Origin of the sequence: Ruminococcus flavefaciens AE3010, from assembly GCF_000526795.1 — a bacterium.
In the GTDB taxonomy this organism is placed as follows: domain Bacteria; phylum Bacillota; class Clostridia; order Oscillospirales; family Ruminococcaceae; genus Ruminococcus; species Ruminococcus flavefaciens_D.
Genome location: NZ_JAGT01000001.1, coordinates 57,446 through 288,131, shown reverse-complemented (window position 1 = coordinate 288,131; position 230,686 = coordinate 57,446). Strand labels below are relative to the sequence as shown.

195 protein-coding genes, 3 tRNA genes, 1 pseudogene and 1 riboswitch (2 of these 200 cut by a window edge) are annotated in these 230,686 nt (G+C 43.7%); of the genes and pseudogenes, 71 read left to right on the top strand and 128 right to left on the bottom strand.

What is annotated here, in order from left to right; all coding sequences use genetic code 11:
- The 14 genes from N774_RS0101325 to N774_RS0101260 form a co-directional block, all read right to left on the bottom strand.
- Window positions 1-515: the 5' portion of a hypothetical protein gene (locus tag N774_RS0101325; RefSeq protein WP_024859500.1), read on the bottom strand. 322 nt of this gene lie to the left of the window's left edge; the window shows 515 of its 837 coding nt (coding positions 1-515); it begins with the start codon at window positions 513-515; its stop codon lies off the left edge, out of view.
- A gap of 214 nt (window positions 516-729) precedes the next feature.
- Window positions 730-3,048: a dockerin type I domain-containing protein gene (locus tag N774_RS0101320; protein ID WP_024859499.1), complete on the bottom strand. Its 2,319-nt coding sequence runs from the start codon at window positions 3,046-3,048 to the stop codon at window positions 730-732.
- Window positions 3,035-3,589 (bottom strand): RNA polymerase sigma factor, encoded by a 555-nt coding sequence (locus N774_RS0101315; RefSeq protein WP_024859498.1) that lies wholly within the window; start codon window positions 3,587-3,589, stop codon window positions 3,035-3,037. Before N774_RS0101315 ends, N774_RS0101320 begins: the two co-directional genes overlap by 14 nt.
- Window positions 3,590-3,853: 264 nt before the next feature.
- Window positions 3,854-5,851 carry a dockerin type I repeat-containing protein gene (locus tag N774_RS0101310; RefSeq protein ID WP_024859497.1) on the bottom strand — a complete coding sequence of 666 codons (1,998 nt, stop codon included), beginning with the start codon at window positions 5,849-5,851 and terminating at the stop codon, window positions 3,854-3,856.
- A 320-nt stretch (window positions 5,852-6,171) separates the two neighbouring features.
- Complete coding sequence (metF, locus tag N774_RS0101305; RefSeq protein ID WP_024859496.1) at window positions 6,172-7,056, bottom strand: methylenetetrahydrofolate reductase [NAD(P)H]; 885 nt, start codon at window positions 7,054-7,056, stop codon at window positions 6,172-6,174.
- Window positions 7,043-9,316: a 5-methyltetrahydropteroyltriglutamate--homocysteine S-methyltransferase gene (metE, locus tag N774_RS0101300; RefSeq protein ID WP_024859495.1), complete on the bottom strand. Its 2,274-nt coding sequence runs from the start codon at window positions 9,314-9,316 to the stop codon at window positions 7,043-7,045. The genes metF and metE overlap by 14 nt, the downstream gene beginning before the upstream one ends.
- A 102-nt stretch (window positions 9,317-9,418) precedes the next feature.
- Window positions 9,419-10,330 carry a LysR family transcriptional regulator gene (locus N774_RS0101295; RefSeq protein WP_024859494.1) on the bottom strand — a complete coding sequence of 304 codons (912 nt, stop codon included), beginning with the start codon at window positions 10,328-10,330 and terminating at the stop codon, window positions 9,419-9,421.
- A gap of 80 nt (window positions 10,331-10,410) precedes the next feature.
- Window positions 10,411-11,883: an alpha-N-arabinofuranosidase gene (locus tag N774_RS0101290; protein ID WP_024859493.1), complete on the bottom strand. Its 1,473-nt coding sequence runs from the start codon at window positions 11,881-11,883 to the stop codon at window positions 10,411-10,413.
- Window positions 11,884-12,088: 205 nt separating this feature from the next.
- Entirely contained in the window at window positions 12,089-12,958 is an 870-nt protein-coding gene (locus N774_RS0101285) for a carbohydrate ABC transporter permease (RefSeq protein WP_024859492.1), read from the bottom strand.
- A 14-nt stretch (window positions 12,959-12,972) separates the two neighbouring features.
- A complete protein-coding gene (locus N774_RS0101280; RefSeq protein WP_024859491.1) occupies window positions 12,973-13,860 on the bottom strand; it encodes a carbohydrate ABC transporter permease in 888 nt (295 codons plus the stop codon).
- 101 nt (window positions 13,861-13,961) lie between these two features.
- Window positions 13,962-15,287 carry an ABC transporter substrate-binding protein gene (locus tag N774_RS0101275; protein WP_024859490.1) on the bottom strand — a complete coding sequence of 442 codons (1,326 nt, stop codon included), beginning with the start codon at window positions 15,285-15,287 and terminating at the stop codon, window positions 13,962-13,964.
- 324 nt (window positions 15,288-15,611) lie between these two features.
- Window positions 15,612-17,027 (bottom strand): family 43 glycosylhydrolase, encoded by a 1,416-nt coding sequence (locus tag N774_RS0101270; RefSeq protein WP_024859489.1) that lies wholly within the window; start codon window positions 17,025-17,027, stop codon window positions 15,612-15,614.
- A 12-nt stretch (window positions 17,028-17,039) separates the two neighbouring features.
- The gene (locus tag N774_RS0101265) at window positions 17,040-18,548 is read right to left on the bottom strand and encodes a carboxylesterase/lipase family protein (RefSeq protein ID WP_024859488.1); all 1,509 of its coding nucleotides are present in this window, start codon (window positions 18,546-18,548) and stop codon (window positions 17,040-17,042) included.
- 265 nt (window positions 18,549-18,813) lie between these two features.
- Window positions 18,814-19,020: a hypothetical protein gene (locus N774_RS0101260; RefSeq protein ID WP_024859487.1), complete on the bottom strand. Its 207-nt coding sequence runs from the start codon at window positions 19,018-19,020 to the stop codon at window positions 18,814-18,816.
- 464 nt (window positions 19,021-19,484) lie between these two features.
- On the opposite strand from N774_RS0101260, the gene N774_RS16595 reads away from it, so the two are divergent.
- Complete coding sequence (locus N774_RS16595; RefSeq protein ID WP_024859486.1) at window positions 19,485-20,819, top strand: sensor domain-containing diguanylate cyclase; 1,335 nt, start codon at window positions 19,485-19,487, stop codon at window positions 20,817-20,819.
- A 93-nt stretch (window positions 20,820-20,912) separates the two neighbouring features.
- Here the strand turns inward: N774_RS16595 and N774_RS0101250 are convergent, their stop codons facing one another.
- From N774_RS0101250 to N774_RS16585, 3 genes are all read right to left on the bottom strand, one after another.
- The gene (locus N774_RS0101250; RefSeq protein WP_024859485.1) at window positions 20,913-23,201 is read right to left on the bottom strand and encodes a dockerin type I repeat-containing protein; all 2,289 of its coding nucleotides are present in this window, start codon (window positions 23,199-23,201) and stop codon (window positions 20,913-20,915) included.
- A 163-nt stretch (window positions 23,202-23,364) separates the two neighbouring features.
- Window positions 23,365-24,906 (bottom strand): alpha/beta hydrolase, encoded by a 1,542-nt coding sequence (locus N774_RS16590; protein WP_024859484.1) that lies wholly within the window; start codon window positions 24,904-24,906, stop codon window positions 23,365-23,367.
- 248 nt (window positions 24,907-25,154) lie between these two features.
- Window positions 25,155-25,568 carry a hypothetical protein gene (locus N774_RS16585; protein WP_024859483.1) on the bottom strand — a complete coding sequence of 138 codons (414 nt, stop codon included), beginning with the start codon at window positions 25,566-25,568 and terminating at the stop codon, window positions 25,155-25,157.
- Between the two features lie 161 nt (window positions 25,569-25,729).
- On the opposite strand from N774_RS16585, the gene N774_RS0101235 reads away from it, so the two are divergent.
- The 3 genes from N774_RS0101235 to N774_RS0101225 all read left to right on the top strand — a co-directional run bounded on the left by N774_RS0101235 (window position 25,730) and on the right by N774_RS0101225 (window position 29,049).
- A complete protein-coding gene (locus N774_RS0101235; RefSeq protein WP_024859482.1) occupies window positions 25,730-26,188 on the top strand; it encodes a GNAT family N-acetyltransferase in 459 nt (152 codons plus the stop codon).
- A gap of 271 nt (window positions 26,189-26,459) precedes the next feature.
- Window positions 26,460-27,014, top strand: coding sequence for an RNA polymerase sigma factor (locus N774_RS0101230; RefSeq protein ID WP_024859481.1), 555 nt, complete (start codon window positions 26,460-26,462; stop codon window positions 27,012-27,014).
- Entirely contained in the window at window positions 27,007-29,049 is a 2,043-nt protein-coding gene (locus tag N774_RS0101225; RefSeq protein ID WP_024859480.1) for a hypothetical protein, read from the top strand. Before N774_RS0101230 ends, N774_RS0101225 begins: the two co-directional genes overlap by 8 nt.
- A gap of 165 nt (window positions 29,050-29,214) precedes the next feature.
- Here N774_RS0101225 and N774_RS0101220 read toward each other — a convergent pair whose 3' ends face one another.
- From N774_RS0101220 to N774_RS0101185, 8 genes are all read right to left on the bottom strand, one after another.
- The gene (locus N774_RS0101220) at window positions 29,215-30,669 is read right to left on the bottom strand and encodes a leucine-rich repeat domain-containing protein (RefSeq protein WP_024859479.1); all 1,455 of its coding nucleotides are present in this window, start codon (window positions 30,667-30,669) and stop codon (window positions 29,215-29,217) included.
- Window positions 30,670-30,966: 297 nt separating this feature from the next.
- Complete coding sequence (locus N774_RS0101215; protein WP_024859478.1) at window positions 30,967-31,752, bottom strand: alpha/beta fold hydrolase; 786 nt, start codon at window positions 31,750-31,752, stop codon at window positions 30,967-30,969.
- A 310-nt stretch (window positions 31,753-32,062) separates the two neighbouring features.
- Window positions 32,063-34,513: a GDSL-type esterase/lipase family protein gene (locus N774_RS17890; protein ID WP_024859477.1), complete on the bottom strand. Its 2,451-nt coding sequence runs from the start codon at window positions 34,511-34,513 to the stop codon at window positions 32,063-32,065.
- A gap of 338 nt (window positions 34,514-34,851) precedes the next feature.
- Window positions 34,852-38,529, bottom strand: a complete 3,678-nt coding sequence (locus N774_RS17885; RefSeq protein WP_024859476.1) for a glycoside hydrolase family 9 protein — start codon at window positions 38,527-38,529, stop codon at window positions 34,852-34,854.
- 339 nt (window positions 38,530-38,868) lie between these two features.
- A complete protein-coding gene (locus N774_RS16570) occupies window positions 38,869-39,882 on the bottom strand; it encodes an IS4 family transposase (protein WP_080770398.1) in 1,014 nt (337 codons plus the stop codon).
- Window positions 39,818-41,254, bottom strand: a complete 1,437-nt coding sequence (locus N774_RS16565; protein WP_242836535.1) for an MATE family efflux transporter — start codon at window positions 41,252-41,254, stop codon at window positions 39,818-39,820. Before N774_RS16565 ends, N774_RS16570 begins: the two co-directional genes overlap by 65 nt.
- An 86-nt stretch (window positions 41,255-41,340) precedes the next feature.
- Window positions 41,341-41,580, bottom strand: coding sequence for a hypothetical protein (locus N774_RS0101190; RefSeq protein ID WP_024859475.1), 240 nt, complete (start codon window positions 41,578-41,580; stop codon window positions 41,341-41,343).
- A gap of 126 nt (window positions 41,581-41,706) precedes the next feature.
- The gene (locus tag N774_RS0101185; RefSeq protein ID WP_024859474.1) at window positions 41,707-42,204 is read right to left on the bottom strand and encodes a CarD family transcriptional regulator; all 498 of its coding nucleotides are present in this window, start codon (window positions 42,202-42,204) and stop codon (window positions 41,707-41,709) included.
- Window positions 42,205-42,373: 169 nt separating this feature from the next.
- Between N774_RS0101185 and N774_RS0101180 the strand changes: the two genes are divergently transcribed.
- The 7 genes from N774_RS0101180 (at window position 42,374) to N774_RS19395 (ending at window position 47,302) form a co-directional block, all read left to right on the top strand.
- Window positions 42,374-42,922: a recombinase family protein gene (locus N774_RS0101180; RefSeq protein ID WP_037280075.1), complete on the top strand. Its 549-nt coding sequence runs from the start codon at window positions 42,374-42,376 to the stop codon at window positions 42,920-42,922.
- A 577-nt stretch (window positions 42,923-43,499) separates the two neighbouring features.
- Entirely contained in the window at window positions 43,500-43,955 is a 456-nt protein-coding gene (locus N774_RS0101175) for a hypothetical protein (RefSeq protein WP_024859472.1), read from the top strand.
- Window positions 43,956-44,092: 137 nt separating this feature from the next.
- Window positions 44,093-44,626 (top strand): GNAT family N-acetyltransferase, encoded by a 534-nt coding sequence (locus N774_RS0101170; RefSeq protein WP_024859471.1) that lies wholly within the window; start codon window positions 44,093-44,095, stop codon window positions 44,624-44,626.
- Window positions 44,627-44,662: 36 nt separating this feature from the next.
- The gene (locus N774_RS0101165; RefSeq protein ID WP_024859470.1) at window positions 44,663-45,232 is read left to right on the top strand and encodes a hypothetical protein; all 570 of its coding nucleotides are present in this window, start codon (window positions 44,663-44,665) and stop codon (window positions 45,230-45,232) included.
- Between the two features lie 107 nt (window positions 45,233-45,339).
- A complete protein-coding gene (locus tag N774_RS0101160; RefSeq protein WP_024859469.1) occupies window positions 45,340-45,801 on the top strand; it encodes a hypothetical protein in 462 nt (153 codons plus the stop codon).
- A 51-nt stretch (window positions 45,802-45,852) separates the two neighbouring features.
- The gene (locus N774_RS19910; RefSeq protein WP_024859468.1) at window positions 45,853-46,110 is read left to right on the top strand and encodes a transposase domain-containing protein; all 258 of its coding nucleotides are present in this window, start codon (window positions 45,853-45,855) and stop codon (window positions 46,108-46,110) included.
- Between the two features lie 151 nt (window positions 46,111-46,261).
- On the top strand, window positions 46,262-47,302 hold the full coding sequence (locus N774_RS19395) for a hypothetical protein (protein ID WP_024859467.1): 1,041 nt from the start codon (window positions 46,262-46,264) through the stop codon (window positions 47,300-47,302).
- Between the two features lie 58 nt (window positions 47,303-47,360).
- Here N774_RS19395 and N774_RS0101145 read toward each other — a convergent pair whose 3' ends face one another.
- The 7 genes from N774_RS0101145 to N774_RS0101115 all read right to left on the bottom strand — a co-directional run bounded on the left by N774_RS0101145 (window position 47,361) and on the right by N774_RS0101115 (window position 53,988).
- Window positions 47,361-48,224, bottom strand: coding sequence for a CPBP family intramembrane glutamic endopeptidase (locus tag N774_RS0101145; RefSeq protein ID WP_024859466.1), 864 nt, complete (start codon window positions 48,222-48,224; stop codon window positions 47,361-47,363).
- Window positions 48,214-48,921, bottom strand: coding sequence for an ABC-2 transporter permease (locus N774_RS0101140; RefSeq protein WP_024859465.1), 708 nt, complete (start codon window positions 48,919-48,921; stop codon window positions 48,214-48,216). The genes N774_RS0101145 and N774_RS0101140 overlap by 11 nt, the downstream gene beginning before the upstream one ends.
- Window positions 48,921-49,697 (bottom strand): ABC-2 transporter permease, encoded by a 777-nt coding sequence (locus N774_RS0101135; protein ID WP_024859464.1) that lies wholly within the window; start codon window positions 49,695-49,697, stop codon window positions 48,921-48,923. Before N774_RS0101135 ends, N774_RS0101140 begins: the two co-directional genes overlap by 1 nt.
- A complete protein-coding gene (locus N774_RS0101130) occupies window positions 49,697-50,575 on the bottom strand; it encodes an ABC transporter ATP-binding protein (protein WP_024859463.1) in 879 nt (292 codons plus the stop codon). The genes N774_RS0101135 and N774_RS0101130 overlap by 1 nt, the downstream gene beginning before the upstream one ends.
- Window position 50,576: 1 nt before the next feature.
- Window positions 50,577-50,951 (bottom strand): GntR family transcriptional regulator, encoded by a 375-nt coding sequence (locus N774_RS0101125; protein ID WP_024859462.1) that lies wholly within the window; start codon window positions 50,949-50,951, stop codon window positions 50,577-50,579.
- Window positions 50,952-51,316: 365 nt separating this feature from the next.
- A complete protein-coding gene (locus N774_RS0101120) occupies window positions 51,317-52,564 on the bottom strand; it encodes an IS4 family transposase (protein WP_155250330.1) in 1,248 nt (415 codons plus the stop codon).
- 491 nt (window positions 52,565-53,055) lie between these two features.
- Entirely contained in the window at window positions 53,056-53,988 is a 933-nt protein-coding gene (locus N774_RS0101115; protein WP_024859461.1) for a phosphatase PAP2 family protein, read from the bottom strand.
- Between the two features lie 219 nt (window positions 53,989-54,207).
- Between N774_RS0101115 and N774_RS0101110 the strand changes: the two genes are divergently transcribed.
- The 12 genes and pseudogenes from N774_RS0101110 (at window position 54,208) to N774_RS0101050 (ending at window position 66,528) form a co-directional block, all read left to right on the top strand.
- The gene (locus tag N774_RS0101110) at window positions 54,208-56,604 is read left to right on the top strand and encodes a dockerin type I repeat-containing protein (protein ID WP_024859460.1); all 2,397 of its coding nucleotides are present in this window, start codon (window positions 54,208-54,210) and stop codon (window positions 56,602-56,604) included.
- Window positions 56,600-56,941: pseudogene (locus tag N774_RS16555) on the top strand (GyrI-like domain-containing protein); the annotation flags it as partial. The gene N774_RS0101110 and the pseudogene N774_RS16555, both read left to right, overlap by 5 nt.
- Before the next feature lie 13 nt (window positions 56,942-56,954).
- Complete coding sequence (locus tag N774_RS0101100) at window positions 56,955-57,356, top strand: VOC family protein (protein ID WP_024859458.1); 402 nt, start codon at window positions 56,955-56,957, stop codon at window positions 57,354-57,356.
- Between the two features lie 337 nt (window positions 57,357-57,693).
- A complete protein-coding gene (locus N774_RS0101090; RefSeq protein ID WP_024859457.1) occupies window positions 57,694-58,254 on the top strand; it encodes a DJ-1/PfpI family protein in 561 nt (186 codons plus the stop codon).
- 25 nt (window positions 58,255-58,279) lie between these two features.
- Window positions 58,280-59,044 carry an alpha/beta hydrolase gene (locus tag N774_RS0101085; RefSeq protein ID WP_024859456.1) on the top strand — a complete coding sequence of 255 codons (765 nt, stop codon included), beginning with the start codon at window positions 58,280-58,282 and terminating at the stop codon, window positions 59,042-59,044.
- Between the two features lie 68 nt (window positions 59,045-59,112).
- Window positions 59,113-59,829: a glutamine amidotransferase-related protein gene (locus N774_RS0101080; protein WP_024859455.1), complete on the top strand. Its 717-nt coding sequence runs from the start codon at window positions 59,113-59,115 to the stop codon at window positions 59,827-59,829.
- A 544-nt stretch (window positions 59,830-60,373) separates the two neighbouring features.
- Window positions 60,374-61,033, top strand: a complete 660-nt coding sequence (locus N774_RS0101075) for a phosphatase PAP2 family protein (RefSeq protein ID WP_024859454.1) — start codon at window positions 60,374-60,376, stop codon at window positions 61,031-61,033.
- A gap of 13 nt (window positions 61,034-61,046) precedes the next feature.
- A complete protein-coding gene (locus tag N774_RS0101070) occupies window positions 61,047-61,664 on the top strand; it encodes a helix-turn-helix domain-containing protein (protein WP_024859453.1) in 618 nt (205 codons plus the stop codon).
- 17 nt (window positions 61,665-61,681) lie between these two features.
- Window positions 61,682-62,719: a ribosome small subunit-dependent GTPase A gene (gene rsgA / locus N774_RS16550; protein WP_037280071.1), complete on the top strand. Its 1,038-nt coding sequence runs from the start codon at window positions 61,682-61,684 to the stop codon at window positions 62,717-62,719.
- A 665-nt stretch (window positions 62,720-63,384) separates the two neighbouring features.
- The gene (locus tag N774_RS0101060; protein ID WP_037280069.1) at window positions 63,385-64,209 is read left to right on the top strand and encodes an MBL fold metallo-hydrolase; all 825 of its coding nucleotides are present in this window, start codon (window positions 63,385-63,387) and stop codon (window positions 64,207-64,209) included.
- 156 nt (window positions 64,210-64,365) lie between these two features.
- Window positions 64,366-65,268, top strand: a complete 903-nt coding sequence (locus N774_RS0101055; protein ID WP_024859451.1) for a radical SAM protein — start codon at window positions 64,366-64,368, stop codon at window positions 65,266-65,268.
- A 33-nt stretch (window positions 65,269-65,301) separates the two neighbouring features.
- Entirely contained in the window at window positions 65,302-66,528 is a 1,227-nt protein-coding gene (locus tag N774_RS0101050) for a coproporphyrinogen-III oxidase family protein (RefSeq protein ID WP_347495865.1), read from the top strand.
- A 70-nt stretch (window positions 66,529-66,598) separates the two neighbouring features.
- Here the strand turns inward: N774_RS0101050 and N774_RS0101045 are convergent, their stop codons facing one another.
- From N774_RS0101045 to N774_RS0100990, 12 genes are all read right to left on the bottom strand, one after another.
- Window positions 66,599-67,450 (bottom strand): CPBP family intramembrane glutamic endopeptidase, encoded by an 852-nt coding sequence (locus N774_RS0101045; protein WP_024859449.1) that lies wholly within the window; start codon window positions 67,448-67,450, stop codon window positions 66,599-66,601.
- Window positions 67,440-68,147: an ABC-2 transporter permease gene (locus tag N774_RS0101040; protein ID WP_024859448.1), complete on the bottom strand. Its 708-nt coding sequence runs from the start codon at window positions 68,145-68,147 to the stop codon at window positions 67,440-67,442. The genes N774_RS0101045 and N774_RS0101040 overlap by 11 nt, the downstream gene beginning before the upstream one ends.
- Entirely contained in the window at window positions 68,147-68,917 is a 771-nt protein-coding gene (locus N774_RS0101035) for a hypothetical protein (RefSeq protein WP_024859447.1), read from the bottom strand. The genes N774_RS0101040 and N774_RS0101035 overlap by 1 nt, the downstream gene beginning before the upstream one ends.
- On the bottom strand, window positions 68,917-69,795 hold the full coding sequence (locus N774_RS0101030; protein WP_024859446.1) for an ABC transporter ATP-binding protein: 879 nt from the start codon (window positions 69,793-69,795) through the stop codon (window positions 68,917-68,919). Before N774_RS0101030 ends, N774_RS0101035 begins: the two co-directional genes overlap by 1 nt.
- Before the next feature lies 1 nt (window position 69,796).
- Window positions 69,797-70,171, bottom strand: a complete 375-nt coding sequence (locus N774_RS0101025; protein WP_024859445.1) for a GntR family transcriptional regulator — start codon at window positions 70,169-70,171, stop codon at window positions 69,797-69,799.
- Window positions 70,172-70,535: 364 nt separating this feature from the next.
- A complete protein-coding gene (locus N774_RS0101020; protein WP_155250330.1) occupies window positions 70,536-71,783 on the bottom strand; it encodes an IS4 family transposase in 1,248 nt (415 codons plus the stop codon).
- Window positions 71,784-72,003: 220 nt separating this feature from the next.
- Window positions 72,004-72,147 (bottom strand): hypothetical protein, encoded by a 144-nt coding sequence (locus N774_RS19055; RefSeq protein ID WP_155250329.1) that lies wholly within the window; start codon window positions 72,145-72,147, stop codon window positions 72,004-72,006.
- A gap of 112 nt (window positions 72,148-72,259) precedes the next feature.
- Window positions 72,260-73,330, bottom strand: a complete 1,071-nt coding sequence (locus N774_RS0101010) for a PLP-dependent aminotransferase family protein (protein WP_019679676.1) — start codon at window positions 73,328-73,330, stop codon at window positions 72,260-72,262.
- A gap of 41 nt (window positions 73,331-73,371) precedes the next feature.
- Window positions 73,372-73,938, bottom strand: coding sequence for a pyridoxal 5'-phosphate synthase glutaminase subunit PdxT (pdxT, locus tag N774_RS0101005; protein WP_024859443.1), 567 nt, complete (start codon window positions 73,936-73,938; stop codon window positions 73,372-73,374).
- Complete coding sequence (pdxS, locus tag N774_RS0101000; protein ID WP_024859442.1) at window positions 73,938-74,810, bottom strand: pyridoxal 5'-phosphate synthase lyase subunit PdxS; 873 nt, start codon at window positions 74,808-74,810, stop codon at window positions 73,938-73,940. Before pdxS ends, pdxT begins: the two co-directional genes overlap by 1 nt.
- A 687-nt stretch (window positions 74,811-75,497) precedes the next feature.
- Complete coding sequence (locus tag N774_RS0100995) at window positions 75,498-77,171, bottom strand: sensor domain-containing phosphodiesterase (protein WP_196231512.1); 1,674 nt, start codon at window positions 77,169-77,171, stop codon at window positions 75,498-75,500.
- A gap of 55 nt (window positions 77,172-77,226) precedes the next feature.
- The gene (locus N774_RS0100990) at window positions 77,227-78,402 is read right to left on the bottom strand and encodes a GGDEF domain-containing protein (protein WP_024859440.1); all 1,176 of its coding nucleotides are present in this window, start codon (window positions 78,400-78,402) and stop codon (window positions 77,227-77,229) included.
- A gap of 1,097 nt (window positions 78,403-79,499) precedes the next feature.
- Between N774_RS0100990 and N774_RS0100980 the strand changes: the two genes are divergently transcribed.
- Complete coding sequence (locus N774_RS0100980; RefSeq protein ID WP_024859439.1) at window positions 79,500-82,295, top strand: CotH kinase family protein; 2,796 nt, start codon at window positions 79,500-79,502, stop codon at window positions 82,293-82,295.
- Window positions 82,296-83,106: 811 nt separating this feature from the next.
- Here N774_RS0100980 and N774_RS0100975 read toward each other — a convergent pair.
- Window positions 83,107-83,583, bottom strand: a complete 477-nt coding sequence (locus N774_RS0100975) for an aldo/keto reductase (protein WP_242836533.1) — start codon at window positions 83,581-83,583, stop codon at window positions 83,107-83,109.
- Here N774_RS0100975 and nifH point away from each other — a divergent pair.
- A complete protein-coding gene (gene nifH / locus N774_RS0100970) occupies window positions 83,583-84,413 on the top strand; it encodes a nitrogenase iron protein (protein WP_037280066.1) in 831 nt (276 codons plus the stop codon). The genes N774_RS0100975 and nifH overlap by 1 nt on opposite strands.
- 8 nt (window positions 84,414-84,421) lie before the next feature.
- A complete protein-coding gene (locus tag N774_RS0100965) occupies window positions 84,422-84,652 on the top strand; it encodes a DUF1858 domain-containing protein (protein ID WP_024859436.1) in 231 nt (76 codons plus the stop codon).
- Window positions 84,653-85,507: 855 nt separating this feature from the next.
- On the opposite strand, the gene N774_RS16545 is transcribed toward N774_RS0100965, so the two are convergent.
- From N774_RS16545 to N774_RS18620, 7 genes are all read right to left on the bottom strand, one after another.
- On the bottom strand, window positions 85,508-86,662 hold the full coding sequence (locus N774_RS16545; RefSeq protein ID WP_024859434.1) for a DUF6688 domain-containing protein: 1,155 nt from the start codon (window positions 86,660-86,662) through the stop codon (window positions 85,508-85,510).
- A 258-nt stretch (window positions 86,663-86,920) separates the two neighbouring features.
- Complete coding sequence (locus tag N774_RS0100950) at window positions 86,921-87,532, bottom strand: class I SAM-dependent methyltransferase (protein ID WP_024859433.1); 612 nt, start codon at window positions 87,530-87,532, stop codon at window positions 86,921-86,923.
- 277 nt (window positions 87,533-87,809) lie between these two features.
- The gene (locus N774_RS0100945) at window positions 87,810-90,461 is read right to left on the bottom strand and encodes a DUF6055 domain-containing protein (protein WP_024859432.1); all 2,652 of its coding nucleotides are present in this window, start codon (window positions 90,459-90,461) and stop codon (window positions 87,810-87,812) included.
- A 179-nt stretch (window positions 90,462-90,640) separates the two neighbouring features.
- A complete protein-coding gene (locus tag N774_RS0100940; protein WP_024859431.1) occupies window positions 90,641-90,826 on the bottom strand; it encodes a hypothetical protein in 186 nt (61 codons plus the stop codon).
- 99 nt (window positions 90,827-90,925) lie between these two features.
- Window positions 90,926-91,876, bottom strand: a complete 951-nt coding sequence (locus N774_RS0100935; RefSeq protein WP_347496227.1) for a leucine-rich repeat protein — start codon at window positions 91,874-91,876, stop codon at window positions 90,926-90,928.
- 46 nt (window positions 91,877-91,922) lie between these two features.
- Window positions 91,923-92,468, bottom strand: coding sequence for a prolyl-tRNA synthetase associated domain-containing protein (locus tag N774_RS0100930; RefSeq protein WP_024859429.1), 546 nt, complete (start codon window positions 92,466-92,468; stop codon window positions 91,923-91,925).
- Window positions 92,469-92,493: 25 nt separating this feature from the next.
- Complete coding sequence (locus N774_RS18620; protein WP_080770394.1) at window positions 92,494-94,425, bottom strand: glycoside hydrolase family 11 protein; 1,932 nt, start codon at window positions 94,423-94,425, stop codon at window positions 92,494-92,496.
- Window positions 94,426-95,816: 1,391 nt separating this feature from the next.
- Between N774_RS18620 and N774_RS0100915 the strand changes: the two genes are divergently transcribed.
- The 6 genes from N774_RS0100915 (at window position 95,817) to N774_RS19050 (ending at window position 102,111) form a co-directional block, all read left to right on the top strand.
- Window positions 95,817-96,563, top strand: a complete 747-nt coding sequence (locus N774_RS0100915) for a DeoR/GlpR family DNA-binding transcription regulator (RefSeq protein ID WP_024859427.1) — start codon at window positions 95,817-95,819, stop codon at window positions 96,561-96,563.
- The gene (gene pfkB, locus N774_RS0100910) at window positions 96,564-97,463 is read left to right on the top strand and encodes a 1-phosphofructokinase (protein WP_009986993.1); all 900 of its coding nucleotides are present in this window, start codon (window positions 96,564-96,566) and stop codon (window positions 97,461-97,463) included.
- Between the two features lie 27 nt (window positions 97,464-97,490).
- The gene (locus N774_RS0100905; protein ID WP_024859426.1) at window positions 97,491-99,410 is read left to right on the top strand and encodes a PTS fructose transporter subunit IIABC; all 1,920 of its coding nucleotides are present in this window, start codon (window positions 97,491-97,493) and stop codon (window positions 99,408-99,410) included.
- 31 nt (window positions 99,411-99,441) lie between these two features.
- Complete coding sequence (locus tag N774_RS0100900; RefSeq protein WP_019679450.1) at window positions 99,442-99,708, top strand: HPr family phosphocarrier protein; 267 nt, start codon at window positions 99,442-99,444, stop codon at window positions 99,706-99,708.
- Window positions 99,709-99,769: 61 nt separating this feature from the next.
- Window positions 99,770-101,401 carry a phosphoenolpyruvate--protein phosphotransferase gene (gene ptsP / locus N774_RS0100895; protein ID WP_024859425.1) on the top strand — a complete coding sequence of 544 codons (1,632 nt, stop codon included), beginning with the start codon at window positions 99,770-99,772 and terminating at the stop codon, window positions 101,399-101,401.
- A gap of 539 nt (window positions 101,402-101,940) precedes the next feature.
- Window positions 101,941-102,111 (top strand): hypothetical protein, encoded by a 171-nt coding sequence (locus tag N774_RS19050; protein WP_196231511.1) that lies wholly within the window; start codon window positions 101,941-101,943, stop codon window positions 102,109-102,111.
- Window positions 102,112-102,156: 45 nt separating this feature from the next.
- Here the strand turns inward: N774_RS19050 and N774_RS0100885 are convergent, their stop codons facing one another.
- From N774_RS0100885 to N774_RS0100875, 3 genes are all read right to left on the bottom strand, one after another.
- The gene (locus N774_RS0100885; protein ID WP_024859424.1) at window positions 102,157-102,924 is read right to left on the bottom strand and encodes a hypothetical protein; all 768 of its coding nucleotides are present in this window, start codon (window positions 102,922-102,924) and stop codon (window positions 102,157-102,159) included.
- A 181-nt stretch (window positions 102,925-103,105) separates the two neighbouring features.
- Window positions 103,106-103,549, bottom strand: coding sequence for an Hsp20/alpha crystallin family protein (locus tag N774_RS0100880; protein ID WP_024859423.1), 444 nt, complete (start codon window positions 103,547-103,549; stop codon window positions 103,106-103,108).
- 565 nt (window positions 103,550-104,114) lie between these two features.
- Window positions 104,115-104,840 carry a macro domain-containing protein gene (locus tag N774_RS0100875; RefSeq protein ID WP_024859422.1) on the bottom strand — a complete coding sequence of 242 codons (726 nt, stop codon included), beginning with the start codon at window positions 104,838-104,840 and terminating at the stop codon, window positions 104,115-104,117.
- A 319-nt stretch (window positions 104,841-105,159) separates the two neighbouring features.
- On the opposite strand from N774_RS0100875, the gene N774_RS17875 reads away from it, so the two are divergent.
- Complete coding sequence (locus tag N774_RS17875) at window positions 105,160-106,287, top strand: SH3 domain-containing protein (protein ID WP_024859421.1); 1,128 nt, start codon at window positions 105,160-105,162, stop codon at window positions 106,285-106,287.
- A gap of 42 nt (window positions 106,288-106,329) precedes the next feature.
- Here N774_RS17875 and N774_RS0100865 read toward each other — a convergent pair whose 3' ends face one another.
- On the bottom strand, window positions 106,330-106,821 hold the full coding sequence (locus N774_RS0100865; protein WP_024859420.1) for a hypothetical protein: 492 nt from the start codon (window positions 106,819-106,821) through the stop codon (window positions 106,330-106,332).
- Window positions 106,822-107,304: 483 nt separating this feature from the next.
- On the opposite strand from N774_RS0100865, the gene N774_RS0100860 reads away from it, so the two are divergent.
- The gene (locus N774_RS0100860; RefSeq protein WP_024859419.1) at window positions 107,305-108,594 is read left to right on the top strand and encodes an RCC1 domain-containing protein; all 1,290 of its coding nucleotides are present in this window, start codon (window positions 107,305-107,307) and stop codon (window positions 108,592-108,594) included.
- Between the two features lie 608 nt (window positions 108,595-109,202).
- Here N774_RS0100860 and N774_RS16535 read toward each other — a convergent pair.
- Window positions 109,203-109,631 (bottom strand): hypothetical protein, encoded by a 429-nt coding sequence (locus N774_RS16535; RefSeq protein ID WP_051463359.1) that lies wholly within the window; start codon window positions 109,629-109,631, stop codon window positions 109,203-109,205.
- A 425-nt stretch (window positions 109,632-110,056) separates the two neighbouring features.
- Here N774_RS16535 and N774_RS17870 point away from each other — a divergent pair, with 425 nt between their 5' ends.
- The 3 genes from N774_RS17870 to N774_RS0100840 are packed head-to-tail and all read left to right on the top strand — an operon-like array spanning window position 110,057 to window position 114,183.
- Window positions 110,057-112,294, top strand: coding sequence for a putative bifunctional diguanylate cyclase/phosphodiesterase (locus tag N774_RS17870; RefSeq protein ID WP_024859418.1), 2,238 nt, complete (start codon window positions 110,057-110,059; stop codon window positions 112,292-112,294).
- 36 nt (window positions 112,295-112,330) lie between these two features.
- Window positions 112,331-113,728 carry a bifunctional diguanylate cyclase/phosphodiesterase gene (locus N774_RS0100845; protein WP_024859417.1) on the top strand — a complete coding sequence of 466 codons (1,398 nt, stop codon included), beginning with the start codon at window positions 112,331-112,333 and terminating at the stop codon, window positions 113,726-113,728.
- 26 nt (window positions 113,729-113,754) lie between these two features.
- On the top strand, window positions 113,755-114,183 hold the full coding sequence (locus N774_RS0100840) for a hypothetical protein (RefSeq protein WP_024859416.1): 429 nt from the start codon (window positions 113,755-113,757) through the stop codon (window positions 114,181-114,183).
- Window positions 114,184-114,478: 295 nt separating this feature from the next.
- Here N774_RS0100840 and N774_RS0100835 read toward each other — a convergent pair whose 3' ends face one another.
- The 3 genes from N774_RS0100835 to N774_RS0100825 all read right to left on the bottom strand — a co-directional run bounded on the left by N774_RS0100835 (window position 114,479) and on the right by N774_RS0100825 (window position 118,901).
- Window positions 114,479-115,519, bottom strand: coding sequence for a site-specific integrase (locus tag N774_RS0100835; RefSeq protein WP_024859415.1), 1,041 nt, complete (start codon window positions 115,517-115,519; stop codon window positions 114,479-114,481).
- 85 nt (window positions 115,520-115,604) lie between these two features.
- The gene (locus N774_RS0100830; RefSeq protein ID WP_024859414.1) at window positions 115,605-115,832 is read right to left on the bottom strand and encodes a hypothetical protein; all 228 of its coding nucleotides are present in this window, start codon (window positions 115,830-115,832) and stop codon (window positions 115,605-115,607) included.
- A gap of 87 nt (window positions 115,833-115,919) precedes the next feature.
- Window positions 115,920-118,901 (bottom strand): TraM recognition domain-containing protein, encoded by a 2,982-nt coding sequence (locus N774_RS0100825; RefSeq protein WP_024859413.1) that lies wholly within the window; start codon window positions 118,899-118,901, stop codon window positions 115,920-115,922.
- Between the two features lie 187 nt (window positions 118,902-119,088).
- On the opposite strand from N774_RS0100825, the gene N774_RS0100820 reads away from it, so the two are divergent.
- A complete protein-coding gene (locus N774_RS0100820; RefSeq protein ID WP_024859412.1) occupies window positions 119,089-119,844 on the top strand; it encodes a hypothetical protein in 756 nt (251 codons plus the stop codon).
- 310 nt (window positions 119,845-120,154) lie between these two features.
- Here the strand turns inward: N774_RS0100820 and N774_RS0100815 are convergent, their stop codons facing one another.
- The gene (locus tag N774_RS0100815; protein ID WP_242836531.1) at window positions 120,155-120,742 is read right to left on the bottom strand and encodes a recombinase family protein; all 588 of its coding nucleotides are present in this window, start codon (window positions 120,740-120,742) and stop codon (window positions 120,155-120,157) included.
- A 28-nt stretch (window positions 120,743-120,770) separates the two neighbouring features.
- On the opposite strand from N774_RS0100815, the gene N774_RS0100810 reads away from it, so the two are divergent.
- The 3 genes from N774_RS0100810 to N774_RS16525 all read left to right on the top strand — a co-directional run bounded on the left by N774_RS0100810 (window position 120,771) and on the right by N774_RS16525 (window position 122,365).
- Window positions 120,771-121,532 (top strand): hypothetical protein, encoded by a 762-nt coding sequence (locus N774_RS0100810; RefSeq protein ID WP_196231510.1) that lies wholly within the window; start codon window positions 120,771-120,773, stop codon window positions 121,530-121,532.
- Complete coding sequence (locus N774_RS0100805) at window positions 121,525-121,869, top strand: YolD-like family protein (RefSeq protein WP_024859409.1); 345 nt, start codon at window positions 121,525-121,527, stop codon at window positions 121,867-121,869. Before N774_RS0100810 ends, N774_RS0100805 begins: the two co-directional genes overlap by 8 nt.
- 136 nt (window positions 121,870-122,005) lie before the next feature.
- Window positions 122,006-122,365 carry a hypothetical protein gene (locus tag N774_RS16525; RefSeq protein WP_024859408.1) on the top strand — a complete coding sequence of 120 codons (360 nt, stop codon included), beginning with the start codon at window positions 122,006-122,008 and terminating at the stop codon, window positions 122,363-122,365.
- A 698-nt stretch (window positions 122,366-123,063) separates the two neighbouring features.
- On the opposite strand, the gene N774_RS0100795 is transcribed toward N774_RS16525, so the two are convergent.
- Window positions 123,064-123,693, bottom strand: coding sequence for a hypothetical protein (locus N774_RS0100795; protein WP_024859407.1), 630 nt, complete (start codon window positions 123,691-123,693; stop codon window positions 123,064-123,066).
- Window positions 123,694-123,893: 200 nt separating this feature from the next.
- On the opposite strand from N774_RS0100795, the gene N774_RS0100790 reads away from it, so the two are divergent.
- Complete coding sequence (locus N774_RS0100790; RefSeq protein WP_024859406.1) at window positions 123,894-124,121, top strand: hypothetical protein; 228 nt, start codon at window positions 123,894-123,896, stop codon at window positions 124,119-124,121.
- A 220-nt stretch (window positions 124,122-124,341) separates the two neighbouring features.
- Here the strand turns inward: N774_RS0100790 and N774_RS0100785 are convergent.
- Together N774_RS0100785 and N774_RS0100780 are read right to left on the bottom strand one after the other, a co-directional pair.
- A tRNA-Ser gene (locus N774_RS0100785) sits at window positions 124,342-124,430 on the bottom strand.
- 6 nt (window positions 124,431-124,436) lie between these two features.
- A tRNA-Leu gene (locus N774_RS0100780) sits at window positions 124,437-124,521 on the bottom strand.
- Window positions 124,522-124,769: 248 nt separating this feature from the next.
- On the opposite strand from N774_RS0100780, the gene spo0A reads away from it, so the two are divergent.
- The gene (spo0A, locus tag N774_RS16520; protein ID WP_037280062.1) at window positions 124,770-125,510 is read left to right on the top strand and encodes a sporulation transcription factor Spo0A; all 741 of its coding nucleotides are present in this window, start codon (window positions 124,770-124,772) and stop codon (window positions 125,508-125,510) included.
- Between the two features lie 93 nt (window positions 125,511-125,603).
- Here the strand turns inward: spo0A and N774_RS0100770 are convergent, their stop codons facing one another.
- The 14 genes from N774_RS0100770 to N774_RS17860 form a co-directional block, all read right to left on the bottom strand.
- Window positions 125,604-127,142: an asparagine synthetase B family protein gene (locus N774_RS0100770; protein WP_024859405.1), complete on the bottom strand. Its 1,539-nt coding sequence runs from the start codon at window positions 127,140-127,142 to the stop codon at window positions 125,604-125,606.
- 28 nt (window positions 127,143-127,170) lie between these two features.
- Window positions 127,171-128,163: an NAD(P)H-dependent glycerol-3-phosphate dehydrogenase gene (locus tag N774_RS0100765; protein ID WP_024859404.1), complete on the bottom strand. Its 993-nt coding sequence runs from the start codon at window positions 128,161-128,163 to the stop codon at window positions 127,171-127,173.
- Window positions 128,164-128,186: 23 nt separating this feature from the next.
- A complete protein-coding gene (gene plsY, locus N774_RS0100760; protein ID WP_024859403.1) occupies window positions 128,187-128,867 on the bottom strand; it encodes a glycerol-3-phosphate 1-O-acyltransferase PlsY in 681 nt (226 codons plus the stop codon).
- Window positions 128,867-130,195 carry a ribosome biogenesis GTPase Der gene (gene der / locus N774_RS0100755; RefSeq protein ID WP_024859402.1) on the bottom strand — a complete coding sequence of 443 codons (1,329 nt, stop codon included), beginning with the start codon at window positions 130,193-130,195 and terminating at the stop codon, window positions 128,867-128,869. Before der ends, plsY begins: the two co-directional genes overlap by 1 nt.
- Window positions 130,196-130,219: 24 nt before the next feature.
- On the bottom strand, window positions 130,220-130,993 hold the full coding sequence (locus N774_RS0100750; protein ID WP_024859401.1) for a TraX family protein: 774 nt from the start codon (window positions 130,991-130,993) through the stop codon (window positions 130,220-130,222).
- A gap of 154 nt (window positions 130,994-131,147) precedes the next feature.
- The gene (gene rpmF, locus N774_RS0100745) at window positions 131,148-131,333 is read right to left on the bottom strand and encodes a 50S ribosomal protein L32 (protein ID WP_019678749.1); all 186 of its coding nucleotides are present in this window, start codon (window positions 131,331-131,333) and stop codon (window positions 131,148-131,150) included.
- A gap of 34 nt (window positions 131,334-131,367) precedes the next feature.
- On the bottom strand, window positions 131,368-131,817 hold the full coding sequence (locus N774_RS0100740; RefSeq protein WP_024859400.1) for a YceD family protein: 450 nt from the start codon (window positions 131,815-131,817) through the stop codon (window positions 131,368-131,370).
- 94 nt (window positions 131,818-131,911) lie between these two features.
- A complete protein-coding gene (locus tag N774_RS0100735) occupies window positions 131,912-132,319 on the bottom strand; it encodes a hypothetical protein (protein WP_024859399.1) in 408 nt (135 codons plus the stop codon).
- A gap of 70 nt (window positions 132,320-132,389) precedes the next feature.
- Window positions 132,390-133,724, bottom strand: coding sequence for a glucose-6-phosphate isomerase (locus N774_RS0100730; RefSeq protein ID WP_024859398.1), 1,335 nt, complete (start codon window positions 133,722-133,724; stop codon window positions 132,390-132,392).
- A gap of 134 nt (window positions 133,725-133,858) precedes the next feature.
- The gene (locus tag N774_RS0100725; RefSeq protein ID WP_024859397.1) at window positions 133,859-134,998 is read right to left on the bottom strand and encodes a D-alanyl-D-alanine carboxypeptidase family protein; all 1,140 of its coding nucleotides are present in this window, start codon (window positions 134,996-134,998) and stop codon (window positions 133,859-133,861) included.
- 78 nt (window positions 134,999-135,076) lie between these two features.
- Complete coding sequence (locus N774_RS17865) at window positions 135,077-136,051, bottom strand: M15 family metallopeptidase (protein WP_024859396.1); 975 nt, start codon at window positions 136,049-136,051, stop codon at window positions 135,077-135,079.
- A gap of 580 nt (window positions 136,052-136,631) precedes the next feature.
- Window positions 136,632-140,276, bottom strand: a complete 3,645-nt coding sequence (gene addA / locus N774_RS0100715; RefSeq protein WP_024859395.1) for a helicase-exonuclease AddAB subunit AddA — start codon at window positions 140,274-140,276, stop codon at window positions 136,632-136,634.
- A 1-nt stretch (window position 140,277) separates the two neighbouring features.
- On the bottom strand, window positions 140,278-143,613 hold the full coding sequence (locus tag N774_RS0100710; protein WP_024859394.1) for a PD-(D/E)XK nuclease family protein: 3,336 nt from the start codon (window positions 143,611-143,613) through the stop codon (window positions 140,278-140,280).
- Window positions 143,614-143,677: 64 nt separating this feature from the next.
- Window positions 143,678-145,270, bottom strand: coding sequence for a glycoside hydrolase family 25 protein (locus N774_RS17860; protein ID WP_080770390.1), 1,593 nt, complete (start codon window positions 145,268-145,270; stop codon window positions 143,678-143,680).
- Between the two features lie 207 nt (window positions 145,271-145,477).
- On the opposite strand from N774_RS17860, the gene N774_RS0100700 reads away from it, so the two are divergent.
- Window positions 145,478-146,428 carry an RluA family pseudouridine synthase gene (locus tag N774_RS0100700; RefSeq protein WP_024859392.1) on the top strand — a complete coding sequence of 317 codons (951 nt, stop codon included), beginning with the start codon at window positions 145,478-145,480 and terminating at the stop codon, window positions 146,426-146,428.
- Here N774_RS0100700 and N774_RS0100695 read toward each other — a convergent pair.
- A complete protein-coding gene (locus tag N774_RS0100695; RefSeq protein WP_024859391.1) occupies window positions 146,421-147,272 on the bottom strand; it encodes a prephenate dehydrogenase in 852 nt (283 codons plus the stop codon). The genes N774_RS0100700 and N774_RS0100695 overlap by 8 nt on opposite strands.
- Window positions 147,273-147,408: 136 nt before the next feature.
- On the opposite strand from N774_RS0100695, the gene N774_RS0100690 reads away from it, so the two are divergent.
- Window positions 147,409-148,146: an SH3 domain-containing protein gene (locus tag N774_RS0100690; RefSeq protein WP_024859390.1), complete on the top strand. Its 738-nt coding sequence runs from the start codon at window positions 147,409-147,411 to the stop codon at window positions 148,144-148,146.
- Window positions 148,147-148,184: 38 nt separating this feature from the next.
- Here the strand turns inward: N774_RS0100690 and N774_RS0100685 are convergent, their stop codons facing one another.
- Window positions 148,185-149,603: a D-alanyl-D-alanine carboxypeptidase family protein gene (locus N774_RS0100685; RefSeq protein WP_024859389.1), complete on the bottom strand. Its 1,419-nt coding sequence runs from the start codon at window positions 149,601-149,603 to the stop codon at window positions 148,185-148,187.
- Window positions 149,604-149,848: 245 nt separating this feature from the next.
- Here N774_RS0100685 and N774_RS0100680 point away from each other — a divergent pair, with 245 nt between their 5' ends.
- Together N774_RS0100680 and N774_RS0100675 are read left to right on the top strand one after the other, a co-directional pair.
- Window positions 149,849-150,511, top strand: coding sequence for a metallophosphoesterase family protein (locus tag N774_RS0100680; protein ID WP_024859388.1), 663 nt, complete (start codon window positions 149,849-149,851; stop codon window positions 150,509-150,511).
- Window positions 150,512-150,568: 57 nt separating this feature from the next.
- Window positions 150,569-151,042 (top strand): TspO/MBR family protein, encoded by a 474-nt coding sequence (locus N774_RS0100675; RefSeq protein ID WP_024859387.1) that lies wholly within the window; start codon window positions 150,569-150,571, stop codon window positions 151,040-151,042.
- Between the two features lie 208 nt (window positions 151,043-151,250).
- Here the strand turns inward: N774_RS0100675 and thiE are convergent, their stop codons facing one another.
- The 10 genes from thiE to N774_RS0100625 form a co-directional block, all read right to left on the bottom strand.
- Window positions 151,251-151,895: a thiamine phosphate synthase gene (thiE, locus tag N774_RS0100670; protein ID WP_347495846.1), complete on the bottom strand. Its 645-nt coding sequence runs from the start codon at window positions 151,893-151,895 to the stop codon at window positions 151,251-151,253.
- Window positions 151,892-152,488, bottom strand: coding sequence for a thiamine phosphate synthase (locus N774_RS0100665; RefSeq protein ID WP_024859385.1), 597 nt, complete (start codon window positions 152,486-152,488; stop codon window positions 151,892-151,894). Before N774_RS0100665 ends, thiE begins: the two co-directional genes overlap by 4 nt.
- On the bottom strand, window positions 152,481-153,734 hold the full coding sequence (gene thiH, locus N774_RS0100660) for a 2-iminoacetate synthase ThiH (RefSeq protein ID WP_024859384.1): 1,254 nt from the start codon (window positions 153,732-153,734) through the stop codon (window positions 152,481-152,483). Before thiH ends, N774_RS0100665 begins: the two co-directional genes overlap by 8 nt.
- Window positions 153,735-153,747: 13 nt before the next feature.
- Complete coding sequence (locus N774_RS0100655; RefSeq protein ID WP_024859383.1) at window positions 153,748-154,230, bottom strand: GNAT family N-acetyltransferase; 483 nt, start codon at window positions 154,228-154,230, stop codon at window positions 153,748-153,750.
- A complete protein-coding gene (locus N774_RS0100650) occupies window positions 154,230-155,000 on the bottom strand; it encodes a thiazole synthase (protein WP_024859382.1) in 771 nt (256 codons plus the stop codon). The genes N774_RS0100655 and N774_RS0100650 overlap by 1 nt, the downstream gene beginning before the upstream one ends.
- A gap of 120 nt (window positions 155,001-155,120) precedes the next feature.
- The gene (thiF, locus tag N774_RS0100645; RefSeq protein ID WP_024859381.1) at window positions 155,121-155,759 is read right to left on the bottom strand and encodes a sulfur carrier protein ThiS adenylyltransferase ThiF; all 639 of its coding nucleotides are present in this window, start codon (window positions 155,757-155,759) and stop codon (window positions 155,121-155,123) included.
- Window positions 155,760-155,762: 3 nt separating this feature from the next.
- Entirely contained in the window at window positions 155,763-155,957 is a 195-nt protein-coding gene (gene thiS / locus N774_RS0100640; protein WP_024859380.1) for a sulfur carrier protein ThiS, read from the bottom strand.
- Window positions 155,958-156,013: 56 nt separating this feature from the next.
- A riboswitch (TPP riboswitch) is annotated at window positions 156,014-156,120 on the bottom strand.
- A 71-nt stretch (window positions 156,121-156,191) separates the two neighbouring features.
- On the bottom strand, window positions 156,192-157,052 hold the full coding sequence (locus N774_RS0100635) for an SPL family radical SAM protein (protein WP_024859379.1): 861 nt from the start codon (window positions 157,050-157,052) through the stop codon (window positions 156,192-156,194).
- A gap of 101 nt (window positions 157,053-157,153) precedes the next feature.
- Entirely contained in the window at window positions 157,154-159,631 is a 2,478-nt protein-coding gene (locus N774_RS17855) for a sensor histidine kinase (protein WP_024859378.1), read from the bottom strand.
- A 10-nt stretch (window positions 159,632-159,641) separates the two neighbouring features.
- A complete protein-coding gene (locus tag N774_RS0100625) occupies window positions 159,642-160,352 on the bottom strand; it encodes a response regulator transcription factor (RefSeq protein ID WP_196231509.1) in 711 nt (236 codons plus the stop codon).
- Between the two features lie 312 nt (window positions 160,353-160,664).
- On the opposite strand from N774_RS0100625, the gene N774_RS0100620 reads away from it, so the two are divergent.
- From N774_RS0100620 to N774_RS17850, 3 genes are read left to right on the top strand one after another with little or no spacing between them, the layout of a single operon-like run.
- On the top strand, window positions 160,665-161,219 hold the full coding sequence (locus tag N774_RS0100620) for an RNA polymerase sigma factor (RefSeq protein WP_024859376.1): 555 nt from the start codon (window positions 160,665-160,667) through the stop codon (window positions 161,217-161,219).
- Complete coding sequence (locus tag N774_RS0100615) at window positions 161,206-162,156, top strand: hypothetical protein (protein WP_024859375.1); 951 nt, start codon at window positions 161,206-161,208, stop codon at window positions 162,154-162,156. The genes N774_RS0100620 and N774_RS0100615 overlap by 14 nt, the downstream gene beginning before the upstream one ends.
- Before the next feature lie 24 nt (window positions 162,157-162,180).
- Window positions 162,181-165,120, top strand: coding sequence for a serpin family protein (locus tag N774_RS17850; RefSeq protein ID WP_024859374.1), 2,940 nt, complete (start codon window positions 162,181-162,183; stop codon window positions 165,118-165,120).
- Between the two features lie 46 nt (window positions 165,121-165,166).
- On the opposite strand, the gene N774_RS0100605 is transcribed toward N774_RS17850, so the two are convergent.
- From N774_RS0100605 to N774_RS0100590, 4 genes are all read right to left on the bottom strand, one after another.
- Window positions 165,167-166,873: a hypothetical protein gene (locus N774_RS0100605; protein ID WP_024859373.1), complete on the bottom strand. Its 1,707-nt coding sequence runs from the start codon at window positions 166,871-166,873 to the stop codon at window positions 165,167-165,169.
- Window positions 166,874-167,078: 205 nt separating this feature from the next.
- On the bottom strand, window positions 167,079-168,776 hold the full coding sequence (locus N774_RS19670) for a dockerin type I domain-containing protein (protein WP_024859372.1): 1,698 nt from the start codon (window positions 168,774-168,776) through the stop codon (window positions 167,079-167,081).
- Between the two features lie 11 nt (window positions 168,777-168,787).
- Complete coding sequence (locus N774_RS0100595) at window positions 168,788-169,237, bottom strand: RNA polymerase sigma factor (RefSeq protein WP_024859371.1); 450 nt, start codon at window positions 169,235-169,237, stop codon at window positions 168,788-168,790.
- A 146-nt stretch (window positions 169,238-169,383) separates the two neighbouring features.
- Complete coding sequence (locus N774_RS0100590) at window positions 169,384-170,463, bottom strand: hypothetical protein (protein ID WP_024859370.1); 1,080 nt, start codon at window positions 170,461-170,463, stop codon at window positions 169,384-169,386.
- A 240-nt stretch (window positions 170,464-170,703) separates the two neighbouring features.
- Here N774_RS0100590 and N774_RS0100585 point away from each other — a divergent pair, with 240 nt between their 5' ends.
- Both N774_RS0100585 and N774_RS0100575 read left to right on the top strand, forming a co-directional pair.
- Window positions 170,704-171,258: an RNA polymerase sigma factor gene (locus N774_RS0100585; protein WP_024859369.1), complete on the top strand. Its 555-nt coding sequence runs from the start codon at window positions 170,704-170,706 to the stop codon at window positions 171,256-171,258.
- Between the two features lie 164 nt (window positions 171,259-171,422).
- Window positions 171,423-172,142 (top strand): hypothetical protein, encoded by a 720-nt coding sequence (locus N774_RS0100575; RefSeq protein WP_024859368.1) that lies wholly within the window; start codon window positions 171,423-171,425, stop codon window positions 172,140-172,142.
- Between the two features lie 40 nt (window positions 172,143-172,182).
- On the opposite strand, the gene N774_RS19665 is transcribed toward N774_RS0100575, so the two are convergent.
- The 6 genes from N774_RS19665 to N774_RS0100545 all read right to left on the bottom strand — a co-directional run bounded on the left by N774_RS19665 (window position 172,183) and on the right by N774_RS0100545 (window position 179,543).
- Window positions 172,183-173,793, bottom strand: coding sequence for a dockerin type I domain-containing protein (locus N774_RS19665; protein ID WP_024859367.1), 1,611 nt, complete (start codon window positions 173,791-173,793; stop codon window positions 172,183-172,185).
- Complete coding sequence (locus N774_RS0100565) at window positions 173,780-174,331, bottom strand: RNA polymerase sigma factor (RefSeq protein WP_024859366.1); 552 nt, start codon at window positions 174,329-174,331, stop codon at window positions 173,780-173,782. Before N774_RS0100565 ends, N774_RS19665 begins: the two co-directional genes overlap by 14 nt.
- Before the next feature lie 472 nt (window positions 174,332-174,803).
- A complete protein-coding gene (locus tag N774_RS0100560; RefSeq protein ID WP_024859365.1) occupies window positions 174,804-176,690 on the bottom strand; it encodes a hypothetical protein in 1,887 nt (628 codons plus the stop codon).
- A gap of 197 nt (window positions 176,691-176,887) precedes the next feature.
- On the bottom strand, window positions 176,888-177,700 hold the full coding sequence (locus tag N774_RS0100555; protein WP_024859364.1) for an SH3 domain-containing protein: 813 nt from the start codon (window positions 177,698-177,700) through the stop codon (window positions 176,888-176,890).
- 117 nt (window positions 177,701-177,817) lie between these two features.
- The gene (locus tag N774_RS0100550; RefSeq protein ID WP_024859363.1) at window positions 177,818-178,747 is read right to left on the bottom strand and encodes a hypothetical protein; all 930 of its coding nucleotides are present in this window, start codon (window positions 178,745-178,747) and stop codon (window positions 177,818-177,820) included.
- 109 nt (window positions 178,748-178,856) lie between these two features.
- Entirely contained in the window at window positions 178,857-179,543 is a 687-nt protein-coding gene (locus N774_RS0100545) for a response regulator transcription factor (RefSeq protein ID WP_024859362.1), read from the bottom strand.
- 94 nt (window positions 179,544-179,637) lie between these two features.
- Between N774_RS0100545 and N774_RS17840 the strand changes: the two genes are divergently transcribed.
- Window positions 179,638-181,164, top strand: a complete 1,527-nt coding sequence (locus N774_RS17840) for a sensor histidine kinase (protein WP_024859361.1) — start codon at window positions 179,638-179,640, stop codon at window positions 181,162-181,164.
- 331 nt (window positions 181,165-181,495) lie between these two features.
- Window positions 181,496-181,582 (top strand) — tRNA-Leu (locus N774_RS0100535).
- 135 nt (window positions 181,583-181,717) lie between these two features.
- Here N774_RS0100535 and N774_RS20105 read toward each other — a convergent pair.
- The 4 genes from N774_RS20105 to N774_RS0100520 all read right to left on the bottom strand — a co-directional run bounded on the left by N774_RS20105 (window position 181,718) and on the right by N774_RS0100520 (window position 184,893).
- Entirely contained in the window at window positions 181,718-181,990 is a 273-nt protein-coding gene (locus tag N774_RS20105; protein WP_431767937.1) for a GmrSD restriction endonuclease domain-containing protein, read from the bottom strand.
- A 368-nt stretch (window positions 181,991-182,358) separates the two neighbouring features.
- Window positions 182,359-183,048 (bottom strand): relaxase/mobilization nuclease domain-containing protein, encoded by a 690-nt coding sequence (locus tag N774_RS17835; protein WP_024859360.1) that lies wholly within the window; start codon window positions 183,046-183,048, stop codon window positions 182,359-182,361.
- Window positions 183,048-183,359 (bottom strand): plasmid mobilization protein, encoded by a 312-nt coding sequence (locus N774_RS16475; protein WP_024859359.1) that lies wholly within the window; start codon window positions 183,357-183,359, stop codon window positions 183,048-183,050. Before N774_RS16475 ends, N774_RS17835 begins: the two co-directional genes overlap by 1 nt.
- 343 nt (window positions 183,360-183,702) lie before the next feature.
- Window positions 183,703-184,893, bottom strand: coding sequence for an AAA family ATPase (locus tag N774_RS0100520; protein ID WP_024859358.1), 1,191 nt, complete (start codon window positions 184,891-184,893; stop codon window positions 183,703-183,705).
- Window positions 184,894-185,287: 394 nt separating this feature from the next.
- On the opposite strand from N774_RS0100520, the gene N774_RS0100515 reads away from it, so the two are divergent.
- The 8 genes from N774_RS0100515 to N774_RS0100480 all read left to right on the top strand — a co-directional run bounded on the left by N774_RS0100515 (window position 185,288) and on the right by N774_RS0100480 (window position 191,759).
- Window positions 185,288-186,790 (top strand): RNA dependent RNA polymerase, encoded by a 1,503-nt coding sequence (locus tag N774_RS0100515; protein ID WP_024859357.1) that lies wholly within the window; start codon window positions 185,288-185,290, stop codon window positions 186,788-186,790.
- Window positions 186,791-186,866: 76 nt separating this feature from the next.
- Window positions 186,867-187,703 (top strand): hypothetical protein, encoded by an 837-nt coding sequence (locus N774_RS0100510; RefSeq protein ID WP_024859356.1) that lies wholly within the window; start codon window positions 186,867-186,869, stop codon window positions 187,701-187,703.
- An 84-nt stretch (window positions 187,704-187,787) separates the two neighbouring features.
- Entirely contained in the window at window positions 187,788-188,627 is an 840-nt protein-coding gene (locus N774_RS0100505; RefSeq protein WP_024859355.1) for a Rossmann-like and DUF2520 domain-containing protein, read from the top strand.
- A gap of 115 nt (window positions 188,628-188,742) precedes the next feature.
- On the top strand, window positions 188,743-189,582 hold the full coding sequence (gene panB / locus N774_RS0100500; RefSeq protein ID WP_024859354.1) for a 3-methyl-2-oxobutanoate hydroxymethyltransferase: 840 nt from the start codon (window positions 188,743-188,745) through the stop codon (window positions 189,580-189,582).
- A gap of 1 nt (window position 189,583) precedes the next feature.
- Window positions 189,584-190,432: a pantoate--beta-alanine ligase gene (gene panC / locus N774_RS0100495; RefSeq protein WP_024859353.1), complete on the top strand. Its 849-nt coding sequence runs from the start codon at window positions 189,584-189,586 to the stop codon at window positions 190,430-190,432.
- 10 nt (window positions 190,433-190,442) lie between these two features.
- The gene (gene panD / locus N774_RS0100490; RefSeq protein WP_024859352.1) at window positions 190,443-190,826 is read left to right on the top strand and encodes an aspartate 1-decarboxylase; all 384 of its coding nucleotides are present in this window, start codon (window positions 190,443-190,445) and stop codon (window positions 190,824-190,826) included.
- A gap of 349 nt (window positions 190,827-191,175) precedes the next feature.
- On the top strand, window positions 191,176-191,439 hold the full coding sequence (locus N774_RS0100485; protein WP_024859351.1) for a type II toxin-antitoxin system prevent-host-death family antitoxin: 264 nt from the start codon (window positions 191,176-191,178) through the stop codon (window positions 191,437-191,439).
- Window positions 191,436-191,759 carry a type II toxin-antitoxin system RelE/ParE family toxin gene (locus tag N774_RS0100480; protein ID WP_024859350.1) on the top strand — a complete coding sequence of 108 codons (324 nt, stop codon included), beginning with the start codon at window positions 191,436-191,438 and terminating at the stop codon, window positions 191,757-191,759. Before N774_RS0100485 ends, N774_RS0100480 begins: the two co-directional genes overlap by 4 nt.
- Before the next feature lie 334 nt (window positions 191,760-192,093).
- Here the strand turns inward: N774_RS0100480 and N774_RS0100475 are convergent, their stop codons facing one another.
- Complete coding sequence (locus N774_RS0100475) at window positions 192,094-192,768, bottom strand: hypothetical protein (protein WP_024859349.1); 675 nt, start codon at window positions 192,766-192,768, stop codon at window positions 192,094-192,096.
- A 716-nt stretch (window positions 192,769-193,484) separates the two neighbouring features.
- Here N774_RS0100475 and N774_RS0100465 point away from each other — a divergent pair.
- The 4 genes from N774_RS0100465 to N774_RS0100450 all read left to right on the top strand — a co-directional run bounded on the left by N774_RS0100465 (window position 193,485) and on the right by N774_RS0100450 (window position 197,281).
- A complete protein-coding gene (locus N774_RS0100465; protein WP_196231508.1) occupies window positions 193,485-194,906 on the top strand; it encodes a sensor histidine kinase in 1,422 nt (473 codons plus the stop codon).
- Window positions 194,907-195,584: a response regulator transcription factor gene (locus N774_RS0100460; protein ID WP_024859347.1), complete on the top strand. Its 678-nt coding sequence runs from the start codon at window positions 194,907-194,909 to the stop codon at window positions 195,582-195,584.
- Between the two features lie 205 nt (window positions 195,585-195,789).
- Complete coding sequence (locus N774_RS0100455) at window positions 195,790-196,344, top strand: RNA polymerase sigma factor (protein WP_024859346.1); 555 nt, start codon at window positions 195,790-195,792, stop codon at window positions 196,342-196,344.
- Window positions 196,337-197,281 carry a hypothetical protein gene (locus tag N774_RS0100450; protein ID WP_024859345.1) on the top strand — a complete coding sequence of 315 codons (945 nt, stop codon included), beginning with the start codon at window positions 196,337-196,339 and terminating at the stop codon, window positions 197,279-197,281. Before N774_RS0100455 ends, N774_RS0100450 begins: the two co-directional genes overlap by 8 nt.
- A gap of 459 nt (window positions 197,282-197,740) precedes the next feature.
- On the opposite strand, the gene N774_RS0100440 is transcribed toward N774_RS0100450, so the two are convergent.
- From N774_RS0100440 to N774_RS0100425, 4 genes are read right to left on the bottom strand one after another with little or no spacing between them, the layout of a single operon-like run.
- Complete coding sequence (locus tag N774_RS0100440; RefSeq protein WP_024859344.1) at window positions 197,741-198,712, bottom strand: ion transporter; 972 nt, start codon at window positions 198,710-198,712, stop codon at window positions 197,741-197,743.
- Window positions 198,705-200,129, bottom strand: coding sequence for a deoxyguanosinetriphosphate triphosphohydrolase (locus N774_RS0100435; protein WP_024859343.1), 1,425 nt, complete (start codon window positions 200,127-200,129; stop codon window positions 198,705-198,707). Before N774_RS0100435 ends, N774_RS0100440 begins: the two co-directional genes overlap by 8 nt.
- A gap of 1 nt (window position 200,130) precedes the next feature.
- Window positions 200,131-200,832 (bottom strand): DNA/RNA nuclease SfsA, encoded by a 702-nt coding sequence (sfsA, locus tag N774_RS0100430; protein ID WP_024859342.1) that lies wholly within the window; start codon window positions 200,830-200,832, stop codon window positions 200,131-200,133.
- A gap of 1 nt (window position 200,833) precedes the next feature.
- Entirely contained in the window at window positions 200,834-201,577 is a 744-nt protein-coding gene (locus tag N774_RS0100425) for a helix-turn-helix transcriptional regulator (protein ID WP_024859341.1), read from the bottom strand.
- 629 nt (window positions 201,578-202,206) lie between these two features.
- Between N774_RS0100425 and N774_RS0100420 the strand changes: the two genes are divergently transcribed.
- Window positions 202,207-203,571, top strand: coding sequence for an MATE family efflux transporter (locus N774_RS0100420; protein WP_024859340.1), 1,365 nt, complete (start codon window positions 202,207-202,209; stop codon window positions 203,569-203,571).
- Window positions 203,572-203,731: 160 nt separating this feature from the next.
- Here N774_RS0100420 and N774_RS0100415 read toward each other — a convergent pair whose 3' ends face one another.
- Together N774_RS0100415 and N774_RS0100410 are read right to left on the bottom strand one after the other, a co-directional pair.
- A complete protein-coding gene (locus N774_RS0100415; RefSeq protein ID WP_024859339.1) occupies window positions 203,732-205,192 on the bottom strand; it encodes a hypothetical protein in 1,461 nt (486 codons plus the stop codon).
- Window positions 205,189-205,785, bottom strand: a complete 597-nt coding sequence (locus N774_RS0100410) for an RNA polymerase sigma factor (RefSeq protein WP_024859338.1) — start codon at window positions 205,783-205,785, stop codon at window positions 205,189-205,191. The genes N774_RS0100415 and N774_RS0100410 overlap by 4 nt, the downstream gene beginning before the upstream one ends.
- A gap of 307 nt (window positions 205,786-206,092) precedes the next feature.
- Between N774_RS0100410 and N774_RS0100405 the strand changes: the two genes are divergently transcribed.
- The 3 genes from N774_RS0100405 to N774_RS17830 all read left to right on the top strand — a co-directional run bounded on the left by N774_RS0100405 (window position 206,093) and on the right by N774_RS17830 (window position 209,759).
- Window positions 206,093-208,321: a heavy metal translocating P-type ATPase gene (locus tag N774_RS0100405; RefSeq protein ID WP_024859337.1), complete on the top strand. Its 2,229-nt coding sequence runs from the start codon at window positions 206,093-206,095 to the stop codon at window positions 208,319-208,321.
- 156 nt (window positions 208,322-208,477) lie between these two features.
- Window positions 208,478-208,963, top strand: coding sequence for an RNA polymerase sigma factor (locus N774_RS0100400; RefSeq protein WP_024859336.1), 486 nt, complete (start codon window positions 208,478-208,480; stop codon window positions 208,961-208,963).
- Window positions 208,964-208,967: 4 nt separating this feature from the next.
- On the top strand, window positions 208,968-209,759 hold the full coding sequence (locus N774_RS17830; protein ID WP_024859335.1) for a zf-HC2 domain-containing protein: 792 nt from the start codon (window positions 208,968-208,970) through the stop codon (window positions 209,757-209,759).
- A 32-nt stretch (window positions 209,760-209,791) separates the two neighbouring features.
- Here the strand turns inward: N774_RS17830 and N774_RS0100390 are convergent, their stop codons facing one another.
- From N774_RS0100390 to N774_RS0100340, 11 genes are all read right to left on the bottom strand, one after another.
- The gene (locus N774_RS0100390; RefSeq protein WP_024859334.1) at window positions 209,792-210,748 is read right to left on the bottom strand and encodes a TIGR03943 family putative permease subunit; all 957 of its coding nucleotides are present in this window, start codon (window positions 210,746-210,748) and stop codon (window positions 209,792-209,794) included.
- A 17-nt stretch (window positions 210,749-210,765) separates the two neighbouring features.
- Entirely contained in the window at window positions 210,766-211,890 is a 1,125-nt protein-coding gene (locus N774_RS0100385) for a GTP-binding protein (protein WP_024859333.1), read from the bottom strand.
- 116 nt (window positions 211,891-212,006) lie between these two features.
- Window positions 212,007-213,077 (bottom strand): alpha/beta hydrolase, encoded by a 1,071-nt coding sequence (locus N774_RS0100380; protein ID WP_024859332.1) that lies wholly within the window; start codon window positions 213,075-213,077, stop codon window positions 212,007-212,009.
- Between the two features lie 74 nt (window positions 213,078-213,151).
- Window positions 213,152-215,233, bottom strand: a complete 2,082-nt coding sequence (gene fusA, locus N774_RS0100375) for an elongation factor G (RefSeq protein ID WP_024859331.1) — start codon at window positions 215,231-215,233, stop codon at window positions 213,152-213,154.
- Between the two features lie 108 nt (window positions 215,234-215,341).
- Complete coding sequence (locus N774_RS0100370; protein ID WP_242836530.1) at window positions 215,342-216,889, bottom strand: oligosaccharide flippase family protein; 1,548 nt, start codon at window positions 216,887-216,889, stop codon at window positions 215,342-215,344.
- Between the two features lie 90 nt (window positions 216,890-216,979).
- Entirely contained in the window at window positions 216,980-217,738 is a 759-nt protein-coding gene (locus N774_RS0100365) for a zinc ribbon domain-containing protein (RefSeq protein ID WP_024859329.1), read from the bottom strand.
- Between the two features lie 321 nt (window positions 217,739-218,059).
- Window positions 218,060-218,803 (bottom strand): type 1 glutamine amidotransferase, encoded by a 744-nt coding sequence (locus N774_RS0100360; RefSeq protein WP_024859328.1) that lies wholly within the window; start codon window positions 218,801-218,803, stop codon window positions 218,060-218,062.
- A complete protein-coding gene (locus tag N774_RS0100355) occupies window positions 218,800-220,137 on the bottom strand; it encodes a Mur ligase family protein (RefSeq protein WP_024859327.1) in 1,338 nt (445 codons plus the stop codon). The genes N774_RS0100360 and N774_RS0100355 overlap by 4 nt, the downstream gene beginning before the upstream one ends.
- A 17-nt stretch (window positions 220,138-220,154) precedes the next feature.
- Window positions 220,155-225,923 (bottom strand): DUF4011 domain-containing protein, encoded by a 5,769-nt coding sequence (locus N774_RS0100350; protein ID WP_024859326.1) that lies wholly within the window; start codon window positions 225,921-225,923, stop codon window positions 220,155-220,157.
- 125 nt (window positions 225,924-226,048) lie between these two features.
- Window positions 226,049-226,921, bottom strand: coding sequence for a hypothetical protein (locus tag N774_RS0100345; RefSeq protein ID WP_024859325.1), 873 nt, complete (start codon window positions 226,919-226,921; stop codon window positions 226,049-226,051).
- 11 nt (window positions 226,922-226,932) lie between these two features.
- Window positions 226,933-227,598: a UDP-N-acetylglucosamine pyrophosphorylase gene (locus N774_RS0100340; protein ID WP_024859324.1), complete on the bottom strand. Its 666-nt coding sequence runs from the start codon at window positions 227,596-227,598 to the stop codon at window positions 226,933-226,935.
- Window positions 227,599-227,798: 200 nt separating this feature from the next.
- On the opposite strand from N774_RS0100340, the gene N774_RS0100335 reads away from it, so the two are divergent.
- Window positions 227,799-228,701, top strand: a complete 903-nt coding sequence (locus N774_RS0100335; protein WP_024859323.1) for an SGNH/GDSL hydrolase family protein — start codon at window positions 227,799-227,801, stop codon at window positions 228,699-228,701.
- 36 nt (window positions 228,702-228,737) lie between these two features.
- Here the strand turns inward: N774_RS0100335 and hisE are convergent, their stop codons facing one another.
- The 6 genes in view from hisE to hisF are tightly spaced (at most 10 nt apart) and all read right to left on the bottom strand, a layout consistent with a single transcriptional unit that may run on beyond the window.
- Complete coding sequence (gene hisE, locus N774_RS0100330) at window positions 228,738-229,076, bottom strand: phosphoribosyl-ATP diphosphatase (protein ID WP_024859322.1); 339 nt, start codon at window positions 229,074-229,076, stop codon at window positions 228,738-228,740.
- On the bottom strand, window positions 229,076-229,426 hold the full coding sequence (gene hisI, locus N774_RS0100325) for a phosphoribosyl-AMP cyclohydrolase (protein WP_037280055.1): 351 nt from the start codon (window positions 229,424-229,426) through the stop codon (window positions 229,076-229,078). Before hisI ends, hisE begins: the two co-directional genes overlap by 1 nt.
- Before the next feature lie 2 nt (window positions 229,427-229,428).
- Window positions 229,429-229,809, bottom strand: coding sequence for an SdpI family protein (locus tag N774_RS0100320; protein WP_024859320.1), 381 nt, complete (start codon window positions 229,807-229,809; stop codon window positions 229,429-229,431).
- 10 nt (window positions 229,810-229,819) lie between these two features.
- Window positions 229,820-230,221: a GNAT family N-acetyltransferase gene (locus N774_RS0100315; protein ID WP_024859319.1), complete on the bottom strand. Its 402-nt coding sequence runs from the start codon at window positions 230,219-230,221 to the stop codon at window positions 229,820-229,822.
- The gene (locus N774_RS0100310; protein WP_024859318.1) at window positions 230,208-230,615 is read right to left on the bottom strand and encodes a cytidine deaminase family protein; all 408 of its coding nucleotides are present in this window, start codon (window positions 230,613-230,615) and stop codon (window positions 230,208-230,210) included. The genes N774_RS0100315 and N774_RS0100310 overlap by 14 nt, the downstream gene beginning before the upstream one ends.
- 3 nt (window positions 230,616-230,618) lie before the next feature.
- A protein-coding gene (hisF, locus tag N774_RS0100305; protein WP_019678610.1) for an imidazole glycerol phosphate synthase subunit HisF crosses the window boundary here: on the bottom strand, window positions 230,619-230,686 show its 3' portion. It continues 688 nt past the right edge of the window; 68 of the gene's 756 nt are visible here — the last part of the coding sequence; the start codon falls outside the window, past its right edge; its stop codon occupies window positions 230,619-230,621.

The following is a 230,686-nucleotide window of genomic DNA, read 5'->3' as shown; positions in this document are numbered from 1 at the left end:
ACAGAAGCGTCTATCACAGATGTCATGTAGAGGTTTCTCTCTTCCTCGCTCATAAATCTTGTGGGCATCATATAACGTGTATAAAGGTTGTCCTCGTCAAGGAAGCTTGCCTCTTCGGGGAGTGTAAGCTTTATCCCTGCGTAATCGGAAATATAAACATTGCCGTCAGCTCTGCCCTTTGTGAACTCCTTTTTCGCAGCAGTCTCACTTTTTTCTTTGTTCTCATATACAATTTCAGAAGCTGCTTCCGAAGTATTTTCCGCCTTGGAAGAATTATCATCTATTGCTGTTTCTTCCGCAGCTTTTTCAGTCTTTGCAGTATTATCGTTCTCTGTTGTTTTTTCAGAAGCTTTTTCAGCCGCTGCATTATTATCATTTCCCGATGATATGGCTACAGCTTTTGTATTATCTGAAGGTGAAGCTGCCATGTCGGGAAAGGAAGATAATTCCCTGCCGCAGGACGTGAGTGCACACAGTGCAGCTGCCAATGTGATCATAAATGTATTCTTTTTCATAATTCTGACTCCTTTTTCTTTTTTATATGCCGATGCATTTATCAACTCGGCTTTCATAATACATAATCGAAACAGGAAAGTGAAGTGTTACATGATCTGCAAAAAAATTTTTATATTCGGTACAGACCAAAGTCTTTAAGGTAAATGTGCCTTAAATGCAGAAAAGCCATGAAAGGCAGAACGCACTTTCATGGCTGTATATTATATGATATCCTTATTTCTGAACAGAGTTTTCCGCATAGGCAGAAAGTACAGCCGAGGCGTCCACGCTGTTTACATAGCCGTCCTCGTTGAGGTCTGCCATGTAGCTCATCATAGCTACTGTTACATTGCTTACCTCTGCATTGACCGATGTCTCTGCATAGTAACTGAGAACTCCGCTTGCGTCAACAGCTGTTACCTTACCGTCAAGATCAACGTCTCCTGCCTCCTTGTCCTTGCAGAGCTTCTCGATATAAGGTCTGATATCGCTGAGGTCTACCAGTCCCTTTTGCTCTACGAGCTCAAGGTAGTATATATCAAGCATATACTGTGGGATATCGCTGCTGTTGCCCGCAATATACGAAAGGAACATATAGTCGCCCAGTGTTCCTGATTTTCCGTCCCGATCGGCGTCGAAGTCCTCTTCGATCTTTTTCCGCATCTCAGCAGATAAAAGACCTGTTTCAGCAGTCAGCCCCCGATGAATGTCAGCACTGTACAGTTCATAGGTATAGCTGTCGAGGGGATCCACCTTACCGTCCAGATTGATATCGAACAGGTCTTTTGTGATAACTCCGCTTTCATAGTCAGCCTTTGTTTTCTGTAGTGCCGCTACGTAATCTTCATTGGACAGGTGCTTGTAATCATATATCCTTTCATAGTCAGGGTTGAGAGCTCCGCTGTTAGGATCATAACCAAACGGCTTTTCGGAATACTCATCCAAAAACGATGACAGGTAGCTTGCAAAGCTCTCGCTTACAGAAAGACCGCACAGCTCCACCTCACCAAGATACTGCACATAATACAGACTCGTTTTGTTAATGGTGGTTATCTCTGTATTATTTATGATGTATCTTGCTATAAAATCAAAAACGTAGGCGCTGCAAATGGGGTAATTTTCGTCGTTGCTCTTGATGAATGAATAAACATAATCATACATGGGCTCGCACTTTTCCCAGAGGTTTGCCTTATACTCTTCGGAAAGCGGCAGGCGTGAACGCAGAGGATTATCGTAGTCATCGTGGCTGACTGAATAATCTCCGATCTGTTCGGTTACTGTATTGTACTGCCCGAAATAGTAGTTCTTCTGTATATCACCTTTCTCATCTGCGGAAGCAACGTCATAGATGTAAATATCATAGAGATCCTTCAGGTCGGTAACTCCGTCCTCATTGACGTCGAAGCTGTAGCTGTCCTTCTTTACCGCATCGGTAAATCTCTTGAAATGTGCGTCATTGTACTTTTCACGCGACCATGCATCTATACCAACGTTGCAGAAGCAGTAGTCTATAAATTCATTTATGTTCTTTTCCGAGCCGTATGTGTAGGTCTCGTTAACGAACTCATTGAGCAGCTTCTCTCTTATATCATCGGGAGCATCGGGTGCTATGCTTCTTACTGCACGTTCACGCATATCAGTATCCGCAGGGAGCAGATAATCAGTGTAGGTCGCGCAGTAAGCGTAGTTAAGGCCTGAGAATTTAAGCAGGCAATACTCTTTGAATAAATTGCTGTCTGCAAAATCCACCTTTCCGTCTCTGTTGACATCGCCGTTGGCTTCACATCTTGCAGCATAGCCCTCGGGCAGCTCGGAAGCTTCATTTACGTATGTGTAGAGCGCATATGCGTCCATGGTGTTGAATTTCCCGTTTCCGTCAAAGTCAAAAAGGTCGCCGTTATCCTCCATGTAAAGGATACTGTCCACCTTGGGATCAAGGGGCTTTGGTGTAAACAGGCTATCTGCGTTCGCAGATATCGGGTTTCCGCTTGAAGCAATAGCAGCTGCCGAGAGTGCAGCAAGATACTTTTTAACATAATCTACTTTCATTCTGATTACCTCCTCGCAATCAACTTCATTAATATCAGTCGTAACAGGTACATTCGTGTTTGTGGCAGCAGCTGATGAACCATTCTGTGAAGAAGCTGCGGTCACGGTAGTTTTAGCATTTATAGCTGTAGTTGTCTTAATCGATGATACTGCCGAGAGTGTTGCTTTAGTTCCCGAAAGAACTGCCGTTACATCGTTCTTTGCTGATACAGCTGCTGTCGTAGTCGTTTTTTTCTCAGATACCAAAGAAGTAACGCTTGTGACCGCAGGCTCAACCGGCGGCTTGTCAGATTCGGAGCCGTCCACCATACTTCCCGATGGCTGTACAGGTTTAGTTCCCAAAGAGGAGAAATGCAGCGCACCCGCTGTTATTATCACTGCCGCAGCCATGACCGAAACAGCTGTACAGGCTTTTTTCATTCGCATCTGCTTCAGCTTCTTCTGCCTGAGATGCTCATCTCTTATGCTGAATACATAATCAGCGATCTCTTTAGTATTTCTCATAAATAAAGCCCTTCCTTTCCAGTTCGGTTTTTAACGACTTTCTCGCTCTGAATACAAGATCGCTGACCTGTCGTTTTGCTTTGTGCATTATTCTGGCAATATCCGATGTATCAAGGTCCTCAAAGTACATCAGATAGAGCACTTGATAATAATCAGGATTCAGACGCTTCATTGCTCTGTATAGCTCAAGCTTCTGCTCCTCCTTGAGAAATTCCTTTTCTGTATCAGTTACAATGGGTATTTGCAGATCTTCATCAAGAGACAGTCTTGATATTTTCTTCTCTTTCCTCAGATGGTCGATGGCACAGTTCCGCGCAATAGTGAACAGCCATGTCTTGAACGAGCATTTCCCCTTATAGGCAGGCTTTTTCAGCGCAAGCTTGACAAAGGTATCCTGCATTATATCTTCCGCAAGGCTGATATTGTTCACTATACTGTTCAGGTAAAGTGACATACCCTCATGGTATTCATCAATTATTTCTATCAATCCATTATCATCACCATCAAGGAAACGGCGATAGCGCTCTTCATCGTTTCCCATTTGATTCCCTCCTTAAATCAATAAGGCAAATTTGCTTTCTATATATTAGACGTATGAGGTCTGATTTTTACGCACATAAATTTCGGAAATTTTCATTTTTTCTTTTATACCCTCATTATATCATCACGTTTTTACAGTGTCAATCATATTATGTTAAAAAAGTATATACGTAAAAAGGACGGCTTTACGCCGTCCTTTTCATTGTATTATTCAATTATTATGAGAAATGAAGAACCATTCTCCGAGCATATTTGGGGCTGGATTTTACGCCAATGCAGTAATAAGTCCTAAAAGATACTGCTGTATGCGGAGGGCATCGTTCACTGTGAGACCGTCTCCGTCAGAATCTGCGCAGCTGAATCCTTCTTCGGTAATATGATTGGGATCAGCTCCCGCTATGCCGAATTTGTTTGGATTTGCAAGCGCCTGCATGATAAGGACTATATCCGCCATATCGATCTGTCCGTCGCAGTTCGCATCGCCTTTTAATGCTGTATCAGGCTCTTTATCGCTATCTGCATTTGCTTTTATCTCGATCTCATATGAAAGGTCAACATCGGTCACATATTCACTGTAGCCGCCCCATTTAACGCCTTCTTCCTTACAGCTAACAGTGTATTTCCCCGCTTTAAGGGAGGGCATATCCGTACCGCTGTATATCTTTCCGTCAGCAGCTGTAATTTTCATTATGCTTGCCTGCGGAAGCATTGTTTTAAGATAAATGGGCTCTTCCTCATATTGAGAGGGACTCACGAATATAACATCGTAAGGTATTATCCTCTGTGCTTTTATTATAAGCCCTGTAAGATCAAGGGCTTCGCCCTGCTTGTACTCGACCTTTGTCGGATACTGCGCTACTCCCTTAAATGCCTGATCGTAATTATGAGTATACCCGAATATGGGCTTTGTCCCCGAGGGAACAGTCTTTTCAGTCAGGAGATCACTGCTCTTTATCTCAATATCGTATGATACCTCTGCATTGCGAAGTGAGACATTATAGTGCGTATACTTTGCGTCCTCTTTATCGATCTGAACTGTATACTCACCTGCGGGCAGCTGACACATTCTTGTTGCGTTATACTCTTCCCCGTCCTTATCAATGATAGTTACTGAAGACGCCGCTATCTCTACATCTGTATCAGAAACAGGCTGAGGCTCATACTCGTCTCTGTTAAGTCCGAGCTTTTCATAAGGTATGTACCTTTTGCTTTTTACATTGAGTCCTTTTGAATTGTACTCCTCGCCCTCAAGGAAAACTGTCTGTGTAGGATAGGTGTTTACGCTAACAACATCATATACCATAGCTCCTGTATATACGATGGTCTTCTTTGTACCTGTATTTACAGTGGTAACAGCAGTTGTGACAGTTGTCGGGTTATCGTCTACGATCTCGATCTCTATCTCATCATATTTTATATTATCCTTGTCTATGTCATATCCGTCAATGTTTCTCAGCCGATCAAGAGAGATAGAATATGTACCTGCTTTATTCATGTTGACATAAGGACACGCCAGATCAGCTCGGGTAACAGGTTTTGAGTCAATGCTCCACTCACCCATATAATCTACGCTGTTATCATTATAGCTTCCCTTGAAGATATTACCGTTACCGCTGATGGTACAGCCTGTCAGGTCAAGCTCTTCACCTACTTTATAGATAGTCTTGTCAGGCTGCTTGATCTTTACAGTGCCCTCAGCTTTGTACTGCACTGCCTCGGCTTCTTCAAGCTTTTTTGTATCCTCGCTTGTTGGCTCGCCGTCAACCACCATAACATAAAAGCTGTCATATCTTACGTTATCTTTTACGTAACTGTAGAAGCCGCCCGGAGTGCCTTTGTGAGCAGCCCTTATCTTGTATATACCCGCTTTGGTATTATCGAACTCCGAAGTATCAAGGTCGGTAAGCTCCAACGCTCTTGTGAAATCATCCCAGTTTGTTCCTGTCATTCCTGTAGGCTGCCTGTCTGAGTAAATGGTGACAGCACCGTATGCACTTATTTTTCCGCCTGTAAGATCAAGCTCCTCACCTATCTTATAGATCCTCTTCTCGGGAGCATCTATCCTGACCGAGCCGCTGTTGACAGCATATTCTTCGCTCTCGTCGTAAAAAGATGTCTTATTTTGCGTTGCTGCATCATTTTCGATCTTTTGTGCTAAAAAAGATGTTCCCGCAGCTGTTGTATTCCTTTCGGGCAGGCTGACTGCCGATAAAAGCATCATAGGAACTGTCATGACCGCAGCTATTGATTTTTTTACATTCATTAGTAATACATCCCTTTCTGTTTTTTGTAATTTTTTCATTTCTAACCATACAGCATCACTTCATAACTCCGAGGCTCAGCCTCCCATTCTGAACTGTATCCGACTTACGAATATGTTCTTATGGTCATTAATAATATTTTAAACCCTAATACGTTTTATATCAAGCTTTTTCTTTAAAATTAACATTTTATCTATATTATTAATAAAGCTGCCGGTATCCCTTTCAGCTCCCGCTGACAGCGGACAAAAGAAAATACACCTGCGGAATTAACCAACAGGTGTATTTGTATCCTATGTTCTGAGATGTCATGATGAACCGCTTATAAAGCAGCCGTACAGGAATTTACAGATATAAGGCTCTCTACAGCCGCAAATATCTTCTTTGCGACGTAGGGATAATTCATTGTATAGAGGTGGATACCGTCAACGCCCTCAGCGATAAGCTCGGTAATCTGGTCTATGGCGTAGGCTATCCCTGCGTCACGGAGGGCTGTATCATTATGCTCGTATCTTTCAAGCACACGTACGAACTTCTTTGGCAGCTGAACTCCGCAGAGCTTCACCATGCGCTCTATCTGGCGCTTGTTGGTCACAGGCATTATACCTGCCTCTATGGGTATATCTATGCCTGCGATGCGAGCCTTTTCGTGGAAGTCCAGGAAATATTTATTGTCAAGGAAGAGCTGAGTGATCAGATGGTCTGCGCCGCAGTCCACCTTGTGTCTGAGCCATTTCAGATCGTCAACAGCACTTGTGCTCTCGGGGTGTATCTCGGGATAGCATGCAGCAAGGACATTGAAGTCATATCTCTCTTTAATAAATGTAATAAGATCGCTGGCGTGCCTGAAATCTCCCTCAGCAGCCGTATCCTCTCTCCTGTCTCCGCGAAGTGCGAGAACATTCTCAATGCCGTGAGCCTGCAGGCTGTCAAGTATCTCCGCAGCCTGCTCCTTTGTAAGGTCGATGCAGGGCAGATGAGCAACGCTCTCAACGCCGTATCGCTCCTTGATGTCGGAGGCTATCTGTATGGTCTTGCAGCCGCTGTGACCGCCCCCTGCTCCATAGGTAACACTGATGAAATCAGGAGATATATCGGAAAGTTCGTCAAGTGTATCATATATTACGCTCTCGTCCGTATCGGGCTTGGGCGGAAAAACTTCAAGTGAAAATACTGTCTTATGCTCAAATAATTCAGCTGTTTTCATTTCGCACCTCTTTTGCAGCTTCAACAAGATTTTTAAGGCTGGGAACAGTCTCCTCGTTTCCTCTTGTCTTGAGTCCGCAGTCGGGATTTACCCACAGCTTCTCAGCAGGGATACGCTCCCTCATCTTGCCGATAGCAGCCTTTATCTCTTCCTTTGAAGGAACTCTCGGTGAATGGATATCATATACTCCCGGACCTACTTCTGTGCGGAAGTTGTTTTCTTTGAGCACGTCGAGTATGGTAAGGTCAGAACGTGAAGCCTCAAATGTGATCACATCTGCGTCCATATCGTCGATATCCTTGATTATGTCTGCAAATTCGCTGTAGCACATATGTGTGTGTATCTGTGTTTCGGGCTTCACACCGCTGTGTACATATCTGAATGCAGGTATCGCCCAGTCGAGGTAATCCTCTCTCCAGTCAGCTCTGCGGAGGGGCAGCTTCTCGCGGAGTGCCGCTTCGTCAACCTGTATTATGCTTATGCCGTTTGCTTCAAGGTCAAGGACCTCCTCACGGATAGCAAGGGCTATCTGCAAAGCGCTCTCTCTGAGGGAGATATCCTCTCTCGGGAATGACCAGTTGAGAATAGTAACAGGACCTGTGAGCATGCCCTTCATGGGCTTCTTGGTAAGGCTCTGAGCGTAAACCGACCAGCGCACGGTCATAGGCTTTGCACGGGAGATATCTCCCCATACAACAGGGGGCTTTACGCAGCGTGTACCGTAGGACTGAACCCAAGCCTTTTCTGTGAATAGATAGCCGTCAAGACACTCGCCGAAGTATTCCACCATATCGTTGCGCTCGAATTCGCCGTGAACAAGAACGTCAAGACCTATTTCCTCCTGCAGAGCGATACACTCGGCAGTCTTTTTCTCGATGAAGAATTCATAGTCGCTGTCAGACATCTCGCCCTTGCGGTGAGCATTACGCGCCGACTTTATCTCGGCAGTCTGCGGGAATGAGCCTATTGTAGTTGTTGGGAACAGTGGCAGCTTGAATCTTGCCTTCTGTATCTTCTCACGCTCTGCAAATTCGGGAAGTCTTACAAAGTCCTTTTCCGTAAGAGCTGCAACTTTATTTCTTACAGCTTCATTGCCGCCTGTTCTGAGCTCGCTGTGGAGAGCTGCATTTCTGCGGTATTCCTCAGTCTCCGCAGGACTCTGTGAAGCGGTTATATTTTTAAGCTCAGCAAGCTCTGTAAGCTTTTCCTCTGCATATGCGAAGTGCTTCTTGTAGCACTCGCCAAGCTTTGTCTCGTTTGCAAGAGTACACGGAACATGGAGCAGCGAGCAGGAGGTACCTATTACTATATCCTGTACGTACTTTTCAAGCTCGGCAAGAGTGAAAAGCGTTGAAGCGTAATTGTTGCGCCAGATATTCTTGCCGTTTACAACGCCTGCAAACAGTGTCTTACCCTGTGGGAAGCTGTTTGACTTGACAAGCTCAAGGGACTTCTTTCCCTCAACGAAGTCAAGGCCGATACCGTCAAGGTCAAGTCCGCAGAGCTCCTTGTAGCAGTCGCGTACATCGCCGAAAAAGGTCTGCACAAGAACCTTTACAGCGCCCTTATTGGAAAGTATCTTCTCATAAAGCGATACAAAAAGCTTAACGTCCTCGGCTGTCATATCCATTACCAGTGAGGGCTCGTCAAACTGCACCCACTCTGTGCCGAGAGCACCGAGCTTTTTCAGCAGCTCCGAATAAGCTGCGGCAGCCTGCTCTGCAAAGTCAGCAGCCTTTTTGCTGCCCTTGTATCTTGCCAGCTTCAAGAATGTGTAAGCTCCGATGATAACGGGTCTTGTTTTTACTCCGCCTGAAAGAGCTTCGCTGAAAAGCTCGAATGGCTTTGTGCCTGCAAGCTTTATCTCTGTGCTGTCGTCTATCTCGGGCACCATGTAGTGGTAATTGGTGTTGTACCATTTCTTCATAGCAAGAGCCTTTACATCGCCCTTTTCGCCCTGATAGCCTCTTGCAGCAGCAAAGTATGTATCAAGCTTTGAAAGTCCGAGGGAGGTGTATCTCTCGGGAACAGCATTCAGCAGAAAGGCTGTATCGAGGACTCCGTCATAGAACGAGAAGTCATTGGACGGGATAAAGTCAAGTCCGCTTTTTTTCTGTAAGTCAAGATTATATGAACGTATCTCTTTAGCAGTTTTTTCAAGCTCTGCTGCTGTGATCTCACCGCGGAAGTACTTCTCGCTGGCGAATTTGAGTTCACGTAAATTTCCTATTCTTGGGTATCCGATTATTGATGTATTCATTGCCTATTCCTCCGATATGTTTTGTGATGATATTATTATAGCATATCGGTCAGAAATGTGTTAATATCAAAAAGAAATGCTGCCCCATAGCTAAAAGCTATATCAAGACGAGTAATTGGCAATGTATTCTTTGAGGTGCTCCAGATAGCGCTCCGTAAGCTCGTTCATGGGGCGATCGGTGGTGATGATGTAGCCTATCTCCATTCTCTCGTCGCTTTCAAGAGGTATTGAAACAATATTGCTTCCGTTCAGGTCGGAGCTGAGGATTCCCGACGAAATTGTATATCCGTCAAGTCCTATGAGCAGATTGAACAGGGTAGCTCTGTCGGAAACTACTATATTCTTAGGACTTTCCGCCGTGATGTGGAGCTCCTCGGCAAAGTAAAAGGAGTTCTTCACGCCCTGATCGTAGGTCAGCCTCGGAAAGGCTTTCAGATCGTCAAGAGTAACGGAGCTTCTTCCCACAAGAGGGTTGTTCCTGCTTACAAATACATGTGGCTTAGCCGTAAACAGCGGCTCAAACCGTATCTCCTCGTTTTGCAGGATATGCCTTATTACCTCACGGTTGAAGCTGCTGAGAAAAAGCACTCCTATATCGCTTCTGTGAGTGCGGACGTCCTCTATTATCTCCGCGGTTTTCAGCTCGCGGAGAGAAAATTCGTACTTGTCACGACCGTACTCGCGGACAAGCTCAACAAAGGCATTTACCACGAATGCGTAGTGCTGAGCGGATACCGCAAAGGCTCTCCGCGGCGGAGCTGTGGACTTGTACTCGTTTTCAAGGAGTTCAGCCTGCTCCACTATCTGACGTGCATAGGACAGGAACTTGGTACCGTCCTCGGAGAGATATACTCCCCTGTTGCTTCTGTTGAAAATGGTTATGCCCATTTCCTTTTCAAGCTCGGCTACGGACTTTGAAAGGCTGGGCTGAGCTATGAAAAGCCGCTGCGCCGCCGTAGTGATAGAGCCCGTTTCCGCTATTGTAATTATGTATTTCAGCTGTTGTAAGGTCATTTTCTTCTCCTTTGATCAATGTCAGGTTATCTGAACGCAAAAAACGACCTGCCCGTTTCTTCAACAGGCAGGCATTTTTATTACTTAACAGTGAATTTCAGCATATTCCATGAGCGCGGGGCAAGATATATCCCGCCGCCGATCTCCTGCTGTACAGGTGTGACAGCATCGGGCTCATCTGCACTGTTGCAGCGTTTCATATCATCGCTTGTCAGAACTGTATGGGATACAAGTTCGTATCCTTCAAAGCCGCTGAGTTCAAGCTCACAGCTCTCGTCAAGAGCGCGGTTTACAGCAAAGAGAGTGATATCGCTGCCGTTTTCTACTGTGATACTCTCGATATACGGCACATTGCTGTGCTTGACGCTGTTATATGTACCGCATTCGCAGACTGTATTCAAAGCCTTTCCCCTGCCGTTGACCGAACAGTGAAGAAACGGATAATAAATGGTCTGTACCCATGTTCTGCCTCCTGTTTCGGTCATTATGGGAGCAATAACATTGACAAGCTGTGCCAGACATGCTATCTTTACTCTGTCGCAGTGACGCAGGAGCGTGATCAGCAGGCAGCCTACCACAAGGGCGTCCTCAACATTATAGATGTCCTCCAAAAGCGGCGGAGCAACATGCCAGTGCTCAATTTTTTTATCCTGCTCATTGCTGTGGAACCAGATGTTCCACTCATCAAAGGACAGCATAATATCCTTTTCGGACTTTTTCTCAGCCTTTATCTCATCGCATATCTTCGCAGTATCAATGATAAACTGCTCCATGTCCATTGATGATGCAAGGTAATCCGAGGTGTCGTTTTCAGGATTGCCATAGTAGCTGTGCATGGAAACGTAGTCCACATGTTCATAGCATTCACGAAGTACAGTACGCTCCCATTCGCCGAAGGTCGGCATAAGGGGACCTGAGCTGCCGCATGCCACAAGCTCTATGGTTGGGTCGGTCATTTTCATCAGCTTTGCTGTCTCGCAGGCAAGACGGGCATATTCCTGTGCGGTCTTGTGACCTATCTGCCAGTCGCCGTCCATCTCGTTCCCAAGACACCACAGCTTTATGCCGAAGGGTTTTTCAAAGCCGTTTTTTCGGCGCATCTCGGCATAATATGTATCAGTGTCAAGGTTGCAGTATTCAACGAGATTGCTCGCCTCAACAGCACCTCGCGTACCGAGGTTCACTGCCATCATTATTTCAGTGTCCGAACGCTTTGCCCATTCCTGAAACTCGTCAATACCTATTTCATTGGTCTCAACGCTGTTCCATGCGAGCTCAAGCCTTCGTGGACGCTTTGACCTATCGCCTGTTCCGTCCTCCCATTTGTAGTTGGACACGAAATTTCCGCCGGGATAGCGTACAACAGGAACGTTCAGCGTCTTTATAAGCTCCAGTACGTCCTTACGGAAGCCCATATCGTCAGCGCTTTCATGTGACGGCTCATAGATACCGCCGTATACTGCACGTCCGAGGTGCTCTATAAAGGAGCCGTATATCCTCGGATCGATTTCACCGATGGTATCCAAGGTATTTATCGTTATTTTTGCTTTCATTGCATATACTCCAGATCATATTTAAGTAATCATTTTATTTCATAAGCCGTACGTTTGCGATGATCTATTCTGAAAATATAAATCAAAGTTAAAGGGAATATTATCTTTCGCTAATATTCCCTCAAATGCACTTTTTAAAAAATAAAGTCATTGACAGTAATCCTGCTTTTTTATCTTTTCATCATATACCAAGCAGATACGTATATCAACCCTTTACAGCGCCTGCGGTAAGACCGTCAACTATCTTGTTGGAGAATGCGCAGTAAACTATTATGGTAGGTATGATAGCGATTATAATAGCTGCAAACATCTGCGAATAGTTGGTATTATATGGTCCTACGAACTTTGACAGCGATACAGGCAGGGTCTTTTTTGCCTCATCAGAGATGAATACCATTGCAAGAAGAAGCTCGTTCCAGTTGCCGATAAAGGTCATAAGTCCTGTTACGAACAGTCCCGTTCTGCCCAGCGGCAGACATATCTTGAAGAATATCTGGAAGATATTCGCACCTTCCATACATGCACATTCGATAAGCTCATTGGGAAGTCCCTTAAAGAAGCCTGTCATAATGAATATGGTTATGGGAAGCGAGAATGTAAGATATGGGATTATAAGTCCCGTCAGTGTGTTTGAAAGACCTATCTTTGCAAATCTTGTGAAGAGAGGGATAAGTACGCAGTGTACAGGTATCATCATACCTGTAAGGAAATAAGTCATGGCAAGCTTTGCGCCCTTCCAGCGCATACGTGCAATGCCGAATGCAGCCATGGAACCGATTATCATGCTCAGTACCAGAGCAACAACGCACACGATGAATGAGTTAAGTGTTGCTACACCAAGACGTCCTGCTGTCCAAGCAAATGAAAAGTTATCAAATGTTATGTTCTGAGGGAGAGCAAAAGGAGCAGTAAATATCTCCTTATTGGTCTTGAAGGATACATTGAATACCCAGAGCAGAGGGAAGATGTATGTTATGCATATAAGCACAAGAAATACATATATAAGTATCTGTACAGCCGAAGGCTTTTTTCCTGAGGATTCTTTCAGTTCAGCTGCTGTTTTTATAGAACTCATCTGGCTGTACCTCCTTACATCTCGTACTGTTCGGTCTTTACGACCTTATTGATAAACAGTGTTACCAGCAGACAAAGTATAAGCAGCACAACGCCTATAGCACTTGCATAGCCGTATTTGAAGTACTTGAAGCCCTGCTGATAGAGGTGAGTTGCAAGGACCTCTGTCTTGTGGTTAGGTCCGCCCTCTGTCATATTGTAGATAAGATCGAAGAATTTCAGTGAGCCGATAGCATTGAGTGACATAGCTGTAGCGATCATGGGCTTGATAAGCGGAAGTGTTATGTATCTGAAAGTCTTGACCTTTGTACAGCCATCGATATAGCTTGCCTCCATAAGGGACTTGCTGATACCCGAGATCTGAGCCATGTAAAGCATCATTGACTGACCAACGTACTGCCAGAGAGCAACAAAAGCGATTATCCACATAGGAAGGATAATATGTCCCTTGGTATCCATGAGCCAGAGAGGAGGCTCCTCAACGCCCCATTTTTCAAGGAGCTGATTGATACCGAGCTTAGGGCTGAATATGAACATCCACATCAGACCGAGAGCTGCAGAAGATAGTACGCAGGGAAGATAGATTATGTTCTTGAATGCATTTCTTCCTCTTTTTATGTTTGTCAGGAGAGCTGCGTAGATAAGACCTACGATAAGCTGTGACACACAGGAGAATATGAGGAAGAACATTGAGTTCTTTAGAGCAATGCCGAAGGTTTTGTCGGAAAGCAGTGCCTTGTAGTTTTTTAGTCCGACAAAAACAGGGGCAGTCATGCCTTTATAGTCACAGAATGAATAATACACCGACTGAACGATCGGTATAAAAAGCACCAGTGTGAACAAGAGAAAAGCAGGGATCATGAATAAAAAGATCGCCGTCTTGTTCCTGAGCATTTTTTCCATTCCGAACCAACTCCTTTCAGTAGATCGATATTGTAAAAAAGTTAAAAAGAATAGGGGCGCAGGGTACGCCCCTATGTTTTGTTTTCGGAATCAGTCAGAAATTACTTTCTGCAGTTAGCCTTGTAGTATTCCTCCATGTCCTTTGCAGCTTCCTTAGGAGTCATATCCTTAAGGAATACAGCAACCATTGTATCATCGAAGTGAGCACCTGTCTCAGTTGTAGGCATTGACTCGTTGTAGAAGCCGAATGTACCCTTTGCGCCGCCGAATACGTCCATAACGTATGAGAGTTGCTTAGGAGCTACTGATGCGTCATACTGTACCTTTGTTACAGGGATCTTACCGCCTTTTTCAGCTGTGTACTTCTGAGCTGTGTCGTCTGTGAAGTACTTGATGAGAGCTGCAGCAGCCTCAGGATTCTTGGTTGTTGAGCTCATGCAGAGTGAGTCAGACTTAGCGATAACTCTCTCAACGCCCGGGAACTGGAATACGCCGCACTTGGACTCAAAGTCAGGGTTAGCACCGTTGATCTGTCCGATAGCCCATGAACCCTGGATAAGGATAGCAGCCTCTTCATTGTAGAAGTTAGCTGTAGCAACGTCGTTTGTATCACCTGCTGCTGTTCTCTGGAAGTAGTCAGAGAACTTGAGGAGCTTATCACAAGCGCTCTCGAGCTTGCCGTCTTCCCATGAAGCAGAACCGTCAGCCAGCTTAGGAAGCTCAACGCCCTCTGCCTCGCAGAGATAACCAGCTACCATTGAAAGGCACCATGCAGTACCTGCGGAAATAGTTACAGGAGTATAGCCTGCACCCTTCAGCTTTTCGCATGCATCGATCATTTCGTCCCATGTCTTGGGAACAGAGGCGCCTGCCTTCTCAAACATCTCTGTATTGTAGAAGCAGCATGCAGCTGCTGTGTTAAGCGGAACAGCATAGATCTTGCCGTCATATGTCTGCTGTGAGAATACAGCGTCACTTGTGAATGTATCCTTCCAGCCGTCCTTGTTCAGGTATTCGTCAAGGGGAGCTGCAACGCCGGGCTCAACATAGTCTGTAAGCTGAGGGCCCGGGCTTACGATGAATACGTCAGGTGTTTCGCCTGCTGCAACAAGAGCATTGAGCTTGTTGTAGTATTCCTCAAGGTTTGTGGTAACAGGTGTTACATGATACTTGCCCTCATAATCCTTGTTGAATCTTTCGATAGTCTCCTTGTAGCCAAGGGAAATAAGGTCCTCTGTAGCATTGAGGTCGTCCCAGAACATCCATGTGATCTCCTGAGCCTTGCCTGAATCGCCGCCCTTGCTGCTTGAACTACCGCTGTTTGCAGAACCATTTGAATTATCGGAACTGCTGCTGCCGCAGCCTGCAAGTGTTGTTGCAAACATTGCTGCTGACATAATTGCTGCAAATAAACTTCTTTTTTTCATTACTGTTTCCTCCTGATTAAGTTCCGCACGGCACATATTTTATAATCAGCCTATCTATATGCCGCCAGATAAATTATACGATTGTACCGAATATGATATGGTTTATCATCGGTATCCTTGTTAATCTTACCATATTATTAACAAGTTGTCAATAAATATGAGCAATAAGGGCAAAAAATGATTAATAGAATATAAATTTTTTGTATTTATAGCAAAAAATGGTTAGAAAAGGCCAAAATTTAACCTTTTTGTAACGCTTTTTTAATAAAATTTACACTATTTTCTATAAATTTCTTCCAAAAACAAGCACACATTTCAGTAATATCATTCCAGAATGAACGAGCCGAGAGACAGTGAACAAATACCTGAACTGCCTTTTTCCTTGAATGTGAACCATATGGCGTTCACACCGTCGGGTATTCTGATCTCAGCAGTGTGCTTTTTCCATATATTACTGTTCTCAATCTCTATATCGCCCAGTTCCTCACCGTCCCATGCAGTTTTGACTGCAAAAGAGCCATTGCCGTAGCCCCGTGTAGTAATGCTGACCTTGGTTATGCCCTTGCAGTCGAAGTACTTGAAGCCAATGTTTGTGCCGTCTTTGATGTTTGAGATGTACCCTGTCTCTTCATCTCCGTCCTTGCCGTCCTGAACTATGCGCGGCGCATTGAGGTCGCCGATATAGAGCTCGGGCTCCCTGCCAAAAATATTGCAGGCGATATAAGCGGGGTATTCTCCCCTGCCAATGAGAGGTCCGCCGTTGAGACCGCAGGAAGATATCTCAGCCTGATCGAAGCTGCCGTCGGCATTGAGAGTGAGCTTCTCCGCACAGCCCTGTCTGGAGAACCATGTGCCGTTGGTGTGTCTGTGATAGAAGATGTACCACTGGCCGTTGATATCGATTATGCTGCCGTGGTTGTTGGCACCTCGGTTCGCGGGCATATCCGCAGGCTTGTAGGTATCGATATGCAGATCGGTGTTGCTTACCAGTACGCCGCCATATTTGAAGCCTCCCAGCGGACTGTCGCTGACAGCGTAGCAGAGCTCATGCATGACCTCTGAGGAATATATGAAATAGTACTTACCGTTGACCTTGCGAATGGAGGAAGCCTCGAAGAATGCGTGCCCCTCGAACTGAGTCCCCTTGCTGTAGCATATTCCCTGCACTATGGTCTCAGGCTCGGTGATAATGGTCAGCATATCCTTATCAAGTGTTACTACCCTTGCGCCTGTTCTGGACTTGTCGCCCTCGGGACAGAATCCGCTGTACATATATGTCTTATCGCCCTCGGTGATAACACCCGGGTCAAACTGTGGCTCGTCCCCTTCTCTCTCTCCGAGACGTGTGCCGTCGGGATAGTGAACATAGCCGTAGAACTCATACCTGCCTGCAGGCTCGTCGCAGACCGCAACGGACATAACTCCCACCTTGTCGAGTACATAGTACAGGTAGTACCTTCCGTCGGGACCTATCGTAACATCGGGAGCGTAAAGACACATATGCCCGTCCTTATTCATGGGATCGGCGTTCCTTGGGTAGATAACTCCCTCATAGCGCCAGTTTCCAAGATCGTCAACAGGAGCTGACCAGCACACATAGTCTCCCATGCAGAATACATAGCCGTTCCAGAAGTCGTGTGAACCGTAGATGTATACGCGGTCGCCGAATACATATGGCTCGCCGTCGGGGATATACTCCCAGCTTGGGAGATAGGGATTGAATGCCTGTTTCTTACTCATAAATTCTCCTCCTTATTTCAATTCGTCCAGCAGGAACCTTACTAAGCTGTTCTGCTCGGCAGATGCCTGTGCGCCGTCACTCGTGAACAGCATCTCGCTTCGGTCGTTATCGGAATATGGTCTCCATTCTGGGAGCCTATTGCCGTTCAGGTCAAAGCCGTTGGGGTCTCCCGTCTTTATGAAGTTAGCCCAGTAATCACACATCTGCCTTGCCAGATCGTAATGTCTGCCCTCAAACGGTCTGGTGCATTTTGCAAGAGTCTCAAAAAAGAACCACAGATCAACAGAGTGGAATGTCCCTGCATTATCATCTCCGGGGATATCGGAAATGAAGCGGTAGTAGTAGCAGTTCTCGGGCTTATCCTGCCTGTTCTCTCCGAGAAAAGCTGCCTTTACGCCTAATTCAGGTGAAGAAACGAGAGCATAACCGAGATCGGTCCTGTCTTTAGCTTCGGGTAAAGCCAGAAATTGCTCAGCTTTGCTGCCGAAATACTCCCCTGCCTTCTTTGCCAGCCCGTTATCATCTGCCGCATGAATGTACTCCATGAATTCGTCACCTGTATTGCCGCCCATAACGGGTACACGGATACGTGAGCCGTTTCTGAAAGCCGCCATGGGGTCCTGTGTGCAGAAGCGGCCGTCCAGCACTATGGTGAAAAACATCTCACCGCTATTGCGAAGCCCGGAATACTTGCTGCGGATATAATTTGCATCGAGCTTTCTCGCCTCTTCAAGAGTTTTCACGCCTAAGTACTCAAAAAGCCTTTCCCCCTTTTCACCTGCCTGTTCAAGGCTCTGAGGCTTGAAGAAGTCATTGACCTCATAGGGAGAACCGAACATACCGCTCATGACCACAGCACTTTTGAAGTCGCCCTCATTGTCCATGCACGCCATTTGCGCCATTACACTGCCGCCGCCTGCGGACTGTCCCGCGATAGTTATATTATCGGGATCACCGCCGAAATTGGCGATATTGCGTCGTACCCACCTGAGACCTGCCTGCTGGTCGAGACAGCCGAAATTACAGGGAGCGTCGGGCTGTTCCTTTGTCAGCTGAGGGTGACAGAGGAATCCAAAGGCTCCGAGACGGTAATTCACGGTAACTACAACGATATCTCTCCTTGCAAGACGTTCGCCGTCAAACTCCATCTCGGCGGTGTAGCCCCACTGGAAAGCGCCGCCGAAGAACCACACAAGCACGGGCTTGCGCTCGTCTGCTGACTTGGCGTTGGTCCATACATTGAGATAGAGGCAGTCCTCGCTCATGGTGATCTCGGGATCAACGTGCCATTCACGGCAGTATATATCGTCGCCTAAACCCGGTGTATCCTGGACGGATATGGGTGCGAACTCAAAGCACTCCCGCACCCCCTGCCAGCTTTCGGCAGGCTGCGGAGCGCGCCAGCGGTTCTCCCCAACGGGAGGAGCAGCAAAGGGTATGCCCTTGAATGAAGTGATCCTCGGGTCAGCTGCAGGCAGACCGCGCACCTGCCCGTTTTCTGTATTTGCTATCCTTAACATGATGTCAGCTCCTTAAAAAATGCATAGTGTATTTAATGGTTTTTATTTTCAGCTTTTAAATTTATCCTGCTTTTGACTGTAAGGAATTGATGTTTTATATTATATCAAACTTAAATAAAATAGTCAATCTTTACTAAAATAAAAAACAGGAAACTATTATGCAAATCTTTGACTGCATATTCCCACAGGAATGATATAAACGATAAAGAGCCGACATAATCGGCTCTTTTTTCGATATTAAGCTGTTATTGACAAAAATGACATTTCATCGATCATCTGACCGTTTCTGCCTGCGCCTGTCCTTTTCGGGATGCTGTATGTAGTATTCCTGCTTGTCCCTGTACATGCGCTTATCCGCAGTTTTCATAGCATTGCGGATATCGAATACACCTTTGACATAGACAGCCCCCACCGCAAAGCTCACATCAGGTGTACTTTCAGCAAGAGTGCGAAGCTGAGATGTTACATTCATATTGATGATAATATTATACCATCTAAGCGAAGCGTTATGGTATAATTGCCCGATTGCAGGGAGCAAATCTGTGATTTGCGTATCTGCAAGGGCATTAAGATCAATTATAATGAATGCTTTGCATTCATTATACCATATTTATATTAACTTTCCATTAATTACAGTGGTATTTAAAATATCTGTGACTTTAATTAATAAATTATATTTAATAGAGTGTGATGCAGGGCTTGTCGATATGCTTCCCTGTTTTTACAAGGCAACATGACTGTTCCGAAGCAGTTCAGAAAAAACATAATGTGCATGAAAAACAAAAAATGATAGTCCCCGCAATACGGAAGCTATCATTTTTCATTGACTTTTACGGCTTTATGATGTATAATTTAGAAAAGCATCACTCGGAATACACGTTATATCGTATAGTTCATGGAACTATCCAAATGTAAGGTCAGTCAGAGGAGGAGCCTATGAAAGAAAATCAGGAAGCTTTAAACCAGATCGCACTTACACTTGCCCACCATTTTGACAGTCTGTATTATGTTGACATAAAGTCGGGAAAATATTATGAATATATGCCAAACACTCTGTTTGAAGGTCTGAATATTCCGAGTCACGGGGAGGATTTCTTTACGGAATCTCAGAAAAACGCTCCGAAATGCGTTCATCCCGATGATCTTGAGCTTGTGATAAAGCTCCACGACAAGGAAGCTATGCTCAGCCGACTTTCAAAGGACAAGTCCTATTCTGCTGTATACAGGCTTATTCTGAATGGAAATATCATACATATGCGCCATTTTGAGATAATGTGCGAAGATCAGATGCATATTATATGCTGTCTCGAAAACATCGAAGAGGAGTTCCGCAAAAAGGAAGAACAGGAACGAGACCTCCAATCTGCCAGACGTATGGCAAGAATGGACGCACTGACAGGTATACGCAACAAAAATGCGTTTAACGAATATGCTGCGGCGATAAACGCGAAAATCGATTTCGTCTCGGAAAACTACCATTTCGCTGTCATCATGTGCGATGTAAATGATCTCAAAAAGATCAATGACACCCGCGGTCACAGCTTCGGAGATGAAACCATACAGAGGACAAGCCGCCTGATATGCGATATTTTCGACCACAGTCCCGTTTTCAGAGTCGGCGGTGACGAGTTCGTTGTTGTGCTTGACGGACGCGACTATGATATGCGCGAACAGCTCCTTGCGAAGCTGCGCGAGGAATCTGTTGCCAATAAGCTCTCACGCTCGGGACCCGTTGTCGCCTGCGGAATGGCGGTCTATGACCGCAATACCGATGACAGCTTCAATTCTGTATACCAAAGAGCCGACAAGCAGATGTACAAGCATAAGAATGAATTGAAATCAACGAAGATAGTCGACTATTTCATGGGAATGAACAGCATGGACGTGCCCATAACCGCTGAGAGGAAACGGATCCTCGACAGCTTGTTCGGTGCGCTGTATACCGTCATTGGCGAGGGCTATGTTTATCTGAATGATCTGAAGCATGATTTCTCACGCTGGTCGCTGCCTTTGGTAGATGACTTCGGTATGCAGTCGGAGTATATGTATCACGCCGATAAATGCTGGCAGGAGCATATACACCCCGACGATATGAAGATCTACAGAGAAGCTATCGACGCTGTTCTCTGCGGCAATGCGGAAGTCAGACCTATCCTCTACCGCGCAAGACGTACTGACGGTACATATGCAGTATGCCATACCCGAGGCTTTATATTAAGTGACAAAGGCGGTAATCCCGAATATTTTGGCGGTATCATCGTTACAGAATAAAAAGTCCCCCTTACCGATCGAAGTTTTAACGCTTCAACCGATGAGGGGGGTATTTTTATTCTGTTACGGTCTGTACAGTGCAGTAATGCAGAATCAGTACATTTCCTCACTGAGCTTCTTTCTGAGCTCTATCATATCAAATGAATCAACTGCACCGTCATAGTTAAGGTCGTAATTCTTTCCATCAAGATCGAACTTTTCACCCAGAAGGTGTTTTTGCAGAAGCTCAATATCCCTGGAGGTAAACTTGTTACAGTCGTTCCTCTCAACATATATGCTGCTGTTTTCAAGCGTTATCTCTCCGCTGCCGACTCCGCAAATATTAGCATTGAGAGCTACCATGGTAATAGGACCTGTTGTGAGGCCTGCTTTATTCCATTCATAAACAGCGTCAGCAAGGTACATCTGCCCTGAGCATATACTGTTGTTTCCTGTTCTTTCATGGGCTATACAGTAATACTTCACTTCCTTTTTTCCGCTTGCGATAAAAGTATTATTAGTATACAGCACATAGAGATCGTATTCCTTGTCCGTGAACTGCTTTGTGCCGAGAAATTCTGCACCTTCGGGAACAGCATTATAGTTCAGCGAGTCATATATATAGAAATAAATGTATTCCTCACCGTCCTCACCGCGCATCCTGCCCTCTGCACCTATGCTGTAATTGCCGTATGTATTGACATAAGCCCTGTAGGATATATTGATGAAATCGCCTCTATTACTGTAGATCTCCTCTTCCTCCGTCTCAAAGCCTCTTCTTTTGCCGAATCTGAAAACAGCGTCCTCTGACTCAAGAGCACATTCACCTATGATGTCACCGTTCTTTTTCAGGGTACACATTCCGCCGTCTTCGCCGTAGATTATACTGCCGCCGTCATATATGAACGGAGAGATATTGGCCAACCAGCTGTCTATAACTCTGTCATACTCCGCATCAGGATCGGAAACATTGAATTCTGCACTAACAAGATCAAAACTGCCGCTTCCTGCGCCAAATGCTTCGGCAAAGGAAAAGATCTCCGTAATTTGGTCGTCTTTACCGATATAATCCTTCATCCACGCTTCATAATGCTTCTGAAGGTCTACACTGTCCAAAGCGCTGTAATAAGGATCTTCATTGATCTCCTGAGTTACGCACCATATCTGAGGGCATGGATATGAAAAACATGTCTCATAATCATAATATCTGTAATACAGATCATATTTCACACCCTCTACCTCGGTTGTTCCGAGAGACTTGACCTTAGCCCTGTCACGTTCACCGTCAATAAAGCTGTCTGAGTTTCTGTACTGAACGATACAGTACTGTATGCCTGTATCGTCTGAGAAAAGCGAAACTCCTGCGGCGTAATTATCTTCTGCGTTTATTAAAGTTTTATAGAACACTTTCAGCACATCGTTTTTTTCAAATGTTCTTACGGTATTATCCCAGAGTCCCCTTACAAAAAGGCTGGTGGAACACATATCATCATTGTTATAGGTACATTCTGCAACTCTGCTGTCACTGACTGTCATATCGCCTTTTTTTGCATTAGTTTTTTCAAAAAAGCAGTTATAATACTGACCGTCAAGATAGACTCCCTTGGATGCAGTGCCTTCATTTTTAATTGTTATGCTCTTCCTGTACGGGACATTGACGACAGCTGACTTCAAAACAGATATTTTTCCGTTTTCACTTGTTCCGCGGACGTAAAGCCTCGCCTGCTTTTCAATATCAAGCTTGAAATCATTATATCCGAGCTCACTGCATATCCCTTTGATATCGATTTTTCCTGATATATCCGTACCGCTGATACTATCTGCCCGCACAACATAGATTATTTCAACAGGCAAGTTCTCCTCTTCGGCAATGCTCACATAATAATCAGTACGGTTTACGGATATCTTTACTGCATCGTCGCCTGCCTTGTACATATCGGGCGAATAGGATTCAAGGACTCTTATCTCTGCGGATCTTGAGGTTTTCCTGTCATAGCTTCTTATCAGAGCGCCCACAGCATATCCGCTGTCTGCCTCGATTTTCGCATCATAACTGATATAAGACTGTTTATATTCTCTTATATTTATAAATTCATCAGCTCCTATAATAAACTCTGCCAAATTTGTTTTATCCCAGCTGCATTTATAGTATCCGCCTACGGGATTATATACCATATCTGCATCGCCTGTGTCACCGTCATACTTCCACACAAGAAACTCCTCACCTACATAAGGAGCCTTGTATTCCTCCTCAAAAAAGTCAAGGTTTACTGACACATTATGGTCTGTCAGCGCAGATACATCTATTTTCCCCACAGCCTCAACAGGAAAAACCGCCATTGAAACTGCCGTAACCGCACAGGCAGTCATCAATGAAAAAAAGCGCTTTATTCTTTTGTACATTCTGACACCCTCCTTAAACACAAAAAGCAAATATATATCTATTATAATATTATTTTTCGGCACAGACAAGTCTTTTTTTGCTGTATTACTACAAAAAGCACCTGCCGAAGCAGGTGCTCTACGTCTATTCGGCTGATCTGCAAAACAGAATCAATGTAATTGATCAGCACGGATACTTTTCTTTCAGATACTCCACAAGCATTTCTGGGATATACTGATAATGGTGGGAGTCATACAGCTTATAGCTAAGGTCTGCACCGTGTGACTCCATTCGTTCCTTAAACTTTGCAACGCCCTCCAGCGTCGTGGGGCGTCCGTTATATTTGTCGGCATAGTCAGGATCTTCCTGTGAACCCGCACAGAGGAACACGTTTTTGCTGAGCCTGTCGTTTCTGTCAAAATAGCCGTAATCATTCTCATATCCCTCAGGATCAAGCCCAGGGTAATCATAATAAAGTCCCCAGAATGCAGGACTGCCGATAATGTAGTTCCCGAAAGGCTGATTTTCGTATTTATCGGATTTGAACAGCGCATTGTGCGCAAACACACCGCCGTCCGAATGTCCGTAGAGCGTGGAATTTGCGCAGTCGATATTATAGTTCTCACCGATATACGGCATGAGATTGTCTGTGATGAAGTCAAGGAGCTTATCGCGCTCGATCACCAGATGTTCATAGCGGGGATAGCCTTTGTCATATGCAATATGATAGCTGTACCACAGGCTTACAAGTATCACAGGTGCAGCCTCGCCGTCCTCCATGCATTTTCTCAGCTCTGGACAGTTGCCGAACCGCCATATACCGTCTGTCAGGAAAAAGACGGGATATGTTTTGTCCTTATCATAATTCGGCGGCAACGTAACGTGTACAGTAAACGTCAGACACAGTTCATCGTCATAAATACTGATCTCGTCTACGGAATCCTTTATCGCTTCCACCGCATCACGGTCATATTCCCACTCGCTCCTGTAGTCCCTGTGGCCGGGAATAGACATGGAATAGTCAATGTCGGTGCCCTCGGGCAATACCTCATAATTTCCCGATCGAAAGGCTTCGTTTGCTATTCTGACAAGCTCTGTATCAAGCTCTATCTCCGACTCGGAATACCCGAAGTGTTCAGCATCAAATTCCCTTATCCAGTCAAGATAATCCTCAAATGATTCAAATGACAGCGTTTCGGTCTTGGGCTCACCGTTCTGATCTGTAAAGGTATGATAGAACCCGAACTGCCCGCCGTCATAATCGGAATAACAGGGCTCGGCGCACGGGATCCTGTGATATACATAGTATCCGTCAACCAAAATGTTGCTGCCATAGGAATAGGTTTTTCCGACTTTTTCCTCTGTTTTCTTCAGCTCGCTCATGGCAGCTTCATATTCTTCGTCAGTCATATTATCACGGTTATTCTCAAAATACTCACGTGTGTCATCAACATTTACTGTTATGAATTCCACGCTTACCTTATGCTCTGTAAGTCCCTGTTTATTCGGCTCATCAAGGAGCGTCAGACTGTGCTTATCCACGCTTGCACGTTCGTTTTCCGTCATTTTGTTCGTGAGCTTTATAGGCTCAGAGGGCTTAGCAGGCTCAATCGTCTGTATCTGCTCAGATGAGGGACTGTTTCCGCTTATGCCCGAGCTGCTGCAGCAGGCACTCATTGATGTGAGTGTTACAAGAGATAATAAAATAGCAATTATTTTTTTCATTATTGCACCTTCCTTTTTAAGTCTTTAACTATTAGACGTTTGAAAATGCAAAAACTCTCACCTGAAAATAATTTTTCATAATATTAATGCTCATTTACATGATACGTCCCTTGCTTTTTTCTGCTTTCTGCGGTATAATTATATCAGCTTAGCGAATTCTGTAAGTCTATGTCAAGGTCGGACTCTTTTTCGCAGCGTTTGTTTTATTGCAGTTCGCCTTGTTCAAGGCGGTAATGCTTCTTAAATGATCATTTTTCATACCCTATGTGGTCTAAAAAAGCTTTAAATACTATTTTTTCAATGGATGATGCATCAGCAGAATACTCTTTGACTCTTTGTACAAGTCCTTCCTTTTCACTGTGCGATAAAGATGAAGTATCCGTATTTCTCAGCACATCGATACATGTTACAAACAATTCACGATTTTTCGTATTGCTGACTTTGAGGATAATTGCCAAGCTTTTTATGTCCTCAGTATCAGATAAGCACTCTACGCAGCGCATTTGAGCTTCTTCTGAGTAATCACCTAACTTTTCAGACAGCTCCTCCCATTCCTCGTCAGAAAAGCTGCTAAGCATTTCCTGATAATAAAAAAGTCTGTCATCGTACCAATAATCGTCCGAATTATTATTGTTGATACCGTATTCAAATTCTTCCAGCATATATATTACCTCCGATCTTATATATAAGGTATCGCTTTCTGATACCTGCAAAAAAACATTGGGATATTCACCGATCCCGATATGGTGTGATATTTAAAGAACAAGCTGTTTTATATCATATAAAATTATCACATTTTTCGTTAATTGTCAAGGAGAATGTTATGAAAGAAAAATTCGGACCTGATGATATATTTTTTATGAGAATTACAGATAAGAATAGTATCAAGAAGGTTTTATTGGACTTCAATGACAGATTGCCTCCCCTGCAGGGAGAAGAGGGCTACGTGGACTCTGTTTCCGATAAGATCGCTAAAAACGGCATAGTATTATGTATGCTGCTAAAAAATACGATCATCGGCTTTTTTACGATGTACGCCAATGATCATGAGAACAGAAAAGCTTTTATTTCCTTTATTGCTGTCGACTCCTCATACAGGGCAGCAGGATACGGGACTATGCTGTTAAAAAAGGCTGTACAAACTGCAAAAGAAAATAATATGGAGCTCATGAAGCTTGAAGTATTAAAGGATAACGTGATCGCTCAGAACTTTTATAAAAAGCATGGTTTTTACACTATAGGAGAAAGTGAAAACAGCATCTATCTTGAGAAAAAACTCTGAAATGTTATTTTGAGGATACTCAGCTGATAACGTCAGTGTCAGCGTAAGAATAAATGAATAAGGACTGATCGGGACGGCTCAACGCCGTCCTTTAATTATGATCTTTCCCTTGAAAAATCGCAGGTTCTGTGATATTATTTAAGCATATGATATAATGAGGCAGTTATTTCTGAAAAAGGCAGAAAAAAATTTTTTAAATTGAAATATTCCCATGTAAAAATCTGACTATATAAGCAGAGGACGTAAACTCCTCATGAAAGGAGGCTTTCTTATGGATGATGTATCAATTATTGAACTATTACAAAAGCGAGATCAATCAGCTATCAATGAACTTCGGCAGAAATACGAGCGGCTGTGCACATATATAGCAGGAAATGTACTTGCTCAGCACGAGGACGTCGAAGAATGTGTAAACACCGCCTGCTATGAGATATGGGACAGTATCCCGCCTGCACAGCCAAACGACCTTAAAAGCTATTTGTGCCGTATCGTCAGGAATATTGCAATAAACAGACTTGAATACAATACCGCCGCTAAACGCAGCAGCCTCTATACGGTGTCTCTCGATGAAATATCAGACTGTGTCCCTGCGGCTCCTGATGACAATATAACGCTGTCTGAACTTGCAGATACTATCAGCCGCTTTCTGCGTGAGCAGGACGAGCTTCAGCGCAGGATATTTGTGCGCCGATATACTTACGGCGACTCGGTCGCGGACATTGCAAAACGCTTTTCTATGAACGAGAAAACAGTCGGTACCTATCTTTTTCGTACAAGGAAAAAACTGAAGGTATTTCTGAAAAAGGAGGGCTATGACTATGAATAAGAACAATTTTATGAAGGCTATGAGCATGATAGACGAGGAGCTCATAAAGGAAGCCGATACTCCCTATGAAGATAAGACCGTTTCCGACAATGCTGCGGCTTCTTTCAGCGAAAACGATGATCCAACAGCTGTTTCGGGCGTTGAAGTATATCGTGGTTTCGGCTGGAGAAAATTTCTTGGTGCTGCTGCTGCCGTTGTACTGGTTCTGGGAGCAGTTGGCGGCGGAGCATATTATTTCAGTAAGCTGAATGACGCACCTGTTGTAAGTGAAGAAGATGAAAATGCTGATACTTCCATTTATGAAAGGATAAAGGCAGCTAAAGATTCCTATGATATGAGCGAGTACGTATGGAATTTTTCCACAGGAGCAAATATCCTTGTAAATAATAAAAGCAGCTACAAGAACAAGCTGTTTGATTATTTGGACAGCCTTGAAGATGTAAAGGAAGTTGATGATTATCCTACTTCTTTCAGAAGTGTGCGTTTTTCATTCACTGACGGCGATAAAAAATTGAATTATGATTTTTCTATACGTGAGAACGGATATGGCTTCTGGCAGGTAACAGATCCTGAAAATACTGTAACACTTTCTCCAAATAAAGAGTGCTTTTATTACGGTAAAGATGTATTCGAAAAGCTGCTTAATGAAGTTCTTAAAGATGCAGACAGTGATACTGTGGAAGCTATGAGCAAGGCGTCTCAGGACGAGATCATGGGCTTTGTTAGTACTCATCTGGAAAAAAGCGATGATAAAGCAGTATTCTCTCCGTTGCAGGGAGCCCTTGAAGTAGAGATGGATCATTATATCATTTCGGATAAAGCTGATCTTACAAATGCTTTGATGAAGTATGAATGGGTAAAAATAAAAGAAAGTGAATTTGTATATAATAACTATTATGAAATGGGCATCAGAGTATCCGAAGACGGATATCTTATGGCAGTTGGAGACGATCCCGATCCCTATGGCTGCTACAAGCTCAAAAACGAAGAAGAATGCGAAAAGCTTTCAGCTGACATCAAAGCTTTACTTGAATATGATACGGAATCCGATGATGCTTCAAGCGAAGATATAAAAGAAGTTTTCAGCAATATCATTGATGATCCTTGCGCAAGCACATGGGAAGGTACGATCGGTATTCCGCAAGGGGGACAGTATTATGGCACTATTTACCGTAATTATAATATAAGCGATGCTGAGAGCTTCATAAACGAGATAGCTTCTTTGGAATGGGTAACTTGTTCTGATAAAGAATGTGAAGATGATTCAGGAAAATGCTGGAACTTATCATATACTTATTTGATGGAAAGCGGATATATAGACGGACGAACTAAGGATAACCATAAAAGATATTTCAAATTAAAGAACGAAAGAGATAAAGATAAAATACATCAGATAACAGATAAATACATTACCATGATGGATACTTCACAGCTTGCGGAAAAGCTTCGCATCGGCATAGACAATTACGATAATCTTGAATCGGATTATGTTTTTGAAGGCAATGACGGGTACAGCCGCGGTCACAGCTCTTTGAGAGGACATCTTTGGTATGATGCCAAAAACCATAAGATGTATATGAATGGCGAAGGAACATATGACGGCAAAGAAGTCACTGTTGAAACAGTAATGAACGGCGAGGACGTTTCTGCATACAGAATTATTGACAAGGCAACAGGCGAAGCATTCCTTGAATACACATACTGTATTGTCAGTCCGATGATACCAAGGTCACCTGTTCATTATGTTTATTCTGCCAAGAGCATTGAACGGATACTTGCTCCTGCAATGGTACAAGCTCCTGAATATAATATCGAGTCAAGAGATATTGGCGGAGGAAAAACAGAGTATCAGATCACAGACAATTATTATGACAGTGAAGTAAGTCATAAGATCGTGCTTACAGAGGGCGGTCAGCTGATCTCAAGTGAAAGTAACGGTTACTCATTCAGACTTGAAAATTATGTGTTTGATTCGCCCGATTTTACCATGGAAGATGTTGGACCCATATATGAAAGCATAGAAGCCGATCAATGAGAAAACATCAAAAAGAATAAAAAAGGTATCGCCTGCGGCAATGATATTTAAAATCATCGGCCGATGGACGATACCTTTATTTTTATTCATTATTGTTTTAGCGGCGGAATATAAAAGCCTGCCTGAATATATTTTCTTACCGCCGTGCTTAAAAGGAGCTTTTTGTTATCTTCTGCTCTTTTTGAATGATACCAGTGCAAGCAAAGATGCAGCTATACCTGCTGAAACAAGTCCTGCGACACCTCTGTCCCCTGTCTGAGGAGAGTTGCTTTTTGCAGTGGTGGTTTTGGTTGTAGTAGTCTTTGTTGTAGTAGTATTTGCAGCTTTGGTAGTCTGCTGTGTTGTTACTGCATCAAGCGCAACGAATTTGATATTGTTATCCTTTGCATACTTTTCAGCGACGGAATTCCTGTAGCCATAGATAGCCAGAGCGTTACTGTGAGCCGAAAATGCGTTTTCGGCAATTTCCAATACTTTGTCGGGAATGACTATTTTAGTCAGGGCAGTGCAGTCCGAAAACGTTTCTTCATGTATAAGTGTTTCATTATTCGGAAGAACTATTTCAGTCAGACCTGTGCAGCCCTTAAAGGCTTTTTCCCCGATATATGTATTATTATCGGGAATGTTTACTGAAGTAAGATTTGTACAGCCTTCAAAAGTTTCAATATTAACTCCTTTAAGACTGTTTGGAAGTGTGACAGTAGTCAGTCCAGTACAGCCCTTGAAAGTACCGTAGCTTAAATATTCAATTTCTTCGGGAAGTGTTACGGAAGTAAGCCCTGTGCAATCCTCAAGAATATAATGCCCCAAATTTTTTACTGAGTTCGGGATATTTACCGAGGTAAGACCGCTGCACCCTGAAAAAGCACTGCTCTCAATAAATTCAACACCCTCGGGAATTGTTACAGAGGTCAGACCTGTACAGCCTTTAAAAGCGCTGTCACCAATACACTTAATATCATCAGGGATTACAATTGATGTGTTTTCAGGCATCGTTCCTTTATACTTATAAAAAGTCTTTCCTACAACAATCATTCCGTCAGGCTGATCGTCGTACCATTTTGTATTAGTGAAAGCATCACTCATGACATATTCTGTATCCGCAGGAACATTGATCGACTCCAGCGAAGTGCAGTTTAAAAATGCTTCCATGTCGATCATGTCTACCTTATCAGGCAGAGTGACCGAACGCAAATTTGTGCAATCCTTGCAAATACTTGAGCTGATGGACGAAACACTGCTCGGTATCTTCAAAGAAGTCAAGCCTGTACAGCCTGCAAAAGCAAATGAATAGATATCTGTAATACTATCTGGTATAGTTACCGAAGTGACATAGTCACAATTAAAGAATGAAGCGTAGGCTATTTTGGTGACTTTTTTCCCATTGATCTCCGAGGGGATAACAACTTCTTCGGCAGTACCTGTATATTTGATGATATAACCATCATCAGTATCCGTTAAATAATACTTGAATGATGTTTTATCGTCGACATCATATGTTCCCTCTTCAACGATCTTGTAGGATGTGATCGCCGAGCAGCTGTCTTTAACGGTATTATTCAACATACAACATGAACCAACGAGCGCAAATGACATAATAAGTGGAATCGCTTTTTTCATAATATTACTCCCTTTCGTTTTTTGTTTCGTTATTCAGCACTTTTCAGGATCCTGCTCAATGCTCATAAAGACATCACTTTTGAACCGACGCAGTTATCCTTATATATATTAGACGATATAAAATTAGAAAACTACGCACTTTCAATATTACTATAAATCCTACAGCTAAAACTGCGTATTTTCATTATATCACAGCTATATAGCAAAATCAAGAAATAAAAACAACAGCTCCTGTGAGGGAGCTGTTCCTTTCATAATATTATATCGCCTATTTTTGTATAAATTTCCAGTAAAACATCATTCTGCCGTGACAGTAATATCTCTGTCAAGTACCCTCAGCATAAGCTCGTTAAAGCGTTCTCTCTGAACAATATTACATACATGACCGCATGAAGCCATCTGTATCATTCGTCCGCAGGTGTTCTTAGCTTCACGTATTGTTCGGCGCAGAAAACATGAATCAAGCTTACCTGAAATATATATGTTTTCAGGATGATGCTCCTTTTCAAATATCTTGCTGAAACGAAAAGCCTGATTGAAAATATGCATATATAACCTGAATTCCTTTTTATTCAATGCGATAGCACATTTACGGAAAATGCTTCTGCTCTCCTCATTACGCTTACCGGGCATAATGATCCAGCTGAAAACATGGTAAACTGCCGTAAAAGGAAGCTTGTCACCTATTTTTGAAAAAAGACGGGCACATCCGTGAAGCAGTACATTTACTGTTGCGACTGCGCCGACCAGGATACCGAAGTCAACATACTCGGGATAAAACGCCTGGATATACTTCACAAATATGGTACCAAGAGATACTCCCATGAATATAGCATGACGTACAGAATACTGATCGCATACAGCAAGTATTTCCCTGCTTATGGCATCCAAAGTTACCTCAAGCTGTGAAAGCTGTAAATTACCTTCATTATGACTTGGAAGATCAACAGTAAGAACGTTGTAATGCTTTGACAGCAGCGGCAGCTGATATTTCCAAATACGTGAATTGCCTCCGAAACCATGCAGCAGAACAATCGTCTCCGTGTTGCCGTCCTCGGCAGGATAAAATGTATTATGCAACATTTATATACCCCTCCCACATATTTTATATACATAATGTATTTTCCTTACAAACATTATATCACCAATTATTTTGCCAGTCAATAGGTTATTTCCAACATTAACAGATTGTTTAGTTTTTTAAAACAGATAATATGGCTCAACCAATAAAATTACAATCAGTATATCGTTTTCCTCATGAATATAAGCCGCTTGTTATTAAAAACTGCTCCTGATTTTATATTCACATACAAAGAGCAGTTCACATTACAATGAACTGCTCTCTGCCATATGATCATCTTATGTTCGGAAATACCGATATAATATTTGATTATTACTTAAAAGCGTATCTCATGAATGTGTAGAGATGCGGCTTTACAGAATCAGCACCGTGTCCGCCATTAGGAATGGACTGGTAAACGTGGTCAACACCGTTTCTTGTAAGTATGTCACTGTACTGTTTAGGGAATGTACCAACAACTGAGTCGTTTGTACCGCCTGTTATCATGAATACGTTAGGCTCTGGACCTACGTCTCTGAATTTCATTTCGCTCTCCTGCATGCAGCCCGGGTGCTCCATGAACATATCCTTGCCCGGTGTGATACCGGGAGCAGGGCAAGCTCCGCCAACGTAAGCGAAGAGGTCGGGACGCATGAGACCAATGTAGATAGCTTCACGTCCGCCCATTGAGAAGCCTGTGATAGCTCGGTTCTCTCTGCCTGTCTTGACAGGATAGTTTTCCTCGATGAACGGGATAAGGCTGTCCGAGATATCATAGAGGAAGTTATCGTAAGCTGCGCAGGTCTCCTGATTGATACCGAAGCCGCCGCCCTGTGAACCGTTCTTGCTTGTGTACTGGCTCGGAAGAACGATTATCATTTCCTCAGCCTTGCCGTTGGAGATAAGACCTGCAAGGAGCTCCTGAACGCCCATGCCGCTTACCATGCTGCCCTCGTCGCCGCCAATACCGTGGAGAACGTACATTACAGGATACTTCTTATTAGTATCGTAGTTGGGTGGAAGAACAACGTTGCACTTCTTCTGACCGCCTGTGAACTTGCAGTTATATGTCTTCTTCTCTACCTTGCAGGCGTTGCTCTTCTCGTTGCCGCCGGGGACTGATGTAGGCATATCCTTGCGGATATCCGCGTTAAGATTCCTGCCTGAGCTCGAAGATGCAGTAGTTGTCGCAACAGTTGTAGTCGCCGCTTCTGTTGTGGTTGCTGCCTTTGTTGTAGTTGTTGTTTTGGCAGTTGTTGTGACTTTATCAGTTGTAGCTTGCTCAGGTGTATTTGATGAATAGCTCTCGGGGAGCGTCTTAATGAGACCTAAGAGATACTTCTGGATAGCAAGAGCGTCATTTGAAGTAACACCGCTTCCTGCCTCGTAAACGTCTGCGTTATAGATGCCTGCATCGCCCAGCTTATACTTATTTGGATTAGCAAGGGACTGCATGATAGCCACAACATCGCTCATATCTATTGTGCCGTCATTATTGGCATCTCCCCACATTGTTACCTTTGATTCAAGCTCCGCTTTAAAATCAACAGTTGTGGTCGTCGCAGGTGCCGCCGTTGCAGTAGTTGTTGTTGTCGAAGTTGCAGCGGCTGTAGCAGTGGTAGTTGAAGGCTTTGAAGTTTTCAGATATTCATCTATTACTCCTGCCCAGTATTTGCCCATTTTCTCGTATCCCGCTGCATTAGGATGTACTCCGTCACCGAGATCGGCTGTACCGTTGAGACAGCCGTGGATATCAGCAAATGTCACACGTTTTCCGTTGCTGTTATACTCTTCTGCCACCTTTTTAACGGCTGCGTTGTAGCTTGCGATCTGAGCTGATTTGTCTCCGCCGCCGCCGAACATACCGCCGCCAAGCTCGGGGATAGTTGAGAGAAACAGCATACCGTCAGAGGGCATATCTCCAAGGATATAATCAACAAGATCACGGAGATCCTGCTCGCAGGCACTTGTTCCGCGGTTGCCGTTCATATCATTTGTTCCGATTATAAGAAGAACGATATCGGGCTGTGCCAGCTTTACAGCATTCTTCTGTTTCAGAACATCATACAAGCTGCCGAAGCCCGAGTTTTGCTTGATAGTATATCCGCTGTAGCCTGCGTGATTATCGTCGTAGCTAACGCTCTTTCCGTTGTAGTTGAAGCTTGCGCTGTTTTTTCCCTCAGGACCGACAAAATCAAAATTGTTATAGCCCTTTTCTTTCAGGAAATAATCAAGGTACTTTCTGTAGCCGCCTGTATCGCCCATTCCGAAAGTGATGGAATCGCCTGCAGGCATGATCTTTATAACGTTTTCGTTTTTAGAAATGTTGTTTTCGTTATTATCAGAAGTCTGCTGCTGACCGTCGGCATTGCCGAAGTCAAAGCCGCCGTTGCCTCCGCCCATGTTACCAAAGTCGAAGCCGCCGTTGCCTCCGCCCATGTTGCCGAAGTCGAAGCCGCCGTTGCCGCCGCCCATGTTGCCGAAGTCGAAGCCGCCGTTGCCTCCGCCCATGTTACCAAAGTCGAAGCCGCCGTTGCCTCCGCCCATGTTGCCAAAGTCGAAGCCGCCGTTGCCTCCGCCCATGTTGCCAAAGTCGAAGCCGCCGTTGCCTCCCCATGTCATACCGTTATTGTCACCGCCGAAGCCGCCGACAACATTTCCCCCTGTAACACTGACAGGATCGATGTTTCCCTCAGCCGCCACTGTCGAAAGCGGTACACTTGCAGCGATCATCAATACAGACATGGTAACACTGAGGATCTTCTTCATTTTTGAAAGTTTCACTTCAATCACTCCTTTGTTTTTTAGCAAATTTATGATTTCAGCAATCCCCCTTGATTTATTAACTTTATTTTTCTATTTTAAATATATATCTAATTTCTCTGTAATGCAAGTCAAATATTGCTATCAACACGAATATTAGCTAAATATTGTTCACAAGCAAATACATATTTAGCTAACATTTAGGCAGTCATTTTGCAATATATTTACGCAGATATTTGGGATTGTTCTTATATTACCTGATATAATGAATATGCTGTATCAGAGCTTTTATAATATAAAGAGATCCGCCCGTATAATTACAGGCGGATAACTTGTTTTTATTCGTTTTTCAGATATATTCAGGACTTGATCTCGCTGCCGCCCCATTCAACAACAGTAAAGCCCTTTCTCTCAAAGGTCTCAAGCTGCTGCGGCTCAGTATCCACTGCTTCTTCAAGCGGAACATAAGCCATGAATATGCGGAGCATACTGTCAGGCGCTGGAGTGATGTTAAGCTTTGCCGAATCAGTATAAACATCGCCCTGGAAAGAAATGAGATTATATGCATTATGCTCCATAAGGGGCAGCCAGTATACGATGAACTCGTTCATTTCTTCCTCGGTAAGTCCCATATATGTGAGCTTTTCTCTTAGGAAGCTCTCGGTATCACAGCCTGCGACGCAGAAGCCCTTGGAAAAGTCGAATCTTGTGCGGCAGTGTACTGCGTCCCAGAAAAGATATTTATGATGTGTACCGTCTGCTTTGTTCAGAAGCGAACCGTCAGGAGAAGCTGTTACGTTCCAGCCATTATTGTATTTTGGGTAAGTTGTTGACAGCTCTGCTTCTGTCAGCTCCAGCTCAACATGAACATCGGTCTCCTCTTCGGGGTAGAGGTAAATTACTGGCTTAGCGGCAACAGCATCAGGATAAACAGTAGCTGTTTTATTATCTTCCTCAACTGTTTTTATCCAGCCGTACCTTCCTTTATATTCCGTAAACATCCAGTGGTCATTATCCTTATTGTATCCAAGCTCATCAATGCTTGTATGTGCAGGGATAGTATTTATAACCTCATAGCTTTCATCGGGACCGAGACGCAGTTCAAGTCCGTCTTTAGCAACATTCATAGGATTACCGTATCTCAGACTCTTTTCAGGTATGACGCAATCCTTGAAGCTATTCCTGACAAACTCCTTCTTCATGCGGGTAAGGTCGAATATGTCCAGTTTGCCGTCAGCGCAGAAGTCGGCAGCCTTCCAGTCGTGAAGAGTGTATCTCTTATCACCTATCACCCATTTCTGTACGAGCAGAACGTCAGCTATGCTGAATTCGCCGTCAGCATTTACATCTCCTGACGCTGCATTAGCGACAGGTTCTGTAGAAGCCTCGTCCTGAAGGAATGATACTATCCATGCAAGTGAAGCATTGCTGCTGAGAGAAGCTTGATTGGTAGACCATGATTCTACGGAATCAGCATAAAATCTTTCAGAAGGATCATCCGAATATCCACATCCCATTCCCATAGCCCTCACATATGTGTCAACAGCTTTTGCAGTCGGACCGCTTACGATCACTCCGTCGGGTGCCTGAGGCAGAGACTTGTCTATCTCATGCTGCCAGTATTCATGTGAAGGATTCTTTGTACAGTAAGAACCATAGCCCGAAATGAATGAGTATGACAAAGGATTGTTGCCGAGGATATAGTCCATACCTCTTGCCACGCCGTTCAGGTATTTATCATCACCTGTTATGTCGTATGCATAAGCCATAGCGATCATATTATTCAAGGCTCGTCCGTTGGAATCATATTCAAAACCCTTATAATATATTATAGGACTGAAAGCGCTTGGGTCATTATAACCGGGACCGTCATACTTATACGGGATACCGTAGCCCTGGCTTTCTTCTTCATGAATGAAATCATCTGCCGTTTTAAGAAGTGAACTATTCAGCATCTCATTCTGTTCAACTGTGAGCAGATCCTTATGCATCAGCAGTGACATAGAACCTGCTGCAGCTGTATTTTCGTTTCTGAACAATGTGAATGTGGTGTCTCCGGACCGGTTTGATCCGCCTGTTATCCTTGGGGAGAAGGTGAACGCGTCTTTATATTCGGAAAGCTCAGCAAGATAAGCATCAGCATCTTTATCTTCCATTTCCTTTGAAGTGATATAAAGCTCGCAGGCTGCCCAGTAGGCGTCAGCTGAGGTCTCACTGTCAGGGTAGAGATTCGTTCCCTTCCACAGAGTTTGAGGAGCATAGAATGATACTATGTTATAATATTCATCAGATGCTGCCTCATACCAGTTTAACTTGTATGCCTGATATGCCTCCTTAGCACTTTCAAGGAGCTTATTTGCATATTCAGCGTCATAAGCTTTCCAAAGTCTTGCTCCCTGTGCCGCACAGGCAGCATAATTCAGGGTCGCTGCAAATGTAGGCGGCTTAATGATGCGTATATCCTCATAATTGACGTAATCAGGTCTGTCGGTAAGACTGCGCCACCTGTGATCGTTTATGCAGTGATAATACATACCCGAATATTTGCCCCATGTTTTCTCATCGGGCTGCACCTTCATGCGGGACATAAAATCAAGCTCATATCTGCATTCGTCAAGGATGTCGGGGTATTTATTGCCTGATTCGGGAATAACAACAGTGCCCGAGCCGTCAGCAAATTTTTTGATCCCGTCTTGTGAATAGGTTGCACGCTCGTACATATTTTGGAGCGTCCATAACGAAATACCGCCCTCTGTCATATTCTTGCTGTGGTCGTCGGATTTATACCAGCCTCCCGATGCGTCAAGCTTTGAAGAAGCATAGTAATTGGTCGCTTCATAATTATCCAGATATTCAAATTTCCATTGAGTCTGAACATAACCAGTATCTGTCTTATGAACGCCTGCGTGTGCAAGTTTATCTTTTTCACCCGATGTTATGTAGTCTGATGTGATATCTTCGCCCGAGCGGTTCTGATAGAAATAATTGAGCGCATTGGTCAGCATATTGTGTTCGCTGTCACTGTAAATATCAGTACCTATCCTGAACGGGAATGATCTCCAATCCTTATCCTTGATACGGATATAGTACTCTCCGAGCTCGTTAAACTCAGAAAAGTCGATAATGCTTACAGTATCGCCTGAATCAGCGTCCTTCTTAGGCGTACCTGTTTTGCCTGTATAAACAACTTCATCATCTGAAACTCTTACTATCTCATAGTCATAGGTCTGATCGAGCTTGAAGTACTTGGCACCGTAAGTGAAATCTCCATAATTATCGCCTAAGGTAGCGATCTTTTCAAGGTTCCGGTAGTATCCAAGCTGATTAACAGATATGAAGTTATTCTCAAGTCCGCTGAAACCACGGGCGGTATAACCATAGTTCAATACAGGCGGACAGGTTGTGTCATCTGTCAGGTCCTCAATGGACATATCATCGAACCAGATCTCATCGCCTTCCTTAGCGTTTCCGCTATACTTGGTACCCCTTGCATACTGGAAGGTCCACTGAGCAGATTCGACATCATTCGAGGGCTTGAATATTCCCTCATAAGTCTGCCATTCAGTCGTAAGCTTTACAGCGCTCTGCGGCCATTGACCGCCGTCCATATGAGGACCCATATGCATATCATTTGTTGAACCGTCAAGCACAAAGTATTCTTCGGTATCACTGAGATTACCGATGAAGGAGTACAGTTCCATACCCGAACGTTTCGCCTTTGACTTAAAGCTTACCTTGTACTCATGACCTGCCTTGAAGCTGAGATTTCTGTGTCTGAACTGAAGATCCCATCTTTCCTTTTCCGAGCCCTCAGGCACTAAAATACGGATATTAACTGCACCGTCCCAAAGCTCAAAATCCTGCTTTGCAGGACTGTTCTCCACTGTATGCCAGGGGATCATCTTATGAGAAAATGATGTCTCTCCAAGTAACTCATAAGCAGATGCTTTCTGTGGCTCTGATATACTGACAGCAGTTGGTACGATCATTACAGCCGTCATCAGTCCTGCAACGATCTTCTTATAATTTTTATGCATAATATTCCCTCCCTTTATCTATCTGCATTTATAATAATATTATATATTATCATCTTGCATATGTCAAGATTGCTTGTCACAATTAACAAACGCATAATTTACTCTAACCAAAGTATCTCTGCTTTATTTGATCAGAAGAGTTTAATATGATTCTCAAATCAGATTTAAAAACAAAAGCTCCCTTACGGGTAATGTCATTAAGCTAATCGAATAATGAAAAGGAATCAGGAGTATGTTTGAAAATAAACGAGCATACTCCTGATAGTATTTATTGAAAAAAGGCAGCACGAAAAGACAGATCAGAGATCTGCCAGAAAAAATATTGACACAAGAAAAGAATTATGATAACCTGTAATTGAAGGGGATAGCAGAATGGTAACGAGTTTTTCTATCAGCAAAACGATCAGGTCTGACAGGGCACTTGTTTCTTGCTATCAACTCTTCCAAAAGTGAAGGATATGCGTGAGTAGAGCGAAAGAACCTGATGCAGGCGTGTATAGCAATTGCATAATTAATTTTGTAGTGATAATTATTATGCCTATCATCATATATGAGGATATTTTCGGTGATCAACATAGAAAAGTTATACATGATAAGACTTGCATAAATTTCCTGTATCACGCAGTCCTTTTTCTTAGAATGAAAGGCAATAAGGCCAACATGGTACTTCAGCTCTCTGAATGAAGTCTCGATTCCCCAGCGCATTTTGTAGATCATCTTGATATCATAAGCAGAGAACTCATCATCACAGAGATTGGTAACAATGGTCTCATAATTATCTTCAGATATCCTAAGCCTTATTATCCTGAATTTAAGAGGATATGTATCTTTTGAACCTTTCGGAAGGAAGTCAAAATTTGAGAATGCAGGAATATGGCGATAAAGTCCAGGATTAGCCTTAACTTCATTAGTCTGTCTTCTTGTAATAATAATATCTGCAGTAAAATCAGTTTCCTCATTATGAGGAATATTGAATTTCTGAGCAATTCCTCCACTTGTCTTGATGCGTATCACATATTTCAAACCGTTATTTTCAAGGTGAGCGATCGTGTTATAGGATTCGTAACCTCTGTCCGCAACGACAATGGAGTCATGTCCGATATTTTCAATCATACTTATGAGAGCAGAATGCTCATTTTCACTACGCCTGTCCTGCAAAACAGCTTCTATATACCTACGGTTCATAAGGTCATACAAAGCGTTCAGATGCATAAGATTGAAGCTTTTTGAATCAGCGTTAGATGAGAAATTAGTACTGTGATCATCAGGAATAGTTGGAATATGTATATCAGAACCGTCCACAGCGTAAAGTCTGTATCCGTGAAAAAAAACTGGTCTGAGAAAAAATCTCATTAAATTTATGAAACAGATACTGAAAAGCAGCAGGAAGAATCTTTGATCTTCGCTGAACAATAGCTGATACTGATACCATTTTCGGATCAAAATCGTAAAAATCCATAAGTTCTTTGCCAAGGGTCTGACTTCCCATTCCGAGAATAAATCTCATTGTTTTTGAGAAAGAAAGCTCACTTTTTCGAACGAAGTCTCTCTTAGGATTGACAACAAAAGCTGATGCATTTTTCTCCATGCTGCGAATAAGAGTATTAAGCTTGCTTTTGACGATATTACAGTATTTTTGCACGGTAAAACCTCCAATCAGATGTGTATATCTGATTAGCTGCGCCGCACATTTTGGACTATTTGTCAATACCTTTTTATGAAAATTTACATTATATACATAAAAAAGATGTAAGAGTTTTGGTCTCTTACATCTTTTTCTTATCGGGATACAGCCTGCCGCCATACCTACTACGATTGAAATAACTATCTGGAAGAACTTCATCACAATGCCGACTACCGCCATAGGTATCTGAGCATACTGCTCCTGTCCGAAAACAGCGTCCATTGCACCGTATTTGCGTATCATATTATTGATAGCTAACATTGCCGCTACAAGGGAGATCTGCGAGAGAAAGCTCGTAAGTCCAAGTGTCAGCGTTTTGCGGATAATGATACTTTCGGGCTTGAAATCAGGCTTTGCGGGCTTTATGAGTTTCATGTTGCAGAGATACCACACAGCAAGTCCTGCCGTCACTATCTGCCCGATAACAGTTGCGACCGCAGCACCCATCATACCCCACTCGAAAGCGAAAATGAAGATCGGATCAAGTATCATGTTCAGAACTGCACCTGCAAGTGTCGAGATCATAGCGAATTTTGGGTTCCCATCCGCACGGATAACAGGGTTCATAGCCTGCCCGAACATATAGAACGGGATACCGAGCGAGATATAGAAGAAGTATTCCTTTGAGTGGCGGAATGTTTCTTCATTGACCGTACCACCGAACATAGCAATGATGCCGTCGCTGAATATCAAGTATACAGCACAAAGTAACAGGCTGCTCACGATCGTCATTAGGACGGAGTTGCCGACGCTTTTCCTTGCCTTGACCGGTTCGCCCTTTCCGAGACTCAGACTCACGAAGGCACAGCAGCCGTCACCGATCATAACAGCTATTGCAAGAGCTATGACAGTAAGCGGAAATACAACAGTATTGGCGGCGTTTCCGTAAGAGCCAAGATAGCTTGCGTTGGCGATGAATATCTGGTCAACGATGTTGTAGAGCGCCCCCACCAGCAGAGAAATGATACAAGGCACAGCGTATTTTTTCATCAGCTTGCCAACTTGCTCTTGTCCTAAGAATTGATTTGCGGTTTGTTCCATAGTATTCCTCCTAAAAAATACAGCATGAGACAGAAAGCTGGATTTATGCTTACGCCACACGCTGTTTTTAACAATATTCAGTAGTATCAGTCGAGATATGAGCCGACAGGAGCTGTATTGTACTGCTTCTTGATCTTGATGATAACAGAGCCATCAGTCTGCTCCGTTTCCTCGATTATCTTGTACTTTGTTCTTGTTCTTTCAAGTGAAGCTTTGTACTTTTCTATTTCTTCTTTCACGAGCTTGACAGCGTAGTCGTGACCAACATCTTCTTTGAGCATAAAATGCAGTGTCTGGCAGATACACGCTTCTTTGATTCTTTTCATTATGATCGACCTCCGTAAAAATAATAAAACGAGCAGCAATAACCGGACTTACGCAGAATTGCTACTCGTTATATGCTAATTATATCAATTTTTTCAGAATAATTCAAAGGCATTTTTGCACAAAGATTATGCGATATGCTTTTCGATATATTCGACAACTTCACTCCTGTCAATATCAAGAGCAAAAGCAAACTCCTCAAAAAGCATATTTTCTGCAAGACTGAGGTAATTCTCGTCCGTGGAACGGAGCTTCTTTCCGCTTTCGGCAAGCTCCTTACGGCGCAGATACAATGTTTTTATGAGTATGATGATCTCGTGCTTGTCGGCATCCTTTATGATACGGCTGTATTCTTCCTTGCGCTTATTATCATTATCTATCCATATCAGCCCTTCTGAATTCATATGGGAGATGAGTTCATCAACTTCTGCCTTTGAGCATACATAATGCATATTGCTAAGTGCCGATTCATTGCTTAAAGGGACATAGAAAGTGTTTTTTTCTGAACTTGTATGTTTGAGTATATAGTATTCCTGTTCTTCTCCTGTAAAATCACGCTTTTCTATTGCTGTGACCTTACATATACCGAATGTTCCGTACATAACAATGTCACCCACATTATACATTAAAATCACCTCGCAAAAAAATAGAACGTTAAGCAAGTAACTGGACTTACGCAGTAACTGCTACACGTTCTTTTATGTTATTATAGCACTCTTAAAAGAAAAATGCAAAGGTAGTTTTGCACAAAAAATATAAATTCAATATATTTTTCTCATGAAATAATATCCGTCCATATCAACGGAACATCAGGAGACAGCTCGTCAGGAAGCTCTAATGAAGCAATTTCAGGTCGAGCGTATCTTTGCTGAGAAGATGTCGGGTAAGAATGCAAACCGTCCCGAGCTGAAAGCAATGCTCGAATACGTCCGTGAGGGAGACACGCTTTACATTGAGAGCATAAGCAGACTTGGAAGATCCACAAGAGATCTGCTTAACATTATCGATGTGCTTCAGCAGAAAAAAGTAACACTCGTGAGCAGTAAAGAAAACATAGACACCAATACTCCGCAAGGAAGATTCGTTCTGTCTATATTTGCAGCACTCTCTGAGCTTGAACGAGAACAAACTTTACAGCGTCAGCGTGAAGGAATCGCTATTGCAAAATCTCAAGGAAAATACAAAGGAAGACAACCTTTACCTATCGACTGGATAAAGTTCGGTCAGCTGTACGAGCAGTGGAAGTCGGGCGCTATTACGGCAGTATGGTTTCAGAAAGAAATTGGCCTGCAAGCTAATACCTTCTATCGCAGGCTCAAAGAATACGAAAGAAAGTTTACATAAATGAGACGGAGCCGGTAATAACCGGCTCCAATCATCTTTCAATAAGGTGGCTATTTTTATTGCAATATTTCAAAAGCCGAAAAACAACTTATATGACATACTTTTTTTGTATGTCAATAGACCACGGTCTATTGACATAATATAGTCACATTATATATTGACAAGTGTTTAGACTTCTGATATTATAAGAATAACGACATGATTCCAAATACGTCACACGTTGAGTGTGTAGTTTTAATGTCAAGGCAGAAATCCTAAAGCGCCGATTTATCGCGGATAATTGGCATTTTGCAGTTCAGTAAACAACCAAAATAAGCACTCATTTTCTGTATGCGGGAACACGTAATATCACCTAAAGAGATACAGACAGCATTTCGGCGCACTCGCGATATAAACAGTCTTTTTAAGCACTCGATTTTTTGTGCTTAAAACTGCTGTTTGTAACTTTTAAGTGTGTAGAAATGCTGTCACTCGTTAAAAAGTCCGAAAAATAGAGAAAAATCGCGCTAATCAAAAATTGCGATTGAAGGATAGGGTTGAGTGCGTGGAAATGTTGTCAATAAAAGGAGGAATCCATATGCCAGAACACATCAATTTACTTGACAAAAACGAAATGCTCAAACTGCTGAAAGGCGAATATTCTGTACGTCGCGTGAAACGGTCGCAGTTTGACCATGAACCTATGAATGTTCCGACAGAAGTCTCTGTTGTTTTGGTGGATTATATTTACAAGGCTCCGCACTGTAAAAGGGTATTTCAAGAGGCACTGAAGGTGCTGTTTTCCGGTTCTGCCGGTGATATTTTCCTCGGCTTTGATTATGTGGATGAATGTCTTTTGGACGAAAAGCTTGGACTCGCGGCATTTCACATTGACACAGCAATGCTGATTCCGTTGCTGAAAGAGGGTATACGGCGGAACAGGAACGGTCTGTCCGGCAGAACAGCATTCTGCTCCACAAGCTGTCTGGAGTGGATCAGAACTGTCAGCAGCTCTTATGAAAAAGAATACGGATTCACACTCTTGGATGAATAAAAAATCCCCGCACCACTGAATCACCAGTGATGCTGGCAGACATTCCAATCCAAAAGTTGCGGTTCGGGTGTTTGCAAAATAACGTTGAGTGCTAAGAAATGTTGTCGAAAAAAGTATAAAGAACAGGAGTCAGAAAAATGCTCAGGCTTAGACCATTCAGAAAGAATGATGCAAAAACAATTATTACATGGACAAACAAAAAGGAAGAATTCTATAAGTGGTCAGCCGGAATTCTGGGTGAATATCCTGTTACCGAAAAACGCTTGCTTGAAGCAACATCAGGCAGAGAAGATAACGACAGGTATTTTCCGTTTACTGCTTTTGATGAAAATGGGCTTGTCGGCTTCTTTACTGCAAGAGTACGTCCTGAAGAAGATGATAAAAAGCTCCGTTTCGGATATGTGATTGTCAATCCTTCAAAAAGAGGAACGGGCTATGGAAAACAGATGATTACGCTCGGTTTGAAATTTGCATTTGAGATATATGGAGCTGATTCTGTCAGCCTTGGTGTCTTTGAAAACAACAAGCAGGCATATTATTGCTATAAAAGCGTAGGATTTGAAGAAAACGGAGTGCGGGAGGAATATAATCTGTGTGGTGAAACATGGATTGATATTGATTTGGAAATAAAAAAAGAGACATATTACGCAAAGGAAAAACAGCACCACTGAATCACCAGTGATGCGGGCAAACAGAAAGGAGCAATCATGAAACAATACGAAGAATGGATAAAACAGCATCTGCCGAAGGATATTCCTGCTGATATCCTATCCAACACGTTTTGCTACAGAGGCTTTTACATAAGCGGGCTGGATGTATACACCGAGGGTGACAGAGGTCCCGATAAGATTCAGCATTCCTTTCACTCTTATGACGATTTGCGAATCTGGGTTTTCAAAGAAGCCGCAAATAATATTGCCAAGCAATTAGAACTCCGTTCCCGCCATACCGATGAACTCAAATGGCGTTATGTGCTGGATCACGCCGAAAACGGAAAATGGATGTATATTGAACACTGTCACTATCAGTTCAATGCAATCCATGATTTCCGTCTTGCATGGTTTGAAACTTATCTGCGGCTGGTAAAAGGCGGGCTGACACCCGCCCAATGGTCTGAAGAGATTTGTGAGTACACAAAACTGCTGAACAATCATTATCCGGTGCAGCATTGGGATTATGATAAAAAGAAGATGCAGTTTACCGAGATCAGCGATTCAAAGTATGTTTCGCAGGGCATCGAAGAACCCGCACCCGGAACAGTCATCCGAAAAGAATAAAAGCAGCATAAAATCGCAGAAAACAGACTTGCCAAAAGTTGCGATTCGGGTGTTTGCAAAATAACGTTGAGTGTGGAAAAAGGTTGTCAATGAAAGGAGTGAACCATATGCCAGAAAACATCAACCTGTTCGATATCAATGAGATTCTGAAGCTATTGAGAGGAACTTATCCTCTTCCCAGAGAATACAGATCGCAGTTTGAACCGCAGCAATTAAATGTACCAACTGAAACATATGCCGATTTGAGAGACTATATTTATCGGAATGCAGGCTGTAAGCTGTTTTTTCAGGAGGCGTTGCGGACATTGTTTTCCGGCAATGCTGATGATGTTTTTCTTGGTGCGGCGTATTTTGAGGATTGTATAGTCTGTGAAGAAAACAAAACGGCGAGTTTTTCTATAGACAGGGAAAGACTGATCCCGCTTCTGAAAGAAGGAATTCGTCGAAACGCAGCGGAACTAATGCACAGAAAGGCTTTCCTGATTGGCAGTGAAGAAAACTGCATGGAGCGGCTCGCCAAAATCAGCACTCTTTATAAAGATAAATACGGATTCACAATTTTGGATTAATTAAGGCAACACCGCGCCACTGAAAAAGGTGCTAATGCAAGTGCAGCAGTAATGAGTATCATAGAAACGGCTAAGAGAAATACCCTTGATGTCTACGGTTATCTGTTCTATCTTCTGATAATTCTGCCAGAATTTGGCAATGATCCTACAGAAGCACAGCTCGAAGCTATCATGCCTTGGAGTATGACGTTGCCTGCATATTGCAGGCAGATGTATCATGGAATATGTAATGAGAGAGACTTTAACAAGAAAATGTTGAAAAATTTTTCAGGGGGGGGTAAAATAATAATTATATTTTCAAAATGTTGATTTCTAGGTGTATATATAGTATTATTAAAGTGACAAAGTGTACGTTTACATATAATAAAAAAGGGTGAAATATTGCAGTTGTTTTTTGTCTAAGTAGTAAAGGATATTATAACGCCCATTTTTCTAAAAACAAAGGAAAGGAGAGCTAACCATGAAAAAAATCGTTTCGCTAATCATAGGGATGGCTTTATCCATACAATTGGTATCCGCTGTTTCACTCTATACATATGCTGAAAGCGACACTCCATCCCCAAAGATCTTCACAGTCACGCCTTCTGAGATCATCATGACAGAGGGAGAAACGGTCAAGCTTACAATAACTGTCGATCCCGAATTTGCAGATCAATCGACCGTTTATCTGCATTCGTGTAAGTATAAAACAATTGTCTCACATGATGGTACTGTGACTGCATACAGCTGTGGAGAAGACGAAATTATCGTTGAGGTTTTGGTTCCAGACGACAGTTCCGATACAGGAAATCGTTTATATCACCAGGAAGTAAAGATTCAAGTGCAGCCGGATGAAACACTCCCTGCAGAAACCCGTTCCGAATTAGATAGACTGCAAGCAAAGTCACCGATTGGTGATTTTCAGCGCAGAACACTTGAGCTGCTCGGTATTCTGGATGAAAACGCACCTCGCATTACGGCGGAACAAGTCGTTGAAATTCTGCAAAACACCTCAACACCTAAAGAAATGATTGCAAAAATTAACGAGATACACGGATATCCAGATTATATCTGGCGAGGTGATCCTGGCGACTGTGCATACTGGCTGGATGAAAAAGGCAACGATCAGATCGGTATCGTGGGCGGTGCTATGTTCTTCCATACTAAGATATATGATGACGGAACGGTCATGGAAGTTACGGCACTGTATCCACCCGAACTTAGTTCAGAAATGAGTTCTCTATCTCCATTGGATTATTCAGATAACATATATCTTGAATTCAATCAAATCGCTGTTGATTATAATAATCCAGTTAGAGGTGACGTAAACCATGACGGCATATTCAATCTGGCAGATGTTGTCACACTGCAAAGATGGCTGTTAGCTTATCCCAATACGCAGCTTGCCGATTGGAAAGCTGGCAATTTTTGTGATGATGATCGTCTCGACGTGTTTGATCTTTGTTTAATGAGGCGAGAGCTAATTTATGGTAAGCGCCAACCATTCCCAGCACTTCCGTAGCAATAAATAATTTTATATTGAATAAAAATGAAGCTCCGCAACTGCGGAGCTTTTGTAATTAATATGCATGGAATGGTTGGCGCTTACCTTTTTTCTTGTTTTTTAAAAGTAATATCATAAATATCACCGCTAAGATAAGTATAGGAATATATCTCACAACATCTGTCCATAATGGAAGAGAAGCATTCTCAGGTATATTGTCCTGTGCTAAAAGACTCATGACAGCGCCCTGACTTTCATTGTACATAAAATGTGCAATCACCGCAGGAAAAACGCTGTTTGTCTTTTTTGTCAGCCACATCAGAAATGCCCCGAAGCAGGTAAGCATTGCAAGCCTGCCGAATGTTGAAACAAGCACTTCTGAGAACGTGCCGTTCCCGCCAAAATAACCTGCAATATCCATTGGAAAATGCCACACTCCCCACACGATACCGCCGCCCAGACAGGTACCTACCGTACCGAGCAGCGGCTCCATTTTCTGATTCATATATCCACGCCAGCCAAGCTCCTCACCGAGCAGACCAATAGACTGCACAGCGGAAAATGAAATGAGTAGAAATGCATTTGATAGAACATTGCCGAAAGTGAATCCCCCAAGCCAGTCAGCATGACCGCTAACAATGACAGGGAGCAGAAACATTGCGGAAAGACATATCAGAGGAAGTCCAAATGCAAGCAGATAATACCTGATATTGCCTGTAAGGTGCATATGCAGTTTCATATCGCGGAAGCCCTCTTTGGTAACAACTCTTGCGATAAGGCTTGCTATCGCAGGAGAAAATGAAAATATCATATATATGATGTAGTATACCGTATTTGATTGGTGCATGAGCTTGGCGCACAGAATGTAAAACAGCATGAAAGCAAATACGATCAGCAGATAGATACCGAGCCGCTTTGCGTTTTCTTTTTTAGCTGTCATACTGCTCCACTCCTTTCAGATACAGCCTGCAAGTGATACGGTAGGAGAGATAATACAACGCAAGGCACACGATAAGACCGAGCGACAGTATCAGCGAGCTGTTATTCTCATTGAATACTTTTCTCACCATTTCCGTTATCCTGTCCATGTTGTCAACATTCAGAACGAGTACAGCACAGATTAGTATGGCAAGAATGACCATACAGATCAGTTTGATGAAGCTGCCTTTTTTACTGCCGAAGCGATAGGTGAACGGAATGTCTATCGCACGAAAGAGTATCTGCATAAAACCGAGCAGAAGAGCGATACTACTTATGGAACCGATATCTTCTGATCCCATATCAGCGGCGACCGCGCAATAGCCCATATCCACAAATTGCAGTGAAAACAGAAATAATACAATCATTCCGAATATCATCTCATATTTTACACGAAGAAAGCCATTGTATCCGTCAGCCGTTGCGGTGATCCAGTATCCCCACAGCTTGCGGTCATCACCGCGCAATACCAGCAGCTGTAAAGCCCCTGCTGCAAGAAATCCGGCGATAAGTCCACCGATACGAAGTGCGATATTATCCACACTTGTTATCTGCTCACGTAAAAGCAGCAGCGCAAGAAGTGGAGCGAAGCCGCAAGGTATCATAGAGAGAATAAACCAACGGTTTTGCTTCCATTCCTTGTAAACAAGTCCCGTCATTACGACTCTCTCCTTTCATGCGACCTCCACATCGCAAGGAAGAATAATACACATAATACAACAAAAACGGCTAATATGCAAAGTGTTGTTTTCCCAGAACTCAAAAAAGTTTCAAATTTGTTGATCGCTTCTTCCGAGATCATAGTACCGTCCTCAGCAGGCTTCTCAGTTTTATTCATTCTGGGAAACAAACCAAAAACTTTAAGCACAGCTCCCGCGCCTACAAAAGCAAGTGCGCTTATCAGCTTCAACTGATTCTTATCGTTTGCAAACATCATGATATAGCTGTATGCAATATCGACAAGCATCACAGCACAGACAGCTCCAAGATAAATATTCAGCATCCGGCAGATAGGATCAATTCCCTCTACTGCAGTGTTGATACCCGATACGATTTTGCAAACCATTAAAAAAGCAACTGATAACAGTCCGAAGAACAGGATATAGCATAGCTTTGTCAGCAAATCGGACAACGCCTGCTGTTTCGCAGTCGGTGGGAGGATAAAGGAATACCGCTTCCACCCTGAATTTATATCCGCTTTCTGTAAGCCGTTGTTTGTGCCTGCCAAGAACCCGCCTGTCAGTGCGACAATACCAGAAGCAAGCCATACTATACTAAGCAGATCCTCTTCCATTTCTGAATCCCCTGATAGTCCACCAATCATTATTGGAAGCAGCATCAGCAGCGACAGCAGAAGAAACAGTATCAGCATAAGGATGCAGCGCTTACGAGTCAGCTTCAATTCACGATATATAAGCGATCTGTAAAGTTTCATTATGACCACTCCTTTGTGTCACGGTGTACATAGTAGAGCATGATATCGTCAAGGCTTGCAGGGTCTATCACGCAGTCACGATATTTGCAGGAAGCACTCTCACGGTTAGTCACCATGACCTCTGCACCAAAATTGTTGGTGCGTATGCTGACGATATCCTCAGTGTCAATTTCTTTCAGCTTGTCCTTACCGCACTTGAGAATACCGTGCTGCTCGATGATCTCGTCCTTATAGCCAGTCAGCAGGATCTTTCCCTTGTCGATGAATGTCACCATATCGGCTATCTTTTCAAGGTCTGAGGTGATATGCGAGGACATGAGTATCGAGCGCTCGCCGTTTTGCAGATACTCCATGAAAATGTGCAGAATCTCGTCACGTACAACAGGATCAAGTCCTGTAGTTGCTTCGTCCAAAACAAGAAGCTCAGCATTATGGGACAGCGCACAGGCAATCTGCAATTTCATTTTCATACCTTTGGAGAACTGACCTATCTTCTTTTTCTGTGGCAGCTGAAAACGCTCAATGTATTTCATATATACATCGTTATCCCATTCCGGATACATACCTTCGAAAATCTTAGCCATATCTTTTGCATTGAACACATCATGGAACGGCAGCTCATCAAATACCACGGCGATGCGCTTCTTTATCGCAGTTTCGTCCTTGATATGGTCAAGACCGAGCAGTTTTATCTCGCCATCATTTATATCGGTAATGTGGAGCAAACTGCGGATAGTAGTAGTTTTGCCAGCACCATTCTGCCCGATAAAGCCCATGATACAGCCCTTAGGTATATCAAAGCTTATATTATCCAGCGTAAAGCCGTCATATTTTTTTGTAACGCCCTTGATCTCAACAGCGTTTACATATTCATTCATATTATTCCCCTCCGTTAACAAGGTCGAGCAATTCATGAAGCTCATCCATTGTAACGCCTATCTTTCGTGCTGAATCGCCTGCTTCCATGAGTAGAGATTCTATACGTTTGATCTGCTCTTCACGATAAAGCTCCAGGTTCTGCGCCTTTACGAAAGAGCCCTTTCCCGTATAGCTTTCGATAAAGCCGTCACGTTCAAGCTCCTCATATGCGCGTTTGGTTGTCATAAAACTGATACGAAGCTCAGTTGCGAGTATTCGCATAGAGGGCAAAGCTTCGCCCTCTTTGAGTTTTCCCTCCAGTATCATTGTCTTTATCTGGTTTGCTATCTGTATATAGATAGGCTCGCCAGATGAGTTGCTAATGTTGATATTCATTTTTAGTGTACACTCCTTGTGGTTATATAACTTTACCTGCTTTCCGGACAGCAAAGTCTAAATTGTATAACTACCTTTTATACAATTATATCAACTGCGTTACACTTTGTCAAGGGTTTTTAAAAAATATTTTGAAAATGATTAATGAATAGACATTGTAAGTATTCTTCAAATTCTAAATTAACAGCACAAAAAGAACAACAGCTCCCGGAAGGGTAATGTCATTAAGCTAATCAAATACGAAAAAGAACAGGAGTATGTTTGGAATATGACCAGACATACTCCTGCTGTTACATTCGCAAAAAATGCATGACGAAAAGACAGATCCGAGATCTGCCTGAAAAAAGATTGACATAATCGAAGAATTATGATAGTCTGTAGTTGAAGGGAATAGCAGAATGATATCGAGTTTTCCTATCAGCAATACGATCAGGTCTGACAGGGCACTTGTTTCTTGCTATCAGCTCTTCCAAAAGAAAAGGATTTGCGTGTGCAGAGCGAAAGAATTTGATGCAGATATGTATAGCAAAAGCATAATTGATTTTATAGCGGTAATCATTATGCTTATCGTCATCTATGGTGATATTTTCGGTAATCAGCATAGATAAGTTATACATGATAAGACTTGCAAAGATTTCCTGTATCACGCAGTCCTTTTTCTTTGAATGGAAAGCAATAAGACCAACCTGGTACTTCAGTTCTCTGAATGAAGTCTCGATCCCCCAGCGCATTTTGTATATCATCTTTATATCTTCGGCAGAGAACTCATCATCACAGAGATTGGTAACAATGGTTTCATAGTTATCTTCAGATATCTTGAGCCTTATTATCCTGAATTTAAGAGGATATGTATCTTTCGATTCTTTCGGAAGGAAGTCGAAATTTGAAGAGTGCGGAAGATAACGATAAAGTTCAGGATTAGCCTTAACTTCATTAGTTTGTCTTCTTGTAATAATAATATTTGCAGCAAAATCAGCTTCCTCATTATGGGGAATGTTGAATTTATGAGCAATTCCACCGCTTGTCTTGATGCGCATCACATATTTCAAGCCGTTATTTTCAAGATGAGCGATCGTGTTGTAGGATTCATATCCTCTATCCGCAACGATAATGGACTCATGTCCGATATTTTCAAGCATACTTATGAGAGCAGAATGCTCATTTTCATTGCGACTGTCCTGTAATACAGCATCGATATATCTACGGTTCATAATGTCATACAAAGCATTCAGATGCATGAGGTTATAGCCTTTTACATCATTATTTGCACGATAAAAAGTATCCTTATCATCAGGATCAGTAGGAATATGTATATCAGAACCGTCCACAGCATAAAGCCTGTAGCCGTGAAAGAAATTGGTTTGAGAAAATGTTTCATTGAATTTATGGAACAGATACTGAAAAGCAGCAGGAAGTATTTTAGCTCTTCTCTGAACGATAGCAGACACAGATACCATTTTTGAATCATAATCATAGAATTCTACAAGCTCCTTGCCAAGTGTCTGGCTGCCCATTCCGAGAATGAATCTCAATGTTTTTGAGAAAGATAGCTCACTTTTACGAACAAAATCTCTCTTAGGATCAACTACGAAATCAGAGTTATTTTTCTCCATGTTGCTGATAAGAGTATTAAGCTTGTTTTTGACGATATTACAGTATTTTTGCACGGTAAAACCTCCAATCAGATGTGTATATCTGATTAGCTGCGCCGCACATTTTTGGCTTTTTGTCAATACCTTTTTGCAAAAATTTACATTATATACATAAAAAATAATCACAGGATCTTTGATTCCTGTGATTATTTTACTTTTCCTTAGCTTAATGACATTACCCGGAAGGGAGCTGGCTTCGCAAATATTAATAATAACGGAAAGGTATACTGCGTTTTCTTGTTCTTTATTTGTTCATTATTATCTCAAAAAAGCATGAAATAACACGATAATTCAAAACGCATACAATTGCCTTAAATGACGATATATCTACGTTTTTTGAATATTTTTAAAAGGTTCAAAAACTCACTGGGTATGTTCAAAATATCCGATGTTCAGGCAAGATGCGGTTTCAATACACCGCAGGCTATACAGTCGGAGCTTTTTTTATGACTTCATGTATTTTTTTGTGATATGCGAAGCTGTATTGCTGCACAGGCTATAGATGAAAGAACGCCTATTATAGCTCCTGCGGAGACATCGCTCAGGTAATGCGCTCCGAGTAACATTCTTGTGAACATTATGATGATACAGAAAATAAAGCCTGCAACGAAAAGCTGCATCTGCTTATTTTTCAGCTTAGGAAACAGCCATGCAAGAGAGGGAAATATGCACGTTGACAGGCTGCTGAATATACTGTGGCCGCTGGGAAAGGAGCGGAATTCGTCGGCATTGATACCGTATGCAGCAACGTATTTCTCAGCGCCTGTAAACGGTTTGTACCACGGAACAAATGTTATCCCCTCATATCCGAGGACTGCGGTGCGGTATCGCGGACGGTCAAAAAAGTTTTTCATCACCTGCATGGATATAAATGCGAAAAGCAGCACAATGAAAAGTCCGAATATTCTTTGTGTAAGCAGCTTGTCATCTGATTTTTTTGCGTAAAAATATCCTATAAAAAACAGGGGATATTCAAGTATTGCACTGATTATTATTATCACGGGAAGATTTCCGATGAATGACGGAAATATTTCTCCTAAGTTGTTTCTTGATGCAAGGGTTTTTCCGCCGTTGAATCCTAAGAATAACGCTGTAAGAATAAAAAAGGTGCATATAACCATTTTGAACTGCTTGCTTTTTGACGAATGAAGGGTCCGTTCGTAAAGGGCTCCGTAAAACAGTACCTGTACCGCATATATAGGGTAGACCCCTGTTGACGTTATGACCTTAATAAAAGTATTATCTGGAGAGAAAAGCGTTTCCGCCGCAGCCCTGTCGCAGAATGTTCCCGTCAGGAACAATAAGATAAGTAAAAGCAGAGCAGCTATGAGCAGCTTTATCATCTTCCTGTATTTATTTGTATCGTTGATCGCTTTTTGTGTCATTATCGGTACTGATTTCCTTTCCTGTTGCTGCTTCACAAAGCAGCTGAATGATATAGCTCCTTAATTTTAGCATACAGCTATGTATTAGTCAAGTCAGCGTTTCGTAAGTATTTATCCTGTTACAAAGATATTTTTGTGACAAATAATATATTTTCGCGTTGACTATGTTTGAAAAATGTGCTATATTATAAGTGCTATGATAAAGAGAGGGGGGTTCTTATGAAACCAAACAAGTTTTTTGCGGCAGTTACAGCTATAATGCTTGCCGCAGCAAATTCAGCAATTCTTACACCAACATTTTGTGCAACGGCAGAAGAGGGAACGTCTGTTGACATGTTTTGGGGCTCAGGAGAATGCACTGTGACCATATCCGTTGTGGATATCGACACAGGCAAAAACATTGAGGGAGTTGAGCTCTGGTTTGAGCAAAATCCCCATGGTACAGGGTTGGGATCCGGGCCGTGGAATACATCTGACGAACCTGTTAAGACCTTTGAAGGCCTTGATGAAAACTACCTGTACGCTATCCATTTCAGTGATACTCCGGAAGAATACGATCTCCCTTCTGAAATGGATTTCAGGTTTGATAATGAGGGAGAGAACAAGGAAATAGTCATCAGAGGCGTTCCGAAAAATGCCAAAAGGGGCGTACGCTTTTTCGCAGATAACTGGACAAACGCCGTTCCTTCGGAAGATGGCAGATATATGGCGGGGACAAAGGAGTATAATGATTTCCTGTATGCATATGTATATGATGAGGACGGTAAACGCTTTACATCTAAGTCACTGGGCTGGGGCGTATATGATATGTATCTTCCTGACGGCAAGTACAAGATAAAAGTAGTTCCAAGTGACAGCGATTATGAGGTGATAACCGAGGATTTAGATATCGCAAAGACCGCTATGGATATGGAGTTCATAAAAGATTATCTGGAATTTCCCGATAAGGACGGTTTTATGGATATCGAGGTAGTAGGCGGAAAGCTTACGAAGGAAATCACATATTATATACGTATGAAGCCTGAGGTGGTTGAATATACCAAGGACGGCTGTAAGGTAAATGTATCTATAGTTGATATGTATACAAACAAGCCTGTAGAGGGCGTAAAGGTAAAGTTCATAACCGATATCTTCACCGCGAAGGGCAAAAAAATCGACGAGTGGGATACAACAGATGAGCCCGTAAAACATATTAAGGACTTAGCTGCTCTCCGGTGGTATTCAGTTGAAATAGTGGATATGCCTGAGGGATATCATATTGATAAGAGTACTTCATTCAATTTTTCAAAGCTTGGCGATACAAAAGATATTGTGATAAGGGCAGTTCCGATCGAAGAGGATAAGAAGCCAAATATAGACATAACCGTTTATGACTGGACAGATCTTGTTGTGGATCCCGCAGACGGAACCTATGAGGGCTACAGGGTAATGGATCAGAGCGAGTATACTCTGCAAGTATATACCGATGAGTACGGAAGCTTTGATGCTACAGCAAGAGATATCCACTTACCTGACGGAAAATATAGTTACCAGGTATTTTTCGGCAAAAATGATTATATGCAAGTTGATGAACAGGGATATAAGGCAAGAGCGGTACGCAAGATATTCGGAAAGGATTTCGTTATCCCTAAAGAAGATGAAGCTTTATCACTTGAGATAAAGGACGGCGTTACTGTAGGTCAGCCTTGTCTGTTCGTTGAAAGCTGGAACAAGTCAAAAACTAACTGTACACTTGATCTTAAAGTGATTGACGGTGTAACAGGAAAGCCTTTTAATGGTGCAGAGTATAGAGTAGTTCGTCTTACAGAGGAGAATGAGGAAAAGGCTGATGAGCTTGGCATTGAGGCTACCAACGGCGGTTTGATACCTGCGGAAGGATATGGAGTAGTGCCCGAGAGCGGAACAGTTACCGTTAATGGGCTTGAACCGTATGTAAAGTATGCTGTTATCGCCAATTCAGAAAATATGTCTATTATTAATCCTGCGCCCAGATTTATAACATTTGACAAGGACGGCGATAAAAAGGAAGTTACCTTGAAGCTTTACCATGTTAGTGAAACAGAGGGCTGTTCTGCGAAGATATCTGTGCTTGACGCAGAAACAGGCAAGTCCCCGTATACAAAATTCAAGGTAATGCGTATTCCTGAGGAGTATGCAGCAAAAGCAGAGGAACTCCATATATCCGATATAGAAAAGATAGGAGTAAAGTGTATAGAGGGTGATACCACTGCCGAAGCAGGTACTATTGAGGTAAATCTTGAACCGAATGCAACATATGCAGTTATACTTACTGATTTTGAAGAGAAATACACCGGTGCAACTCCGGTTATCGTGCGCTTTGATGGTACAGCTTTACAGAAAAAGGAAGTAAATATTACGCTCACACCTTTCTACTATATGAAGGGCGATGCTAACTGCGACGGTCAGGTTGATATGTCAGACGTTGTACTTATCATGCAGTCACTTGCAAATCCTGATAAGTACGGTGAAAACGGTACAGCAGAGCTTCACATTACCGAATATGGCAAGAAAAACGGAGATACAGACGGCGACGGACTTACAGTCGGCGACGCACAGCGCATACAGCTTTATCTCTTGAACAAGGTAGACTCATAAGGAAAACTTCAAGTGGATATCACTGATACGCCTTCCGGATTTCGTAACAAAAACGGATCTTGAATGGGCTGTCAGAGAAGCAACACAAAAGAAAAAGCTAGATTTTTCCAAGGTGGAATTTCTCACTTATGATGAGGGCTTATGTGTTCAGTGTATGCACATCGGCAGCTACGATGATGAACCAGAAACAGTTAAGCTTATGCACGAATACATGGAACAACAGGGATATTCTATCGATATTGCTGAGAACCGTTTTCATCATGAGATTTATCTTTCGGATGCAAGAAAAGTTGCTCCGGAAAAGCTGAAAACAGTCATCAGACATCCAATAAAATGAAAGGAGCATTAATATGAAACTTGACGGATTCGGTTTATTTGTAGATGATATGGGAGCTATGATACGCTTTTACAGGGATATACTCGGATTTGAGATCAAAGAGGCTGAGGATACATCTAATGTCTATCTGATTAAGGACGGCACGCTGTTTCTGCTATACGGCAGAAAGGATTTTGAAACAATGACGAAAAGAAAATATGAGTATGTCAAAGGCTTGAACGGACATTTTGAACTTGCATTGTATGTGGATACCTATGAGGAAGTTGATAAAGCCTTTGCCGTTGCTGTCAGCAAAGGTGCTGAGCCTGTTTTAGAGCCAACGACCGAGCCCTGGGGACAGCGTACCTGCTACATCGCTGATCCTGAGGGAAATCTGATTGAGATCGGTTCATTCAACAAACCGTTTGAACGCTGAATGTTTTGCTTGAACACTTTTTTGTCCCCGCTTCATGCGGGGATTAGCTATTTTACGACATATTCAGTACACAAAAGAGATTGACATTCTATTCCTGTTAGAGTATAATTGACATATATCAAATAGAATTGTACACGATAGGAGTCATGGAAAAATGGAACATAAGGGAACAAAGCACCTTGAAACTGAGCATCTGATTCTGAGAAGATTCACTCTTGAGGACGCCGAAGAGATGTACAGCATACTGAAAATTGAACGCTGACATATCAAATTGAATTGTATATAATAGGATTTTTAAAATAATTGCTCTAAAGAACATTTTTACGGAGGGCTGAAAATGAAGGTGTTGTTATTCCTTGCAAAAGGCTTTGAAACAATGGAAGCGAGTGTTTTTGTTGATATAATGGGCTGGGCGGGCATCGAAGTCGTTACCTGCGCTCTGCAAAAGACTATCACAAGCACTTTCGGAGTATCAGTCAATCCTGATATCCTGCTGAATGATGTTTGCATCGATGATTATGATGCACTTGCTATCCCCGGTGGTTTTGAGGAATACGGCTTCTATGATGACGCTTTTTCGGAGCAGGCAGTAAGCCTTATAAAAGAATTTAATGATTGTGGCAAGATGATAGCCACGATATGCGTCGCTGCATTGGCACTCGGAAACAGTGGCATACTGAAAGGCAAAAGAGCTACAACCTATCACCTGAACAATGGGCATCGTCAAAAGCAGCTCGCTAAGTACGGCGCAATAGTCGTGAACGAGCCTGTTGTCAGGACGGATAATATCATAACCTCATATTGTCCACAGACCGGACCTGAAGTTGCATTCATGTTACTTGAAGAACTGGTTGGAACAGAGAAAATGCTGGAAACAAAGATTGCTATGGGATTCTGATACCTGTCCCCAAAAGGAGTATTATATGAGTTATTATGTTTATGATGATAAGAAGATCTATTACTACGAGACAGGCTCAGGACATCCATTGCTATTACTTCACGGCAATACTGCTTCTTCAAAAATGTTTGCACAGATAGCGGAAGAATACAGCAAATCGTTCAAGGTGATTCTTATTGATTATTTAGGCCATGGACTGTCTGACAGATTGGAAATATTCCCCTCAGAATTATGGTTTTATGAAGCACAGCAAGTAATAGCATTTCTTAGATTTAAGCAGTATACCGATGTATATATTATTGGCAGCAGCGGCGGAGCTATTGTTGCATTAAATGTTGCTCTTGAAGCTCCTGACCTTGTAAAAAAAGTGATCGCTGACAGCTTTGAAGGCGAAAGAGCAAATGAAACATTCACTAAAAATCTGCTGAAAGATCGTAAGAATGCTAAAAATGATCCAAATGCACAAGGCTTTTATGCGTATATGCACGGTCAGGACTGGGAGCAGATAGTTGATAATGATACCGATGCAATCATACGACACCAAAAAGAAATCGGAGCATTTTTTCATAAGCCTCTGGAAGAACTGCGGTGTGAACTTCTCCTTACAGGAAGTAAAGAAGATAGTTTTATGAATAGCATTTCAGATGACTACTATGAACGTGTTTATGGAGATATCCTCAAAATGATTCCTAAAGGAATAATGCACCTTTTCCCTAAAGGCGATCACCCTGCTATTATAAGTAATTTCAGAGCGTTTTATGATCTGAGCATAGAGTTTTTATCAAGATAGAAATAGTACATACTATTCATTATTCAAAGAATCAGAGAATAAAGTTTGGTTTATCAAGGGAGGTTCAAATGAAAAGAATAGCTATTATAGGTGACTATAATCCTAATGAAGAAAGCCATTGTCGCATATTTGATTCAATAAAAGATATATCAGAGGAATTAGAAATTGAACTTGAAGTTCAGTGGATCATGAGTGATGAATTGGATAAATCCGCGGAACAGCTAAAAACTTTTGATGGTTTCTGGTTCTCACCAGGAAGTCCTTATATGAATACCCCAAACGTTTTGACGGCAATTCAATTTGCGCGTGAGAACGGCGTGCCTTCACTAGGAACTTGTGCAGGCTTTCAACATATGGTCATTGAGTTTGCACGTAATGTGTTAGGCATGTATGGAGCAGACAGCGAAGAAAACAATGAAGAATGTCCAGATGCCGTAATTGCAAGATTGCCGTGTTCTCTGGTATATAAGAAGGAACAACTGAAGATATCAGATCCGGATTCAATTATGGCTCGTGCGTTAGGTGTTGACGGATTTATAGGAGAATACCGTTGTAATTACGGATTTAATGAAGCCTATCATAGTGCATTTTTAAATAGTAATATGATTGCTGCCATAGCACAAAATGAAGACGGATATATTAGAGGATTTGAAGTGAAAAGGCTCCCGTTCTTTGTTGGTACTCTTTTCATTCCCCAGTTGGACTTTAAGGGAGACGGTTCTTATCGTATAATCAGATCGTATCTGAGTGCCGTTTTATTCGGATGCAATGTGGAAATTCCTTGAATATATCAAAAGTGAAAGATAACAAATGATGATATGCGGGTACAGTAGCCTTGTATGTCAAGCAGGAACAGTTCAATGGAAAAAGGTCATGGCGGCAGACATTCCCACTAAAGGAAGTCGTTCTTTGAGATAAAAAAGAAAAGTGATATTTGAAATATCCGACCATGTCGAAGGGTTATATCATCAAAGCAGCTTAAACAAATATAAAAGCAGGAATATATATATGAAAGGCAGCCATTACGGCTGCCTTCAGTCTGTTCATTGCCTATAAGCTTCAATATCTCCGCAGCAACCATTATTTCAAAAGCCCTCACAGCCAATGCTATTGGGTTGACGGAATATCACCTTTCGGTTATAATATAATCAAGCTGAAGTCATCAAAAATGTCGTGACGGCAGAATCGGCAGATGTGCTGCAAATGGCGAAATATCGCATATGTTACGATTCGTGTCATGGGTGTGACCGTACGGTTCTTTACTTTTTTCAGTCCCCGTGTTACCATGAGATCAGTCGAAAGGCAATCATCTGAAAGGAACACGGAATTATGAAAAAGAATGAAAAGAACATATTGATCACAGGCATGATAATGCTGGTACTGTTTGCAGTCTGGACTGTACTGATACAGACAGTTGATGTTCAGGCAGTGGGACAGAACGGAACGGACATCGGGTTTGCAGGTCTGAACGTGTGGTTCCATAAAATGACAGGCGTTCATATGTGGGTGTATACTGTCACCGACTGGCTTGGACTTGTGCCGATCTTTATCTGTATGATATTCGGAGTTGTCGGTCTGGTTCAGCTCATAAAGCGGAGAAGTCTTCTTAAAGTTGATAAGGATATTATCCTGCTTGGTATTTACTATATCCTTGTGATATTCGGTTATCTCATATTTGAGATGATACCTATAAACTACCGACCGATACTTATAGAAGGACGTATGGAGGCTTCTTACCCGTCTTCAACAACGCTTCTTGTTATGAGCGTAATGCCTACGTTAGCTTTTCAGGTGCATCGCAGGATAAGGAATACTAAAGTCAAATACGGTATTTATGCGTTTACGGTCTTATTCACAGCATTTATGGTGGTGGGACGCACTGTTGCGGGAGTACACTGGCTGACAGATATAGCAGGCTCTGTCCTGCTGAGCTCTGGACTGTACTTAATATATCATGGTGCTGTCCACCTCACTGACAAAAATAACTAACGGAGAAAAGAAAATGGAATTTCACGAGAAATTGCAGGAATTAAGGAAGAAAAAAGGCTTAACTCAGGAGGAACTTGCAAAGGAACTCTACGTTTCCCGTACAGCTATCTCTAAGTGGGAGTCGGGAAAGGGATATCCGAATATTGATTCGCTGAAAGAGATATCAAAGTTCTTTTCTGTGACCATAGATGAGCTTCTGTCGTCGGAGGAACTCATTACTGCGGCAAAAGACGAGAACCGTTCAAATATTGGTAAAATGATCGACCTGCTGATAGGTGTAGTCGATATAATGAGCATTATGCTTATTCTTCTGCCGCTTTATCCTAAAAAGGTAGGAGAAACAGTCTCGGCAGTTGCACTGTTTGATTACACGCATATATCGTTCGGGATAAGCTGTGTATGCTGGGGACTGTTTTCAATACTTATAATCATCGGTGCAGTGAAGTTGTTTATGAATTACAGGAACATAGAAAAGGGCAGAAGCACAGTTACTGGCACATCGCTTGTACTTAGCATTATCGCGGTATTGTTCCTGACTATGGCAAGAATACCCTATGCGGCAACAGTAGCGTTCCTGCTGCTGATAATAAAGGGGATAATGCTTTTCAAACTCCCAAAAAGTGAGCACTGAACAGATAGGAGAAACAAATGAAATTAGAGAACTTACCGCCTGTATATGAGGCGTTTAGCGCAGAATATCCAGATCTTACAGTATGCCGTGTAGTTTTGCAGGAAAAAGATCTTTATCATGTCATACATAAAGACGGAATGATGCAGGCGCAGGTATCCGGCAAATTCAGATATGATGCCATAACTGTATCTGATTTCCCTGCCGTAGGCGATTATGTTATGGCTGATATAACCGGCGGCGACAGGGCTGTGATACATAATGTTCTTCCAAGAACAAGCGTATTTATCCGTAAAGCTGCTGGAAAGTCAAACACTGAACAGGTCGTTGCCGCAAATATAGATACAGTATTTCTGTGTATGTCACTCAATAACGATTTCAACATAAGACGTATCGAAAGATATATGACTGCCGCATGGGACAGCGGTGCTGTTCCTGTTGTACTGTTGACGAAGACTGACCTTTGCGATGAAGTTGATGCAAAGATCGCTCAGATAGAAAGCGTTGCAGTCGGAGTTGATATAATTACGACATCAGTCGCTGAACCTGACGGTTACAGCCAGATCACGCCATATCTGAAAGTAGGAAAGACACTTGCTTTTGTAGGTTCCTCAGGTGTCGGCAAATCAACGCTTATCAATCACCTTCTGGGAGATGACAGGCTTGATACGAACGGACTGCGTAACGATGACAAGGGCAGACATACCACTACTCACCGTGAACTGCTTATGCTTCCAAGCGGCACTATGGTCATTGATACGCCTGGTATGCGTGAAATGGGAATGTGGGACAGCAGTGAAGGACTTTCGGCTGCATTTGAAGATATCGAGGAACTTTCAGCAAAGTGCCGTTTCAAGAACTGTACTCACAAATCTGAACTCGGATGTGCAGTACAGGCTGCTATCAAAAATGGTGAACTTTCAGAGGAGCGGCTGTCATCTTATGAAAAGCTGAAAATTGAAAACGCTTATTCTGAAGATGCCGAAGGATATCTGGCAGCAAAAGAGGAAAAATTCAAAAAGATAGCCAAGTACAATAAAGCTAACCATAAAAAGTAAGATGAACGCTATATAAGAACAACAGCTCCCATTACGGGAGCTGGCTTCTTTTATTATCGTTATACTGTCTTTCAGTCGTGTGCATTCCGTGTGCATTTCGTGTGCATTACACCTGTTTTTTGTGCACACGGGACTGCAAATTTTCATTTAAAACTGTTTTCTGTAGGTAACAGAAAAGCCTGTATTTCGGTGTTTCCCTCGAAATACAGGCTTTTTAATTCTGGCGGACAGAGAGGGATTCGAATATTTTTAAAGAGCTATTTTCGCCTATTTATAGCCTTTTATAATTTTCGTGTGGAATAAATGAGTGGAATAGAATTATTCTGATTGAAAATCATTTCTGCTATAGCTGTTCTCTTTCAATTATTGAATTATTAATTGTCTCCTCATATCTTACTTTAATACCATGATTAATTTTGAATTCCAACTATTACTTGCTCCTCTTCCCTTTCAATAAGGAATCGCTTTAATTAGCAATATTCCAAAAGTCAAAAAAAAACTTATATGACATACTTTTGGGGTATGTCAATAGACCGTGGGCTATTGACATAGTTATGATACTATTGGTTTACAAATAGCATTGTACTTTTTTGATAGATATGATATAATAATATCATCAGTTAAGAACGACAGACAATATTATTTGCGTAAATGGATGACGGATAATGAATACAAATATCACAGTGATCGTTGATAACAAACGGGATAAAAATAAAAGACTTGGCAGTGAATGGGGATTATCACTGCTTATCGAATATTCGGGAAAAAAGATACTTCTTGACACAGGCGGTTCCGATTTGTTTATAAAGAATCTGAAAAAGCTCGGTATGGATGTTGCCGATGTGGATCATGCTGTACTCAGTCATGCACATTGCGATCATGCAAACGGCATGCCGGCTTTTTTCAGAAATAATTCAAAGGCTAAATTCTATCTGAGAGACGGTACCTCCGATAACTGCTACGGAAAGATAGGTTTTCTGCACTTTTATGCAGGAATCCCCCATGAAATGATCTCTGAATATCATGACAGGATAGTCATGGCCTCTGGAGATTATACCATTATGGACGGAGTATACCTGATACCGCACAAGACGGAGGGACTTTCACTTATCGGGGAAAAAGGCGGTATGTACAGACGTACTCCGCATGGATTTATACCCGATGACTTTTCGCATGAGCAGAGTCTTGTGATTGATTCTTCAAAAGGGCTTGTTATACTGAATTCCTGTTCTCACGGCGGAGTGATAAATATTGTCAATGAAGTCCGAAAAACATTTCCTGACAAGCATATTTATGCTATTATTGGAGGATTTCATCTTTTCACAAAGCCTGCTTCGGAAATACACGATATTGCACAAGCTCTTGACAGTATGAGAGTTGACCTTATCTGTACAGGGCATTGTACAAAGGAACGCGCATACAGGATAATGAAAAAAGACCTCGGAGATAAACTTGTACAGATGAGAGTTGGCCTTAGCATCAAGATATAGTTAATACATTGGCAATAAACGCCATATACCACAGAATACCAGTGATGCAGGCGGGCGAAAAAGAGATTATATACTTCTTTAAGTCAGAAAAGCTGACGGAATTATACAATTGGATCACAAAAAGGATACGTCTGATAACATAAAAGGAGATAACTTATGAAAATTTCATCTTTTTTATACCTTGCCGCTTTTGGCACAAAGACAATCCTGTTCAGAAAGAAAGCCCCGATCCTCGGAACTGTGATCGTTACCGACAAATGCAACCTGCACTGTAAGCACTGCTCTGTCAATAACATTACGGCGATCGTTCATCCGTATGAACAGATACGAAAGGAAATGCAGCAGCTCTATAATATGGGTATCCGTATACTGTTCTTCTGCGGCGGTGAAACATTCCTATGGAAGGACGGCGAACGCACCCTGAGAGACTTGGTCATTGAAGCGAAAAGAATGGGATTTCTCATTGTGAATGTGGTCACAAATGGTACGTTCCCGATTGATCTGCCTGAGGCTGATCTGATTCTTTTAAGTCTTGACGGAGACAAGGAGCGTCATAATGAGATCCGTGGTGACACATACGATACGATCATGAAGAACATCAGCAGCGCCACTGCTGACAATATCTGTTTCTACATGGCTGTAAATCAGATCAACAAGAAATGTATCCGGGATGTATGCACAACAGCCCGTGATACGCAAAATGTTCGTGCAGTATCTTTCAATTTCCATACACCTTATCCAGACACAAAGGAACTGGCTCTGAGCAAAACAGAAAAGGCAAAATGCTGCGATACGATAAAACAGATGATGAAAGAAGGAGCACCGGTATTCAACCTCACAAGTGCTTTTCCGTATATTATTGAAAACAGTTTCCCTACACCGTGTCATCAGTGCGTGGTTATGGAAAACGGGAAGGTTTCTGTATGCGGACGCTGTATAGATGTACCGGGACTTTGCGAACATTGCGGATACTTTTTTGTTGCTGAATACACACTTCTGTTCCGTGGCAATCTCAGAATAATCCTTGAGATGCTTCGTACATATCTTAAATTTATTTAGAGTAATATGAGTATCATAACAAGTTTAACGAGAATGTGGCTTACAAAGTCTGTGAAGCCGTTTACGTTCAGAAATGAATATGACCAGATACTGCCGTATGAAGAATGCGATAATCTTGGACTGTATGTTCATATCCCGTTCTGCAAAAGTATCTGCAACTTCTGCCCTTATTGCAAGACGCTGTATTCTGCCGAACAATGTGACAGATACATAAATTCTCTGATTGAAGAGATACATCTTATCGGAGGTCAGAATACTAAGCGAAAGGAAGCAACCAGTCTCTATTTCGGCGGCGGAACACCGGCACTGGCTGCAAACCGAATAAAAGAGATCATAGATGCGCTGAATGAACACTTCATCATCACGGAGGGGATAGGTGTTGAGCTTCATCCCGATAATGTGAATGCGGATGTTCTGCAAGTACTGAAAGATGCAGGAGTAACAAAGATCAGCATCGGAATTCAATCATTCTGCAGCAAGTATCAGAAGATCCTCGGCAGAAAGGCAATAGATACCGATGCGATGAAGGCTGCATTGACGGAAGTCCATTTTGAAACAGTATCTATGGACTTTATCTTTGCATTGCCCGGACAGACCTATGATGATCTGAGATCTGATATTGACATGGCTTTTTCATTGGGGGCTAATCATATTGCCATTTACCCGTTTATCGATTTCACTTTTACAGAAAGTCAAATTTCTACATTGCCAAAAAAAGAGAAACGGAAACTTTTGGATGCTATTACTGAGTACTGCTACAGGCAGGGATATTCCAGAAGCTCCATCTGGACATTTTCAAGCAGGTCTGATGCAAACTATTCCTCAATGACCCGAGATAATTTTTTGGGGTTCGGCTGTTCTGCAACGAGTTTATTCAAAGAGCAGTTCAAGATAAATACTTTTGATGTGGGCTCGTACTGCGAAAGGATAGGTTCCGGAGACCTCGCTACATCTCTGACTATACGCTTTACTAAGCGTCAGAGAATGATTTACTGGCTATTCTGGACGGCATACAGTACAAAAGTGAATACAATGGATTTTGAGAACTTTTTCGGAGTGCCGCTGAAGAAAATGTACGGCTTTGAATTATGGCTTGCGAAATTATGCGGCTTTATTAAAGAACATGACGGCACCTATGAAATGACACTGAAGGGCGCTTTCTATTACCACTACTATGAGAATTTCTATACCTTGTCCTATATAGACAAGATGTGGGGAATCATGCGAAAAAAAGCGTTCCCTGAACGTATCGAGCTGTAAACGACGGCAGATTGTACAGTGAATATAAGAACAGCAGCTCCCGCGTGCGGGAGCTGCTTCTTTCATAACATTATAATGTTTTAATCTCTTTTTTCTTGTTTTTCAAAAGTAATATCATAAATATCACAGCTATGACAAGCAAAGGTAAATATCTCATAACATCTGTCCATAATGGAAGAGAAGTATTCTCAGGTATATTGCCCTGTGCTAAAAGACTCATGACAGCGCCCTGACTTTCATTATACATAAAATGCGCCACCACCGCAGGAAATACGCTATCCGTCTTTTTTGTCAGCCACATCAAGAATGTACCGAAGCACGTCAGTAAGAGCATTCTTCCGCCGCACGTCATCAGCGTATCGGAAAATGTATCTTCACCGTCAAGCCAGCCTGCCAGATCCATTGGCAGATGCCACAGGCTCCACACGACACCGCCGAACAAACAGGTGCCGACCGTGCCGAATAGCGGCTCCATTTTCTGATTCATATATCCACGCCAGCCAAGCTCCTCACCAAGCAGACCGATTGACTGAACAACCGATAATGCCGCAAGCATGAATACACTTGCCACCGCATCCTGAACTGTGAATACGCCTAGCCAATTGCTGTGTCCGCTTACGATAATGGGGAGCAGTATCCTTGCTGAAAAGAATATCAGCGGAAGCCCGAATGCAAGCAGATAATACCTGATATTGCCTGTAAGGTGCAGGTGCAGTTTCATATCGCGGAAGCCTTCTTTGGTAACAGCTCTTGTGATAAGGCTTGCTATCGCAGGAGAAAATGAAAATATCATGTATATGATGTAGTATACCGTATTTGAATGGTGCATGAGCTTGGCGCAAAGAATGTAAAACAGCATGAAAGCAAATACGATCAGCAGATAGATTCCGAGCCGTTTCGCATTTTCTTTTTTAGTGGTCATACTGCTCCACTCCTTTCAGATACAGCCTGCAAGTAATACGGTAAGAAAGATAGTACAGCGCAAGACATACTACCAGACAGACCGACAGTATCAGAGAGCTATTCTGTACATTGAATACCTTTTTGCACATCTCAATGACCGTATCAAAATGCTCTGCATTCAGTATCATTAATACTGAAATGACAACAGCTCCCGTGACCATAAAGATCATTTTGATAATACTTCCTTTTTTACTTCCAAAACGATAGACAAAAGGAATGTCAATGGCACGGGAAAGTATCTGCACAAAGCAGAGTGGAACGGCAATGCCGCTGACTTCTTCAATCTCTGTAATTCCCATATCTGCGGCAACAGCACAGTACCCTCTGTCCACACATTGCAGTGAAAACAGAAACAATACCACCATAGCAAATATCATCTCATACTTCAAACGGAGAAATCCCTTGTAGCCTTCAGGTGTTGCAGTTATCCAATAGCCCCACAGCTTGCGGTCATCGCCGCGCAGTACCAGCATCTGCAAAGCACCTGCCACAAGAAATCCTGCTATCAGTCCGCCGATACGAAGCGGAGCATTACCTATATTAGATATTTCTCCACGCATCAACAGCAGAACAAACAACGGAGCAAATCCGCAAAGCATCATAGATAGAATAAACCATCGATTCTGCTTCCATTCCTTGTAAACCAGTCCTGTCATTACGGCTCTCTCCTTTCGTGCGATCTCCACATCGCAAGGAAGAATAATATACATAAAACTACAAAAACAGCTGATATGCAGAGCAATGTTTTTTTTGAGCACAAAATAGTGTCAAATTTGTTGACCATTTCTTGCGAGATCATAGCACCGTCCTTGGCAGACTTATCATCATTATTCATCCCGGGAAACAAGTCAAAAACTCTTAATACAACACCTGCGCCGACAAAGGCAAGTGTGCCTATCAGCTTCAATTGGGTTTTATCCTTTGCGAACATCATGATATAGCTGTAAGCAATATCGACCAGCATCACGGCACAGACAGCGCCGAGATAAATATTCAGCATATAAATATACAGCATGATACCGAAATTGGAATAATCCGCTGCTGCAGTGTATACAAATTCAAAAGCCAATGATAACAGTCCGAAGAACAGAATATAGCATAGCTTCGTCAGTAGATCGGACAGAGCCTGCTGTTTTGCTGTCGGCGGCAGAACAAAGGAATATCGCTTCCACCCCGAATTGATGTCCGCTTTCTGTAAGCCGTTATTCGTACCTGCCATAAATCCGACTGTCAGTGCTACTATTCCCACAAAAAGAGGTATCATTTCTAAAGGCGATTCCTCACCTTCGACAGGTTTGAAGATAAAGACGAGTATAAGTGGAGTCATCATCAGCAACGCCAGCAGCAGAAACAGTATCAGCATAAGAATAAATCGTTTGCGTGTCAACATTAATTCACGATATATCAGCGATCTGTATAGTTCCATTACGACCACTCCTTTGCATCACGGTGAACATAGTAAAGCATGATATCGTCAAGGCTTGCCGGGTCTATCACGCAGTCACGATATTTGCAGGAAGCACTCTCACGGTTAGTCACCATGACCTCTGCACCAAAATTGTTGGTGCGTATGCTGACGATATCCTCAGCGTCTATCTCTTGTATCTTGTCTTTGTCGCATTTGAGGATACCGTGCTTCTCGATAATTTCATCCTTGTAGCCTGTAAGAAGTATCCTGCCTTTGTCAATGAAAGTCACCATATCGGCTATCTTTTCAAGGTCAGAGGTAATATGCGAGGACATCAGGATAGAGCGCTCGCCGTTTTGCAGATACTCCATAAATATGTGCAGTATCTCGTCACGTACAACAGGGTCAAGTCCTGTAGTTGCTTCGTCCATAACAAGAAGCTCTGCATTATGAGATAGGGCGCAGGCTATCTGCAATTTCATTTTCATACCCTTGGAGAACTGGCCTATTCTCTTTTTCTGGGGGAGCTGAAAGCGCTCAATATAATTTAAATATGCAGCATTATCCCATTCAGGGTACATACCCTCGAAGATTCGTGCCATATCCTTTGCATTGAACACATCATGGAACGGCAGCTCGTCAAACACCACGGCGATACGCTTTTTTATTGCATTTTCGTCCTTAATATGGTCAAGACCGAGCAGTTTGATCTCGCCATCATTTATATCGGTAATGTGGAGCAAACTGCGAATAGTAGTAGTTTTGCCAGCACCATTCTGCCCGATAAAGCCCATGATACAGCCCTTAGGTATATCAAAGCTTATATTATCCAGCGTAAAGCCGTCATATTTTTTTGTAACGCCCTTGATCTCAACAGCGTTTACATAGTCATTCATATTATTCCCCTCCGTTAACAAGGTCGAGCAATTCGTGAAGTTCCTCCATTGTAACGCCTATCTTGCGTGCTGAATCGCCTGCTTCCATGAGTAGAGATTCTATACTTTTGATCTGCTCTTCCCGATAAAGCTCTATGTTCTGCGCCTTTACGAAAGAGCCCTTTCCAGTATAGCTTTCAATAAAGCCATCACGTTCAAGCTCCTCATATGCGCGTTTGGTTGTCATAAAACTAATACGGAGCTCAGTTGCGAGAATTCGCATAGAGGGCAGAACTTCGCCCTCTTTTAGCTTTCCCTCCAGTATCATAGTCTTTATCTGGTTTGCTATCTGTATATAGATAGGCTCACCGGATGAGTTACTGATGTTAATATTCATTTTAGTGTACACTCCTTGTGGTTATATAACTTTACCTGCTTTCCGGACAGCAAAGTCTAAATTGTATAACTACCTTTTATACAATTATATCAACTGCGTTACACTTTGTCAAGGATTTTTAAAAAATATTTTGAAAATGATTAATGAATAGACATTGTAAGTATTCTTCAAATTCTAAATTAACAGCACAAAAAGAACAACAGCTCCCTCACGGGTAATGTCATTAAGCTAATCAAATACGAAAAAGAACAGGAGTATGTTTGGAATATGACCAGACATACTCCTGCTGTTACATTCGCAAAAAATGCATGACGAAAAGACAGATCCGAGATCTGCCTGAAAAAAGATTGACATAATCGAAGAATTATGATAGTCTGTAGTTGAAGGGAATAGCAGAATGATATCGAGTTTTCCTATCAGCAATACGATCAGGTCTGACAGGGCACTTGTTTCTTGCTATCAGCTCTTCCAAAAGAAAAGGATTTGCGTGTGCAGAGCGAAAGAATTTGATGCAGATATGTATAGCAAAAGCATAATTGATTTTATAGCGGTAATCATTATGCTTATCGTCATCTATGGTGATATTTTCGGTAATCAGCATAGATAAGTTATACATGATAAGACTTGCAAAGATTTCCTGTATCACGCAGTCCTTTTTCTTTGAATGGAAAGCAATAAGACCAACCTGGTACTTCAGTTCTCTGAATGAAGTCTCGATCCCCCAGCGCATTTTGTATATCATCTTTATATCTTCGGCAGAGAACTCATCATCACAGAGATTGGTAACAATGGTTTCATAGTTATCTTCAGATATCTTGAGCCTTATTATCCTGAATTTAAGAGGATATGTATCTTTCGATTCTTTCGGAAGGAAGTCGAAATTTGAAGAGTGCGGAAGATAACGATAAAGTTCAGGATTAGCCTTAACTTCATTAGTTTGTCTTCTTGTAATAATAATATTTGCAGCAAAATCAGCTTCCTCATTATGGGGAATGTTGAATTTATGAGCAATTCCACCGCTTGTCTTGATGCGCATCACATATTTCAAGCCGTTATTTTCAAGATGAGCGATCGTGTTGTAGGATTCATATCCTCTATCCGCAACGATAATGGACTCATGTCCGATATTTTCAAGCATACTTATGAGAGCAGAATGCTCATTTTCATTGCGACTGTCCTGTAATACAGCATCGATATATCTACGGTTCATAATGTCATACAAAGCATTCAGATGCATGAGGTTATAGCCTTTTACATCATTATTTGCACGATAAAAAGTATCCTTATCATCAGGATCAGTAGGAATATGTATATCAGAACCGTCCACAGCATAAAGCCTGTAGCCGTGAAAGAAATTGGTTTGAGAAAATGTTTCATTGAATTTATGGAACAGATACTGAAAAGCAGCAGGAAGTATTTTAGCTCTTCTCTGAACGATAGCAGACACAGATACCATTTTTGAATCATAATCATAGAATTCTACAAGCTCCTTGCCAAGTGTCTGGCTGCCCATTCCGAGAATGAATCTCAATGTTTTTGAGAAAGATAGCTCACTTTTACGAACAAAATCTCTCTTAGGATCAACTACGAAATCAGAGTTATTTTTCTCCATGTTGCTGATAAGAGTATTAAGCTTGTTTTTGACGATATTACAGTATTTTTGCACGGTAAAACCTCCAATCAGATGTGTATATCTGATTAGCTGCGCCGCACATTTTTGGCTTTTTGTCAATACCTTTTTGCAAAAATTTACATTATATACATAAAAAATAATCACAGGATCTTTGATTCCTGTGATTATTTTACTTTTCCTTAGCTTAATGACATTACCCTCACGGGAGCTGGCTTCTTTTATTATCGTTATACTGCCTTTCAGTCGTGTGCATGCTCTGGATATTCGCTGCCGATAGAAAATCGCTTATCAGTTCTCTTCTTGCACGCTGCTCTTCTGTTTCATTTCTTCGTCTTCTTCCCATAATTAAAACCTCCGAAGTAGTGTCTCTTCTATTATACACTACTTCAGAAGTTTACACAAATTTTAGGATAGACTCACTTCAGAATTATTGGATTTCTCAGAAATCAATCTCATCATGTTTTATTCCTTATGCGGCTGATCGTGCGTTCAAACTCTCCGCTGTCAAGCCATTCAGCAAGAAAAAACTGTTCTAGCATAGGTACAGTACAGGAATAAAAGCCTACTCTATCATTGTACAATGTCAGATATTTCTTAGGAAGAACCATATATCCTGCTCTCAGCGATGGGGCTATCGTTTTGGAAAAGGTGTTGATATAGATCACGTTCTCGTCAGTCGTTTGAGCGAAAAGCGTCTGTGGTGCTTTTCCGTTCAGAGTAAATTCCGAGTCGTAGTCGTCTTCGATGATCACCGCATTTCTATGAGAAGCCCATTCAAGATAATAATGTCTGCGTTCAGCAGATGCAGTTATAAGGCTCGGAAAGCTGTTGAACGGCGTAACATGGAGTATCTTTGCCTGTGTGCGTTCAAGCTCATCGGTACGGATACCCTCGCTGTCCATTTCGAGCATATCGCAGACAGCGCCGTTTGCGGTATACACCGCACGTATCTTCTCATACGAGGGAGATTCCAAAGCTATCATATTATCTCTGCCGAGCATCTGAATGCAAAGACCGTACAGATATTCCGCACCCGAACCAATGATTATCTGTTCGCTTGATACGTTTATGTTGCGGCATCTTGCGAGGTAACGGCATATTGCGTCACGAAGCTCAGTACAGCCGCCCATAGGCGATCTCATGAGTATTCTTTCGCCGCGATCGAGAATAACTTTTCTAAGCATTGAAGATACAGTTGAAAAAGGAATATTGTCATTATGGAGAACAGCCGGATTTGCAGGTATTATGGAATTCATTTGCCGGTCAGATACGGGAAAGAAGTTATCCGGGCAATACTTAACATAACAGCCGCTTCTCGGTTTCATCCGGCAGTAGCCTTCATCGCATAAGAGCTGATATGCGTGTTCAACTGTTATAATGCTGACAAGACATTCCTTTGCAAGCACACGCTTTGACGGGAGTTTCGCACCGTATACAAATGCTCCCGAGATGATACGGCTTCGCAATTCCTGATATATCTGCATATAGGCACAGATAGTGCTGCTGTGGTCTATCTCAATGTACATTCTCTGCACCCCTTTGTTCTTTTTCCTTGATTATACTACTTTTACCGGCGGTTTTCAACCATTTTGATGAAATATTCGTATACAGACGTATCATTGGTAAGTTCAGGGTGGAAGGCTGTCGCAAGCTGATTATCCTGCTGTACAGCAACTATTTTTCCTTTGATTCTGGAAAGCACGTTCACACCCTCTCCAACACGTTCTGCATAGGGCGCACGGATAGACGGCATTTCAATTTCTTTTCCTGCAAACTCATCAACACAGCGAAAACTGCCGAGCTGTCTGCCGTAAGCGTTTCGTTTTACGGTAATATCAAGGGTTCCGAAGCAGGGCTCTTCGTCCTCTATTTCTTTGGCGAGCAGTATCATTCCGGCGCAGGTCCCGAATACAGGCAAGCCGTTCTGTATCATTTCTTTCAGCGGTCCATACAGAGAGAGATCACCTAACAGCTTTCGCATAGCTGTACTTTCACCGCCGGGGAGGATAAGTCCGTCAAAATGTCCGCTTATGTCTTTTAGCTGACGGATCTCAAATGCTTCAACATTTATCTGTTTCAGCTTGGATATATGCTCTGCAAATGCTCCCTGAAGGGCAAGAACACCTATACGCATTATTTGCCCCTTTCTTCCATGATGAGCTTTATTTCCTGTTCATTGATACCGACCATTGCTTCGCCAAGTCCTGATGAAAGCTCTGCTAACAGCTTTGCGTCTGTATAGTTTGTCACAGCCTGAACGATTGCCGAAGCACGTTTTACGGGATTGCCTGATTTGAATATACCTGAACCTACAAACACACCCTCTGCTCCGAGCTGCATCATAAGAGCTGCATCAGCAGGAGTTGCCACACCGCCTGCAGCAAAATTAACAACAGGGAGCCTGCCGCTGTCATGAACTTGTTTCAGCAGATCATATGGCACCTGCAGCTTCTTTGCTTCTTCATACAGTTCATCCTCACTGAGAGATACTGCGTGGCGTATCTGCGAATTCATCATTCTCATATGTCTGACAGCCTGCACGATATCGCCCGTGCCCGGTTCGCCCTTTGTGCGTATCATTGAAGCTCCCTCGGCAATACGGCGCAGAGCTTCTCCGAGGTCTCTTGCACCGCAGACGAACGGTACTTTGAACTGCCGCTTATCAACGTGGTAAACATCGTCGGCAGGAGAAAGGACTTCGCTTTCGTCAATGTAGTCTATCTCTATTGCTTCAAGTATCTGAGCTTCTGCAAAGTGACCGATACGACATTTTGCCATGACAGGAATAGTCACAGCCTCCTGTATGGAACGTATCATAGCAGGATCACTCATTCTCGATACACCGCCTGCGGCTCTGATGTCAGCCGGTATACGTTCAAGTGCCATTACAGCACAAGCGCCTGCTTCCTGAGCTATGACTGCCTGTTCGGGAGTTGTGACGTCCATTATCACTCCGCCTTTGAGCATTTGTGCGAGCTCCTTGTTTAACTGGTATCTTTCTTCCATGATAAAATCCTCACTTTCGTGTTTTTTATCATTATAGCAGTTAGTTTCTGATTTGGATATATCCAGTTTCCGTTTATTTTATCGTACCAGTTGAAAAAAGTCAAATTATAAAAAACCCGCATCACCTGATGCGGGAATTGCTCTATCTATTCACATTTCGACGCTGATCGATACGCCCTACTTGAACCGAAACTCCAAGTAGTCATCGTGGAAACAATATGTATTTTAAGAACAACAGCTCCCGTGAGGGAGCTGTCTTCTTAGTAACGTTATACCACCTTTATGTCGTGTAAATTCGTGTGAAAAATGCCTTTTTTTTTTCACACAGAACTGCAAAATTGCAGTTTAAACTGTTTTCTGTAGGTAACAGAAAATCCTGTATTTCGGTGTTTTTCTCGAAATACAGGATTCTTTAGAAGAGAGAAAAGTGAAATTAGAATATTTGTAATGTGTTGTTATTGAATATTTTTTATTATATACATACGCTTTTTACGTCTGAACATAATATCTATAGATTTAGAAAATGTTCATAAAAGTCATTATTTTTCATATACAATAAAACAGATAGACGTTAAAGACATAATCAATATAATTCATTTTCACAAAGAGCCGGTAGTGATGCAGGCTCAAATATGTATTATATCTTATAACTTTTTTTCCTTTCGAATAACTTTTAAAATTAATCTGTTACATATTATCACCGTTTATGTATTTAATAATTTCCTCAATAGATTCGGGACGTAAGAAATAAAATCCCTGTGCCAACTCACAATCTATCTCTTGCAGAAACTTAAGCTGTGGCTCAGTTTCTACACCCTCAGCCAATGTATTTATCTCAAGCTCTTTACACATATTGACCATTGCCTTCATAATACGGCGGTTTTTTCCGTTATTATCATCAAGATGACGCAGTAATGCCATATCGAACTTGATCCTGTCTATCTCATACTGCCCAAGAACATTAAGTGAAGAATAGCCGCTTCCAAAATCATCTATCCATAGTCGATGACCATTTTCACGGATACTATAAAGCTGCTTTTTAAAGCTGTTTGTACCTTTTGCTATATCCTGTTCTGTTATCTCAACTATAATATCATTTGCGCTAATACCATATTTTTCTGCTATTGCCTTCAGTTTAACAGACACATCAACATAGTCAAAATCCTGTGCTGAGAAATTAATAGATACAGGTACCATAGGAAGACCTGCTTCTTTTCTGACCTCAAACTCCCTACACACCTGCTCAACCATATAAAGATCAAGCTTATAAAGAAGATGATAACGTGAAAGAACAGGGATAAAATCTCCTGGGGATATCATGCCGTGATCCGGATCTCTCCATCTTGCAAGCGCCTCAAATGCATAAAGCTTCTGTGTTTTTGTATCAAGAATAGGATGATAGAAAACTCTTATAATCTGTTTTTCCATTGCATCTTCAAAACTTTCGATGATATGACGCTCAGCCATCAGTTCACCGTCACGCTCATCTGAATAGAATTTGCAAACTACATTCATATCCTTACCGATATCTTTAAGAGCCTGCCTTACATGATCAAAAGCATTCATTGCCTTGATTTCAGGATTTACAACATAAGCACCTGCGCGAATCCCCTCTGTTATACCGTAAGCCTTTGATATAACCTTTTGATTTACAGAATTTATTTTATTTATCACATCGTCATATCCGTGAAACTCATCCATTATAACAAAATGATCTTCCACAGCACGTCCGCAGAACGAAAAAGGAAACTCCTCTTTTATACTCCTTGCGATAAGAAACATAAGGTTATCGCCTTTGTCATATCCGTAACGATCATTATATGAACGCATGGATTTAACACCGATATATATCAAAACCTGTTTCGTTTCGCAATTACCGAAACTTTTAAGTTTTTCGCCTGCAAGCCTGCGCATATACTTCAGATTCGGAAGTCCGGTCACAGCGTCATTGTAATCTTTATTTGGATCTTTTTCACTAAGGCAGCTATAAATATGTCTTATACCGCTCTGAATCGTTCTTGAATTGTCGAAATAGAACAATATCATCTCGCTACCGTCTTCCAAAAGCTGCCATAAACCTTCTCCATGCATCAGTTTGTAGCTGTTTATATTTTTATCAAAGACTCTAATCATAACATCAAGACTGCTGTGATCATCAATAAATCTTCTGAAACTTACCGACAAGCACTCTGCATCATCAGGATGAATCAATCTCATAGCACTATTCAGGATACTATCCCTGTCAATACCTACAATGCTACATAAGCTGTCACTCACAAGCTCAGCTTTGATATTTCCGTCTTTATTTGAGAATAATATATGAGGTATAGCTATTCGCTCAAAAAAAGCACGTTCTTTCATTGATAACATCTTACATATCCTCCATAATATAATGTCTTAAACGTCAATTTTTATATTATTTACAAATCGTACTTTTTCCATTACTCTTGCAGTACTCCTTGTCAAGATAAAGCTTGCTGTCGGCACGCTGCATACACTCAGAAAAAGTATCCTGTCCCCCAAGAAATTCATCAAATCCTATTCCAATTGACAATATATAGGGCTTGTTCTCATCTATACACTTTTGTATAATACATTCTCTGATTTCACTCAGTAGTTCCTTCATTTCGTCTTCTGTTACAGGATGTACGATCAACACAAATTCATCACCGCCGTAACGCCCGAGAAATGTAGGAAAACTGTGATTCTGAAGTGCCGATGTCAAAGAGCCGGCCACAATTATCAAAGCATTATCTCCTTCATCATGACCATATGTGTCATTGATCATTTTGAAATCATTTATATCCATCATTATGACAAAAGTTTTTCGGCCATCTATATTCAGATTTGAACTCTGTGAAACAAAACGTATAAGCTGGCCTCTGTTGTTCAGCCTTGTGAGAGGATCTATAGATATCTGAGCATCCATAGACTGAATATAATAAATAAGCATAAGTATCGTACAGCTGAAACAGAATACCGGAAGCTGGGGCATCAATATAATTTGCGCAAGTCCGGCCACAAGAACCATAATAGGAAAAAGACCTATGTACAAGTGGTTCTTCTTTTCTATCGGATTTTTCTCTCTTATGGCTTTCTTCATTGCATATATGATAGCAGCTATAATATAAATGTATGGAATACTAACAAGATATGCATCATAAAATTTTGTGTTTTTTAAGTTTTCGTCTAAAAGAAGATCAGGTGCAAATATATATGTTATAACAACACCTATAACTGAAACAATAAATGGTATAAGAATTAATATTTTCGTAGTTCGTTTGTTCCTTATCGGTAACTGTTCCACCGTCATTGCATACATTAACCATCTCGATGTGATTACTGTCATAATGAAAAAATTCATAAAATTAGTCGTCAAGACTGTAAATGTATTTACCGGAAATACTCCAGAATCCACGCCTGACCATATTGCATCTGATAAAAAATATAGCATAAACGCTATAAGCGCATGGTCATATTTCAGTTGTTTCTCCTGTTTATCAATGCTTAATCGGTCATGCGCAAGCATGATGCCAAATATTATGCAGCCTACAATATTAGATGTAACATAATAAATAAAATATTCTGACAAAATCCCACCTCCGATCTCTAATTTATTTTACCATTTGTAAATTGGCACTTCAATGTTATATGACAAAAGTTTACAAATCATATGAAAAAACCGGCAATTCATACAAGGCACTGATACCGTTTTTGTATGATTAGTCAACTAAACTTTTTATAATTTGCCTGACTTTATAAAAATACTTTTATGTATCAGAAACCTTAAATCTCAAAATATCGGGGTTAGTTATCTGATAAAGACGAGAGTAGTGTCTTGGATGCGATGCATCTGTATTTATTATCTTAAAGAACAGCAGCTCCCTCACGGGAGCTGCTTCTTTCGTATCGTTATAGGGGGCTTATTTTAACACTTATCAGTATACACCCGATATGTTTTATCGTATGAATTCCGTGCGGAATTTTGTGCGGAATAGGTCTGAAAAATGCCTATTCTACGTGAAAATTATTTCTGAGATTTGAAATAATTTTCAGTTCAAAGTAAAAAAGAAGAATGGCTGAATCCCGCTATTTTACGCGAAACAGCCATTCTCCTGACTCATTATTTTGAGCGGACAGAGAGGGATTCGAATATTTTTAAATGGCTATTTTCGCTATTTATAGCCTTTTATACTTTTCGTGTGGAATAAATGAGTGGAATAGAATTATTCTGAATGAAAACTATTTCTGGTATAGCTGTTCTTTTTCGATTATTGAAATATTGATATTTCCTGCATATTTTGCTTAAATACTATTATAAAAATGAAGACGCCTGTAATTACTGACTCCTTTTTTATTATATCAAAAAGCCCCGAAAAAGTCAATCTGTAAACCTTTTGCAAATCAAATCCCATTGCAATGTATCGCCATTTGCGCTTCACTTCTCATGTGGATATGCCTCAATAAGATTTTTTATGCATACGGATACTAAAACGAAGACTTCTTAGTATAAAGCATAATAAATAATATCTGTTTGCTTTATACGCCTTTTGTATATTTGCACATTATGTTTTTTATTCAGCACAAAATATACTATAAAGTCTCTTGACATACAGCGTAAAATACCATATAATTACGGTGTAATCGTGCACGAAATGTAATACATAATTTTTCAGGAGGTGGAAACCCATGAAGCATAATAAGCTGTTGTCCGGTCTGATAGCTCTCTTTCTGACGGCATCTGCCGTTCCGTATCAGGGAACTGCTGTTCATGACGGCACAAAATATGCTTCTCACAGAGGAGCAGACAAATTCACACTGACAGCTGCGGCGGCAGATAACTGTCAGATATTCCGTGAACAGGATCTGAAGAATTTTCAGAATTATTTGCTCGGAAAAAATACTGATGAAAACCTTGACGGAAAACAGTATGATCTTAATAATGATGGTGTATGGGATGTTTTTGACCTGTGTCAGATGAGAAAAAAGGTCGTATCCCATCAGCAGAGCGGTACATCGGAACTATATATCAACGAAGTATGCTCTACAAACAAAAAATCAATAAAGGCAGCTGATGGAACATCACCCGACTGGATCGAATTGTATAATGCGGGTGACAATGTCTGTGATCTCAGCGGAATCGGAGTTTCAGACGGTGACAAAAACCGTTACAAGTTCACATTTCCACAGGGAACGACGCTTGGCGTCGGTAAATATATCATCATTTTCTGTGATGATACCGACTCAGCAACAGGTGAGCTTCATGCTGCTTTTAAAATTAGCGCAGCAGGAGAAACCATATACCTGACTTCACCTGACGGTACGGAGCTTGACAAGCTTGAGCTCCCTGAGCTTGATACTGATGTTACCTTCGGAAGAACCCCCGACGGCTCTGACAGTCTGGCATTACTGAAGCCCACACCCGGATCTTCTAACAGCTTAGCTGAAGTGGTATACCGTGTTGAAAAGCCTGTATTCTCATCAGAAGGAGGCTTCTATGATTCTGCATTCGATCTTGCTATTTCAGGCAGCAGCGGCTCCACTGTGCTTTATACACTTGACGGTTCGGATCCGCGCACCTCGGGTTCAGCAAAAAAGTATCAGGGAAGTATCAGCATACGCAATAACACCAATGATACCAATCAGCTCGCTTCTATCCGTGATATTTCTCTCAGAGGCTATGAGCCTCCGAATTTCGCAGTGGATAAGGGCATGGTAGTTAGAGCGGTATGCAGGGACAGCAACGGACTTTACAGCGACGTAGCAACAAACAGTTACTTTGTCGGAAAAAACGCCTCATATTACAAGGATATGAAAGTGCTTTCAATCTCCACTGACAGCATTAATTTCTTTGATAAGGAAAAAGGTATATATATGATCGGTGATCAGTATTACCGCTGGAAGAACAGTGGCAGCTTTGATCCCAATCTTGATGTGGGAAGCAACGAAAATCCGACGAATTACAACTCGGAGGGCAAGGAATGGGAGCGCCCCTGCAATATACAAGTATTTGAACAGGGTAAGCTCAAGTTTACAGAAGATGTTGGAGTCCGCATAGCTGGAAACTGGTCTGCCGCATTCCCTCAAAAGAGCATGACGTTCTATGCACGCCGTGACTACGGTGCAAATAAAATACAGTATGATTTCTTCGAGGGCGGTGCCACAGATATTGACGGCGCAAAGATCAAGGAATATAAAAAGGTAACTATCCGAAATGGCGGAAATGCTTATGATAACTGCCGTTTCCGTGATGACCTGAACCAGTCCCTCGCAGAAGGACTATCACTCGGTAAACAGGCAAAGCAGGATTATATTGTCTTCCTTGATGGAGAATTCTGGGGTACCTATTCAATGCAGGAAAAGCTTGACGAGAACTATCTTGAATCACATTATCATGTGGATTCCGACCGTATAACTACTGTAAAGAATGGTTACGAGTATTCGGGACTTGATTCGGCATATCAGGATTTCAAGCAGTTCTGGAACTGGGCTATGTCCGCAAATATGTCAGATCCTTCAAATTATAAAAGGGTATGCGATACTCTGGATATTAACGGCTTGATTGACTTTATCGCTTTTGAAAACTATATCGCAAACTGGGACTGCATTATTAATAGCAATAACTGGATGATATGGCGTTCAGACGAGACCGATAGCTCAAATCCATATATGGATGGTAAATGGCGTTTCCTGCTATTTGATACGGAGTATTCTTCAGGCTATGACGGACAGTGCTCATTCCGCCGTGACTGCTTCAAGGATATGGACAAATCAGGAAAAATCACCAGTATTTCCTCACTATTCAACAAGCTGATGAACAATAACGAATTCAAGCAGCAGTTTTATAGCCGATACAAGGAGATAATGAATGATAACTTCGATAATTCTAAGGTATCAGCAAAGATAGACTCATATGCTGCCGCAACAAAAGATGCTGTTAATGATACTTTCCGCAGATTTGGCATATGTTCAAACTATGACAGTTGCATTAAAATGATCCGCAATTTCTACAAGAACAGAGCGAAATATGCAGAACACCATCTCAATCTCCTCTATGGAATAAATGATAACTGGCAGGACGATCCGAATATGATAGATCAGTTCGGCTGGAGCGTCTGGATGAATGATGGTGTCGGCTCTATCGAGTACAATGATGACGGAAGCATAACTGTCAATGTATCAAAGACAGGGCAGTATGCGCAGGTAAGCAGCAGCACAGTTTCACTTCAGGCAGGAAAGACCTACCGCATGACTTACAAGATCAGTACTTCACAGAACATAAACACTTATACGATGTTCCAGCAGGGCTACGGAGAGTATAAGAGCTATTCCTACCATGAGCATACGTTCACTCCTAACGTTCAGACTATCACTGACACAGTAACTATGACTCAGTCAGATGACAATGTCAAGTTCCTTATCGGACTGGATAAGGGAACCGGAATATATCGTATTTCTGATTTCTCACTTATTTGCATCAATTGATATGAAAAAACGGCACTTCTCTTTCTGAAGTGCCGTTTTTGATGCTATCATTATATTCACTTTTCAATGCAGATCGTTACAACTAACTTGAACTGGAACTCCAAGTAGTCATCATGGAAACAATATTTTTATTACTTACAAGAACAACAGCTCCCTCACGGGAGCTGTCTTCTTAATAACGTTATACCACCTTTATGTCGTGTGAATTTCGTGTGAATTCGTGTGAAAACCCCCTGTTATTTCTTCACACGAAACTGTAAAAATGCATTTAAAACTGTTTTATACAGGCAAGAGAAAAGCCTGTATTTCGGTGTTTTCCTCGAAATACAGGCTTCTTTAAAAGAGCGGACAGAGAGGGATTCGAATATTTTTAACGCACTGTTTTTTGCCTATTTATAGCCTTTTATAATTTTCGTGTGGAATAAATGAGTGGAATAGGAGTATTCTGAATGAAAACCATTTCTGATATAGCTATTTCTTTTCAATTATTGAAATATTGATAGTCCCTACATATATTGCTTAAATACTATAATAAATATTAAGGAACTAGCGGTAATTGACTCTCCTTCCCTTTCAATAAAGTGTCGCTTTTATTTGTAATATGCCATAAGTATAAAAATCGAATTATATGACATACTCTATCTTGTCAGACACAAACTGCTTTAATGAATTCTGCTTAAAGTACGGTAGAATACACTCAAATGCCTCCGTCACATACGGTTCAAGGTCATACATTTCAAAGTGGCTAACTTCAGGAACGACAAACATTTCTTCATATGTTGTACATTATTGTTTCTGCATATCTGACAGATCACGCCTTCAAACTGTTCAGCATTTTTACAAATCCCGGATCATCGTGATTTACTATCTCGCTGTGACCAAGGTCAAACTCTGCGATCTTCTGCATATCCTCATCGGTAAGTGTGAAGTCCCAGATGTCGATATTCTGCTCCATACGCTCTACATGAACAGACTTCGGCAAAATGGATACACCACGCTGTGTGTTCCATTTCAGTGCGATCTGAGCAGCGGTCTTGCCGTACTTACTGCCAATTTCCGAGAGAACAGGGTGAGAGAAGATGCCGTGCTTACCCTCGGCAAGCGGTCCCCACGCCTGCGGTGCAACGCCGTATTCCTTCATTGTCGCAAGGGCATTTTCCTGCTGGAAGAACGGGTGAAGCTCTACCTGATTTACCGCAGGAATGATATCCACATTCTCGCAGAGATTTGCAAGGATAGCAGGATAGAAATTGGAAACGCCGATTGCTTTGACGATTCCCCCTTGCAATATACGGAAAAGGCGGTATTGGTAAATCAACTACCACTCAGAATCTCACAGCAGGACTTGTTGAACGAGGTAACAAGGTAATGGTTGTTGGCTGTGATCCGAAAGCTGACTCAACAAGACTTCTTCTCGGCGGACTTGCACAGAGAACGGTTCTTGATACTCTCCGTGAAAGTGGCGAGGATATAGAGCTTGAAGACATACTCAAGGAAGGCTACGGTGGCACACGTTGCGTTGAATCAGGCGGTCCCGAACCAGGCGTAGGCTGCGCAGGACGCGGTATCATAACATCTATCGGACTTCTTGAACGTCTCGGAGCTTATACCGGCGACCTCGACTATGTATTCTATGACGTTCTCGGCGACGTTGTATGCGGAGGTTTCGCAATGCCTATCCGTGAGGGAAAAGCAAAGGAAATTTACATCGTCGCAAGCGGCGAAATGATGGCTCTTTACGCGGCAAATAATATCTCAAAGGGTATTGCAAGGTATGCAAAGCAGGGCGGTGTTCGTCTCGGCGGTATAATCTGCAACAGCCGTAATGTTGACCGTGAGCGTGAACTTGTAGCGGCTTTTGCAAAGGAACTCGGTACACAACTGATACACTTTGTTCCTCGTGACAACGAGGTACAGAGAGCAGAGATTCACAAAAAAACAGTTATCGACCACAAGCCTGATGCAAAACAGGCTGACGAATATCGCGAGCTTGCAAAAAAGATAGAGGAGAACACACAGTTTGTTATACCGAAGCCCCTCTCTCAGGAGCGACTTGAAGAAATACTCTTTGAATACGGACTTTTTGATTCTATCAAGGAAAGTAATTATCACATCTGAGGTGTTCCATGAAAATAGATATCGACAAAGTTGAAACGGTAACTCCTAATACACTTATAGGCGATCTTGTGCTCTTTCACCCAGAGACTGCCGAACTGCTTTTCAGTATAGGTCTACACTGTCTGGGATGTCCCTCGTCGGGAGTTGAGACTATAAGCGACGCAGCGACTGTTCACGGGCTTGATGCAGAAAACCTCGTTGCACAGCTTAATACTATAATCAAATCTGACAGCATATAGCCTGTTTTTATGGCTTCCGATCAATCATTCGGATTGGACAAACCATAAAATACAGGTTATAATATATACATACCACACAGGAAAGGAGCTGTACAAATGGTAACAAGTAAGAAATCCATTCAGCACATTTTCCGCTCAGTGCTCATTTGTACAGAGCGGATGTGGAAAGCAGGACGATGTTGAACTGAACGTTCTTAAATGACCTTCCGTAATAATATGTGCCATAAGAAATATAAAAAGGTTTTGGTTATGATGATAAAAAGTTCCATTAGCTTGCTGAGAAAGCTGTTTAAAAATGATATGTATTTCATTAGTACAGAAACAGGGAATGTGGTGTTTCATCCCCAAACAGTTTCTATAGATGACGTCATAACTGATACTGAAGAAGGATAAAAAATCCGCCCGAGCTTTAATTAGGTTCGGGCGGATTTAGCTGCAATATTGAAAATGATATGCAGGTCGATTTTTCCTACACTTTTCCCACGGTACTGAGAATTTTACTCCAAAGGCGTTCATCGAGTCAGAATTTAAAATCCCCGTAAAATCGAAGTAAAATTATACTTTATCGACATGAGCAAAACCGTGGAATATCCGTACTGATAGGCTTGTGGATCAGAAGACCGTGAGTTCGAATCTCTTTTTCCACACTCATGAAACAGGCACTTCCGAGAAATCAGAAGTGCTTTTTTAGTTATCCCCACTAACTTTCCATACCACCTGGTCAAGTTAAAAATGATATAATAAGGGAAATACAAAAAAGGGATTTCTGTTTCCGGACTAAAGTAATCTTTGGCATACTTCCTCTTTCAGCCACTTATATACGAATACGTCCCCGCAACTGCGGGGACATTCAGTTTACTTTTTATAGTAGTCCGAATACTGAACGACAATACGGTTTTCGGGGTGAGTGTCAAATGTGTACAGGAATAATATGAACAGCCATTCAAGGGGCTTCATTACAAAATAAACTACATCAGCACGGGTGCGGGTAGTTATGTATTTTGAGACAGGATAACCGTGCTTATCGTAGAAGCCGCGGACAATCCTGTGGAAGCGGGGCATTCTTTCCATTATAAGATCCTCAAAGGCATTGGAAACAAGCAGCTGACGATTGACAACTATAGTCTCACCTCGGCGTTTTCCGTAACGTACAGGCTTGACTATTTTTTCATGTCCCCCTGCGGCAACAGTGCAGAGATAATGCCCTTTATAGTCGATAGGAGGAGGCGGTATCTGCTTAGAAAACGTCCAATCTGCCGTCATGGTAAATGCCTTTATTACACCGTCAGGTCCCTGTCCGAGAATAACATATAATATTATTAAAATAAGTACGGCAGGAAGTATCATAAGGAAGTGAAAAGCAGTAAGAGTAGCTGCGCTTGTCAGTTTTGCTTCAAGCTTCTCAGCTATTTTAAAGCGGTATACCGTATCATGGTTCTCCTTGTATTCAAGGTATGCCATGATATATCTCCTTGTAAGTTTTGCTGTTACTATTATTAAATTGACAAGATAAAATGCGAGAGGAATTATAAATACAGAGTAATTGATCGAAAATTGGATTATAACGAAGCTAAACAATATCTCTCCGAGAGCAGTAAATCCAAAGCATAGAGCCTGAGGTAAGGGTGAGATCTTTTCTGCGTTAAAAGAAGCGATGACTGTCAGTGAAACAAGTGCAATAAACAGCGTTATTTTTACTGTAATCCCGTATTCGCTGTGCAGCACGTTATGAAAATATCCCACATATGCAGGTTCATCGTAATCAATTGAGATAGTTCTGAAGCCTATTAGAAATAAATCAGTCCATAAATAGGAAAAAAGTGCGCCCAGAAGAATAACTGCCATATCATTTTTCCTTTCAGAAACCTTATGATATTTGTGAGCAGATCTCTCCTCAAAGGTCATATGAGGATACTTGAATGCAAAATAGCAGTTCCTTATGCAAATGATCATCGGGAAAAACAAAAATATTCCAAAGAAGAAAATATAAAATAACAGGCTCTGAAGCATAACAAACGACCTCCTTTATCTTGCTTACATTATATCATGCAATATATTATTTGTCAATATTAATTTATCGATTTTCGATATTTTATTTCTGTATTTAAAAACGAGCATATTTTGTAAAAATAGTCACAGGATCTATTTGATCCTGTGACTATTTAACTTTTTCTAAGCTGAAAAACATTACGCAACTGCGTGGGGGACTGTTTTACTCTTCGTTGCTGCTATCAAAAATGGCGGTAAATCATCTGATGATGTATTCCGTCATTCCTTCACGATTACAGCTATAGCACAGGGCATTCTTCCGTTCACAACGTGGTATTTCACATTTTTATATCCCATATCTGAAAAAAATTTCTTGTAGCAATCCATATCAAACTGCTTTTTGAAATCAGCTCCCAGCATTTCAATAATCCTGACTGCCAGCTTTCCTGATTTTCTTGTCATATTGATGTATGTTGGGATAATGATCTTACCGCCCTGCTTTACTACCCGTTCAAGCTCGTGTAAAGCCTTTTCAGGTTCATCAAGCAGGTGTATGACATTTCCTGCAATTACCTTATCAAAGCTTTCATCTTTGTATTTCAAATTCGTTATGTCAGCTCTTCTGAAAGTAACATTTTGATACATATGGCACTTTTTTTCAGCTTGCTTTAACATTCCGACAGCGTAATCGGTTGCAATAAGATTTCGACATTTTTGCGCTATATAAATGCTAATAGCACCTGTTCCGCAGGCACATTCCAGTACATTATCTGAAGGCTCTATCATTTCAGCGACCTTTGCTCCTGTTCCCGTAAAAACTTTTCTGTTGTAAATAGTTTCAAACAGGTCATAGATTGGTGAGATCTTGTCCCAGAATACCTTTTTGCTCATGGCAACAACCTCCTGTAAAATTCATTCCGCAAAATGAACATATGAACATCTATTCATATTTTATCATTTATTCTGTAATTTGTCAATAGGCATTTTATATCAATTTCTCCGGCGCTCAAAAAAAGAAAAGATAGTACAGATTCAATGTATTAACAGGTATTTTCCTATACCTCGCTTTATAACGTGACTAATCCCCTGTCGACACCTGATAAAAATGCGCTCTCACTATGGAGAGCGCATCTTTATATTCATTACTTTTAAGTAATCAGTTTTTCCGTCACTGAAACAACAAAAGCTTTCTCATCATAACCATGTCAAACATGTCTGTTATGCCGTCCTCGCACAGGTCTCCTGCCTGCCAGTCTTCAAGCTGAGCTCCCGGCTTTGCCAGAAGCCAGTTCTGCATCACAACAAGGTCTGCAACGTTAAACTGCTTGTCAGCATTGACATCGCCGCGTATACCTTCCTCTTCGGGCTCTTCCCTGCCGCTGTAGCTTACAGCAGGCTCATCGGCAGCACTGCTGCTTAACTGAATATAGTCCACAGCGCCTTTGAAGCTCTTTCCGATAACTGCGCGGTCATCGGCAGAAGCACTCATAACCGACTGCATATCCAGGGTAAGCGTGCTGCTTGCCGCCTCCCTGTCGTTTATCAGCAGGCTGCCTTTGCCGTTGATGATACGGACAGTGATCTTGCTCCACTCTCCCTTTGAAAGAGGAGCAGAAGCCGTTAGTTTTTCGGTGATTTTTCCGTCTGTGAGAATAAGCTCCGCAGTTCCTTTTTCATTGCACGGAGTAAGTGAAACGCATGCTTTATCATCACCAAAGTGAAGTATCTCCTGACCATTGCCTCCGCCCTTCCAGAGAACTCCTATACTCAGCTGAATATCTCTGGTCTGAAGCAGTGACGTATCAAAAAGCAGACAGTCCTCACTGCCGCTGAAGTTAATAACACCCTTGGCTGAGGTACGCTCCGAAGCCCACTCTGCACCAAGCTGACGGGCATATGTGGCGGTATATTCATCCTTTGCCCAGTACTGAGAAGCTTCTCCGAAGTCATAGCCTGCGATGTAGTTCTTAGGCGCTGAATGCTGACCGGAGTCGTCAAGCCAGCCGAAGTTCACACCGCCGCTGACCGCCTTATCGTTGCTGTAGTCGCCGTCGAGAATCGCACTTCCCGTATATGCCGAGCTGCCGTAAAGATAAGCCATTCCCTTTGCTGCTGCATTATCGGACAGCTTTACCGCATCGGCAATATATGCCTTTTGCAGTACCTTTGCATTATCCGAAACGGAGCATGTGCCTGTAACAACGGCACTGCCGCTTACTGCAGCATTTCCGCTTATGCTGATACTTCCCTGTTTCCAGCCGTTATCGTAGTACCAGCCACCTCCGTCAACTACCGCATGACCGCTGATAACTGCGTTATCCTGTGCAGTTACGCTGTTTGCCACAACTGCATGATCCTCAACGCGGACGTTTCCGGAGAGCTTTGCATTTCCAAGCACCATAGCGTCAGATCCAACATATACCGAATCAGCCACCTTTGCACTGTCAGCTACCCAGCCGCCGCCGTTAGAATGAATATGTCCCTTGCCCTTGTAATAGCCGCCGCTTTGACGGACATCGGCGCCGCCGAGCTTCACCTCATATGGATAGCGCCTGCGCTCAGTGCCATCTCTGTACGGCGAGTCCTTTTCCTTGTGGAAGGCATTTACTCTCACCAATTTTGCGGGCATAGCAGTAACTGTAAGGTACGCAGATACAGCCCCCTTTGCAGATACGCTCGCCTTTTGTCCGCTTTCAAAAAGCTCTGAATAGCTCTCCTTTCCATTTGCGTCAACGGTAACGATACAAGCCTTCCAGCCTGCATTGCTGTCATTTGAGATACCGCGGAGTTCTGCTGAAACAGTATCACCTGTGATATTCAGCGGTATAATATTGATACCGCCCTGCATGGGAGCTTCCTCCTGAGGCACCTGAAGCCAGCCACTGCCGTAGTCCTGCAAAACGGTGTAGTACAGATTCCAGAAAAATGGAGACTCTGCCAGCTTCTTGTGAAATTCCGCATTGTAAGCCTCTTTTGCGCCGAAATCAAAGGTCGCCATTCGCTTTGCATAGTTTCCGAAGATAGTCTGAGCATCTGAACCGAAAAGCCTCGTGATAGTATCGAATGGGTATTCATCGGGCTTTGCTTCGGAGATGATACGCTTTACAGCCTTTACTCCGAGCCCATCAATATTATCGGGATTGTAGGAGAGGTAAACCAGAAACGGCCATACTTCATAGTAGTTCCTGCCATGGGGAATGGTGAGGCTGAGATTGCGGAGATATGGCTCGAACCAGCAGGTCCTGACATCACCGCTGTAATAATCGCTCCCTATGTACATCTCACGGAACCAGTTGGCAAGAGACTCCCACCACGCTCCGGTTATCTCCTGATCAACCCATGCCTTCTGCTGCATAGTCACAACATGACCAAATTCATGGGCGATGGTAAGCTCGTCCAGCATTGCGTCAGGACTGATTATCTCAATGCCGTATCCGTCCTCTGAGCTCATAAACGCCCAGCCCTCAGGATATTTGTCCAGCCCCGTATTTGTCAGATAGACGTTGGTCTTATACTTCTGAGAGCTCTTTCCATAGATGTCAACGTTCATATTCTCCATGCCCAGATACTCGCCGTAGCATTTCCACAGCTGCTCATAGTTGGCGAGATTGCGCTTAAGAAAAGCCTCGTTGACCTGCCCGGTGATGTCATTGTTGCCGTAGAAGATGACAAAATGCTCCGACTCAGCATAATTGGCTGTCTGGCAATAGCCCCACTTGTCGAGTATCTTGTACTCCTCCGCAGCAGCAGTGTGCGGTACACAGCTCAGCATTGAGGCTTCCACAGCCACTGACACCAGTAAAGATGTGAGCTTTTTCATTGTATCCCTCCTTGATATGATTTTCCGTTCAACGTTTTCTTCATTATGCCATATAAGCGAAGCGTATATGGTTTAATCGCCCGATTGCAGAGAGCAAATCTCTGATTTGCATTCATTATATCTTATAAAGTCATTATACCATATAATCCTGAAAATATCAAACCGACAATGAACTATGTTTAAGTTGATTCGCCATGGCCAGCATCCAAAATTACGATTGGTACTACCTTTTCGGCATCTGTAACAGATACCGAAATTGCACCGTTTTCTGCTCTTTCAGCAATACGTGAAGCTCCGTACAGTGTGAACAGCGCACAGCCGCACAGAAGTGCTCCGCTGACTATCTTTTTATGTGTCTTTCTCATATCTTATTCTCCTTTTGCGATATTTAGTCAGTGAATTATATGAGAAAAACTCATTATATATGCAAAATCTCCGGCCATGTGGCCGGAGATTTATAAATATCAACCTAAAACTTTGAGTTTACCTAAGAGATAAAGCTGTATACGTTGTGCATCATTTACCGTCAAACCATTTCCATCTGTATCTGCATATTTAAATCCTTCTGAAGTTATATGACTTGGATCGGTTCCATTTACTCCGTACTTATTCGGATTTGCAAGTGCCTGCATTATAAGTACAGCATCAGACATATCTATTTCACCATCTCCATTAGCATCACCATATATGTGTTCTTCAACAGCAGGGATTACTCTCTTTGCATTGTAAAGAGGTTCATTTTCTGTTTCTAATGCATGTTCAGTAATACCTTTCCATATTTCGTCAGGTCCACCATAATATACATTCTTCAAAGCTATCATATCATGAGTTGCATGCTGCCCCACAGAAATCAATTCAGATGGAAGTTCAAGATCTGTTACATTTCGGAAGTCATTAAAAGCATTCTCAGGAATTGTATCTCCACTAAGCACAGTAACCTTTGTTAGCCCATCAGGAATAGAACGAGCACCATAATCAAAAACATCTCCGATTATATCTTCATATACAAATGTAAATGAAGGCACTATCAATTCTTCCATAGATTTTGCACCATATAGCCATCCTGATGTTCTGCTTTCTTTATCGATATTGGCATGTATTTCTGCTTTTTTTATATTCGGGCAATATGCAAATGCCCCACTTCCTATATATGTGACTGTATCAGGAATATATAAACTTGTTATTGAATCACACCACATAAAAGCACTTCTTCCGATGCTTTTCACTTTACTTCCCAAGACTAAATCACCAATTTCAAGCTTATCACATCCTGTAAATGCACTATCACCTATATATGTGACATTTTTAAAAAGATCAGAAAACGAATAATCTTCGCCATCAACGCATTTAATCTCACATAGTTTTTTCAGGCCATTGAACGCATCATTTCCAATTTTTTCTATGTTTGAAGGAATAATCAGAGTTAGCTTAATGACATTACCCGAGTGGAGGCTTTAACTATCATTCTGTCGGCAAATCTATAAAAGTAGGCTCATGCTTAGCTTCGCGGACGTATCTCATCATATCATCACGGAGCAGGCGGACTGTTGAAGTGTTGATGCCTGGGTGTCCGCAGATGTATTCGTCCTTCATCAGGTCATTATCTATTACAAGCTGAATGTTGTTGTCTGTATCAAATATAAGCTCCAACGCTGATACAGAGCCAGGGATAGTATGGAGATACTCCTGCATCTTGTCCGCTTCTGCAAATGATAGGCGAGCGCAGTTCAGCTGCGATGTCAGGAACTTGGTCTTGAATGGCTTATCACCTGGCATAAGGAGCATATAGAAGCTTGTCTTCTGACGGTTACAAAGAAACAGATTCTTACATATCTGAGCTCCAAGTACCTTCTCAATAGCCAGACAATCTTCCATAGTATCAGCGTGGTCGTGGTCAGCACGCTTATAATCCATACTCAGAGCGTCAAGCTTATCGTATATAGCTATTTCAACTTCAGAGCGCCGCTCGGTAGGTCTGCCTGCATAAAGTGTATTATCAATATTCATTTATTTATGCTCACTCCATTATATATCATTCACTTGTGACTACCTCTCCGGTCCATTCTATTATGCCGCCGAATTCGTAGATATGCGTATATCCCATATCAGCCAGCTTCTGCGAAGCCTGTTTACTTCGATTGCCGCTTCGGCAGTATATCAGAATCACTTGATTGAAGTCAGGTAATTTCTCAGGCTGTTCCGTACCTATAGATTCGTTCGGTATCAGTATTGCACCGGGGATATGACCGCTGTCGTACTCGTCCTGCCGCCGCACATCGACTATAACAAGCTTGTCATCTGCCGCCATCATTTCCTTTGCTTTTTCCTGCGTTATATGATTATAGCCTGCTTCGGTTTGTGATGTATTGACCTGACTTTTATTATCAGTGGTAGTTAAAGTGGTAGTAATAGTTGATGACGCAGCAGTCAGAACAGCCGTAGTTGTCGTGACTGCAGTTGTTTCATTATCGGAAAGCTTTTCAACACCCAGAATAAATCTTTGCAGACATACAAGATCGGCTACATTGACCATTCCGTCACTGTTTACATCGGCTCTGTAAAGATATGAGCCTTTGCCTGCCAATAGATCAAGGATAATTCTTCTGAGAGGTATAATATCGAAAACGTCGACGATACCGTCCTTATTTATATCGCCTTTTTCATATTCCGAATCACTTCCCTCTTCTATCAGCTTATTCATATAGGATCGAACCCCTGCATTGGCTACATAAGCATTATCAAAGTAAAAATCTGTATCGCTTTCCTTTGTTTCAATGCGTATAGTTGTCTTATATGCATTCTCGGGAATGGTATATGATACGGCCGAAAGATCTGCCCATTCGCCTTTGCGTGCTGAAACAACAGCAGCTTCATCAAAGTGATCTGCGCCTTCCTCATCTTCATACATGACTGTCAGGACAAAATCTACTGATTCTTCCGTGTCCTGCATTACCGCTGCACCAAAACCGATTTTGTCCCCTGATGAAAAATTGCTTGAAATAGGAAGATCAACTCCGTCCCATTCTTCAACTCTATCAGATACAAGCAGGCAATTGTCACCTTTAATGCCGCTATAACCGTTTTCGGCTACAGACAGATCGCATTCATGATAAGATGACCAGTCAATAATCTTATCCGAATCAAAATTATATATATGATAATATCCATTGGAGTCCATAAAATTTAATCGAGGATTCTTAACATATGGACCATATCTGAGTATCTGTGCGTGTCCCGAACCCATAGGAGACGTATATATCCTCTTTACGTTTGCAGAGCCGCTGGATCTATAATTCCCGATATACAGAAGATTTCCATAAAGCTTTCCTGACATATCAACTCCCAGTTGGCTGAATGCTTCAAAGTGTTCGTAAATATCAACATCGCCTTTAATATAGTTTCTCTGATTATTTTTGGCACAGTTCTCGGTACATACGCTCCAGTATCTTGGATATGACAAGGTACCGTCAAAGCTTCCCATATTATACACGTTCTGTTTATACAGATCGTAAGTCTTGTTATCGACGTAATATGATCCACACTCTTCAATGTCCTGCGGCAGAGACCAGTTTCCATAGCCTTCTACGATAATATATTCTAAAAAAGGATTGTTTGTCCAGCCGCGTACTCCAATGAAAGAATTACCTTTGGGAAAAAATTCTGCTTCATAACCCAGTGATCGTTCATCTGTCAGAAGATACTTGTAATTCTGTTTTCTATCATAGTATTTTCCCATACTGAATGTACAGCTTTCAACATTTTCCCATGAACAAGTAAATGCTCCCTCATCAGGTTCAAACGTGATCTTTCCTTGATAGTTCTGATTCCACATCTCATAATCAAAGGAACCTATGCAGCCTTTTTCCAGCTGATCAACAGCTGAGGCTGAAAACGGAACGCAAAAAGATAATATCACAGCGGAAACAGTCAGACCTAATGCCCTTTTAATTGTATTACCAATCATTTATATCACTCCCTCAGAAATAATCATTTCACCAGAATTCTATATCTATTCTTTTATTATACACATATCTCGCTAAAAAGCAAGCCGTTTTTTGTTGAGTAATATATAAATATGCTAACTTTACAATACAAATCCTCATACCTAATTTCTATGCTCATAGATCAAAACAGGCCAAAGAAACCAGCTCCGAATGGAGCTGGTTTCTTGTTGTAACGTTATAATGCCTTTAAGCTTGTTAAGGTATTCCTTGATGATAAATAAAGTATTATAGACACTTAATAGTATACACCCAATATTTTATTCTTGTGAATTCCGTGCGGAATTCTGTGCGGAATAGGTCTGAAAAATGCCTATTCTACGTGAAAATTATTTCTCTAACAGGAAAAATCTTTCAAGTCAGAACATAAAAGAAAAATGACTGAATCCCGCTATTTTACGCGATACAGCCATTTTCCTAACTCATAATTTGAGCGGACAGAGAGGGATTCGAATATTATTAAATAGCTATTTTGGCCTATTTATAGACTTTTATAATTTTCGTGTGGAATACTTGTGTGGAATAGAATTATTCTTATTGAAAGTTATTTCCTCTATAGTTATTTTCTTTCAATTATTGAATTATTAATTGTCTCCTCATATCTTACTTTAATACCATGATTAATTTTGAATTCCAACTATTACTTGCTCCTCTTCCCTTTCAATAGCATATTTTTTTCATTGCATTGCTTCAAAACTTCTAATGCAATGTATTTGAAACAGATGTTATATGTGTCAATAGGCCAAAGTCTTATGGCACATTCAAAAAGCGTTTCAAATTCATGTTTTTTTATCATTTGAAACGTTGCCAATAAAGGGGACTCCTTAATTATACTTTTGCTCGTAATATCTGTGGAGATGGTTGAAGGTGTTTGGAGAAGTCCAATTGTATTATTGATAATGATGTTGAAATTGAATTCAAATAGAAGAATAGTATTGCACCAGTCAAAAACTCATTCCATACAAGTATTCCATACGAAAAAACAAAAGGCTATATATAGGCGGAAACAAGGCTTTATAAAAATTCGAATCCCTCTCTGTCCGCCAGAATGGTAAAAGAAAAAGGTTGAATCGCATATGATAATGCGGTTCAACCTTTTTCTTTTTATACAGTCAATTACCGTCATCAATTCGTCTGAGAAAACATCATCCATAGTCAATATAGACAAATCGTGCAGTCATTTGTTGTTTATCTACACAGATATTTACTGCCGATGAATGTTTTTGATTGAATTCTCTTGACTATTTTGACACTTGATGATATAATTCAATCAACATCAATCATATTCATTCACATTCACTCATAAATGTTCGTTTGATAATGATACTATTAAATATTCAGGACGGGGATAATTTTGCTTACAGAAGAAAGACATCAGATGATACTTAATGCACTCGACGGCAAAAATGCCGTTACGCTCAGTGAGCTTTGCTCATTACTCGGCGCTTCTGCATCTACCGTGAGGAGAGATCTTAATCACCTTGCAGAACGCGGACTGCTTATCAAGATACACGGCGGTGCTATGCCCTGCATTGACAAATTCAGCTTCGGAGAACAGAATATTGAAGAAAAATCTCATCTTTATAATGATGAAAAGACTGCTATAGCTAAGTATGCAGCTTCACTGATAGAAGACGGTGATTTCGTATTCATTGACGCCGGAACAACAACTGAAAAAATGATAGACTATATCTCTGCAAAAAACGTCACATTTGTTACCAATGCCTTTGTTCACGCAAAAAAGCTTGCACAAAGAGACTTCAAAGTTTTCCTCCCAGCCGGTGAGATAAAGCTTACAACAGAAGCGATCGTCGGCGCAGAGTGTGTCAGCAGTCTTCAGGCTTACAACTTCACAAAAAGCTTCATCGGAGCAAACGGAATCTCACTTTCTGCCGGAGTTTCCACTCCCGACAGAAATGAGGCGAGCATAAAGGCTGAGGTGATCAGACACAGCAGGAACGCATATATCCTTTCGGATCATTCCAAATTCGATCAGATTACCTCAGTAACTTTCACGGATCTTGATAAGGTCATAATAATCACTGATAAACTCAGTGATAAAAAATATCTGACAGCTGCAAATATCAAGGAGGTGATGTAGTTGGTATACACTGTAACATTCAACCCTGCCATCGACTATGTTGTACACACAGCTGAAATGAGGCTTGGCGAAGTTAATCGTTCATCATCGGAGGAAATGTACTTCGGCGGCAAAGGAATAAATGTGTCAATAGTTCTGAATGAGCTTGGTACACCGTCCATTGCTCTGGGCTTCACCGCAGGCTTCACAGGCGAGGCTATCGAAAACGGTATCAAGGCAATGGGCATAAAATCAGATTTCGTAAGACTGAAAACCGGCAACTCCCGGATCAATGTCAAGATCAAAGCCGGCGAAGAAACCGAACTCAACGGTCAGGGGCCGCACATAGACGACGAGGCGCTGGAAGCACTTTTCGTAAAGCTGGACAAGCTGTCAGACGGTGATACGCTCGTGCTTGCAGGCAGTATCCCTTCCAGTCTTCCATCGGACATCTATGAGAGGATCATGCAGAGACTTTCGGACAGAAAGATCAGGACAGTTGTTGACGCCACAAATGACCTTCTGCTCAACGTTCTGAAGTACAAGCCCTTCCTCATCAAGCCAAATAATCATGAGCTTGGTGAGATGTTCGGAGTAACCCTCTCGGAAGATGAAGAAATAGAGCGCTATGCCCGAAAACTGAAAGACATGGGAGCTATAAATGTTCTGATCTCAATGGCTGGTGACGGAGCTATGCTTATTGACGAGAACGGTAAATGCCACCGCTGCGGCGTCTGCAAGGGAAAAGTCAGAAACTCGGTCGGTGCAGGAGATTCCATGGTAGCAGGTTTTCTGACCGGAGCTCAGAACGGCGACTATGAATACGCATTAAAGCTCGGTACCGCCGCAGGAGGAGCCACAGCTTTCTCAGACGGACTGGCAGTAAAAACCAAGATCGAAGAGCTGCTCGCTCAGCTCTGATATTACAACAGTAAGGAGGAATAGCTCATGAGAATTGTAGATCTGCTCAGCAAAAATAGCATCAAGCTAAACGCTTCCCCAAAGTCAAAATCCGAAGCTATCGATATGCTTATAGACCTTCAGGTAAAAGGCGGAAATATCGCCGATAAGGAAGCTTATAAAAAAGGCATCATCGCAAGAGAGGAAAAAGGTTCGACCGCTGTTGGCGAAGGAATTGCAATACCACACGCCAAAAGCGAAGCTGTAAAGGCTCCATCACTGGCGGCAATGACAGTTCCGGATGGAGTTGATTACGAAGCCCTTGATGATGAGCCCTCAAATCTGCTGTTTATGATAGCAGCCCCCAATGACGGAGATGTTCATCTTGAAGTTCTGTCCAGACTTATGACTATACTCATGGACGAGGCTTTCAGAGACGACCTTCTGAAAGCCAAGGACGCTGATGAGTTCCTGAAGGTCATCGACGAAATGGAGAAGGAGAAATATCCCGACGAACCTGCTGCTGAAGAAAGATCCGAAAACGGATATAAAGTTCTTGCGGTAACCGCCTGCCCGACGGGTATTGCCCACACCTATATGGCTGCCGAGGCTCTTGAAAAAGCAGGCAAAAAGCTGGGTATCTCTATTAAAGTTGAGACAAACGGTTCCGGCGGCGCAAAGAACCTCCTCACTGAGGAAGAGATCGACGCCTGCGACGGTATAATCGTAGCTGCCGACAAGACTGTCTCTATGGCGCGTTTCAACGGCAAAAAAGTCATAAAGACCAAGGTATCAGACGGTATAAAGATACCCGAGGAGCTTATAAACCGCATCGAAGCAGGAGACGCTCCCGTATATCATCATGAGGGCGAAGCCGACAGCAGCTCATCGAACACATCTGACAGCGAAGGCTTCGGAAGAAAGCTTTACAAACACCTCATGAACGGCGTTTCAAATATGCTGCCCTTCACAGTTGCGGGAGGCATTTTTATCGCGATAGCCTTCCTGATAGACTCCTTCGGAGGCGCTCCTCAGGACGGTGATTTCGGTTCCCACCTTGCAGCTGCGGCATGGTTCAAGACTATCGGAAACTACGCTTTCCAGTTCATGATACCTGTGCTTGCAGGATATATCGGACTCAGCATCGCTGACCGCCCCGGCTTCCTTGTCGGTATGGCAGGAGGTGCAATGGCAGCCGCAGGTGCAACCTTTGCATCTCCGGGAGGAGACGTTCCCTCAGGCTTCCTCGGTGCGCTGCTGGCGGGCTTTATCGGCGGATACCTCACACTTTGCCTGGAAAAGGCGTGCAATAAGCTGCCCAAGGCTCTCAACGGTATCAAGCCCGTACTCATTTATCCTCTCGGAGGACTCGCCATTGTCGGCATCATGATGTGTGCAGTCAACCCTGTAATGAGCATTCTCAACGACGGTCTCTCCAACTTTCTCAACAGCATGGGCGACTCGAGCAAGGTCCTCCTTGGCTGCATACTCGGAGGTATGATGGCTATAGACATGGGCGGTCCCTTCAACAAGGCAGCCTATGTATTCGGCGTTGCTGCTATCTCTCAGGGCAACTTCAATATCATGGCAGCAGTAATGTTAGGAGGTATGGTCCCCCCTATCGCTATAGCACTGGCTACCACATTCTTCAAAAACAGATTTACCGAGGAGGAACGCAAGAACGGTCCCGTCAACTACATTATGGGACTCAGCTTCATAACAGAAGGCGCTATCCCCTACGCCGCAGCTGACCCTGCAAGAGTGATCCCCTCCTGTATCGTAGGTGCGGCAACAGCAGGCGGCATATCAATGGCATTCGGCTGTACGCTCAGAGCTCCTCACGGCGGTATATTCGTATTCCCTGTGGTAGGACACCCTCTCCAGTATGTTATAGCACTTGCCATCGGCTCAGTAGTTGGAATGTTAATGCTGGCTCTGCTCAAAAAGAAGCATCCTCAGAACGCATAAAACAAATCATTATTATAAGGAGTGAAAATTTATGGTATCAAAAAAGGTAACTATCGTAAACGCAGAAGGTATGCACATGAGACCAGCAGGTATGATCGCAAAGGCTGTCAAGGCTCATTCAGACAGCGAGGTCATTCTCAAAGCCAATGATAAGGACATCAAGGCTAAAAATGTCATGCAGATCATGGCAGCCGGACTCAAAAAGGGCACCGAAGTGGAAATAGTCGTTAACGGCGGTAACGAGCAAGCAGTTCTTGATGAACTCGCTGCAATGTTCGAGAACGGTTTCGGCGAATAATTCCAAACGAAAATGGGACGGCATCACTGCTGTCCCATACCTTTAAAGGAGGTGCATCAATATGACCATTTTCAAAGGCAAGGGAGTTTACGGTGCTGTAGCTATCGGTAAGATCTCTGTTTTCAAACGAAGGGACACAACTGTAAAGCGAATACACGTCAGCGATACAGCTGCCGAGAAGAAAAGACTGGAAGCCGCAAAGGAAGCGGCAACAGCTCAGCTTCAGGAAATATATGACAAGGCACTCAAGGAGGTCGGTGAGCAGAATGCTCAGATCTTTGAGATACACATGATGATGATCGAAGATGACGATTACAACGAGTCCATCGAAAGTATTATCGACACTCAGTCTGTCAATGCAGAATATGCAGTCTCGGTGACCGCCGATAACTTTTCAGAAATGTTCGCGTCTATGGACGATGCCTATATGCAGGCGCGCTCCGCAGACGTAAAGGATATATCAAATCGCATTATCGCCTGCCTTTCAGACGACGGTTCTCAGGAGAACAGCAGCGACGAAAAAGTGATAATCTGTGCAGACGATCTGGCTCCCAGCGAAACCGTTCTGCTGGACAAGAACAAGGTCCTCGCTTTTGTTACATCTCACGGCTCTTCAAATTCTCACACAGCTATACTGGCAAGGAATATGAATATCCCTGCCGTTATTGGTGCAGGTGATGATTTTCTCTCAGCTGTGTCAGACGGTATGTTTGCCGCAGTTGACGGATATACCGGTGAGGTATTCCTCTCTCCTGACACCGAGGCTCTCAAAAAACTCGAAACGAAGCAGAAAGAGGACGAGGAAAAGAAGAGGCTTCTCCAGGAGTTAAAAGGCAAGGAAAACGTTACGCTCGACGGAACAAGGATCAATATTTTTGCCAATATCGGCGGAGTGGATCATATCGGAGCAGTTCTTGCCAACGACGCAGGAGGAATTGGTCTATTCCGAAGCGAATTTCTCTATCTTGAGAGCAGCGATTATCCGACCGAAGAGCAGCAGTTTGCTGCCTACAAAAAGGTGCTTGAAAGCATGGCTGGCAAAAAGGTCATTATACGTACTCTTGACATCGGCGCTGACAAGAAGGTGGATTATTTTGATCTCGCAAAGGAGGACAATCCTGCCCTCGGTTTCAGAGCTATAAGGATCTGTCTCACTCGTCCAGAGATATTCAGGACACAGCTCCGTGCCCTTTACAGGGCTTCCGCATTCGGCAAGCTTGGTATCATGTTCCCTATGATAACAAGTGTATCGGAGGTGGAACAGATCAAAAAAATATGCGCAGAGGTCAGAGAGGAGCTCCGCGCTGACGGAGTAGACTTCGATGAAAACGCAGAACTCGGTATAATGATCGAAACTCCCGCAGCAGCTGTCATAAGCGATAAACTTGCTCCTCTTGTTGACTTTTTCAGCGTAGGTACCAATGACCTGACACAATACACTCTCGCCTGTGACAGGCAAAACAGTGCCGTTGAACAGTTCGTTGATACACACCATGAAGCTATTCTCCGGCTCATAGAAATGTCTGCAAAAAATGCCCATGCAAATGGTGCGTGGATAGGTATATGCGGCGAACTTGCAGCTGACACAAGTCTTACCGAAACATTCCTGAGAATGGGTATAGACGAGCTTTCAGTTTCGCCTCCCTTTGTACTCAAGGTCAGAGACGCAGTAAGGCACACTGATCTCTCCTGATAATTAAACCAAACAAAAAAGCGCCTGTAACTGTGATATGAGTATCGCTGTTATAATATACCAATAGCCCAAGGGCTATTGAAATATTATAATGCCCCTTTGTATTAAGGCACTTTTTTATTGACAAGAGTTTAGACATCTGATATGATAAGAATATAGACATGTTTCCAAATACTCTGCACGTTGAGTGCGTGGTTCTGCTGACAAGAAACAATTGATAAAGCCGCGATTTTACGCGGTTTTACGGAATATACGTCATTCAAAAAGCACTCAAAACAGCCCAGTTTTCGTGTAAATGGGAACATATCAGGCAAATTGGAAAAGTGCCATGAGATACACGATATTTCCGCATTTTTACGCACTCGGTTGGTTGGTGTGTAATTCTGCGATTGTCCTTTTTTCAGTGTGTGAAAATGCGGACAGGTTTCAAAACAACGTAATATCGAAGAAAACGAAGTCGCAGATTTTCATTGCGAGTTGTAATATCGTTGAGTGTGTGAATATGCAGACAGAAAATACGCTTTAACGGCAATGTGGATATGGATATCTGCTACAAGGATTTCCCGACCATTATCAAGGGTAAGGGGCTGAATGGATTCAGTAAGACTGAACCGACTCCCACACTTGCCCACGATGTGCAGGAATCCAATGTTACCGTGACTGTACAGATCGGCAAAGACAGCTATAAGGGAACGTTGAAAAAGTTATAAAAAACAGGGCAGGTTTTCCAGCCCCTGTACATATTGTAATGCTATTTATAAAGATGATAGACTTTGAATTTTCTCCATTTCATATCTTGGGATACAAACCAGGTAATCATCGCTGCTTGTGTGAAGAACCGTATATTTATATGGAATCAAATAATGATCCGGGATAAAACTCCCCACAAAAGGTATCAGCGAGATCAGTCTTCCTTTCTTTTTTACACCCTCTTTCGCATAAGCAGATGGCTTGCTGTTCTGGATCCAATGCCGGATCCTAGCATTGTTCTCGGAATCTACCCACGGTTCAATCAACGAATAAGGAATTTTTGCAGTTCCGGTCACATCCACAAAATAGAATGCTTCAGCGTCTGCGTAGACAAGGTGCAGGCTGTTATCAAAAAGCAGATTCTTCTTTTGCGAAAAGTCATCCGAAACTTTCTGTGGAAATAGCATTTCAATTTCAACTGCATCATCAGGCACATCCATATCACTGCCTGCCAGCATCGCCATTTCCTCAGATTTCCTTTTCAGTGATGGTCTGCTCACCCATATAGCACCAAACACCAATATCAGCGGATACCCGAAAATAGTCAGCAGTCCAAACATCAGCACAAGATTTGAGTTCATTCCGGCAATATCCCCGCCGATCCATATCACTGCCATGATGATGACAAAGAGAAGCGCTGCTCTTTTGATGTTTTTCTCGAAACTGTCGATCTTGTCGTTGTACTGATATATGGACTCTAAAAGCGCCTTATTTGGAGCTTTTACAATGATATTTTCGGTGTTCTCACGATCCTTAAACAAGTTTTTCAACATCTATCTTATCCCTTTCCATTCATATATTACTTTGATTGTCTCCTGCTTATATTATACATCCCATTCCTGAAAAAGTCAATGTGTTACGCCCACATAGCCATCAGGCACAAAAACTCCCCGGAACTGCTCAAAACGAACAGCTCCGGGGAGCATTATTTCAGAATCATATCTTAGCGAGGTATTATCCCTCAATTGCAATATACTTGTGATTCTCCAGCTTCTTAGGCTCTGCCTTCGGAACGCAGATGTTCAGAACACCGTCCTCAAACTTTGCCTTCACATCGGCTTCGGTAACAGTATCACCGATATAGAAGCTTCTCTGCATTGCACCGGCGTAACGCTCCTGACGGATCAGCTTGCCCTTCTCAGTCTTTTCGTCCTTGTCAAGACCCTTTGCGGCACTGACAGTCAGATAACCGTTCTGAAGCTCAAGATTAATCTGGTCTTTCTTGAAGCCCGGCAAATCGATAACGATCTCATAGTGGTCGTCATGCTCATGGACATCCGTCTTCATAACCTGCGCAGCGTGCTTGCCGTACAGCTTCTTCTCCACGTCTCTGCCGAAGTCAGGGAATCTGAAGAAATCATCGAATAAGTTTTCACCGAAAATGCTAGGATACAACATAGGTCAGTCCTCCTTTTTACTCGTCACATTGTTTCCATTGCTTCGAGCAAGGGGACGGAGGGTTCAGCACCCGGATCCTTTGGTGCTTCTCTGTTCCTTTGTTCTGATTATATTATAGCACTCCGAATTAGCACTGTCAAGGGGAGAGTGCTAATTTTCACACAGGTTTCATTTTTTTTGACAGAAATGTCACATTGATTTTAAGGGAGGTATGCTATGGAACAGCAGAAAATCATTGACGAAGTAAACTACCATAAGGCACAAAAGATCACAGAATGACCGTTATGATAAGAATCTGCATGGCTTGGTCAAGACTATGGGTTGACGGAATTTCACCTTTCGGTTATAATATAATCAGGCTCAAGTCATAAAAAAGTCGTGGCGGCAGATGTGCTGCAAATGGCGAAATATCGCATATGTTACGATTCGTGTCATGGGTGTGACCGTACGGTTCTTTACTTTTTTCAGTCCCCGTGTTACCATGAGATTAGCCGAAAGGAAATCATCTGAAAGGAACACGGAATTATGAAAAAGAATGAAAAGAACACACTTATCACAGGTACGATTATGCTGATACTGTTTGGAATGTTTCGCCTGTATTGTCAAGAATATCTTCAAGACTACTGTCATTATTCTCAACAATTATCGGTGCATATGCGGCTGATAATACTTCTTCATCTACTTCACACTCAGCCTGCTCCTGCAACCTTCTACGACGATACATATCGGTACGTTCCGTGTATTCGCCAGTATATATCTGATCAATACCGAATTCATCGATATATTGGTCGATTTCTCCCATCAACTGTTCAGATATCTGAAATGACTCCTTATCAAACACCACAAGTATTATGTTCATATCATGTGTAAGCAGGAACTTACCGATTACTGAAAGGACTATATCAAGAGCTTCATCCTTCGGGAAGCCATATACTCCAGTAGCAATAAGAGGAAAAGCAATACTTTCAGCCTTAACCTGCTCCGCTATAGACAGAGAGTTGGAATAACATGAACACAGAGTATCGTATTCACCGTGGTTCCCGTCGATCCATGCAGGTCCGACCGTGTGTATTATGTACTTCGCAGAAAGCTCAAAGGCAGGGGTAATAGCGGCTTGCCCCGGAGCGATACTGCCAATTTTCATGCGTTCAGCAAGCAGTAGTTCCTTACCAGCAGCCTGGTAGATAGCAGAGTCTGTTCCATCACCGATAACAGGTTCGGGATTTGCAGTGTTGACAATAACCTCAGCCTCTACCTTGGTGATATCGTTCCTGATTATCTTAAATGGCATATTATCGCTCCTTCCTGTTTTGTAATCGTTAATTGAATTATACCATATATCAGTAGCTGATTTCTATGCAAAAATGTAAATATTTTGTTTTGACAAACATACAAAAGAAGAGCCGCCATTAATGGCAGCTCATATCCCATACAAACAGCCGGTCTCCCCATACTGGGGAGACACTAAAAAAACATACCATTATTATAGTAAGTATCATATCTTATGGCATATAAGCAATTTTTGCCTTGACAGTAATTGTTCCTTAGTGTATTATTGTCATATAAGGCTGTATAATCCGCCTTAAATATTACAAAAAGGAATGATCTGAATGACAAACAAATCAAAAAGAACTATTTGTGCAGTACTTGCCGCTATTACTCTTTCAACCTGTGTGATGGCTCCATCATCAAATAATCAGGTAGCATCAAAAATTACTATTATAAATGAATTAAAGGCAAGTGCTGCATTCCAACCGTATAACGGCATAGTCGTTACTAAAAATGACAATCTAAATGTTAGAAGCGGTCCCGGTACTAACTATAAGATTCTTTATAGTGTTCCTAAAAATACCACAGTAGCTATTCTTGAAGAAAAGAATGGCTGGGGTAAAGTATCAACTGCGGGCGGTGGTCAATGGGTATCGCTAAATTATATACAGCGTATCTTTCAACCATATAATGGAAAAGTAACCGCAAATAGCGGACTTAATGTCAGAAGTGGACCAGGTACAAGTTATACGCTTCTCTATAGCATACCTAAAAACACTCCTGTAGCTATTCTTGAAGAAAAAAACGGATGGGGTAAGGTTTCTAATGCAGGTAATGGACAGTGGGTAGCTCTTAATTACATACAGCGTATCTCAGAGGCAGAAGCTATAGAACTTGCGAAAAAAGCCTCAACGCCAACCACTACAACTACAAAGAAGCCAACTTCGAAACCTACTACTACAACTACAAAGAAGCCAACTTCGAAACCTACTACTACAACTACCAAGAAGCCAACTTCGAAACCTACTACTACAACTACCAAGAAGCCAACTTCGAAACCTACTACAACTACCAAGAAACCAACTTCGAAACCTACTACTACAGCAGCTCCTACACCTTGTCCAACACCAACGCCAACACCAACTCCTACTAATACAACCACAAATAAGAAGAATTGGACAGCAGCATATAAGGTTATGAAGCCTATTTCATTTGGAATTGATTGGTCCTTATCTGGTCCTTTAATTACTGGAGAAGATAATGCTCATGATTTTAAGGTTGACTCAGGTGCGGGTTTCAAAATACCTTTCAATATTGAACTAGGAAGTGTATTAGAACTTGATAATGATGGGTACTGCGTTAATTATCATGGGAATACAATATATGATGGTAATGGATGTGTAGTATCTCCTATAGGTTTAAACTTTAGCAAATATGTAGGATATGAACTTGAATGTATTAACAGATAAAATACACTTAAGAATTCGCAGGGGCTACTGGCCCCTGCTTTTCTATTTAATGTATCTAAAGTCGTAGTCATGCCGTAGCTCTTTTAGTCTGCTTTTAGGCGTGGTAAAGCCGAAGCGTGAGTCATATTCTACAAGCATTAGGTAATCAATCACGGTTAATATACAAGAACTAATTCCTCCACCATCGCCGCACTTGATCAGGCACTTATCAATCACTGGCATCCCGTCCTCGCCATCATGGCAGAGATAGTAATCTACCGCATCAAAGCTTATCAAACGGGTGAGCATGAAGAATCTGTTAATATCAGTTGGACATTCAAGATTATCAACTATGCGAAGCCAATTCCTGTTTACACTCATAGCAGCTAGGATCACATATAATGTTGGAATATCACCCGATTCATGAACAAAGTTGATAGTTTTGTCCTTGGTATTGACAGCAATATTGCATATACTTTTATTATCGTCGAATCGGAAGTCGTCTCCATAGGTCTCGAACCTACTAACAATAACATCTCGCCTTTTCTTTTTCATAAAAGCTATTTACCTCCTAATCCATAAGTTAAAACACAGTTTGTTTCGTCAGTATGCCAAAATAATAATATATTTTTCCAAAAGTGAAATAATAGAAATATCTCCTCTTATCGAAGCACTGTCTTCCTGCATAGGTGGACGTATACACGGATAATCTATTGCTTTTTCAAGATTTCTGATGTATAATAAGTATAAATTTGAAAACAAAGTGGGCTTGCTAATGCTTGAGGATTTCATCATAAGAGATCATATTCTAGCGTCCTACAATGAAAGCGAGCAAATATTTCGACAGGTGTGCAGATCACGCGCACACATACAAGCAAGCAGATCATCATCAGTTCAACTATGATGGAGCCACCATATGAGGCAGAATTGCGAATTCCAGGCTCATATGCAGACACCATCTTCGGAAGCCAAACTGGATCAGAATGACAAATAACCAAACTCAGCTGAGCCGTAACACAAAAGGGAGAATATATATCAATGAAAAAGCTGTTTATCATAAACATAGTACTTTGCATTATCATTGCTGCTTTGACAAGCTGTTCAGATAGTAAAACCCCAAAAACTGAAGAATCACAAACCACATCTGCTCCTACAACAACTACAGCAGAGCAAACAAGTGAAAATACGACCGTACAGACGACTTCTGTTCCTGTTTCAACCAAAACTGAGACCGTATCTGCAGCAGCTTATGTAGCTGAGTTCGATTCTCATAATATTGACAGATTAAGTCTTGGCGGATGTCATACCGGATTTGTAAAAGAAGACGGCAGTCTTTATGTGTGGGGATGTGGTTTTGAACGTCAGCTTGGAAACGGAGAATATACCATAGCTGATAGTCCGATAAAAATAATGGATGATGTGGAAAAAATAAGCTTTGGGTTTGAGAACAGTGCTGCTATAACCAAAGACGGAAGCCTGTACATATGGGGAAAACACAACCCTATTCCTGACGGACCAAGCGGACTGTTTATGTGTCCTGATGTCCCTGAAAAGATCATGGATGATGTAAAATATGTAAGTCTTGGAACATACCATACAGCTGTAATTAAAAATGACAACTCTCTGTATATGTGGGGTGAAAACTCTAAGGGGGAGCTCGGCAATGGAAAAAGTGGATATTATGAATACTCTGATACGCCTGTAAAGATAATGGATGATGTCAGATGTGTAAGTCTTGGATTTCTTCATAGTGCAGCAATAACAAACGACGGAAGTCTTTATACATGGGGCTGCAACAGAAACGGGCAGCTTGGCAACGGAAAAAGTGGTGAATCTGAAATAGAAGCTGAACCTGTAAAGATCATGGACAATGTTCAATATGTCAGTGTTGGCGAAGAGCACAGTGCAGCTATCACAGAAGATGGAAGCCTTTATATGTGGGGACGTAATAATTTTGGACAGGTAGGAAACGGACACAGCGGAGAGAATGAAATACAAACCGAACCCGTAAAAATCATGGATAATGTTCAGTATGTCAGTCTCGGTATGCTGTTCAGTGCGGCAATAACCAAAGATGGCAACCTTTATATGTGGGGCGAAAATGGCAGCGGTCAGCTTGGAAACGGCGAGACCGGAAACGAAGCACTATCGAGTGTTCCAATAAAAATAATGGATAATGTTGAAGCCGTAAGTCTTGGAAACGGACATAGTGGAGCTTTAACAAAAAACGGTGAATTATATATGTGGGGTAACAACAGTCTTGGCGGTGTTGGAATAGAAAGTGATGACTATCGCATTCCGGTTCCTACAAAGATCTATATACCGTGATTTCCATGGAAAAGGACATAGAACTACTCGAGAGAATGCAAATGTGTTGATCATAATATTACATGATAAAGCAGTCAATCTACCTGTTTCAGTTTAAGCCAAATCTTTATTAACTTTAAGTATATAACAAATCAGAACAGCTATCCCGGCCTGTGTGCCGGGATAAGTACAGATATACTCTGAGCTGTTCTGAATAATAAAACAATCAAAAAATGATTATGACACAAGACGATTACCACTTAGGCCAAAAAACGCGTTTGAATATCTTTTTCTTCGCTTGATCTTGTTCTTCGTTGCTACCTATGTTTTCCTTGGGTCTGGGAAGCTCCAATTCACAAGGATTATGGCTCACTAATGAAGAACAAAAACACTGCGACCGAAAGGCTCTCACCGAGCAACTTTTAAAAAATGTAGATAATCCTAAATGCAAGGTCGTATATTTCCTTTCTGGAAAAGATGATCTGTACCAATGTGTTGAAGGACTTCTGCTCAGCAAACTTCATCTGAGATAAGAACCCGATAATTACTGAAATAGCCAACTGTGATATGATTTCACAGTTGGCTGTCATTTTACTTTATCTACTATTTAAGTATGGAGAGGTGGAAATTCAATTGTTTTTTATGATCTTACTGATAATATCAGCTGCTTTAATGATAGCTGTTTTTTCATTAGGATTCAGATAAACATCATTCAGCTTTAGCTTGGAATACTGCAAATACGTGCCTTCTGTCTCAGAGTCAAGAAGCTTTGTATAATAGCGTTCCCAGCTGAAATACTCTGAGCTTTCAAGGAAGTCCTCTGTATGTTTCAAGAGATCAGCAATTCTGTTTCCATCGATTAGTCCTGATTTTAGTATCAGCCATTCAAAAGACTCAGGTAGGTAGAGGATTACCTCTGGGTGTTTTTGCATATATAAGTATAATTCGCCCATTTCGGGACCGAAAGCAGCTCCGTCTGCAATAACAAGCAGCTTTTTTCCTTCATTTTCAGTAACGATACGTTTAATTTTTGTTTTACCGCCTGCACTTATGCGCACCCCAGATTATTTTTCAGCAGGCTTTCCGTACAGCTGAGAAGATCATCGCCGCCCGAGGTCGTCGATACGGCTGACAATGCCTGTTGCTTTCATAATAAAACCTCCAAAAATCGTAATGATTTTGTGAGGTTAGTATTTCCGTGTCGGGCTTGATTGTGCATTGCGGACAGACGTTTTTATACTGCGATATCTATTTGCATTAACATACAAACTATGCATTTATGCTTTGTGTGAAATGCTGATAATTCATAATATTTTGTGAACAATTGATGTTTTTTATTGAAAAATATGTGCAAAAGTGGTAAAATTTATTGTGGACATTGGATGCCTATGGACATAAGAAGCTATGAAGCGAAATAATCTGAGTGTGGATTTTTCAGCCGTTGGGATAATAATAGATTATCTGGTTGAAGAAAGGAGTTAATATGGATTTTCAGAAATTTATCGAAACCTTTTTTTCACCTGCTTGTGTAGTATCAGTCGAAAAAACAGCTGATAACGGCTACGGTAAGATCTGTATCGTTGCCTGTAATAAGAAATACCTTGATATGATAGATTACCGTATCAGCAGCGGAAACACGAGCCTTTCTTCTGATGACGCGCTCTCATTTGTCAACAATTCGCTGTATTTTAAATATTTTCCTATGAATCGAAATTTCGAGGACGTATGCTTTAAAAGTGCTGTACAAAAGAAAGAAATACATACCTATGTTCATCTGAACAGCGATGATATGTGGTTTGACATCTATGTCATGCCTTTGGATTGTGAAAATGGCAGCACCTGTTACTGCATCTACTCGGCTGTACCAAGTGACAATGCTGATAATATATTAGGTAACGTTCATAACAACCAGATTTCCAATGACGTTCTTAAGACATGCATAAAGCTTCATAAAGCTACAGGTCTGAAGGATGCGATGGAAGGAGTTATCTCAGAAATACGCAGGATATGTGATGCAGAAAGCTGTACTGTTCTTCTGCTTAAAAAAGAAGAAGAAAATTATTCTATTCTTGCAACGAATTTTAAGCCTGGCAGCCGTCTCAAACCTGTTACAGAATTTCCCAATTACTATGACATCGCGTCTTCATGGGAAAAAATGATCGGCGATGAAGGCGACTGTATCATTATACAGAACAAAAGTGATCTGGAATATGTAAGTAGAATAAACAATCCGTGGTATCTTACTCTTGTTGAAGCAGGCGTGGAAAGCGTCGTATTGTATCCGCTTCGTCAGGAAAATGAAGTACTTGGTTACATATGGGCAACCAATTTTAATACTGATATCACACTGCGTATCAAAGAAACCCTTGAGCTTACAACATTTTTTGTTTCTTCACATATCGCAAAATACAAGGTGCTCAGGCGTCTGAATCACATGAGCTATACCGACTCGCTTACAGGACTGCCTAACCGTTTTGCCAGTACCGAATATATAGCTGATCTGATAAATCATGAAGGCAGATTTGCCGTTGTTTATATTGATCTTAATCATTTCAAAAGAATAAATGATACACTGGGACTTGAAGCCGGAAATCAGGTTCTGATCGAGATTGCGGAGCGTTGGAAAGCAGTTTCCGATGATTACGGCTCAGTTACTTCAGACTATATAACACGTATAAACGGCGATGAATTCCTGCTTGTTATCTACGATTACAATTCTGATGAAGAACTCAGGGAAGCTATTGTTCGCTATGCCGACGCACTCAACGATCATCTGAGTATAGGAGGAGTTGAGCTTTATGTGACTGCAAGTTTTGGCTATGCTGAGTATCCTGCAGACGCAGGCACAGCAGATGAGCTGATATCATATTCAAGCGCAGCTATGAGCGAGATCAAAAAAGCAAACAGCAGTGACCACATCCTTAGGTTCACTTCGGATATTCTGAGTAACGAACGTATCCTTGAAGTTGAGAATAAAATAAGAGTGGCACTTGAAAACGATCTGATCTATTTCAATCTCCAACCTCAGTTTGATATGGCTCATAAGCTCCGTGGTTTTGAGGCTCTGGCGCGAATGAGGGACGCTGACGGCAATTTCATCAGTCCAGGAGAGTTTGTCCCTGTAGCTGAAAAGGTAGGTCTTGTGGACAAGGTGGACGAAGCTGTTTTCAGAAAAGCAGCCATGTTTCTTGGCGGGCTTATAAGAAAAACAGGTGCTGATATAGTATTGAGCGTTAATGTATCAGTTCTTCACCTTATGAAAAATGATTTCCTTGATGAGCTGAAAGATATACTGAAGGAGAGCGGAATGCCGTCTGACCGTGTTGAAATTGAGATCACTGAATCAATTATGATAGAATCGGCTGAAAAGGCTATACTCTGTATAGATAAGCTGCGTGAAATGGGTATCAGGATAGCAATAGACGATTTCGGTACAGGTTATTCTTCATTGAGTTATCTGAATAATTTCCCTGCAAATTTACTTAAGATAGACAAGTCCTTTATCGATAAGATGAATCTGAGCGAGTCGTCAAAGCAGTATGTTGCTGCTATTATCTCTATCGGTCACATAATGGGATTTGAGGTCATATCGGAAGGTGTTGAGAAAGACGACCAGCTTGAAACTCTGAGGGAGATAGGTTGTGATTATATACAGGGCTTTATCTGGGGCAGACCTCTGCCGCAGGAAGAGGCGGAAAAGCTTGTAACAGATATGATTTGAACAGGGCTTTAATTTAAATGAAAAGGAAGGTTTATTATGGATTTTGACAGGATAGTAGCAGATCATAAATGCAGAAGCTGTATTATATCGGTTGAAAAATATCAGGACGGCAGTTATGGTAATATCCGTGTTGTTGCGGCTAATAAAGCACATCGTGACGATTCGGAAAAGGTGTTCGGCCGTCCGTTTGTACCTGATTCGCCATATTCGGACTCTTTGCCACAAGATAAAAACTTTGAGGACTTCATGTATCGTTGTGCTTGTCTTGGTCAGCCGCTTCATACGTATGTTCACGTAGAGCGTATGGGGTTATGGGTCAATATGTTTCTTCTTCCTCTTGAATCAGATAAGGAAAACGTAGGATACTGCCTGTATTCATGCGATATTTCGCCATATGCCGATGCTGAGCAGCAGGCAAGTCTTTCAGCAGACACAGCAACATCTGCTCTTGAGATATGTATAAAGCTCCAGAATGCCAAAAAAGATGATGTTCATCAGGTATTTCAGGATATTATTGAAGAGATCCGTAAGATATGCGGTGCGGATCATTGCTGTATTTTCAATCATGATATGGAAAAAAGCAAATATATCAAATTCTGCGAAGCAACAGAGCATGAAAGTAATATAAGGTCTGATGAAATATATAGTAATGACAGCTTTTATGATATTGCAGAATCGTTTGAAGCTGCTATTCATGGCAGTTCATGCCTTATAATAAAAGATGAACGTGACTTGGAATGGCTTGAATCAGAGAACAAGGACTTTTATTTGCTGCTTACGGATAACGGAGTAAAAAGTGCCGTTCTTTTTCCGTTGAAGCATAACGATCAGATACTTGGTTATTTATGGGCTTTGAACTACAAGACCGAGGATACAGTAAGGATTAAGGAGACACTTGAATTGTCTACATTTTTCATTGCATCGGAAATTGCCAACTATCAGTTGATGAAGCAGCTTGAGATACTCAGTTCTATTGACCTGCTTACTGGATGCAAGAACCGTAATTCAATGAATAATTATGTCAATGATGTTATAACAGGAAAAGTTGAATTGATTGTACCATATGCTGTTATATTCGCTGATCTTAATGGATTGAAGCGGGTAAACGATGAGAAAGGTCACAGTTCAGGCGATAGACTGTTAAGGACAGCTTCAGCCATTCTTAGTCAGATATTTTATGACTGCGACGTTTACCGTGCAGGCGGAGACGAGTTTATGCTGATAGCACAGGGAATTGACGAAGCTGAGCTGAAAACAAGACTTGTACAGCTTGATGAGAAATCCGCCATAGACAGTGATGTTAATTTTGCTGTGGGCTATTACTTTGTAAGCAACGGAGAGGATATTCGTATGGCGATGAAGAATGCAGATGAAAAAATGTATATCAACAAAAAAGAGTTTTACAATATGCATCCTGAGCTGAAATACAGATAATATATGATTATGAAGAGCCGCATGATATGTGGAATCTTTATAACGACAGAATCAACTGGAGCATATACAGTTCGTACGCTTGGATTCCTCATCGTTACGCAATTGGCGATATTGTCGTATACGATAAGGAAATTCCATTATTTGATACAAATGGGGATAATCCATTATATTATTCATTTGCTGTCGTCGTTGAGAATAACAGTATCCCTTTAACAACCACAGGTCTGGATATAAACAATATGGCCGTGAGGTGTGCTATATTTGAAAAGAACGATTTTCATTCCTGCGGCGGTGTATTTATCCAAAGAGACTTCGCTATACTCCGTATCGAATCATGCAAAGAGTCAGAGACGGACGAATGCCCTAAAGCACTCATACGGTTTAGTCATCTTATAAAAAGAGGCATCAGTGTGGCTGAATTCTTGGAGGAGTATAGTAACGGCAAAATCAATTGAGCCAAATTTGTTAATGAATATTATTATAAAGAATCAGCTCCCTCATGGGAGCTGGCTTCTTTCAAAACATTATACCACCTATCGTCGTGTGAATTTCGTGTGAAAACGTGTGAAAAATAGCTGCTTTTTTTCACACGCGACTGCAAAAATGCATTTAAAACTGTTTTCTACAGGCAAGAGAAAAGCCTGTATTTCGGTGTTTCCTCGAATTACAGGCTTCTTTAAAAGAGCGAAAATGTAGATTCGAATATTTATAACGTAGCATTAGGGAATGTTTATAGCCATTTTCTTTTTATTACTTCTCATTCTCATAAAGCAGACTGTTGAAGTATTTGTCTATCTTTTCATCAACTTTCTTACGTTCTTCTGAGAATGTATGCTGATATACCGACTTTAACGTGGAATTTGTTGACCACCCTCCCCTTTCCATTGCGTACTTATCAGGGATATTGAGCATGAGCATAACGCTCGCTGATAAATGACGCAGATCATGGAAGGTCATATGATAGCCGTACTCAGCGAGAAGCTTATAGAACTTGCTACGGAGCGTCTGGTATTCCATCTGAACAATAAAATCATCATCTCTTTCATGAGGAACAGCATTTATGAGATCCTTTATGTAGCCTGGTATTGTCAGCCTTCTCGTCGACTTGTATGTCTTATTAACATCGCGAACAATGTTGCTGCCGTCAAAGTAAATATTACTACGGCATATAGTGAGTACATTGTCTTTTAGGTCACGGAACTGTAATCCTCGGACCTCACTCATACGTAACGACAACCACATTGCAAGCAGGCACGGCAGTTCAATATCTGTACCGCGAACCATATTCATTACCTGCTCCGCTGTGGGAAGCTCCTTCAGCTTCGGCTTTCTTGCAGGGTATGTAACACTCAGCACAGGTCTTATGTCGTAGAGCTTCAGCGCTGCACATATAAGATGAACGCCTTCTTTAATCGTTTTTGCGCCTACCTTTGCAGCGTCTTCGTTTATAGCCTGCTGTACTGTATAGCTGTTAACCTCACTTACATCGAGCCGCATTAAGCTCTGTAAACGGTTTCTGCGAAGAATACCGTATCCTCTCAGTGTAGACGGTGCAAGCACGTTTTGCTTTGCGCTGATATATCCATCAATTGCATCGGCTACCGTAAATCGAGCCTTGCGTTTCATACCGTTGACGATATACTCGGCAGCCATTCTCTCCGCTTCCCGCTTTGTCGATGCAGTGAAAGACTCACGAATTTTCTTACCATTTTCGTCATATCCGACAAATACTTGTGTGTGCCAGTTGCCTGACTTTAATTGCCAAGCCTCTGGAAACTTACGTTTTGGCATGTATGTTTCCTCCTGTCTATATATGTAGAAGAGGACGCATCTACGGCTTACGCAGTATATACGCCCTCTACTATTTCCCGTTTAATTATGCACTGATTAGTGCTTCAATATCCAGTCCTGAATGCTCAATAAAGAGCTGTACACGCTTCAACGTGAGCATCGACGGGTCGTGGTCGTAATTGTAAAGTGTCCTCGTCGTTAACTTCATCGTCTCAGCAAGCGCTTCATCTGAAAGTGAATTCAGATATTGATAACGACGGATATTGCTCCAGATCACCATATAAAATGTATACGGCTTAGTTTTGGCTTTCATAGTGTTCACCTCGCTTTCTTACTGCTTGACAGTGGAATGTTGTTGTAATATAATGAATTTAGGTTAGTGCGCCCTTAAGGGCGCCCACTAGCTTTTTCTGAATTTAAATCTGTTGATATTGAGACGCGGCTCATTACTTGTTGCCCTTCTCAGAACCTGATTGATATATGTCCAGCCGATGACAGTAGCCTGCTTGTTTTTGCCTGCTGTTTTATCATAAAGCAGACCGTAAACCAGACACTGCCCCTGCTCCAGACTTGCAAGAGTAGCTGTATCAACACCTGTGAGCTTAGAGATGTCCGCGAAATCAACGTATTCCGGACGAAAGAATATTAGCGTTCTGCAGTTTCCGAAAGTTTTACCAAGTTTGTCCTTAAGAGCTGAAAAATGCTGCGTTGCTATCAGCATACGGATACCATTTTTTGCACCCTTTCGTAGCAATTTGTCAATTGCGCTATCAGTGCTTATATCCAGATCTTGCGCTTCATCAAGAATTATTGTATTACGAGTCTCAGGGAAATGCTGCTTGTAGGCGTAATAGCTCGCAAGTAGCATATCTGTCACATATGAACCTTTAGCTACACTATCAAAGCCTGAGGAAATTACAACTATCTTCTTCTGGGAAGAGAAGAATTCTCTCCATGAAGTCTTTGGAGTTGGTAGTTCTTCAAAATCTTCAAGGACACCTTCAATTTTATCGCGTAAAGCCTTTTGATTCTCATCTTTTTCATCCAGATAAGCAAGTATATCATATATATTTATATCGTCATTTTTATCCTTTAACATTACACCTATGCGTTTGTATAACACTTTGCCCTGCTTATCACCAAGCCTTCTTGCCGCACAGGATAGAACGCTTTTTATGCGATCCTTTTTCTCGGTAAGATCATCACAATCGCTAACGTCGGCAAGGTTAACTGGCAATCCTTTTTTTGGGATGCTCCAGAAGGAAAAATACTTATCAATTATACTTTCCGGAAGACGCTTCCTTACCTCACGCTCTGACCATGATCCATCATTATCTACAATTAGAACTTGTTCATCATTTATAGCAGCGCCTACAGCCTGCTCGCCTTCATACGTGCTCTTGCCACTACGAGAATCTCCTGAAATCAACTGATGATAATTCAAATCCGGTTCCATATTCTGTCCATACAGGCAAGTACCTGCTCGGTTCATTACCAAAGGTCTGAGTTTGATATTCGCCGCTTCAACCTTCGTTAACTGATAACCGACATACTTTAACTCTCTGACCTTTTCTAAATTGGAAGGATATAGAATTATAATTGGTAGGCTAAAGACACTTATTGATATTTGAATATTAGGAGCTATATCTACATTTATATTCCGCTTGTACTCTTTCTGTCTATGATTTTTTTCCATACATTTTTCGAGTGCTTTAAGAATCTTGTATTTTTTCTTACAGGTTCGCATGCGCATCAAAATATAATCCCAGAGTTCAGGCTCAAAATTCAGCCACAAACCGTCGTAAACGATTGTTTTACTCTGTAATTTATAATACGGGAAACCTTTCTGAGTAGTTATTTTAAAGATACCAGTTGATATAAGCTCATTCAATACTGCAATAAAATCGTTAACGATAGCCGTAACGGAGTCGTCGCGATTATCACTAGCCGACTTCATCCATGTAAGAATGCTCTTGGTTTCTTCTGTTGATATCAGACCATAAGCAAACATTATTGAAATCGCTACTCGTATCATCTTTTTCGAGTTGATGTTTTCAGAATTCTGAACAGTCGGAGTTTCAAGCTCAGCTTTCTTTAGAGCATTTTTGATGAATGCCAGCATATTTGTAGGATCGTTTACGATAGCCTGTATCAATGCGGAATCGAACTCACCTGATAGTCTCTGAAGCTTATCCGGATCTCCGATATTTAATTTTTCGCAGAGATTAATATACATCGCCGGCGTATCTTCAGGGATTACGCATGGATTCTCACAGATAATCGAAGTCAAATGCCTCGTACTATCCTCAATACCATTCGTTCCTTGTAGATCATCAACCACAACCTGAAGCAGCTCTTCGTGTCTTTTGACATTCTCCACTCGAGCCTCATCGTTTAGAACAATCATACCATCATTTGCATAACGCAAAGCCTTTTTCAGTACGCTTTTATTTGACATTAAAGGCGTAATAACCTGTGAGCCATAATTTTGCGTTTTTAACAACGCAATTGCTATCCTGGCTACAGAAGAGCTCGCAGGTTCAACAACAAAAAGTTGGTCAGGCCTGATACCTTCTTTTCTAAGGAAATAGAGCAACAGACTGGCAATTCTAAGAGCAACAAGGAGCTTGTATTGCCATATCTTTGGTAATGACTTAGAATAATCCTTAGCGATCTCCACAAGAGCCCGCTGTGTCTTCAACAGCTGTCTTTCTTGCACATCTGCTGGATAGCAGAACTTATACTGAGGATTCACTATTTCGCATGAAGCAAAAATCAAGTGGCCATTATCATCTTCGCTCCACCCAGAATGCCTAGGAGTAAACATAAATTTTCGCTCTGTAATTTCCTGAACGGCAAGATAGAATGCAGCTTCAAGGTATTTTTCAGGACAATCCGGATTACGACGAATAAACGAAAGATATGGTAGAACATCTCGTTTCATATATTCTCTCATTGTCAAAGTGATTGTAAACACCTTACCATCATATTCAAGCTCGATGCAGATGCACTCATACTCACTGGGAGCTCTTGGATTTACGACAAGTGCTTGCAAAATACGAAATTTTGCAATATTGCCTTCGTATCCGTTTCTTTCTTTAAATTTCCACAGATAGCTGAGCTTATCCTGAAAAATCCGTCGAGGAGTTAATCCTCGCTTAGAGTAATTATCAAGATACGCCTTCGGCTCCAGCCAAGCGTTGCCCGAAAAGATCTTATCCATAACTCCTATCGGAGTACCGGCCTTTTTAGGCTTTACAGTTTCAAAACTGTATTGACTTATTGGCCAAGATACCTGATGTGAAAGCATAGCATCAGAGCTTTGAGTGTTTCCAGCGTCATCTGCATACTTTGCAAATGCTTCAAATGAAAATTTACTCATTTCCACCCTCCTTTTTAATAGTATTTTTTCAATATCTTCTTCAGATAATATTTATCAAGATTAATATGTTCTAAACAAATATTGAATTAAAAAAGCTATTGTGATATAATACTAGCATAGGTAACGTGACGGGACGAGATGATTAGTCATCATCATCCTCCTGCATCTTCATAAAAAGGAGTACAAAATGAAGTTTTCGGATTTTGCTCAGATAATTCATTCAATTGTTGGCGGAGGAAAATACAATTTTACGATAGAGCTTATAAAAGCTGGTCTGGATGCCGACGGCGAGGAATATGTAAAATCTCTCAGAAGTGATGAATCAGGAAAGAGCAGAATCAGAAAGCTTCTTTCCGGAAAAAATGATATTACAGAGATTGCCCCAGCTATCATAGACCGTTATCATCAGCATTTGTTTGTTGACTATATTATTGAGGGAATTGATGAGTCTTCATATCCTGAATTATGTAGGAAATTTGGGGAAAAACCTTATAATGTATCCATGGATATAGATGATGTTCCACAAAGGCTGGCTGAGATATATGAAGGAATACTAACAGAAGCCGCTAAAGGAAAAGGCACTATCATTAGCTCTGAAGAAGTAAATACATCAAAGGAAATTATTCCTATTCATCATATAAGCAAAATTGAAGAGATTTTAGAAAAAATCTGTTATTATAATGATAATCTGTTTTATGGTTATGAAGGTCAAGAAAGCATGCCCTCATTTCAAATTGAATACGGCAAATACAGATCATTGTTTAAACAATTAATCCGATTAAGCTTGCTATATCCATTTCTGAAAACGTTAGAATCTATTGAAACATATATGCTAACTGAAAAGGAATTTTATATTCTTAATGCTGATGGAATGCTTAAACGTTCAAAATTTGACAATTTAGTTAATGAAGTATTAGATGAGCTATCTTCGTTCCAAATGTAATAATACTTTAAAATTCTTTTGAAAATTTCTGCTGTTCTGACAATCCCATTTGTATAATACCGATACTCACCAATCATCATCAGTATTATTGAAATATCTCATTTTACATAGTAATTCTTGCTGAAAAAAAGCAGTTTTTTTTTTCTCATTTTACGTTTTTTAAAATAAAGCTATCTGAAAAAATGCATAAAATCACCCTTTTTCATCATTTTTGGACAAGGCTTTTTCTGAAAAACGTAAATTCAAAAATTTTTTCATTTTTTTTATGATGATAACAATACAGCCTCCTACACGGAGGCTGCTTCTATTGTCACGTTATTTTGTACAGCCTGTAATAGTGTGAACGCGAGATTCCCAGCTCTCTCATCGCTTCGACAGGCTTCTTGTTTCCGCAGCGGACTTCTGCCAACACCTGCTCCCAGTTATCAGGCAGAGGCTTTGAGGGACGTCCAAACTTTATGTTCTTTCGTTTGGCTGCTACTATGCCTTCACGTTGGCGGGCTCGTATCTTGTTACGTTCATTTTCAGCTATCGAACCGAGTACTTCTATCAATATTGCGTTTATCATGTCAAGCACCCAAGCCTGCTCCGGCGGGAAGTCTGTAAGTGTAGTAGGTATATCCAGTATCTTTACACGGATGCCCATATCTTTAAACTGTTCCAGTTCTCGTTTGATGTCAGTCTTGTTTCTGCTCAGTCGATCCAGCTCTTTGATAACAAGGGTATCGCCTTTACGGAGAATCTGTCGTTTGAGATACTGGTATCCTTCACGTTCAGTGTCCTTACCTGAAGCCTTGTCGATGATGATGTTCTGTACAGGCACTCCGAACTTAGTCAGAGCTTCAATCTGCCTGTCCTCGTTTTGTTCTCGCGTAGGTACTAACCTGTATCTTGCCAAGATAGCTATGGATATTGTCGCCAAGCATGTGCCTGAACACATAGGTATTCTTACTGAAGAACTGTATCAGAAGCTTTTATGGAAGCATCAGCCTTTAACTGACTTCTGGAACGTAGGACGTGGAATAGCTGCAAGGCTGGCAAAATATGGTGTATTTGATATGAAAGGTATTACTGAACTTCCTGAGACGTTGTTATATAAGGAATTTGGAGTAAATGCGGAGTTCCTTATTGACCATGCATGGGGACGTGAGCCGTGTACTATGGAAATGATACATAAGTACAGGGGCAAAAGCCGCTCCCTCTCCAACAGTCAGATACTATTCGAGGATTATGATGTGGACGGAGCTCGTATAGTAATGAAGGAAATGGTTGAAAATCTCGTACTTGAGCTGGTGGAGAACAATCTCTACGCCAAGGGAATCTCGCTGTTTATTCGATATTCCAAGGATTGTACTCCTTCATCAGGCGGAGCTATGAAGCTTGTGCAAGCCACCTGCTCAATTAAGAAGATACAGGCAGCATTCAGTAAGCTCTATATTGATAAGGTAAAGATAGGGTACGGTATACGACAGATAGGAATTGCACTAACAAACCTTACATATGAGCCTGATTTGCAGCTTAGCTTCTTCGAGGATCCTGATGACGAAGAAAACGAGAAACAGCTTGAGGTAGCTATGGTCGGAATCCGCAACAGATATGGCAAGAACGCTCTTCTCAAAGGCTTCAATCTCTTTGATAAAGCTACAGGTATGAAACGAAATACTATGGTAGGTGGTCATAATGGATAAGAGGATTACACAGCGGCACGCAGACAGAGCTGTTCAGTTTGCTCCTTTTGCTGCACTTAAAGGTTACTATGAAGCCGTAAGGATACAGGAACGTATAACTGAACCGCGTAAGGAACTGAGTGAGGACGAAGCCGAGGAATTGTCCAATACTCTGAATAAGCTTCGTTTAGGTATAACTGTCAAGATTCGATATTACGACATTGACGCATACACAAACATTGAGGGAGTAGTAACAGAAATCAACATTCCTTATCGCAGGCTTAAGGTCATAAAGACTACTATCCCGTTCGATGACATCTACACCATTGAGATGCTCGGTAAAGACGTATGCTTTTAGAGCATCACCATTTTCCTCCTGAAAACAATCACAACATAGAAGAAATGCTCAGCCGCCCCTTTGTGGGGCGGTTACACATGACTTAAAGAACTACAAAAATGAAGTAATAATCACCAAACGTGAAAGGAGAATTAACATGCGACTTTATGAAGGAATTAAGGACGCAATAGGTATAGCACAAAAAGCTGATAACGTCGAGCTTTACAAACAACTCATTGATTTAAGCTCACAGGCCTTGGATATGCAGACTGAAATAGCAAAACTACGCGAAGAGAATTCAGAACTACAAAAATCCAAAGAAACGGAGCAAAGGTTTGTTAGGCATGAACAGCCGTATTTAACACTGCAAGGTGATAATCAAAAGGTGTGCTACTGCGCTGTATGTTGGGGAAAAGATGAGAAAATGATTCAGATGGACAGAATCAACTGGGATAAAGGTCAAATAAAGCTATATTGCAGCGTTTGCGAGAATCACTGCATTGAATGCGAGCAGTAAGTTATGACTGTCTTTCACTAATACTACGTAGCATACAAAAATGCTTTTACCACTTATACCACTTTTTTCACGCAAAAAATTTTTATGGAACAAAAAAGCCCTCACAGCCGAAACTGTGAGAGCTCTATTTGTTTATTCAGATAAACACATTAACGTGAATATCACGCCAGCTTAGTATTCTGCGCTTAGTGGAGTTTGCGTAAAGGTATTCTTTAGCATCGTCCAGATTCAGCGTAAAATAGCCAATCTGAGTGTATTTTGGAATTACTTTCCTTCGTTGATTGCAGCCTGTGTCGCAACCAGTGAAAAATGAAGTATCAACAGTAATTGTCTGCTATATTTTTCCTACACTTTTCCTACAGTTAGACAATTTTTTCTGCAAAGGCATTACACGGCAAATCTGCTCAAATCCTCGAAATATAGGCGCAAAAAAGTATTTTGATAAACCAGATGAAACTGCGGAATATCCGTCAGCATAGGCTTGTGGTCCCGAAGACCGTGGGTTCGAATCCCATCTCCCACCCTCATGAAATAGGCACTTCTGAATTTTCAGAAGTGCTTTTTTCGTTGTTTTCTAATATTTTTTCTAATATAAGAGATTCCTAATATGAAAGTCCCCGCAACTGCGGGGACTTTACATATCATTTTTCATAAGTAGTTGATCTAACATGGTACCAAGCTGAATTGAAATTCTATTTTTAATCGGTCTCAAATTCGTATAGCTTGCGTTTCTTATTATTATCATCAATTGAATAAATAACTATCCATAAAAAAGCATCGGTGTACTTTGAATATTCACAAGAAATAATATTTTGAAATTCTTCAAATGTTTCAGTATGTTCAACGCTGATACATATTTCAACAGGAAGACCGTCACGCCGCTTCTTTAGCTTGAAATGCGGATTGTATTCTTTTTCAGCAGAATTTGTACTGAAAACGCCATCATATCCACATGTTCGGCTGTCATATATAACATATTCATTTCCACATTCAGAACATTTTACCTTAATCACCTTTATGCAAGCACAAATTGGTTTGGGAGGAATAATAACTTCCTCTTTTGGGCCATTTCTGCTGTGAGTTAGATATACCCAGTGATGTAATACTCCGTTTTCATCCTTGGTACAACTCGAAAAGCATCCGCCCGTAATCGAATAATCCAAAGCATCATAATAAGGTTTGCAAAGTTCCTTTTCGTGTTTATCAAGATAGGATTCATATATATGAAAATGTGTACTACCACATTTACATTTCAAACCAAATGATGTGAAATCGCCTTTTGGCCTCTCATTATATGCTATTTCTTGCAAGTAATTTGGTATTGGCATATTTTTCACCCCACTGTTTATTATATATATTCTGATTTATCATAGTAACCTGCTTACTATCCATATTATACACTGCACTATCGTCCAAAGTCAAGGATACATATAGGGAATATAGCTAATTGAGCATTTCTTTTTCACGTATTTACATTATAACGTTGATATGGTATAATAGGTTACAAGAAACGAAAAAGGAGCTATATATGGGACAGAAAAAAATTATCGACAGGGACACTTACCGAAAGATCAAGAAAATGAACCGAGAGGAGCTGACAAAGTTCATTCTCCAGTACGGGGATGAGCTGCTCGGAGAACAGGGAAAAACAATTGACCTTCCTGCTCTTGAAGCAGAGCTTAGTAAGATCAAAGGTATAGGTGGTAAGCGCCTTGAAGAGATAATGACGGTTATAGAGAAATTCTTGGAAGAATAGATAAATCAAAAACTTATGGGACGGCTTCACGCCGTCCATTTATAATATTTTGATAATTGTTCGTGTGGAATTTCGTGTGGAATAGGTTTGAAAAATGCCTATTCTACGTGAAAATTATTTCTCTAACAGGAAAAATCTTTCAAGTCAGAACATAAAAGAAAAATGACTGAATCCCGCTATTTTACGCGATACAGCCATTCTTCTGACTCATTATTTTGAGCGGACAGAGAGGGATTCGAACCCTCGATACGCTATTAACGTATACACGAGTTCCAGTCGTGCGCCTTAGACCAGCTCAGCCATCTGTCCATACTTTGGTGCGAGTAATGGGACTTGAACCCATACGTCTCTCGACACACGCCCCTCAAACGTGCCTGTCTGCCTATTCCAGCACACTCGCAAAGTACTTTTAATATTATACAGCAAATCGAAACAAAAGTCAATAGCAATAAATATATATTTATTATATTACAAAACAAGGCATTTCATATAACAAAAATGATGATAATAATTCAAAGAACATTAAATTGAAATAATGTTATCCATTGTTTCCTGTTTTTCGACATTTTACGCTAAAAATCCCCCTTGAAAATGCTGTTTAATTGATGTAAAATGTTGTTTGTAGATTAAAAGAAAAGGAGTTAAACCATGGAAAACAAACGAATCAAAGTATTGATCGGTGACGATTCAGCATCAAACGGAGTAAAAGTAGCAGCAACGCTCAGGGAATACGATATGATCGCATTCACCCGAAAGAAACACAGCAGAGCGATACTTGATTCCATTATTAACGACACCCCTGATGTCGTCATTCTCGATCTCACACTGCAGGATACTGATGCCATATGGCTTATGGACCACGTCAGAGAAACTCTTGTAAAAACGCCTGTGTTCATTGTTGTATCTGAGATACAGAACAGCTTTATCGAGCGTCAGGTCATTGAAAACGGAGCTTCATATTTCCTTGCAAAGCCATATGATATTCAGTCACTGCCGTCCATAATCAAGTCGGTATGTACCGTACCGCTTACAGCAGGCTATACCGACACAGAGATAATGGTCACCGAGATAATCCAGAAGCTCGGCGTACCTGCCCACATAAAGGGCTATCATTATCTGCGGACAGCTATTCTCAGTGCCATTGACAACAACAAGCTCATGGAATGCGTAACAAAGCTGCTGTATCCCTGTGTGGCGCAGAAATACGAAACAACATCATCACGAGTCGAAAGAGCTATCCGTCATGCTATAGAGATAGCGTGGGACAGAGGAAACTCAGAAGTAATAAACAGCTTTTTCGGATACACCATCGATAATTATCGGGGACGTCCCACCAACTCTGAGTTTATAGCTCTTGTGACCGATAAGATAAGGCTTCAGCTGAAATAAGCATATATACGGTCGCACAAACTCTCTCCTATGTGACTGTTTATATTATCCAAGCAAAGCCCTCTGTGCATCAATAACACAGAGGGCTTTCTCTTATCTCTTTACGAAATACTCCTCATACCATACAAGGAATGTATAGATCGTCCAGACCTTGCGCCAGTTATCGGAGTTGCCGCCTACATAGTCCTTATATATAGCGTTTATCTCGTCGATATCAAAGAACTGAGCAGCCATATCACTGCTGAACTTAGCTCTTACATCTGCATTATAGCGCTCGTCGGCAAGCCATATTCTTACGGGAACTATAAAGCCCAGCTTCTTTCTGAAAGCTATCTCCTCGGGGAGAACCTTTGCAGCAGCTGTTCTGAATGCAACCTTGTTCTGCTCCTCGTTCACCTTATACTTTGAAGGCATACGCGATGCAATGTCGAAGATTCTTCTGTCTGTAAGAGGCATACGTATCTCCAGACCGCAGGCTGTACTCATCTTGTCAACGTTGAGGTAGATATCGCCCTCCAGCCATATCTGTATATCAACATCGGACATCTTTGTAAGGGGATCAAGTCCCTCAGTCTCGTCGTAGATGTACTTTACAAGGTTTATAGGAAGCACACTGGGATCATAGTGCTTTAATATCTTCTGCTTTTCCTCTTCCTTCATGATGTTGGTATTGCCCACGTAGAAGGTCTTGAGGTTGTCGCCGTAGCGCTCCGCATTGCGGTACATATTGTAGCCGCCGAAGAACTCGTCTGCTCCCTCTCCCGAATAGCAGAGCTTTGTATGCTCGGCAGTAGCCTTGCAGCCAAGTGTGAATACTATAGCGGAAGCGTCGCCTAAAGGCTGCTCCATATTGTACATTACAAAGGGAACGATATCGAAGAAGTCCTTGGGCTGAATATTTGCAACGGAATGCTCGACATTCAGGAGCTCCGCAGTCTTTGCGGCAACACGTGACTCATCGAAACGCTCCTCGTCGTATCCGCAGGAATCCGCTCTCTTTGCGTCGGACATTGCCAGAACATAGGACGAGTCAACGCCGCCTGAGAGGAATGACTCTGCGACTTCATTGTCGTCCTTGACCTCGGGGAAAATATTAGTCAGTGTAGTGTGTATCTCGTCAGCCCATTCATCAAGAGACTTGCTCTCGTCGGGCTTGAATGTGGGAGTCCAGTAGCGCTCAACTGTGAGCTTGCCGTTCTCAAATTCCAGCCAGTGACCGGGCATAAGCTTCTTTACGCCCTTGAAGAATGTGTCCTCACCTGCAACATAGGTAAGTGTCATATAGATCTGGAGCATATCCACATTGAGCTCCTTGACGAAGCCCTCCTGACCGATTATCCTACTGATATTCGTACCGCAGAGAAGTCTGTTGTCGGCAGTGATGTAGTAATAGAAAGGCTTGGTGCCGAACTGATCTCTCAGGCAGAAATACTTGTCTTTATCGGTGTCGTAAAGTGCAAAGGCAAACATTCCGTAGAAATGGTCAGCCATTTCCCTGCCCCACTTCTCGTAAGCCTTTACGATGATAGCCTTTTCGCGCTCCTCACGGGAAAGAGTATTATCAATGCCAAGCTCCTGACAAAGTCCTCTCCAGTTTCTGATATGACCTCTGTAATCGCAGATATTTATCAATTTAATTCACCTCGTATAGTGTCGCTTATTATATTTCTTCGTAGATCTGTGGACGGTTCATAAGTGCGCCCAGTGCGTGTCTTACATCTCCGCCGTTGAAAAGCACCTCATTGAGCTGCTCGGTAATAGGAAGTTCAACGCCGAGACGCTTTGCAAGACCGTATGCAGCCTTGCAGCAGAAATAGCCCTCAACAGTGCCTACGCGTTCAACAGCTTCCTCGGGAGATACTCCCTGACCGATAAGTATGCCTGCACGTCTGTTGCGGCTGTGCATACTTGTACAGGTAACGATAAGGTCTCCGATACCTGTGAGACCGCTGAAAGTTACAGGGTTAGCGCCTGCCGCTTTTCCGAGGCGGGCTATCTCATGGATACCGCGGGTCATAAGTGCAGCCTTGGTGTTGTCACCGTAGCCCAGACCGTCGCATATACCAACGCAGAGAGCAATGATATTCTTGAGAGCTCCGCCTATCTCGCAGCCCTTTACATCGTCGTTGAGATATATCCTCATAAAATTATTGCCGAATTCACGCTGAACATACTCGGCAGCTTCGTGATTCTCAGAGGCTGCAACAACAGTTGTGGGCACGCATCTTGCCACTTCCTCAGCATGGGACGGACCTGAAAGCACTACCATTTTCTTTGTGGGTATCTCCTCACATATGACCTCGCTGAGAGTTTTAAGGCTGCCCTCTTCAAGTCCCTTGCCTGTATTGACAATGACCATATTATCATCGCAGTATGGCGCAGCTTCCTTTGCCACGCTGCGTACAAATGAGGACGGTATGCCGAATACAAGCATATCGCAGCCCTTGATACAGGATATATCGCTTGTCATTGCGATGCTCTCTGACACAGGAACTCCGGGGAGCTTCTGTACATGCTCTCCGTGAGAGCGGATATCATCTATTTCCGACTGGAACTTCGACCATACTGTAACATCATGTTTTCCGCAGTGTTCAGCCATTATTGCAAGTGCAAGACCAAAACCGCCCGAACCGAGTATAACTATTTTTGCCATAGAAGATCACTCCTTACGATAAATCAGTCTCTGCCTATATCTATGGTGTTGAATGTAAATTTATTCTCATTTCCGTCAATAAGTCTCCGGATATTTGTGCGGTGCATATATATGACCATTGCCGCCATTGGCAGTGACAAAAGCATATAGAAACAGCTTCTTCCAAAGGAATAGCCGTCAACTATCCATGACATAAGCAGTGTTGCCAGCGGACAGTATGCTGTTGAGATCATTGACGCAAGTGAAACGTACTTGGATATTGCAAGTATCACTACAAAAATAGCAAGAAGTGCAAGGAATACCTTGTAGTCAACTGCAAGGAATGAAGCTGCTCCCACAAGAACGCCCTTTCCGCCCTTGAAGCCGTAGTATATAGGAAAAACATGTCCTATAATAGCGAAGAGGCCTGCTATATAGCCTATATAGTGGGTATCATTTCCGGGGAGCAAACCTGCGTGTAGCAGGTGGCAGAAGCCTCTTGCAAGGAATACTGCTATAACGCCCTTGAGAAGATCGCCTATGAGAGTAAGGAGGGCACATGGCTTGCCTGCGCATCTCAGGGTATTGGTGAGACCTGCGTTCTTACTGCCCATATCGCGGATATCTCTGCCTGTCATCATTCTGACAACAATGATAGAGAAATTGAGACTGCCGAGGAAATAGCCAAGACCTGCGGCAGCAATAATCGAGAAAAACACCTTCATTATTTATCATTTCCTCCCCTCTCACGGACAATAAAACGAACAGGAGTTCCTTCAAGTCCGAATGTTGAGCGTATTTGATTTTCAATATATCTTCTGTATGAGAAATGGAAAAGGTCTGCCCTGTTTACGAATGTAACGAAGGTAGGCGGCTTTGTGGAGGGCTGAGTCATGTAGTATATTTTCAGTCGTCTGCCCTTGTCTGAGGGGGGCTGAACTCTTGTAGTGGCATAGGCAAGGACATCATTGAGCATACCTGTGGATATTCTCATGCTGTTCTGCTCATATACGTACTTGATAAGCTCATAGAGCTTGTTGATACGCTGCCCTGTCTTTGCGGAGATAAATACAAAGGGTACGTATGACATGAAGCTGAAGTCGTTTTCCAGCTTTGTTCTGTACTCCTGCATGGTCTTATCGTCCTTTTCGATGAGATCCCACTTGTTGACAGCTACAACGCAGGCTTTTCCCTGTTCGTGAGCGTAGCCCGCTACCTTTGAATCCTGCTCTGTGAAGCCCTCAGAGGCGTCAAGCATAATTACGCACACATCAGCTCTGTCAACAGCCATATATGCACGGAGAACGCTGTAATGCTCCACCTTTTCCGTGACCTTTGACTTCTTGCGGATACCTGCTGTATCGATGAAAACGAACTTGCCGAACTCATTCTCGATGACTGTATCCGTTGAATCACGGGTAGTTCCCGCAATATCGGAAACTATAACGCGCTCCTCGCCTGCTATCTTGTTGATAAGTGAGGACTTTCCTGCGTTAGGCTTACCGATAACGGCTACCTTGATGTGATCCTCTCCGTAATCCGCCTCCTCACCGTCAGGCAGGCTCTCATATACTTTGTCCAGCATATCGCCTGTACCGTGTCCGTGAACGGAGGATATAGGATAGGGATCGCCCAGTCCCAGATTATAGAACTCGTAAAGCTCCAGCGGAGGGTCTCCGAGATTATCAACTTTATTTACAGCAAGAACAATAGGCTTGCCGCTTTTCAGGAGCATCTGTGCCACAGCGTAATCGTCAGCGGTAACTCCGCAGCGAATATCGGTGACAAAGACGATAACGTCAGCCTTTTCGATAGCAAGCTCCGACTGTCTTCTCATCTGTGCAAGGATAACGTCGTTGCTGTCAGGCTCAATACCGCCTGTATCCACCACCATGAACTCCTTGCCGCGCCATTCACACTTAGAGTAGATACGGTCGCGTGTAACACCGGGAGTATCCTCTACGATAGATAAGCGCTGTCCTATAAGCTTGTTGAAAAGTGTGGACTTTCCTACATTAGGACGTCCAACAACTGCAACTATCGGTAATGACATTACATTGCTCTCCTTTCTCTCTTTTTATTTCAAAACCAGTCTCAGTATCACTGCCAGCCATAAATGGGCAGGATAGAATATATAGAAAAACCACTTGGAAAATTTCGGGAATCTTCCCTTTTTTCCGTTATAAAATACGGTCATCAGGGCATATGCCGCAGCAAAGTCGAATATATGCACAGCTGTGACCTCTATCATTATAGGCTTTAAGCCCTGTATACAGTAAGGTATGAAGCTCATCAGGATATAAGCTGCCCATACCGAGCTGTACCATATGAGCCTTGCCTTTGGCTTTTCGCGGAAAATATGGAGTCCCAGCACAGTGAGCGGACCGAATATCATCCACTCGGAAACAAGGACTGCCGTAGCTCCGCATATCAGCATCACAAGGGCGATGCGCTGCCAGAGCTTGAAATGGCTCTCCCAAGCGCACAGTGTAAGCAGACAGAAAAACAGGGTGAACATGATGTTAGCGCCCCACCAGCCTGTTATAGGTCCCCACAAAATGGTAAAGGGCACCTGTGTTATACACGCGAACAGGAACAGCCTCTGAGCGTATTTCTTCACGGAACGGGTATACTTGTAGCCGTCGGCAATAAAGAAAAACATAACAGGCGGAGTAAGCAGACTCAGCTCGATGAATATCCTCTGCCATAAGGGGCAGTCCTCAAACAGACCGTCGGGCGGTGTATCGCCCACGCTGAGCCATGCAAAGAGGTGTCCCCAGAACATGAAAAATATAATGATATACTTTATCACATCGCGGTTTATGACTTTTAGCCTGCTGTCCTTTTCCATATTCTCCCCCAAAAGCCGATATATTTACACTGCGTCAGCTCACAGCTGTATTATACGAATATAAGCTTTCATAAGCACTGAGATATCCGCTGAAACTTAAAAAGGAGAGAAGGATCCACTCCTCCTCTCCTTCTCTTTTATCGGATCAAGCCGATTATTCAGCGTCGATCTTAAGGACCTCAACGCCCTTATAGAATCCGCAGTTTTTGCAAACCTTATGCGGAGCCTTATATGCGCCGCAGTTGTCACACTTGGACATTGCGGGTGCTTCAAGCTTCCATACAGCACTGCGTCTCTTATCGCGTCTTGCCTTAGAAGTTTTTCTCTTTGGTACAGCCATTCTGGCACCTCCTTACAGAGCCTCACGGCTCAGATTAATTAAGATGATCACACTGAGTCTCATTCAGGTCGCAGCCGCATACCATACAAAGTCCCTTGCAGTCTTCCCTGCAAAGCACCTTAGTCGGCAGGCTGAGAAGAATATCGTTCAGTGCAACTTCATTCAATTCAATGCTCTCGCCGTCTGCCACAAGATAATCATCGTTATCGTCGTTGCTGACGGAAGGAACAACAATATGATCGAAAGAAAGATCATAGTCCTCGGAAAACTCTTTCAGACACCTGTCGCAGGTGTGAAGAAGCTTGAATACAGCGGTATAGTCAAGATAGACTACACCTGCTCTGTTGTAGAATTTTCCGCTGAGACTAACGTCCGAACCAAAGGAAAAACCTTTTATATCATTGAATTCGTCTGCGGTTATCTCATAGGAGAAATCTTTTTTCTCTCCGACAATATTGAATATCTGCTTTAAATTGATCTTCATATAACAATCCTTCAGAGCACTATAAGATATATTATACACCAAATGACTTTATCTGTCAATACTTCGGTGTAAAAATTTCAAATTTTTCGCAGAATTACTTGATGAACTGCTTAACGCTCTCGGGAAGCTCTGCATCATCAGCAGAAACTGTGAATACGATAGTAGCCTCTTCGCCTGTGAGCTTGTCCAGCTTCTCGAAAAGTCCGCCAAGAGCATCGTAATCTCTGCCAACGATCTTGAGGATACCGTCAACAAAAACGTCCTTGATATCGTAGTTGCCTGCCAGCATACCTGCTACAAAGCCGTAGAATGCATCTACACCCTCGATAGCAAAGCTCTCTGTATCGCACCATCTAACTCTGAAGCTGATAGAACGTCTGATATTATCGCCCTTTTCGATGCAAACGAGGTTGCCGTTTGTAGACTTTACAGCCTCGTTGATCTGGTCGATGAGTATCTTTGTCTTACCTGTGCCTTTTTTGCCTGTAATAAGTTTAATCATAATTTACTCCTTCCGTGCCTTGCGGCATTTGTGACGTATTATATTTTGTATTATGAGCTAAACGGACCTATCAGCCGAGCTTAGCTTCAAGAGCTGCCTTTGCGCCCTCATATCCGGGCTTGCCGAGAAGTGCAAACATATTGGACTTATAGCTTTCAACACCCGGCTGATTGAAAGGATTAACTCCGAGAACATAGCCTGAGATAGCACAAGCTTTCTCAAAGAAGTAGATCATGTAGCCTACATTTTCCTCTGTAGTATCATCAAGCTCGAGTATGATATTTGGAACACCGCCCTCTGTATGAGCGAGAACTGTACCCTCGAAAGCCTTTCTGTTTACGATGGACATATTCTGGTTTGTAAGGAAGTTGAGTCCGTCAAGGTTCTCTGCGTCGGGCTCCAGGAAGAGATCAGTCTTGGGCTTCTTGATATCAACGACTGTCTCGAAGAGGATTCTTGCACCGTCCTGGATATACTGGCCCATTGAGTGAAGATCTGTTGAGAAAACAGCTGCTGACGGGAATATACCCTTGTTGTCCTTGCCCTCGCTCTCGCCGAAGAGCTGCTTGTACCACTCAGACATCATTACGAAGCTTGGGTCGTAAGAAACCAGCATTTCAACTGACTTGCCCTTTCTATAAAGGATATTTCTGAGTGCAGCATACTTATAGCAGTCGTTGTTGTCGAAATCAGCGCAGAAATCAGCCTGTGCCTTAGCGGCACCCTTCATAAGAGCGTCGATGTCACAGCCTGCAACTGCGATAGGAAGCAGACCAACAGCTGTAAGAACTGAGAAACGTCCTCCTACATCGTCAGGGATAACGAAAGTCTCGTAACCCTCAGCGTCAGAGAGGTTCTTGAGAGTTCCTCTTGCCTTGTCTGTAGTAGCGAAAATACGGTTCTTAGCCTCTTTCTTGCCGTATTTATCCTCAACCATTTTCTTGAAGATCCTGAAAGCAAGAGCGGGCTCTGTAGTAGTACCTGACTTAGAGATAACGTTTACAGAGAAGTCCTTACCCTCACAGAGTGCAATGATCTCGTTAAGGTAAGCAGGGTTGATGCTGTTTCCAACGTAGTAGATATCAGGTGTGTCCTTCTTCATATTGTTATAAAGAGGAGACTTGAGAAGCTCGATAGCTGCTCTTGCACCGAGATATGAACCACCGATACCGATAACGATAAGGATATCGGAATTTGCCTTTATTCTCTCGGCAGCTGCCTTGATACGTGCAAATTCTTCCTTATCATAGGCTGTAGGGAGCTCTACCCAGCCTAAAAAGTCATTGCCCAGACCTGACTTGCTGTGAAGTGACTGAGCAGCAGCCTCTACCTGAGCCTTGATGCCTGTCAGCTCGTCAGCATTGACGAAGTCCTTCAAGTATTTGGTGTTGAGTTTTAAAGACATTAGAATTTACCTCCAATATGTATGAAAAGCCATACAAATATAATTTACCATCTTTATGATACTATATTTTCGGATTTTTTTCAAGCCCTTTGCGTAACAATTTCAACATTTGTATATTTATAACAATTATTCTCTTATTTTTCCATCATTTTCTCCAACAGCTTACCCAAAACATAACTGTAGCTCAGCTTGGGAACGGCGCTTTTAGTAAGCAGTTCAGTCTCATAGACAAGCATATCGTCATTATAGAAGGCTGCCGTACCGATTGGCTGACCAATTCTTACGGGAGCTGTCAGGTATTCGGGGATGACCACACGGGCACGAAGCTCTCCCGAGCCCTTTGGAACAGCCGCTTTTCCCTGCTCTTTCAGGTATATCTCAACAGCTGAAGCAGTTCCGTTTTTCACCTTTACGGGAGCAAGCATCTCGTCGGGGAACATGGTAAAGGTCACCTTATAGCCGCTGAAGCCGCTGCGCAAAAGCCTTTTTGCCGTCCCGAAGGATATATCCTCATTCTCAGAACCAAGAACTACCGAGACAAAAGTACTGCCCTTTTCGTTTCTGCCGCCCTCCGCAATGCAGTATCCCGCTTCATCGGAATGGCAGGCCTTGAAGCCGATGTGTCGGTCGTACGTCCTTGTGAGAGTGTTCTCGCTGACAAGCTCTGTTCTACCGCCCTTTACGAAGTCACGCCACGTTGTAAACATGGGCGCAAGGAAGTCGTACTCCGCCAGCTGACAGCATATCACCGCCATATCATGGGCTGTGGTGTACTCATCGGGCGAATAATACCCATAAGGCGAAACGAACCTTGTATCGCGGAGTCCAAGGTCAAAAGCCTTTGCGTTCATGTCCATGACGAAGCTCTCGATACTCCCCGCTGACTTCTCCGCAAGAACGGTCATTGCGTCGTTGGCGTTGCCGATAATAACGCTTTTGAGGAGTTCTTCAACTGTTATTTTGTCGCCGCTTTCAAGCCATATCACCGCACCTTTGGTATTTGTAACGCTCTCGGAAGCCGTAAGCTCGTCAGCAAGGGAATACTCCCCATTCTGTATATCCTCGGCAATGAGCAGGACGCTCATAAGCTTTGTGAGATAGCTCCCGTTGAGCCGTTTATCGGCGTTGAGCTCATTGAGTACCGTATGTGTTTCGGCTTCCATGAGCACATATGCCTTAGGCTCAGGCTCTTCACTTTCCACAGCTCCCATAAATAAAGCCGAAAATACGCATATTGCAATAAAAGCAGCCCAGGTCCGTAATTTTCTCAGCATATTCATCACCTCACAGGATAATATGCGATTTTTTGCAAAAAAATGAAAAAAGGAGCAGCAACAAGCTGCTCCCTTATATTATTCATTTTTTAAAGCGGTGATAATGAACGCGTCCTTATTATCGCCTGTAATCTCGTAATTACCCGATATCGGTACTCTCGTTTTGTACTTCTCGTCGTTTCCGGTAACAGAGTACACCTGATATCCCTTATTATTGAACGTAAAGGAATAGGGCTCTTCAAAGGTATACTGCTCAAGGAAGTCAACGTACTCTTCCAGACACATTTCCTTTTTAGCCATTATTGCCGCGTGTACCTCACCCACGTATCTGAGATGCCACGGACAATATTCATTGCCTGTCTTGTCCTTCTTATTCTGCGGATACCTTACTATAAATCCGTACTTCCAGCAGTTCTCAACTATCCAGCCCTCTGTATCATATCCGTCGTATGACAGCACAGAGCCATAGGCATTAAGTGCGAGGTCTACGCAGTAACCTGCCTTGGACTCGCTGAAAGACTTTGGGCAGTATGAATTTTCACCTGTATATGTATCGGTAGTTCCGTATACGATAAAATCAGCTAAAGCAGTCTGGTTTGCATAATCCTCCATCATGGAGTTGAGTGCCTCTGCCGCGTCCTCGTTGAGGAATACCTCCTCGTCAACAAGGGTATAGAATTCGTTCTTCTCTTCCGACAGGTCAACCAGTGCTTTACTGTTTTCCTCTTTAGCGGGAGCGCTTTCGGTATATATTGCAAGCAATCCTTCTGCAAGATCATTTTTTGAGATCTCGTACTCAGAATAGCCAAGATACTTCACACCTTCAAAGGCAGTTGTCATTTCGTCGGTTGTTCCCAGCGAAAGGCTGCTTCCCGTAGGTGCTTCCTCCTGAGCTTCTGAGCTGCGGAATGTTCCGTTAATTGTAAGATTGTAGGGCTGCTGTGATGCCAGACTTCTTCTGAGCGTATCAGCTCCTGAAAGTGTGACCACAATAGCGCCCATAGCCAGCAGTACTCTGCTGAGCCTGAGCTTCTTTTTCTTTGGCTCCTGCATTTTGATTATATCCTCCGATTTTTTGTTCTACATCATAAAATAATACTGTGGTTATCTTTCTGTAGGCGCTTTTTTCTTTTTCCGCCGATCATTCAGACGCATTGTGCATCTGAGTATTATTTATGTTTTATCAGAATAGCATTCAGCCAATTTGTCTTTGATCCTGTCCCCCGACCTGTCCGTCGGCAGGGAAATAAAAAAGACACTGCTGTTTTCCTGCCTGTTCTGTAGAAACTCGGAAATAAAGGTGCGACACCTTTTATGTCAGCCTGAACCGATAACAGGTCATGCAGAAACAGTACGTCTGCAAAAGCCTGCACTCAGCCCATAGTCATGACTCCGAAAAATATTAGAACTTTAAAGGAAAACCGCTGTGCCTGTATATTTTTATAAGCATTGCGATATTTGTTTCCTTCTTTTGTTCATTCTACACCATAATATTATATATCTCTGTATCTTATATTATAGTACACAAAAAAATTCTTGTCAACATTTTTTTCATATTCTCCGAATTAGACAAAAACTATGTTCTATCTTATACAGACAGCACAAAGAGCTCCCCTTTCGGAGAGCTCTGTCCTCATAGTTCAACATTTATGCTGTCTTTAAGCTCAAATGAGTAGAGCAGCATTTCCTTGACCTTTTTGCCTGTAGTCAGCTCTATTGCCGCCTTGTAGAGCTTCAGCTGCATGGAATAACGCTCTTTCAGCGCCGCAAGAGATACTCCCCTGTCGGACTTGTAATCAACTATTACAATGCCATCTGGCTCCTCAAACATAAGGTCTATGATGCCCTTTATCATACCGTCGGACTTTTTAAGCCTGTCGAGAGTTTCGTTCTCTACGTTGAGCTGAGAGACTGCGACCATGAATTTCTTCTCCCTCACATATCGCAGAGAGCTCTTTATCCTGCCGTACAGCGGGCTTTTGAAGAACGCCGAGACATTCTCCGCGCTTATGGACTCAGCCTCAGCAGGACTTATATAGCCTTTCTGAGAGACATTTGCTATCTCCGCCTCGGGAGCTTCAATAGCGCTGTCAAAATCGCAGTACTGGAAGAATGTATGTATTGCTGTTCCCCGCTCAGCGCCTGTGAGCTTTGAGCCCTCGGACTTGAACCTTGGACGTTTCAGCCTGAAATCGAAGCTGTCGTCGTTCTCTTTCAGCTTCTTTGTTATCTGGGTAACACTGAGCTTTGCAGGAGTTTCGGAGAGAGTCCTGTCATACCGGAAATCTATGAGCTCTTTCATGCGGGCGATAAGCTCAACGTCAGGGACTGCTTCATCTTCGACTGTTTCTTCCTCGGTAAGCTCCGCAGCACCAGTATCGGCTATCTCATATTCAAATAGCTTATCAGCTGATATGCCTGCTCCGAGCCTGCTCACATCAAGTCCAAGCTGCTGAGCTATATCCCCAAACTCAGTGCTGCGTACAACAGCCGCCCACAGCCAGTCGGAGAAGCTCTTAGCCTCCGACACCCATTCGGTTATATCGTCATTGTGGAGCATACAGCTTTCAATGAGCGCATTCACGCGTTTCAGCGCCTTTTCACTGCATTTCAGATTGATGAAGAGCTGCTGCTGAGCTCTTGTAAGTCCTACATAGAGCAGTCTCATTTCCTCGCTGCGGGTCGCCTTTTCTTCCTCGGCAGACAGCATGGTCTGCTGAAACGTCCTGTATTTGCGGAACAGCGTGGGGTCATATAGCACATAGCCTATCCTGCCGTCGTCGCTGCACATAACAGTTTTGGAATCAAACTTGAAGTTCACAGAGGTCTCGGCTATGAAAACAAATGGGAATTCCAGTCCCTTTGAGCGATGCAGGGTAAGCACGCTGACGTACTCCCCCGATGAAGCGGATATTTTTCCCTGTGCGTAATCGCCGTTCTCCATAACTCTGTCCAGGTGACGCAGGAATCCGTTCAAGCCTCCTGTGCCGTCAAAGGCTGCGGAGTTCTCGTAATTCTGGGCGTATTGGATAAGTACGCGAAGGTTCGCACGCTTCTGGTCGCCGTCGCTGTAGAGCTGCATAACGGATATGAAATCCGTGGTGTCGTATATCTCGCCGATAAGCTCTCCGAGAGTCATAGTCACCGAATCAAGCCTGAATTCGTCAAGGGATTCAAGGAATTCCATACAGTGCTCCCTCAGAAACATATCCGTGCATTCCTCATAATCGCCCTCTGCAAGTCCGCGTATTATAGCAAAGAGCGCCCTGTGCTTATCAAGAGACTTTATCACCGCAAGGTCAGAGATACTGAACATATACATTGGCGAGGTCATAACAGCCGCCATAGGTATATCCTGCAAAGGGTTGCTGATAACTCTCAGCAGGTCGATGAGAACTGCTATCTCTCGGGATTTGAGATAGCCTGCTTCCTCGTTGCCCTTTGCAGGCACGCCAAGTCTGTTCAGCTCGTCCGCATAAGCATTTATGTAAGAGTTATTTCTGACGAGAATACAGAAGTCCGACGGTCTGCAGGGACGCTGAGTGCCGTCCCTGTCCGTGACAAGAACGCCATCTTTAAGCATTTGTGCAATCTTCTGCGCCGTAAATACAGCTTCGCGGTCAGCCTTTGCGTCAGTATTAGCGCTGTCGTCCTCCACCTCGCTGGGCTCGTCATTTATAAACGAGATATGGGTAATGCGGTCGCTTCCGTCCGCCGCTGAGAACTGCTCCGCACCGAAATAGAGCATTTCGTCGCTGTTATAGTCTATATCGCCGCAGTTCTCGCTCATTATCTGCGAAAAAACATAGTTTACGAAGTCGATGACCTGAGGCGAACTGCGGAAGTTCTTATTAAGAGTTATGTACTGGTTCTTGCTGACGCTGTCGGCTGAATATCTGTCCGCGCCTTTAAGAGTGGTTATGAAGTTCCGCGGATTAGCCAGTCTGAAACGGTAAATAGACTGCTTTACGTCGCCTACAAGAAAAACATTGTCCCCGTAAAGGGGCTCCCCGTTTTCGCTGAGCTTGTAATCCTTGGATATAAGCTTGAATATCAGATCCTGCTTGTTGTTGGAGTCCTGATACTCGTCGATCATGATTATATCGTAATAGTCGGCTATCTTTTCTGCCGCCTCCGACTGTATTATCCTGCCATTTTCGTCCTCGGCAGCCAGTATATCCAGTGCAAGGCGCTCGCCGTCGTCGAAGCTGAGGGCGTTTTTCTCACACTTTTTCTCCCAGACTATCTCGTGGTACTTTTTCAGCATCTCCATAAGAACAGCCGTTACCTCGCCGCTCTCGGCAAAGTCGCTGTCCAGCGACGTTATGCTGCTTACGACCTTGGAAACAGTCTTTTTTATAATATCTCGCTTTTTCTTGAATATCTCCCTCAGCGCCTTGTCGTGGACAGTTTTCCCCACTCTCACAAGGTCTGCAAAGCTCTCAGCTTTTGCACACTCCTCTAATGTGGGGATACGTCCGCTTCTGAACACTCCGAGAAGATCGGATACATTGTCGTAATCGTTCTCAGCCTGCTCATAGGACTTTACTGCCGCAGGAGCTGACATATCAGGGAATATGCGGCTTATCATGCCCAAATTATCATCAGCAGTCCTCAGCGCCGATTCAAGCTGACGGGTAAGAGTTTCAATAAGCTTTTGATAATATATGGAATCCTCAAAGTCGGTATTGTAGTTGGCGACGGCTTTTTCCAGCCATTTATCCGACATAGCCACCGATGAAAGGAAATTATCGGCACGCTCAATGACCTCTACAAGGCGCTTTTCGTCCTTGATGCAGAAGCTGTCGTACATAAAGGATATTTTGTCGTACTCGTTCTTGCTGTAGTAGTTGATAAGCTCCTCAAGGGCACGGGCTCTCAGCACCTTGTTGTCGGTGTCGTCGAGAACGCTGAACCCCGAGGTTATGCCGTTTTCGCCGATGTTGTCCCTGATAAGATCGAAGCAGAAAGAGTTGATAGTGGATATTCTTGCGCTCTGGAGAAGTATCTGCTGTTTCAGCAGATGACGGTCGTCGGGGCGATCGTTTATAATAGCGCGGAGCTTGCTGTCAAGGCGCTTTTTCAGCTCCGCTGCGGCGTCGTTGGTAAATGTTACCACTACCATTCTGTCCGCACGGACTCCCGAATCCTTGTCCGCTATGAGCTGAACAAGTCTTTCCGTAAGTACAGCGGTCTTGCCGCTTCCTGCGGCTGCGGATACGATAAGTGACGTATCTCTGGCGTCTATTGCGTTCTGCTGCTGTTGGGTCCAGCCCATATTACTCCTCCTCTCCCTTATATTTTTTTCCGAGTATCGCCTGTGCCTCGGCTACTGCGCTGTCGTCGGGCGTTCTCTGGCGTTCAAGCTCGGAATTATCGCATATATTCATGTACTCACAGTAAGTACAGGGCAGCTTGTTCCCCATGAGAAGTGGTATCGCCTCTGCGTCGCCTGCAAGCAGGGACTCCGCCATGCTTTGAAGCTTGCCGTAGGTGTAATTTCTCAGCAAAGTCATTCCCTCTGCGGAGATACAAGCTGAATTCTTGTCCGGAACGCCGTTCTTATCAAGTTTTACGGGTATGTATTCGCCGCGGACGTTCTTTTCCATAGCTTCAAGGATATCCATATCGCCCAGTACAAGTCCGCTGGTGCGGAGCGCCGAGCTGACAGCTCCCGTGTTCTTTGAATCGACCTTGTGAGACTCCAGATGTACCTCTGAAATCCTTACGGGAGAATAGAGAACTCCCGCAGGAGCATACCCCTCATACACGCCGCCCTTGTCCGTGGAAGCGAACAGATACAGCAGCATCTGCATATTTATTCCGCAGGCAAGAGTCTCCGCAGTTATGTCCTTACGGCTGCTCTTGTAGTCTATTATGCGGAGATATCTGTCTCCGTCTATATCGCAGACATCGGCTCTGTCAACTATTCCGCCGAAGCTGAGCTGTTTTCCGTCCCCGAAAGGAATTATGACAGAATGGCTGTCCCGAAGGTCGAGCTCAAATTTATGTGGTACGAAATCCGAAGCCATAAGAGCCTGCTGAGTGTACATGAAGACCTCAGACATACGCTCGGTGAGCTTGTTGAAGATAAGGTCGAACTTGGCGTCCTTGCCGAAATCTCCCGCAAGAGCCTCCGTGCGGTATTCCTCGGCACAGGCGTTTATCTCGGCTTTCATTTCATCGCAGGGCAGCTCCACAAACTCAGCCTTGCTGTATTTCCTGAGTATGCCGTAAAAGCACCTGTGGGTGAGCTCGCCTGCGATGCGGGCGTCAAGCTCCACCTTTTCATTGAGATGAAGTCTCAGGCATTTATCGCAGAAGTATTTGAAGTGGCAGAGATTGTACTCCTCCAGTCCCGACGAGGACAGCTTTAAGGGCTCAAAGCTTTGCAGCTTCTCCATAATGTCCCTGTCTATGCTGAAGCTCTGGGTGTGATAGCCCCTGCTCATAACATATGAGAGCCTGCGCTTATATTCGGGAGCTCCCATGAGAAGCTCCTTAACGGAAGCAACGGCGGGACTATTGCTCTTGCGCTCCTGCATATAGTGATAGAACGCAGAATGGAGCGTTGCCGCGTAGTAGTCGGCTGAAAGGCTGCTGCCGTTCATGCGTATGCTCTCATCGCCGAACATGGCGATTATCCTGTCTACTATCTGTGCGGGATATTTCGCCTGTCCCGAAAGGTCTGACAGCGGATAGGTCATATAAAGCCTGTCGGAAGCCGCTGATATGGCCTTATATACCACAAGGCGCTCGGAAGCGATAAGCTCCGCAAGAGGTGTGGAAAGCTCTATGCCGTTTTCGGAGAGCTTGGTCTTCTCAGCCTCCGAGAAAAGCCCGTGAAGGCTTATCTGATTGGGGAAGTCACCGTCATTGGCTCCCATAACGAACACGACTCTCGGGGAGTCCAGACGTGCCATACGTGCGGAAGCCGCCGTTACAGTGTCCAGCGTCTGTGGGGGCACGGAGTATTTGATACGTCCTATCATGGAGCGGATAATACGGTTAAACTCCGAAAAGCTTATGTCCTTATCCCCCAGTGTATCGCTGAGACTGTCAAGTATATCCATAAGGCAGCCCCAGAGCCGTTTCAGCTCCGCAGCTTCGTAGTCCTTGTTCTGCTTAATGAGCTGTCCCATGAGCTTTGCCGTGTTTTTCTCGGCATTGCAGTAAACTATATGGTCGTACAGCAGGGAGCAAAGCTTCTCCGCAGTGTTTTTGCCGCTGAGCTTCTTTTTAAGCTTAACGAGAGGGACAACCGTCTTGTTCCTGATTCTCTCCAGAAGCTCCAGCTGCTCGTCCTCTGCTCTGAACTCATCAAGCCAGCTGTCGCCGTCAACGTCCCATTTATAGCAGTAGTTTTCCAGCAGTGATACCTCGGTTAGCGAGACGTCGAGGAGTCCGCTTTTCAGGAAACGGAATATCTGCTCTGAGCGGATACGTCGGCTTGAAAGAATATCAAGCATTGACGTGAAAAATACCATTATGGAGGTATGGGCAACCTCCTTTTCAAGACTGAGGAAATATGGTATGTCGTACCTCTTGAAAGAAGCCTTCAGCACATCGGAGTATAACGCGATATCATTGGAGATTATGGCAATATCCTTGTACATCAGCGACCTGTCCTCATAGACAATGTGCTTTATTGTTGCGCATACGAACTCCGCCTCGTCGTACATATCCTTTGACTCAAAAATATGGACATTTTCAGCTCTCGGAGCTTTATCGGCTTCGTTTCTCAGGTTCACAAGAGCCCGTCTGCTGACGTATTCAAGGTCGGGTGTTTTGAATCTATAGCATTTACCGCACTTTTCAACAGCAGTCTCCCTGCCGAGCTCACGGCAGATGTTCATTATCTTTCTGTAGGTGTCGTTAACTGTCTCGAAGAGGGTATACTCCCCTGCGTTCACATCGTCTGTTCTGAGAGCTATGCACACATTTTCGGCAGATGATATCATTACGCGAAGCATTTCGTACTGGTCGGCAGTAAAGCTCTCAAACTCATCAAGGAAAACCGTCTTGCCCTTGAAATACTCATGAATATTAGCGACAGCGGCTGCCTCGCGGATATTGTCCAGCTCGTCCTTGAAGCCGTATTCAGCCATAAGCCGCTCATATTCAAGAAAAATAGCCGCCACGTCGTCGGTCTTATCCATAAGCCTCTTGTCGAGAGTACGCGAGCGCTGAACAAGCTCCTCGGGAGTGATGCCCGAACGCTTTATATCACGTATCAGCGTCATTATCTCCTCGGCAAAGCCGCTCTGCATACTCTGTCTGCGGAAGCTGCTGAGGGACTCGGGACGGGACAGAGCCGTATTCACAGCCTGATATATAAGTATCATTTTTGCCATATCATCGGCATATTCGCCCTTGCGGTCAGGGTCGCCGTAGAGCTGAAAGAGCTGTCTTGCAAGACCTGTAAAGCTCAGTGAGAACAGCTCGTTGAAGTTCTCGGCACCGAGGAAGAAATACAGCTTTTTATCGAAATCCTGCGAAAACTGCTCGGGAACTATTATGCAGAGCTTATCGGCAGCTCCGCATTTTTCCTGTATCTTTGCGAACATTCTTGTGGTTTTTCCACAGCCTGCTGCGCCTGTTATAAATTCGACCATAACTATCCTCTTTACATAAAATATGCATACCGCAGATCAGCGGTATGCATATCAGCTTTTGTTATCAGAAACCGTTAAGGTGGTTCTTTGCCATTATCTCCGGGAAATTGAGGTAAGCATAATCAAGATTGAAGCTTCCGCTCAGACCCTCGACCTTTCCGTCGTTGGTGTACTGCCACATATTGTAGTTCTTCCTGAACTCCGGCTTTGAAACTCCGTAATGAGCTACCCACACATCATACTTTGAGAAAACAGACTCGTCTACTCTTGTATTAAGGAAGTTTGCATAGCTCTTTATGCCTACATAGTAGCCTTCTTTCTCAAGAGTTGAGCAGAAAGCGTTGATGATATCGGTTATCTCCTGATTGGTCATTGTTGAGAAGCACTGATCCTCTATACAATAATATATCGGATAAGCAAACTTATGTCCGCCAATGACCTCCAGACAAGCCTTTGCCTCAAGGACAGCGTCCTCGGGAGACGAAGCGTAGCTGTACCAGTAAGCTCCGCAGTCGATACCTGCCTTTTCAGCACCCTCGATATTTGCTTCAAAGTACTTATCGGTCTGTGAAGCAAGATCGCCGTAGCCTGCACGTATCATTGCATAGTTTATGCCTGAATTCTTTACTGCTTCCCAGTCCACCTTGCCCTGCCATACCGAAACGTCGATACCGCTTGCAACACCTCTGTCTATACTGAGAGGACGAAGATTCTCGGTCTCGTCTGTTTCTGTACCATCAGGCTCATATGTATCAGGTGATATAAGATAGGGATAATTCACGTAGCAGTGGTCAAGGTCAACGACCGTGTTTATGCCGTTTACAGTACCTGCATCGCTGTGCTGCCACATGCCGTAGTCTCCCTTGTATCCGGGTGCCTTGACGTTCCAGTGAGCTACCCATATAGCATATTTGTCAAGTACCTGCTGATAAACCTTTGATGAAAGCAGACTTGAAAAACTGTATATGCCTGCATAATAGCCCTTGGACTCTATTGTAGAACAGAAAGAATCGATAATTGCTGATATCTCGGCAACAGGAAGCTTTTTCTGTCCCTCCTCCTCAATATCAAAATATACAGGATAATGAATATCATAATCCTTTATGATATTATAGCAGGACTCGGCTTCCTCCCGTGCCTCCTCGGGACTGTATGCGTAGCTGTACCAGTAGATGCCCACGTCCATGCCGACCTTCTTGGCTTCCTCGATGTTGTACTGGAACCATGTATCCTTCTGATATGGATACTTATCGGCATTTCCGTAACCTGCTCTTATTATGGCAAAATCTATTCCGCTGTCCTTGACAGCCTGCCAGTCGATCTTCCCCTGAGCATAGGAAACATCGATGCCTTCAGTCTTTTTATACATAAGGCTTTTGTCGCCCGAATGAAGCTTCACATATTTCTGATGAGCGTTATAGATATCAAAAACATTGAACGGTACTTCTGTCATGCTTGAAGCCTCAACAGTGTTTTCGTCAGCAGTATCCTGTAAGATACTGCCCGAAGCCTCTTTACTTTCAAGACTAATTGTGGTATCATATATATTGCAGCTTATATTATTTTCGGCGAAAGCTTCTGAGGGTGATAATACTGCTCCTGTACCGACAAATGAAAATGCTGTCAGAACAGAAAGCAGTCTCTTACATATCCTCATATCCGATCAAACTCCCTTTCGTTAACGTTACAAAAAAGAAATAACTGTATCATAGCTTTTTGTAAATTATAACATACTTCTGAACATTTTTCAACTGTTACAGTCCAAAAAAAATCAAGAGGAGCACATTTTTGTATGGTTTGAAGAAATTTAAGAAATGTTTTTGTAACTTATAGATACTTTTTTGTAATAATCAGGAGATTTTAAATGAAGAAATTTGTGATAAATGACAATGACAGTGGTCAAAGGATAGATAAATTTGTAACAAAAGCTCTGCCTGATATGCCCAAGAGCATGATGTATCGTCTGATACGCAAAAAAGACATAAAGATAAACGGCAAGCGCTGCGATATAGCTTCAAGGCTTAACACAGGGGATATCGTCACCATTTATGTCAAGGACGAGGTGTCTGAGGTCAAGCAGCACGACATGTCTTTTCTGAAATGCTCCCCGGACCTTGACATAGTCTATGAGGACGAGAATGTGCTCATTGTCAGCAAGCCTGTGGGACTTGACTCCCACTCAAACGGCAGTCCTCTCACCGATACTCTTATCGACAGGATAAAGCACTACTTATATAATAAAAAAGAGTACGCGCCCGAAAACGAGAGTTCCTTTGCCCCTGCACTGTGCAGCCGCCTTGACAGAAATACCTGCGGACTTGTGACCGCTGCAAAGACCGCAGCAGCTCTCCGTGACATCAACGAAGCAATACGAAGCGGCAATTTGCATAAGATATATCACTGTGTTACCGCATCTCCCCTGCCCAAAACAGAGGATATAATCACCGCCTATCATCAAAAAGACGAGTCAAGAAATCTTGTGAAGATCCTCGACTCGCCTGCTGACGGTTTTAAGATTATAAAAACGGGCTACCGCGTCCTTGCGGAAAAAGCCCCTCTTGCCCTTGTTGAAGTCACACTGTACACGGGACGCACTCATCAGATACGCGCTCATCTTGCGCATATCGGAGCTCCCATACTTGGCGACGGCAAATACGGCAATACTGCCGTAAACAAGAGATACGGCGTATTCCGTCAGGCGCTCTGCGCCTACGCTCTTAAATTTGAACTTCCCGAGGATTCGGCTGTAAGTTATCTCAATAAACTGGAGATTACAGCTCCCAAGCCTGATTTTGAGAAAAAGCTCTTTAGTTAGGCTGACCAACTCTGTGACGGAGATTTTCCTCCTTGAGCTCTCTGCCCTCAGCAATGAGGGCTCTCATTTTGTCCTTATCGCCGCTTTTCAGCGCCTCGCTGTACTTGTTGAGGTTTGCGATAAGGGTATCCAGCTCGTACTGGAGGTTCTCTCTGTTCTGCATGAAAAGGTCAGTCCACATCTTCTCGTTCATAGTGGCTATTCTGGTCATATCCTGAAAGCTTCCTCCGCTGAATCCGCACTCAAGACCAAGCTCGGGGCTCTTTACATAGGCACTTGAAACTATATGAGCCAGCTGAGATGTATACGCTATCATTTTATCGTGGTTCTCGGGACTTGTAACTACTATCTTGCCTGCTCCTATTTCCGATGCAACGTTTTTCAGCAGCTCTGTATCCTTTTCGTTGCTGTCCTCAAAGGGAGCGATAATGAAATTAGCCTTTACAAAAAGGTCAGCCGTACTGTTATAGTAGCCGCCGAACTCCTTGCCCGCCATGGGATGGATACCAACGTATCTCAGTCCGTTTGCTTCGGCAATAGCCTTCATTCTGTCGGAAAACTCACCCTTTATGCCGCACACGTCGGTTATAAGGGTGTTTTTGCTTATTTTAGAAGCATTATCATTGAAAAACACCTCCGTAGCCTGAGGGAAAAGAGCGATTATAATAAGGTCGTAGCCCTCAAAGCTTCCGTCGAAAACGTTGTCAAGTGCAACATCGCGGAGAGCGGCGTTCTCGATATCGTGATTAAGGTCGCAGCCTGTTACTGTATGATATGTATATTTTTTCAGCGCTTTGCAAAGTGAACCGCCGATAAGTCCAAGTCCTACAACAAGAATTTTCATAAAAATATCCTCCCGAATCTTTTATCATTTAAAGTATAGCACTTTAAACAGCAAAAGTCAAGAGCTAAAAACATTTTTCTCTCCGCAGCATAAAATATAGTGAGAGCTTTCTCAATTTACAGAAAGGAATGTTTTTATGCCAAAGGTATTTTTAAGTCCTTCTACTCAGGAATGGAACCAATATGCCACTGAGGGCAACGAGGAGCTGTACATGAATCTCCTTGCAGACCGTATGGAGCCGTATCTGCGCTCATGCGGCATAAGCTTTGTACGCAACGATCCCGTGAGAAACGTTACAGGCGCTATTGCAGACTCCAACGCAGGCAGCTACGATGTTCACCTCGCCCTCCACTCCAATGCCGCTCCCGAAAATCTGACAGGCAGACTGAGAGGTATAGATATTTATTTTGCTCCCAAAAGCAGCTACAGCGAAAAGCTTGCAAATATAATTGCCAATAATCTGAAATCGATTTATCCTTTGCCAGACAAAGTAAGAGCAGTCCCAACCTATTCATTGGGAGAGGTGCTGCGCACAAAGGCTGTGGCAGTGCTCTGTGAGCTGGGCTACCACGATAATTACGCAGATGAAGCGTGGCTGAAGAACAATCTTGAAGCCATTGCAAGAAATATAACCGATTCACTCTGCGATTATTTCGGTATCCCATTTGTACCTGCGGGAGCTGTCCGCTGGGGAACTGTCACCACCGACGGAAGCAACCTCAATATACGGAGCTACCCGTCACTTGCAGGAAAGATCATCGGTACCATGCCCGACGGGGCAACTGTGATGATAAACGGCGAGACAAACGGCTGGTACGTTGTCAGCTATAACGGTATAACGGGCTATTCGAGCAGCGAATATATCACATTATAAAAGAAATACCGTACAGTATGATCTGTACGGTATTTTTGTTATTTATCATCGCTGTTCTGTGATCTGCGTCTGCGTCTGTCCTTATCGTTTACCTTCGGGACTGCATATATGGGCTTCATTGGCTTTGACTTGCTCTTGAATACCACATAGGCGTAGATACATATCAGTACATATATTGCGCAGAGCAGGAACGAGATCATCAGTGCTCTGTTGAACCACCTTGACTTCCTGAACATCTTTGCTACATAAAGATTATATTTTGATACAGAGCGCTCAACGTTGCTTACTGCTACTATCTCAACTGTACCCAGCTCCTCGCCCGAATACTCAAGTGTTACCTTGCCGAGAGGCTCGCCCTTTGCTACAGGAGCCTGTAATGAGCTCTTGTACCATTCCACCTTGTCACGGCTTATTGTGGATATATCTATCTCATCATACCAGATACGGGTGAACTCTTCCTTGGGCTTTGCAAGAACATAGTCATTGCCGTCTGCAAGCTCAACGGGAAGCTCACCTACCTCCGCAGTATCAGCAAGAATGGTCTGATAGGAGAAATGTGTGAATGCCCAGTCAAAAAGTGAGATGGCGTCAACTATATGGAAGTATGCAATATCACCGCTTGAAGATTTCAGCGGAGACTTCATAAGCACAGCAAGGTACTTGTTTCCGTCACGGCTTGCCATGGTAATGATATTTCTGCCTGCCATATCAAGGTTCGCGGTCTTTATTCCCTTGGCGCCGCTGTATGCATAGTCACCGCCCGAGTCCATCATAACGTTTGAGTGAGTCCATATCCACTCAGTCGGATTATCGTGGTGTTCTCCATTCGGGATAGAAGGAGTATAGCTGTAGGTAGTCGCTATAGTTTCAAACATTGGAACGTCAAGAGCGTACATGGTAAGCTTTGTCATATCGTTTGCTGTGGTGTACTGTTCCGGGTCGTACAAGCCTGTTGCATTGGTGAAATGGGTATCAAACATACCGAGCTCCGCCGCTTTTGTATTCATCATCTCGATAAAGCGTGATGTGTCGCCCTTGCCTATCTTATACGCGATAGTCTCGCAGGCTTCCACAGACGATGTGAGCATCATCGCATAGAGCAGATCGGTCACCGTAAGAACGTCGCCGTCCTCTATTTCGGCAAATCTCAGATCGTCGGGATACTCATAGTTGTACAGATATTCGTATATGGACTCGTCAACAGTCACCTTTTCATCAAGATCCGCACAGTTTTCAAGACAGACTACAGCAGTCATTATATTTACAAGCGGCCCCGGCATCTGCTTGGTATCGGCATTCTTCTCATGTATGACCATGTTGGAATCAAGATTTATAAGCACAGCGGATTCGCTCTGGATAGGTTCAAGCAGCGGAAAATTAACGGCTCCGGCTTTCGGTACACAGATACATGGCAGTACAATCGCCACCGCAGCCAGCAAGGACAAGAATCTCTTCATAGTTTCTCCTTTATATCAAGCGATATTGTCGCATAAATTCTCAGAATAAAAAACTCCAAGCTATATTATACCAGATTTTTTTGTGTTTTAAAAGAGGTTTCTGAAATTTTTTTTAAATTTCAGAAAATTTTCTTTCTCCCCCTTTACGTTTACAAAAAAATATGCTACAATAATAAACACAGAATGCAGTACAGAAAAAACAGCTGCTAAAAGAACAAAAGACAATACAGAACGGAGGTTTTAATGTGATCTACGTTACAGGAGACACCCACGGAGACATCACGCGCTTTAAAAGCTCTGAAATGAAAAAATTATCCCGCGGCGACACCCTTATCATAGCAGGCGATTTCGGCTTTTTATGGGATAATTCCAAACAGGAACAGGCTAATCTTAAAAGGCTTTCCGAGAAAAATTTCAGAATAGCTTTTGTGGACGGTTGTCATGAAAATTACGACCTGCTTGAAAAATATCCCCTTGAAACATGGAACGGCGGCAAAATACGGAAGATCGAAAAGAACGTGTTTCATCTTCTCCGCGGACAGGTCTATACCATTGAAAAAAAGAAGATCTTCACTTTCGGCGGCGGTCACAGTCAGGATATAGACTTCCGCAGAAATATCGACTGGTGGGAGCGTGAACAGCCCACTCATCAGGAGATACTGGACGGCATTGCCAACCTTAAAGAGCATAACTACAAGGTGGACTACGTTATTACCCATGAGCCTCCTGCTTCACTAAAGGAGTGCCTTGGAGTCGATGTGCTGGAGCACCTCGAGGTACACGCATTTTTCGAGGACATCATCAAGAACTGCACCTACAAGAAATGGTTCTTCGGCAAGTGCCATATCGACAAGCATATCCCTTTGAAATTCTACGCAGTCTATGACTGCCTTTATCCATTGAAATAGACATAATATGAGCAGATCCGACATAGTATTTACTATCAAACCAAAAGAGGTAATACTATGAAAAAATTCAAATTGACGGATCTGCTTATTTTTGTTGTTACAGCAGAGCTTGTGGGCGCATTATCGGCACTTCTTGCAGGAGACTTCACATCGTTTTACTCTGAGATGATCAGACCGCCACTGTCTCCGCCGCCTTGGCTGTTTCCCGTAGTATGGACAATACTCTATGCACTTATGGGCGTTTCTGCCTATATGATATGGAACAACAGAAAAAACGAGATCCGCCGTTCATCTGCTCTGCGGCTTTACTACATACAGCTTGCTGTGAACTTTTCATGGAGCATTTTTTTCTTCCGTTTCCGCGCTCTTGGGCTTGCAGCTGCTGTGGCTGTGATCCTGTTTTTGCTGGTGGGTGCGATGATATTATCGTTCAGAAGAATATCACCCCTTGCTGCACGGCTGAATATCCCCTATCTGGTATGGCTGGGCTTTGCGACATATCTTGCAGTCGCCATTTATTTCCTTAACTGAACCATATAAAACGGAAAGATTTCTGCCAGTAATTTTGCATTGAATAAGCGTATCTCCCATGCTATAATAATATTGTCTTCGGAGGACAAATACATACAGGAGGGATATTATTATGTGCAACATCTGGAAGATACTCTGTGAAATGTTCGGTATCTGCTGCAAATAACACACACGAAAAAAGCTGCGTATCATACGCAGCTTTTTTATATCATAACGTATCCTTTACAGCGGAGCACAACTCCTGCACAGCCGCTCTTACGTCCTCAGCTCCGAATATGGCTGAAACCGCCGCGATACCGCTGTGACCGCAGCCCTTTATCTCACGGACATTTTCAGCTGTAATACCGCCGATAGCAACAGCAGGCAAAGTCACACAGCCGCATATCTCGCTGAGCTGCTGTGGAGTTATTCTTATGGCGTTTGTCTTTGTAGGCGACGGGAATACAGCTCCAACACCGAGATAATCAGCGCCCGAGGCTTCCGCAAGCCTTGCCTGCTCCACAGTTTTGGCAGTTGCTCCGATTATGAAGCTTTCCCCTGCTATCCTGCGTATCTCCGCAACGGGAGCGTCCTCGATGCCGACGTGAACGCCGTCCGCGCCGCTTTTCAGCGCCGCTTCGTAGTCGTCATTGATGATAAGGGGCACATTGTATTTGCGGCATATCGCAAGAAGCTTCTTAGCTTCTTCGATAAGCTCGTCCTGGCTGATATTTTTCTCGCGGAGCTGTACGCAGGTAACTCCGCCGAGTATAGCCTGCTCCACCGCTTCTTCAAGGCTTTTGCCGCGGAGACAGCTCCTCTCGGTGACTGCATACAGCAGCAGGTCTTTCTTTTCTATCTTCAAATCTATCACTTCCTGATGAATTGGTTCAACAAATCTTTCGGCTCAGCGCATTTCATAAATCCGCTCATAACACATGCACCCGATGCTCCTGCTTCTGTGACCTGAGGAAAATTTTCGGGAGAAATACCGCCGATTGCATAGACAGGTATATCAACGCTTTTGCATACCTCGCGTAGAAAATCAAGCCCTCTTGGCGGAAGTCCCTTTTTACAGTCTGTAGCAAAAATATGTCCTGCGGTAATGTAATTCGCTCCCAGCTTCTCTGCTTCCCTTGCGTCCTCGACTGAGTGGCATGAAGCGCCTACAAGCGAAAAGCGAGACTTGTCCTCAGCTGTGAGCTCCCGAAGAATATGCAGGGGCAAATGCACGCTGTCCGAGCCAAGCTCTATGGCAGTTCCCCAGTAATAGTGGAGTATGAGTCTTGTTGTGCTCCCCTGACATATCTCCATAGCCTTTTCCGCAAGAGCGCGGTAGTCGGGTCCGTCAAGGTCTTTTTCGCGTAGAATGATGTATTTGGGAGCGGCTTCCGCTATTTTGCTGAGCTGTTCCAAAAAATCACCGCCGCACAGCTTTCTCGCAGTTACGCAAATAATATCAGACATAGAGGTAGTCATTCAGCACGGGCTGGAGTCCCTCAGAGGACATATCCTTGTACATCTTATCGAAGCTGCGGCTGTCGTTTATCTCGAACTGCTCGTCGCCCTCTGCCGAGTCGCTCTCCTTTCCCGTGTACTTGCTTTCGTGGTCGCCGATACCTGTGGAAACGCCTGCGGAGACCTTAGTTGCGGCTATCTTTACGATACCGTTGCGGAAGGTCTCGCTCTCACGGGAAGAAACCGTGATACCACAGAATGGCAGGAATATTCTGTAGGCGCAGAGTATCTGGCAGAGCTGCTTCTCGTGTACGTCAAGGGGATTTATCTCATCGTTGTTGATAATAGGACGAAGTCTGGGACATGACAGTGATATCTCAGCCTGCGGGTACTTTCTCTGCAAATAGTAAACGTGGAGCGCACTTGCAAGAGCGTCCTTTCTGAAATCGGAAAGTCCCAGAAGTGCCGAGCAGGCAATACCTCTCATACCGCCCATAAGAGCTCTCTCCTGAGCCTCAAAGCGGTACGGGAATATCCTCTTGTGACCGAGAAGATGAAGCTGCTCATAGCGGTCGCTGTTGTAGGTCTCCTGAAAGACGGTAACGTAGTCAACGCCGCACTCATGGAGGTACTTGTATTCGTCGGTGTTCAGCGGATAGACCTCAATGCCCACCATACGGAAGTACTTACGGGCAAGCTTGCAGGCTTCGCCGATGTACTTAACATCGCTCTGTGCACGGCTCTCGCCTGTGAGAATGAGTATCTCCTCCATGCCGCTGTCGGCGATGACCTTCATCTCATGCTCTATCTGCTCCATGTTGAGCTTCATGCGCTTGATGTCGTTATAGCAGTTGAAGCCGCAGTATACGCAGTAGTTCTCACAGTAATTGGCAATATACAGCGGAGTGAACAGGTATACCGTGTTGCCGAAGTGCTTCTGAGTTTCAAGTCTTGCCTTTGCAGCCATTTTCTCAAGAAAAGGCTCTGCGGCAGGAGAAAGCAGCGCCTTGAAGTCCTCCACCGTACATACATCATGGTTGAGGGCAGCATTTACATCACGGGCAGTATACTGCGAATAGTCGTAGCTATTCATCTCCGTGAGAACTCTTTCCATTATATCGGACTTGATACGCTCCATGCCCTCCATGTACTCCATATGATTTGTACGTGAAGACGGGTCGGTTTCAAGTGTGTGCTTCTTTTTAAGTGCAGCCTCGGAGAGCTTATCCGAGTCCACAAAATAGTGATTTTCCATTAAATTACCTTCTTTACAGATTCAGCACGGCAATTATCTCATCGCCGTCCTTTTCGCCGTTTGGCTCAAAGCCCAAGGAGCTGTACAGCTTTTCGGCTGTTGTATTTTCAGGCTCATATGAAAGCCAGCACTTCTCAGCCTTGCCGCATGGATATGTGCGGATAAAGTCAATTGCAAGCTGCAATGCAGCCCTGCCGTAGCCCCTGTGCTGAAAGCGTCTGTCTATCATAAAGCGCCAGATATTGTATGTGTTTTCGGCTATCTTCGGCGGCTCATACCAGTATTCATCGGTACCGAAGCCTATCATTACAAAGCCAACGGGAGTTTCATCATCGTATATACCGAATGTGAATACATGTCCGCCGCTGTTAAGCGTGGCATAAGCCTCGATTATGCTCGTTCTGTTATCCGCAACAAAGTATTCCTGACTCTCATCAACACTGAGCTCAAGTATGCCGCGGATATTGCCGCCGTTTACCTTTTCAAGATGAATCATCAGTCTCTGAGGAAGCCCGTCAGCGTATCAGAGGGAGCAGCTCCTCTTGTGAGAACACGTCCCAGACCTGCAAGATAAGCCTTTCTGCCTGCTTCGATCGCCTGTCTGAAAGCCTCTGCCATTACGGGCAGGTCGCCTGCTGTTGCAAGTGCTGTATTTGACATAACTGCGGCAGCTCCCATTTCCATAGCCTCGCAAGCCTGTGAGGGCCTGCCGATACCTGCGTCAACGATTATTGGCAGGTCTATCTCGTCAATGAGTATCTGTATGAAATCCTTTGTGGCAAGTCCCTTGTTTGAGCCTATAGGCGAAGCAAGAGGCATTACGGAAGCCGCGCCTGCGTTCACAAGGTCGCGGGCGGTGTTGAGGTCGGGATACATATAGGGCATTACTATGAAGCCCTCCTTTGCAAGTATCTCCGTAGCGCGGACAGTTTCCTGATTATCGGGAAGAAGATACTTTGTATCGCGCATTATCTCGATCTTTACGAAGTCGCCGCAGCCAAGCTCTCTTGCAAGACGGGCGATACGAACAGCCTCGTCTGCATTTCTTGCGCCTGATGTATTGGGGAGCAGAGTAACGTTCTTTGGGATATAGTCAAGGATATTCTCATGCTCCTTGGAGTTTGTGCGGCGTACAGCCAGTGTGATTATCTCAGCGCCTGCGTACTTTACAGCCGCTTCGATAAGGCTCAGTGAATACTTTCCCGAACCCAGTATAAAACGTGAGGAGAACTCATGTCCTCCGATTACTAATTTATCGTCTTTCATTGTGATTACTCCTTTTGATTTGAATTAAGAATTGAGAATGAAGGAGTTCGCTTCGTTCACATATCAGATAGTAAAACTATTGTCATCATACATTAATTCTAAATTCTCAATTCTACATTCTCAATTTATATCGTATTCTCCCGCAATTATCCTTATGACTGCGTGAGCCTGATGGCCTGCGCAGATAAGCACTCTCGAAGCTACAAGTCCCATTCCGTCGGCAACATCGCTTACTCCGTCACCGCAAAGGTAAAAGCGCTTTGTGATGCGCTTTGTGGTTATCGTATTGGAGGGGGCTATCCCAGCCATTCCCGAACCCGATACCAGATATTTCTGCGGCATATTCTCCAGCACACAGTTCACCAGCATGGCTTTCCGTTCGGCTTTGTCAAAGGCTTCAACGATAATATCATCATCTGCAAGAAGCTGTGGGATATTCTCCTCGTCAAGCTTAACGCACTCACTTCTGATGTCACAGTATGGCGCAATGCGCTTCAATGTGTCATAAAGGGCGTCAGACTTCAGCTGTCCAAGCTGCTCGGGAAAGTACTGCTGCCTGTTGAGGTTTGAGATATCCACTCTGTCAAAGTCAATTATATGGAGCTTCCCCACACCTGCCCTTGCAAGTGCGATGGCGATATTGGAGCCAAGTCCTCCCAGTCCGCAGACAGCAACGGAAGCCGTGCTCAGCTTCTTCTGGAGCTCCGCGCCGTGTCTATTTTCAAGAGCGGCGTACATTTCTTCTCTTGTGGGTATCACTTATCAGCCGCCTCCCACAAAGCGGACTACCTCGACTTTATCGCCGTCTTTCAGCACAGTCTCGCCATACTTAGCCTTTGGAACTATTTCCTCGTTGAGCTCTACGGCTACGCGCTGACTGCTTATGTCCATATCAGCAAGCATTTCCGAAACGGTCTTGCCGTCCTTGTCGAGAAGCTCTCCGTTTATCTTTACCATTCCGATACCTCCTAACAAAAAATCGGGAAACCGCCATGCGCAGTTTCCCGAATGTATCTTCTGAAAAGCACACTCCCTACGCTGGCATTAACCAAATCAGGTCGAAGGGTCGAAGGTCACACCTTCCTCTCAGCCTGTACTGCAAGCTCCCCTGTAAATCTTATTATATTATATCACTATGTTTTTTGAAAATCAAGTCCTATTTTCCATTTTTACGTTTTACACACATCTTTGTCAGAAAAGTGTGAGCTGCCTGTACTTTTCGGGAAGCTCGCTGAGATATGCAAAGCACTCCCTGTTCTGCATGATGCCGTATTTTTCGCAGAACTCATTGAATATCCTCATAAGTCTGTCATGGTTAGGACTGACTATCTCATAGGCGTTGCCGTATTCCCTGCGGTATCTGTCGGAGAGTCCGTGAAAATGCCTGTCAAGCGCCGAATAGAAGTACTCCCTGTTGCCGTCACGGAGCGTGAGACCTATACCGAAGCAGATAATGCCCTTGACGCATGCTTCTCCGCAGTGATCAAGAAGTCCGCGGAGATTCTCCTCGGTATCGTTTATATAGGGCAGAAACGGCGTCAGCCACGCAACAGTGGGGATATTGCTGCGTTTCATCTCCATAAGGACCTTGAAGCGCCTGTGGGTACTGCATACCGCAGGCTCGATGATACTGCAAAGCTTGTCGTCATAGGTAGTCATGGTCATCTGGACTACTGCCTTCTGCTGCTGATTTATGGAAGCAAGCAGGTCAATATCGCGCATGATAAGGTCGGATTTGGTGAGCACAGCTGCTCCGAACTGATACTGCTCAATAAGCTCAAGACATTTCCGCGTGAGCTTGAGCTCTCCCTCTATGGGCAGATAAGGGTCACACATGGAGCCAGTACCTATCATGCACTTTCTCCGCTTGGAGCGCAGAGCCTTTTCCAGAAGCTGAGGTGCATTGCTTTTTACCTCAATGTCCTCAAAGGCATGGGTCATATTATAGCACAGACTGCGGCTGTCGCAGTAAATGCAGCCGTGAGTGCAGCCGCGGTATATATTCATTCCGTTTTTTGAGGACAGCAGCCCCTTTGCTTCAACAAAATGCATAATGCAGTGCTCCTTGATGTGATCAGTGTATCAATACACATTAATTATAATACATCTGCCTTGAAATAGCAAGCCCGCTCATGTGAGCGGGCTTTACCGATTTATTTTTCTATAAGGGGCAGAGTTACATTTGCTGTGAACATATCTCCGTCAATCACTATCTCAAAAGAGCCGCCGCAGGCTTCCGTGAAGCTCTTGGCTATAGACAGTCCAAGACCGTTGCCCTCTGTAGTTCTTGATTTGTCGCCTCTTGTGAAGCGCTCTGTAATCTCCTCGGGAGTGAAATCCATTTCCTCGGCAGATATATTCTTCACTGAAATATGGGTGTTCTTCCCGTCGTTTTCAAGGTAAACATACACCCTTGTACCTGCCATGGAGTATTTCAGCGCGTTGTCAATAAGGTTCTGCATAACACGGTACAGCTTCTTTCCGTCAGCCATTATGGGAGCTGACTCCGCCTTGATGTCCGTGCGCACTTCCATACCCGACTGAGCTATCCTATCCGCCATATCGCCCAATACCTGCTGTGTGAGTATCACAGCATCTATCTGTTCACTATTCATATCGGAGCGGCTGGTGGCTTTTGCAAGGTCAAAGAGGTCTGCCACCATTGCTTTCAGACGGTCGGACTTCTGGCTGATGATCGTAACGTAATCCCTTGCCGCAGGGCTCATCTCCTCGGCTGAAAGCAGATCAATATAGCTGATTATGGAGGTCAGCGGCGTTTTCAGATCGTGGGATACATTTGTGACCAGCTCTATCTTCATACGCTCGGACTGCACCTGCTTGTCAACTGCACTTCTTATGCCGTCGGAGATATTGTTGAGATTCTGTGTCATGCCGTATGCAGGAGACTTCTCGGGAACAAGTCTCGGAGAATAATCGCCGCCGTTCATATCGGCTATCTGCTTTGCAACTCCTGCAATCTCTGCATGGTCACGGAAGCTGAAAATAATATACAAAACGATCACAAAAATCGAACCGACAAAAAATGCTTCAATCTCTCTTACAGGAATAGTAGCAATGAACAATACAAATTCAGCTGCGACCGCAATTGCAGTACGGATAAGGAATCTGCGCAGGAACAGGTCTTTTTTCAGAGCATTGCGCTCAATATGTCTGCTGCGAAGCCTGCCGCACTTCCTTGAAGTATAGCTGCTTATGAGCTTGCAAAGCTTTTTGAGCTTTTTCCATATGAAAGCAATTATTTTACAAATGAGAGATGTCTTGAATAAGCTTCCGCATTTGATACGTGTGGAAAGAGTTATAAGACTGCCCAGACCTATGGCGTAGCATGCAACTATTGCACTTCCTGTAATAATACCGCCCATATCTACGTTGGTGTAATACTCGGCAAGGACTGATCTTATCTCGTCCATTCCGTATGTCATTGCAGCAACTCCGCCTATAGCACCGCCGATGAAGCAAACAGGCAGCTCCGCGAAGATATGGTCTGGCATTGAAAGCACGAACTTCTTTTTCTCTGCGTTATAGCCGCAGCAGAACAGCAGGAGCAGCCCTATAATAAGTCCTGCTATGCCTACGGGCAGGAGCGGCATTGCCTTGTGTACAGAATCCTGCTCCATTGTCTCCCTCTGAGCGTGGTACTGCTTATACTCGGCTATCATGTTGTCTGTGGGCTTGATGTATATAGTGATGTCGCTGCTGCTCTGATCATACTTCTTGAATGTGCTCTTGCTGACCTTGTACCAGCTTCTTCTGTTCTCGTCAAAAAACATATAAGCATCGGTATCCGTGATCTCGGACATATCCCCTACATAAGTGCTGTTATCTGCGCCGTAATTATCATAGGGGTATTCTTCTCCCGGAAGATAATACTCCGTGTCACTGTCATGTTCAAACTGGTCAAACGCCTCACGGTTAGCGGTTTCGGCACTGTCTCTGATGCTGTCTACATTATCGGGCACGGGAGTAGTTCCGTCCGTCTTATAGTATATGGTAGCTCCCAGCTCATCAGTATAGCTGTCCAGTCCTGTGGTGTCAAAATCATACAGCGCAACGGCATTTTTAGGCAGAGAGCCGCACATCTTATAGTATGTAAGTCCGTAGTTTGTGGTGTACCACCTTTTATCAGTATTAAAATACCAGTTTACTCCCAATGGTATTCTTGCGATTCCTCCGTTTGAATACTCTAAGCTGTAATCGCTGCTGAGAGCCTCCTTTGTCTCTGATCCATATGTGAGCACACTCTCTCCGCAGCTTGCCATATACTCAAAACCACGGGGATTATTGATCGTGATCCTGCCTTTGCTGTCCATAAGCCCGAGTTCAGTAAGAGCCTGCTTCACAGAGCTTTTGTACTGCTCCGAACAGGTATATCTGCCGTTTTTGTCGGTATTTCTGAGATAGATACTGCTTATCGCCCATAGTCTGTCGAAAAGTTCATTCATATCATGGGTATAATCATAGCTTTCCATAACGTCGCTGCGTCCCTGACGTTCTTCTATCTGACGCATATTGTCATTGATTATGAATACACACTGAAAAACGCATATACCCACAAGCACACATGATATTATGAATGCAATTATGCGCGTAAGCCGTTTTTTAAGGATCATATTATCACTCCTATTGTTTCTCCACTTTGTATCCGATCCCCCACACTACTTTAAGGTAGCGGGGTTCACTGGGATTTATCTCTATTTTTTCTCTTATATGGCGGATATGTACCATTACGGTGTTCTCAATAGAGTAAGAGTCCTCGTTCCATACACGGGAGTATATCTCCTCTGCGGAGAATATCCGCCCTGCATTGGTCATAAGCAGCTCTGTTATCTTGTACTCTGTTGCAGTGAGCTTCACGGGAGAACCGTCCACGGAAAGCTGTTTTGCGTCCCTGTCGAGAACAAGACCGCCTATGCGCACAACATTCGCCTTCTGAACGCTGTCTGCCGCACCGAGGCTCAGGTATCGGCGCAGATTTGAATTCACACGTGCCACAAGCTCCATAGGATTATATGGCTTGGTTATGTAGTCATCCGCTCCCATGGAAAGTCCGAGTATTTTGTCGCTGTCCTCGGACTTGGCAGAGAGTACTATTATTGGTATGTTCTTTGTGGCGCGTATCTTCATCATTGCCGAGAGCCCGTCCAGCTTGGGCATCATAACGTCAATGAGTATGAGCTGTATATCGTTCTGCATAAGGGAGTCTATAGCTTCAAGACCGTTGTATGCCTTGCAGACATTATATCCCTCACGGGTCAGCAGCGCAGCGATGGCGTTAACTATGTCGTGGTCGTCATCGACCACAAGTATGGAAGAATTTTCGATATTTATCATGATAAAAGTCCTTTCGGCAGTAAAAACGTAATTGTTCTTATATATTTTACCGCCCTGTTGTTCTTCTGTCAATATTATAAATGGCTATTCTTATTTTTAGCCTGCCGAAAACCTTAATTTTTTCTTAATATCCTGCTCAGCTTTCCTGTTAATAATAAATCTATTGACAATAATACTCTGAGATGATAGATTATTAGTAAGATTACTTCGGACATATTTTTATATTTTAACATGAAATCTGCTTAGTGTTTTGCAGCTCTCATTACGTCTAATAAATAAGAGCGTAAAACAGACGCGAAAGGAGTCCCATACATGGATAACGGTGAAAGTAGCTACCGCCGTTTCCTTGCAGGCGATGACAGCGGTATGGCAGAGCTCGTCCGCGAATACCGCGACGGACTCTTGCTGTATCTGCGCAGTTATACTGACAATTTCAGTACTGCCGAGGATTGTGTGCAGGACACATTCATAAAACTTGCTGTTAAAAAGCCGAAATTCAACGGCAAAAGCTCCTTCAAGACATGGCTGTATACTATCGGCAGAAACATTGCCGCTGACCATATAAGGCGTGACCGCCGAAGCAGAAATGTTTCTCTCGACGACTACAGCACTCTCTCCGACGAGACCGATCTTGAACAGAGCTACCTCATGACCGAGCAGAAGATAAATCTTCGTCATGCTATGTGCAGGCTCAGGGAGGACTATCAGCAGGTACTGTATCTGACCTATTTTGAGGGCTTCAGCAATGAAGAAGCTGCCAAAATAACAGGCAGATCACGAAAACAAATAGAAAATCTCCTGTATAATGCAAGGAAAGCGCTAAAGACTGAACTTGAAAAGGAGGGCTTCAGCTATGAAAACATATGAAGAAATGACAAGATGTGCTCTTGAAGCCCGCGATGAACATGAGAAGAAAAGAAAGAGAAATATATATATCGCCAAGAGAGCAGTTCCTGCTTTTGCAGGAGTATTCGCTGCTTTTATCATTGGCTTTGGTGTTTGGAATAATTTCAAAAAGCCCGATACCCTCCCCGCTCCCGATAATGTAGTTGAAAGCGTGACCACCACTTCACCAGCTGTATTGCCCCATTCTTCGGAAACAACGGTAACAGCGCTTACAACGACTACAGCAGCTGCCAATACGACTTCGGCTGCTGTCAATACTACAGCCACAGGCACTGATGCAGCCAAAACCGAGACCTCTGCGGTCACTTCAACAACCGAATCTGTGCAGGCGCAGCAAGCTTCGATCCATGAAGCAGCAACAACTACAGCTGTGCACACCACGGTCAGAACAATGCCGAGGACTACAACAGCCACAACTACGGCTGAACCTCCTGCGTCATTCACCACAACAACTGACATCCGTGCCAGCGGTACTGCCTATGGCGGAATCCCCGGCGGCGCTTCGGGGGATCCTTCGGGTGGCGATATGGCTGTAGGCGGCGGAAGTGCTCCTTCCGCAGGCAGCTCAGACCCGTGGTACGATCTGCCTGTCCATAAGCGGTACTATAATGCTTTCCTTGACGGGTATGTTGCGGAGCTGACTCCCGCATACCGCGGCGGTTACCCTATATCCTCAGACTGGATAGGCGACCATATAAGCGGAGCAAAAATGAAAAGCCAGTTTCGTGTTGAGGGCGTTGTGAAGCAGTGTTCGGCAGAAGCCTACTATATAAAGGGATACAGTGACGAGAATGTCGTTGCGATCAAATTTGAGGGATATGATGAATATTATCTTTATCATACCGATAATACAGACTTAAACAGCTTGATGAAGCAGATACCTCCCCTTGAAAGCTGATCTTATTATGAAAGGATGGTCTTTATGAAAAAAACAAAGAAAATACTTGCTGCTTTAATGGCAGCAGTAATGACAGCTTCCTCCTCTGCTGTAATGCTTACAAATGCAGATGATACGGCGCCTGATACTTCCATAAGTATGCCGTCAAACGAAAGCACTCAGCTTGACGCTCTCCGTAATATGCTCGACAAGTACATCACAGAGAATGATCTTGACGCATGGCTTTTGGACAAGGAGTCCACACCCGACGGAATCATAATTGTGTGCTACAACCGCAGGAAAGATAATCTCCCTCTTGATATCATTGCGCAGGTGGAGGATAAGGGCTTCGATCCCCAGCTTGTGAATTTCTGTCAGGAAGACCATGAAAAGGACGGACTTATCAAGGATTTAGAAACAATAAAAACACAGCTTTCATGGTATATCTTAGGCTACAATATAAATGCTAGGATAGTGCCCGAAAGCCAGCTCCCCGATGATGCGGACAAAAATATCATCTATGTGGAGTATTTAGCTGAAAAGACTGATATCCCCGATAAGCTAACGGCTTACATGAATGAAAGGAAGATAGACACGAAGCTTGTAAAGATAGGCGTTTCGGGCAGTCTTTCAAATATGGTTGTAAGCAATAAGGAATACACCTTTGACGAGTTCAGAAAGCTTAGCGAGGACGAAGTAAAGGCACTGTTTACTGAAAAATGTATCCCCGAGAGCGAACTGTGGACTGCGGAAAGATACCGCCATGAGTTCGAGGATCTCCGCGCAAATCTCAGCGTTCTGTTTCAGGGCAATCCTTACGAGAAAGCCGATTATGAGTTCGTGACCAACGCTGAGGTATACTGGGACGATGAAAAGCTGAAAGAGGAGCTTGCGCTTCCCGAAGAGCTTTTCGACATACAGCAGCATAACTGGGCAACATTCACTGTAGCATCAGGTGATAAATGCACAAATATCCGTATCAAGGCAAAGGCGCAGACTAAAGAAGAGCAATACGAGCTTATGGCAGCGGCATTTAACTATATTCATCTCGACACTTACTATGTTCATATGTTTATTGAATACCCCGGCGGACAGACAAAAGGCGCTCTGAAAGGCGACGCCAACTGCGACGGTCAGGTGGATATGGCGGATATAGTTCTTATAATGCAGGCACTGGCAAATCCGAATAAATACGGCGAAAACGGTACAGCATCAGTCCACCTCACAGCCCAGGGAAAGAAGAATGCAGATATGGACGGCAATGGTCTTACAGTAGGCGACGCACAGAAGCTGCAAAGGCAGCTGCTGGGACTTAGCGATACTGTAGAAGTAAAATATGACAAATCAGTAGGCTGGCACGTTGGTGATCTGGCAGAAAGCTACTGGGATATATGCCGCGGAAACGGATACGCCGCTGTAATTACAAATACAGACGAACTGAAAACATATCTCGCCAAAGTCTTAAATGAAAAGCCCGCAAATGAGTATCTTGAAAAATACACTGACAGCTTCTTCAAGGACAATGTACTGTTCCTTGACTCTATCTATCAGTCAGGCGGTATGGAAGCCGCATACAAGATAGAAAATGAGAATTTCTCCGACGATGAGATATCAATATCCGTGGTATATACATTCAGTAAAGACCGTACTATGGAGAGTGTCGTATCAGTGTGCATCGCACAGATAGCCGTTCCAAAGGATTCGTACAGCGGTCAGACAGTAATCTGGAACGTTGACCATGAGCCTTGGAAAACCACGGAAGAAACTCCAAGCGTCCGCCTTGACAACACGGTAAACGTCAAGACTGCCGAGGGCAAGTCCACAGACGAAAAGTTTGCAGCCGCTGAGATGAAGCTGGGCATAGACCTGCTGAAAAAAAGCTTCGCCCCAACAGAGGAGGGCGAGGAGAATCTCCTTATCTCCCCTGTCTCAATTTCCACTGCACTTTCAATGACCGCCAACGGTGCTGACGGCAAGACCCGCGAAGAAATGGAGAAGCTCCTGGGCAACGGTCTTACACTGGAGCAGCTCAACGAATATATGACCTATTACATCAGCAAGCTCCCCGACAACGAAAAGGAAAAGGTTTACCTTGCTGATTCTATCTGGTTCAAGGACACACCTTCATTCAAGGTCTACGATGAGTTCCTTGAAACAAATAAGAAGTACTACAACGCCGAGCTTTACAAGGCACCTTTCACAGAGACAACGGAGAATGATATAAACAGCTGGGTAAATAAGAATACCAAAGGCATGATACCCTCCCTGCTGAAAAAGGGCGACCTGACTCCAAAGGATAATCAGGAAATACTGATGATGCTCATCAACACCCTGTATTTTGACGCAGAATGGGAGGATCCATATTACTTCTCCTATGACGGAGTATTTACGGATATGAACGGACAGGAGCATCCTATCAAGAAATTAAACAGCAAGGAAAGTGAGTACTTCGACCTTGGCGACGCAGACGCGTTCAAGAAGCCCTATGCAGGCGGCGAGTACAGCTTCGTAGGTATACTGCCCCGTGAGAACGATATCATAAAGTACGTGAACAGCCTTGACGGTGAAAAGCTCCTCAATGGGCTCAAACAATGCGAGGATCCCGAGTCTGTCGATCTCTACACCATGATACCTAAATTCGAGTACAGCTACAATAAGACACTTAACGATGTTCTTTCCGAGCTCGGTATGCCAACAGCTTTTGACAGCAAGGAAGCTGACTTCTCAAAGATAAACGACCTTTCAGTTGAAGGCGCACAGAACCTCTTTATCAGCAAGGTCGCACACAAGACCAAGATAGAGGTAACAGAAAAAGGCACAAGAGCGGCAGCTGTAACATCTGTCGAAATGGAAGCAGGCTGTGCAATGCCTCAGCCTAAAAAGGAAGTTTACATATATCTTGACAGACCTTTCGTTTACATGATAGTTGACAAGAACAACGTTCCTCTGTTCATAGGTGCTGCAACTCAGCTTGAAGAAAAATAACACAGTATAAGGAAAAGCTCCGCAGAAGCGGAGCTTTTCTCATGCTTTATTTGCCTAAGTCCCATACAAGGCTGCTGAATCCCTCACTTTCCTCATATGGCATTTCATACCACTGACCGCTTTCGGAGTGGATAAATCTTCCCGAATCATATAATGTGACCGTTTCGCCGTCCTCATATTCGAGAGCTATCACCCATAACATACCGTTGAGCTGTCCCGGGTCTGCTACGGAGAGCTCCGATGAAAGGCTGAGGTTTGACAGGTAATCCACTACAGTCTTTGCCTTATCGCCTGTGAAAGAGTAGTCATAGCCTTTAGGGGAAGATGTTACCTTAACGCCTGTTATCTTGCCCTCGTCGATGCCGAGAAGTGCCGCAGAGAAGCTTTTTTCAGCTTCATCAATTCCGAGAAGCTTCTCCTGTACTGCCTGTGCATCGCCTACTGTCAGACCGTCGCCGTTCATATCAGCGCTGAGCTTGCCGAATGTGGTGAGGTGGATATAGGCTTGACCGTTTTCGCCGTACTTATCGGGATTTGCCAGAGCCTGCATGATGAGCACTACATCTGCCATATCCGTCTGTTCGTCCAGATTAGCGTCGCCCTTTACGGTCTTGGCAGGCTCCGAAAGCACGCGGACTTTTTTTATACCGCCGAACTGTGCGGGGTAGGTCTCAAGTATTCCGCCGCTGTAGGTGACTTCAAGTCTCGTACCGACAGGCGGTATCACGCCGTCATCAAGACATATTGCAGGCAGGCTGATTCTGTCGCCTATATTTTGCAGATAAGGAGCGTCGGGCTTCAATATCAGTGTATCGCCGCGTGTTTCCACGATAGTGAGTGTCATGGCATATTCGGTGACAGGATAGGAAATATTGCAGAAATAAACTATAGGCTCGACCAGGGCAAGGCAGGTGGAAATGACAGACGTTGAATAAAGATAGCCGTTATCCTCAAGGTACTTGAAAAGCTTGTAGGGATTTGTCCTGTTCTCGGCATCATCTGCGTGGAGGAACAGCTGATAATCGCCTATTGGTGCAGCGCTGTCAGCAGTTCCCACTGTATATCCAACTGAAGAAGCGACTTCTATGAGCTCCTTGTATTTTTCGCTGTTTTCGTCCATTTCATAAGGCAGTCCAATGTTTATGCCGCCGTCGGCAGATATAGAATTTATGGTATCCTCGTATATTGCCAGATGACCTGTTACAGATCCTGCTTCATGGAGATCTTGCAGTATTTCCAGCAGAGCACCGAACTCATCCTGTGTTGTACAGCCGTATAAGCGGTAGGGATTTTCCTCGGCAGCCAGCTTTGGCGCTTTATAGCCTTTCTTGGCAAGAGCATTGCTTATATTGTCCATAGAGAGCTTAAAGTTCCCTTGCATCTGAACGACTACCTCGGGGTATAAAATATAGAATGTGTGCAGCTTGCCGTTTTCGTCCATGAGCGTTCTCAAATCTGTGCCTGTGTGCATGAAAAAGTCTTTATTGTAGCTGCAAACGCCTACGTATTCGCCGCCGCAGAGCTCCGTGAACACATCGTCGGGAGTTGCCTCCTCATAATCCTTGACAGACACAGCTGTAGGATCGGATTGCAGGGCGAAGAAGTCGGTCAGGTCCATGCGTTTTACCTTTGTCTCCTTTGCTTCGAGGCTATGCTCCTCAGCAGCCGTATCGGCAGCAATAGCTGTAAAGGGCATTGCGGCACTGCCCGACAGCATAGCCGCTGTAAGTAATAAACTCATAAATTTTTTCATAGTATCAGCTCCTTTTATGTGGTATGAAGGGATATTTTTTTACCTTTCACTATATTAGTACCATTTTTCACGGAAAATTCTCACCTGTTTTCAAAAATTTTTTGAGTTAACAAAAAGCAGGTGTCAATTGCTGCAAAAAGTCATTCAGCAGCCTGTCTTATTATACCACAAAAAGGAACAGCCGTGCAATTGCACGGCTGCATGTTTAGCTGTTTATGAATGTCTCAAAGGGCTCAACTGTGCCGTTGGCTGTTGAGGTATAGACGTAGTAGGAAAGTATCAGCGAAGCGTCAACGGCGTTTATGCTGCCGTTTTTATCGGCGTCTGCTGCCTTTTTCTGTGCATCGTCAAAGCTTTCGCTCTGACCTGTGGAAGCCCTTGAATAGTAGTCAAGGACCAATGATGCGTCTATGGCATTTACTGCGCCGCTGTTATCAACGTCACCGAGAGCGTATTCACCTGTAAGGTATGTCTTTTTCCTTTCAAGTGTTGTTCTAACTTTTTCATAATAATATTGGTGATAACTTACTGGTATAAGACCTTTCTTATCAAGATAAAGCAGCTGATTTAAATAATCATCTTCATCTACCTTGCCGTTAAGGTCGATATCGCCGTACTGCTTTATTCTTTCACTCACCTCAGCAGGCAGTATGTCCACGGCATCTTCAATTCCCTTAGCTGTTTCTACTTGATAAACAATGTAATACAAAAGGTCATAGCTGTCATAATAATCGAACTTACCGTCGCCGTTCAGATCCTTTTCAGCTTCTCCGCTTTCAAAACGTCTGAAACAGTCAAGCTGTTCTTCTGTATATTCATCATCTGTACGTTTGTCGATCTCATTTCTCAGCTCTTCCATATATTCAATGAACTTGTCAATATGGTCAGGTCCGTCAATAGTTACAAAGTCGTAGTCTCTTAATACTTCTCTTATCTCCTCATTTGTAGGATATTCGCCATGCAAATAGAGATAATACCTTGCTACATCATTTGCACCTCCGATACCAACATTTACAAAAAGATACTCTATATCTTCAACTTTCTTTTTACGCAAACTCTGTTGCTCATGTGGATTGATCGCAATACCGATTTTTATATTCTTGGCTGCTTCTCCATCATAAAGCTCATACATTTCTTTATATTTTGATGTGTCTTTGCCGTATTTTTCCCTGCATTCGTCCATATGCTCCGCATAAAGCTCAATTTCAAATAAGTCCTTTAAATCAAACTCGCCGTCATCATTAAAATCGTAATACCACCCTTCTTCCTGCCAAAAACTATAATAGTACATCTCTGTAAATATTCGTTCACACCTGCTCGAGTATGAAGCATTTACGCCTGTAGGAGTTGCGGTAGTTGCTATTCCCATAGCAGATAAAAAAGCTATCATTTTTTTCATAGTAACACTCCCTTCCTCATATTCGGATATAGTTGTTGTTTCCACCCCCGCAGTAACTGTGGGCGCTGTTGTTCTCGCCTGCGCCGCTGTCACCGACGCACGGGTGGTATTCGTCCTCGGTGGAGCTGTGGTCTGCGCCTTTGCAGTAGTTTTCGCAGTCCCTGACGATGTGGTTTTTGATACCGCCGAGCTTGACGCCGCCGTAGTTACCTCAGCAGTATTCCCTGTGGACTGAGCCGTGGTGTCCTCAGTCGTATCGGTGACGGGCTGAGTTACGGGCTCTGTGCCGCCGCCGTTAAAATCCGTCCGAAGCCTTGATGCTCCGTAAATGCCTATACCTATAAGTAACGCGGCAGCTGCCGCAGCAAGCCGTGAAGCCACAGGAAAGCGCCTTTTCCGCTTTTCCGCGCAGGTGGCTCCGACCTGTCTGAAAAATTCCTCCTTATGCTGTGATTCGGGGAATACAAAGGACTCCCGAATAGCATTTTTCAATTTTCTGTCCAAGCCGCCACCTCCTATCCCTTGAAGCTTTTCCTGAGATCGTCAAGGATACATTTTATCCTGCGCCCCATTTTGAACCTTGATATGCCGTAGAGCTCCGCAAGCACGCTTACGGGCACATCGTTTATGTACCTGAGTACGACGAGCTCCCTGTCCTCCTGCGGCAAGGACTTTATTGCGCTTCCGAGAGCTGCATTTGTAAGGATACAATCCTCAAGGTCGTAATCGTCGGGGATATTTTCGCTGAGCTCCTCAGCCTGCCTTTTACGAAAATGGTCTGCACACAGATTGCCGGCAATTGTGTACAGGTACCTGAGCTCCTTATTCATGTCCGTATAATTGGGACTTTCAAGGAATCGAAGGAATGTCTCCTGCGTGATATCTTCCGCAGCTTCACGGTCATGTACTTTAAAAAAGCAATATCGGAATATTTTTTCGTACTGTTCTTTTATTTCTTCTGACACGCTGTGACCTCCCTTCATAATGATTAACGTTTTACGAGCACCCTGTGAGCAGAAAATATTGTAAACAATTTATGAACTTTTGTCAAGGCTGATGTAAATTAAGAAAGCTCCGCAATGCGGAGCTTTCTTTCAAACTATACCTATATTCATTCAATTCCGAGGAGCTTTTCCTGTATCGCCTGAGCGTCGCCTACAGTTATACCGTTGCCGTCAAGGTCTGCGTTGAAGCTTCCCTGCTCAGAAAGCTGATACTTGTCGGGATTTGCAAGAGCCTGCATAATAAATACAACGTCTGCCATATCCATTTGCTCGTCGCAGTTGGAGTCACCGTCAACAGCATTCATAAGGTCGATACCGCCGAATTTCTCGCCTGCCGCAGAAACTTCAAGTATGGTGATCACTCCAATATCGGTCTTGTCGTGTATATCTTTAAGGACTGCAAGGTGATCTTCAAATGATATTTCATAATTAGGTTTAAGGCTTATTTCCATCACATTTTCACCAGAAGTAGTCAGAGTGAAATCCAAGTCATTATCTTCAATGTATTTTTCAAGTGCGGATACTGCCTCTGCTTTAATTTCACTATATACAGCAGTTCTTGCCTCTCCTGACAATCCAGCTGTTCTTTCTGTATAAACACTGGACGGATATTTCATCAGAGTAAGGTATGTATACCCCTTGTGCGGACTGTTAACATCAGTGGAGTAGATCATATCAGCCGTAATGCCACCTTTGATAAGTATATCCTTTATTCTTCGGGCGTCATTAGCTGTCAGATCAAGAACTGCGCCGGGCTTTTCATCGTCATAAGGAGTTACATAATATCCGTAAGTTTCATTGAATGAGTTCCTGCAAACTGTTACCTTATTGCCGCTTTCGGTAACAAAGTCTTCGAACAGCAAATTGATGCGCTCGGAAACCTCGTCCTTCGTTTCCATGGTAGAGCCTTTCCTTGGATCTGTTTCCTCCCTTGGCATACCAATGAATACTCTATCACTGTATTTTTCCTCCACAAGTATATTGTAATAATACGGATTTTTAGGATCTTTTTTGTCTCCTGTATGGATATAGAAATCCTGTTTTTCGTTTGACATGAAGTCGATTTTGAGATAATCCGTGTGGTCTGTGGGAGTCATTCTTTCAGTATAAACAGCATTTGTACAAAGCGTAGAACCACTTGCTATTGCAGCCGCAGCTGCAATTATTGACATTATCTTCTTTTTCATAATATGACCTCCTTTTAGGAAATTATTAAGTTTGATTTTTGCTTTCACTAATAAGTCGTAAAAAAACGCATTTTGTCTCACCCTTTTTAAAAAAAATTCAGAAAATGTTTGTTGACAATAAATTTCGGAAAATTTATAATTTAGGTGAGACATTTTCGTGTTTTTTACGACTTATATATGAAGAGACATATCACTAAACCCAAACAGGTGCAGAAAGCACGTCTGCGAAAGGAGTTTAATATGGATAACGGTGCAAGTAGCTACCGCCGTTTCCTTGATGGTGATAAAAATGCTCTTATTGATATAATAGAGGACTACCGCAGAGGTCTCGTTCTGTTTCTGAACAGTATTACAGGCGATTTCTGCCTTGCCGAAGAGCTTGCGGAGGATACTCTGCTCAAGCTCTATGTGGACAGACCTAAATTCTCGGGTAAATCCTCGTTCAAATCGTGGCTTTATTCCATAGGAAGAAATACGGCTGTTGACTATATCAGAAAAGCGTCAAAGCTTGGCGAAGTACCTGTTGACGATATGTATGATGTTTCGGACAGGGACGATATAGAGCAGAATTATATCAAAAGCGAGGACAAAAAACAGCTCCTCAGAGCATTGGAAAAGCTGAATGATGATTACAGACAGGTGCTGTATCTTATATATTTTGAAAATTTCAGCAACACTGAAACGGCAAAAATAATGGGCAGATCGGAAAGACAAATAAGGAATCTTCTCTATCGCTCAAAGGAGTCTTTGCGAAATATTTTGGAAAGGGAGGGCTTCAGATATGAGGAAATATGATAAAATGACCTTGAAGGTCGCTGAGCGAATATTTGAAAACGGCGACAAGATATTAGAACAGCGCAAAAAAAAGAGCCGCTAAGATACGTCATATTTCTTATGCTGTATCCGGACTATGCGCAGCAGTAATAGTTTGCGTCGGGGTATGGCACTTTTCTTCCTCCATGAAAATGCCCAATGATAATTTCCACGGCTCCGAAATGATTTCCGCAACCGAACCTGCCACAACTGAGACAACTACTTCAAATGTGATAAAACAAACAACAACTCAAACTGCAATAATAACGACCAAAACTAAACCAGCCACACAAACTACTGTAACGACTTCAAATGCGATCAGAACAGAAGCCGTTCTTCAAACCACAAAAGTTCCTCAAACAACAAAAGTGCTTCAAACTACCGTTCATATTCAAACGACCGCTGATAATGTTCAAACTACATCAGCAGCTACTGCACCAGAAGTCACGGTTACTACGACTGAGGGTGCTGCGAATGTCACACAAACCGTAAAGTCAACACAGTTAGTAACTTATCCTGCTTCTGCAACTGTTACTATTTCAACTACTGATGTTACAACAATAACTAACCTAAATAGCTTTTTCATGGATTCAACGGCAACTCTTGTGATCAATGATAATAATGATCCTATTTTCTATGAAAAACAGAATGAGATCATCTCCGGAGACTTGATAAACGGCTTTATTTTCGCATATAATGTTCAGGTAATGAAGCCTGACGAAACACTTCCGACCGTATATAAGTTGCCTGTTTGCAGAATAGCTGATGTCAGCGAAGAAGAAGCAGTTGCAGTCAGAACTCCCGATACTGATGAATACTATCTGTTCAGAAATATTAATTATAAAAAAGAAGACGAAATTTCATAGTCGATACTGAAAGCCCACTCAAATGAGTGGGCTTTCATTTTTACATGTTCATGAATGTCTCAAAGGGCTCAACTGCACCGTTGGCTGTTGATGTATAGACATAGTAGGAAAGTATCAGCGAAGCGTCAACGGCGTTTATGCTGCCGTCTTTATCGGCATCTGCCGCCTTTTTCTGTGTATCGTCAAGGCTTTCGCTCTTACCTGTGGAAACTCTGGAATAGTAGTCAAGAACTAATGATGCGTCTATGGCGTTTACCGCGCCGCTGTTATCAACGTCACCGAGGGTGTAATTCAAAGCATTATACTTGTTCATCTCTTCATTGAACTCTTTTGCACCGCTGACCGTATAGGTTTTCATCACCTTTAAATGGTCAGTAATGGGAAGCGGCTTTAGATTCATCTTATCAAGGTAAAGAGCCAGATATGAGAGATCATCACCGTCTATCTCTCCGTCAAGGTCCATATCACCGTATTGCTCAACTCTTTTATTAAGGTCGTCGGACATTGGGATGCCGTCACGCTCGATAGACATATTCCTTGCAATCATTTCAGCATTTATCACATATCCGAGAATATCATAAACGTCGAAATAATTGAATTCACCGTCACCGTTTACGTCCTTTTCGGTCTCGCCGCTGTCAAGTCGTCTGAAACAGTCAAGCTGCGCCTCTGTATAGTCCTTATCCTCATAGGTCTTAACTTCGCTTCTGAGCTTTTCCATGTATTCGATAAACTCCTCTACATGGTCAGGACCGTCAACAGTCATAAAGTCATAATTACTCAGTGTCTCCCTTATTTCATCAATTGTAGGATATTCGCCGTTCAAGTAGAGGTAATACCTTGCTGTTAGGTTTACACTTGTGATATCAAAAGGCAGTATATCAAATATGAGATCTTCGTTATGCATTATCTTTTTTACCTGCTTGAAGGTCTGCTCGTCATAATACTTATACATATCCGTATATTTCGACTGATCTTCGCGGTATTCCTGCCAGTAGTGCCAAACATGTTCTGAATAGAGCTTTAATTCAAAGATATCTTCAATATCAAAATCACCGTCATTATTCATATCATATTTCCAGTTCTTATCTTTCTGTAAACTGAAATAGTTGATCTCGTCCCAAGAGAATCTTATTTTATTTGGGTTTTCAGCATATACGCCTGTTGGATTTGCGGTAGTTGCTATTCCCATAGCAGCTAAATAAGCTATCATTTTTTTCATAGTAACACTTCCTTCTTCATATTCGGTTATGGTCGTTGTTTCCGCCGCCGCAGTAACCGTCAGCGCTGTTGTTCTTGCCTGTGCCGCTGTCACCGCTGCACGGGCGGTATTCGTTCCTGTACGGGCTGTGGTCTGCGTCTTTGCAGTAGTTTTGCTGCTTGAAGTTTTCGGAGCAGTCGTTTGGGGAGAAGTGGTATCTGCATATGTTGAAGCAGCTGCCGCAGTACTTTCGGATATTACGTTGTCAGAAGAGATATCTGTTTTGGGCGGAGTTGACTTCCACGCGAAAAATCCGACAATTACAGCAGCAAATGCACTTGCGCAGCCCAATGATACCCGTCTTATGAGCATATTTCTACGCTTTTTATTTTCTAAGATCTTGTCGCCAAGTTCCATTAGACCTGCCGCACATTTTTCATATTTGTCCATCTTTTCCCCTCCTCTCCAGCTCAGTTTTTAAGGCTTTTTTTGCACAGTATATTAGATCGGAGATCTGCTTGGACGACTTGCCCATGATCTTAGCAGCTTCCGTATTGGATAATTCTCCAAAATAAATAAGATATAATATCTGTGCATATTCAGCCTTTAAAGCCTTGAGTGCCTGATGAATAAGAAGTTTTTGTTCTCCTTTTATGTAATCCATTTCAATATCTTTTTCGTCCGAAATATAGCAGCAGTCCTCTATATTGGAATAATCTGTTCTTTTGAATTTTTTCAGATAATTGATAGCCGTGTTCTTCCCGATAGTATAAAGCCATGTTTTGAAAGAGTACTGACTTTTATAATTTGGCTTTTTCACGTATAACTTCAAAAAGACTTCATTTGCAGCTTCTTCGGATATATGGATATCTTTTATTATTGTATTGATAAACAAAGTCAATCCGTCTTTGTGATCCTTTACAATATCAACAAAACCACTCTTATCACCATTTAGGAAACGGATGTAACTACTTGCACCGTTATCCATATTAAACTCCTTTTTCAAAGATCAAGTTCAACTCTTTCTTTACTTATTATACAACTTAAAGCGATCAAATCTCGAAGCAAAAATATTTATTTTTTATTTTTAATTTTATTGCAATTAATGAACATATTTATGTCAACATTCTAATGCTTTATTTTTCTTTCCATGATCATTATATATCCTGATACTAATAAAAGCAAAAAAATGACAATACTTTTTAAAAAAGCACTGGACAAATGCTTCAATTTGCGATAAGATACTATGGTACTGCGGAGCTGCCGGTTATACAGTCCGCCTCGGTCAGTCTGAGCCGTGTAGAATTTATCAGACATTATGCGGATATGGCGGAATTGGCAGACGCGTATGGTTCAGCTTGCGCTATGATAGTGTAAAAAATATCGGTCTCACGATTGTGTGAGACCGTTTTTGTTTATATGTGCTGTAATAGATCAACTGCGATATATATCTTGTATTATTATTCCTCTTCTTTCCTGCGGAGCTTTCCCGATGCGATAACCGCACCCACACCAAGAAGCGCAACAGCGGCGGCGCCTGCTAAAGTGCCTGCAAGTGCAATTGAATTAACGCCTGTCTGTGGGAGATTGACTGCGCTGCCGTCGGAGAATTTCTCACCGACGCCTGTATCAGGATCAACTGTATATGCGTCAAAATCTTCGCCATTTTCATCTGTGAATACAACAGTTACGGAACCGCCTGCGTTAGTCATTGAATGGGTATCGGCAGGTTTGATGCCTGTTTTTTCTTCATAATCCTTTGCTGCCATTTTCTGAAGCTCATCTTTTGAATATTTGTGCTCGGGCTCTATATAGCGGACAAAATGTTCTGAACCGTCCTGACCTGTGTAGAGGTCATTGAGAGGTGTCAGTGAAGTTGCTTCAAAGCCTGTATAGAACGCATCATTTTCGTCATAGAGATTGAACCATGTCTGTCTGCTGCCATTAGGATAGCCGATATCTTCAACTTTAACAGTACCGTACATTACTCTTCCGTCAACGAAAACAAGAGTAAATGAACCGTCGTTTCTTATAACAAGCTGTCTTGGATAAAGTGTATCAACTTCGTCCCATGTGCCTGCTATCTCTGAAACATCATGTCTTTCGGTTTCATAGAAATCGCCGAATTCATAGCTTTCGATATGCCATTTGCCGCTTTCGCATTTGAGTTTGGCTCTGCCAACACCGAAGAGTTGATCGCCCTTATTGGCTGTAGCTGTGCAGTAGTCCATAGCAGGATCTGTAATGGTAACACCGTTCTCTGTATGGAACTGATAGAAAGAACGCGGTATGAATTGTACATAGAGTGAACCGTCCTTCTCAATGAAATAGCCATCAATGTATCTGATAAAAACTTCTTTTGCTTCACCTGTGAAATTATCTGCAGTAAATGCATATAGATCAGCTACAGAATTAAAACGGCTGTCAGTTACCTTTACATAACCATTTACTTTTCCGTCATCGGTAGTATAAGCAGGACTTGCACCGGTTAATGCCATAATTACATTGAAGTTTTCCATAACTCTTATAGCACCCTTAGTCTTATCCTCTTTATCAAATGATACACTCTCGTTCTTGCTATCAGTCTTTCCGCCTTCTGCCTGCTCCTGATGAGCATCAGCATTTGTATCGGCGTTTCTGCGTCTGAGAGTGAAATCTCCTGCCTTCAATTCATTGACTGTTCCGTCGTCAGTCTTTGGGAAGCCTATCCATGCCATTCCGCTTGCATTATAGAAATTGTACCATTTGCCGTCGCTGTTTTCGCTTAGCATCTCGTTTCCGATCTTGATAAAGCCCTGCTCTGTTGAGTTATTGGGATATGTCACGGTATAGGTACCGTTTGCGCTGATATCAAAAACTCTGCCGTCTCCGTTCAGTTCTTCCCATTCGCCTGCTATTGCGGAAAAGTCAGCGTTTACTGATAAGAGCTGCTCCATTCCGCCGTTTCCGATGAGATATGCATTGGGGTTGTTCTGCTGACAGTAGCAGCCGATAAAGAACTTATCCCCCTCATAGAATGCAAAGAACGGAACTCTGTACTCTCCCCCGAATGTATCATAATCCACCTTTACAGTACCCGAATGAGTATTGCCGTCAAGGTCTGTATATGTGTATGTGCCGTCTTCATTTACTGTTATAATACCGTTATCAACTGCGCAGACGTCCACGTTTTTGTTTTCAGCAGCAAGCTGATACCTCCACTGACCAACAATGTTCCTGATGTCTGTTTCATCATAAGAAGTCTCTGCTGCGACTGATACGGCTGCGGTGTCTGCTGCATAAACTGCTGCTGTGGGTGCTGCTGCGAGCATTGCAAGAACTGCGAGACAAGAAATCATTTTTTTCATAAAAACTACCTCATTCCTTTTTAAAATTGTTTTGTTTCGGCGCTTTGCCTTTACTGTGATTATATAATAGCATAGTTTTTCGGTCATGTGCGCAGAATTACAGTATTGTAATTTAATTACAATACTGTAATCGCGTATACAAAAAAGGAACGGTCACAGACTGTCCCTTTTAAGGAATATAAGCTGAAATGCTGTTTTTACTTTATTCTGACTATCTGAGACATACCGCCGTTGCCTGTCATATACACATCGGAATGGCTTTCGTGACAATAGCAGCCGATAAAGAACTGATCGCCCTCATAGAATGCAAAGAACGGAACTCTGTAATCTCCGCCTAATGTATCATAATCCACCTTTACCGTGCCTGAATGAGTATTGCCGTCAAGATCGGTATAGATGTATGTGCCGTCTGATTTTATATCGACAGTGCCGTTGTCAGTTGCTCCCGCTGTAATATTCTTACCTTCGGGAGCTATTTGATACTTCCACTGTCCCACAAGCTCGCTTATGTCAGTAATTAATTCCTGTGTATTTTCCTGCGGCTCATAATCTTGTATCTCCTTGATATAGTCTGCGCTTACATAACCCGATTTGCCGTTATAGCTTGTGCAGTACCAACCGGCTTTTCCGCATGAGTAAATATCTATCTGAGTTTTGTCGGGGATTGCAGCGATTATATCTGCTGTGGGGAAAGGCTCGTTTCTGAGGTTGAGAACGTCCCCCTGAGTATCAACATATGCGCCGAATAATCGGTCTTCCTCTTTCAGAACGAGAGTGCTGTTTGTTTCATCATTAGCAGATGTATCGTTTTTTGTGGTATCCTTTGACTTTTCTGCCACCTTTGCAGCTGTTGTTGTCTTTTCATCTTTTGATGTTTCTGCTGCAGTTGTTGTCACAGCTGCCTTTGTGGGAACTGTATTGTCAGATGTCCCGCCGCTTTCTGTGCTTCCGCATGATACCATAGAAGCTAACATTGTAAGTATTGCCAGACAAGAAATCATTTTTTTCATAATGATAACCTCATTCCTTAAAAATATCTTTGTTTCGGCGTTGTGCCTTTACTGTGATTATATAATAGCACATTATTTCGGAGTTGTGTGCGGAATTACAAATTTGTAATCGCTTTTTCAGCAGCTTGTGAATAACATTCCGTCAGCCACATTTCCATAGTAGTCGTGCCACAGGAGATTTGCGTCATTATCGGTGTAGAACATGGCGCTGCCGTTATTATAAATTTCCGTATTTGTGCTCTGACCTTCCTCGGTATATAAATAATGCACGTTTACTCCCGTACCGTTGCATACAAGGGCGTCATTCTCAGCGTCGTATGTACAGATGTATGTCCATATGCTGCCCTCTGCCGCACTGGAGCTCCACTTTACTTCTGCTCTGTATGTCCCGTCACAATTGTTGCTGATACTGATATAGCATCTTCCGCAGCTCCAGTTACCCATGAATCTCTTGACTGCTGCTAAGGTAGCGTCAGGCTCTCCTGTTGCGTCACCGTCGGCTAATCCGAATACTGATGAGCTGCTGTCAAATCCCGAAACCAGTGCAGGAGACATATTTTCACGGGCTGTAAGACGGAAGCTCTCCCACAGAGTACCGTCCGCTCTATAGAAGCAGTACCAGATATTTGTGACATCGTCGTCGCCGAGCACCTGACGCTCTATCTCGATATTGCCGTATTCGCTTCCGCCGCCGCGATATGCGAGCCTGTATGTTCCGTCACCGTCAATGGTAAGCGCACGGGTATCGAGGACGTTTTCCTCATACCATACACCTGCTATCTGCATATAATCAGTCTTTGTCACAGGTGAAGCCCCTGTGTTTTCATCGGATGCAGCTGTTGTGCTGCCTTCGCTGTTTTCGGCTTTTTTATTGTCAGTCTTTGCAGCAGTGGTCGATGTATTTTCCGAAGCAGAAGCTGCTGCGGTAGTCGTTACAGCTGCTTTTGTAGGAATCGGATTCTCGGATCTTGTATCGCCTGTATTTCCGCAGCCTGTCATTGCAACGAGTATACCTGTCATTGCGATAATAATAAAAGTCTTTTTCATAATTATTCTCCTTTTCAAAGTAATTATGTTCTCTGCCTGCAATGCCATTATAGCATTGCAGGCAGAGAACATGTTGCAAAATTACAAATTTGTAATCGGAAAACATTTTTCAGAATATGACTCGCCTGAGAACGTACTCGCCCTCAGAAGTGGCAGCTATCTCGTATGTGCTCATATCGTCCATATTCAGATGCTTTTTCAAACGGGAAATATTTACCCTTATGGTGTTTTTGCTATCCTCCACATCACAGCCGTAAATGGTCTTGTATATATCATGATAGCTTATACGCGAGCCTATCTGTGAGGCGAGCATATAGAGTATCTGCAATTCACGCTGGGGCAGTGAGTATTCATTTCCGTCAAGGGTGGCAGTTCCAGCAAAAAGATCAACTGTAAGTTCGGGAAGCTCTATCTTCGGGTGCTGAGGAGACTGCTTTACATTGCGGCGGAGCTGCGCTTCTATACGCGCCTTTAATACATTAAGGTCGTAGGGCTTTGTTATGTAGTCGTCGCCGCCGCTGCGGAAGCCCATAATAACGCTGTCGTTCTCGTCACGGGCTGTGAGGAATATCACAGGAGCCTGTGTTTTCTGCCGCAATATCTTGCAGAAGTCCATTCCGTCGCCGTCGGGCAGCATAACGTCAAGGAGCACAAGGTCGGGAACGCACTCCTCCAGCATAAACGATGCGGTCTGCACCGAATCCGCACAGTGTACGGTATAGCCTTCGTTTTCAAGGAATGTTCTGTTGATACGCATGATGTCTGAATCGTCTTCTACTAATAATATGTGTGACATAATGTTTTCCCCCTGTGATTACAATTTCGTAATTCTGTTCACTTATTGAAAAAAATATGGTATAATGTATTCAACACCATAAAGGAGTGATAAAATGAAAAAGGAAATCTCCAAAAGCCGCGCTTTGCGAAGACGGCTCCTTAGTGTTCTGCTGATATGCCTTATTACTATAATGATAATATTTGTTTCTGTCTTTGATATCGTATATAAAAGCTCGACTAATATAGTCACTTCGCATACGTCCAAGATCGCAAGCAAAACCGTTGATACTACTGCTCACGGTTTCTATCAGGTCACCCTTGGAAACCTACAGCTGTCTCTTGAAAGCTTCGGAACCAACATATGTACAGTCCTCGGCTCTTTGCAGGATATACCCGATATAGATCAGGAGCTCGTCCTTGAAACACATATGATGGATTTTTTCAATATAGATGCTTCAAATAAGGGCAACGATGTTATTGGCTTTACTTATTCTAACGGTGAATTCCACAGCATACCTTCCGAGCCCGAGTGTGACCGTATTATTCAGGAAGCTGTTGAAACCATTAATATTGAATATGCAAAAGAGCCCTCCGCTCACTATCAAGGAGGCAGCTTTCAGTCTGAACTTGAACAATATACTGAAAACTGCATGGGAACATATACTATGGAAGGTCAGGGCTTTGTATGCGCATGGGATCATCTGAACAACTACAATGTTCTTTATCCCGATATTTGCTACGGCATAATCATGTTCAACCAGAATTATTATAAAGGTCTCATCAATCAGATCGCAGCTGAGCAGACTGACTCTCTTTTAGGTGAAATGAACGGACTCTTCCAGAGATCAATTTATATCATGGTCGCAGTAATTGCGGGAGTGCTGATACTGTTTATCGTGATCTCAGTCATTCTCTCAAAGAAGCTGTCAGATCCTATTGTTTCCGAGCATGATATGCTGGTGAAGGTCAACGAGATGAAGACAACCTTCCTCTCGGACGCTTCCCATGAGCTGAAAACTCCTCTTGCTACCATGTCGGGATATGCTCAGAATGCAGAAATGGAGCTTGTAAGCGGCTGCGATACGGCTGCCGTACATGAAAAGCTGAAACGCATCTCCTCGGAAGCCAACCGCATGGCTCTTATGGTAACGCAGATACTTGACGCTACCCGAATTGAGGAAGGCCGAATGGTTCTGGAGCCTGCTCCCTGCGATATAGACAGCCTTGTGCGCGAGACCGTTGAGACCTATTTTGCTGTGCTTAACAAGAACAACAACAGGCTCGCAATACGTATCCCCATTGAATTGCCAAAGGTAAATGCTGACAGCTCAAGATTGCAGCGTGTGTTCGTGAATCTTGTTTCCAACGCTCTGAAGCATACCAAAAACGGTACAATACTTATCAAGGCAGAAGAGGAAGAAAACTTCATAAAAGTGACCGTAATGGATACGGGAAGCGGTATCTCCGAAGAGGATATGCCCCATATCTGGGAGCGTTACTACAAGGGAAAACACTCCGAAACAGGCACGGGTCTGGGACTTTATATATGCAAGTTCATAATCGAGTCCCACGGCGGCAAGATATGGGCCGAAAGCGAGGTCGGCAAGGGAACGTCGTTTATGTTCACGCTGCCTGTATAATAAATACTTTTACATTATACCATAATTCCAGAAAAAAAGCCAGTGTATTTTATTCGGAATATAATAATTAGTTAATATAACCAATAAGTGTTCCTCTCTGCCATTCTTCCATATTACAATGGTATATTATTGATGCTTATGCTGTTGAAAAACAAAGTACCCCCACTTCTTGATAAGTGGGGATATTGTTTAAATAAAAGATACAAGACTTTTTTCAAAAAACACTTGACAAACGTTTCAATTTGTGATAAAATATTATGGTACTGCGGAGTTACTGGTTATACAGTCCGCCTCGGTCAGTCTGAGCCGTGTAAAATTTGTCAGACATTATGCGGATATGGCGGAATTGGCAGACGCGTATGGTTCAGGTCCATATGTTCGCAAGAACATGCAGGTTCAAGTCCTGTTATCCGCACCATATTTAGACGTCACAATGGAGATATATCTCATTTGACGTTAGTGAAAAGCATCCCTATTTTTAGGGATGCTTTTCTTTTTTCGTTCCTACCTTTCATCATTGCTCACTTTCTAATAGCGACTCAGTAGGCAGCCATTAGCCATTTCCAAGACTGCCATTAAGTCGCTTCCTTTCATTCGGCGAATACTTATCAAATCTGTCCGACCAATACTTATCAGTGCCTTTTTGCGGATAGATATGTTCGATTGAGCAATGATCCTTAGGCTCCTGTTTGAAGTACTCGTCCGGATTAATCTTTTTCTCAGAGTCTGTCTTGGTAAGGCTTAGGTCATAAATGTAAAGAAGAAATTTGAGACTTTCCCAACTATAAAAGCCGTCTCGTTTAGATAGCTTTTCGAATTTATCTATAATACCGTGCGACGTAACAACATTATTATCAGACAGGAAGTCGATTCTGCTGATAACTTCTAGAACTTCATCGAGGCCTATTTTATTGTAATAAAGGTCGCGAGCGAGGTTATAAAAGGTACTATTACTATATGTCGCAAAATATCCGTTAAGCCTGTAATGTAAGAAGTTAAAGCGCTCGATCAGTTTTAGGCATTCAATTCTGTCGGCATCGGATATAGTCGATTTTGATAGAATTACGGTTACTAATGGCCTTGAATTAATATAACCAAGAGTGTTAAGGCGGAATAAGTATTTAGCAATCTCAGGATTGGTTACGGTAGACGGATTAAAAGTAGTGTACCAATGAGGTATCAGTTCTTTAAGGCTTAGGGAGCTTCTTCGGTAGGAACTTGCTTAGTATCCCTTTCTTCGAAACAATACGCTAATTCTCTTTCTTCCCACTCGGGATATTCCGTACCGTTATCATGCCTAAAGCGGATTTCTTGCGAAAAAATTTTCTGCATAGCTGCTTTCTTCTGCCGTTCGAGGTTTCGCACTTCTGCTTCGGATTGCGCTATCACTTTGTCAATATTAGAGAGAAAGCCAGCAATTTTACGCTGTTCTTCAAGATCTGCCGGCAGAGCCATATCAATATCAAAGAAATCATCTGTTGATATATTAAGTAAGCCATGATTTCTTGCGCCTTCAGCACATCTGATTGATACTTCCTTAAGTATGAAGTGCGCATGTATATGGTCGACATCAGTGTGAGTTGCCACTACAACTTCGTGACCGGGGAAGGTTCGCTCCGCAAACTCAACAGCTATCTTATGAGCAAGTGACGGCTCTATCTTGTAGCCACTTGGGTGCGACTGAACGAAATGATAGTATTTCACTCCGTCAGTCTTGTTGTACATTTCCCTTGTGTTTTTGAACTCCTGATAGGCAGTCGGCAGCGAACAGTTGAGAGCCGTCACGAACTTTTTATTCTCGGTCTTGTCATCGCGGCAGATGTATTCCAGACTCTTCTTGCCGCCGCCACCGCCTTTCGTGCTTATCGCAGTGACCGTCGCCACTACTTCACCTCCCTCAGAAGCTGACCTATCAGCTCCGTGACCTTCATGTGCTCATCGAGGAGCGGCTGGAAATTCACGACGGTCAGCCTGTCCATATTTGCCAGTGTAGCTATCTGGTTGAGGTTACGTCCGATAGCTTTCTGCTGCCGGACTATCTCATCGATGCCGTTGGCGACAACGATTTTCTTGCCAAGAGCGCACCGCATTACGAAGTCATTCAGCTTCAAGCCGTGCCGCTCGGCGAGCTCATGGATACGCCTGCTTTCTTCCTCTGTGCAGCGTATCGCTATGGTTGTGTTTCTCCGTCTCATAGAATCCCTCCTTTTCTTCCGTTTTGTAAAATGTTTCGGCGTGCCGACAATTGTACTTCCTGTCCGTAGGGACTATGCGGAGGCACAATTGGGAGCGGCGGCTCGCCGTAAATGGGTTCGGGCTTCTGCCCGACAAGCAAAGGCGGCAGGCGGAATGCCAGCTGCTATGCTTGCCAACCCAAAAGGGTTGATTTTTTCGGGTACCGCCACTTTTCCCTCTGCCATTAGTATCTGTGCAGTATCGCCACACTCGCTCGACGTTGCGCGACAATCGCTTTCACCGCCGCAGGTGGGATAACTCCCCGATTCGGACTGCTGCGGCAAAAATGGGTGTTTTTGTGCCTCAAGGCTGAAACGGCTCGACTTCAATACCTTGCTCCGCTAACTTTTCTGTTATCCTGTTGGCTGCCCATTCAATAAGTTTATCACCAACAGGGACAGCAATTGTTTTAACATCACTGGCAGAAGGAGTAACGGTTTGCGAAGATATATCAGCGTTTGAAGACGTTTCAGGGACGGCAGGGGCACCACTTTCAGGGTACAGTAATTTACTGCCACTGCTGTCCCTATCAGCTTCGTAACGGACACAGATACTGCGAGTGCCGTTACTTTTTGTTTTGCCATAGCTGATACCGAGCGAGTGAACTTCTTCATCGTGCTGCAATAGTTCGCGATACATCCAGTTGTTTTTGAATTCCTCTGAGGGAAACTTTTTGCATAAGAGTTCGCACAGCTCAGACGCACTTCCGCGGAACTCTTTTTGCTCCAGCATAAAATCATGTATCACAGACGGGAAGTTATCAGGCTTGTCCTCTGGCGGCTTGTCAAGCAGCTTCCACTTTGCTCCGTCCCTGATAACATTTATGTCGAGTGACGGTGCTCCGCGACCACTGATGTTCAGTACTGCATTCTTGCTGTCTGACTTGTGCGTGAGAACGAGCAGACCATCTGCTGCACCCGGGATACCATTCGTGCCAAGTATCATGTTGTTCGGATTGGAGTCCTGCTGTTTTCGGTTGTGATGAACAAGAATAATTGCGATGCCTAACTCGTCAGCAATAGATTTCAGCGTTGATACGTCCTTGTAATCACTGCCGTACTTCATGTCAACAGTTTCGCGCACCTTTTGCAGAGTATCAATGACTATCAGCTTCAGGTCTGCGAATGTCTCCTTGCACTTGCGCAGATCATCTTCGAGACCGTTACCGAGAGTGTTGACGAGCAAAACGTATTGCAGATTATCCGTCGGCTCATCTGTCAGCTCATACATTCGCGTCTGCAAATTATCAGACGTATCTTCAAGTGCCATGTACACCACATGACCTTGTTCTGTTTTGCGTCCGAGAAACTTTTCACCTTTGGCAATCGCAAGACACATATCCATCATCATCCACGATTTACCTATCTTCGGATCACCTGACAGTACATGAAGCCCGGGATAGATCATTTCATCAACGATGAAGCGTCTCTTTTTCATCGGAGTGTTCATTATCTCGACGCTGCTTTTGAACTCAATTTCGATTCTTTTTGTCAATAAAAATCATCCTTTCTTCATAAAAATGTGGGAGCAGTATCCATTAAGCAAATCGACCTGTTTTTGCATAAGTTTTTGACCGCTCTGAAACAATTTCCGAAACACAAATTGATTTTTATGAGAACAGACCTTTTCTCACAGCAAACTGATATTGACCGCAAAGCGCATAGAATAGAGCTTTGCAGACATTTCAACTCAAAACTGTTATGATGACAGTTTTGAATGATTTTTAGTCAAAAGCGAGTGTTTCGGAATGAAAATGTGGGAGCAGTATCCTTATTGCATTTTGGTATGTTTTGTGATACAATTATTGCAGGTGGTGAGATCATGAAGTACAGGATCTTACTATGCACAGCTGCAGGAGAAGGCTGCTGCACTTTTCACGAACAGAGGCGTGCAGATAGACTTCGGCAACGGTATGCACAAGTATGTTGCGTTTGAGCGCTCAGCAAGCATGAGCAGAAATGCTGTGCTGTCGTTTATCCGTGAAGACATTTTCTGGAACGTCACAGAGCGCATTCGCCTCGGCATGGAGATAACCAAGTGTCAGCTCAGCAAGCTGTATGCATACAACGGACTTATGCTCTCTGGCGGTATCCGTGTTGACGGAATAAATATCGACAAGCCGCACAGAGTTATTGTTGTGGAGAATCCGAAATTCACAGTCCATGATACAAATGTTATCACTGTTGAGGACGACGGCACTGACAACGCCGTCCGCAGGTATCATCGTGTTGAGCGCAGGGAGAGTGTTGATATTCTCGGTTATGACGGCGAAGGCGTTATCTCCAAAGAGTTCGCCAAGGTCATCAATAAAAAGTTAGGCGGCGAGCACACATCGTTTCAGATACGAATGCCATACATCAAAGGTATGCTGCACCAAGTTGACATTCATGACTTCTTCAAGATCGTAGGAGTTGCAACGCTCAACGACATCTGGGGAGTTGAACACAAGGTTGCGGACGTTGACATAATCCTCACCAAGAGTATGTTCAAGGGCTACAGTTGGCTCTGCGACAACAATATGAGCTGGGATGATTACTGGGACGTATTCCGCAGATACAGGCACGCTCTGTACATCTCTGGTGTCAGCAAAGACAGTCCGCAGAAATTCACGGAACTGAACTATCAGTTTCTCAATACACTTTCAATGACAGCGGACGAGTTCCGACCTCTTGATCTGCCGTTATCATTTCCTGTGAATGATAACCGTCACTGGCTCACCAAGGAAACTGAACGTGAATATTACAGGCTTTGCACCGACAGGGAGTACCGCCTAAGCTTCTTCACAGGCAGGAAGTATAGTCGAGGAAGCAAAGACTACTATCTCAAAAAGATACTTGAGAAAAATCCGAAGTTCATTGCAGAGCCAGTTTACGCTGACAGATTGAAGTCACGGGCGCAGGCTGTTCTGAAGCAGTATGCGCTCGGACGTCTTATCGTTGCAGGCGACAATCGCTATCTCTCCGCAGACCTTCTCGGTTTCCTGAAAGACTTTATACCAGCGAAAGCAAAGCGAAACACAAGTCAGCGCAACTTCTACAATGGTGCGGTGCAAAGCGATTTTGAGAAGAATGCTTTCTATGCTCCGTCAATGGTGTATTCTCACAGCGAGGAGTGTACGCTTCTGCGTAATCCACACATTTCCCGAAACGAAGAGGTGCAGTTACAGGTCTATCCCGATGTTGAGAATATGAGGAAGTATTATCTCAGCCACCTCACCGATGTTGTTATGGTGAATTGGGACTCGCTTACGGCGGAGCGGCTCGGCGGTGCAGACTTCGACGGCGATATGATAAAAACTATTTCGGACCCTATCGTCAACCGATGTGTCAAGCGCAATTCAAAGGCGGATACTCCGCTGTTGAAGATACCAAGCGCTGAACCAGTTACATAGTTGCTCTGGGCAAAAGAAAAGTGCTCTTCGATCTTCTGCCGGACAGGATCGAAAAGCACGTCAGGAGGGACAAATAATGCTGAACGAGATTGAAGAATTCAAGGCTTACACGGTCAAGCCCGTTTACAAGTGCAGCGGCAAGCGGGACCTCTCCTTCCTCGGACGTTTCAGCTTTGAGATGATGAAGGACTTCACAGGTCTGAGCCGCGTGCTGACTATTATCGCTCGGGGATATATGTTCAGAAATGGTGCTCCCGATGTGAACTTTGCACGGCGAGCTCTGTGTGCGTGGTGCAGTATCCCCGACAAAAAAACTGCCGCTCCGAAGGAGGAGTGGCAGTTCAGGACTGATTTCAGTGATCTGCATGAGGAGTTTCCCGAATTGGTGGATAAGACGGGAAAAGGCTGGTTTTACAGGCACGTTCACAAGGTTGAAAAGTTCATCACCAAGAACAGCGAAAACATGAGCAAGACCACTCTCTCCAACGCTGAGCCGCTGAAAAACGGATTTGATGCCGCATGGAGAGATAAGGTGAAGCAGTATCAGGTATCGCTTTACTCACCCGAGACCAAAGGTGCGTGGGTGCTGCGGTTTGATGATATATTGGCGGACGCTCTGGAGCTCGGACCGCTGGCAGACAAGACCTTTTTCTTTTCCGATGATGAAAAGGCACGAATCAAGGCGCTACTGCCTGACGGGCTGCCTTATGAGGTGGCGGAGACAGTCATCGCTTACTGTATTGCCAACAAGCCCGATGATTCGGATTATGTTATCCTGCCTGTTTCCAACTTCGATGCTTACTTTGGCAGTACCGGCTTCAGCCACAAGTGGCTAAAATTGTTTCCCACCACTTTACTTGAACGCGACAAGCAGAGTTTTGGGGTGTGTAGGGCGAGACTGCGTTTAATGTAACTCATGTATGGTTCGTAGTTAATATTTATCGCATATATTTTCAAAATAGATTGATTTTATTATTATATTATGTAGGTGAATGTAATGAAGATAGGATTTATAGGTGCTGGAAAAGTTGGCTTTTCTCTGGGAAAATATTTTGCAGAAAACGGTTTGGAGATATCAGGATATTACAGCCGCTCGGAGAGTTCTGCCCTTGAAGCCGCTCATTTTACAGATTCTGAGCTTTTTCTATCTGCGGAAGATCTTATTTACGCAAGCGACGCAGTTTTTCTCACAGTTCCAGACAGCGCCATAAAAGAGACTTACAGTACCCTGCCAAAGGAGCTTCTTTGCGGCAGGCAGATATGCCATTGCAGCGGAGCGATGTCAGCTGCGGAGGCATTTCCAGATATAGAGAAATACGGAGCAAAAGCCGCTTCGATACACCCTCTTTTCCCCATAAGCAGCAAAACGGAGTCATACAAAGAGCTATCAAATGCTTTTTTCTGCATAGAGGGTGACTGCGCTAAGGAATGGAGCGCTGTTCTCTCGGGTATGGGAAATTCCACGCGAATTATTACAAGTGATATCAAGAGCCGATATCATGCTGCTTGTTCTGTTGCAAGCAACCTCGTCTGCGGACTTATGGCGGAAAGTGCAGAGCTCCTTGAACAGTGCGGCTTTACTGAAGAAGAAGCTCTTTCAGCTCTTGAACCTCTTGCAATGAGCAATATGAAGCGTATCTTCACCGTGGGACCGACTGCCGCCCTTACAGGTCCTGTGGAGCGCAACGACGTATCTACGGTTAAAAAGCATATCGCCTGCATAAACGGCGGGAATGACTCCGATATCTACAGAGCGGTCTCGAAAAAACTGACAGAAATGGCTAAGGAACGTCACCCACAGGCAGATTATACAGAAATGGAGAAGCTCCTTAGGTAATTGTCACCAAAGAAAAACCTTTTGTTCATATTTTATTCACATTTATATGTTATACTTCTTCTTGTATCTTATCCAGGCAATGGAAAGGTAACATCTTTTAAGGAGAAAATTGAATATGAAGAACACTGTTTCAACCCTTCTGAAGCAGAAGCAATCAGGTGACAAGATCACGATGCTTACTGCTTACGACTACACAACAGCGAAGATCATCGACGAGTGCGGCGTAAATGCCATACTTATCGGCGATTCACTGGGCATGGTAATGCTGGGCTACGAAAACACGCTCCCCGTGACTATGGAGGATATGATACATCATACCGCCGCAGTTTCAAGAGGTGCGGAAAACGCTTTCATCGTAGCCGATATGCCGTTCATGTCCTATCAGGTCAGTGTACAGGAGGCTGTTATCAATGCAGGCAGACTTATCAAAGAGGGCGGCGCCAATGCTGTAAAGCTTGAAGGCGGAGCCGAGGTCTGCGAGCAGATAAGAGCTATCGTGAATGCGTCCATTCCTGTTGTTGCACATCTGGGACTTACTCCACAGTCTGTAAATGCCTTCGGCGGCTTCAAGGTACAGGGCAAGAGCCTTGACAAGGCCAGAAAGCTCATTGACGACGCGCTGAAGATACAGGAGGCAGGCGCCTGTGCAGTAGTTTTAGAGGGTATCCCCGCAAAGCTTGCGGATATCATCACAAGGAAGCTCTTTATCCCGACTATCGGTATCGGCGCAGGAAAAGGCTGCGACGGACAGGTACTGGTATATCAGGATATGCTTGGACTTACCACAGGTCATACCGCTAAATTCGTAAAGCGGTTCGCTGATGTGGGCTCGGTGATGCGTCAGGGTATCGCTGATTATATCAGTGAGACCAAAGAGGGAGCATTCCCTGCCGAGGAGCATACCTACGCTATTGAAGATGATGTTATCGAACAGCTTATGAGGGAGGAAAAGTGAAATGAGAGTAGTTAAAACCATAGATGAAGTCCGCACACAGGTAAAGGAATGGAGAGCACAGGGGCTCACCGTGGGACTTGTCCCTACAATGGGCTACCTCCATGAGGGACACGCAAGCCTTATCGACGCTTCTCACAGGGATAACGACAGGACAGTTGTTTCCGATTTTGTAAATCCGATGCAATTCGGTCCAACAGAGGATCTTGAAAGCTATCCCCGTGATATCGACCGCGACGCAAAGCTCGTTGAAGAACATGGCGGCGATATCATTTTCAATCCCGAACCTTCCGAGATGTACCATGAGGGCTTCTCTTCTTTCGTTGATATGACCGTGCTCACACAGGAGCTCTGCGGTCTTAGCCGTCCCGTTCATTTCCGCGGCGTATGCACAGTAGTATCCAAGCTTTTCAATATCGTAAAGCCCGACCGTGCATATTTCGGCAAAAAGGACGCTCAGCAGCTTGCAGTTATCCGCCACATGGTCGACGACCTTAATATGGACATCGAGATAATCGGCTGTCCTATAGTCCGTGAAGCAGACGGGCTTGCAAAAAGTTCACGCAACACCTATCTTAATGCTGACGAAAGAAAGGCTGCACTTGTACTCTCCAAGGCAGTATTTCTGGGCATGGATATGGTCAGAAAGGGTGAGAGCGACTGTTCTGCTATCATAGGCGAGATGAAAAAGCTCATAGAAGATGAACCTCTTGCAAAGATAGATTACGTCAAGATAGTCGACTGTGCAACAATGCAGCAGATAAAGGCCCTCGACCGTCCTGCGCTATGCGCTATGGCTGTATATATCGGCAAAACACGCCTTATCGACAACTTCTTCACCGAAGACGTATAAGGAGGCTGCTATGGAAATATCAATGCTCAAAAGCAAAATACACCGCGCCGTTATCACTCAGGCGGAGCTCAACTATGTTGGCAGCGTCACTATCGACGAAGAGCTCATGGAAGCCGCAGGGCTTTATGAATACGAGCGCGTACATATATCAAACGTAAACAGCGGAAGCCGTATCGAGACTTACGTTATCGCTGGCAAACGTGGAAGCGGAGTTATCTGTCTCAACGGTGCAGCCGCACGTTCAGGACAAAAAGGCGACCATGTTATCATAATGGCATATGCGAATATGACCCCCGAGGAAATAAAAACTCACCGTCCAAAGGTAGTTTTTGTTAGCGATAACAATGAAGTTGTAAGGGTAGCCGATTACGAAAAGCATGGAGAACTGAGATAATAGATATCAACTATATCCGAATAATTATAGACTGCATGATATGCGAGCAGGATAATAAATAATATTATGGCACTGTGATGAAAGCTTCTTAACATTGAAGCAATATCATCACAGTGCCGTTTTTATATAAATAGGCAGGGAAACAATTTTCAAGTGCCAGTTTGAACAAGTCAACGCTCATACAGATGTAGCACGGAAATGTTTCAGATGACAAAATTGGATTAACATTTAAATATTATATAGAGAAATTTACGATATATTCGCTGATAAATTCATCTTAAAACTTGACAATCTCTCTAATTCGGGTTATAATTATTATAGAAAAATGGTTTTGAAAGGAGCTGTTATCATGCCGAATATCGTACCTATTTCAGATCTAAGGAATTATTCTGCTGTATTGCAGGACGTTGCAGTAGGCTCACCCGTTTATCTTACCAAGAACGGTCGCGGCTGCTATGCAATCGTTGATATTAAGGAGCAAGAAGAGTATGAGCGTACAAAAGCAGCACTCCGCCTGATGTGTGAATTGGAAGAGGGAAGAAAATCAGGAGAACAGGAAGGCTGGATCACCTCCGATGATATGAGGAAGCATTTTGGGGCAAAGAAAGCATGAATAAAATCGTTTACTCTCCGAAAGCACAGAATGATCTTGACGAGATTTGGGCTTATATTTCTAAAAAATTGCTGAATCCTACTGCTGCCGAAAGCACGATAAATGGTATTCTTGATACAGTAGATGCTTTGCAAGAGCATTCGGAGATAGGAAAACCTCTTTATTTCACATCTGATATGTTCAGCGGATATCGTTTCCTTGTTTATAAGAATTACCTTGCATTCTACCGAACAAGCGCAGAAACCATATATATAGATAGAATCATTTATGGTAAGCGTGATTATATGCGGCTACTTTTCAGAGATTTGGATCGAGCATAAAGATAATAAATCCACTATCGTGACCTATCCCTCAGGTCCATATGTTCGCAAGAACATGCAGGTTCAAGTCCTGTTATCCGCACCAGCGCAGAGCCTGTGCGCCCAACCACGTTGGCGCTCGCAGGCTCGCTTACTTTTTGGTGATCGTTACTCTTACATCGCATACAGCGCAGTCATCAATTTTTTACAGCTAACACAAACCGCCTGGTCATCGGATTTGTACCGATTTTCAGGCGGTTTTCTTGTATTATTAATTTCGTATTTGCTCTAAAAAATGCGCAAAAACATACGAAAAAAGTTTAGAGCATGGAATGTGATATCAGACTGCAAACTATCAATAACCATTTTCTTCGATCCATGGGAGAACATCATTCCATATAAGATCCCAGAACTCTTGATCGGCGAGCTCCCCTTTTTGCTCATTCAGATGAGTACCAACGTGTCTGGAGCTATCTCCTGCATACAGGAAATCACGTGCTGACAAGCGGTTTGAATAGTCGCCGTCACTTGGCGTTTCTCTGAAATTCCTTCTGACACCATCAGAATAATATATTGAACTTAAATCACCATATGAAGAATATTTCCCGTCCTTGTAAATGTAATAAGTCATACCCATATCGCCCGTCGGAGGAACATAATCTTCCATTGATTCTTCTGTCCATATCTCTGAATTGAAGAAATCAGCCAACTTGGATACCTCGTCCTGCGTCATTACATACACAGACGGATATACATCTATTCCGCCGATACAGACATATGCACCATGCAGATCACCGAATGGAGGAGCTGTATCCGAAGAGTCGCGTACAGGCTGTGAAACTGCTTTTGTAGTAGTAACTGTGGTAGTTGTAACAGTCGAAGTTGTCGCAGCAGTAGCAGTCAAAGCAGTAACAGTCGTTGTTGTCGTTGTTTGAATCGGTACTTTTTCAGGATATTCGGGACTATTATTATCACTGCATGCAGAAAACATAGCCATACATAACATTGCTGCAAAAAATACTTTTTTCATACTGACCCTCTTTTCAATATTTTAGGATTATTCTATAACTGTCATAAGCTCAATACGCTTACGACCTATGCCTTTGATAGTGCTCAGCTCTGCTTCAAGAGCATGAAAGTTCAATTGTTTTTCTCCGCGCCCGAGTGACTTCCTCACATTTTCATTGTAAATCCTATTATACCTCAAAAGCCGCCAAAAATCAATATACCAGATCGAACGAAAGTGCTTCGAGATGAAACGCATACATGTCAGCTTATATTATTACAATGAAATGGTCTATTAGCAAATATAGTGAATGGTTGACTTTATTACTGTAAAGATGTATAATATATAAAATATATAAAATATATAAATAATGCAAATATCTCAATTACTGAATATGAAAAAAATTCTGAATGTACATAAAGAATACACATCATTTGTTTATAATCATATCATAAACTCAGATATGAAAAGGGGAATCCACTATGAAAAAACATTATATCAGATTAACAGCTATTATAACTTCACTTATTCTTTTGGCGTTTGTTATTATAGAAGGACTATATACATATGTGACAGCCACAAAGATTATGAATGAGAAAATGGCACTGGCAGAGAATCATGCGTTGAAGTTGTCATCAATTGCGCGGGTAGATAATACTGATAATATAATCCATATGGCTTATTATGAATTTAAACTGCAATCACAGTATTGTAGAAATGACGATATCGGCTTTTACGGAATGATAAAGCTCGATGACGGTAAAGTAGTAGAGTCAGGAGATTTTGTTGAAGTAATGTCTGTTTCAAAGGATAACTCCAATAAATTTGATTACAGGTATTTCCCTGTAAGCTCTGATTTCAAGCGTGAAAATGCATTTATCTCATATTTTGATATTGATGCAATGTGTGACGATAATTTCATATTCAACGGAAAATTTTCCTATCATGAACAAGATCCCAAGAATTTTTCGAAGTATAATACTTTTGAGTATACCATAGGCGACAACGAATTGGCTTCTATAGAGAACGCTGTTCCGGTATCAGAATGGCAGGGTGATAACAACCTTCACGCTGAGTACTATAAAATGGCCCAAACAAAGTACGAAGCCAAGCTTGACAAACAGGCAAAGAAGCAGCTTGCAGAAGTGCGCAGCAAGATAGACAAGGGATATGTGTTCAAGATATATCAGAATGACGGTACATTCTATTATCAGTCAGAAGCAGCCGAAGCCAGCTCTATGCAGGAGAAAATTGAAAGCGGACAGGTCGTTAGCTTTGTTCAGAATAAGCTCGGCACCTCCTATTATATCACACATTCCAGCATAAATTCCAAGAATGACAATGCGTTTCTCTGCTATGTTTTTCACCCGCTGGAGCTTGCCTTCAGAGGACATATCCTTCTGTATATTATGAGTCTTATCGCGCTTATTATAATTGAAGCTTTTGTTATTGTCATGATGAGAAAGATGTACGGCAACCGTATGAGCTATGAGCTTATGCGGCAGGATCTTACAAGAAGCATCGCTCACGATCTCAAGACTCCTCTTGCCGTAACAAAGGCTTATACCGAGAACTGGGAGTATATTGACGAGAAGGACAGGCATGAATACGCAGAAAAGCTTAACGCAGAAGTCGATAACATGGCAGCCATGATAAACAATATGCTCAATATGTCAAAGCTGGACTCAGAGAAAGACCTGAAGCTTGAGGAAGTGGAGCTCTACGCAATGACATCGGCAATATATGAGCGCATGAAGCCGCTTATCGCCGAGCGCGGTCTCAAAACGAAGCTGATAACAGATGTTATAGGCGGTAAATATTACGTGAAAGCCGATCCCAAGATGATAAAGATAGCTATCGGCAATTTTATCACAAATGCCGTAAAGTACGCCGAAAGCAAAGTGGAAATAAAGCTTCTGGGCAAGGATAAAAAGATAACGTTCATGGTGACAAATGACGGCGAAGGCATAAGCAAAAAGGAGATCAAGAGAATATGGGAGCCCTTCTACAAGACCGACAAGGCAAGAACTGACAGAATGGGCAGCAGCGGTATGGGACTTGCAATAAACAGCAGTATATTAAGGCTCCACAAAGCAAAGTACAAGTGTATAAGCGATAAGACCGAGACTTCGTTCTGGTTTGAGTTAAAGAGGGTAAAATAAATGGAAGAAAAGTACAGGATACTTTTAGCCGAGGACGAGAAAGGGCTACGCGATATCACGGCGCTCTTTCTACGCAAGAACGGCTTTGACGTAGATACTGCGGCAGACGGCAATGAAGCTGCTCTGTATGCAGAGAAAAACAGGTACGACATTATCGTTCTGGATATAATGATGCCCGGCAGGGACGGCAAAGAGGTCTGCAAAGCCATAAGAAAAAGCTATGATGTGCCTGTTATCTTCCTTACGGCTCTTGGGGAGGAAAACGATATCGTTGAGGGCTATGAAGTAGGCGCGGACGAGTATATGACCAAGCCCTTTTCGACAAAGCTCCTGCTGGTCAAGATAAAAGCACTTATCAAGCGCTACCATGGACTTATCATCAAAAACGGCATACTAAAGATCGGTGAGCTGGAGATAGAGCCTGCAAGAAGATACGTGACTGTCAACGGCAAGGAAGCTGTCATGGCTCCAAAGGAATATGAACTGCTGATGTATTTTATTGACAATAAGAATATCGCCCTCAGCCGTGACAGGATACTTGACAGCGTGTGGGGCATCGACTACGAGGGCGTTGACAGAGCAGTTGATACCCACGTAAAGAAGCTACGTGCTGCTCTTGGCGCAGCAAGCTGCCATATTGAAACGGTCATAAAAATAGGATATATGTGGAAGGATTAAAAGTCAGCCTGATGAAATTAAAAAAGGCACTATAAAAGAACGATATCCGTCAGGTCATGATCTGCCGAACTTGATTATTTGTAAGGGTTCGCGTTTCGCAGCAGGTGAAGCGCGGATCTTTTTTATAACAAAGTGAAATATTCCCCGAAATAAATCGACTATATTAGCAAGAGGGACCTCAACCTCCCGAAAGGAGGAATACACCATGAATGATGAAAGCATCATTGAACTGTTCCGAAACAGAGATGAACAGGCGATCGAAGAACTAAAGCTGAAATACGGACGGCTCTGCTTCCATATTGCGGGAAATATCCTCTCTCAGCGTGAAGATATCGAGGAGTGTATCAACTCCGTATACTACGATATATGGAACAGGATACCGCCTGACGAACCCAATGACCTCAGAACATATCTTTGCCGAATAGTTAAGAACAAGGCTATAGACAAGCTGAAATACAACTCCGCTATTAAGCGCAATTCACAGTTCAGTGTTTCGCTGGACGAGCTTGCAGAGTGTATCCCCGATACGCGGCAGGAAGACATATCTGCACAGAAGCTTGCAAAGCTCATAAGTCTTTTTCTCAGGACTCAGGACGAAAGGCACAGAAAGATATTCATCAGGCGCTACTGGTACGGCGACAGTCTTTCAAAGATCGCGGAGTTCTTCGATATGAACGAAAAAACTGTGGCCACATATCTGTTCAGAACAAGAAAGAAACTGAAAGACTATTTAAGAAAGGAAGGTTACTATTATGAATAAAATGAAGCTGTTTGAAGCCATTGACCTCATTGACGACGACCTTATCAGGGAAGCTGGGATCCCCTCCGAAAAGCTGTCTGAGAACAGCGCGACTGAACAGGAAAATGCTGTTACTGTTTCCGGAGTTGAAGTCCGCAGCGGTATCAAATGGCAGCGCATTGCAGCCCTCGCGTCAGCATTCATACTTATTGCAGGCTTCGGAGCGGTGGGAGCTCTGCTCTACAAGAACCGTCCCCCACGGCAGATAGAGCCGTCTGAGATCATAATTCCTGCGGCTACGGAAAGCACAACAGAAACTGCGGACAAGCAGTCAGAGAGCACGGAAGCTGCAACGACCAACACTCAAAAGACCTCAAAGGCAGAAAAGAAAGAAACAAAGGAAAGTACAAATACAGTGACCACTGACAAAGCAGACAATAAGCCTGAGCGTGTTGATTGCTATAACGACGAAAAAGACCAAACACCCGCAGTTACAGAGCCAGAGAATCCTGCTGAAACTCCCACAGAGAGAACAACAGCCGAGCCAGCAAAGACATTACCTGCTCCGACGACACAAAAACCTGTAACTACCGCCAAAACGACAACAACTACAGCAAAGACAACAGCTCCAAAGGTAACTGAGCCCGAGCCAACGACAGATGACTGGGTAATACATCTTCCATGCACCAAAATGTCAAATGTCACATGGCGTTCTTATCAGTGTCCCGAGATGTTCGAGATACTCAGAAGCATTAATTACCGACAGATCACAGCAGCTGAGTTTGCGGTAACCGAATATGAAATGCCTAATACGTATCTCATAGATGCAGATGATAACAACAGGGTATACGCACTTAACTTCGACCACAAATGGGTCATGAGGTATGGAACTGACGGTACTGACTGTGGTGATGCTCCAATGCCCGACAGACTTTACGAGCTTTTCTGCGGCAGCTAAGCGATAAAGCTGAGTGCTCAGAATAATGATCGTAACCATACTTCTGTCAGCCATAACCATATGGTGCGCTGACGATAAAGGACGTGATAACGTAGAAAAAAACAGCGGACATGAGAATAATGCCCGCAAAAACAATAAATAACAAGAAATAAGGAATAACTGTAAAGCTTTTTTTAACAAATACTAAAGGTCTCCCTCGGGAGACCTTTTTTATGCTCATAAAAAAGGACAAAAGCTGTATTCGGCCTATGAATACAGCTTTTCCGACTTGTCCTTTACAAAGAAATTACCTCCGTACAGCCGTTGTGCAGATGGCTGACTTTGGTCACGCTCAAATAATAACCCAATTATTTTCGCAAGTATATTATAACATTTATATTCACAAATGTCAATAAGGGGAAGCATTATTTGGCGATTCTTTACAATTATTGCGTTCTTTTTTATATTTATATAAATTATTCACTTATCAATCTTATCACCGCGCACAATAAGTATATCATTTTGCTTGATACGCATATTTTCATTTGGCACAACAGTAAGATCTCCGCGGAGGATAACAAGGATAACGATATTATACTTCAATGTGTACTCCGCCACAGTCATGTTTTTGAACTCGCTGTTCTTGTCAACAAGTATCTCCCCTATCTCGTCAAGGTCGCTGAATCTCACGTCGGAGTACTGCTTCTTGGTGTACTGCTCAACGAATCCTGCACTGATGATACCGGTGGGGATAGCGACTACGCCAACGCCGAGAAAAGCGCTGCATATAGCCAGTATCTTTCCTATTACCGTAACGGGATAGATGTCTCCGTAGCCCACGGTGAGAAGCGTGGAAACGCTCCACCATATACCCGAAAAGGCGTTGCGGAAAACCTCGGGCTGCGCGTCATGCTCCACGCTGTATATACCAAGGGACGATGCAAGCATAAGGACTATGATTATGAACACCGATGATATTATCTGGTTTTTCTTTTCCACAAGTACTGTGGTTATGACGTGGAACGAATCATAGTGGGCATTTACTCTGAACAGGTGCAGTATACGCACTACTCTCAGCATACGGAACACGATGAAGCCGCTGAGGAAGAAAAAAGGCAGTATAGTCAGCAGGTCAACGATGCCGTCAAAGGAGCGCAGGAATTTCAGTCTTGCTCCCATGTGACTCTTTTTCGGATAGAGCATATCCGCCGTCCAGATACGCAGGATATACTCCACACAGAATACAAGTACGGTAACTCCCTCAATAATTCTGAAAATTCCCGATAAGCCTGACAGCTCGTCAAATGTTCCGAGAAAAACAATAGTGATATTCAGCAGTATGACCGCAACTATGAAGTAGTCGAACAGCCTGCTTGGCAGGTCGTCTCTGTTGCCTATCTGGATAATGTCGAAGATACGCTTTTTGGCAGACTTATTCTTTTTCTCACTCAATTCCGCTCAGCTCCCTGTATAGTTTTCTTGCGTAGCCGTCAGTCATGCCGCAGATGTAGTCCGTAACAAGCATGAGCCGCAGATACAGCTTTTCAACCTCGGACTTGCCCTCTGCGCTGACTTTGTAGGCGCGAATATAGTTCTCTGATATGAGCCGCATGACACGCTGCTCAATTGCGGAGCTTTCATATTCCGTATCAAAGAGCAGTGCAGCACGTACGAACTTGCTCAGCAGGAATTCGTATGTCTCCCCTGCCGCAACTTCAAGCTTGTATATCTCCTTGGACTTGAAAACGAAACGATAAGCCATATCTCCCAGCGCATATGCAAGAACGCTGCCGTGGGAAACTGCAAGGAGCTCCTTGGGAAAGCTGCCCTCCATTATATCGCTGTAATTGCTTGTGAAACCGTAAGCGGCACATCTCAGCAGTACGCCCTGCACATAGATTATCCAGCGCTGGACTGCGTTCTGCTCGGGAGAGGACAAGCCTTTCTCAACTGCCTGTCCGTAATAGCTTTCCAGCTTTTCAACGGCTCGGCAGTATTCCTCTCGCTCACCGTTGTCGGCGCATTTGTTCATATATGTATTTTTCAGCTCATATACAAGTTGAGAATAGGTTATGAAGCCTTTCTTCACAGCGTCCTCTGTATCAGCAGTCTTGTAGGCGATATCGTCGGCGGCTTCAAGGATAAACGCCAGCGGGTGGCGGCAGTCAACAGCTCCCGTGGAGTTCACAATGTCCTCGAATATGTCCTTATCGGCGTAGTAATAGCCCATTTTCTTATCCTTGATGTTGCCGCTTTTTTTGTTGATACCTGTGGACGGCACGGGATACTTTATTATGGTATTGAGCAGCGGATAGGTCAGATTCATGCCGTTTTCATCAACGAGAAAATGCAGCTTTGTAAGCAGTCTCAGCGCCTGTGCATTGCCCTCAAAGTTGCAGAGGTCCCCCATCATCTGAGGTGTCAGCAGCTCATTTAGCTTTTTGCCGCCCAACTCCATTTCGGGAAGATTTCTCCTGAACCAGTCGCGGACGTAGTCCTCGCCGAAATGTCCGAAGGGCGGATTGCCGATATCGTGGACAAGCCCCGCACATTCAAGTATGCTGCATATCTTCTCAATGTCGGACTCTTCCAGTCCGCTGTCCTTCTTGAATTGCAGTATATTGCGGAATATCATCTGTCCGAGGGATTTTGCAAAGGAGGAGACCTCCAGCGAATGGGTAAGGCGTGTACGCACAAAGTCTCCCCTGTCCAGAGGGAATACCTGCGTCTTGTCCTGCAAGCGGCGGAATGAAGCGCTGCCGATTATCCTGTGATAGTCCTTTTGGAATTCGTTTCTCGGGTCTGCACTTACAGCCGATGTAGAGTAGCTTCTGCGTCTTTTTTCACAAAGAAGTGTTTTCCAGTTCATATCAAAGCTCCGTTCTTATGGGAAGTGGTTTATCTATGGTTATGCTGTCGGGAGTTACTATGCAGTCGTAGGCAAACAGCTTCACTCCCTCAGCCTGTGCAAGTCTCAGTGCGTCGCCAAAGGCTTTATGAGTAGCGTCATTTGGGCGAAGCTCAGTCATCTCTTTCATCTGAACGACGAATAGAATATATGCGCCGAAGCCCTCTTTATGCGCCCGTATCAGCTCATGGATATGCTTCACTCCCCGCTCCGTGGGAGCATCGGGAAATGAAGCGATGCCGTCGTTTTCAAGAGTTACGCCCTTAACTTCGAGAAATGAAGTCCTCTCCTCCTCATCTATGCGGAAATCAAATCTTGAAGAACCGTATGTACATTCACGGCGTATCACCGCATGCTGTGAGAAAAGCTCTCCTTTTCTCAGCCATTCCTCAACGGCAGCATTGGGGACTTGAGAATCCATATTCACAAGCAGTGGCGGCTTGCCGCTCCTGAGCTTTTCCACCGCAACAAGGTCGTATTTAGTCTTGCGGGCAGGATTGTCCGAGCCCTCAAGATATACACGGCAGCCCTCAGTGAGAAGCTCCCTGCACCTGCCCGTATTCTTGACGTGAACGGTCTCCTCATGCCCGTCAATGCGAACCTTTGCAATAAATCTGTTGGGGCGGCTGATAAACTCAGCCGCTTTTATATTCCTGTATCTCATATCATTCAATAACGTCCATGTAGTGCAGCTCCCTGTACTTTTTGGGAGTCATTCCGTTGAGCTTTCTGAAAACGCTGATAAAGGCGCTCTGTGAGGAAAATCCCAGTGCAAGTGAAATATCAAGGCATGAAAAATCCGAGTTTTTCAGCAGGTTCTCCGCTGTGGATATCTTCGCCTTTGTGACGAAGGATTTCACACTCATGCCTGTTTCCTTTGAAAAGAGCTTTGAGAGATATGACTGATTCAGCCCCACATAGTCCGCAAGGATAGTCAGGGTCAGCTCCTCGTGGAGATGCTCGTAGATGTAGTCTATGCACCTGCGCACATGGAGAGATATGACATTCTCTTTTTTGAGAACTCTCATTCGCTCAGCAAAATCGAGCTGCATTTCAACGAAAAGGTCAATTATCTTTTCGATGTCATTCATCTTGTCGGCTCTCTGTATGTATATGTCGCTGAGGGTATATGCGGTATCATGTGGCATTCCGCCCTCAACACAGAAACGGCACACAAGAGCTACCGAGGTAACGAAATGGTAGACGATATTGCGCACAGGGTCGTCGGAAAGAGTTCCCTTGCCCTGAAAGAAGTTCTTTCTCACTAATTCAAAGCGCTTCTTTACGCCCTCAACGTCCCCTGACTGGACCGTTCTGTAGTAGCTCAGCTCACTCTGAAAGGGATTCCGCGTAAAGCCGTCATTCCGCTGTATATATAGCCTGTAATTAAGGTCACGGTCGGTTTTCATAAGCTCTCCTTTCTGCTCATAATTTGCTGTGTAGTGTACATAAATTGCGATGATCCTATTATACCATATAAGCGAAGCGTTATGGTATAATTGCCCGATTGCAGGGAGCAAATCTGTGATTTGCGTATCTGCAAGGGCATTAAGATCAATTATAATGAATGCTTTGCATTCATTATACCATATAAGCGAAGCGTTATGGTATAATTGCCCGATTGCAGGGAGCAAATCTGTGATTTGCGTATCTGCAAGGGCATTAAGATCAATTATAATGAATGCTTTGCATTCATTATACCGTATAAGCGAAGCGAATATGGTATAATCGCCCGATTGCAGGGAGCAAATCTTTGATTTGCGTATCTGCAAGGGCATTAAGATCAATTATAATGAATGCTTTTGCATTCATTATACCATATAAGCGAAGCGTTATGGTATAATTGCCCGATTGCAGGGAGCAAATCTTTGATTTGCGTATCTGCAAGGGCATTAAGATCAATTATAATGAATGCACTTGCATTCATTATAACCGATTTTTGATATAAATGCAATAGATCTGATATAATTTCCGACTTAGTTTGACTATAATAAAGTCAAGAAATCACACAGACAAGTTTACAGAAGGGGGCATTCATATGGCAAAGGCAAACGACCTTACACAGGGAAAAGTCAGCTCGCTTATATTGAAATTCTACTTTCCCATGCTGCTGACAAATATGCTCCAGCAGATGTACAATATCGCTGATACAGCCATAGTCGGCAAGGGTCTCGGTGACAACGCTCTTGCAGCTGTAGGCAATATGTCATCTCTCACATTCCTTATATTCGGCTTCTCAATGGGACTTGCCAACGGCTTCTCGGTAATAACCGCACAGAGCTTCGGCGCCAAGGACTACAAAAAGCTCCGCCGCTCCGTGGCTTCATCGGCAATGCTCTGCTTTATCATAGCACTTGTACTCACTTTGCTCAGCACAGCCTTTCTGAAGCCTGTCCTCCACCTGCTCCGCACTGATGAAGCAATAATGCACGACGGTCTTGTATACGGCTACTTCATATTCGGCGGACTTATGGCTACTATCGCATATAATCTCTGCTCATGCATACTCCGCGCCCTCGGCGACAGCAAAACACCCTTTATAGCCATAATAATCTCCACTGTCGTCAACCTCTTCCTCGATACATTCTGCATATTCGTACTGAAAACAGGAGTTGAGGGAGCTGCGATAGCTACCATATTCTCACAGATAGTTTCAGCCCTGATATGCTTTATGAAGATACGCAAAATAGATGTACTCAGCATAACAAAGACGGACTTCCGCGGCAACGGCGCTCTTTACGCCGAGCTCTTCAAAAACGGTCTTCCAATGGCACTTATGAACTCCATCACAGCTGTGGGCTGCATGGTGATACAGTACTTCGTAAACGGTTTGGGAGTTGCCTATACTACCGCATATTCCGCTTGCAGCAAGTTCATCAATCTCTTTATGCAGCCCGCATGCACAGCAGGCTTCGCAATGTCTGCATTCACCAGCCAGAACTTCGGCGCACGGAGATTCGACCGCATCCGCGAGGGTCTTCACGTATGCCTTACAATAGCAACTATCGCCTATGTGGTACTGGGCTCGGCAATGGTATTCCTGCCCACATATCTGGCAAGAATAATGGTGAGCGGCTCGGAGCCCATCGCCATTGCAAAGACCTATCTGCCCATATGCGGCATATTCCTCTTCGGAGTTGACTTCCTGTTCATATTCCGCAACGGCAATCAGGGCTTCGGAAAGCCCCTTGTACCCATGATATCGGGAATTGCCGAAATGGCGCTGAGAATAGGCGTTATCGCACTGTTCATACCCGTCATAGGCTTCCGTGCTACTGCCTACGCAGAAGCCTCCGCATGGTTAGGAGCTCTTATCCTCAATGCAGCCGCATTCGAGCACACTCTCCGCAAACATACAGCAACTCCCAAAACCAAGCCTGAGAAGCTCCGCTCCGCAGCCTGATCCAAGATCGACACGCGATCTGTTCTATACACCATTCCTCTATCCTCGCTGTCTGCAGCTCCCCCCGCAGACAGCATCTTTTTTGCATTAGAACAGCCCTCCGTTTTCACGAAGGGCTGTTTCTGCTTTCTTTTGTTTTCAGCGAGCTGCCGCAGCAGCTTTATTCTGATTGTTCTTTCTGAGACTCCTCATAAGCCAGACTTGCTTCTTCACCCTGCCGTTGTATTTCTTTAAAAAACTTTTCATCAATTACAACATTGGATTCATCGTAAGCAGAGGTCGTCTCACTATCCTTTCCAAGATCAGCAAACGCTCCCTTGATATTGCCCATGTGAACGATTATCTGCTCATTCCTGCCTTCGATACTGATATTTATCGTTGGATCGCTCTGCGATGAATATAAGAAATGAGTCAGATACGGCTCATACATACGCATTGCAAGCTTCATAGTGCTGTCAGCAGGAGTTTTGAACGTGTTGGTCACCGTTGGCAAGCCAAGGTTCATGGTCTGTATCTCGTCGTCAACGAGAGCTTCATCTGCTAAAACATACGGCTCATACCAGCTAAGAGTTTTTTCGTTATCACATTCTGCCGTATTGGCAAAAAATTCTTTCTTATTAAAAACGGACTTGTTCTCCTTTGGCATGGCGTTTGAACCGTCGTAATTCAGCGATGTTTTCCACAGCTTCTTTGCTTCGGGAAGCTCATACTTCACATAGCTGTCCGACTTACTGTCGTAACAGGTCATCATCACGTCGTAGTAATACTTTTCGCTTTCATCGGATACAATATTGCGGTAGACCTTGTCTGTATCCTGATAATAGCAGTACAGCACCTGTGTATTCACTGCCATTACGCCTTTATCGTCCTTGAAGTAGCTGACAAATGAATATGAAGCAGCTGTAGCTCTGTTTCCCACCTTGTCTGTGAGCAGACTGTATTTGTCGCCCGTAAAGGCATTGCAGGCAGCCATATACGCCTCGTTATCATTGGTTTCAAGACGCATACCGCCAATACTGTCTATATCCTCATCGGTAAATTTAGCCTTTGACTCAGCAGCCGCAAGATAGTTTGCCTCGCTGTAGCTGCCTGTGTACTCCACAGCATATACCTGATTGGTAGGAACACCGTTTATCTCCCTCACGTACACACGGACATTTACTCCGTCTGTATCCTCTGCCTCAAAGGGACAGCTGTAAATGGGAGATACAAGAACATCGTCCGCAATATACTCACTGAGTGGCATATCGTAGACCTTATATGTGTTTTTCTCTGTCTCACTCTGTATTTCAGATATTATACTGCGATACCTATCGTTTGTATCTGTTCCTACATTGGACATGAACTCCTGAAAGAACACCGTCCTCGGCAGAACTCCGATACATGCAGCTGCTGCAGCTGCTACTGATACCCATTTCAGAACGGGAACAGCCCTGCGTTTGCCTGTAACATTTTCAAGGTCGCTTACTGTCAGCTCGCTGTCTGAAAAATCCTGATACTTCTCAGGAAAAGCTCTTGCGGAGATCTTTTCAAAGCAATCTACATTTGAAGAAAGCTCGGACATTTTGTCCCGGAGCTCCTTCTCGGGATCGCGCTCTCCGTTTATTCTGTTGTCTTTCACTGCAGTTCACCTGCCTTTTCCTGTAATATGGATATAGCCTTTTGATACCTTGATTTTGCTGTAGTTTCAGGACATTTCATCACCTTAGCTATCTGTTTGAACGTCAGCTCCGCGCAGCACCGCAGTATAACGGTCTGTCTTTGCTTTTCGTTCAGATTTTTCAGCAGCTGATTTATGTAAATACTGTCCTCCACAGTCTTTTCAGCCTCGCCATAGCTTTGTATGATAAAATTTGAGATCTCTCTTTTATGTCTGCGGCGAAGCTCCAATGCAACGTTGCGTGCAATAGTGAGAATAAAGCCTTTTCCGTCACCTTTTTTTGCGGAAAACTTTTTCACCTGAGTAAGCCTCACAAAAGTCTCTATGACGCAGTCCTCAGCAAGATGATAGTCCGACGTTATACTGAAGGCGACAGCAAAGACGCTGTCCTTGAACATAGTGTACAGAGTATTAAGGCTCTCCTTTGATTCACGGCAGCTTATTATGAGCTGATTCACTGTATTATCCTCATTGGATAAAGCCTGTTCCGTTGTCAGTACATTAGTAAAGATCGCTCCGTCACCTCCGCTTAGTAATTTGGTTTCGGCGTTCATTTTTCTCACTCCTTTTTGAAAGTATCAGAGACAGGGACAGCTCCCCGACTTGCAAGTTCCTCTGAAACTCCTGTGAAAGCTTTCATATATAAGTGATTTCAGACGCCGAAAAAGACGAAATAATTTCAAAAAAAATCAGAATTGTTGTTAGTATATAAAAACAATTATATTTTTTCTATAACATTGAAATTATAGCACTAATTCTAATAAAACGCAAGAAATAATGCAAAAGGTATTGACAAAGTGCTGACAATGTGGTATCATATACATATGAACAGTTGTTCATATGAGAAAGGATAGTGATCATATGGAGAAGACCTTTTCCGTACAAAATCTGGACTGCGCTCACTGCGGCGCTAAAATAGAAGAAGCTATCGGTAAGCTTGAGGGCATAGAATCGGCAGTGCTGAACTTCCCCCTCAGAAAGCTAAAAATAAGCGGCGACATTACCGACGAGCTTCTGCATAAGATAAACGATACTGCCAACTCCATTGAGGCAGGTGTGGTCATAGCTCCTTTTGAGGCTTCTCACCACAAGCATGAGCATCATGAGCATGAACATCACCATGAGCACGGTGAGGAATGCTGCTGCGGTCACGACCACGACCACTGTGACCATGAGCATGAACATTCTCATGAACACAGCCATGAGCATCATCACTCACATGAGCACTCCCATGGCGAGGAACATGAGGATCTTATGCATGAGCTGCTCCCTATTATAATAGGAGTGATAGTATTTGCAGCCGCTATCGCTGCTGAAAAGCTCCTTGACATCAAACCACTTGCTATCGTGCTTTTCGCCGCGGCATACCTTATACTCGGCGTCAACGTGCTGAAAGCCACATTCAAAAATATACGCGCCAAAAACTTCTTTGACGAAAACTTCCTTATGACTGTCGCAACTATAGGCGCTTTTGCTCTCGGCGAATACGCAGAAGCTGTTGGAGTTGTGCTGTTTTTCCGCATAGGCGAGCTATTTGAGGACTTCGCAGTAGCTCGCAGCCGCAAGGCTATAACCGACGTTGCGGAGCTCAAGGTGGAGGAAGCAGACGTACTCAGAGACGGCGAATTTGTCCGCGTACACTCAGAAGAGATAAAGATCGGCGATATACTCAGGATAAAGGCAGGCGAAAGAATAGCTGCCGACGGTATTGTTGAATCGGGCGAGTCACGTATCGACACCTCAGCAGTCAACGGCGAACCTGTTCCCCTTATCGTACAAAAAGGCGACGAGGTGCTGTCAGGCTGCATCAACCTGTCGGAAACATTCACTCTCCGCGCTACAGCAGCAGCCTCCGACTCCATGATATCCAAGATAGCTCAGGCTGTAGAGGACGCCTCCGCCACAAAGCCCAAGATAGACCGCTTTATCACACGGTTTGCCAAAGTATACACTCCCATAGTGATCGCAATAGCGCTCCTTACTGCCATTGTTCCCTCGCTTATCACGGGAGACTGGAGCAAATGGGTGTACTCAGCCCTTACATTCCTTGTAATAAGCTGTCCCTGCGCACTTGTGCTCAGTGTTCCCCTTGCCTATTTCTCAGGCATCGGCGCTGCTTCAAAACTGGGAATACTCTTCAAGGGCGGAAATGCTGTTGAAGCTCTCGGCAAAATAAAAGCCATTGCCTTCGACAAAACAGGTACTCTTACAAACGGCAGCTTCACTGTTACTGACGTAAAAAGCTACGGCAGTCTCAATAAAAAGCAGCTCCTTGCAATATGCGGAAGCTGTGAGCAGAGCTCCACACACCCTGTTGCGGAAAGTATCACAGAGTACTGCCGCAGCGAAAATATAGAAATAAGCTCTCCCGAAAAGGTGGGTGAGCTTGCAGGCAGAGGTGTATCGGCTGTAATAAACGATCAGGAGGTGCTCTGCGGCAATGAGCGCCTGATGTCGGAAAACGGAGTAAGTCTCCCAAGTGAGGAAAGGCTTGCGGGCAGTGTGGTATACATAGCTGTAAACGGCAGAGCCGAGGGCAGGATAGTGGTATCCGACACTGTGAAAAAGACCTCCGCGTCCGCAATAAAACAGCTCCGCGCAATGGGCGTGGCTACGGCTATGCTCACAGGCGACAAGGCTGAAAACGCAGAGACTATAGCAGAACAGCTTGGACTCGACTCCGTAAAGGGCGGACTGCTCCCCCATGAAAAGCTTGCAGAGCTTGAACGTATCCGCAAAGAAAACGGCGCAGTAATGTTCGTGGGCGACGGCTTCAACGACGGTCCCGTGCTTGCTGGCGCAGACGTTGGCGGAGCAATGCACAGCGGCTCCGACCTTGCTCTTGAAGCGGCAGACGCAGTATTTATGAACTCCGAGCCCGAAGCAGTAGTCAAGGCAAAGAGGATCGCCGATAAGACCTTGCGCATCTCCTATGAGAACATTATCTTTGCACTTGCAGTAAAGGCAGCAGTTCTCATTCTCGGACTTATAGGTCACCCCAATATGTGGCTGGCAGTCTTTGCAGATTCGGGAACGGCTATGCTGCTTATCCTTAATTCCGTAAGAGTCCTCAATACAAAGAAATACTGATCTCTTGCCATTATCTATATTATGGATTATAATTATAATAGATCACCGAGCTCAATTTTCGGGCTCGGTGTTTTTTTATAACAAATATGTAACGTTTTTCTGTCTCAGGCTACTAAACTACAGAAGTATTTGAAAAGTAAGAAAGGAGTGATACAGATGAAAAAAGAGATCGAAGATTATTATCAGAAATATGGTCAGAAGGTTTATGCCTATCTTATAAGTTTAACCCGCGCCCCCGATATTGCTCAGGATCTTACTCAGGAAACATTTCTTCAAGCTCTGCGTTCACTCGATAAATTCAATAACAAATGCTCTGTCTGTACATGGCTCTGCCAGATAGCTAAAAATCTATGGTTCAAGGAGCTAAAACGCTGCAAGTATCACCCTTCTGCTTACTGTGAGCCTGATATGAACGCTCTTGACATAAGTATCGTACCGCCTGATGAACAGACAGAAAGCGCTGATACAAAGATGTATATACTGAAACAGATACACGAGCTTCCCGAACGCGAAAAAGAAATAATTCTTCTCAGAGCAACAGGAGCAATGACTTTTGAAGAGATAGGACAGCTTTTCGGTAAGAACGGGAGCTGGGCAAGAGTGACATATTACCGCGCAAAACAAAAGCTAAGAAAGGAGTAATATTATGAAATGTGAGATAATAAAAGACCTGCTTCCTTTGTATTGTGATAACGCACTTTCAGATGTAAGCAAGCAAGAAGTTGAAAAACATATTATCAAATGTACTGAATGCCAAAAAGTGTATGAAGATATGAAATATGATTATATAAGCCTTGATACTGCTTCAAAAAATATAGAACCCATGAAAAAAGTAAAAATAAGACTGGGGCTCAATAAATTACTGATAGCTTTGCTGCTCTTATTCATAATTTCTTTAGGCACGGTCTATGAACTTTTCTGCGCGCACCCTAAACTTGCTTCTTCTGACCAGATAACAATTGAAACAAACTTAAATATCAGAGGTGTAAAATATGTTTACCCAAGCCCTGAAAATGTTTTAGTGCTACGCTCCTATCCATTTTTTAAAAAAGAAGAAAAAGATATTACAATAGATAAGGTAAACAACTGTGTATATGTAAACGGCGAAAAACTGCTTGATGAAAAGGGCGAACCTGTTCCTGCAAGCGGTAAAGTCTTACAATGGGGATGGGTTGATGTTGCCGTCCATGTAGAAACTGCTTTCAAAACAGTAAAGGTCAAACATGATTACACAAATTGTGAAATAGCTGAATTCCGTCCATGTCTGCGATTCGGACAGGATAAGGATAATATTATTCAAAATAAAGAAAAGATCCAGCATTTTTCTTATTCCCTCGAAAAATTCGATACAGAAAAGAATATAACACTTAAAATACATTGTAAAGATAAAGATATAGTTATTAAACCTTATGATTACAGTGGACTAAAAACAGAGTAAAAGAAATGCTCCCTTTTAAGGGAGCATTTTTATCAATAGAATGTAGCCACAGGCTGCTCGGGAGCCTCTGCCTTTTCAATGCTTCTCACAAGAAGAACAGGTCCCTTTCCGCGGTAGAGCTTGTGCTTCTGAACGCTTATTTTGCCCGAAACAGTTATCCACTGCTTATTTGCAGGCTCTGCACCGTCCTCATACTGAGCAACCAGCCAGCAGTACTGTATATCCTCCACACAGCAGGTCATGATATGACGTCCCACAGCAAAAGTATTTATGGGGAACTTCTCGTTCTTGGCAGTCAGCGCCTTGAAGGTCATGGTCTTGCCGTCGTACTTAAATGGCTCCTCCATGATATCCCTGTACCACAGCGCGAAGTCCTTGTCCTCAAGGGTTATCTCGTCAGCCTCCACATCAAAGGGAAGCGGGTCCTCGATATCGTCATAAGCCACCTTACCGTCTGTATACTCGTATACTATCTCGGCACGTCTGCTTACACCTCTTACCACCTTGTGGTACTCGTTGGGGTCGGACTTAGGGTCAAAGCGGTTGAAGACCACCATTTCAGTTGCGTTGAACTTATCCACCACAAGACTGCGCATATTGGCATTGTAGTTGTTGAAGGTTGTTGCATCAACGAAGCACATTACCTGAGCGATAGTGGTCTCATCGGGCATTGCCTTGTAGAAGTCGTCCATGAGCCACATACCGTTGTACTCGACAACAACGCGCTCGGCGCCGCTGTCATTGAGTATCTTGGTGAAGTTCTCCATAGTGAACTCCGACTTATCGTCAATAACATGTGTAATTACGTTTTTCTTCGGCATGCGGGAGATATCGTACTCCTCTATACCCTCTTCGCATATAAGGAGCAGAGTTTTCTCGCCCTTGTTGAAGCGCTTGTCCTCCAATGTCTCCTGTATAAACTTGGTCTTTCCCGATTCAAGGAAGCCGAGGAACAGATATATGGGTATCAATTCATTCTGATCAGACACAGCAAATGCTCCTTTCCTCAGGCATTGAAGAGCTCTGCAATAGCTTCTTCATTTATCTTTGAGCCGATAACGCAGAGTCTGCCGATAGTGCCTGCACTTCCTGTGCGGACATCGGGCACACCGGGAACATAGTCATAGTGTATCCACTGACCGTCAGTACCTGCAACGATACCCTTTGCACGGAGTATCATACCGTACTTCTCCTCGTCGCCGAGAGCATTGAGAGCGTTGGTGATCTCCTCCTGAGTATAAGCTCTTGTAGTCTCTCTGCCCCAGCTTGTGAACACATCGTCAGCATGGTGGTGGTGATGATGTTCGTGATCGTGGTCATGGTCATGGTCATGGCAGCCGCAGGTGCAGTCGGGACCGTGGTCGTGGTGGTGTTCATGTTCATCGTGATCATGGTCGTGATGATGATGCTCATGCTCCTCATGATCATGGTCGTGATGATGATGCTCATGCTCCTCATGATCATGGTCGTGATGATGATGCTCATGATCGTGATGTGCAGCTTCTTCAAGGAGCTCCTTGAGCTCGTCATCAAGAGTGTTCTTCTGTGTCATAGCGTCAACAAGCTGCTGACCTGTGAGCTCGTCCCACTCTGTAGTAACGATAGGAGCAGCGGGATTCTTCTCGCGTAGGCTCTTTACGCACTCGTCAAGCTTGTCCTGTGAAAGGCCGCTTGTATGGCTGAGGATAAGGCAGCTTGCATAGGTTATCTGATTGTCGAAGAACTCGCCGAAGTTCTTCATGTACATCTTGTACTTCTTTGCGTCAACAACAGTTGTGAAGCCGTCAAGCTCAACGTCGTGAGCATTGATGTTCTGAACAGCGCGGATAACGTCGCTGAGCTTGCCAACGCCCGAAGGCTCGATAAGGATACGGTCGGGAGCATAGTCAGCAAGCACCTTTTCCAGAGCCTTGCCGAAGTCGCCAACGAGACTGCAGCAGATGCAGCCCGAGTTCATTTCGGTTATCTCAACGCCTGCGTCCTGTAAGAAGCCGCCGTCGATACCTATCTGACCGAACTCATTCTCGATAAGAACGAGCTTTTCGCCTTTATAGCCCTCCTGAATGAGCTTCTTTATGAGAGTGGTCTTTCCTGCGCCGAGAAAGCCCGAGAAAATAGTTATTTTTGTCATGTAAAAACACTTCTTTCTAAAAAATCGTTCAGAAATTATTATAGCACATTGACAATAATAAATCAAGTCCTATTTAGACGCAAAAACGGCTGCGGATAAACCGCAGCCGTAAGCTTTTATACAGCACATTTAGTGAAAAAATCATTGATAAGGTCGATAATCTCCTGATTAAAGCCGTTGTACAGCTCCTTGTCAATGTCGCTGTAGTACTTCTCCCATTCTTCACTTGGGATATCATTGCCGTACTTTTCTCTGAGAGCATCGGTTCTCGGAGTAAGAACGTTTTTCTTGTAATCCCTGTATTCGGGAGTGTAAAAGTAGGTGTTATGACCGTTTCTGCCCTCCTCGGTGAACACCTTGTATTCAACATTGGGATTTGTTATCTCGTCCCTGTGAGCTATAATTGCAGCACTTTCATAGCTTATGGTCTCATCGTTATCACCGTGAATAACAAGCACTGGGATATCCGACTTGTTTATGCCGTCCACTGCCGACCATGAGGAGTCCTTGCCGAACTTCATCTTATTATATGTCCACACAAAGGGATAAAGAAGAACTCCGGCCTTGCCGTACATACTGTCGCATGAGTCTGCAAGCTCCTCATAGGGCGTATTATAGCCCGACATGGTAACACAGCCCTTTATATCGTGGTCGAAATTCAGTACAGCTGCCGCCGCATAGCCTCCCCAGCTGTGACCGAGTACATATGTATCCATATTGCCAAGCTGCGGGTCGCTCTCCGCAAAATCAAAAGCAAGGTCAAGGTCTATGACTGACTGAGCAAGACCGTTTGAGCTCTCACCCTCACTGTTTCCACTGCCTGTGGCATCGTATGCGAACACACACCAGCCGCAGTCCACAAGCTTGGTCAGCAGCTTCAGATAATACTCGTGACCGCCGCCTATACCGTGAGCAAAAACGATAAGTCCCCTGTCGTTGTCGCCCCCATAGATGTAGCCTTTAAGGGTGTTTTCCCCTGAGAGGAAGCTGACCTCCTGACGAGGATAGTCGTTTTCGTAGTGGTCGTAGAAATACGTAGCCGCAAAACGCTTTTCGGGATAATCTCCCCGCCCGAAGTTCTTGTTCATCTCCACACAGGTTATGACAAACGCCGCAGCTATGGATATAACGATAAACAGAACAATTGCAGCAAGTATCTTCCGCTTTTTACTCTTTGTTTTCCTCATATTTACTCCCCCTAAGTAAACAGGAACAGTTATTATGAAACGGCTGCCGCAACTGCGGCAGCCGCTGTTATTACTTATTCAACATTTCCTACAGACGAGATTACCTCAGCAAGAAGATTTGCAGGAAGCTGCTCATATCTTACGAAATCCAGAGTAAAGCTGCCCATGCCTCTTGTGGTCTGACGGAGATACATTGCGAAGTCGTGCATCTCACGCATAGGCACCTCTGCCTGTATCAGTGTGATACCGCTGCCAACAGGCTCCATGCCGAGAACTCTGCCTCTGCGCTTGTTGAGCTCGCCCATTATATCACCTGTGTTATCGTCGGGAGCTGTTACCTTGAGGTCGCCGATAGGCTCCAGCATAACGGGGTCAGCCTGTCTCAGACCTTCCTTGTATGCAATTGAAGCGGCAGTCTTGAATGCCATTTCCGACGAGTCAACAGGGTGGTAAGAACCGTCCACCAGTATAGCTTTAAGTCCCACAACGGGGCAGCCTGCAAGAACACCCTTCTTAACGCTCTCTTCAAGTCCCTTCTGTACTGCAGGGAAGTAGTTCTTCGGAACAGCGCCGCCGAATATCTTCTCCTCGAATACAAGTGTATCGCTTACACATGGCTCGAACTCTATCCAAACGTCACCGAACTGACCGTGACCGCCCGACTGCTTCTTATGACGTCCCTGGACCTTTACCTTCTTGCGGATAGTCTCCTTGTAAGCTATCTTGGGAACTGTAAGGTTTACCTCAACGCCGAACTTTGTCTTGAGCTTGGCAGCTGCAACTTCGATGTGCTGCTCGCCGAGACCGCTGAGTATCTGCTCCTTTGTAGTCTCGTCCTGCTCGTATGTGAGAGTAGGATCCTCTTCGATAAGACGCTGCATGCTTGTGGAAATCTTAGCCTCGTCGCCCTGTGCCTTAGCCTTTACAGCCATTGAGTAGCAGGGTCTCGGGAATTCCATTTTGCCGAACTCGACGATCCTTGAAGAATCTGCGATAGTATCTCCCGTATTGGCAGAGATCTTGGAAGCTACAACGATATCGCCTGCATAAGCAGCAGGTACTTCTGTCTGCTTCTTGCCGCAGAGCGAATAGAGCTTGCCTATCTTTTCTGCGCTGCCTGTAGTGGAGTTCATAACATCACTGTTGGCAGAAAGCATGCCTGACATAACTCTTATAAATGACATCTTGCCTACGAATGGGTCGGCAACTGTCTTGAAAACAAAGGCTGAAAGCGGATCGTTAACGTCGCACTTTACCTCCACAACGTCCTGTGTGGGAGTGTAAGCTTCTGCTGCGAACACCTCGTTTGGTGACGGGAGAAGAAGCTCGATCTCCTTAAGGAGCATATCAATACCGCCAAGATCAGCAGCAGATGTGCAGACTACAGGAGTGATGATACCTCTGTTCATACCGTCGTGGATACCGTCGATAAGCTCCTTCTGAGTGAAAGCTTCTCCCTCGAAGAACTTCTCCATAAGCTCCTCGGAAGTCTCTGCAACAGCCTCTGAAACGGCTGCAACAAGACCCTCGATACGGTACTCGAACTTTTCGGATATCTCGGCTGTAGGCATCTCTGTCTCAACAGCGTTGCCCTTGCCGTCATATTTATAGCACTTCATCTCAATGAGATTAACGTACTCCACTATCTGACCGTTACTTACAACAGGTACGACTACAGGGCAAACTGTAGGACCGAAAACAGTCTTGAGCTCTGTGAGCACGTTGAAGAAATTAGCGTCCTTGTCGTCTATCTTGGTAACGACGAACATCTTTGACTTCCCCTGCTTTACAGCCTCCTCGTAAGCCTTTCTTGCGCCGACCTTAACGCCGGACTTGGCGGAAACGGTTATCATAACAGTATCGGAAGCTCTGATACCCTCGATCATCTCGGCTGCAAAGTCGAACAGACCGGGTGTATCGAGCAGATTAACTTTAAGATCGTTATATTCAAAGGCAGCAAGAGATGTTCCTATCGAAATCTGTCTCTTGATCTCCTCAGGATCGTAATCGCAAACTGTTGTGCCGTCAGCAGTCTTTCCAAGACGGTCGGAAGCTCCTGCCTTATAGAGTATCGCTTCTGCAAGAGAAGTTTTTCCCGAGCCGTTATGGCCTGCAAATGCTATGTTTTTCACCTTGTTTACATCGTATTCTTTCATGACAAAGTTTCTCCTCTTAATTGGTTTATCCGTCTGATATTCACGGCATACAAATATTATAATTCATTAATAAAAAAATTGCAATACTAACATAAAATTTTCTACATTTTATAATATGCGTTCAACTGTTTGTTGTGTATTATCCACAAAAAGGTCTTCTCCGCATTTACTAATTAGCCTTACTTTTCCCAATGCGCAGAAAACGCCGAAGTATACTGCTCCCCAGACAAGTCCGAAAAACAGCATAACATGGAGCTTTCTCAGATCGAGCCCTGCAAGACGAGTAACGGCCTCTCCAGCTGACATCGACGCAAACGCCAGTATTACGGGCAAAATCAATGTTCCACAAAGTGCCCGCCGAGCTTTGGCAGCTTTTGTTACCTTTAAGAAACGCATACTGTTTCCAAAGATGTTGCTTGCATAGTAAGAGACAACAATGCCGTAAAAGCCGATTTTCGGCACAAGGATAAGAACTGCGGCTATCCTTATGACATACTCCGCAAGATAATTCGCCGACGAAAAGCTTTGAAGCCCAAGTCCTTTGATTATGGCTTCAAGGACTATCTCCATATAGATAAACGGTACAACGGGAGCAATAATGGTTATCATGGTGCCTGCAAGCTCACCGCCGCCGAGAAGCTCCCCTATCTGACTGCCGAAGCGCATGAGCACAGCCGCTGCAAAGACCGAGAACATCAGCGTCCACGCCTTAATGCGCTCCGTGAAGCCTTTTATGCGAGTGATGTTGTCCGCGGCCTTTGCACGGGCTGTCTCACTGACTATTATGCCCGACATGGAGCATAATACCACCGACGGAAAGAAAAGCGCAGGTATGACTATTGCCTCAAAAACTCCGAATTTTCCAAGGGCGTCCCCTGCCGAGTCTCCGAACTGCCGCAGACATATGGGTATAAGCGCATCATTTGTACTGCTCAGCACAGCCGTAAGTACACTGCCGCCCATTATGGGAAAGGAAAAAGCGGCATACTGCCGAAAGCTCAGGGAGCATTTCCCTGTACCCTTTGTCCTTAGCTTTATGTAAGCTGCTGCCAGTAAGCAGAGGGACATTGTATTGCCTGCGATAATGCCGCCTATCATTATACCGCAGACTATATCCTCTGTATAGCTCCCGACAGCGCAAGTAGCAGCAACGATAACTCCGCATCTGGTGATGAATTCGGCTATATCACCTGCTGCCGTTACTCCAGCCCTTCGCGCCGCATTGAAGTAGCCTTTCAGGCAAGCGGACACAGCTCCTGTCACCAGTGCAAGGGGCATGAGACGCAGGGCTGCGGTCATATGGGCGCCGCTGAAAAAACGGCGGCTGATAGGCTCCGCAAGAATTATCACACCTGCTGATACAACGGAGCTCAGCAGCAGGCAGAGCTTCACAGCGTAGCCGAGTATTCGGTTTGGGTCGCCGCAGGGCTTGCCAAGCTCCTCGGACACGAGACGGCTTGTGCAGAGAAAGGCGTTGCCGTTGGAGAGTATCCCCGCCAGTCCGAGGAAAGAGCCCATAAGGCTCAGTATGCCAATTGCAGATGTGCCAAGCTGTCTGGTTATGAATACATTGAGCAGAAGTGCTGCACAGTCGAGAAATAGCTGCATTACTGTGAGCAGCAGCGTATCACGGACTACCTTACTTTTTATCATCATAGTTCCTCCGAGGTTTTTTCTACATTTTATGGGGAGAAAGCTATGAAAATGACAAAACGGACAGCATAAGCTGTCCGTCAGTTCATAATATCATCTCTTTTTATATAGCAGCAATTCAGGCTCTGCGCCGTCTTTTCCGTAAGAGGATACCAGCAGAAAGTCCGCATTGGCAAGTATACCTATACAGCGGTCATCGCCCACCTCAAACTGATTTCCCAGATAAGTCCCGTTGTCGTCAAGAAGCTTCACAAGACTGCCGTTTGGCATGGGGTAAGCAATATTTACATATGCTCCCACAAGAGCATTAAGCTTTTCCACCTTTGGCATGCCCTTGATATTCAGCTCGTTGAACTCGTCTATGAGCTGCTTTTTGAACCTCTCAAACTCACCGCCGTCCTCCAGCTCCTTGTGATTCTTCCAGTAGCTGAGCTTGGGCAGCATATCCTTCATGTATTCGCGTGCCTGCTCCTCTGTGAAGCCCTGACCTGCCATGTGCTTTACACATACATCAATGAGGTCGTCCATATTATGATAGGTGTACTGACCGTCCGCGTAGCACCATTTGCAGTAGTCCTCGTTGAATGAGCCGTCCTTTTCCCTGCTTATCAGTGCGCTCTCAAGGGGCATTCCGCAGCACTGGCATACAAGCTTTCTCGGTGAGCCTAAAAGCTCGTTGATAGAAACATCAAAGAGCTGTGACAGAAGCTTCAGTGTTTCTGTGTTGGGGATAGTTTCGCCCGTTTCCCAGCGCGAAACAGCCTGACGGGTCACAAAGACCTTTTCGGCAAGCTCTTCCTGTGACATTTCGTGTTTATTTCTCAGTTCAAGTATTACATTTTTGGTTTCCATAATTATCACCTCTGATGCTATTATATCATATCTGCCGTCAAAATCAAGCAACTGTCTGTTGCCTTTTTTAGCCGTTAGCTTGTAGGGGCGGTGACTCCCTGTAGTACAGGGTTACTCCCTACAGTGTAGGGAGATGTCAGCATAGCTGACAGAGGGTCATCGCTCCTGTTAGGAGATGTCAGCGAAGCTGACAGAGGGTCGCGGCTCCTGTTGGGAGTTTCGCCGCCCGTCAATACCTGTAAAACCACAAATGACCGACTGCAGGGAACGCCGCCCTCGGCGTTCCTTTTTTGTAGGGGCGGATAATTATCCGCCCCTACATCATTTTTTAAGCAGTCTGTCAAGCATGACCTGTCTGCATTCCTTTTCGAGAGTATCATCAAGTGCTTCAAGAGCGATATATTCGCTCTCTCCCCTGTTTATGCAGTACTCTATCATGTAGTCCGATATCTCGGGATTCTTCGAGAGGCATGGACCGTGGAGATAAGTTGCTATCACGTTCTTTTCGCAGTAGCCCTCAGCCTCGCTCTTGGAGCAGTTTCCGTTTCCGTAAAGTACCTTGCCGAAAGGAGTTTTTACGCCCTGAGTCTGACCGCCGTGGTTTTCAAAGCCAACGACTTTAACAGGCTTGCCCGTGATATTTGTCTCGATAACGATATTGCCTATACAGCGCTTTCTGCGGCTGTTGGGAGCTACTGTGAAGTAGTCGAAAAGTCCAAGTCCCTTTATGTCGTTGCCGTCCGCATCACGGTAGTACTTTCCCATGAGCTGATAGCCGCCGCAGATAAGGAACAGAAATGTGCCGTTCTTGTATGCCTTTACAATACCGTCCCTGCATTTCAGCAGGTCTGCTGAGATATGCTGCTGTTCAAGGTCGGCTCCTCCGCCGATATATATGAGGTCGTAGGAGCTGAAATCAGGCATTTCCGAGTCTATTGAATACTTGTCTATCTGACAGTCGATACCCCGCTTTTTGCAGCGAAAGGACATTACCTCCATATTACCGCTGTCGCCGTAAAGGTCAAGCATATCGGCATACATATGAAGAATCTTTATAGTTTTCATTTGTTACCTCCATGCTTTGCGATATAGCGCTTCAGGGCGCTTCTTGTGGGCTGAACTGCCGTATAGTTTGCGATGATGAACTTTCGTCCCTGAGTGCTTGCCAGCTCCTCAACAGCCTTGTCGAGGTCGGGGCGCACGACTATCTTGGCAGGGTCATAGCCTGCGGTCTTTATACGGACAGCGATATCATAAGCTCTTGTACCCGAGGTCACAACTCTCGTAACACGCTCGAATATGCTGAAATTGATATCGTATATCCACGATACGTCAAGTCCGTCTGCAATGTTGTCGTTGAGCACGAAAAGGAGCTCCTTTTCGCCCTGCATCTCGTTCATAACACGGAGGGTCATATTGGCGCCCACCGGGTTCTTGGCAAGATTAAGAGTTGCCTTATTGCCGCTGAGCATGAAGTTCTCCATGCGTCCGTTCTTGACGGTATAGCTGTTGATAACTCCGTCGGTTATCTTCTGGTCGATGCTGTAGAGCTTCGCTGCTGCCGCAACAGCCGTCATATTGTAAACGTTGTAGATACTGTTGAGCTTGGGTGAATAGGTATGCCCGTCAGCTGTGAACACAGGCTTTTCAAGGTCGATATCCTTGGCAGTGATATAGGGCTCATAGTCGCCGAAGCCGCACTTCTTACAGATGAACTTTCCGATGTGGGAGTACTGATAGTAGTCGTATTCAAGAGCTTCTCCGCAGAATGGACAGAAGCGTCCCTCGGAAGCCTCGAATATCTTCTTCGTGGCAAAAGCGTATGGCTCTGCGTGGAAGTACTTCACGTTCTTGTTATTTGGATTTGCCCTGCCGAGACGTGCTGTATTTGGGTCGTCGCCGTTGAGGATAAGATTGCCCTCAAAGGTCTTGCAGAAGCCGTTTATCTTCTGGATAAGAGTTTCCATTTCGCCGTTTCTGTCAAGCTGGTCGCGGAAGAAGTTCAGCACCACAAGGGTATCAAGCTTCAGCTGAGAATACACCACTGGTACGTGGGACTCGTCGGTCTCCAGTATCAGCATGTCAGCCTTTACCTTTCCCGACATATCACAGTATTTCAGCAGCATGGAGCATATACCCGTATCGAGATTGTTGCCCTCGTGGTTAATGATTATCTTCTTGCCGCTGCGCTCAAAGAGCTGAGCTATACAGTTTGTAACGGAGGTCTTTCCGTTAGTGCCCGTAACAGCTATTATTGGGCAGTCCACCTTGAACATGGACACCGCCTTTTGGCGGGAAAGGTGCCACAGTATGATACCGGGCAGATTTCCCGCATTACGGTGCATAAGCTGCAAAAGCTTAACTATTATCTTTCCAATTAATATCAAAAGTCTTTTCAATTTGATTCTCCATTGATTCAGTTTCCTGTGTAGGACACTCTTCCGTCCTCGGAAAAGCCTACCCAGCCGCGGTTCTTAGCCGCCTTTATACCAAGAGCGACGGAGGTCTCGAGAGTTGCCGTCATTCTTGTAAATCCGAAGAGATGTGCCACCTCGCGGAGGAGGTCATCACGGGACATTGCCACCTGACGTGACATTATCTCCTTAATGCCGACTGCTATCTCCTCAGGCGCAACATCGTCGATATCGCGCTTTTCGTCGTTCTTATACACTGTCCTGCACTTGTCGTACTCCTCAGGTATCTGTGAGCTGAGCCATACGTACTCGTTCTCTCCTGCCTTAGTTACCTTTGCTTCCGATTTCTCAAATGCAGTATCGAACAGAGCCTTCATGTTAGCTCCCGGACGTGATATGCCCCAGCATGAGAATGTCTTTTTCGCAAGTGCCTTCATGTTCATGGGAGCTTCCGCCGCAAGTATATCATTGATGCACTTGGTTATCTTTGCAGTGCTTGCTTCGCTGAAGCTCTCGGAAGTGCCAAGCGCCTTTATCTTGAAGGACTTGAACTCGTCGAAGCTCTCGTCAAAGCTTTCAGCTTTTTCGGTCTCGAATACCAGCTCCTGCTTCTTCTTTTCCTCAGCCTTGGGAGCTGCTTCAGGATCGCGGTAGCGCTCCAAAGCCGCGTCTATTTCAGCCTTTATCTTGCCCAGTACCTTGTCCTTATTGTCGAGCCAGTCGATGATATAAACGCTCATGACGTTCCAGCCCAGACCTCTCAGCACGCTTGGCTGAGAAAGAGTTCTGTCGCTTGCGGTACCGTTGTGGAAATTGGCCTCGCTGCCGCAGTTTATGCCCATGATATAGCTGTCAGGCTTGTCGGGATTTACTACTGCAACATCTATCTTGTAGTCGGAGCAGCCCACGCTGCACTTGCAGTCGTAGCCCAGCTTTTTCAGCTCCTCAGCCACAACTGTCTCAAAGCCGTCATTACTGCTCTTTGAGCCGGCTCTTACGGGAAGAGCGCTCCTGCCCTTTGCAGCAAATTCAAGGAAGCCCTTGAGTCCCTCAATGCCGTCGGAGCGTGTGCGGGACAGGTCTATCATGTCGGGAGTGATGACAGAGAATACTATCATCTGACACTTTGAACGTGAAATAGCAACGTTAAGACGTCTCCAGCCGCCGTCACGGTTGAGAGGACCGAAGTTCATTGATACCTTGCCGTCCTTGTCGGGACCGTAGCCGATCGAGAACATGATAACGTCACGCTCATCGCCCTGTACGTTTTCAAGGTTCTTGATGAGTATGGGCTCATACATCTCGTTTGCGTATTCTTCAAGCTTAGGATCGTCGCGGTAGGCGTCCATGAGCAGATCATCGATAAGGTTCTGCTGGGGCAGACTGAACGTAACAACACCGATACTGAGCTTTCTCAGCTTTTCGTCTCTCAGTCTGCGGCATATCTCTTCAACTACAGCCTGTGCCTCTGCCTTGTTGGTACGTGTGGAGCTCTTGTCATAGTAGCCCTCTACGTGTACCCAGCTTACCTCCGATACCTGATCGTCAGGCGACGGGAAGGTGTAGAGCTTGTTCTCGTAGTACTTGGAGTTGCTGTACGCTATAAGGCTCTCATGGCGTGAACGGTAATGCCAGAGCAGATGCTTCTGAGGCATTGAAAGTGCCAGACAGTCGTCAAGTACGCTTTCCAGATCTTCCTTTTCGTAGTTCTCCTCGTCCACCTGATTTGAAGCAAAGAAGCTTGTAGGCGGAAGCTGTTTCGGGTCACCTACGACGATAACGTTCTCACCTCTTGCGATAGCTCCAACAGCCTCACAGGTTGGTAGCTGTGAAGCCTCATCGAAGATAACAAGGTCGAACTTAGGGTAAGACGGGTCTATATACTGTGCCACGGAAATAGGGCTCATGAGCATTACGGGACACATTCTGCGGAGCAGATTTGGTATGCTGTCGAAAAGCTTGCGTATGGACATCATTCTGCCGCCCGACTTGATAGCCTTTTGCAGTATGCCTATCTCAGAGCTGTTTGCAGAGCTGCCCGGTGTTGGTATCTTAGCCGAAAGATCGGCTGCAAGCTCCTTGATGGACAGTGTGGAGAAGTTATCGAGGACTTCGCCGAATTTTCTGATAGTATCCTCAAAGAGAGTGCCCTGGAACTTTGAAAGCACGGTATTTCGTGAAATTGTGCTTGTGACCATAGCCTTGCTGATATCGCAGTCGAATGCGCCTATAAGCTGCTCATTTGGCACCTCGCCGTTCATGTAGGCGTCGGCAACATTGCCGATACCCAGTTCCCTTAGCCTGTTGCAGATAGTGACGATACCCGTCCACTCTTTCAGCTGAGGAAGTGATTCGATAACGGCGTCGGCTTTCTGCTGAGCGTCACTGCCCCAGCTCTCGCCTGTTATGAGCTTGTCCGTATTTATGCCAAAGCTGCTGCGGAGCTGAGAAGCAACACTTTCAAGAGCCGAATAGTCTGCGACTACCTTTGAGGTATCGCCGTTTACGCCTGTGGTAAGGCTCTCGCAGAGCTTCTGCTTTATTTCGGGGGAGAATGTGGAAGAGGCCACCTTTTCACCAAGCTCCGATGAACGTGCAACGCAGCTCTCAACTGCGTTCCAGTCGGTGTTCTCATCAAGCTTCAAAGTACCGAAGTACTTCACAAGCTCGGGCTGTGCAGACGCCACCTGATTTTTCAGAGCGTTGAATTGATTTATCTTGTCGTAATACTGAGTGATATTTTCCTTTGTTACAGTTGAAGCTGATTTTGCGTGAGCTGCAAGCTCCTTAACAAGCTTCTTGCTGCCCATGCTCTTTGCAAGGAACCACTTGCCCTGGGCTGTTTTCCAGCGCACAAGAGCGTCGGAAGCATTATATGTCAGCACTGAGGGCTCAAACTGTGAGAGCAGATCGTTCTTGACGCCCATGAGCTCCTTGCCTATGCCGATAAGTCCCTGTGCAGGCTCCTTGAAGCCGTTCCAGCGGCTGTCAGCAATAATATCGGGGAGAAGCTGCTCGCCCTTTGCCGAAGCAGTCATTATCTCCGCAGCAAGCTTGCACTCCTCAAATGTCATATCACTGCTGCCTGTGAACGCCGCAAGCTGAGGGGTATCGCTCTGTGCAGCCGTGAGTGCTGTTTTGAGCTCACGGAGCTTCGCTTCCATAGCCCCCCTTGTCTCGGGAGTGCACTCTGTCAGCTCGCACACTCCGAGAGCCGTGGTAGTAACATCGCCGAACTCACGTCCCGCAGCCACAAGGCTTTCCAGAGTCTCACGCCATGTTGAATAAGAGGTATCGCTCATGGCGTCAAGCTGCTCATTGGTAAATGTGAACTTGCCGCCGAAACTGCTGTTTTTCTCGTATCTTACAGCTGCGTCGTACATTGAGCAGCCGAAATTGCGCTTCTTGTATATCTCCTCCATAGTGCCGTTGAGCTCTTTGCGCATTTCCGCTATCTTGTCAGCCTGAGCCTTGTACTCCGCAGGCTTCTTGATTCGTCCAACGTTGAGAGTTTCCTCAAGCTGATTGAGCACAGCACGCTTCTGCGCCTTGTTGGAATGTAGCTCTATGCAGAACGGTCCGAGACCGACCTTGTTCAGACGCTTTTCAACAACGGAGAGAGCTGCCATTTTCTCGGCAACGAACAGCACCGATTTGCCCTGATACAGAGCACTTGCTATCATATTTGTGATAGTCTGGGACTTACCGCTTCCGGGAGGTCCGTGAAGCACGAAGCTCTTGCCCTGTGAAGCCGCATATACCGCCGCAAGCTGTGACGAATCGGCACTCAGCGGTACTACCAGATCGGTGGGAGCAACGTTATTGTCAAGGTCAAGGGGCGATATGTACAGGTCGTCCCCCTCCCACTCGGTCTTGCCTGAGATAAGGCTTGCAACTACCTTGTTCTTTGCAAGCTCGTCCGCACGGTTGCGGATATCGTTCCACATGATGAAGCGGTTGAATGAGAACTGTCCGATAAAGGCATAGTCAACTATATCCCAGCGAGGCTGAGAGAGTATACCCTGACGCACTGTATTGAAAATTAGCTGGAGGTCAACACCGTTTTCGTCCTCGGGAACAGGATCAAGTCCCTTTATATCAATGCCGAACATCTGGCGGATATGCTCCAGCATGGTGATGTTCATCTGTGTATCCTCGTCGCGCATACGGATAATGTAGGACTTCTCCTGCACCTTGCGGATAATATCTATAGGAATGAGGACAAGAGGCGCATAACGGGCCTTATCGCTCTTTTCGGTCTCGAACCATTTCAGGAAGCCAAGTGCCAGATAAATAGTGTTCACGCCGTTTTCCTCAATGCTCACCTTTGCCTGTCTGTGAAGCTTCTTCATTATCTTTTCAAGGTCGGCTTCTTTCATAAAGGTGCGCAGACGGTGACTCTTGAACTCAGACTCGGAAATAGTTGTGATAAGGTCGCGGTCGTTTTCGATCTCGTATATCTTGCTGTCGGACATCTGGAGGGTAATATCGTTGGGCATAGGCATTACCTTGAAGTCCTCGCCCTTGGATATCTCGTCCTCAAGAACTCCCAGGTCGCTGACCATGAGCTGAACGCTCATAGCTGTTGCACGGAAGTTCAGCAGGCTGTTGCGCAGACTGAGATCAAGGAGCTTTCTCTCCCACATCACCTGCTTGGTGACCTCTCTGCCCTCGGCATTGGGTATGCCCTGCTGAGCTATCTCGTTGGGAGCTGAGGTTATCTCCGACTTCTTCCTTGCGCCGTAGTCCACAGCCTTGAATGTGCCGTCCTCGTAAACCCTTGACGGTACGGGACGTATGCCGCTTGAACGTGTACGGCTTATATCTATGGCAAAATAGAATTTGCTCTCATCATCGAGTGCTGATGCAGCATGCTTTTCTGCGCTGTCAAAATCTGTATTCTTGCCTGCTGTGAAGTCGGTGCACTCCACAAGGCTTATGGCGTCGATACCGTGAGCAGCTCTCTTTGTAACAGCTGACATATCGTATTGCAGACAGTCCGAGAAGGTCTCGTTTTCAAGCCAGCAGCCCGCAAATGCGTGTCCCTGTCTCATAATGATCATAGGATTGAGACCTGCGGCTTCAAGGCATGAGCAGTACAGCACAGCAAGATCAAGGCAGGTGCCCTGCTTTGACTCCGGAACTGCATCGGGCATACGTATGCGCTGAGCCTGTTCAAAGCTTGCAGGAGGCATTGCGTATGCGATGTTCTGCTCCTGTAAGGCAGCATATATTGCGCCCATCTGCTGCTTTACGATATTGGGGTTCTTAGACTGATAGCCAGTAAATGACGGATCTCCGCACCACTTTTGCAGGTACTTTCCTGCCGCGGCAACTATCTCCTGCACCTTCGGGTGATTTGGCGACACAAAGGCTGCCACTGTCTCAGGCATGAAGTTTATACCCGACCACTGGTCATAGGCAAGAAGCTCTATGGAGCGTGTTTCCTCGGCAATAACATCTTCTCCCTGCAAAGCCTCTATAGTAACGCTTCCCACAAGCTTCTCGGTAAGACTGAAAAGATAGTCGGCAAGCATGATTATATTTATGGGAGATATCTCCACAGGCTGTGACGGTTTAAGATCAACAGGCACCGACTCAAAGGTCTTGGCAAACTCGGGCTCAAACCTTATCCTGAGCCTTACGCTTGTAAGCTCCTCATCGGTATTGTTGGTCATAACCATATTTCTGAAAACAGGCACATAGTTCTGCTGCATTGCAAAATTGATCTGAGCGGTCATATTGCCGCTGAAAGTGATCTTGTTCTCCATACGCTCCTCCATTCTGCCTAAGGCGAGATATTATACATAATATAATGATACCACATTCAGCGGGATTTTACAATATTTAAAGCAAAAAAAATCAACAAAAAAGCTGCCCGAAGGCAGCTTTAATATTATTTTACTGTCAGCTCAATATTATGTCCGCCGTTTTCGCTGAAGCTTCTGCCGTCAGCCGAGAATACGCCGTCAAAGTCTATGAACTTCTTCTCATCGGGCTCTACCATCCACTCGTCGCCCTTGAAGCTTACTGTTACCCTGCCGTCGGGAGCGATATTGGTGACCTGACCCTTGCTGATGAAGCTGCACTTTTTGCCCTCCTGAGGCTCATACTCGAATATAGCCTGTATGTCGCCGTGAGTGCCGATATCCTCAACAGTAAAGCTGATATTGCTGTCTCCGCTGTCGGGGGTATATGTGCCCTTATACTCATTGGTGAGGAAGTCAAGGTCAGCACCTGCGGACTTTTTAAGGTCTATCTCATATGCGTCTGAGGTCAGAGTGCCATTTTTGACGTCAAAGATGCCTGTAAAATCGATAATATGATATGTATCAGGGTGCTTCTCCCACTGTGAGCCTGTGAAATCGACCTCGATAATGTCCTTTTTCTCGGACTTCTTTACTGTTCCCTCCATGAGATAGCTTCCCGTGGGAACACCCGGATTTGCAGGATCCTCGTGGAACGAGAACAGCGCCTGAATCTTTCCGTCATCATCTGTTCCGAACACGGAGAGATCAAGAGCGGTAAGTCCCTGATTTGCAACATATGTACCCGAATATGTATTCACCAGCTCGGGATACTCCTTCTTTGCAGCAGTAGTCGCTGCTGTAGTTGGCTGAGTTGTGGTCGTTGTGGTGGATTCTGTAGTCGTTTCGGTGGTTGCATCAAAGGGTATATAATCATCGGTATTGTTATCGGTGCAGGCAGCTGTAAAGGCAAGTCCCATAGCCGCCGCAAAAATAACAGCCGAAACAGTCTTTTTTATCATGGCGGCTCACCTCACTGCTTATGAACTATAACTCCGCCTGTTTTGTAAATGCTGTCCGAGGGTATAACTCCTCTTACGCAGCTTGTGGGGTAGATATTGGAATTTCTGCCAATAACGGTACCGGGGTTGAGTACGCTGTTGCAGCCTACCTCAACGCAGTCGCCCAGCATAGCGCCTATCTTCTTGATGCCTGTCTCAATGCGCTCATCGCCCGACTTTACGACTACATTGGTTTTGTCGGACTTTACATTGGAAGTGATAGAGCCTGCGCCCATGTGAGACTTGTAGCCAAGGATACTGTCGCCCACATAGTTATAGTGTGGTGTCTGCACGTTGTCGAAAAGGATAACGTTTTTCAGCTCCACGGAGTTGCCCACAACGCAGTTCTCACCTACCAGAGCACTGCCTCTGATGAATGCACCGTGACGAACCTCTGTATTTGCTCCGATAATGCAGGGAGCTCCGAGATATGCTGTTGAGAATACCTTTGCAGTCTTGTGTACCCACACGTTTTCAGAGGGATTGTCATACTCGTCCGCACTGAGAGTCTTTCCCAGTGTGATTATAAACTCGCTGATACCCTTGAGAGCTTCCCACGGATATGTGAACTTGCCGAGGTAATCCTTTGCAGCTGTATGAGAAAGGTCATAAAGCTCGTTTATCTTTACATTTTCCATTTTATCAGTCTCCTGTTTCACATTAAATTACAGATATAATAATTATACTCTTATGCGCTGTAAATGTCAATATCACATATACTTTTTCTGACAGTTTTTCATTTGCGCTTTACAATCATGGAAAAATATGGTAAAATATAAGTGTGCCTTTCTGAGGCACATTTACTGTGAAACACCGCGTCAAACAGGAAGTGTTGACTATGAAACATAAAATAATCGGTCTGCTGAAAAGTCCTGTGCCAGGTATGCTGATATTTCTGTCGGCAATTCTCACCTTTTCGCTAACCTCTTCTTTCGGTCAGAACGGTGACTCCGAAACGGCAGGCAAATTTGCTGTTGCCGCCGTCAGCGCTGCTGTCGAAATGGTAAACGATGAGCTGACCACCTGCCCCGTGACTACCCGCACTGCGACTACAACTGCCACGACCGTTACCACAACCGCTGCAACTACTACTTCACCCTATGAGGTCATACAGCCTGACCGCTATGCAGGCACTTCTCCCAACAGCGCTTTCTATCAGGACAGGCTTGCTGTTGCGGGAGACTCCCTTGCGCTTGGCTTCTGCTATTACGGCTTCGTCCCGAAAATGCACAGCATCGCAGGCGATTCCGTATCCATGTGGAATCTGGATTATTTCACCTTTGACCACGGAAACGGCGAGCTGGGCATGGTGGACTCCATAGAGGAAATTCGTCCGAGACTGCTTTATATCTCGGTGGGAATGAACGATGTGAACCTGAATTATCCCGATCCCTATGTGGAGCGCTACCGCGAAGTCATCAATGAGATAATAAAGCGTATGCCCGATATAAATATCGTTGTTGCGGGAATAACCCCTGTGTGCTCATACTGTAAGATCGTAAAAAACAATATTATCCGCGAGTACAATGCTGCTCTTGAAAAAATGGTCAAGGATATGGACTCCCCGCAGGTAGTCTACTTTGACACATATTCGGTGGTCTGCGATAAGGACCTTGATCTCCGCGAGGACTATACCTCCGGTGACGGCATGCACATCTATATTCCGTGCTACAATGACATACTAACCGCGCTGTTCGATTTCCTTGATACAACGGATTTCAAAAAGCGTCTTGGAGGATAAAACAAAGCCTGAGAGTTGATACTCTCAGGCTTTTTATCATGTATTCTTGTCTACCTCGTGGAACTTCTTGAGGTTGCCGATCTTCTCGTTTCTCTCGCCGAGTACTTTCTCAACGTCAGACCAGTCAAGTCCCTGATTTGCGCAGAGCACCATTACGTGATAGAGCAGGTCGTTGATCTCGTTCATTAGCTCGTCGTTGTCACCGTTCTTTGCAGCGATAACTGTCTCGGTAGCTTCCTCGCCCACCTTTTTGCAGATCTTGTCAACGCCCTTTTCAAAAAGATAGCAGGTGTAGGAATTCTCAGCAGCAGTACCGTTCTCGAACTGCTTCTTCCTCTCCTTGATGACCTCAAATATTTCCTGATATACTGTCATTATTCATTCTCCTCATTATTATATATTTCGTTGAAAAAGCAGCTGTAGCTTCCTGTGTGACAGGCAACTCCCGTCTGCTCAACATTTACAAGCAGTGTGTCATTGTCGCAGTCTCCGTATATGGATACCACCTTCTGTAAGTGTCCCGAAGTAGCCCCCTTGTTCCAGTACTCCTGACGGGAACGGCTCCAGAACCATGTATAGCCTGTTTCCAGAGTCTTTTTCAGGCTCTCCTTGTTCATATAGGCAAGCATAAGAACTGTTTTCGTGTTGACCTCGTAGCAGATCGCAGGGATAAGCTCTCCCTTTACGAAGAATTTGTCAAGGTCGTTAATGTCTATCTTTATCATATTTACTCCTTTTCCACAGGCTTTCCGTCTTTATCGAATTTACTTTTAAGTCCCATAATGGTCGTTGTTGCCGAGCAGCTCATTATAATAACGATGATAACGGCAGCAGCTGCACCGACTATGGAAGCGACCTTCTCACTGGCAAAAAACGCTGTTTCCGTAGCTGCCGCAGATAGCACAAGACCTGCTATGCCGCCTGCTATCCAGCCTTTGCCGCAGGCTTTGTTGGCATATTCCCATGTGTCCCTGCTCTTCTTGGCACTCTCCGTGAGCACTCCCATTTTCATATCATTGTCCTTGGGAGCACAGAACTTCATATAGTATCCGCCAAACAGGGCAGCTGCCGAGAATATGATATCAAGTATAAGAAAAAACCAAAGCATAGCCGTCACCTCAAGTCCACAAAGATGTTATAAACATGGGAGAAGCATCATCTGCCTCCTTAAAGCCGCAGTTCCTGTAGAAATGCAGCTCGTCATTGTAAGCAATGACAGCAATGCGCAGATAATCCCTGTAATGCTCCTTGATCATGTCCACAAGAGTGCGTCCCACGGTAAGTCCGTGATACTCGGGGTCAACGAGAAGATAATGAACATAGGCGTTCATTATGCCGTCGTCCATTGCGCATATCATACCGATGAGCTTGTCACCGTCCCATGCGCTGTAGACAGTTTTGAAGTTTTCCATTGCGATCTTGAGCTTTTCGGGGAAATGTCCCGACGACCACTCAACGGACAGGAACAGTCTTTCAAGCTCTTTTGCCGTAAAATCTTTTATATCCTTATACTCTATCATAGTCTATCCACCATTCGGGAGTTATCTCACCGAGAGTTATTACCTTGCCCTTGCTGTAGTCCAGCATTATCTCGATGTCCTTGTAGCTTGTGGGCATGAGCTGTACCATAAGCTCGCGGCAGGCTCCGCAGGGAGCGCCTTTGCCTTCTCTTGGCGATATGCACAGCACCTTGTCTATCTCCTGTTCGCCATTGGTTATCATGTTGAATATGGCGTTTCTCTCCGCACATATTCCCAGCGTAGAACAGGTATCGATACATACTCCCGTATATATCTTTCCCGACTTACTGAGCACAGCTGCCGAGACCTCGCCTGCTGTTACATAATCGGATATGCGGCGAGGATTTAGAACAGCCTTTGCCGCCGCATACATTTCCTCCCATATCTTGTCCATAACTTACCTCACGATAACGCCCTTGCCGCGGCAGTAGTCCTTGACCTCGCCCACGGTGAGCTCCTTGAAGT

Excerpts from the sequence above, each read along its gene's own strand:
- N774_RS0100835 (WP_024859415.1), bottom strand. The coding sequence starts at position 115,519 with ATGCCAAAACGTAAGTTTCCAGAGGCTTGGCAATTAAAGTCAGGCAAC.
- ptsP (WP_024859425.1), top strand. The coding sequence starts at position 99,770 with ATGACCATTTTCAAAGGCAAGGGAGTTTACGGTGCTGTAGCTATCGGT.
- N774_RS0101310 (WP_024859497.1), bottom strand. The coding sequence starts at position 5,851 with ATGAATGTAAAAAAATCAATAGCTGCGGTCATGACAGTTCCTATGATG.
- N774_RS0100480 (WP_024859350.1), top strand. The coding sequence starts at position 191,436 with ATGAATAAAATCGTTTACTCTCCGAAAGCACAGAATGATCTTGACGAG.
- N774_RS0100690 (WP_024859390.1), top strand. The coding sequence starts at position 147,409 with ATGCCAAAGGTATTTTTAAGTCCTTCTACTCAGGAATGGAACCAATAT.
- N774_RS0100820 (WP_024859412.1), top strand. The coding sequence starts at position 119,089 with ATGAAGTTTTCGGATTTTGCTCAGATAATTCATTCAATTGTTGGCGGA.
- N774_RS17855 (WP_024859378.1), bottom strand. The coding sequence starts at position 159,631 with ATGATCCTTAAAAAACGGCTTACGCGCATAATTGCATTCATAATATCA.
- N774_RS0101140 (WP_024859465.1), bottom strand. The coding sequence starts at position 48,921 with ATGACGGGACTTGTTTACAAGGAATGGAAGCAAAACCGTTGGTTTATT.
- N774_RS0100940 (WP_024859431.1), bottom strand. The coding sequence starts at position 90,826 with ATGAGAAAGACACATAAAAAGATAGTCAGCGGAGCACTTCTGTGCGGC.
- N774_RS0100370 (WP_242836530.1), bottom strand. The coding sequence starts at position 216,889 with ATGATGATAAAAAGTAAGGTAGTCCGTGATACGCTGCTGCTCACAGTA.
- N774_RS0100625 (WP_196231509.1), bottom strand. The coding sequence starts at position 160,352 with ATGATAAATATCGAAAATTCTTCCATACTTGTGGTCGATGACGACCAC.
- N774_RS0101320 (WP_024859499.1), bottom strand. The coding sequence starts at position 3,048 with ATGAGAAATACTAAAGAGATCGCTGATTATGTATTCAGCATAAGAGAT.
- N774_RS0101075 (WP_024859454.1), top strand. The coding sequence starts at position 60,374 with ATGAAAAAGAATGAAAAGAACATATTGATCACAGGCATGATAATGCTG.
- N774_RS19055 (WP_155250329.1), bottom strand. The coding sequence starts at position 72,147 with ATGGGAAGAAGACGAAGAAATGAAACAGAAGAGCAGCGTGCAAGAAGA.
- N774_RS0101220 (WP_024859479.1), bottom strand. The coding sequence starts at position 30,669 with ATGAAAAAAGCGATTCCACTTATTATGTCATTTGCGCTCGTTGGTTCA.
- N774_RS16545 (WP_024859434.1), bottom strand. The coding sequence starts at position 86,662 with ATGCTTCAGAGCCTGTTATTTTATATTTTCTTCTTTGGAATATTTTTG.
- rsgA (WP_037280071.1), top strand. The coding sequence starts at position 61,682 with ATGAAATTAGAGAACTTACCGCCTGTATATGAGGCGTTTAGCGCAGAA.
- N774_RS18620 (WP_080770394.1), bottom strand. The coding sequence starts at position 94,425 with ATGATTGGTAATACAATTAAAAGGGCATTAGGTCTGACTGTTTCCGCT.
- N774_RS0100315 (WP_024859319.1), bottom strand. The coding sequence starts at position 230,221 with ATGATAGAGTATAAGGATATAAAAGATTTTACGGCAAAAGAGCTTGAA.
- N774_RS0100590 (WP_024859370.1), bottom strand. The coding sequence starts at position 170,463 with ATGAAAAAGAAGATAATGTCAATAATTGCAGCTGCGGCTGCAATAGCA.
- panD (WP_024859352.1), top strand. The coding sequence starts at position 190,443 with ATGGAAATATCAATGCTCAAAAGCAAAATACACCGCGCCGTTATCACT.
- N774_RS16585 (WP_024859483.1), bottom strand. The coding sequence starts at position 25,568 with ATGCTGGAAGAATTTGAATACGGTATCAACAATAATAATTCGGACGAT.
- N774_RS0100980 (WP_024859439.1), top strand. The coding sequence starts at position 79,500 with ATGAAGCATAATAAGCTGTTGTCCGGTCTGATAGCTCTCTTTCTGACG.
- N774_RS0101290 (WP_024859493.1), bottom strand. The coding sequence starts at position 11,883 with ATGAAAGCAAAAATAACGATAAATACCTTGGATACCATCGGTGAAATC.
- thiS (WP_024859380.1), bottom strand. The coding sequence starts at position 155,957 with ATGGTAAAGATAAACGGAGAGCTTCTCGACAAGGACGGCAAGACCGTT.
- N774_RS0100410 (WP_024859338.1), bottom strand. The coding sequence starts at position 205,785 with ATGAACGCCGAAACCAAATTACTAAGCGGAGGTGACGGAGCGATCTTT.
- N774_RS0101190 (WP_024859475.1), bottom strand. The coding sequence starts at position 41,580 with ATGAAAAGAATCAAAGAAGCGTGTATCTGCCAGACACTGCATTTTATG.
- N774_RS19395 (WP_024859467.1), top strand. The coding sequence starts at position 46,262 with ATGAAAAAAATCGTTTCGCTAATCATAGGGATGGCTTTATCCATACAA.
- N774_RS17870 (WP_024859418.1), top strand. The coding sequence starts at position 110,057 with ATGGATTTTCAGAAATTTATCGAAACCTTTTTTTCACCTGCTTGTGTA.
- N774_RS0101295 (WP_024859494.1), bottom strand. The coding sequence starts at position 10,330 with ATGACCTTACAACAGCTGAAATACATAATTACAATAGCGGAAACGGGC.
- N774_RS0101045 (WP_024859449.1), bottom strand. The coding sequence starts at position 67,450 with ATGACCACTAAAAAAGAAAATGCGAAACGGCTCGGAATCTATCTGCTG.
- N774_RS0100335 (WP_024859323.1), top strand. The coding sequence starts at position 227,799 with ATGAAACATAAAATAATCGGTCTGCTGAAAAGTCCTGTGCCAGGTATG.
- N774_RS0100585 (WP_024859369.1), top strand. The coding sequence starts at position 170,704 with ATGGATAACGGTGCAAGTAGCTACCGCCGTTTCCTTGATGGTGATAAA.
- N774_RS0101260 (WP_024859487.1), bottom strand. The coding sequence starts at position 19,020 with ATGAATGTAACATCTCAGCTTCGCACTCTTGCTGAAAGTACACCTGAT.
- N774_RS0100615 (WP_024859375.1), top strand. The coding sequence starts at position 161,206 with ATGAAAACATATGAAGAAATGACAAGATGTGCTCTTGAAGCCCGCGAT.
- N774_RS16525 (WP_024859408.1), top strand. The coding sequence starts at position 122,006 with ATGCGACTTTATGAAGGAATTAAGGACGCAATAGGTATAGCACAAAAA.
- N774_RS0100635 (WP_024859379.1), bottom strand. The coding sequence starts at position 157,052 with ATGCATTTTGTTGAAGCAAAGGGGCTGCTGTCCTCAAAAAACGGAATG.
- N774_RS0101235 (WP_024859482.1), top strand. The coding sequence starts at position 25,730 with ATGAAAGAAAAATTCGGACCTGATGATATATTTTTTATGAGAATTACA.
- N774_RS0101170 (WP_024859471.1), top strand. The coding sequence starts at position 44,093 with ATGCTCAGGCTTAGACCATTCAGAAAGAATGATGCAAAAACAATTATT.
- N774_RS0100950 (WP_024859433.1), bottom strand. The coding sequence starts at position 87,532 with ATGAGCAAAAAGGTATTCTGGGACAAGATCTCACCAATCTATGACCTG.
- N774_RS0101275 (WP_024859490.1), bottom strand. The coding sequence starts at position 15,287 with ATGAAAAAAAGAAGTTTATTTGCAGCAATTATGTCAGCAGCAATGTTT.
- N774_RS0100340 (WP_024859324.1), bottom strand. The coding sequence starts at position 227,598 with ATGGAAAATGTAAAGATAAACGAGCTTTATGACCTTTCTCATACAGCT.
- N774_RS0100505 (WP_024859355.1), top strand. The coding sequence starts at position 187,788 with ATGAAGATAGGATTTATAGGTGCTGGAAAAGTTGGCTTTTCTCTGGGA.
- N774_RS0101010 (WP_019679676.1), bottom strand. The coding sequence starts at position 73,330 with ATGTACATTGAGATAGACCACAGCAGCACTATCTGTGCCTATATGCAG.
- N774_RS17850 (WP_024859374.1), top strand. The coding sequence starts at position 162,181 with ATGAAAAAAACAAAGAAAATACTTGCTGCTTTAATGGCAGCAGTAATG.
- N774_RS0100825 (WP_024859413.1), bottom strand. The coding sequence starts at position 118,901 with ATGAGTAAATTTTCATTTGAAGCATTTGCAAAGTATGCAGATGACGCT.
- N774_RS0100485 (WP_024859351.1), top strand. The coding sequence starts at position 191,176 with ATGCCGAATATCGTACCTATTTCAGATCTAAGGAATTATTCTGCTGTA.
- N774_RS0100880 (WP_024859423.1), bottom strand. The coding sequence starts at position 103,549 with ATGTTGTATCCTAGCATTTTCGGTGAAAACTTATTCGATGATTTCTTC.
- N774_RS0101035 (WP_024859447.1), bottom strand. The coding sequence starts at position 68,917 with ATGGAACTATACAGATCGCTGATATATCGTGAATTAATGTTGACACGC.
- plsY (WP_024859403.1), bottom strand. The coding sequence starts at position 128,867 with ATGAAGGTGTTTTTCTCGATTATTGCTGCCGCAGGTCTTGGCTATTTC.
- metF (WP_024859496.1), bottom strand. The coding sequence starts at position 7,056 with ATGAAAACAGCTGAATTATTTGAGCATAAGACAGTATTTTCACTTGAA.
- N774_RS0101165 (WP_024859470.1), top strand. The coding sequence starts at position 44,663 with ATGAAACAATACGAAGAATGGATAAAACAGCATCTGCCGAAGGATATT.
- N774_RS0100560 (WP_024859365.1), bottom strand. The coding sequence starts at position 176,690 with ATGAAAAAAATGATTTCTTGTCTCGCAGTTCTTGCAATGCTCGCAGCA.
- N774_RS0100830 (WP_024859414.1), bottom strand. The coding sequence starts at position 115,832 with ATGAAAGCCAAAACTAAGCCGTATACATTTTATATGGTGATCTGGAGC.
- N774_RS0100700 (WP_024859392.1), top strand. The coding sequence starts at position 145,478 with ATGAAGAAATTTGTGATAAATGACAATGACAGTGGTCAAAGGATAGAT.
- N774_RS0101110 (WP_024859460.1), top strand. The coding sequence starts at position 54,208 with ATGAAACCAAACAAGTTTTTTGCGGCAGTTACAGCTATAATGCTTGCC.
- N774_RS0101135 (WP_024859464.1), bottom strand. The coding sequence starts at position 49,697 with ATGAAACTTTACAGATCGCTTATATATCGTGAATTGAAGCTGACTCGT.
- N774_RS0100840 (WP_024859416.1), top strand. The coding sequence starts at position 113,755 with ATGTGGAATCTTTATAACGACAGAATCAACTGGAGCATATACAGTTCG.
- N774_RS0100875 (WP_024859422.1), bottom strand. The coding sequence starts at position 104,840 with ATGCCATTTAAGATAATCAGGAACGATATCACCAAGGTAGAGGCTGAG.
- N774_RS0100475 (WP_024859349.1), bottom strand. The coding sequence starts at position 192,768 with ATGAAAAAAGTATTTTTTGCAGCAATGTTATGTATGGCTATGTTTTCT.
- N774_RS0101120 (WP_155250330.1), bottom strand. The coding sequence starts at position 52,564 with ATGGAGAAAAATAACTCTGATTTCGTAGTTGATCCTAAGAGAGATTTT.
- N774_RS0101080 (WP_024859455.1), top strand. The coding sequence starts at position 59,113 with ATGAAAAGAATAGCTATTATAGGTGACTATAATCCTAATGAAGAAAGC.
- N774_RS0101160 (WP_024859469.1), top strand. The coding sequence starts at position 45,340 with ATGCCAGAAAACATCAACCTGTTCGATATCAATGAGATTCTGAAGCTA.
- N774_RS0101030 (WP_024859446.1), bottom strand. The coding sequence starts at position 69,795 with ATGAATGACTATGTAAACGCTGTTGAGATCAAGGGCGTTACAAAAAAA.
- N774_RS0101040 (WP_024859448.1), bottom strand. The coding sequence starts at position 68,147 with ATGACAGGACTGGTTTACAAGGAATGGAAGCAGAATCGATGGTTTATT.
- der (WP_024859402.1), bottom strand. The coding sequence starts at position 130,195 with ATGTCATTACCGATAGTTGCAGTTGTTGGACGTCCTAATGTAGGAAAG.
- N774_RS0101050 (WP_347495865.1), top strand. The coding sequence starts at position 65,302 with ATGTGGCTTACAAAGTCTGTGAAGCCGTTTACGTTCAGAAATGAATAT.
- N774_RS0100420 (WP_024859340.1), top strand. The coding sequence starts at position 202,207 with ATGGCAAAGGCAAACGACCTTACACAGGGAAAAGTCAGCTCGCTTATA.
- N774_RS0100725 (WP_024859397.1), bottom strand. The coding sequence starts at position 134,998 with ATGCTGAGAAAATTACGGACCTGGGCTGCTTTTATTGCAATATGCGTA.
- N774_RS0101285 (WP_024859492.1), bottom strand. The coding sequence starts at position 12,958 with ATGAGTTCTATAAAAACAGCAGCTGAACTGAAAGAATCCTCAGGAAAA.
- N774_RS0100650 (WP_024859382.1), bottom strand. The coding sequence starts at position 155,000 with ATGAAAGACGATAAATTAGTAATCGGAGGACATGAGTTCTCCTCACGT.
- N774_RS0100750 (WP_024859401.1), bottom strand. The coding sequence starts at position 130,993 with ATGGAAAAGGACAGCAGGCTAAAAGTCATAAACCGCGATGTGATAAAG.
- N774_RS16570 (WP_080770398.1), bottom strand. The coding sequence starts at position 39,882 with ATGAGATTTTTTCTCAGACCAGTTTTTTTTCACGGATACAGACTTTAC.
- N774_RS0100455 (WP_024859346.1), top strand. The coding sequence starts at position 195,790 with ATGAATGATGAAAGCATCATTGAACTGTTCCGAAACAGAGATGAACAG.
- N774_RS0100465 (WP_196231508.1), top strand. The coding sequence starts at position 193,485 with ATGATAAAGCTCGATGACGGTAAAGTAGTAGAGTCAGGAGATTTTGTT.
- N774_RS0100965 (WP_024859436.1), top strand. The coding sequence starts at position 84,422 with ATGAAAATAGATATCGACAAAGTTGAAACGGTAACTCCTAATACACTT.
- N774_RS0100620 (WP_024859376.1), top strand. The coding sequence starts at position 160,665 with ATGGATAACGGTGAAAGTAGCTACCGCCGTTTCCTTGCAGGCGATGAC.
- N774_RS0101315 (WP_024859498.1), bottom strand. The coding sequence starts at position 3,589 with ATGGGAAACGATGAAGAGCGCTATCGCCGTTTCCTTGATGGTGATGAT.
- N774_RS0100805 (WP_024859409.1), top strand. The coding sequence starts at position 121,525 with ATGGATAAGAGGATTACACAGCGGCACGCAGACAGAGCTGTTCAGTTT.
- sfsA (WP_024859342.1), bottom strand. The coding sequence starts at position 200,832 with ATGAGATACAGGAATATAAAAGCGGCTGAGTTTATCAGCCGCCCCAAC.
- N774_RS0101130 (WP_024859463.1), bottom strand. The coding sequence starts at position 50,575 with ATGAATGAATATGTAAACGCTGTTGAGATCAAGGGCGTTACAAAAAAA.
- N774_RS17865 (WP_024859396.1), bottom strand. The coding sequence starts at position 136,051 with ATGCAGGAGCCAAAGAAAAAGAAGCTCAGGCTCAGCAGAGTACTGCTG.
- N774_RS0100905 (WP_024859426.1), top strand. The coding sequence starts at position 97,491 with ATGAGAATTGTAGATCTGCTCAGCAAAAATAGCATCAAGCTAAACGCT.
- pdxS (WP_024859442.1), bottom strand. The coding sequence starts at position 74,810 with ATGGAAGAAAGATACCAGTTAAACAAGGAGCTCGCACAAATGCTCAAA.
- panC (WP_024859353.1), top strand. The coding sequence starts at position 189,584 with ATGAGAGTAGTTAAAACCATAGATGAAGTCCGCACACAGGTAAAGGAA.
- N774_RS0101145 (WP_024859466.1), bottom strand. The coding sequence starts at position 48,224 with ATGACAGCTAAAAAAGAAAACGCAAAGCGGCTCGGTATCTATCTGCTG.
- N774_RS0101270 (WP_024859489.1), bottom strand. The coding sequence starts at position 17,027 with ATGAGTAAGAAACAGGCATTCAATCCCTATCTCCCAAGCTGGGAGTAT.
- N774_RS19665 (WP_024859367.1), bottom strand. The coding sequence starts at position 173,793 with ATGGACAAATATGAAAAATGTGCGGCAGGTCTAATGGAACTTGGCGAC.
- N774_RS16590 (WP_024859484.1), bottom strand. The coding sequence starts at position 24,906 with ATGAAAAAAATAATTGCTATTTTATTATCTCTTGTAACACTCACATCA.
- N774_RS17860 (WP_080770390.1), bottom strand. The coding sequence starts at position 145,270 with ATGAGGATATGTAAGAGACTGCTTTCTGTTCTGACAGCATTTTCATTT.
- N774_RS0100900 (WP_019679450.1), top strand. The coding sequence starts at position 99,442 with ATGGTATCAAAAAAGGTAACTATCGTAAACGCAGAAGGTATGCACATG.
- N774_RS0100425 (WP_024859341.1), bottom strand. The coding sequence starts at position 201,577 with ATGAAAACCGACCGTGACCTTAATTACAGGCTATATATACAGCGGAAT.
- N774_RS0100860 (WP_024859419.1), top strand. The coding sequence starts at position 107,305 with ATGAAAAAGCTGTTTATCATAAACATAGTACTTTGCATTATCATTGCT.
- N774_RS0100655 (WP_024859383.1), bottom strand. The coding sequence starts at position 154,230 with ATGATTCATCTTGAAAAGGTAAACGGCGGCAATATCCGCGGCATACTT.
- N774_RS16475 (WP_024859359.1), bottom strand. The coding sequence starts at position 183,359 with ATGAGACGGAGAAACACAACCATAGCGATACGCTGCACAGAGGAAGAA.
- N774_RS19050 (WP_196231511.1), top strand. The coding sequence starts at position 101,941 with ATGGATATCTGCTACAAGGATTTCCCGACCATTATCAAGGGTAAGGGG.
- spo0A (WP_037280062.1), top strand. The coding sequence starts at position 124,770 with ATGGAAAACAAACGAATCAAAGTATTGATCGGTGACGATTCAGCATCA.
- N774_RS17840 (WP_024859361.1), top strand. The coding sequence starts at position 179,638 with ATGAAAAAGGAAATCTCCAAAAGCCGCGCTTTGCGAAGACGGCTCCTT.
- pdxT (WP_024859443.1), bottom strand. The coding sequence starts at position 73,938 with ATGCGTATAGGTGTTCTTGCCCTTCAGGGAGCATTTGCAGAGCATATA.
- N774_RS0100865 (WP_024859420.1), bottom strand. The coding sequence starts at position 106,821 with ATGAAAAAGAAAAGGCGAGATGTTATTGTTAGTAGGTTCGAGACCTAT.
- hisE (WP_024859322.1), bottom strand. The coding sequence starts at position 229,076 with ATGACAGTATATCAGGAAATATTTGAGGTCATCAAGGAGAGGAAGAAG.
- N774_RS0100675 (WP_024859387.1), top strand. The coding sequence starts at position 150,569 with ATGAAAAAATTCAAATTGACGGATCTGCTTATTTTTGTTGTTACAGCA.
- rpmF (WP_019678749.1), bottom strand. The coding sequence starts at position 131,333 with ATGGCTGTACCAAAGAGAAAAACTTCTAAGGCAAGACGCGATAAGAGA.
- N774_RS0101250 (WP_024859485.1), bottom strand. The coding sequence starts at position 23,201 with ATGTACAAAAGAATAAAGCGCTTTTTTTCATTGATGACTGCCTGTGCG.
- N774_RS0100460 (WP_024859347.1), top strand. The coding sequence starts at position 194,907 with ATGGAAGAAAAGTACAGGATACTTTTAGCCGAGGACGAGAAAGGGCTA.
- N774_RS0100665 (WP_024859385.1), bottom strand. The coding sequence starts at position 152,488 with ATGTCTGATATTATTTGCGTAACTGCGAGAAAGCTGTGCGGCGGTGAT.
- N774_RS17885 (WP_024859476.1), bottom strand. The coding sequence starts at position 38,529 with ATGCATAAAAATTATAAGAAGATCGTTGCAGGACTGATGACGGCTGTA.
- N774_RS0101025 (WP_024859445.1), bottom strand. The coding sequence starts at position 70,171 with ATGAATATTAACATCAGTAACTCATCCGGTGAGCCTATCTATATACAG.
- N774_RS0100740 (WP_024859400.1), bottom strand. The coding sequence starts at position 131,817 with ATGAAGATCAATTTAAAGCAGATATTCAATATTGTCGGAGAGAAAAAA.
- N774_RS0101020 (WP_155250330.1), bottom strand. The coding sequence starts at position 71,783 with ATGGAGAAAAATAACTCTGATTTCGTAGTTGATCCTAAGAGAGATTTT.
- N774_RS0100555 (WP_024859364.1), bottom strand. The coding sequence starts at position 177,700 with ATGAAAAAAATGATTTCTTGTCTGGCAATACTTACAATGTTAGCTTCT.
- N774_RS0101085 (WP_024859456.1), top strand. The coding sequence starts at position 58,280 with ATGAGTTATTATGTTTATGATGATAAGAAGATCTATTACTACGAGACA.
- N774_RS0100320 (WP_024859320.1), bottom strand. The coding sequence starts at position 229,809 with ATGCTTTGGTTTTTTCTTATACTTGATATCATATTCTCGGCAGCTGCC.
- N774_RS0101265 (WP_024859488.1), bottom strand. The coding sequence starts at position 18,548 with ATGTTAAGGATAGCAAATACAGAAAACGGGCAGGTGCGCGGTCTGCCT.
- N774_RS0100385 (WP_024859333.1), bottom strand. The coding sequence starts at position 211,890 with ATGACAAAAATAACTATTTTCTCGGGCTTTCTCGGCGCAGGAAAGACC.
- N774_RS0100360 (WP_024859328.1), bottom strand. The coding sequence starts at position 218,803 with ATGAAAACTATAAAGATTCTTCATATGTATGCCGATATGCTTGACCTT.
- N774_RS0101115 (WP_024859461.1), bottom strand. The coding sequence starts at position 53,988 with ATGACACAAAAAGCGATCAACGATACAAATAAATACAGGAAGATGATA.
- N774_RS0100930 (WP_024859429.1), bottom strand. The coding sequence starts at position 92,468 with ATGAATATTGATAATACACTTTATGCAGGCAGACCTACCGAGCGGCGC.
- N774_RS0101060 (WP_037280069.1), top strand. The coding sequence starts at position 63,385 with ATGAATACAAATATCACAGTGATCGTTGATAACAAACGGGATAAAAAT.
- N774_RS0100545 (WP_024859362.1), bottom strand. The coding sequence starts at position 179,543 with ATGTCACACATATTATTAGTAGAAGACGATTCAGACATCATGCGTATC.
- N774_RS0100735 (WP_024859399.1), bottom strand. The coding sequence starts at position 132,319 with ATGATTAAACTTATTACAGGCAAAAAAGGCACAGGTAAGACAAAGATA.
- N774_RS0100885 (WP_024859424.1), bottom strand. The coding sequence starts at position 102,924 with ATGTTGAAAAACTTGTTTAAGGATCGTGAGAACACCGAAAATATCATT.
- N774_RS0100380 (WP_024859332.1), bottom strand. The coding sequence starts at position 213,077 with ATGAGGAAAACAAAGAGTAAAAAGCGGAAGATACTTGCTGCAATTGTT.
- N774_RS0100350 (WP_024859326.1), bottom strand. The coding sequence starts at position 225,923 with ATGGAGAACAAGATCACTTTCAGCGGCAATATGACCGCTCAGATCAAT.
- N774_RS19910 (WP_024859468.1), top strand. The coding sequence starts at position 45,853 with ATGAGTATCATAGAAACGGCTAAGAGAAATACCCTTGATGTCTACGGT.
- N774_RS0101280 (WP_024859491.1), bottom strand. The coding sequence starts at position 13,860 with ATGGAAAAAATGCTCAGGAACAAGACGGCGATCTTTTTATTCATGATC.
- N774_RS16565 (WP_242836535.1), bottom strand. The coding sequence starts at position 41,254 with ATGGAACAAACCGCAAATCAATTCTTAGGACAAGAGCAAGTTGGCAAG.
- panB (WP_024859354.1), top strand. The coding sequence starts at position 188,743 with ATGAAGAACACTGTTTCAACCCTTCTGAAGCAGAAGCAATCAGGTGAC.
- N774_RS0101215 (WP_024859478.1), bottom strand. The coding sequence starts at position 31,752 with ATGTTGCATAATACATTTTATCCTGCCGAGGACGGCAACACGGAGACG.
- N774_RS0100685 (WP_024859389.1), bottom strand. The coding sequence starts at position 149,603 with ATGAAGAGATTCTTGTCCTTGCTGGCTGCGGTGGCGATTGTACTGCCA.
- N774_RS0101125 (WP_024859462.1), bottom strand. The coding sequence starts at position 50,951 with ATGAATATCAACATTAGCAACTCATCTGGCGAGCCTATCTATATACAG.
- N774_RS0100575 (WP_024859368.1), top strand. The coding sequence starts at position 171,423 with ATGAAAATGCCCAATGATAATTTCCACGGCTCCGAAATGATTTCCGCA.
- N774_RS0100765 (WP_024859404.1), bottom strand. The coding sequence starts at position 128,163 with ATGGCAAAAATAGTTATACTCGGTTCGGGCGGTTTTGGTCTTGCACTT.
- N774_RS0100605 (WP_024859373.1), bottom strand. The coding sequence starts at position 166,873 with ATGAAAAAATTTATGAGTTTATTACTTACAGCGGCTATGCTGTCGGGC.
- N774_RS0101055 (WP_024859451.1), top strand. The coding sequence starts at position 64,366 with ATGAAAATTTCATCTTTTTTATACCTTGCCGCTTTTGGCACAAAGACA.
- N774_RS17875 (WP_024859421.1), top strand. The coding sequence starts at position 105,160 with ATGACAAACAAATCAAAAAGAACTATTTGTGCAGTACTTGCCGCTATT.
- N774_RS0100710 (WP_024859394.1), bottom strand. The coding sequence starts at position 143,613 with ATGGTCGAATTTATAACAGGCGCAGCAGGCTGTGGAAAAACCACAAGA.
- N774_RS0100450 (WP_024859345.1), top strand. The coding sequence starts at position 196,337 with ATGAATAAAATGAAGCTGTTTGAAGCCATTGACCTCATTGACGACGAC.
- N774_RS0101230 (WP_024859481.1), top strand. The coding sequence starts at position 26,460 with ATGGATGATGTATCAATTATTGAACTATTACAAAAGCGAGATCAATCA.
- N774_RS0100345 (WP_024859325.1), bottom strand. The coding sequence starts at position 226,921 with ATGATAAAAAAGACTGTTTCGGCTGTTATTTTTGCGGCGGCTATGGGA.
- N774_RS0100695 (WP_024859391.1), bottom strand. The coding sequence starts at position 147,272 with ATGAAAATTCTTGTTGTAGGACTTGGACTTATCGGCGGTTCACTTTGC.
- N774_RS0100400 (WP_024859336.1), top strand. The coding sequence starts at position 208,478 with ATGAAAAAAGAGATCGAAGATTATTATCAGAAATATGGTCAGAAGGTT.
- metE (WP_024859495.1), bottom strand. The coding sequence starts at position 9,316 with ATGAATACATCAATAATCGGATACCCAAGAATAGGAAATTTACGTGAA.
- N774_RS0100845 (WP_024859417.1), top strand. The coding sequence starts at position 112,331 with ATGGATTTTGACAGGATAGTAGCAGATCATAAATGCAGAAGCTGTATT.
- N774_RS0100945 (WP_024859432.1), bottom strand. The coding sequence starts at position 90,461 with ATGAAAAAGCTCACATCTTTACTGGTGTCAGTGGCTGTGGAAGCCTCA.
- N774_RS0100795 (WP_024859407.1), bottom strand. The coding sequence starts at position 123,693 with ATGCCAATACCAAATTACTTGCAAGAAATAGCATATAATGAGAGGCCA.
- N774_RS0100790 (WP_024859406.1), top strand. The coding sequence starts at position 123,894 with ATGGGACAGAAAAAAATTATCGACAGGGACACTTACCGAAAGATCAAG.
- N774_RS0101070 (WP_024859453.1), top strand. The coding sequence starts at position 61,047 with ATGGAATTTCACGAGAAATTGCAGGAATTAAGGAAGAAAAAAGGCTTA.
- addA (WP_024859395.1), bottom strand. The coding sequence starts at position 140,276 with ATGGGCTGGACCCAACAGCAGCAGAACGCAATAGACGCCAGAGATACG.
- N774_RS0101090 (WP_024859457.1), top strand. The coding sequence starts at position 57,694 with ATGAAGGTGTTGTTATTCCTTGCAAAAGGCTTTGAAACAATGGAAGCG.
- N774_RS0100730 (WP_024859398.1), bottom strand. The coding sequence starts at position 133,724 with ATGTCTTTAAAACTCAACACCAAATACTTGAAGGACTTCGTCAATGCT.
- N774_RS0101225 (WP_024859480.1), top strand. The coding sequence starts at position 27,007 with ATGAATAAGAACAATTTTATGAAGGCTATGAGCATGATAGACGAGGAG.
- N774_RS0100435 (WP_024859343.1), bottom strand. The coding sequence starts at position 200,129 with ATGAACTGGAAAACACTTCTTTGTGAAAAAAGACGCAGAAGCTACTCT.
- N774_RS0100310 (WP_024859318.1), bottom strand. The coding sequence starts at position 230,615 with ATGGACAAGATATGGGAGGAAATGTATGCGGCGGCAAAGGCTGTTCTA.
- N774_RS0100405 (WP_024859337.1), top strand. The coding sequence starts at position 206,093 with ATGGAGAAGACCTTTTCCGTACAAAATCTGGACTGCGCTCACTGCGGC.
- N774_RS0100550 (WP_024859363.1), bottom strand. The coding sequence starts at position 178,747 with ATGAAAAAGACTTTTATTATTATCGCAATGACAGGTATACTCGTTGCA.
- N774_RS0100995 (WP_196231512.1), bottom strand. The coding sequence starts at position 77,171 with ATGAAAGAACGTGCTTTTTTTGAGCGAATAGCTATACCTCATATATTA.
- N774_RS0100510 (WP_024859356.1), top strand. The coding sequence starts at position 186,867 with ATGCTGAACGAGATTGAAGAATTCAAGGCTTACACGGTCAAGCCCGTT.
- N774_RS16595 (WP_024859486.1), top strand. The coding sequence starts at position 19,485 with ATGAAAGAAAATCAGGAAGCTTTAAACCAGATCGCACTTACACTTGCC.
- N774_RS0101185 (WP_024859474.1), bottom strand. The coding sequence starts at position 42,204 with ATGTATAATGTGGGTGACATTGTTATGTACGGAACATTCGGTATATGT.
- thiH (WP_024859384.1), bottom strand. The coding sequence starts at position 153,734 with ATGGAAAATCACTATTTTGTGGACTCGGATAAGCTCTCCGAGGCTGCA.
- N774_RS0101100 (WP_024859458.1), top strand. The coding sequence starts at position 56,955 with ATGAAACTTGACGGATTCGGTTTATTTGTAGATGATATGGGAGCTATG.
- N774_RS0101175 (WP_024859472.1), top strand. The coding sequence starts at position 43,500 with ATGCCAGAACACATCAATTTACTTGACAAAAACGAAATGCTCAAACTG.
- N774_RS0100565 (WP_024859366.1), bottom strand. The coding sequence starts at position 174,331 with ATGGATAACGGTGCAAGTAGTTACATCCGTTTCCTAAATGGTGATAAG.
- hisI (WP_037280055.1), bottom strand. The coding sequence starts at position 229,426 with ATGATAAAGATAGACATTAACGACCTTGACAAATTCTTCGTAAAGGGA.
- N774_RS17830 (WP_024859335.1), top strand. The coding sequence starts at position 208,968 with ATGAAATGTGAGATAATAAAAGACCTGCTTCCTTTGTATTGTGATAAC.
- fusA (WP_024859331.1), bottom strand. The coding sequence starts at position 215,233 with ATGAAAGAATACGATGTAAACAAGGTGAAAAACATAGCATTTGCAGGC.
- N774_RS0100365 (WP_024859329.1), bottom strand. The coding sequence starts at position 217,738 with ATGGAAACCAAAAATGTAATACTTGAACTGAGAAATAAACACGAAATG.